This is a genomic window from Paenibacillus sp. JJ-100 (assembly GCF_948329825.1).
Classification (GTDB): domain Bacteria; phylum Bacillota; class Bacilli; order Paenibacillales; family Paenibacillaceae; genus Paenibacillus.
On the sequence record NZ_CAOJCM010000001.1, the window covers coordinates 631,450 to 862,135 of the forward strand.

At 44.4% G+C, this 230,686-nt stretch carries 231 protein-coding genes and 1 other annotated feature (1 of these 232 cut by a window edge); of the genes, 216 read left to right on the plus strand and 15 right to left on the minus strand.

The window, feature by feature from the left end; genetic code table 11:
- Positions 1-134 precede the first annotated feature (134 nt).
- Both rimM and trmD read left to right on the plus strand, forming a co-directional pair.
- Positions 135-647: a ribosome maturation factor RimM gene (gene rimM, locus PQG66_RS03135; RefSeq protein ID WP_272034999.1), complete on the plus strand. Its 513-nt coding sequence runs from the start codon at positions 135-137 to the stop codon at positions 645-647.
- A gap of 1 nt (position 648) precedes the next feature.
- Positions 649-1,410 (plus strand): tRNA (guanosine(37)-N1)-methyltransferase TrmD, encoded by a 762-nt coding sequence (gene trmD / locus PQG66_RS03140; RefSeq protein WP_272035001.1) that lies wholly within the window; start codon positions 649-651, stop codon positions 1,408-1,410.
- Between the two features lie 296 nt (positions 1,411-1,706).
- On the opposite strand, the gene PQG66_RS03145 is transcribed toward trmD, so the two are convergent.
- Entirely contained in the window at positions 1,707-2,654 is a 948-nt protein-coding gene (locus tag PQG66_RS03145; protein ID WP_272035003.1) for a polysaccharide deacetylase family protein, read from the minus strand.
- A gap of 341 nt (positions 2,655-2,995) precedes the next feature.
- Here PQG66_RS03145 and rplS point away from each other — a divergent pair, with 341 nt between their 5' ends.
- The 8 genes from rplS (at position 2,996) to PQG66_RS03185 (ending at position 9,841) form a co-directional block, all read left to right on the plus strand.
- Positions 2,996-3,337, plus strand: a complete 342-nt coding sequence (gene rplS, locus PQG66_RS03150; protein ID WP_272035005.1) for a 50S ribosomal protein L19 — start codon at positions 2,996-2,998, stop codon at positions 3,335-3,337.
- A 299-nt stretch (positions 3,338-3,636) separates the two neighbouring features.
- Complete coding sequence (gene lepB / locus PQG66_RS03155) at positions 3,637-4,257, plus strand: signal peptidase I (RefSeq protein WP_272035007.1); 621 nt, start codon at positions 3,637-3,639, stop codon at positions 4,255-4,257.
- A gap of 35 nt (positions 4,258-4,292) precedes the next feature.
- Positions 4,293-5,156 carry a ribosome biogenesis GTPase YlqF gene (ylqF, locus tag PQG66_RS03160; RefSeq protein WP_272035009.1) on the plus strand — a complete coding sequence of 288 codons (864 nt, stop codon included), beginning with the start codon at positions 4,293-4,295 and terminating at the stop codon, positions 5,154-5,156.
- Between the two features lie 411 nt (positions 5,157-5,567).
- Positions 5,568-6,272, plus strand: a complete 705-nt coding sequence (locus PQG66_RS03165) for a ribonuclease HII (RefSeq protein ID WP_272035011.1) — start codon at positions 5,568-5,570, stop codon at positions 6,270-6,272.
- A 46-nt stretch (positions 6,273-6,318) separates the two neighbouring features.
- Positions 6,319-8,322 carry a hypothetical protein gene (locus PQG66_RS03170; protein ID WP_272035013.1) on the plus strand — a complete coding sequence of 668 codons (2,004 nt, stop codon included), beginning with the start codon at positions 6,319-6,321 and terminating at the stop codon, positions 8,320-8,322.
- Positions 8,319-8,630 (plus strand): EscU/YscU/HrcU family type III secretion system export apparatus switch protein, encoded by a 312-nt coding sequence (locus PQG66_RS03175; RefSeq protein WP_272035015.1) that lies wholly within the window; start codon positions 8,319-8,321, stop codon positions 8,628-8,630. The genes PQG66_RS03170 and PQG66_RS03175 overlap by 4 nt, the downstream gene beginning before the upstream one ends.
- Positions 8,624-9,022 carry a YraN family protein gene (locus PQG66_RS03180; protein WP_272035017.1) on the plus strand — a complete coding sequence of 133 codons (399 nt, stop codon included), beginning with the start codon at positions 8,624-8,626 and terminating at the stop codon, positions 9,020-9,022. The genes PQG66_RS03175 and PQG66_RS03180 overlap by 7 nt, the downstream gene beginning before the upstream one ends.
- A 276-nt stretch (positions 9,023-9,298) precedes the next feature.
- On the plus strand, positions 9,299-9,841 hold the full coding sequence (locus tag PQG66_RS03185) for a nitroreductase family protein (RefSeq protein WP_442955030.1): 543 nt from the start codon (positions 9,299-9,301) through the stop codon (positions 9,839-9,841).
- Between the two features lie 316 nt (positions 9,842-10,157).
- Here the strand turns inward: PQG66_RS03185 and PQG66_RS03190 are convergent, their stop codons facing one another.
- The gene (locus tag PQG66_RS03190) at positions 10,158-11,744 is read right to left on the minus strand and encodes a YifB family Mg chelatase-like AAA ATPase (RefSeq protein ID WP_272035021.1); all 1,587 of its coding nucleotides are present in this window, start codon (positions 11,742-11,744) and stop codon (positions 10,158-10,160) included.
- Between the two features lie 402 nt (positions 11,745-12,146).
- On the opposite strand from PQG66_RS03190, the gene PQG66_RS03195 reads away from it, so the two are divergent.
- The 104 genes from PQG66_RS03195 (at position 12,147) to PQG66_RS03710 (ending at position 119,463) form a co-directional block, all read left to right on the plus strand.
- Positions 12,147-12,602 carry a MarR family winged helix-turn-helix transcriptional regulator gene (locus tag PQG66_RS03195; RefSeq protein ID WP_272035023.1) on the plus strand — a complete coding sequence of 152 codons (456 nt, stop codon included), beginning with the start codon at positions 12,147-12,149 and terminating at the stop codon, positions 12,600-12,602.
- A 246-nt stretch (positions 12,603-12,848) separates the two neighbouring features.
- On the plus strand, positions 12,849-14,009 hold the full coding sequence (gene sucC / locus PQG66_RS03200; protein WP_272035025.1) for an ADP-forming succinate--CoA ligase subunit beta: 1,161 nt from the start codon (positions 12,849-12,851) through the stop codon (positions 14,007-14,009).
- 63 nt (positions 14,010-14,072) lie between these two features.
- Positions 14,073-15,002, plus strand: coding sequence for a succinate--CoA ligase subunit alpha (sucD, locus tag PQG66_RS03205; protein WP_110893179.1), 930 nt, complete (start codon positions 14,073-14,075; stop codon positions 15,000-15,002).
- 245 nt (positions 15,003-15,247) lie between these two features.
- Positions 15,248-16,378, plus strand: a complete 1,131-nt coding sequence (gene dprA, locus PQG66_RS03210; RefSeq protein ID WP_272035029.1) for a DNA-processing protein DprA — start codon at positions 15,248-15,250, stop codon at positions 16,376-16,378.
- Positions 16,379-16,487: 109 nt separating this feature from the next.
- Entirely contained in the window at positions 16,488-18,587 is a 2,100-nt protein-coding gene (gene topA / locus PQG66_RS03215) for a type I DNA topoisomerase (RefSeq protein ID WP_272035031.1), read from the plus strand.
- Between the two features lie 16 nt (positions 18,588-18,603).
- Positions 18,604-19,947, plus strand: coding sequence for an FADH(2)-oxidizing methylenetetrahydrofolate--tRNA-(uracil(54)-C(5))-methyltransferase TrmFO (gene trmFO, locus PQG66_RS03220; protein WP_442955000.1), 1,344 nt, complete (start codon positions 18,604-18,606; stop codon positions 19,945-19,947).
- Positions 19,948-19,971: 24 nt separating this feature from the next.
- Positions 19,972-20,514, plus strand: a complete 543-nt coding sequence (hslV, locus tag PQG66_RS03225; protein WP_272035036.1) for an ATP-dependent protease subunit HslV — start codon at positions 19,972-19,974, stop codon at positions 20,512-20,514.
- Positions 20,515-20,630: 116 nt separating this feature from the next.
- Complete coding sequence (gene hslU / locus PQG66_RS03230; RefSeq protein WP_272035038.1) at positions 20,631-22,037, plus strand: ATP-dependent protease ATPase subunit HslU; 1,407 nt, start codon at positions 20,631-20,633, stop codon at positions 22,035-22,037.
- A 1,008-nt stretch (positions 22,038-23,045) separates the two neighbouring features.
- Positions 23,046-23,453: a flagellar basal body rod protein FlgB gene (flgB, locus tag PQG66_RS03235; protein ID WP_272035040.1), complete on the plus strand. Its 408-nt coding sequence runs from the start codon at positions 23,046-23,048 to the stop codon at positions 23,451-23,453.
- Positions 23,454-23,458: 5 nt separating this feature from the next.
- Positions 23,459-23,911, plus strand: coding sequence for a flagellar basal body rod protein FlgC (gene flgC, locus PQG66_RS03240; protein WP_272035042.1), 453 nt, complete (start codon positions 23,459-23,461; stop codon positions 23,909-23,911).
- A gap of 48 nt (positions 23,912-23,959) precedes the next feature.
- Complete coding sequence (gene fliE, locus PQG66_RS03245) at positions 23,960-24,271, plus strand: flagellar hook-basal body complex protein FliE (protein ID WP_272035044.1); 312 nt, start codon at positions 23,960-23,962, stop codon at positions 24,269-24,271.
- A gap of 129 nt (positions 24,272-24,400) precedes the next feature.
- Positions 24,401-25,987 carry a flagellar basal-body MS-ring/collar protein FliF gene (gene fliF, locus PQG66_RS03250; RefSeq protein ID WP_272035046.1) on the plus strand — a complete coding sequence of 529 codons (1,587 nt, stop codon included), beginning with the start codon at positions 24,401-24,403 and terminating at the stop codon, positions 25,985-25,987.
- Between the two features lie 11 nt (positions 25,988-25,998).
- Entirely contained in the window at positions 25,999-27,015 is a 1,017-nt protein-coding gene (gene fliG, locus PQG66_RS03255) for a flagellar motor switch protein FliG (RefSeq protein WP_272035048.1), read from the plus strand.
- On the plus strand, positions 27,008-27,865 hold the full coding sequence (locus PQG66_RS03260) for a FliH/SctL family protein (protein WP_272035050.1): 858 nt from the start codon (positions 27,008-27,010) through the stop codon (positions 27,863-27,865). The genes fliG and PQG66_RS03260 overlap by 8 nt, the downstream gene beginning before the upstream one ends.
- Positions 27,852-29,171 (plus strand): flagellar protein export ATPase FliI, encoded by a 1,320-nt coding sequence (fliI, locus tag PQG66_RS03265; RefSeq protein ID WP_272035052.1) that lies wholly within the window; start codon positions 27,852-27,854, stop codon positions 29,169-29,171. The genes PQG66_RS03260 and fliI overlap by 14 nt, the downstream gene beginning before the upstream one ends.
- 11 nt (positions 29,172-29,182) lie before the next feature.
- Positions 29,183-29,635, plus strand: coding sequence for a flagellar export protein FliJ (fliJ, locus tag PQG66_RS03270; protein ID WP_272035054.1), 453 nt, complete (start codon positions 29,183-29,185; stop codon positions 29,633-29,635).
- Positions 29,636-29,678: 43 nt separating this feature from the next.
- Positions 29,679-30,617: a MotE family protein gene (locus PQG66_RS03275; protein ID WP_272035056.1), complete on the plus strand. Its 939-nt coding sequence runs from the start codon at positions 29,679-29,681 to the stop codon at positions 30,615-30,617.
- A 31-nt stretch (positions 30,618-30,648) separates the two neighbouring features.
- Positions 30,649-32,013: a flagellar hook-length control protein FliK gene (locus tag PQG66_RS03280; RefSeq protein ID WP_272035058.1), complete on the plus strand. Its 1,365-nt coding sequence runs from the start codon at positions 30,649-30,651 to the stop codon at positions 32,011-32,013.
- A gap of 19 nt (positions 32,014-32,032) precedes the next feature.
- Positions 32,033-32,590, plus strand: coding sequence for a flagellar hook capping FlgD N-terminal domain-containing protein (locus tag PQG66_RS03285; RefSeq protein WP_272035060.1), 558 nt, complete (start codon positions 32,033-32,035; stop codon positions 32,588-32,590).
- Positions 32,587-32,970, plus strand: a complete 384-nt coding sequence (locus PQG66_RS03290) for a TIGR02530 family flagellar biosynthesis protein (protein ID WP_272035062.1) — start codon at positions 32,587-32,589, stop codon at positions 32,968-32,970. The genes PQG66_RS03285 and PQG66_RS03290 overlap by 4 nt, the downstream gene beginning before the upstream one ends.
- A gap of 81 nt (positions 32,971-33,051) precedes the next feature.
- The gene (gene flgG, locus PQG66_RS03295; RefSeq protein ID WP_272035064.1) at positions 33,052-33,870 is read left to right on the plus strand and encodes a flagellar basal body rod protein FlgG; all 819 of its coding nucleotides are present in this window, start codon (positions 33,052-33,054) and stop codon (positions 33,868-33,870) included.
- Positions 33,871-33,934: 64 nt separating this feature from the next.
- Positions 33,935-34,156 carry a flagellar FlbD family protein gene (locus PQG66_RS03300; protein WP_056700597.1) on the plus strand — a complete coding sequence of 74 codons (222 nt, stop codon included), beginning with the start codon at positions 33,935-33,937 and terminating at the stop codon, positions 34,154-34,156.
- The gene (locus tag PQG66_RS03305) at positions 34,156-34,614 is read left to right on the plus strand and encodes a flagellar basal body-associated FliL family protein (protein WP_272035068.1); all 459 of its coding nucleotides are present in this window, start codon (positions 34,156-34,158) and stop codon (positions 34,612-34,614) included. The genes PQG66_RS03300 and PQG66_RS03305 overlap by 1 nt, the downstream gene beginning before the upstream one ends.
- Positions 34,615-34,653: 39 nt before the next feature.
- On the plus strand, positions 34,654-35,652 hold the full coding sequence (gene fliM / locus PQG66_RS03310; RefSeq protein WP_272035070.1) for a flagellar motor switch protein FliM: 999 nt from the start codon (positions 34,654-34,656) through the stop codon (positions 35,650-35,652).
- Positions 35,642-36,940, plus strand: coding sequence for a flagellar motor switch phosphatase FliY (gene fliY / locus PQG66_RS03315; protein WP_272035072.1), 1,299 nt, complete (start codon positions 35,642-35,644; stop codon positions 36,938-36,940). Before fliM ends, fliY begins: the two co-directional genes overlap by 11 nt.
- Positions 36,941-36,968: 28 nt before the next feature.
- Positions 36,969-37,334 carry a response regulator gene (locus PQG66_RS03320; RefSeq protein WP_272035075.1) on the plus strand — a complete coding sequence of 122 codons (366 nt, stop codon included), beginning with the start codon at positions 36,969-36,971 and terminating at the stop codon, positions 37,332-37,334.
- 11 nt (positions 37,335-37,345) lie between these two features.
- Positions 37,346-37,882 (plus strand): flagellar biosynthetic protein FliO, encoded by a 537-nt coding sequence (locus PQG66_RS03325; protein ID WP_272036443.1) that lies wholly within the window; start codon positions 37,346-37,348, stop codon positions 37,880-37,882.
- On the plus strand, positions 37,879-38,634 hold the full coding sequence (gene fliP, locus PQG66_RS03330) for a flagellar type III secretion system pore protein FliP (RefSeq protein ID WP_272035077.1): 756 nt from the start codon (positions 37,879-37,881) through the stop codon (positions 38,632-38,634). The genes PQG66_RS03325 and fliP overlap by 4 nt, the downstream gene beginning before the upstream one ends.
- 25 nt (positions 38,635-38,659) lie before the next feature.
- Complete coding sequence (fliQ, locus tag PQG66_RS03335) at positions 38,660-38,929, plus strand: flagellar biosynthesis protein FliQ (protein ID WP_272035079.1); 270 nt, start codon at positions 38,660-38,662, stop codon at positions 38,927-38,929.
- Positions 38,930-38,938: 9 nt separating this feature from the next.
- Entirely contained in the window at positions 38,939-39,727 is a 789-nt protein-coding gene (fliR, locus tag PQG66_RS03340; protein ID WP_272035081.1) for a flagellar biosynthetic protein FliR, read from the plus strand.
- A gap of 23 nt (positions 39,728-39,750) precedes the next feature.
- Entirely contained in the window at positions 39,751-40,833 is a 1,083-nt protein-coding gene (gene flhB / locus PQG66_RS03345) for a flagellar biosynthesis protein FlhB (RefSeq protein WP_272035083.1), read from the plus strand.
- A 24-nt stretch (positions 40,834-40,857) separates the two neighbouring features.
- Positions 40,858-42,891 (plus strand): flagellar biosynthesis protein FlhA, encoded by a 2,034-nt coding sequence (gene flhA / locus PQG66_RS03350; protein ID WP_272035085.1) that lies wholly within the window; start codon positions 40,858-40,860, stop codon positions 42,889-42,891.
- On the plus strand, positions 42,888-44,252 hold the full coding sequence (flhF, locus tag PQG66_RS03355) for a flagellar biosynthesis protein FlhF (RefSeq protein WP_272035087.1): 1,365 nt from the start codon (positions 42,888-42,890) through the stop codon (positions 44,250-44,252). Before flhA ends, flhF begins: the two co-directional genes overlap by 4 nt.
- On the plus strand, positions 44,249-45,136 hold the full coding sequence (locus PQG66_RS03360) for a MinD/ParA family protein (protein WP_272035090.1): 888 nt from the start codon (positions 44,249-44,251) through the stop codon (positions 45,134-45,136). Before flhF ends, PQG66_RS03360 begins: the two co-directional genes overlap by 4 nt.
- Positions 45,137-45,168: 32 nt before the next feature.
- On the plus strand, positions 45,169-46,605 hold the full coding sequence (locus tag PQG66_RS03365) for a protein-glutamate methylesterase/protein-glutamine glutaminase (RefSeq protein WP_272035092.1): 1,437 nt from the start codon (positions 45,169-45,171) through the stop codon (positions 46,603-46,605).
- Between the two features lie 32 nt (positions 46,606-46,637).
- Complete coding sequence (locus PQG66_RS03370; RefSeq protein WP_272035095.1) at positions 46,638-48,710, plus strand: chemotaxis protein CheA; 2,073 nt, start codon at positions 46,638-46,640, stop codon at positions 48,708-48,710.
- Positions 48,711-48,737: 27 nt separating this feature from the next.
- The gene (locus PQG66_RS03375) at positions 48,738-49,199 is read left to right on the plus strand and encodes a chemotaxis protein CheW (protein ID WP_272035097.1); all 462 of its coding nucleotides are present in this window, start codon (positions 48,738-48,740) and stop codon (positions 49,197-49,199) included.
- A 10-nt stretch (positions 49,200-49,209) separates the two neighbouring features.
- Positions 49,210-49,830 carry a chemotaxis protein CheC gene (locus PQG66_RS03380; protein ID WP_272035099.1) on the plus strand — a complete coding sequence of 207 codons (621 nt, stop codon included), beginning with the start codon at positions 49,210-49,212 and terminating at the stop codon, positions 49,828-49,830.
- Complete coding sequence (locus PQG66_RS03385) at positions 49,823-50,320, plus strand: chemotaxis protein CheD (protein WP_272035101.1); 498 nt, start codon at positions 49,823-49,825, stop codon at positions 50,318-50,320. The genes PQG66_RS03380 and PQG66_RS03385 overlap by 8 nt, the downstream gene beginning before the upstream one ends.
- Before the next feature lie 3 nt (positions 50,321-50,323).
- On the plus strand, positions 50,324-50,761 hold the full coding sequence (locus tag PQG66_RS03390) for a hypothetical protein (protein ID WP_272035103.1): 438 nt from the start codon (positions 50,324-50,326) through the stop codon (positions 50,759-50,761).
- A gap of 15 nt (positions 50,762-50,776) precedes the next feature.
- Complete coding sequence (locus tag PQG66_RS03395; RefSeq protein ID WP_272035106.1) at positions 50,777-51,565, plus strand: FliA/WhiG family RNA polymerase sigma factor; 789 nt, start codon at positions 50,777-50,779, stop codon at positions 51,563-51,565.
- Positions 51,566-51,626: 61 nt separating this feature from the next.
- Entirely contained in the window at positions 51,627-53,036 is a 1,410-nt protein-coding gene (locus tag PQG66_RS03400; protein ID WP_272035108.1) for a DUF342 domain-containing protein, read from the plus strand.
- Positions 53,037-53,087: 51 nt separating this feature from the next.
- A complete protein-coding gene (locus PQG66_RS03405) occupies positions 53,088-53,402 on the plus strand; it encodes a hypothetical protein (protein ID WP_272035109.1) in 315 nt (104 codons plus the stop codon).
- Between the two features lie 66 nt (positions 53,403-53,468).
- Positions 53,469-54,059: a DUF6115 domain-containing protein gene (locus tag PQG66_RS03410; protein ID WP_272035111.1), complete on the plus strand. Its 591-nt coding sequence runs from the start codon at positions 53,469-53,471 to the stop codon at positions 54,057-54,059.
- A 2-nt stretch (positions 54,060-54,061) separates the two neighbouring features.
- Positions 54,062-54,676 carry a hypothetical protein gene (locus PQG66_RS03415; protein ID WP_272035113.1) on the plus strand — a complete coding sequence of 205 codons (615 nt, stop codon included), beginning with the start codon at positions 54,062-54,064 and terminating at the stop codon, positions 54,674-54,676.
- A gap of 220 nt (positions 54,677-54,896) precedes the next feature.
- A complete protein-coding gene (gene rpsB, locus PQG66_RS03420) occupies positions 54,897-55,595 on the plus strand; it encodes a 30S ribosomal protein S2 (RefSeq protein WP_024630243.1) in 699 nt (232 codons plus the stop codon).
- 117 nt (positions 55,596-55,712) lie between these two features.
- Positions 55,713-56,363, plus strand: coding sequence for a translation elongation factor Ts (gene tsf, locus PQG66_RS03425; RefSeq protein ID WP_272035117.1), 651 nt, complete (start codon positions 55,713-55,715; stop codon positions 56,361-56,363).
- A 230-nt stretch (positions 56,364-56,593) separates the two neighbouring features.
- A complete protein-coding gene (gene pyrH, locus PQG66_RS03430) occupies positions 56,594-57,322 on the plus strand; it encodes a UMP kinase (protein WP_111270032.1) in 729 nt (242 codons plus the stop codon).
- Entirely contained in the window at positions 57,322-57,876 is a 555-nt protein-coding gene (gene frr, locus PQG66_RS03435) for a ribosome recycling factor (protein WP_272035122.1), read from the plus strand. Before pyrH ends, frr begins: the two co-directional genes overlap by 1 nt.
- A gap of 89 nt (positions 57,877-57,965) precedes the next feature.
- The gene (locus PQG66_RS03440; protein WP_272035124.1) at positions 57,966-58,733 is read left to right on the plus strand and encodes an isoprenyl transferase; all 768 of its coding nucleotides are present in this window, start codon (positions 57,966-57,968) and stop codon (positions 58,731-58,733) included.
- Positions 58,734-58,749: 16 nt separating this feature from the next.
- The gene (locus PQG66_RS03445; protein ID WP_272035126.1) at positions 58,750-59,544 is read left to right on the plus strand and encodes a phosphatidate cytidylyltransferase; all 795 of its coding nucleotides are present in this window, start codon (positions 58,750-58,752) and stop codon (positions 59,542-59,544) included.
- A gap of 70 nt (positions 59,545-59,614) precedes the next feature.
- Entirely contained in the window at positions 59,615-60,754 is a 1,140-nt protein-coding gene (locus tag PQG66_RS03450; protein ID WP_272035128.1) for a 1-deoxy-D-xylulose-5-phosphate reductoisomerase, read from the plus strand.
- A gap of 113 nt (positions 60,755-60,867) precedes the next feature.
- Positions 60,868-62,139, plus strand: coding sequence for an RIP metalloprotease RseP (gene rseP, locus PQG66_RS03455; protein ID WP_272035130.1), 1,272 nt, complete (start codon positions 60,868-60,870; stop codon positions 62,137-62,139).
- A gap of 62 nt (positions 62,140-62,201) precedes the next feature.
- Positions 62,202-63,656, plus strand: coding sequence for a proline--tRNA ligase (proS, locus tag PQG66_RS03460; RefSeq protein ID WP_272035132.1), 1,455 nt, complete (start codon positions 62,202-62,204; stop codon positions 63,654-63,656).
- 151 nt (positions 63,657-63,807) lie between these two features.
- Entirely contained in the window at positions 63,808-68,133 is a 4,326-nt protein-coding gene (locus tag PQG66_RS03465) for a PolC-type DNA polymerase III (RefSeq protein WP_272035133.1), read from the plus strand.
- A gap of 257 nt (positions 68,134-68,390) precedes the next feature.
- Positions 68,391-68,852, plus strand: coding sequence for a ribosome maturation factor RimP (gene rimP, locus PQG66_RS03470; protein WP_272035135.1), 462 nt, complete (start codon positions 68,391-68,393; stop codon positions 68,850-68,852).
- A gap of 121 nt (positions 68,853-68,973) precedes the next feature.
- Positions 68,974-70,071, plus strand: coding sequence for a transcription termination factor NusA (nusA, locus tag PQG66_RS03475; RefSeq protein ID WP_272035137.1), 1,098 nt, complete (start codon positions 68,974-68,976; stop codon positions 70,069-70,071).
- A gap of 26 nt (positions 70,072-70,097) precedes the next feature.
- Entirely contained in the window at positions 70,098-70,406 is a 309-nt protein-coding gene (gene rnpM, locus PQG66_RS03480) for an RNase P modulator RnpM (protein ID WP_272035139.1), read from the plus strand.
- Positions 70,399-70,728, plus strand: a complete 330-nt coding sequence (locus tag PQG66_RS03485) for a L7Ae/L30e/S12e/Gadd45 family ribosomal protein (protein ID WP_272035142.1) — start codon at positions 70,399-70,401, stop codon at positions 70,726-70,728. The genes rnpM and PQG66_RS03485 overlap by 8 nt, the downstream gene beginning before the upstream one ends.
- Positions 70,721-73,294: a translation initiation factor IF-2 gene (gene infB / locus PQG66_RS03490; protein WP_272035144.1), complete on the plus strand. Its 2,574-nt coding sequence runs from the start codon at positions 70,721-70,723 to the stop codon at positions 73,292-73,294. Before PQG66_RS03485 ends, infB begins: the two co-directional genes overlap by 8 nt.
- 25 nt (positions 73,295-73,319) lie before the next feature.
- Positions 73,320-73,679, plus strand: a complete 360-nt coding sequence (rbfA, locus tag PQG66_RS03495; protein WP_272035146.1) for a 30S ribosome-binding factor RbfA — start codon at positions 73,320-73,322, stop codon at positions 73,677-73,679.
- 19 nt (positions 73,680-73,698) lie between these two features.
- Positions 73,699-74,676: a DHH family phosphoesterase gene (locus tag PQG66_RS03500; RefSeq protein ID WP_272035148.1), complete on the plus strand. Its 978-nt coding sequence runs from the start codon at positions 73,699-73,701 to the stop codon at positions 74,674-74,676.
- Entirely contained in the window at positions 74,670-75,593 is a 924-nt protein-coding gene (gene truB / locus PQG66_RS03505; protein ID WP_272035150.1) for a tRNA pseudouridine(55) synthase TruB, read from the plus strand. Before PQG66_RS03500 ends, truB begins: the two co-directional genes overlap by 7 nt.
- Before the next feature lie 70 nt (positions 75,594-75,663).
- Positions 75,664-76,602 carry a bifunctional riboflavin kinase/FMN adenylyltransferase gene (locus PQG66_RS03510; protein ID WP_442955001.1) on the plus strand — a complete coding sequence of 313 codons (939 nt, stop codon included), beginning with the start codon at positions 75,664-75,666 and terminating at the stop codon, positions 76,600-76,602.
- Between the two features lie 155 nt (positions 76,603-76,757).
- Positions 76,758-77,027, plus strand: a complete 270-nt coding sequence (gene rpsO / locus PQG66_RS03515; protein WP_056700672.1) for a 30S ribosomal protein S15 — start codon at positions 76,758-76,760, stop codon at positions 77,025-77,027.
- Between the two features lie 260 nt (positions 77,028-77,287).
- On the plus strand, positions 77,288-79,390 hold the full coding sequence (gene pnp, locus PQG66_RS03520) for a polyribonucleotide nucleotidyltransferase (RefSeq protein WP_272035160.1): 2,103 nt from the start codon (positions 77,288-77,290) through the stop codon (positions 79,388-79,390).
- Between the two features lie 178 nt (positions 79,391-79,568).
- Positions 79,569-80,564 carry a polysaccharide deacetylase family protein gene (locus PQG66_RS03525; protein WP_272035162.1) on the plus strand — a complete coding sequence of 332 codons (996 nt, stop codon included), beginning with the start codon at positions 79,569-79,571 and terminating at the stop codon, positions 80,562-80,564.
- A 111-nt stretch (positions 80,565-80,675) separates the two neighbouring features.
- Positions 80,676-81,956, plus strand: coding sequence for a M16 family metallopeptidase (locus PQG66_RS03530; RefSeq protein ID WP_272035168.1), 1,281 nt, complete (start codon positions 80,676-80,678; stop codon positions 81,954-81,956).
- Complete coding sequence (gene dut / locus PQG66_RS03535) at positions 81,922-82,365, plus strand: dUTP diphosphatase (protein ID WP_272035170.1); 444 nt, start codon at positions 81,922-81,924, stop codon at positions 82,363-82,365. The genes PQG66_RS03530 and dut overlap by 35 nt, the downstream gene beginning before the upstream one ends.
- 174 nt (positions 82,366-82,539) lie before the next feature.
- Positions 82,540-83,439 (plus strand): dipicolinate synthase subunit DpsA, encoded by a 900-nt coding sequence (gene dpsA, locus PQG66_RS03540; protein WP_272035171.1) that lies wholly within the window; start codon positions 82,540-82,542, stop codon positions 83,437-83,439.
- Positions 83,436-84,032 (plus strand): dipicolinate synthase subunit B, encoded by a 597-nt coding sequence (locus tag PQG66_RS03545; RefSeq protein WP_272035173.1) that lies wholly within the window; start codon positions 83,436-83,438, stop codon positions 84,030-84,032. Before dpsA ends, PQG66_RS03545 begins: the two co-directional genes overlap by 4 nt.
- Before the next feature lie 298 nt (positions 84,033-84,330).
- Complete coding sequence (gene dapG, locus PQG66_RS03550; RefSeq protein ID WP_272035175.1) at positions 84,331-85,548, plus strand: aspartate kinase; 1,218 nt, start codon at positions 84,331-84,333, stop codon at positions 85,546-85,548.
- A gap of 47 nt (positions 85,549-85,595) precedes the next feature.
- Positions 85,596-86,474 (plus strand): 4-hydroxy-tetrahydrodipicolinate synthase, encoded by an 879-nt coding sequence (dapA, locus tag PQG66_RS03555; RefSeq protein WP_272035177.1) that lies wholly within the window; start codon positions 85,596-85,598, stop codon positions 86,472-86,474.
- Positions 86,475-86,987: 513 nt separating this feature from the next.
- Entirely contained in the window at positions 86,988-88,637 is a 1,650-nt protein-coding gene (locus PQG66_RS03560) for a ribonuclease J (protein ID WP_442955031.1), read from the plus strand.
- 245 nt (positions 88,638-88,882) lie between these two features.
- Positions 88,883-89,644 (plus strand): ClpP family protease, encoded by a 762-nt coding sequence (locus PQG66_RS03565; protein WP_272035180.1) that lies wholly within the window; start codon positions 88,883-88,885, stop codon positions 89,642-89,644.
- Positions 89,641-89,874 carry a YlzJ-like family protein gene (locus PQG66_RS03570; protein WP_272035183.1) on the plus strand — a complete coding sequence of 78 codons (234 nt, stop codon included), beginning with the start codon at positions 89,641-89,643 and terminating at the stop codon, positions 89,872-89,874. Before PQG66_RS03565 ends, PQG66_RS03570 begins: the two co-directional genes overlap by 4 nt.
- Positions 89,875-89,964: 90 nt before the next feature.
- Positions 89,965-92,745: an FtsK/SpoIIIE family DNA translocase gene (locus PQG66_RS03575; RefSeq protein ID WP_272035185.1), complete on the plus strand. Its 2,781-nt coding sequence runs from the start codon at positions 89,965-89,967 to the stop codon at positions 92,743-92,745.
- 178 nt (positions 92,746-92,923) lie between these two features.
- Positions 92,924-93,748, plus strand: a complete 825-nt coding sequence (gene sleB, locus PQG66_RS03580; RefSeq protein ID WP_272035187.1) for a spore cortex-lytic enzyme — start codon at positions 92,924-92,926, stop codon at positions 93,746-93,748.
- Positions 93,749-93,874: 126 nt separating this feature from the next.
- On the plus strand, positions 93,875-95,158 hold the full coding sequence (yfmF, locus tag PQG66_RS03585; protein ID WP_272035189.1) for an EF-P 5-aminopentanol modification-associated protein YfmF: 1,284 nt from the start codon (positions 93,875-93,877) through the stop codon (positions 95,156-95,158).
- A gap of 2 nt (positions 95,159-95,160) precedes the next feature.
- Complete coding sequence (yfmH, locus tag PQG66_RS03590) at positions 95,161-96,441, plus strand: EF-P 5-aminopentanol modification-associated protein YfmH (RefSeq protein WP_272035191.1); 1,281 nt, start codon at positions 95,161-95,163, stop codon at positions 96,439-96,441.
- Positions 96,442-96,512: 71 nt separating this feature from the next.
- A complete protein-coding gene (ymfI, locus tag PQG66_RS03595) occupies positions 96,513-97,262 on the plus strand; it encodes an elongation factor P 5-aminopentanone reductase (RefSeq protein ID WP_272035192.1) in 750 nt (249 codons plus the stop codon).
- Between the two features lie 187 nt (positions 97,263-97,449).
- Positions 97,450-97,713, plus strand: coding sequence for a DUF3243 domain-containing protein (locus tag PQG66_RS03600; RefSeq protein WP_272035194.1), 264 nt, complete (start codon positions 97,450-97,452; stop codon positions 97,711-97,713).
- 197 nt (positions 97,714-97,910) lie between these two features.
- Entirely contained in the window at positions 97,911-98,678 is a 768-nt protein-coding gene (locus PQG66_RS03605) for a DUF3388 domain-containing protein (RefSeq protein ID WP_272035196.1), read from the plus strand.
- 66 nt (positions 98,679-98,744) lie between these two features.
- A complete protein-coding gene (locus PQG66_RS03610) occupies positions 98,745-99,827 on the plus strand; it encodes a helix-turn-helix domain-containing protein (protein ID WP_272035202.1) in 1,083 nt (360 codons plus the stop codon).
- Between the two features lie 73 nt (positions 99,828-99,900).
- Positions 99,901-100,065, plus strand: a complete 165-nt coding sequence (locus tag PQG66_RS03615; RefSeq protein WP_272035204.1) for a hypothetical protein — start codon at positions 99,901-99,903, stop codon at positions 100,063-100,065.
- 149 nt (positions 100,066-100,214) lie between these two features.
- Positions 100,215-100,706 carry a YajQ family cyclic di-GMP-binding protein gene (locus PQG66_RS03620; RefSeq protein ID WP_272035206.1) on the plus strand — a complete coding sequence of 164 codons (492 nt, stop codon included), beginning with the start codon at positions 100,215-100,217 and terminating at the stop codon, positions 100,704-100,706.
- A 315-nt stretch (positions 100,707-101,021) separates the two neighbouring features.
- The gene (pgsA, locus tag PQG66_RS03625) at positions 101,022-101,609 is read left to right on the plus strand and encodes a CDP-diacylglycerol--glycerol-3-phosphate 3-phosphatidyltransferase (protein WP_272035208.1); all 588 of its coding nucleotides are present in this window, start codon (positions 101,022-101,024) and stop codon (positions 101,607-101,609) included.
- Between the two features lie 109 nt (positions 101,610-101,718).
- Positions 101,719-102,975 carry a competence/damage-inducible protein A gene (locus PQG66_RS03630; RefSeq protein ID WP_272035210.1) on the plus strand — a complete coding sequence of 419 codons (1,257 nt, stop codon included), beginning with the start codon at positions 101,719-101,721 and terminating at the stop codon, positions 102,973-102,975.
- Between the two features lie 246 nt (positions 102,976-103,221).
- Positions 103,222-104,286: a recombinase RecA gene (recA, locus tag PQG66_RS03635; protein WP_272036447.1), complete on the plus strand. Its 1,065-nt coding sequence runs from the start codon at positions 103,222-103,224 to the stop codon at positions 104,284-104,286.
- Between the two features lie 233 nt (positions 104,287-104,519).
- Positions 104,520-105,287 (plus strand): regulatory protein RecX, encoded by a 768-nt coding sequence (locus tag PQG66_RS03640; protein ID WP_272035212.1) that lies wholly within the window; start codon positions 104,520-104,522, stop codon positions 105,285-105,287.
- Positions 105,288-105,596: 309 nt separating this feature from the next.
- Positions 105,597-107,138, plus strand: a complete 1,542-nt coding sequence (rny, locus tag PQG66_RS03645; protein WP_272035214.1) for a ribonuclease Y — start codon at positions 105,597-105,599, stop codon at positions 107,136-107,138.
- Between the two features lie 83 nt (positions 107,139-107,221).
- Positions 107,222-108,016, plus strand: coding sequence for a TIGR00282 family metallophosphoesterase (locus PQG66_RS03650; protein WP_272035216.1), 795 nt, complete (start codon positions 107,222-107,224; stop codon positions 108,014-108,016).
- A gap of 117 nt (positions 108,017-108,133) precedes the next feature.
- A complete protein-coding gene (locus tag PQG66_RS03655) occupies positions 108,134-108,394 on the plus strand; it encodes a stage V sporulation protein S (protein ID WP_007430104.1) in 261 nt (86 codons plus the stop codon).
- 119 nt (positions 108,395-108,513) lie between these two features.
- The gene (locus PQG66_RS03660; protein ID WP_272035241.1) at positions 108,514-109,500 is read left to right on the plus strand and encodes a dipeptidase; all 987 of its coding nucleotides are present in this window, start codon (positions 108,514-108,516) and stop codon (positions 109,498-109,500) included.
- A gap of 213 nt (positions 109,501-109,713) precedes the next feature.
- Positions 109,714-110,286 (plus strand): phosphate propanoyltransferase, encoded by a 573-nt coding sequence (pduL, locus tag PQG66_RS03665; protein ID WP_111268734.1) that lies wholly within the window; start codon positions 109,714-109,716, stop codon positions 110,284-110,286.
- 310 nt (positions 110,287-110,596) lie between these two features.
- On the plus strand, positions 110,597-112,153 hold the full coding sequence (gene miaB, locus PQG66_RS03670; RefSeq protein WP_272035245.1) for a tRNA (N6-isopentenyl adenosine(37)-C2)-methylthiotransferase MiaB: 1,557 nt from the start codon (positions 110,597-110,599) through the stop codon (positions 112,151-112,153).
- Positions 112,154-112,478: 325 nt separating this feature from the next.
- On the plus strand, positions 112,479-112,892 hold the full coding sequence (locus PQG66_RS03675; RefSeq protein WP_442955032.1) for a RicAFT regulatory complex protein RicA family protein: 414 nt from the start codon (positions 112,479-112,481) through the stop codon (positions 112,890-112,892).
- A 264-nt stretch (positions 112,893-113,156) separates the two neighbouring features.
- The gene (locus tag PQG66_RS03680) at positions 113,157-113,570 is read left to right on the plus strand and encodes a PaaI family thioesterase (protein ID WP_272035249.1); all 414 of its coding nucleotides are present in this window, start codon (positions 113,157-113,159) and stop codon (positions 113,568-113,570) included.
- 75 nt (positions 113,571-113,645) lie between these two features.
- The gene (locus PQG66_RS03685; protein ID WP_272035251.1) at positions 113,646-114,455 is read left to right on the plus strand and encodes an NUDIX domain-containing protein; all 810 of its coding nucleotides are present in this window, start codon (positions 113,646-113,648) and stop codon (positions 114,453-114,455) included.
- Between the two features lie 124 nt (positions 114,456-114,579).
- On the plus strand, positions 114,580-115,137 hold the full coding sequence (locus tag PQG66_RS03690) for a cysteine hydrolase family protein (RefSeq protein ID WP_272035253.1): 558 nt from the start codon (positions 114,580-114,582) through the stop codon (positions 115,135-115,137).
- 93 nt (positions 115,138-115,230) lie between these two features.
- On the plus strand, positions 115,231-116,685 hold the full coding sequence (locus PQG66_RS03695; protein WP_272035255.1) for a nicotinate phosphoribosyltransferase: 1,455 nt from the start codon (positions 115,231-115,233) through the stop codon (positions 116,683-116,685).
- 454 nt (positions 116,686-117,139) lie between these two features.
- Positions 117,140-117,793: a hypothetical protein gene (locus tag PQG66_RS03700; protein ID WP_272035257.1), complete on the plus strand. Its 654-nt coding sequence runs from the start codon at positions 117,140-117,142 to the stop codon at positions 117,791-117,793.
- Positions 117,794-117,806: 13 nt separating this feature from the next.
- Positions 117,807-118,826: an oxidoreductase gene (locus PQG66_RS03705; protein ID WP_272035259.1), complete on the plus strand. Its 1,020-nt coding sequence runs from the start codon at positions 117,807-117,809 to the stop codon at positions 118,824-118,826.
- A gap of 97 nt (positions 118,827-118,923) precedes the next feature.
- The gene (locus tag PQG66_RS03710; protein WP_272035261.1) at positions 118,924-119,463 is read left to right on the plus strand and encodes a hypothetical protein; all 540 of its coding nucleotides are present in this window, start codon (positions 118,924-118,926) and stop codon (positions 119,461-119,463) included.
- A 39-nt stretch (positions 119,464-119,502) separates the two neighbouring features.
- Here the strand turns inward: PQG66_RS03710 and PQG66_RS03715 are convergent, their stop codons facing one another.
- On the minus strand, positions 119,503-119,967 hold the full coding sequence (locus PQG66_RS03715; protein WP_272036450.1) for a MogA/MoaB family molybdenum cofactor biosynthesis protein: 465 nt from the start codon (positions 119,965-119,967) through the stop codon (positions 119,503-119,505).
- A 238-nt stretch (positions 119,968-120,205) separates the two neighbouring features.
- Between PQG66_RS03715 and PQG66_RS03720 the strand changes: the two genes are divergently transcribed.
- From PQG66_RS03720 to PQG66_RS03750, 7 genes are all read left to right on the plus strand, one after another.
- A complete protein-coding gene (locus tag PQG66_RS03720) occupies positions 120,206-121,297 on the plus strand; it encodes a CobW family GTP-binding protein (protein ID WP_272035263.1) in 1,092 nt (363 codons plus the stop codon).
- A gap of 68 nt (positions 121,298-121,365) precedes the next feature.
- Positions 121,366-121,701: a four-helix bundle copper-binding protein gene (locus PQG66_RS03725; protein ID WP_272035265.1), complete on the plus strand. Its 336-nt coding sequence runs from the start codon at positions 121,366-121,368 to the stop codon at positions 121,699-121,701.
- Positions 121,702-121,820: 119 nt separating this feature from the next.
- Positions 121,821-122,112, plus strand: a binding site (T-box leader).
- A gap of 68 nt (positions 122,113-122,180) precedes the next feature.
- Positions 122,181-123,947: an arginine--tRNA ligase gene (argS, locus tag PQG66_RS03730; protein ID WP_272035267.1), complete on the plus strand. Its 1,767-nt coding sequence runs from the start codon at positions 122,181-122,183 to the stop codon at positions 123,945-123,947.
- A gap of 3 nt (positions 123,948-123,950) precedes the next feature.
- Complete coding sequence (locus PQG66_RS03735) at positions 123,951-124,919, plus strand: ATP-binding cassette domain-containing protein (protein WP_272035269.1); 969 nt, start codon at positions 123,951-123,953, stop codon at positions 124,917-124,919.
- A complete protein-coding gene (locus PQG66_RS03740) occupies positions 124,919-125,629 on the plus strand; it encodes a hypothetical protein (protein WP_272035271.1) in 711 nt (236 codons plus the stop codon). Before PQG66_RS03735 ends, PQG66_RS03740 begins: the two co-directional genes overlap by 1 nt.
- 99 nt (positions 125,630-125,728) lie before the next feature.
- Positions 125,729-126,280 carry a hypothetical protein gene (locus PQG66_RS03745; protein ID WP_272035273.1) on the plus strand — a complete coding sequence of 184 codons (552 nt, stop codon included), beginning with the start codon at positions 125,729-125,731 and terminating at the stop codon, positions 126,278-126,280.
- Positions 126,277-126,909 (plus strand): YdcF family protein, encoded by a 633-nt coding sequence (locus PQG66_RS03750; protein ID WP_272035275.1) that lies wholly within the window; start codon positions 126,277-126,279, stop codon positions 126,907-126,909. The genes PQG66_RS03745 and PQG66_RS03750 overlap by 4 nt, the downstream gene beginning before the upstream one ends.
- 151 nt (positions 126,910-127,060) lie before the next feature.
- Here PQG66_RS03750 and PQG66_RS03755 read toward each other — a convergent pair whose 3' ends face one another.
- Both PQG66_RS03755 and PQG66_RS03760 read right to left on the minus strand, forming a co-directional pair.
- Positions 127,061-129,154: an ABC transporter ATP-binding protein gene (locus PQG66_RS03755; protein WP_272035278.1), complete on the minus strand. Its 2,094-nt coding sequence runs from the start codon at positions 129,152-129,154 to the stop codon at positions 127,061-127,063.
- Positions 129,155-129,166: 12 nt separating this feature from the next.
- A complete protein-coding gene (locus PQG66_RS03760) occupies positions 129,167-130,912 on the minus strand; it encodes an ABC transporter ATP-binding protein (RefSeq protein ID WP_272035280.1) in 1,746 nt (581 codons plus the stop codon).
- A 505-nt stretch (positions 130,913-131,417) separates the two neighbouring features.
- Between PQG66_RS03760 and PQG66_RS03765 the strand changes: the two genes are divergently transcribed.
- Positions 131,418-131,714 carry a HesB/YadR/YfhF family protein gene (locus tag PQG66_RS03765; RefSeq protein ID WP_272035282.1) on the plus strand — a complete coding sequence of 99 codons (297 nt, stop codon included), beginning with the start codon at positions 131,418-131,420 and terminating at the stop codon, positions 131,712-131,714.
- Between the two features lie 35 nt (positions 131,715-131,749).
- On the plus strand, positions 131,750-132,202 hold the full coding sequence (locus tag PQG66_RS03770) for an NUDIX domain-containing protein (RefSeq protein ID WP_272035284.1): 453 nt from the start codon (positions 131,750-131,752) through the stop codon (positions 132,200-132,202).
- Positions 132,203-132,293: 91 nt separating this feature from the next.
- Here the strand turns inward: PQG66_RS03770 and PQG66_RS03775 are convergent, their stop codons facing one another.
- The 3 genes from PQG66_RS03775 to PQG66_RS03785 all read right to left on the minus strand — a co-directional run bounded on the left by PQG66_RS03775 (position 132,294) and on the right by PQG66_RS03785 (position 134,435).
- The gene (locus PQG66_RS03775) at positions 132,294-132,806 is read right to left on the minus strand and encodes an ADP-heptose synthase (RefSeq protein WP_272035286.1); all 513 of its coding nucleotides are present in this window, start codon (positions 132,804-132,806) and stop codon (positions 132,294-132,296) included.
- 181 nt (positions 132,807-132,987) lie between these two features.
- Positions 132,988-133,431, minus strand: a complete 444-nt coding sequence (locus PQG66_RS03780; RefSeq protein ID WP_272035288.1) for a DUF441 domain-containing protein — start codon at positions 133,429-133,431, stop codon at positions 132,988-132,990.
- 5 nt (positions 133,432-133,436) lie between these two features.
- Positions 133,437-134,435 (minus strand): YpdA family putative bacillithiol disulfide reductase, encoded by a 999-nt coding sequence (locus PQG66_RS03785; protein ID WP_272035290.1) that lies wholly within the window; start codon positions 134,433-134,435, stop codon positions 133,437-133,439.
- Positions 134,436-134,612: 177 nt separating this feature from the next.
- On the opposite strand from PQG66_RS03785, the gene PQG66_RS03790 reads away from it, so the two are divergent.
- The 6 genes from PQG66_RS03790 to PQG66_RS03815 all read left to right on the plus strand — a co-directional run bounded on the left by PQG66_RS03790 (position 134,613) and on the right by PQG66_RS03815 (position 139,884).
- Complete coding sequence (locus tag PQG66_RS03790; protein ID WP_272036452.1) at positions 134,613-135,206, plus strand: DUF2087 domain-containing protein; 594 nt, start codon at positions 134,613-134,615, stop codon at positions 135,204-135,206.
- A gap of 501 nt (positions 135,207-135,707) precedes the next feature.
- Entirely contained in the window at positions 135,708-136,841 is a 1,134-nt protein-coding gene (rsgA, locus tag PQG66_RS03795; protein WP_272035292.1) for a ribosome small subunit-dependent GTPase A, read from the plus strand.
- Positions 136,842-136,904: 63 nt separating this feature from the next.
- Complete coding sequence (locus PQG66_RS03800) at positions 136,905-137,243, plus strand: L,D-transpeptidase (protein WP_272035294.1); 339 nt, start codon at positions 136,905-136,907, stop codon at positions 137,241-137,243.
- A gap of 97 nt (positions 137,244-137,340) precedes the next feature.
- Positions 137,341-137,862, plus strand: coding sequence for a GNAT family N-acetyltransferase (locus tag PQG66_RS03805; RefSeq protein ID WP_272035296.1), 522 nt, complete (start codon positions 137,341-137,343; stop codon positions 137,860-137,862).
- Between the two features lie 141 nt (positions 137,863-138,003).
- On the plus strand, positions 138,004-139,485 hold the full coding sequence (locus PQG66_RS03810; RefSeq protein ID WP_272035299.1) for an aldehyde dehydrogenase family protein: 1,482 nt from the start codon (positions 138,004-138,006) through the stop codon (positions 139,483-139,485).
- 246 nt (positions 139,486-139,731) lie between these two features.
- Positions 139,732-139,884, plus strand: coding sequence for a hypothetical protein (locus PQG66_RS03815; protein ID WP_272035301.1), 153 nt, complete (start codon positions 139,732-139,734; stop codon positions 139,882-139,884).
- Between the two features lie 193 nt (positions 139,885-140,077).
- On the opposite strand, the gene PQG66_RS03820 is transcribed toward PQG66_RS03815, so the two are convergent.
- Positions 140,078-140,317, minus strand: coding sequence for a hypothetical protein (locus PQG66_RS03820; protein WP_110892980.1), 240 nt, complete (start codon positions 140,315-140,317; stop codon positions 140,078-140,080).
- Between the two features lie 418 nt (positions 140,318-140,735).
- On the opposite strand from PQG66_RS03820, the gene PQG66_RS03825 reads away from it, so the two are divergent.
- The 11 genes from PQG66_RS03825 to PQG66_RS03875 all read left to right on the plus strand — a co-directional run bounded on the left by PQG66_RS03825 (position 140,736) and on the right by PQG66_RS03875 (position 155,371).
- Complete coding sequence (locus PQG66_RS03825) at positions 140,736-141,059, plus strand: hypothetical protein (RefSeq protein ID WP_272035303.1); 324 nt, start codon at positions 140,736-140,738, stop codon at positions 141,057-141,059.
- A gap of 53 nt (positions 141,060-141,112) precedes the next feature.
- A complete protein-coding gene (essC, locus tag PQG66_RS03830; protein WP_272035306.1) occupies positions 141,113-145,117 on the plus strand; it encodes a type VII secretion protein EssC in 4,005 nt (1,334 codons plus the stop codon).
- Positions 145,118-145,133: 16 nt separating this feature from the next.
- Entirely contained in the window at positions 145,134-145,964 is an 831-nt protein-coding gene (locus tag PQG66_RS03835) for a hypothetical protein (RefSeq protein ID WP_272035308.1), read from the plus strand.
- 6 nt (positions 145,965-145,970) lie between these two features.
- Positions 145,971-146,519 carry a WXG100 family type VII secretion target gene (locus tag PQG66_RS03840; RefSeq protein WP_272035310.1) on the plus strand — a complete coding sequence of 183 codons (549 nt, stop codon included), beginning with the start codon at positions 145,971-145,973 and terminating at the stop codon, positions 146,517-146,519.
- A 184-nt stretch (positions 146,520-146,703) separates the two neighbouring features.
- Complete coding sequence (locus tag PQG66_RS03845) at positions 146,704-146,979, plus strand: WXG100 family type VII secretion target (RefSeq protein WP_123067115.1); 276 nt, start codon at positions 146,704-146,706, stop codon at positions 146,977-146,979.
- Positions 146,980-147,134: 155 nt separating this feature from the next.
- Positions 147,135-149,195, plus strand: coding sequence for a hypothetical protein (locus tag PQG66_RS03850; protein ID WP_272035323.1), 2,061 nt, complete (start codon positions 147,135-147,137; stop codon positions 149,193-149,195).
- Between the two features lie 39 nt (positions 149,196-149,234).
- Positions 149,235-149,987 (plus strand): vWA domain-containing protein, encoded by a 753-nt coding sequence (locus PQG66_RS03855; protein ID WP_272035328.1) that lies wholly within the window; start codon positions 149,235-149,237, stop codon positions 149,985-149,987.
- Positions 149,988-149,997: 10 nt separating this feature from the next.
- The gene (locus PQG66_RS03860; RefSeq protein WP_272035330.1) at positions 149,998-150,840 is read left to right on the plus strand and encodes a hypothetical protein; all 843 of its coding nucleotides are present in this window, start codon (positions 149,998-150,000) and stop codon (positions 150,838-150,840) included.
- Between the two features lie 186 nt (positions 150,841-151,026).
- Positions 151,027-151,833 carry an SDR family oxidoreductase gene (locus tag PQG66_RS03865; protein WP_272035332.1) on the plus strand — a complete coding sequence of 269 codons (807 nt, stop codon included), beginning with the start codon at positions 151,027-151,029 and terminating at the stop codon, positions 151,831-151,833.
- A 195-nt stretch (positions 151,834-152,028) separates the two neighbouring features.
- Positions 152,029-154,557, plus strand: a complete 2,529-nt coding sequence (gene hrpB / locus PQG66_RS03870) for an ATP-dependent helicase HrpB (RefSeq protein ID WP_272035333.1) — start codon at positions 152,029-152,031, stop codon at positions 154,555-154,557.
- Between the two features lie 211 nt (positions 154,558-154,768).
- Positions 154,769-155,371: a general stress protein gene (locus PQG66_RS03875; protein WP_272035334.1), complete on the plus strand. Its 603-nt coding sequence runs from the start codon at positions 154,769-154,771 to the stop codon at positions 155,369-155,371.
- A 184-nt stretch (positions 155,372-155,555) separates the two neighbouring features.
- Here the strand turns inward: PQG66_RS03875 and PQG66_RS03880 are convergent, their stop codons facing one another.
- Positions 155,556-155,933 carry a YidH family protein gene (locus PQG66_RS03880; protein WP_272035336.1) on the minus strand — a complete coding sequence of 126 codons (378 nt, stop codon included), beginning with the start codon at positions 155,931-155,933 and terminating at the stop codon, positions 155,556-155,558.
- A 72-nt stretch (positions 155,934-156,005) separates the two neighbouring features.
- Between PQG66_RS03880 and PQG66_RS03885 the strand changes: the two genes are divergently transcribed.
- From PQG66_RS03885 to PQG66_RS03905, 5 genes are all read left to right on the plus strand, one after another.
- On the plus strand, positions 156,006-157,187 hold the full coding sequence (locus tag PQG66_RS03885; protein ID WP_272035338.1) for an acyltransferase: 1,182 nt from the start codon (positions 156,006-156,008) through the stop codon (positions 157,185-157,187).
- A gap of 194 nt (positions 157,188-157,381) precedes the next feature.
- Positions 157,382-157,756, plus strand: a complete 375-nt coding sequence (locus PQG66_RS03890) for a helix-turn-helix transcriptional regulator (RefSeq protein ID WP_272035340.1) — start codon at positions 157,382-157,384, stop codon at positions 157,754-157,756.
- A gap of 2 nt (positions 157,757-157,758) precedes the next feature.
- On the plus strand, positions 157,759-158,775 hold the full coding sequence (locus tag PQG66_RS03895) for a Gfo/Idh/MocA family protein (protein ID WP_272035342.1): 1,017 nt from the start codon (positions 157,759-157,761) through the stop codon (positions 158,773-158,775).
- 258 nt (positions 158,776-159,033) lie between these two features.
- The gene (locus tag PQG66_RS03900; protein WP_272035344.1) at positions 159,034-160,290 is read left to right on the plus strand and encodes an MFS transporter; all 1,257 of its coding nucleotides are present in this window, start codon (positions 159,034-159,036) and stop codon (positions 160,288-160,290) included.
- A gap of 88 nt (positions 160,291-160,378) precedes the next feature.
- Positions 160,379-161,104 (plus strand): ArsR/SmtB family transcription factor, encoded by a 726-nt coding sequence (locus tag PQG66_RS03905; RefSeq protein WP_272035346.1) that lies wholly within the window; start codon positions 160,379-160,381, stop codon positions 161,102-161,104.
- 348 nt (positions 161,105-161,452) lie between these two features.
- On the opposite strand, the gene PQG66_RS03910 is transcribed toward PQG66_RS03905, so the two are convergent.
- Positions 161,453-162,019, minus strand: a complete 567-nt coding sequence (locus tag PQG66_RS03910; RefSeq protein ID WP_272035349.1) for a TraR/DksA C4-type zinc finger protein — start codon at positions 162,017-162,019, stop codon at positions 161,453-161,455.
- A 202-nt stretch (positions 162,020-162,221) separates the two neighbouring features.
- Here PQG66_RS03910 and PQG66_RS03915 point away from each other — a divergent pair, with 202 nt between their 5' ends.
- The 56 genes from PQG66_RS03915 (at position 162,222) to PQG66_RS04190 (ending at position 212,497) form a co-directional block, all read left to right on the plus strand.
- Positions 162,222-162,599 (plus strand): DivIVA domain-containing protein, encoded by a 378-nt coding sequence (locus PQG66_RS03915; protein ID WP_272035350.1) that lies wholly within the window; start codon positions 162,222-162,224, stop codon positions 162,597-162,599.
- Between the two features lie 42 nt (positions 162,600-162,641).
- Entirely contained in the window at positions 162,642-163,079 is a 438-nt protein-coding gene (locus tag PQG66_RS03920) for an Rrf2 family transcriptional regulator (protein WP_272035352.1), read from the plus strand.
- Positions 163,080-163,107: 28 nt separating this feature from the next.
- Positions 163,108-163,605: a metallophosphoesterase family protein gene (locus PQG66_RS03925; protein ID WP_272035355.1), complete on the plus strand. Its 498-nt coding sequence runs from the start codon at positions 163,108-163,110 to the stop codon at positions 163,603-163,605.
- Positions 163,606-163,899: 294 nt separating this feature from the next.
- A complete protein-coding gene (locus PQG66_RS03930) occupies positions 163,900-164,823 on the plus strand; it encodes a sugar phosphate isomerase/epimerase family protein (RefSeq protein ID WP_272035357.1) in 924 nt (307 codons plus the stop codon).
- Positions 164,820-165,992 carry a Gfo/Idh/MocA family protein gene (locus PQG66_RS03935; protein WP_272035359.1) on the plus strand — a complete coding sequence of 391 codons (1,173 nt, stop codon included), beginning with the start codon at positions 164,820-164,822 and terminating at the stop codon, positions 165,990-165,992. The genes PQG66_RS03930 and PQG66_RS03935 overlap by 4 nt, the downstream gene beginning before the upstream one ends.
- An 87-nt stretch (positions 165,993-166,079) precedes the next feature.
- Positions 166,080-167,177 carry a Gfo/Idh/MocA family protein gene (locus tag PQG66_RS03940; protein WP_272035361.1) on the plus strand — a complete coding sequence of 366 codons (1,098 nt, stop codon included), beginning with the start codon at positions 166,080-166,082 and terminating at the stop codon, positions 167,175-167,177.
- Between the two features lie 245 nt (positions 167,178-167,422).
- A complete protein-coding gene (locus tag PQG66_RS03945) occupies positions 167,423-168,220 on the plus strand; it encodes a hypothetical protein (protein ID WP_272035363.1) in 798 nt (265 codons plus the stop codon).
- Between the two features lie 167 nt (positions 168,221-168,387).
- Positions 168,388-169,356 carry a DUF4365 domain-containing protein gene (locus tag PQG66_RS03950; protein WP_272035365.1) on the plus strand — a complete coding sequence of 323 codons (969 nt, stop codon included), beginning with the start codon at positions 168,388-168,390 and terminating at the stop codon, positions 169,354-169,356.
- A 212-nt stretch (positions 169,357-169,568) separates the two neighbouring features.
- A complete protein-coding gene (locus PQG66_RS03955) occupies positions 169,569-170,156 on the plus strand; it encodes a histidine phosphatase family protein (RefSeq protein ID WP_272035367.1) in 588 nt (195 codons plus the stop codon).
- 209 nt (positions 170,157-170,365) lie between these two features.
- Complete coding sequence (locus PQG66_RS03960; RefSeq protein WP_272035369.1) at positions 170,366-170,944, plus strand: hypothetical protein; 579 nt, start codon at positions 170,366-170,368, stop codon at positions 170,942-170,944.
- A 218-nt stretch (positions 170,945-171,162) separates the two neighbouring features.
- Positions 171,163-171,672 (plus strand): DinB family protein, encoded by a 510-nt coding sequence (locus PQG66_RS03965; RefSeq protein ID WP_272035371.1) that lies wholly within the window; start codon positions 171,163-171,165, stop codon positions 171,670-171,672.
- 205 nt (positions 171,673-171,877) lie between these two features.
- Complete coding sequence (locus PQG66_RS03970; RefSeq protein WP_272035373.1) at positions 171,878-172,324, plus strand: DUF4279 domain-containing protein; 447 nt, start codon at positions 171,878-171,880, stop codon at positions 172,322-172,324.
- A gap of 251 nt (positions 172,325-172,575) precedes the next feature.
- The gene (locus PQG66_RS03975; RefSeq protein ID WP_272035375.1) at positions 172,576-173,022 is read left to right on the plus strand and encodes an oxidoreductase; all 447 of its coding nucleotides are present in this window, start codon (positions 172,576-172,578) and stop codon (positions 173,020-173,022) included.
- A gap of 245 nt (positions 173,023-173,267) precedes the next feature.
- Positions 173,268-173,726 carry a hypothetical protein gene (locus tag PQG66_RS03980; RefSeq protein WP_272035376.1) on the plus strand — a complete coding sequence of 153 codons (459 nt, stop codon included), beginning with the start codon at positions 173,268-173,270 and terminating at the stop codon, positions 173,724-173,726.
- Between the two features lie 289 nt (positions 173,727-174,015).
- Positions 174,016-174,456 carry a pentapeptide repeat-containing protein gene (locus tag PQG66_RS03985; protein WP_272035377.1) on the plus strand — a complete coding sequence of 147 codons (441 nt, stop codon included), beginning with the start codon at positions 174,016-174,018 and terminating at the stop codon, positions 174,454-174,456.
- Positions 174,457-174,669: 213 nt separating this feature from the next.
- Positions 174,670-175,032, plus strand: coding sequence for a hypothetical protein (locus PQG66_RS03990; protein WP_272035379.1), 363 nt, complete (start codon positions 174,670-174,672; stop codon positions 175,030-175,032).
- Positions 175,033-175,252: 220 nt separating this feature from the next.
- A complete protein-coding gene (locus PQG66_RS03995; RefSeq protein ID WP_272035381.1) occupies positions 175,253-175,789 on the plus strand; it encodes a hypothetical protein in 537 nt (178 codons plus the stop codon).
- 152 nt (positions 175,790-175,941) lie between these two features.
- On the plus strand, positions 175,942-176,427 hold the full coding sequence (locus PQG66_RS04000) for an NUDIX hydrolase (protein ID WP_272035382.1): 486 nt from the start codon (positions 175,942-175,944) through the stop codon (positions 176,425-176,427).
- 327 nt (positions 176,428-176,754) lie between these two features.
- Entirely contained in the window at positions 176,755-176,961 is a 207-nt protein-coding gene (locus tag PQG66_RS04005; protein ID WP_272035384.1) for a DUF3024 domain-containing protein, read from the plus strand.
- Positions 176,962-177,198: 237 nt separating this feature from the next.
- Entirely contained in the window at positions 177,199-177,648 is a 450-nt protein-coding gene (locus tag PQG66_RS04010) for a GNAT family N-acetyltransferase (protein ID WP_272035386.1), read from the plus strand.
- A gap of 67 nt (positions 177,649-177,715) precedes the next feature.
- Positions 177,716-178,231, plus strand: coding sequence for a DinB family protein (locus tag PQG66_RS04015; RefSeq protein ID WP_272035388.1), 516 nt, complete (start codon positions 177,716-177,718; stop codon positions 178,229-178,231).
- A 205-nt stretch (positions 178,232-178,436) separates the two neighbouring features.
- Positions 178,437-179,300: a hypothetical protein gene (locus PQG66_RS04020; protein WP_272035390.1), complete on the plus strand. Its 864-nt coding sequence runs from the start codon at positions 178,437-178,439 to the stop codon at positions 179,298-179,300.
- Between the two features lie 570 nt (positions 179,301-179,870).
- The gene (locus PQG66_RS04025) at positions 179,871-180,383 is read left to right on the plus strand and encodes a GNAT family N-acetyltransferase (RefSeq protein ID WP_272035392.1); all 513 of its coding nucleotides are present in this window, start codon (positions 179,871-179,873) and stop codon (positions 180,381-180,383) included.
- Between the two features lie 70 nt (positions 180,384-180,453).
- A complete protein-coding gene (locus PQG66_RS04030; RefSeq protein WP_272035394.1) occupies positions 180,454-181,305 on the plus strand; it encodes a hypothetical protein in 852 nt (283 codons plus the stop codon).
- 149 nt (positions 181,306-181,454) lie between these two features.
- A complete protein-coding gene (locus PQG66_RS04035; RefSeq protein ID WP_272035395.1) occupies positions 181,455-181,877 on the plus strand; it encodes a VOC family protein in 423 nt (140 codons plus the stop codon).
- A 156-nt stretch (positions 181,878-182,033) separates the two neighbouring features.
- Positions 182,034-182,453, plus strand: coding sequence for a GNAT family N-acetyltransferase (locus PQG66_RS04040; protein WP_272035397.1), 420 nt, complete (start codon positions 182,034-182,036; stop codon positions 182,451-182,453).
- A 201-nt stretch (positions 182,454-182,654) separates the two neighbouring features.
- Entirely contained in the window at positions 182,655-183,710 is a 1,056-nt protein-coding gene (locus PQG66_RS04045; protein ID WP_272035399.1) for a serine hydrolase domain-containing protein, read from the plus strand.
- A 121-nt stretch (positions 183,711-183,831) separates the two neighbouring features.
- Entirely contained in the window at positions 183,832-184,302 is a 471-nt protein-coding gene (locus PQG66_RS04050) for a hypothetical protein (RefSeq protein ID WP_272035401.1), read from the plus strand.
- Between the two features lie 116 nt (positions 184,303-184,418).
- Entirely contained in the window at positions 184,419-185,186 is a 768-nt protein-coding gene (locus tag PQG66_RS04055; protein WP_272035403.1) for a nucleotidyltransferase domain-containing protein, read from the plus strand.
- Between the two features lie 205 nt (positions 185,187-185,391).
- Positions 185,392-186,090, plus strand: a complete 699-nt coding sequence (locus tag PQG66_RS04060; RefSeq protein ID WP_272035405.1) for a response regulator transcription factor — start codon at positions 185,392-185,394, stop codon at positions 186,088-186,090.
- The gene (locus PQG66_RS04065; protein ID WP_272035407.1) at positions 186,090-187,022 is read left to right on the plus strand and encodes a sensor histidine kinase; all 933 of its coding nucleotides are present in this window, start codon (positions 186,090-186,092) and stop codon (positions 187,020-187,022) included. The genes PQG66_RS04060 and PQG66_RS04065 overlap by 1 nt, the downstream gene beginning before the upstream one ends.
- Before the next feature lie 91 nt (positions 187,023-187,113).
- Positions 187,114-188,037, plus strand: coding sequence for an ABC transporter ATP-binding protein (locus PQG66_RS04070; protein WP_272035409.1), 924 nt, complete (start codon positions 187,114-187,116; stop codon positions 188,035-188,037).
- Positions 188,024-188,767, plus strand: coding sequence for an ABC transporter permease (locus PQG66_RS04075; protein ID WP_272035411.1), 744 nt, complete (start codon positions 188,024-188,026; stop codon positions 188,765-188,767). Before PQG66_RS04070 ends, PQG66_RS04075 begins: the two co-directional genes overlap by 14 nt.
- 10 nt (positions 188,768-188,777) lie before the next feature.
- Positions 188,778-189,506, plus strand: coding sequence for an ABC transporter permease (locus tag PQG66_RS04080; protein WP_272035413.1), 729 nt, complete (start codon positions 188,778-188,780; stop codon positions 189,504-189,506).
- A gap of 107 nt (positions 189,507-189,613) precedes the next feature.
- A complete protein-coding gene (locus PQG66_RS04085; RefSeq protein WP_272035415.1) occupies positions 189,614-190,093 on the plus strand; it encodes a GNAT family N-acetyltransferase in 480 nt (159 codons plus the stop codon).
- A 74-nt stretch (positions 190,094-190,167) separates the two neighbouring features.
- Complete coding sequence (locus PQG66_RS04090) at positions 190,168-190,677, plus strand: DUF4937 domain-containing protein (RefSeq protein ID WP_272035417.1); 510 nt, start codon at positions 190,168-190,170, stop codon at positions 190,675-190,677.
- A 119-nt stretch (positions 190,678-190,796) separates the two neighbouring features.
- The gene (locus PQG66_RS04095; protein WP_272035419.1) at positions 190,797-191,084 is read left to right on the plus strand and encodes a hypothetical protein; all 288 of its coding nucleotides are present in this window, start codon (positions 190,797-190,799) and stop codon (positions 191,082-191,084) included.
- A gap of 224 nt (positions 191,085-191,308) precedes the next feature.
- The gene (locus PQG66_RS04100; protein WP_272035420.1) at positions 191,309-191,593 is read left to right on the plus strand and encodes a hypothetical protein; all 285 of its coding nucleotides are present in this window, start codon (positions 191,309-191,311) and stop codon (positions 191,591-191,593) included.
- A gap of 203 nt (positions 191,594-191,796) precedes the next feature.
- Positions 191,797-192,312, plus strand: a complete 516-nt coding sequence (locus PQG66_RS04105) for a phosphotransferase-like protein (protein WP_272035422.1) — start codon at positions 191,797-191,799, stop codon at positions 192,310-192,312.
- Positions 192,313-192,431: 119 nt separating this feature from the next.
- Positions 192,432-192,974, plus strand: coding sequence for a hypothetical protein (locus tag PQG66_RS04110; protein WP_272035424.1), 543 nt, complete (start codon positions 192,432-192,434; stop codon positions 192,972-192,974).
- Between the two features lie 30 nt (positions 192,975-193,004).
- Positions 193,005-193,517, plus strand: coding sequence for a DUF6886 family protein (locus tag PQG66_RS04115; protein WP_272035426.1), 513 nt, complete (start codon positions 193,005-193,007; stop codon positions 193,515-193,517).
- A 64-nt stretch (positions 193,518-193,581) separates the two neighbouring features.
- Positions 193,582-194,064, plus strand: a complete 483-nt coding sequence (locus PQG66_RS04120; RefSeq protein WP_272035428.1) for a DinB family protein — start codon at positions 193,582-193,584, stop codon at positions 194,062-194,064.
- Positions 194,061-194,996: an acetamidase/formamidase family protein gene (locus PQG66_RS04125; RefSeq protein ID WP_272035430.1), complete on the plus strand. Its 936-nt coding sequence runs from the start codon at positions 194,061-194,063 to the stop codon at positions 194,994-194,996. The genes PQG66_RS04120 and PQG66_RS04125 overlap by 4 nt, the downstream gene beginning before the upstream one ends.
- 104 nt (positions 194,997-195,100) lie before the next feature.
- Positions 195,101-195,691 carry an HAD-IA family hydrolase gene (locus PQG66_RS04130; protein WP_272035432.1) on the plus strand — a complete coding sequence of 197 codons (591 nt, stop codon included), beginning with the start codon at positions 195,101-195,103 and terminating at the stop codon, positions 195,689-195,691.
- Between the two features lie 578 nt (positions 195,692-196,269).
- Positions 196,270-197,148 carry an ABC transporter substrate-binding protein gene (locus PQG66_RS04135; protein ID WP_272035434.1) on the plus strand — a complete coding sequence of 293 codons (879 nt, stop codon included), beginning with the start codon at positions 196,270-196,272 and terminating at the stop codon, positions 197,146-197,148.
- Positions 197,149-197,187: 39 nt separating this feature from the next.
- Complete coding sequence (locus PQG66_RS04140) at positions 197,188-197,652, plus strand: hypothetical protein (RefSeq protein WP_272035436.1); 465 nt, start codon at positions 197,188-197,190, stop codon at positions 197,650-197,652.
- 94 nt (positions 197,653-197,746) lie between these two features.
- On the plus strand, positions 197,747-199,153 hold the full coding sequence (locus tag PQG66_RS04145; protein WP_272035438.1) for an ABC transporter substrate-binding protein: 1,407 nt from the start codon (positions 197,747-197,749) through the stop codon (positions 199,151-199,153).
- 137 nt (positions 199,154-199,290) lie between these two features.
- The gene (locus PQG66_RS04150) at positions 199,291-202,203 is read left to right on the plus strand and encodes an extracellular solute-binding protein (protein ID WP_272035439.1); all 2,913 of its coding nucleotides are present in this window, start codon (positions 199,291-199,293) and stop codon (positions 202,201-202,203) included.
- Positions 202,204-202,275: 72 nt separating this feature from the next.
- Positions 202,276-203,181, plus strand: a complete 906-nt coding sequence (locus PQG66_RS04155) for a carbohydrate ABC transporter permease (RefSeq protein WP_240037208.1) — start codon at positions 202,276-202,278, stop codon at positions 203,179-203,181.
- Between the two features lie 3 nt (positions 203,182-203,184).
- Positions 203,185-204,048, plus strand: a complete 864-nt coding sequence (locus PQG66_RS04160) for a carbohydrate ABC transporter permease (RefSeq protein WP_123066752.1) — start codon at positions 203,185-203,187, stop codon at positions 204,046-204,048.
- Between the two features lie 16 nt (positions 204,049-204,064).
- Positions 204,065-205,504 carry a gluconolactonase gene (locus PQG66_RS04165; RefSeq protein WP_272035443.1) on the plus strand — a complete coding sequence of 480 codons (1,440 nt, stop codon included), beginning with the start codon at positions 204,065-204,067 and terminating at the stop codon, positions 205,502-205,504.
- A complete protein-coding gene (locus tag PQG66_RS04170; protein WP_272035445.1) occupies positions 205,491-206,114 on the plus strand; it encodes a Yip1 family protein in 624 nt (207 codons plus the stop codon). The genes PQG66_RS04165 and PQG66_RS04170 overlap by 14 nt, the downstream gene beginning before the upstream one ends.
- Positions 206,115-206,135: 21 nt before the next feature.
- On the plus strand, positions 206,136-208,811 hold the full coding sequence (locus PQG66_RS04175) for a DUF5696 domain-containing protein (protein WP_272035447.1): 2,676 nt from the start codon (positions 206,136-206,138) through the stop codon (positions 208,809-208,811).
- On the plus strand, positions 208,808-209,707 hold the full coding sequence (locus tag PQG66_RS04180) for a carbohydrate ABC transporter permease (RefSeq protein ID WP_272035449.1): 900 nt from the start codon (positions 208,808-208,810) through the stop codon (positions 209,705-209,707). Before PQG66_RS04175 ends, PQG66_RS04180 begins: the two co-directional genes overlap by 4 nt.
- Positions 209,708-209,738: 31 nt before the next feature.
- The gene (locus PQG66_RS04185; RefSeq protein WP_272035451.1) at positions 209,739-210,752 is read left to right on the plus strand and encodes a carbohydrate ABC transporter permease; all 1,014 of its coding nucleotides are present in this window, start codon (positions 209,739-209,741) and stop codon (positions 210,750-210,752) included.
- A 176-nt stretch (positions 210,753-210,928) separates the two neighbouring features.
- Positions 210,929-212,497, plus strand: a complete 1,569-nt coding sequence (locus PQG66_RS04190; protein ID WP_272035452.1) for a glycoside hydrolase — start codon at positions 210,929-210,931, stop codon at positions 212,495-212,497.
- 135 nt (positions 212,498-212,632) lie between these two features.
- Here the strand turns inward: PQG66_RS04190 and PQG66_RS04195 are convergent, their stop codons facing one another.
- Entirely contained in the window at positions 212,633-213,082 is a 450-nt protein-coding gene (locus PQG66_RS04195) for a DUF1569 domain-containing protein (protein ID WP_272036454.1), read from the minus strand.
- A 153-nt stretch (positions 213,083-213,235) separates the two neighbouring features.
- On the opposite strand from PQG66_RS04195, the gene PQG66_RS04200 reads away from it, so the two are divergent.
- The 4 genes from PQG66_RS04200 to PQG66_RS04215 all read left to right on the plus strand — a co-directional run bounded on the left by PQG66_RS04200 (position 213,236) and on the right by PQG66_RS04215 (position 216,391).
- Complete coding sequence (locus tag PQG66_RS04200; protein ID WP_272035453.1) at positions 213,236-214,012, plus strand: class I SAM-dependent methyltransferase; 777 nt, start codon at positions 213,236-213,238, stop codon at positions 214,010-214,012.
- A 66-nt stretch (positions 214,013-214,078) separates the two neighbouring features.
- Positions 214,079-215,032 carry a hypothetical protein gene (locus tag PQG66_RS04205; protein WP_272035454.1) on the plus strand — a complete coding sequence of 318 codons (954 nt, stop codon included), beginning with the start codon at positions 214,079-214,081 and terminating at the stop codon, positions 215,030-215,032.
- Entirely contained in the window at positions 215,029-215,490 is a 462-nt protein-coding gene (locus tag PQG66_RS04210; protein WP_272035456.1) for a GNAT family N-acetyltransferase, read from the plus strand. Before PQG66_RS04205 ends, PQG66_RS04210 begins: the two co-directional genes overlap by 4 nt.
- A gap of 355 nt (positions 215,491-215,845) precedes the next feature.
- Positions 215,846-216,391: a GNAT family N-acetyltransferase gene (locus tag PQG66_RS04215; protein WP_272035458.1), complete on the plus strand. Its 546-nt coding sequence runs from the start codon at positions 215,846-215,848 to the stop codon at positions 216,389-216,391.
- A 354-nt stretch (positions 216,392-216,745) separates the two neighbouring features.
- On the opposite strand, the gene PQG66_RS04220 is transcribed toward PQG66_RS04215, so the two are convergent.
- The 3 genes from PQG66_RS04220 to PQG66_RS04230 are packed head-to-tail and all read right to left on the minus strand — an operon-like array spanning position 216,746 to position 221,137.
- Positions 216,746-217,738: a sugar ABC transporter substrate-binding protein gene (locus PQG66_RS04220; RefSeq protein ID WP_272035460.1), complete on the minus strand. Its 993-nt coding sequence runs from the start codon at positions 217,736-217,738 to the stop codon at positions 216,746-216,748.
- Positions 217,731-219,320, minus strand: a complete 1,590-nt coding sequence (locus PQG66_RS04225; protein ID WP_272036456.1) for a response regulator — start codon at positions 219,318-219,320, stop codon at positions 217,731-217,733. The genes PQG66_RS04220 and PQG66_RS04225 overlap by 8 nt, the downstream gene beginning before the upstream one ends.
- Before the next feature lie 5 nt (positions 219,321-219,325).
- Positions 219,326-221,137 (minus strand): sensor histidine kinase, encoded by a 1,812-nt coding sequence (locus PQG66_RS04230; RefSeq protein WP_272035462.1) that lies wholly within the window; start codon positions 221,135-221,137, stop codon positions 219,326-219,328.
- A 250-nt stretch (positions 221,138-221,387) separates the two neighbouring features.
- On the opposite strand from PQG66_RS04230, the gene PQG66_RS04235 reads away from it, so the two are divergent.
- From PQG66_RS04235 to PQG66_RS04285, 11 genes are all read left to right on the plus strand, one after another.
- Positions 221,388-222,410, plus strand: a complete 1,023-nt coding sequence (locus tag PQG66_RS04235; RefSeq protein ID WP_442955033.1) for an ABC transporter substrate-binding protein — start codon at positions 221,388-221,390, stop codon at positions 222,408-222,410.
- A 121-nt stretch (positions 222,411-222,531) separates the two neighbouring features.
- Positions 222,532-224,064 carry a sugar ABC transporter ATP-binding protein gene (locus PQG66_RS04240; protein ID WP_272035466.1) on the plus strand — a complete coding sequence of 511 codons (1,533 nt, stop codon included), beginning with the start codon at positions 222,532-222,534 and terminating at the stop codon, positions 224,062-224,064.
- A 7-nt stretch (positions 224,065-224,071) separates the two neighbouring features.
- Positions 224,072-225,112, plus strand: coding sequence for an ABC transporter permease (locus tag PQG66_RS04245; RefSeq protein WP_272035468.1), 1,041 nt, complete (start codon positions 224,072-224,074; stop codon positions 225,110-225,112).
- On the plus strand, positions 225,102-226,076 hold the full coding sequence (gene yjfF / locus PQG66_RS04250; protein WP_272035470.1) for a galactofuranose ABC transporter, permease protein YjfF: 975 nt from the start codon (positions 225,102-225,104) through the stop codon (positions 226,074-226,076). Before PQG66_RS04245 ends, yjfF begins: the two co-directional genes overlap by 11 nt.
- 117 nt (positions 226,077-226,193) lie before the next feature.
- Entirely contained in the window at positions 226,194-227,243 is a 1,050-nt protein-coding gene (locus tag PQG66_RS04255; RefSeq protein ID WP_272035472.1) for an ABC transporter substrate-binding protein, read from the plus strand.
- A 185-nt stretch (positions 227,244-227,428) separates the two neighbouring features.
- Positions 227,429-227,956 (plus strand): AAA family ATPase, encoded by a 528-nt coding sequence (locus PQG66_RS04260; RefSeq protein WP_272035474.1) that lies wholly within the window; start codon positions 227,429-227,431, stop codon positions 227,954-227,956.
- Positions 227,957-228,158: 202 nt separating this feature from the next.
- On the plus strand, positions 228,159-229,037 hold the full coding sequence (locus tag PQG66_RS04265) for a class I SAM-dependent methyltransferase (RefSeq protein WP_272036458.1): 879 nt from the start codon (positions 228,159-228,161) through the stop codon (positions 229,035-229,037).
- A 52-nt stretch (positions 229,038-229,089) separates the two neighbouring features.
- Positions 229,090-229,581: a GNAT family N-acetyltransferase gene (locus tag PQG66_RS04270; RefSeq protein ID WP_272035476.1), complete on the plus strand. Its 492-nt coding sequence runs from the start codon at positions 229,090-229,092 to the stop codon at positions 229,579-229,581.
- A 6-nt stretch (positions 229,582-229,587) separates the two neighbouring features.
- Positions 229,588-230,112, plus strand: coding sequence for a hypothetical protein (locus tag PQG66_RS04275; RefSeq protein ID WP_272035478.1), 525 nt, complete (start codon positions 229,588-229,590; stop codon positions 230,110-230,112).
- Positions 230,113-230,132: 20 nt separating this feature from the next.
- The gene (locus PQG66_RS04280) at positions 230,133-230,600 is read left to right on the plus strand and encodes a GNAT family N-acetyltransferase (protein ID WP_272035480.1); all 468 of its coding nucleotides are present in this window, start codon (positions 230,133-230,135) and stop codon (positions 230,598-230,600) included.
- Between the two features lie 82 nt (positions 230,601-230,682).
- A protein-coding gene (locus PQG66_RS04285) for a GNAT family N-acetyltransferase (protein ID WP_272035482.1) crosses the window boundary here: on the plus strand, positions 230,683-230,686 show its 5' portion. Its footprint extends 548 nt past the window's final position; 4 of the gene's 552 nt are visible here — the first part of the coding sequence; the start codon lies at positions 230,683-230,685; the stop codon falls past the right edge of the window.

Below are 230,686 nucleotides of genomic sequence, written 5' to 3' on the forward strand. Positions count from 1 at the left end.
CCTCATTTTCACCTTTTAATAAGAGTTCAAAAAATGAGGGGGTAACAGCGATCGGAAGAACGAACCGTCGCCGGAACGACCGGACGAGAGTCGAAGTGACTGTTTATTTTGATTGAATTTCGTAGGAGGATTGTATGGCGGAGTTTATGAATGTAGGTAAAATTGTGAATACTCATGGTATTCGCGGCGAGTTGAAGATTATGCCATTGACTGATTTTCCAGAAGTACGTTTTGCCAAAAATGCGGAGCTGTATTTGTTTACACCGGATAATCATCCGGCACTGGCCACGGTTGAATCTGCGCGTTTGCATAAAAATATGTATATCGTACGTCTGAAAGAATACGGCAACATTAACGAAGTAGAGAAGTTTAAAGGCGGCTTGGCAAAAGTGTCTAAAGAAAATCTTGCTGATCTGGAGGAAGGTGAGTATTATTTCCATCAGATTATAGGCTGCGCGGTTATTACAGAAGAGGGAGACACCCTCGGCACAATCTCTGAAATTCTGACACCAGGGGCGAATGATGTATGGGTAGTCAAAACGCCAGCGGGAAAAGAAGTGTTGATTCCAGTAATTGATGATGTGGTTCTGGATGTTGATGTGGAACAGAAGCTGGTCAAGATTCACCTGATGGAAGGACTGCTGTAAAATGAAGGTCGATGTATTGACGTTATTCCCGGAGATGTTTGATGGTGTGTTCGGTACAAGCATTCTGGGTAAAGCGCAGGCAAAGGGACTTGTCTCATTGGGGGCAACCAACTTCCGTAATTACGCAACCAATAAACATAACACTGTGGATGATGCTCCTTACGGTGGAGGTGGGGGGATGGTGCTTAAGCCGGATCCGATCTTTGCTGCGGTTGAAGATGTATTGGAGCAGCGTGGAGAAGCTGCGACGGAGATGAAAGCTCCTCGGATTATTCTGATGTGTCCCCAGGGAGAAACGTTCACACAGAAAAAAGCAGAAGAGTTGGTTCAAGAAGATCATCTGATCTTTATATGTGGTCATTATGAAGGTTACGATGAGCGGATCCGTGAATTTCTCGTGACAGACGAACTATCTATTGGTGACTATGTTCTAACCGGCGGCGAGCTTCCTGCAATGGTGGCGATCGATAGCATTGTACGTCTCATTCCAGGAGTTCTTGGGAACGAGACTAGTGCGGTGACGGACTCATTCAGTACTGGATTACTTGAATATCCTCATTACACGCGTCCACCTGAATTTAGAGGTATGAAAGTACCGGACATGCTTTTGTCAGGTCATCACCTGAATATTGAGGCATGGCGTAGAGAACAGTCTCTGATTCGTACGCTGGAGCGTAGACCAGAGCTGTTGGAGACGGCTGAATTAACAGACAAGGAACGGAAGTGGCTAGAGCAGTACCGGGCTGAACACCAAAAGAAATAGAACGTTTTATACCGAAATACTATGGGATAGGCGGAGAAGAGTGGATCGAACCTTATCTGGCTCTGCTCCGAATGCAGCATAACCTACATGAGAGATCAGCCCAACGTGCTGATCGTTTTGTCATAGTAAAGCGATTTAGTTCAAGGTTGAACATAGTGTAATGCTGTTAGTGACTGCTCACCAGCCCCTTCTTAGCTAGAAAAAAACCGAGAGGACAGCTCAGGCTGCGCCAATCGGTTTTTTTTGTTCTAGGTAATTTGTAAAATAAGAATAATTCATTCGTTATTAATTCTCGTCTACATGCTCTCACTATGTATAATAGAATCTGTTTGCAACAGGGTAGATAAATCGGTCTCGTTCGTAACCGTTAAGCGTGGAAGAACCATCGGTGAATCGCCTGGACGCACAAACCCTGGAATAACCGTGAAGCCCATGCGGTATCCGTGTTGCTGTAGCTTGTATATCATCTGTACACTAAAATAGCCGTATGGATAGGCGATGTATGGGGTATCGATGCCAGCGCGTTTGATCTGTTCTATATCTTTATCCAAGAGGTTGGTATCCAGCGTGATGGGCAGATCGTCTCCACATACCATGTATCCTTTATGATGAAGGTTATAAGTATGGCTGTTATACTCAAATACGTCACTTCCTGCTTCCATCTCAGGCTTGGAGATATCGCTTTTTTTACTTGAGTCGAAGGCTACGGGTTCAGGTTGAATTCGACTACCTATTACAAATAGTGAAGCGTGGAAATTATATTTTTTAAGTACTGGATAGGCTAACGTATAATTATTTTGGTATCCATCATCAAAGGTAATCACAAATGATTTCTGTGGTAGTGAGATTTCACCATTAACATATTGTTCAAGTTCGGCCAGAGTAACCGTCCGGTAGCCATTATCGTATAAAAACTTCATGTTTTGTTCAAATGTTTCCAAGTTCACAACGGACTTATTACCCGGTTCTCGATTGTCCGCCTTGGGCGTAATATAATGATACATAAGAACCGGGACTTCCGTGGCCGTTCCTTCTTTAACAACTAGCTTCGAGCGATCCAGCTTGGAATGCATGGAAAAATCAGTGTTAAATAACGTGAACATTTTACGTTCAACGATTTTCCACGATGTGCATGCTTTATGGGATAACGCGTTAGTGGGATGATTAACAGCATAAGCGTATAGTGTAATACTGCATGTGAGCAAAGCAAGCGAGGATAATATGATTTTTTTCAAGTGTTTCATAATTCAACGAGTTCTCCTTTAACATGTTCATCTAGTCTTAAAAACGATAAGCTTCTCATGATTATGAGTGCTAAGTAATATGATAGACGATCTTTAACTACGGAAAGTTACATTATTTTATCCGACATAGGGGTTGAAATGTCTAAATCTTCAATGAATGTACATTAAATGCGTAATGTAGGAGAATTTAAACGTGTTTTTTGTTTTGCTTGTGTTTTGATAGGGGACATGATACAATAATCCTGTTGTGTGGAATACGGCGGTCCTCTATGGATAATGAAAGAGACAAAGGTGATCTCTGGAAGAAGTATGAACGCCTGTACGGAAGGAGGGAGTCATAGATGAATATCGTTCAAGCGATTACACAAGAGCAACTTCGCAACGATCGTCCAAGTTTTCGTCCTGGTGACACTTTGAAAGTGCACGTTAAGGTTATCGAGGGAACTCGTGAGCGTATCCAATTGTTCGAAGGTGTTGTGATTAAGCGCCGTGGTGGTGGAATCAGTGAGACTTTTACAGTTCGTAAAATTTCTTACGGTGTAGGTGTGGAAAGAACTTTCCCGCTTCATTCCCCTAAAATCGATAAAATCGAAGTGGCTCGCCGTGGTAAAGTGCGTCGTGCGAAGCTTTATTATCTTCGTGAACTACGCGGTAAAGCAGCGAGAATTAAAGAAATTCGTTAATATAACGGATACCGGGAAGGGCTTGGAGACAAGCCCTTTTCGTTTTTGTCCGGGAAAAGTTGAACCAGAGGTACACTTCCGAGTAAAATGGTATAGCGGATATGCAGCATAAAGTCCGGGAGGAAAGTGAGTTCAGTTATCCAAGACATTGAATTAGGGTTGAATGTACTGTTCTAATGCTTGGCTGCAAGAATTACATAACTGAGTGGAGTATTTGCCTTTCTCAAGACTCATGAAGGTGTAGATAAGCTGGATGTATACTGCTATAAACATGTACTGCGAAGAGAGGAAGATCTTGAATGGAACAAGAAGTTCAACAGGACCAGGTTGTACCTGCCGAAGAGAAAAATAACAGATCGAAGAAAGCAAAAAATGAAATTGTGGAATGGCTAAAGGCTATTGTCATTGCACTTGTGCTCGTCATTCTGATTCGCTGGCTGCTCTTTAAACCATTTGTTGTGGACGGGCCATCCATGCAGCCGAATTTCTCGACGGGAGAACGTGTCATTGTCAATGAAATTCTGTACGATATTCGTGAGCCAAAACGTGGCGAAGTTATCGTCTTCCATGTGCCTTCCGAAGGACGGGATTTTATTAAAAGGGTTATTGCAGTAGCCGGAGACACAGTGCAAGTTCAGGGAGACACAGTGACGGTTAACGGACAAAAGGTTAATGAAACCTACATCCAGGACGCGATCGATGAGGCTCAAGCTAAAGGTGGAACTTATAATGTGAAGGACTTCCCAAATGAACAATTTCCGGATGGAAAGGTGCCGCCGGGTCATGTGTTTGTTATGGGAGACAATCGACCAAACAGTACGGATAGCCGGATGATCGGTTACGTATCGTTGAAAGATATTATTGGCCGTGCGGATGTTATTTTCTGGCCAATTGGAGAAATTAAGTGGATCAACCACTAAGATTCAAAGTATGTATTAAATGAGGTGAAGACAAGGTGACGATACAATGGTTTCCAGGTCATATGACCCGAGCCAGACGCCAGATTCAGGACAAGTTGAAGCTCATTGACGTGGTCATCGAACTGTTGGATGCCCGTCTTCCTGTCTCCAGCCGTAATCCGATGATTGATGAGATACTGATGGATAAACCCCGCATGATTTTGCTGAATAAGGCGGATTTGGCTGATGCTAAAGTGACGCAAGAGTGGATTGAATATTTTAAAAAAGAAGGCATTACTGCTTTCCCTGTAGATGCTTCTACAGGTACAAATGTCAAAGATATTCCTGCTCAGGCAAAACTTATCCTGAAGGAAAAGATTGATCGTCAACTGGCCAAAGGGATTAATCCTCGTGCTGTGAGGGGATTAATTGTCGGTATTCCTAACGTAGGCAAGTCTACATTAATCAATCGTCTGGCAGGAAAGAGTATTGCAGCAACCGGAGATCGTCCGGGTGTAACCAAAGGCCAGCAGTGGATTAAAGTGGGCAAGGAAATGGAGCTATTAGACACGCCAGGTATCTTATGGCCGAAGTTTGAAGATCAAAATGTAGGTTACCGCCTTGCTGTAACGGGTGCGATCAAAGAGGAAATCCTGAATGCTGAAGATATCGCATTTTTTGGGATCAGTTATCTGATGCGTTTTTACTGGGATGCGCTGGAAGAAAGATATGGTCTCCAGGAATTCTCCAGGGATGCAGACGATTCAGACAACGTTATTGCCATCATGGAGCAAATAGGACGAATCCGCGGGTGTGTGATTAGCGGAGGAAGAATCGATCTGGAGAAGGCATCAAGAGCGTTTCTACGGGAATTACGGGCAGGTAAGATGGGACGTTTCTCCATGGAAGCTCCATATTAATAATTACAGCATTATAAGAGCCGAAAGAAGCGGCCGTTACCGGGTGACCGGGAAACGGTCTTTTTTGTGTTCGAATAGCTGTACAGGGTGCGACAATGTAGATGTAGTTGGAAGAGAATTCAAGTAAAGAATAATTGGTGGAATTATGTATTCCGTATATGAGGTGTTCTAAAAACATGATATGATAAATGACGGTGTAAATTTGCAGAACATCAGTTTGTATGTATTCAATTTAGCATGATAAAGACCGATAAATGAAGAAAACAATTTTTTTTTTTCAATCCTTCGTCAGAATGAGTGATTTAAAATGGGATCAAGCAGAACAAAGGTCCGATGTTTACGTCTAAATTGATGAATACATGATATGGGATTACACAGGTGTATCAAACACATGTGGGGGAGTTGAAAAGTATGACAGCAAATCATGAAATACCAGAGTTAAAATTGTCTGAACAGTCTAGCAAGCTGAAGAAAAACAAAAAAGAAACCAGCGAACCACGTGATCTGTTACTGTATGAGCGGGAATATTGGGGTAGCGGATTTGAATATATTGCAGGAATTGATGAAGTAGGGCGTGGATGTCTGTTTGGGGATGTCGTGGCAGCAGCTGTTATCTTGCCCAAAGGGCTTATTTTGGAAGGCATTAATGATTCTAAAAAACTGTCCGAAAAGAAGCGGGAGACGCTATATGACATCATTATGGAAAACGCACTGGCCGTAAGCGTAGGGTATGCAGATGCTGAAACGATTGATCGTCTGAATATTAAGCAAGCTGCCAGACTAGCGATGAAAAGAGCTGTGGATGCGCTGGATGAAACACCTCATTTTATACTGGTAGACGCTGAAAAGGTAGATGTGAACATTCCGCAATTATCCATTATTAAAGGAGATGCGAACAGCCAATCCATCGCAGCTGCTTCGATCGTTGCCAAGGTAACGAGAGATCGGTTATGTAAGGAAGAATGGGACACGATGTACCCGGAATATGGTTTGTCAGTACATAAAGGCTATGCTACTCAATTTCACCGTGAGCAGATTATGGCGCTTGGTGCTACTCCGATGCATCGGCGAAGTTTTCTTGGTAATTTACTTGGAGAGCAGCAAACATTGTTTTGATTGAATGGGTTCGGAAAGGAGGGAGAACGAGTTGAATATTAGCTCTATGATCCGCGGGTTAATGGGAGATGGTAAACCGGGAGATGCCAAGACACTTGAGTTAAAGGAAGGACAAGTTGTTCGTGGTTCTGTAGTTAGTGTATCTGATGATGGTGGAGAGGCTGTGCTTCAGATCCAAGGAGTACAGGTGCGCGCCAAATTGGAGACCCCGCTTCGTCCAGGGGAGACAACACTTCTACAGGTTCAGCCTCCAGGAGAAAATGGGATGACCGTAATGAAACCTGTTGCTGGTTCTCTCGCAGAACTGCCGCAGGCTTCGCTGAATAATGTGTTGCAAGAAATCGGTCTAGCGGATACTAAAGACAACCGGGAACTATTGCTTGCCATGCAACGCAATGGACTGCCATTGACCAAAGATAATGTAGCCATGGTGCAAAATATGATGGCGACCAAACCTGCGAATGTCCCTGTGGAAGAATGGGTACAAGCGGCAGGGATTGCTTTTCAGCGAGGACTGCCAGTGACGACTGAAACGATGAAAGGATTACATCAAACGGTATTTGGACCTCCATTGCATCAGTTATTAAAGGGTCTAGCAGACCAGCTCGAGTCGCTGCTGTTACAATCACGAGGGGGTGCTGCTTCGGGTAAGGAGGGTGTGACCGGATTAGGAACTCAAGCGGGCACACCGGGGGGACAAGCAGGGAGTGCGGCAGCATCTCTTTCTGCACAGCCACAGGCGAGCACGGCTGAAGCAGCCAATCCCAACCTCCATCGGCAACCAGCTGGAACGCCGACAACAGGTGCATCCGTGAATGCAACCGGATCGCAAAGTGCTGTAGCGGATACAGGGCAGCAGGTGAAAAACGGCACAGGTCAAGCGAGCGCGGGACAGGCTGGGACTGAGACCGGAGCGAAAGGAATAGCCAGCAATCAAGAAACTGCTGGCAAAAGCAGTGCAGGTATTCCAGCAGGCACTGGAATACCTGGGGAAGGCCCGCGAAGCTCGGAAGCGGGCCAAGGTGTGAGCCGCCCGAGTTCGGCTGGGGCGGCAGAAGCTGCGGCCGTGCGTGCAGACGGCCGCACAGATTCGCCTGCTGCGTCGGGGACGTCATCCGCAGCAGGTCAGGGCGCGCCAGCACCTTCGGCAGTGCAACTGGCACCGAAGCTGCTGGCGCTGCTGGACGCGCTGCGCAGCGCGTCTCCTGCAGCACCGGCAATGCCGAGTGCGGCAGGACAAGCCGCCCCAGCTGCGCAGCAGGGCGGCCAGACGGCTGCGGCTGCCGCAGGCTCGCCGCAGCAGTCCTTGCCAGCCGGCGCTGATGCGCAGCCGGCTGGCGGTGTTGCCGCTGCACCTGCGGGAGCAGCGGCAGGGCACGTGCCCGTCACCCACGGGGGAGACCCGTGGGTGGGGCGCGTGCTCAAGCTGCTCGGTGCAGAGCACGAGCAGCAGGCAGTTCACGGCGCGGTGATTCAGCCGCGCGTGGGTGAAGCAGCGGGTCCAGCGAACGTGGACACGCTCAAGGGCTTGCTGCTGCAATTGGCCAGCAGCGATAGTGCCCCGGCGGCACTGAAAGATGCCGCCGCCCAAGCCGTGCAGTATCTGACCGGTCAGCAGCTTCTGCTTACCACGGATCGCAGTGCAACGTTTGCACAGATGCACTGGTTTATTCCAATTACGGGTCCGGACGGAGAACAGACCGCTTCGGTTCAGATTCAATCACGACGCGGGCGACGTGGGGAACTGGATGCCTCCAATTGCCGTCTGCTATTTGATCTGGATATGAGAAGTCTGGGGCATACCCTGGTTGATGTACATGTGGTGAATAATATTGTCAGTTTGCGTGTACTTAATGATCAGGAGGGCATGGCGGCTCTTCTGGAGAGTGGACGTGAGATGATCCATCAATCGCTTGATAAACTAGGATATCAGTTATTAACTTTCAAGGCTGAACCTTGGCCTGCTGGACAGGCGCCTGGGTCAGAACGTAAGATGACGGCAGCTGATTATAGCCCTAAGCGATACAAAGGGGTGGATTTCAAAATATGAAAGAAGATTCACCACAACCGGAACAGTTATCCAAAAAGGCAGTTGCACTGAAATATGTGCCTGGAGAAAATGAAGCGCCTGTAGTCATTGCTAAAGGCCGCGGCAAAGTAGCAGAAGCCATTTTGGAAAAAGCCAAGGAGAACGGTGTACCTGTACAGGAGGATGCGGCGCTAGTAGAGGTGCTCTCCAAACTGGATCTGGATGAACAGATCCCGGCGGAATTGTATCAACTGGTGGCCGAAGTGCTCACGTACGTGTATCAAGCAGACCGACTTGCCTCAGGCCGTCGTGAGAGTGAATCATGGTAAGCCCACGGTCAGGTCAGAATCCAAAGGGCAAGATGACTCGTCAGCAAAAAGGTCGGATTGGTGAAGAGGAAGCTTGCCGTTGGTTAGAGGAAAAGAATTATCACATCCTCGAGCGAAATTGGCGATGCCGGAGCGGCGAAGTGGATATTATCGCAACTCATGAGAATTTGTTGATTTTTGTAGAGGTTCGGAGCCGCAGTTCACATGTTATATTTGGTACTCCTCAAGAGTCAGTCGATCAGCGCAAAATGCAACAAGTTCGTTCGACGGCTGCGGTCTACATACAAAGGAGCGGTGAGCACCATCGTCAGGTTCGATTTGATGTCATTGCAGTTATGATCAACCATACAGGTGAGGTTGAATGTGTTAAACATGTAGAAAATGCATTTTAGCATTAGAATGCGTGATGAGCTTTTAGACAGAAGTTATGTCCAAGGCTCATCTTTTTTTATGGAATCCCTTCGGTTACTGCTGCATTCGCATTAGATGATTTCGGGCTATCGGAGGTTTCGAGTCTCGCAAAATAATAATAAGACAGATGACAGTAATTTTTCTAATATTTTTCTGGGCAAAGGATCTTTTGAATCTGTATAACAGAAGAGTGTATAATGAAGGCTGTAACTCGATGTGTACTATGTGGATAAGGAGGCTCACTGCCTATGAATAAAATGATAAACGCAGACAATGAAGTCCGCAATGCGATCATAAATCGCCGAACCGTCAAAAAATTTAAACAAGATCCTGTTCCAACGGAGCAAATTATCGACTTGCTGGATACAGCGGTTTGGGCACCAAATCATAAATTACGTGAACCATGGAGATTTGTGCTGTTTAATGGGAAAGGGCGGAAGAAACTCGCGGAAGCGATTGAAGCCGAGATGGGCGAAGATAACAAGTTTTCGGCCAACGTGCTACAGGTACCCGCCATTTTACTTGTTGTTCTGGATGAGGACCCAAGACAAGCAATATGGGATGAGGATTTTGCAGCAGTCAGTGCCTTGGTACAGAACTTTATGCTTGCTGCATGGAGTGAGCAGGTTGGAACGTTTTGGGTTACTAAACCATTTTTATATGCACCTAAATTCCGCAATGAACTGGGGATCGAGGGTGGAGAAAAAATCATTGGCATGATTTATATCGGGTATCCTGACGTGATACCATCTGCAAAAGAGCGTACGCCTGCTAAGGATAAGCTGACTTTGTTTGAATGACTCTTCACAGGATTAATTGAAGAGAATGCAATAAAAAAATTCTTTTTAGAAGAGAATCCAAAGGAAATCCATTAATATCATTGATTGATTAGTCGCTGTTTCAGCCAGAATCATTAATATTATTGTAAATAATCAGTTCATTTTCTTTAAAACAGCTCTTAATACGAAGAGCATCGGATACAAATCTAAGAGAGGTCACATTCTCTCAACGATTCTGGATATATCTGCTGTAATTATCAAGCCGTATAAGCTCCTTCATACACTATGAATGAAGGTGACGAATACGGCTTTTTGTGTTGTACCTGAATATCCCGTACTAAAATAAATTTAAGTCTAACTGTCGATACTGTATCGCTTCTGCCACATGTGCAGTCAAAATTTCACCTTCATGATCCAGATCCGCAATGGTTTGTGCCATCTTCATAATTCGGTCATGAGCACGCATGCTCAGATTCAGCGTGTGAAGTGTTTGGTCCAACAACTGTTCTGCTTCAAGATTGAGTTGAATCGTTTTACGCAGAAATGTGCCAGAGAGCTGACTGTTCCAACGTACCGAATGATTTGCGTAGCGTTTGGCCTGGATGGCATGAGCAGCCATCACTTTGGCTTGCATCTCAGTAGAAGTTGGAGAGGCTCCTGCTTTGCGCCAATCCCCGGGCGGGGGAACTTCGACTTGGAGATCGATTCGATCAAGCAGTGGGCCTGAAATTTTGGCTCGGTATGCTGCAACGCGAGCAGGGCTGCAGATACAGCGTTGTTCTTCTGCTTGAGCAGATAAATACCCACACGGGCAAGGGTTCATGGAACAGGCAAGCATAAACTGCGCAGGAAATGTAAATGCAGCTCTAGCTCGACTAATGGTTACGGTCTGATCCTCAAGCGGCTGTCTTAGGACTTCAAGAACTTGACGCTGAAACTCGGGCAGCTCATCCAGAAACAATATTCCACGATGAGCGAGACTGACTTCACCAGGCTTTGGAATTCCACCGCCTCCGATCAAACCAGAGGTGGATATCGTATGATGAGGCGAGCGGAAAGGTCTGTCAGCGATCAATCCAAGAGGAGCTTCTTTTAGCTGACCTGCAGCGCTCAATACTTTGGTTACTTCAAGTGCCTCTTCTTCCGATAAAGGCGGCAAAATTGTAGGTAGTCGCTTAATCAACATGGTCTTACCCGTACCAGGTGGGCCAACCAACATAATATTGTGCATTCCGGCAGCGGCAATCATCAAGGCACGCTTGACATGGTGCTGTCCCAGAACATCACTGAAATCTTCCGACAGAGAGGGAGAAGCAGTCCTCTTTTGATTCAGTTGCTCACTAGACGGTGCGGAGGTATGCAGATGGCTATAATCCGTTAGCTTGATCGTTGCAGCATTCGTTGAACCCGGAGATTCCGCTGTGGGAACAGGAGCGATCTCTTTCAAATGGCGTAGACCGTAAATTTTAATTCCACGAATAAGACGGGCTTCTTCCACATTATCATAAGGTAAAATAACGGAAGTGAAGCCTTGACGTTTGGCAAGGTCCACCATGGATAATATACCGGGTACAGGTCGAATGGAGCCATCTAGTGCCAACTCCCCCAATACTAAAGTTCTTTCTTGCGCAGGAAGAAGAAGCTGATTACTGGTTGTAAGCAAAGCGATCGCAATAGCAAGATCAAAGGAAGAGCCCTCTTTGCGCAGGTCAGCTGGGGCTAGATTGATCGTAATACGTTGCAAAGGATACTGGTATCCGCAGTTTTTGATCGCTGCACGAACCCGCTCCACAGCCTCTCGGATTGCTGAATCAGGTAGACCGATAATAGAAGTCAGAGGTAAACCGTTGGACAAATCCGTTTCCACTTCAATTAAAACACCATCAATTCCATAGAGACACGAGCTATATAATTTTCCGTACATAACAAAAAAACACCTCATTCGGGTAGTTAGCTCCACACAGGGCGGGCCAGTCTCGAATTAAGGTGCTTCCTCAGCTTCTACTAGCATTTTATATAAAAGAAATCAGAGCGTCAACCCATCCATGTTGTGAATTTGCATTGAGTTGCTGTGTATTAAATGGTTCTTTTCGGACTCGTTAATTTAAATATATTACTAGAAGATGTTAATTTCCTAAAATATATTTTATACAATTTAATTTATAATAATTAAATGAACAAGTAAAATAATTTGTGCTCAATTATTCTTTTTTTTATCTATTTTATGATAAGATAGTAGTGGGGACTTTATTATTCGTAGGGATGTTTAATAGCTAATTTCCTCGATAAGTAACATATAGTACATTAGGCAGGTGAGATAGACAACATGCAGACAGACCGTTTAAAACTGGATAATCAATTATGTTTCGCAATATACGCTTGTTCACGTGAGATTACAAAGTTGTATCAGCCTTATTTGGAAGTACTTGGTGTAACATACTCTCAGTATCTCGTGTTGATGGTATTGTGGGAGCGGGAAGAATGTACGGTGAAAGAGATCGGGGAAGCTTTATACCTTGACTCAGGCACGCTGACTCCTCTTCTGAAACGGTTGCAGACAGCCGGCCTCATTCATCGCGAGCGTTCAGCGCAAGACGAACGTAAAGTGATGATTACACTGACCGAAGAAGGTCGTGAGCTTAAGAATAAAGCGTTATCCATACCTGATGCCATCCAAGGTGATGCTTGCCTGAATAGTACGGAATTCGAAGCGCTCCTTGGTCAATTTAAGGGATTGCTAGAAAAAGTTCACGAAACAAACATAAAGACAGCGAAAAAGTAATAAAAGCATTGTTTCACGCAGAACCTTAGCCTTATGGGTTAAGGTTTTTTTCCATATATATCCAAGCATTCACTAAAAGGGATCATATCGATATCAAAAAGCTGTCTATTAATCATTACTTTTTTAAGGAAAGCGTTTTAAAAACATGGTACAATGAATTGGGTTTAAGTAAAAATAGTCAACATTTGTCTTTTGTTCGTCTACCAACCCGCCTTGTTGCAGTCATGTTGATAGGAGGATTCGAGAATGAATATCCATGAATATCAAGGAAAAGAAGTACTGAAACAGTATGGAGTTTCCGTTCCAAACGGAAAGGTTGCTTATACAGTCGATGAAGCGGTTGCAGCCGCAGAGGCACTGGGCAGTCCGGTGACTGTAGTTAAAGCACAAATTCACGCAGGGGGTCGGGGGAAAGCCGGCGGCGTGAAAGTGGCCAAAAGTTTAGAGGAAGTTCGTGCCTATGCATCCGAAATTTTGGGCAAAGTACTAGTAACCCATCAAACAGGACCAGAAGGTAAAGAAGTGAAACGTCTTCTGATTGAAGAAGGATGCGATATCCGCAAGGAGTATTATGTGGGTGTTGTTGTAGATCGTGCTACAGGACGTGTAGTCATGATGGCTTCCGAAGAAGGCGGTACAGAGATCGAAGAAGTAGCTGAAGCTACACCTGAGAAAATTTTCAAAGAGGTCGTTGACCCTGCAATCGGGCTTCAAGTGTTCCAGGCTCGCAAGCTGGCTTACAGCATTAAAATTCCGAATGAACTCGTGAACAAAGCTGTGAAATTCATGCTCGCGTTGTACAAGGCATTTGTAGAGAAAGACTGCTCCATTGCCGAGATCAACCCGCTGGTTGTTACCGGAGATGGAAACGTTATCGCGCTTGATGCCAAGCTGAACTTTGACTCCAATGCTCTATTCCGTCACAAAGATATTCAGGAGCTTCGTGACCTGGATGAGGAAGATGAAAAAGAAATCGAAGCTTCCAAATATGACCTCAGCTACATAGCGCTTGATGGCAACATTGGCTGCATGGTTAATGGTGCGGGACTTGCGATGGCGACAATGGACATCATCAAATATTATGGCGGCGACCCTGCCAACTTCCTCGATGTTGGGGGTGGTGCTACTACGGAGAAAGTTACGGAAGCATTCAAGATTATTCTGTCTGATGCCAAAGTAGCCGGAATCTTTGTGAACATCTTCGGTGGTATCATGCGTTGTGATGTCATTGCCAACGGTGTTGTTGAAGCTGCGAAGCAGCTTGGTCTGACCAAACCGCTGGTTGTTCGTCTTGAAGGAACTAACGTGGAATTGGGCAAACGCATTCTGGGAGAATCCGGTCTGAATATTGTTCCAGCCGATTCTATGGCCGATGGAGCACAGAAAATTGTTGCCCTCGTAAAATAAGTTCATTCCTTCGTACCGGAGCTGTCCGGGCATTGAAAAATAACCGTAAGGATGTGAAGCAACGTGAGTATTTTGATCGATAAAAATACAAAAGTCATTACGCAAGGCATTACGGGTTCAACGGGAATGTTCCACACGAAGGGCGCATTGGACTACGGAACCCAGATGGTAGGCGGTGTTACGCCGGGTAAAGGCGGAACGAATGTTGACATCACGCTGGAAGACGGTTCAGTAGTTAGTTTGCCAGTGTTTAACACTGTGCAGGAAGCGAAGGAAGCTACTGGCGCAACAGCGAGCGTCATCTATGTTCCACCTGCATTCGCAGCGGATTCAATCATGGAGGCTGTTGACGCAGAACTGGATCTCGTGATCTGTATTACAGAAGGTATTCCTGTTCTTGATATGGTTAAAGTTGACCGTTTCATGGAAGGCAAAAATACAGTATTGATTGGCCCTAACTGTCCGGGTGTTATTACACCAGGCGAGTGCAAAATTGGTATTATGCCTGGATATATCCATATGCCAGGACATGTCGGTGTCGTTTCCCGTAGTGGAACATTGACGTATGAAGCCGTTCATCAGCTCACAACTCGTGGCATTGGTCAATCTTCTGCCGTAGGAATCGGGGGAGACCCCGTTAAAGGCTCTGAGTTTATTGATATCCTGAAACGCTTCAATGAAGATCCTCAGACACATGCTGTCATTATGATCGGTGAGATTGGTGGTACTGCGGAAGAGGATGCAGCAGAGTGGGTAGCTGCTAACATGACGAAACCCGTAGTAGGTTTCATTGGTGGAGTTACAGCACCTCCAGGTAAACGTATGGGTCATGCTGGAGCGATTATCTCTGGTGGTAAAGGTACTGCCAAAGAGAAAATTGCAAAGCTTGAATCTTGCGGTATCAAAGTAGCCCCAACACCAGCTGAGATGGGTTCCACTTTGGTGAGCGTGCTTGAAGAACGTGGTATTTTGAATTTGTGCACGACACATTAATCCTATTCCGTTATAATAGAAGAAACAGCTCAGAAATAGATTCATTTCTGAAACCGTTGATTCTATAGCGGTAAAGGTAAGCAACCTTTTGTCCCTTAAACAGGGCGAATGGTTGCTTTTTTGCGTTTATTTTCCGAAAATGCCGTCAGATTTTGAAGGTACATGATGTAAACGCTTGCTATTTTACTTTACTTATCACACAATATGAGGGGAGTTTTCTCTCCTTAATTAAGGGAGGCCGTAACGTGGAAGATCGTTGGATTTTGTTGGGACTGTATGAAATGGAAGGGATCGGCAAGAAGAGTATTTCAAAATTAATAGATGGTGGGCATTTGTTGCAGGAGTTGTTTCTTTATGATGAGGGAGATTGGATTACGGCTGGAATGAGAAGAGATCAAGCGGCTCGTCTAGCAAAATGCTTTGATGTGAATTGGGTTGAAAGCAGAAGGCAACACGTTTATGATCGAGGGATAGAGGTTATTACTTATCTGGATTCGAATTATCCTATATTAATGAAGGAAACCGCTCAGCCTCCTTGGATTATGTATGCTCGAGGAGATATTCAGTTGTTACATCAGCCCTCGATCGCCATGGTAGGTACAAGAATGCCTACGGTTTACGGACGTAAAGTGGCGGAGAAGCTTGCAGAGCAATTATCTCAGGCTGGATTGACAGTTGTAAGTGGCCTTGCCAGGGGGATTGATCGTGTGTGTCATGAATCCGTACTGCGAGCAAACGGGAAAACGATTGCAGTATTCGGAACGGGGATCGATTGTGTTTATCCCCCTGAGAATAGAGGTCTTGCGGAGCAAATTGCTGAGAAAGGTCTGCTTTTGTCCGAATATCCCTTAGGTACCAAGGCTCGTCAGGGACTTTTTCCCGAGAGAAATCGGATAATTGCTGGATTAACGCTGGGAACCCTCGTTGTAGAAGCAGATGTAAGAAGTGGTTCGCTTATCACTGCAGATGCAGCATTGGAGGCAGGAAGGGATGTATTTGCGGTTCCAGGACCCATTACTTCTCCCAAGAGTCGAGGAGCCCATAATTTAATTCGTCAAGGAGCCAAAATGGTCACTTGTGCAGATGATTTATTGGAAGAATATCGTTTGGACTTGCAAAATGTAGAACAACTTCCTTACAATAGAGAGCGTTCACCAGAAAAGCTGGATCTGGCAGAGCGTAGTTGGTTCCCGGAAGTGGAGCGCACTTCAGATGAAAACCGTGTCATCGTGTTACTTGAACAAGAAGAACTGACTGTAGATCAACTCATTGATCGCTTAGGTTGGGATTTTGGACATTTACATTCAGTTCTGTTATCTTTAATCATAAAAAAGCAGATTAGCCAATTACCAGGAACGAAATATGCTAGGGTATGACGATGCTGCAACCTGTGCAGTATGTGGAATATATAAAAATAATAAGAATGAAATGAAAGTACATGAACACTAGTAAACACAGTTTCATGGCTGAGAGGAGGATGGACCTATGGCGGATGCACTCGTAATCGTGGAATCGCCCTCAAAGGCGAAGACGATTGGCAAGTATTTAGGCAGCAAATTCATCGTAAAAGCTTCGATGGGGCATGTTCGTGATTTGCCAAAGAGTCAGATCGGCGTTGAGGTAGAGAACGATTTTAATCCGAAATATATTACGATCCGCGGTAAAGGTTCAGTATTGAAGGAACTTAAGGATGCACGTAAGAAAGTGAAAAAAGTGTATCTCGCAGCCGACCCGGATCGTGAAGGTGAAGCCATTGCCTGGCATTTGGCACATGCGCTTGAATTGGATGATACAGCAGATTGCCGGGTTGTATTTAATGAAATTACCAAACAGGCGGTTAAGGATGCGTTCAAAACACCGCGTAAAATAAATATGGATCTGGTCAATGCACAGCAAGCTAGACGAATTCTGGATCGGCTCGTTGGATACAAGATCAGTCCACTATTATGGAAGAAAGTCAAAAAAGGGTTGTCAGCAGGACGCGTACAATCCGTGGCAGTCAAAATTATTTTGGATCGTGAAAATGAAATCGATGAATTCGAACCGGAAGAGTACTGGAGCATTACTGCCAAGCTGAGTGCAGACGGCAATCCGTTTGAAGCGAAGTTTCATAAGTTAAACGGAACCAAGACAGAGCTTGGCAGTGAGGAAGAAGTACAGGCGATTTTGAAACAGATTGAAAACGCCGACTTTACGATCAAGGAAGTGAAGGAGAAGGAGAGAACCCGTAACCCTTCTGCACCATTTACGACAAGTTCACTGCAGCAGGAAGCGGCACGTAAGCTCAATTTCCGGGCTTCCAAAACCATGTCCGTTGCACAACAACTATATGAAGGTGTAGACCTAGGAAAAGAAGGCACAGTCGGTCTGATCACGTATATGCGTACAGACTCGACTCGGATTGCAGCTTCTGCACAGGAAGAAGCCAAAGAATACATTATTGGCAAGTACGGTGAAAGCTTTGCACCTGAGAGTCCACGCAATTATTCTAAAAAGGCTTCAAATGCTCAGGATGCACACGAAGCTATTCGTCCGACATCCATATTGCGTGATCCAGATTCGATTAAATCCTTCATGAGTCGTGATCAATTCCGTTTATATAAGCTGATCTGGGAACGTTTTGTAGCAAGTCAGATGTCTTCGGCTATTTTAGATACTCTTTCAGTAGACATCGCAGCGGGAGATACGATCTTCCGTGCAGCAGGCTCAAAAGTACGCTTCCAAGGATTCATGAAAGTTTATGTTGAAGGCAACGACGATGGTACAACGGAGGAAGAGCGTTTACTGCCTCCACTTAAGAGTGGAGATGTTCTGGAGAAGCAGGAGATTGAGCCTAAACAGCACTTTACGCAGCCGCCACCACGTTACACAGAAGCGCGGCTTGTTAAGACACTTGAAGAGCTTGGCATAGGCAGACCAAGTACATATGCGCCAACACTGGAGACAATTCAGAAGCGCGGATATGTTGCAATTGAAGAGAAGAAATTTATGCCAACCGAGCTAGGTGAGCTCGTTATTGAGCAGATGGAAGAGTTTTTCCCGGAAATTTTGAATGTTGAGTTTACCGCTAACATGGAAGGTGACCTTGACCACGTAGAAGAAGGCTCGGAAGACTGGGTTAAAGTGCTAGCTGAATTCTATGAATCTTTCGAGAAACGACTGGAATTTGCTGAGGAAGAGATGAAAGAGATCGAGATCGAAGATGAGGTATCGGACGAGATCTGTGAAAAATGCGGTAAACCGCTCGTTTACAAACTGGGGCGTTTCGGAAAGTTCCTCGCGTGCTCTGGATTTCCTGATTGTCGCAATACGAAACCGATTATCAAAGATATCGGCGTAACATGTCCAAAGTGCAAGGAAGGGCATGTCGTTGAACGCCGTAGTAAAAAAGGACGTATCTTCTATGGATGTGACAAATATCCGGAATGTGATTTTGTATCCTGGGATAAACCATCGGCTAAGCCTTGTCCTAGCTGTGGGTCATTAATGATCGAGAAGCGAAACAAAAAGGGAGCCAGATTGCAATGTACTTCATGTGACCATCAGGAGACCGTGGAAGAATCAGATGATGAGTCAACGGATTAGCATATTATGGGGGTAAATGATTTTGACAAGTGAACAACAAGTAACGGTTATCGGTGCAGGTCTGGCTGGATCAGAAGCCGCGTGGCAGATTGCCAGTCGTGGAGTGCGTGTAAAACTAGTTGAGATGAGACCGGTTGTTAAAACGCCGGCTCATCATACGGATAAGTTTGCAGAACTCGTTTGCAGTAACTCTCTGCGTGCCAATGGACTAACGAATGCTGTTGGGGTTCTAAAAGAAGAGATGAGAATGTTGAATTCTTTGGTGTTGGGGGCAGCCGATCGACATGCTGTTCCAGCAGGCGGAGCTCTTGCTGTTGACCGGGATGGGTTTTCTGGTGAGATTACATCGACTCTGCATCAGCATCCGCTGATTGAAGTGGTGAACGAAGAGCTTACTTCATTGCCAGAGGATGGAATTGTTGTTGTTGCCACCGGCCCACTGACTTCACCAGCATTGTCTGAGCAAATCAAGGCGTTAATGGGTGAAGAGTATTTCTATTTTTATGATGCAGCAGCACCGATCATTGAAAAAGATTCAATCGATATGAACAAGGTATATCTTGCATCCCGCTATGATAAAGGAGAGGCAGCTTATCTGAACTGTCCAATGACAGAAGAGGAGTTCGATACCTTCTATGATGCGCTCATTACTGCAGAGGTTGCACAGCTGAAAGATTTTGAAAAAGAAATCTATTTCGAAGGCTGTATGCCGATTGAAGTGATGATGAGACGGGGGAAACAAACTGCTTTGTTCGGACCAATGAAACCGGTAGGTTTGATTAACCCGCATACAGGTGAATTGCCACACGCTGTGGTTCAGCTCAGACAGGACAATGCAGCGGGGACGTTGTATAATCTGGTGGGCTTCCAAACTCACCTGAAATGGGGGGAACAGAAACGTGTTTTCTCTCTCATTCCAGGTCTGGAGAATGCAGAGTTCGTTCGTTACGGTGTTATGCACCGTAATACATTTATCAACTCGCCGAAGCTGCTTCGCCCAACATACCAATTCAAAGAACGTTCGAATTTATTCTTTGCCGGTCAGATGACAGGGGTAGAGGGATATGTAGAATCTGCAGCATCGGGTCTAATCGCGGGAATCAATGCAGCCAAAGCGGCTTTGGGACAAGAACTCGTTGTACTGCCTGTAGAAACGACATTAGGCAGCATGGCCCAGTACATTACCACGGCAGATTTCAAACACTTCCAACCAATGAATGCAAACTTCGGACTCCTGCCGAAACTCGAAACTAAAATTCGTAATAAAAAAGAAAAAAATGAAGCGCTAGCTAAGCGAGCACTGGATGAGATTGCTAGATTTGCTGCATCAGAAGGTCTAACCGTTCCAGAACGCGTATAAATTATTCGTGGGGAGGCTGATATCATGGATATGTCATTTCATGCTACTACGATCTGTGCTGTCCGTCATAATGGCAAAGCTGCAATTGCCGGTGATGGACAGGTAACGATGGGACAGAGTGTTGTCATGAAGAATACAGCCAAAAAGGTAAGACGATTGTACCGTGGACAGGTTGTTGCCGGTTTTGCCGGTTCTGTGGCAGATGCAATTACACTATTCGAAAAATTCGAAGGTAAGTTGGAGGAGCACCACGGTAATCTGCAACGGGCAGCCGTGGAACTTGCCAAGGACTGGCGCCAGGACCGGATTTTGCGCAAGTTGGAAGCTTTGCTCATTGTGATGGATAAAACGGGCATGTTACTGATCTCTGGTGGCGGTGAGATTATTGAGCCAGATGACGATGTCATTGCCATCGGTTCAGGTGGTAATTTTGCCTTGTCGGCTGCAAGAGCGCTGAAACGTCATGCGACACAGTTGGAGGCAAAAGATATCGCGCGAGAATCTCTTCAAGTTGCTTCCGAGCTGTGCGTATACACCAATAGTAATATAATTGTAGAAGAATTATAGAAACAAAGAAATCTCCCGTACACGAGAACAGTGCTGAATCTGCCTCGGTTTACGTTAAGGAGATTCTTTGTTCTTATAGCTGAATGGAGATCAACTTACCTACAGGAGGGAAGCGTATGAATACTCAAGCGTTAACACCAAGACAGATTGTTGCGGAACTGGATAAATATATCGTAGGTCAAAAACAGGCCAAGAAATCAGTGGCAGTAGCGCTTCGTAACCGCTATCGACGCAGTCTTTTACCTGAGCACACACAGGATGATATCGTACCTAAGAATATTCTGATGATCGGACCTACAGGTGTCGGTAAAACGGAGATTGCGCGTCGTCTAGCCAAACTGGTTGGAGCGCCTTTTGTCAAAGTTGAAGCAACGAAGTTCACAGAAGTGGGTTATGTCGGACGTGATGTGGAATCTATGGTCCGTGACTTAATTGAGACGTCACTGCGCATGGTCAAACTTGAGCGGACAGAAAAGGTGAAAGATAAAGCAGAAGAGGCTGCGAATGAGCGCATTGTACATATTTTGGCTCCTTCTCAATCTAAGTCGAAAAATCAACGTAATCCGTTTGAGATGATCTTTGGCAATAACGGAAACACAAACGTTGCACAGGACCAAGATGAGACTGAACCTGATGCAAATGTAGCCGAGCGCCGTCGTAAAATTAAATTTGATCTTTTATCTGGTAAATTAGAAGACGACATCATTGAGATTGATGTTGAAGATAATACACCTAACATGATGGATATGTTTGCTGGACAGGGCAATGATCAGATGGGTATGAATATGCAGGAGATGTTCGGTAGCTTACTACCGCGTCGTACGAAGAAACGTAAATTGGCTATTAAGGAAGCGCGTAAAGTGCTTATCCAGGAAGAAGCCAGTAAATTGATTGATATGGATGATGTGACGCAGGAGTCTATTAGACGTGCAGAGCAAACAGGGATAATTTTCATTGATGAAATTGATAAGGTTGCCAGTCAGGGCCGAGGGAGTGGTCCAGATGTCTCTCGTGAGGGTGTTCAGCGTGATATCCTGCCGATAGTTGAAGGTTCAACGGTGATGACCAAGTATGGACCTGTCAAAACAGACTATATTCTGTTTATGGCAGCAGGTGCGTTTCATGTAGCTAAACCTTCTGATCTGATTCCCGAGCTCCAGGGGCGCTTCCCAATTCGTGTAGAGCTGAACAGTCTTACATTGGAGGAGTTTGTGTCTATCCTGACAGAGCCTCAAAATGCATTGACCAAACAATATGTGGATCTGTTACGCACGGAAAATATTGAGATTGAATTCTCGGATGAAGCAATCAGAGAAATTGCCAAGCTGGCAGAATCCGTTAATCAGAACACAGAAAACATTGGTGCTCGTCGTTTGCATACCATTTTGGAGAAGCTTCTGGAAGACTTGTCCTTTGAGGTGCCTGAACTTACGTTGGAACGTATGGTGATAACACCAGAATATGTACGCGAGAAATTAAATGATATTGCGACTGACCGAGATTTAAGCCAGTATATCCTTTAATCAACAGAGATACGCGTTTGAGCATGTGCTCCATATAGCCGTGCCGATCGTTAGTTTCTGATAAGATCTAGGTATGGACCGAAAATGAATGGACATCCGCCAGCAAGTTCTGTCTTCTTCTACAGACATGCTGCGTTAGATGCCATGTTTATCGGGACATACCTTTTTTATTTTATTAAGAGCTAACACTTTATGCTGAATGGACCGATAAAAGAGAGATAGTACTAGTATTTTTTTGTATTATAGGACTTCTGCCGCATGTATATCGGGATGAAAATAAAGAAAATGTGTAGACAATCTCTTTGGGTTAGACCATTAATTTCCAATAAAAGAATTTTAGTTATTTAAATTATGGTCAGTCACCCCACTACTGAATTGAAACAATTTGCGCATTTGCGCAAAATGGCGTTCTGTAGAGAAGTAAGAAGGCATTAATTGATTTTTAAATTTAAAAGAGTATGAGTCTCCTTAATTGTTAAGAAAGTGTTGAGAAACAGATGTTATATTTGGTCTTTTCTTGTACGTTAGCTGTGAGGATTCACAGTATCGAACCATGTAAATGCTACACGCACGGTCAGCTTAAAACCTTAATTTGACGGTGAAATATTAAGCTTTAAAAAAGTTCATACTTCTTCAGGAATCTTCTCATGAGCACCTTTTGAAAGAAACATAGGTGAAAAAAGATAATAATATTTTTAAGAATGTATAAGATGTAAACCAAAGAACATTTAACACATTTTTGATTTGGGACTGATAATTTACGAAAAAAATCAATATTTGCAGAAAATACACAAAAAGCTCTCTCTTGAAGAAAAGATAGGGCTTTTTTCTTATTGTAATATATGCCAAACTCGAAGAAACTTATCATATACGACAACATCAGAGTTAATTCTACTTAAGTCCTAGAAAAACGTGTAAAGACGAATGTTTTTGTCGAAAACATAAGCCTATTCACGTGAAAAAAGATTCAATCATTTTCCATATATACTAAAAGAGAGGAGGGATATTATGAATCTTTTAAACGACATCAGCTTTAAAAGATTACAAGGTGCACTCGATGCCTCAAACATTAGACAACGAGCGATTGCTAACAACATCGCAAACGCCGACACCCCGTATTTTAAACGCTCAGACGTTTCGTTTGAAACGATATTACAGGGACAGCAGAACGGTGAAATACCTATACTCAAAGGTAAAATAACGGATCCAAGGCATATTGTCATAGGTCCTTCCTCTTCTGTACCGACACCAGTAGTTAATATGGACCAGTCCACTTCCATGAATAACAACCAGAATAATGTGGACATCGATAGAGAAATGAGCCTTTTGGCGGAAAATCAATTGCGATACAGCGCGTATATCCAGCAAGTAAACGAACAGATAAAAATGATGCGGATTGGCGTAGAAAGGAGATAAAAACGTTGAATATTAGCAACAGTTTTGGGATTAGTTCTTCTGCTCTTACGGCTCAACGTCTGCGTATGGATGTTATTTCCTCCAATATTGCAAATGCCGAAACAACTCGCGCAAGCATATCTAACGGAGAAGTGGTTCCTTATAAGCGGAAAGTGGTGGTGCTTGAGCCGAATAAACCATCCTTTAGTACGATCCTGCAAAATCAGATTCGTGGTGGGGGTGCAGGTGAAGGAGTCAGAGTAACTGAAATTCGTGAGGATCAATCACCACTCAAGCCGGTCTATGATCCAACGCACCCGGATGCTAACGCAGAAGGCTACGTGTTCATGCCAAATGTAGATATTGCAAAAGAGATGGTTGACATGATTTCAGCTTCACGTTCATATGAGGCTAATGTAACTGCACTGAATGCAACCAAAGCAATGATTACCAAAGCTTTAGAGATTGGAAGAGCTTAACTGCGTTACCTTTGATTACGATTAAGAGAGATAAGGGGAGGGACATTCATGATTCAGAACAACATGTTTAGCACTCAGGGAGTTCAGCAGTTACAAATGAAGAGCAATGTAGAAAATAAACCTTTCACACCAGCCGAGGGTATTCAAAGCTTCGGTACATACTTACAAAATGCACTGGGTTCTGTCGCTGCACAGGAATCTGAGGCACATGAAATGTCAAATCAATTTTTGATAGGCAAAGCGAATGTAGATCAGGTAATGATTGCTTCGGAACAAGCTCTGTTAGGTCTACAACTTACTACCCAAGTTCGCAACAAAGTAGTTGAGGCGTATCAAGAGATTATGCGCACACAGTTATAAGTTATACAAGCCAGGCAGTAGCGCTGATCAGTACGACTAGCAGCTGCTATGCTGCTCCTGACATGAGCTAATGGAACGCTAAGGCTTGTGAACGGACAGACTAAGCAAAGTTTCGGATGGGGTGACAGAGTGAATGAGAGAATTGCCCAGTACAGGGAGAAGGCAACAGAGTACTGGAATAGCTTTAGCAAGAAGCAAAAAACATTATTTATTTCAACCTTCCTTTTTCTGATTTTGGCCGCAGTGGTTCTCACGATGCAGTTGTCCAAAACAGAATATGAAGTTGCGTTCACTGATCTAAATGCAAGTGATTCAGCTGGTGTAATTGATTATCTTAACTCTTCAAATATTCCGTATAAACTTAGTTCCGACGGTAAAAGTATTTCTGTGCCTAGCACAGATGTAGCGTTGACCAAAGTGAATATCGGATCTCAAGGAATCATTCAAAGCGGTTCACTTGGTTACAGAGCTTTTGAAAATCCATCATCCGCAATTGGAATGACGGACAAAGAATTTGATGTCAGATATAACAACGCCATAAATGGAGAGGTCGAAAAACTTCTTCAACGAATGCAGGGTATTCAGGATGCAAAAGTTCTTGTCAATATGCCCAAAGATAATATCTTTGCGGGCCTGGAAGAACAGGACAAGGCTTCGGCTTCTGTAGCGTTGCAATTTAAACCTGGCTATCATCCAAATCAGGCAGCTGTTGATGGGTATTTTAATTTGGTTAAAACAGCGGTCCCGAACTTACCGATCGAAAATATCACGATTACGAATACAGATGAGGCTGAACTCATTCCAACAGCTCGTGGTGGTAGTGGCGGCTTGTCATCTGAAGTGCAAGAAAACATGGCATTACAGAAAAAGTTTGAGAGCGATGTTAGAAACAACGTTAAGCAATTCCTTTCTCAAATAGTCGGTGAGGATAAGGTTAACGTTCTCGTAGCATCCAAACTGAACTTTGATAAAGTGACCAGTAAACAAAACCTTGTCACGCCTGTTGATCAGGAGAACATGAAAGGCATTGAGATCAGTGTTCAGGAAATTCAGAAAAGTTACACTGGAGGAGGAAGTCCGACAGGTGGTGTACCTGGGACAGGCCAACAGGACGTTCCTGGTTACCCTTCTTCTGATTCCAATGGCAATGCCAATTCTGAAGAATCATCGAGCACGATCAATTATGAAGTGAATCGGATTGCAAAAGATATCATTTCAAGCCCATATACTGTTAAAGATTTAACCATAAATGTGGCTGTTGAACCACCTGCGGGACAGACTGAATTACAGCAGCCAGTTCGAGATGCAATTGAGAATATTCTTGTTAATATTGTCCGTGCTTCACTGGCAGATTCAGACACTATAATTACTGACGCAGACTTGACCAAAAAAGTTTCAGTCATATCGCAAGGGTTTGCATCTGCTACGGATACAAACACCGGCTTCCAGTTAACACCTGCAATGATGTGGGGTGGGGGAGCACTAATAGCAGTATTAATCGCTGCGGTTGTTATTTTGTTAGTACGGCGTCGTCGTAAACAAAATGAAATTGAAGAAGAGGAAGATATTCCGCTTCCAGTAGCAACGGAGTTCCCGTCCATTACATTAGACAGTGTGACGAACGAAAGTCAGGTGCGCAAACAATTGGAGAGTTTGGCCAAGAAAAAGCCAGACGAATTCGTCAATCTGCTGCGTACGTGGCTGGCTGACGAATAGAGGTGAACACATTGGCAAAAGCAGGCAGTCAAGGATTGACTGGCAGACAAAAAGCAGCAATTTTATTAATTACTTTAGGTCCGGAGGTTTCTGCACAAATCTTCAAACATTTGCGCGATGAAGAAATCGAACAACTTACGTTAGAAATTGCCAACGTGCGAAAGGTTGATTCAGCTGAAAAGGACTTGATTATGTCGGAATTCCACCAGATCTGTCTTGCACAAGAATACATTTCTCAAGGTGGAATTAACTACGCAAAAGAAATTTTGGAAAAGGCTCTAGGTTCTACCAAGGCGCTTGAGGTTATCAATCGGTTGACAGCAACGCTGCAGGTTAGACCATTTGATTTTGCTCGTAAAGCGGATCCGAATCAGATTCTGAATTTTATTCAAAACGAAAGTCCACAGACGATTGCATTGGTTCTTTCATACCTGCAATTTGAACAAGCAGCAGCTATTCTATCGTCTCTCCCTCAGGAGAAGCAGGCTGATGTCGCTCGTAGAGTAGCTGTGATGGATAGTACTTCTCCGGAAGTGATTTCACAAGTGGAACGGGTACTCGAACAGAAATTATCTTCTACAGTAACGCAGGATTATACGAATGCAGGCGGTATAGAGTCCATCGTTCAGATTCTGAATGGTGTCGATCGTGGGACAGAACGTACGATTTTGGATTCCCTCGAGATTCAAGACCCAGAGCTGGCGGAAGAAATCAAAAAACGCATGTTCGTTTTCGAAGATATCGTCAATGTGGACGACCGTTCGATTCAGCGTATTATCCGCGATATCGACAATGCCGATCTGCAACTTGCGCTCAAAGTGGCAAGCGAAGAAGTGCGGGAGGCAGTGTTCCGAAATATGTCGAAACGGATGTCCGAAACATTCAAGGAAGAAATGGAATTCATGGGACCTGTACGGTTGCGTGATGTGGAAGAAGCTCAAACACGTATCGTAGGTACAATCCGCAGATTGGAAGAAGCCGGTGAGATCATTATCGCACGTGGTGGAGGAGATGATATCATTGTCTAATTTGATTAAATCTTTCCAGTATGTTCCTGTTGAAGATCATAAAAAACTCGAAAATCATCATTATTACAGTGTTGGTGAAGAGTCTGGATTGAATGGGGACGACGTTGCTGTTTCCGAAGCAGAAGTGCTACGTGCACGAGTCGATGAAGAGACGGAACGGCTCACTGCCGAGATGCTGGAGGATGCCAAAGAGTTTGCGGAACAGCAGGTGCGTGATGCTTCGGAAGAAGCGGAACGAATGCTTCAGGAAGCCCGGGAACAGATTGATCGCTGGTGGCAGGAGCAACGAGAGCAGGATGAACACCTGACTGAAGCTCTGCGATCTCAAGGTTTCCAACAAGGGTTTGAAGAAGGTCGAGCACAAGCTGAAGTGGAGCTCCAGGTGAAGATCGAAGAGATGATGAAAGAAGCACAACAGGTGCTTCAGGAAGCGTATGTTGCCAAAGACCAGATTATTCAGGAAGCGGAGCCCTTCCTTGTTGAACTTGCGTGTGGTATTGCTGAGAAAGTGATAGACAAGCAACTAACCGTAGAGCCTGAACACACGCTGGAACTGATACGTCAGAGTTTGTCCAGAAAAAGAGAGCAAGGTCAGATCACACTTTGTGTGGCACCCGAACAGTTTTCTTTTGTACAAGCAGCGCGGGAGGAATTAGCTCTATCTATTGACTCACAAGCAGAACTTCAAATTTTACCTGATGCTACGGTTAAAGACAAAGGTTGTGTTATTCGTTCTTCATTTGGAAGTGTTGATGCACGAATCGATACACAGCTTACAGAAATCAAAAAAGAACTGATCCGTATAGCACTTGAGGATGAGGAGCGAAGAAATCAACATGAAGGTTCTTAGTTCACAGCGTTATATGGAGCATCTTCGACAATTTGATCCTGTTCGTATTAACGGAAAAGTAACTCAGGTCATTGGGCTAATGGTGGAGTCAGAAGGACCAGATGCTAGCATCGGCGACGTATGTTATATCTATCCTGGCAAATCTGCGAAGCCGCTTCAAGCTGAAGTTGTGGGCTTTCGAGATAACAAAGTATTGCTTATGCCTCTCGGAGAACTTCAATCGATCGGTCCCGGATGTGACGTGGTAGGAACAGGCAAGCCGTTAGGCGTTCAGGTGGGAGCTGAGCTGTTAGGTAAAGTTCTCGATGGGCTGGGGCAACCACTTGACGGTTCACTGTTACCTTCTAGAATGCCTACGTATTCTACCTCAAATACACCTGTGAATCCTATGGATAGACCGCGTGTACTTGAAACAATGAGTGTGGGTGTAAGAGCGATTGACGGTTTACTCACCGTGGGCAAAGGACAGCGGGTCGGTATTTTTGCAGGTTCAGGTGTAGGTAAAAGTACATTAATGGGTATGATTGCCCGGAATACAGAAGCGGATGTAAATGTGATTGCGCTTGTGGGTGAGCGTGGACGTGAGGTTCGTGACTTTATCGAGCGAGATTTAGGTCCAGAAGGGTTGGAACGGTCTGTCGTCATTGTCGCAACATCAGACCAGCCTGCGTTGATTCGAATCAAAGGAGCGGTAATAGCAACAACGATTGCTGAATATTTCAGGGATCGGGGCATGAATGTCATGTTAATGATGGATTCAGTTACCCGTTATGCTATGGCGCAGAGAGAAGTAGGCCTGGCTGTAGGAGAGCCCCCTGCCATGAGGGGGTATACACCTTCTGTTTTTGCAAGTCTACCCAAATTGCTCGAGCGTGCAGGGACAGGTCCGACAGGTTCAATTACTGCCTTTTATACCGTACTCGTCGATGGGGATGATATGAACGAACCGATTGCAGACGCAGTTCGGGGGATATTGGACGGTCACATTGTGTTGAACCGTTCGATCGCTAATAAAGGTCATTTTCCTGCAATAGATGTACTTGCAAGCATCAGCCGTGTTATGAAGGACATTGCACCTGAAGAACAGATGGATGCGGTCAATAATATGAAACGTCTGATGGCTGTGTACAAGGAATCCGAAGATTTAATAAACATTGGTGCCTATCAACGTGGGTCAAATGCAGCAATAGATGAAGCTATGGATCAGATTGATCATATCTGGGATTTTACGAAGCAAAAAGTGGATGAAAAGGTAACGTTAAGTGAAGTGCAGGAGCGTTTGATTCTTGAATTTGCAAGGAGATGAAGGGGTTAGCGATGAAATTTCGATATCATTTCCAGAAGGTTGTTGACCTGAAAAGCAATGAAAAAACACAGGCGGAGTGGATGTTATCCACAGCGATCGGTAAACTTCAGACAGAAGAAGAGCATCTATCGAAATTAATTAATGATCGCAATAATCTGATGAACATTATTCAATCCGCAATAGAAAATTGTGCATCCGCATCTAGCCTGCAGGAGATGCAGCGTTATGCATATCACCTTGAAGAGTGTATATCCCGTAAGAATAACGATGTCGAACATGCTCAGGTCAATGTACAGCGGAATCAGAGCTTTTTGAATGGCAAAATGATTGACGAAAAAGTATGGCTTGGAGCGAGAGATAAGGCCAAAATGAGATTTCAGCAGGAGATGCTCCTCCGGGAACAGAACGATCTGGACGAGATGGCTACTGTACGCTTCGCTGCCAAAGCCGGACGCGCGAACTGATGTGAGCCGGATGCGAAGTTGTCTCGTGAAGGAGGAATGAACGGTGGCTGTAAAAGACACTGATATCGAAAAAGAATCCGGGAGTGGATGGGAAAAGTTTCTCATGATCTCGATCCCGATTGTATTTACAGTAGTGCTGCTAGGTGTATTACTTACTCTATTTAATGTAGATATACGAAACAACGCCCTTGAATTTGCTCAAAAGATACCCGTAGTCAAGAACTGGGTGCCTGATCCGGTGCTGGACCCTGAGAAGGAAAAGCTAGAGAAGAGCGAAAAGCAGGTTGAAAGCGCCGAAGCAACAATTGAAAAGTTGAAATCTCAAGTAGCTGCTAAAGAAGCTGAACTGAAAACGGCTAAAGAGGCTACTACTGCTGAGACGCAGAAAACGGCTGATCTGCAAAAAAAATTGGATGAAGCCAATAGGGCGGCTGAAACAGCTGTTACAGCACAACCTGAAGCAGAGAACGACTATCAGAAACAGATTAAAAGTCTAGCTAAAATGTATGCTGATATGAGTCCGAGCAAAGCTGCACCGATTTTGCAAAATATGACGAATGAAGAAATGGTATTGCTGCTTAGCTCGATGCAGTCTACCGCACGGACGAAGGTTCTGGAAAAGATGGACCCAAAGACAGCGGCGGATGTAACAATGCTAATGAAGGATTCCAAGCCGTCAGGTGATCTTGCTTTGGATGCATTGCAGTCCAGATTGAAAAAGGAAACAGAATCTTCCACGACGGCAACTGCAACGAATAGCAAGAATCTCGACAAAAATCAGTTGAGCCAAACCTTTGCCTCCATGTCACCTTCCAGCGGTGCCAAACTGTTGCTGGAAACGTATAAATTAAGTCCGGATAAAACATTGACAATACTTAATTCAGTAGATGATGCAACTCGATCACAACTGCTTGAGAACATGTCAAAAGAAGATTCGGTTGAAACGGCGAAGGTACTAAACCGGCTTATGGGCAATAAATAACTCAATTAAATCTTAGAGAGGAGGTGAAAAAATGTCACTCGTATATCAAATGAACTCTGGGGGATCTTCAAAGGTTTCTGGTTCAGCTCAGGCTTCATCTTCAGCTCAGACTAAAGGATCAGTTGATACTAATGGCGACAAATTTAATCAGACATTAGCACAGTCATTGTCTGGGGCCGGTGTAACTGGTGAAAGCAATGAAGCAGAGGGTACTTTGACGAATCAGACGGCCAATCTACTTAGGTTTACTTTCTCTTCAGAAAGCGAGCAAAGTGACGCCTCTTTAGGCGACGTACTCAGCTCACTGTTTGCTGAGACGGATAAAACTGATTTAAGCGATAAGCTTGAGAAGCTATTCGGGGAAATGGATGGTTTAGATGAGGCTTTGGAAAATGATCCAGTACTACTTGCAAATCTTCAAACCTTGATCCAGCAAATATATACTCTTTTGAATAAGAAGTCAGATAGTGATACATCAATCCATTTGAATGAAGGTTCTGCTACTGATTCGATGAAAGTCGCGAATTCTTTACCTGTTGCAGAGTTGTCTCAACATCCAGCTACGATCCGTTTTGTACTACAGGATGCGTTGACACAAATCGCTGCTAAAGTCCAAAAATTGAATATGGCCGTGATGGAATTGGCACCCGAATTCAAACAGTTGCTTGGTGAATTGCAAGGTCAGTTGAAGAAAGCCGGAATTGAAACAGATAGCAAAAAAGGATGGTCTGAACTCAAATCAGTCCTTGATTCATTCTCTGTAATGAAGGAACAGGCTGTTCAAACTGCAGGTGCTACTTCAGTAACTGCCCATGAGGGAGAGACGGAGATTCAACCCCCAACGATCATAACTGCTGGTGAACTTTCCTTGAGAAGCTCTGGAACCACAGTTGGAAAACCAGCGGAGCCTGTTATGCAAGCATCACTGTTTGCTAAGGAAATGACACAATTTGTAGTTAATAAGCTGGATATCGTGCAACAAAAAGGATTTTCAGAAGCAACGATTTCACTCCGTCCTGAGCATCTGGGGAAATTGGACGTTCAGATTACATTACAGAACGGGCAATTGGTTGCCAGGTTTGTCACGGAACATGTGATGGCAAAAGACATGCTTGAGCAGCAAATGATGCAATTGCGTTCTTCACTGCAGGCTCAGGGTATCCAAGTCGAGCGACTGGAAGTAACCCAGAACAGTGCACTGGGATCCGAAATGTATCAGAATGGCGGCCGGCAACAAGGGAGCCAATCTCAGCAGGAACAGCGTTCAAATGAGCGTGGAGAACATACAGATGAAGCTATGACAGCAGCTGAACTACAGGAAGAGTTGCGTAACTGGCGTAGCGAACAGGTAGAAGGCATTGAAGTTCGGCGTGATTCATTCAGTGCAGAGGCTTAAATAGAAATGAGGTGAATACATGGCTAATGAAATTGTTTCTACTAATAATGTTTGGCCAAATTACTCGGCTGCGAATAAGGCAACCACCAGTCCTGCAACCAAAGAATTGGGTAAAGATCAGTTTCTCAAAATTTTGATTACCCAGTTGCAAAATCAGGATCCGATGCAGCCGATGGAAGATAAAGAATTCATCGCTCAAATGGCACAGTTCAGCTCGGTCGAACAGTTGGTTAACATTTCAACACAGCTTAAAACGTTGAATCAGTCACTTGGAGCCGTATCAAGCATGATCGGTATGGAGATCAGCTGGATTTCATCGGATAAAACGGAAAAAGGTACTCTTCGTCAAGGCATCGTAGACTCTATCATTGTAAGGGATAGCGTTCAATACGCGAAGGTAGGCAAAGATGAAATCAAGCTGGATGAGATTATTCAGGTGAATCGTGCAAAAGAGGCTGAAGAGAATGATGTGCCTCTCCAAAATGTTCAAAGTAATTCCGCAAATGTAGAACTTTCAGAGCCTTCGGGTGTTAAAGCAGATTCCAGTGAATCTAAAGATCGTGAGAAAACGCTATGAGTGACCGCATAACTGTTGGACAATTGTATACAGGGCCCGTTACTCCAAATATACTTCATAAGCCTAGATCGACAGAAACAGCGAGTGTACCTGCCAAACCTTTTGCCCAGGTTCTAGAGGATAATCTGCTGAAGCTTAGCAATCACGCAGCGAAGCGATTAGAACAGCGGGGTATTGAACTGAAATCGGAGCAGATGAAACAAATTGGTACTGCACTGGATAAAGCTGCTGCTAAGGGAGCCAAAGAGTCATTAATTTTGATGCAAGATATGGCTTTTATCGTGAATGTCAAAAATCGTACAGTAGTTACAGCGATGGATAGCGAGAGTATGAAAGATAACGTCTTCACACAAATCGATAGTGCTGTGATTATATCTTGACCGGCTGGCCCTTCTCGGGAGCCGGAAAGCCGCTGACCGACTGATGCGGCAACCAATATAATGCTGGGAGGATTTTATAAAATGTTGAAATCAATGTACTCAGGCGTTTCCGGGATGAGGGGCTTTCAAACCAAACTCGATGTCATTGGTAATAATATTGCGAACGTAAATACGGTAGGATTTAAAGGAAGCCGTGTCATGTTCAAAGACATTATGAGCCAAACAACATCAGGCGTAACTGCTCCAACGGATACACCATCGGGTGGTGTTAATGCGCAGCAGATCGGCTTAGGTGTGTCGATCGGTTCCATTGATACGCTTCACCTGGCAGGAAGTCCAATGACCACGAACAGACCTACTGACCTTCGGATTAACGGAGATGGATTTTTCCTGGTTCGACTAAGCGAGGATCAGGAAGTTCCGTACTTAACACGTGATGGTAATTTTACACTGGATGCCAATCGTAACCTCGTAACCTCTGATGGTTTATTCGTATTGGACAGTGGCGGAGGAAACATTACGGTTGGAGATGATGTTGTTTCATTCACCATTGGACAGGATGGAACCATCCAGCAAACGATGGCTGATGGAACAACTGAGGCTGGAGTGCAACTCGGTATTGGTAAAGTTGTCAATCCATCGGGTCTGGAGAAGGTTGGAGGTAACTTATATCGCATGACCGCGAACGCCAACCCTGATGGAGAACTTGAGATATTGACAGCGAACAGTACAGAAAATGGAACTGGAGCTATTATTGCGGGTCAGCTGGAAATGTCAAATGTAGACTTGACAAGTGAATTTACCGAAATGATCGTAGCTCAACGTGGATTCCAGGCTAACTCCCGGATCATTACAACATCAGACGAAGTGCTTCAAGAGGTTGTTAACCTGAAACGTTAATAACTGAGCAGTAATTTTGAAATCGTGGGGGAGCTTGCTCCTCCAATGATTGAGGGGGCTTAGCATGATTTCAGTTACGCGGTTAAATGGTTCTCCCATGTGGTTGAATGCGCTGATGGTAGAGATCGTGGAGGAGACGCCGGACACCTATATTACTTTAGTAACAGGAAAAAGACTGATCGTTCTTGAAAAAGCTGATGAAGTGATTTCCAAAATCAAAGAATACAATCGTGAAATTGGAGTTCAGGCAGCCACGATCAAAGTGCAACAAACGGAGGAGTCCTGATGAAAAAGATGATGCCCTGGATTGCAACGGCCTTGCTTGCAATCACACTCATTGTTGTCGTAGTTTTTGTATTTATGCAGGGACAGAACAAGAGCGAAAATACACATACAGCAGCAGCTGCTGAAGTAAAGAAAATGACAGCAGATGAAATTGTAGAAGTTTCATCGGAGCTCGGAGAGATCAAAACCAATCTAGCAGGTGCAGATCATATTATTATGGTTAGTTTCTCTTTCAAGTTATCCGATAAGAAAGCCAAAGAAGATTTTGAGAAAATTAAGAGTATTACCGTGAAGCCAATTATTATTCAGGCGCTTACTGACACCAAGGCTGAGGAACTGAGAACAGCCAAAGGTATGCAACAATTCAATGAGAAACTGACGAGTCTAATTAATGAGGCATTGCCTGAGCCCAAATTGATAAGCACCAGCTTTTCAGACATTGTCATAGCACCAATGTAGTGAACAGAACAAGCTGTAAACCTGTAAGGGGGTGAGAACATGGTGGATGTATTATCACAAAACGAGATTGACGCCCTATTAGCAGCCCTTTCCTCTGGCGAAATGGACGCTGAGGAACTGAAAAAGGAAGAAACTCAGAAAAAAATTAGATCTTATGACTTTAAGCGGGCAGTTCGTTTTTCCAAAGATCATATTCGAAGTCTCACCCGTATTCACGAAAATTTTGCACGTTTTCTCACCACTTATTTTTCGGCCCAGCTGCGGACGTTCGTTCAGATCAATGTCGTGCAGGTAGAGCAATTGCCTTATGATGAGTTTATTCGTTCTATTCCCAAAATGACGATTTTGAACATTTTTGAAGCAGAGCCATTGCAGGGACGAATGGTAATGGAAGTTCATCCCAACGTCGGATATGCGATGCTTGATCGTCTGCTTGGAGGAATCGGTAGTGCTCCGGCCAAAATTTCAAACATGACAGAAATTGAAACGACGATTATGGAGCGTATATTCAGTCGGGCATTCGAAAGTCTGCAAGAAGCCTGGAAGACCGTGCTGGATATTACGCCAAGATTGGAAGCACTGGAGACAAATCCGCAATTTATGCAGATTGTATCCCCCAATGAGACCATTGCCTTGATCTCGCTTAGCACTAAAATTGGCGACACCACAGGCATGATCAATTTGTGTATACCGCATGTCGTTCTTGAGCCAATCATGGCTCGGTTATCAACGCATCAGTGGTTTATTTCGGAGAAGAAAACGAAAGCTCCGGAAGAATACGAAGCGTTGAAAACCCGTGTGCATAAGGCGAAATTACCTATTATAGCCGAGCTTGGTGAGTCCAGAATTTCGATAGCCGAGTTTTTAGGATTATCGGTAGGGGACGTCATTACGCTTAATAAACCGGTGGAAGAGGGGCTTTCCATTAAAGTTGGTGACAGACTGAAGTATGTCGGCAGTCCAGGAACCATTAAGGACCGTGTGGCTGTGCAAATAGATCAAATTGTCACCGAAGGAGTTGAAGAATTTGACGAGTAAGGATTATTTATCCCAAGAAGAGATCGATGCTTTGCTGCGGCAATCGGAACCCGAATCTGATTCGGAACCCGCCCAGAAAACGGTTGATGATTTTCTGACGGAGCTTGAACAGGATGCCTTGGGAGAGATTGGAAATATTACATTTGGTAGTGCTGCGACAGCGTTGTCTACGCTGCTCGGACTTAAAGTAGATATTACAACACCTAAAGTATCGATCATAAGTCGAACCCAGTTTGAAGAAGCGTTTCCGAAACCTCACGTTGCTGTTCATGTGAATTACGTGGATGGATTTGAAGGAATTAACTCACTGGTTATTAAAAAGAGAGATGCTCAGATTATAGCTGATCTCATGCTTGGCGGCGAAGGGAATCCGGCTGACGAAGATCTGAACGAAATTCATATCAGCGCGGTTCAGGAAGCGATGAACCAAATGATGGGATCGTCTGCTACCTCCATGTCGAGTATCTTCAATCGGTTTGTAAATATTTCTCCACCTGGTATTGATATTCTCGACTTAGAAAGTGGGGAGGGTGTCACCAATCTTCCTTCAGATGAAACACTCATTCGAGTTTCGTTTCGTCTCTTAGTAGGGGATCTGATCGATTCTAATCTAATGCAATTGCTGCCGGTACCTTTTGCTAAAAACATGGTAGAAATGTTAATAGGAGGGGCTCAAGAGTCCACATCTAATGCACCTGTAGATTCGGCTCCAGAGTCACCATCGATTCCAGCTGCACCAACTGTAACACCTGAGGCAACACCAGCGCCACCATCGGTTATGGAGCAACCAGCGGCTCAACAACAGATGCCTCCACATGTTCCACAGCAGCCAGTTCAAGACTACAGTGGTTACGGACAAACGCCTATGGAGATGCCACAAGGAATGCCTCCACAGCAGCCTTATGGTATGCCTCCACAGCAACCCTACGGAGCACCTCAACACTATGGTGGTGTACCAAATAGGAATGTAAATGTACAGCCTGTTCAATTTGCCAACTTGCAAAATGGGGCTTACGGTCAGGTTGACGAGAACAATTTGAATTTATTGATGGACATTCCCCTTAAGGTCACCGTAGAATTAGGAAGGACCCAAAAGCAAATTAAAGATATATTGGAATTATCGCAAGGTTCGATTGTCGAACTGGACAAGTTGGCTGGTGAACCTGTCGATATCCTCGTTAATAACAAGTTAATTGCCAAGGGAGAAGTCGTCGTTATTGACGAAAACTTTGGTGTTCGTGTTATCGATATCGTTAGCCAATGGGACCGCATTCAGAAATTACAATAAGCACAATCTAGGGAGGATTTGAATCAACATGGCAAACCGAATTTTAGTCGTAGATGACGCTGCATTTATGAGAATGATGATCCGGGACATCTTGTCCAAAAACGGATATGAAGTCGTAGGAGAAGCACCCGATGGGGCACAGGCAGTAGAAAAGTTCAAAGAACTGCGTCCGGATCTGGTTACAATGGATATCACAATGCCTGAGATGGACGGTATTGCTGCTTTGAAAGAAATCAAAAAAATTGATGCTAACGCAAAAGTAATTATGTGCTCTGCAATGGGACAACAAGCGATGGTTATTGATGCGATTCAAGCTGGGGCTAAAGATTTCATCGTTAAACCTTTCCAATCTGATCGGGTTATCGAAGCAATCAGTAAAACACTGGGTGCTTAAGTAACATGTTGATGGCTCAGGGTAATACTCCAGAACCAGCTGGCGCAGGAATGAATTACTATCTACAGCTTGTATGGGTGATTGTTGTCCTGGCCGTCATCCTGGTCCTTATTGTCTACCTTATCCGATTCTTGAACAAACGAAATCAGCAATGGTTTCGAAGTGGCACCGTCCGCATTTTGGGAGGAGTCGGTCTAGGACAGAACAAGTCACTGCAAATTTTAGAGATTGGCGGAAACGTTTATTTGATTGGTGTGGGCGATAATATTCAGTTGCTCGATAAGGTTTCGGATCTGGAAGAAGCTCAGAGAATTATAGATTCCTTTGAAAAGGATGCTGCTTCACAGCAAGGGAGTCTATCACCTATCATTGCCAAGCTCGCTAAACGTCTTCGTAAAGAAGAACCGCCTCGGGAAATGGAAATTGAGGACACCACTTCTTTTCATGAGATGTTTGAATCCAAACTTCGGCAGATGCCAAACCGTAAAGAGAAGATGGAAAAGCTCCTGGATCAAGACAATACTACAGATCGGTCGAGGGATTCATGAAGAAAAAGATTTGGTTAGCGTGTTGTTTCATAGGACTTATGAGCCTGGCATCTGTTACGGTGGCTTTTGCCGAGCCGATTCCTAATATTGATATCCAGATTGGGAATGGTGACGGCAGCACGCCAAGTACAAGTTCGTTATCAATCATTTTATTAATTACAGTGCTGAGTATAGCACCTGCAATACTAGTATTGATGACCAGTTTTACCCGGATCGTTATTGTGCTTGGGTTTGTCCGAACTTCGCTTGGAACCCAGCAGATGCCTCCGAATCAAGTTTTGGTCGGTCTGGCTCTTTTTCTGACACTATTCATTATGTCGCCAACGCTCTCTTCTATTAATCAAGTTGCTTTGCAGCCTTATCTTAAGGGAGATCTGACACAAACGGAGGCGTTAGAGAAAGCAGCAGATCCGATTAAGAAATTTATGTTTACTCACACACGTGAGAAGGATATCCTGCTTTTCATGAAATACAATCAGGCGGAAAAACCTGAAACGTATCAAGATATTCCTATCACCGTTTTGGTACCCGCATACGCAATCAGTGAGCTCAAGACAGCATTCCAAATGGGATTTATGATATTTATTCCATTCCTGGTAATCGACATCGTTGTGGCGAGTACACTCATGGCCATGGGTATGATGATGCTTCCCCCGGTCATGATCTCATTACCATTCAAAATACTGCTCTTTGTTCTAGTAGACGGGTGGTATCTGGTAGTCAAGTCACTATTGCTGAGTTTTAACACTTGAATCGGAGCGTTAAAGGAGGACGGTCATGACTTCGGAGTTTATTATCGGTCTGGCCGGAAAAGCAGTATATACGTCTTTGCTGGCCAGTGCACCTATGCTTATACTAGCTCTGGTTGTAGGACTTATTATTAGTATTTTCCAAGCAACAACTCAAATTCAAGAGCAGACTTTAGCCTTTGTGCCTAAAATCGTCGCTGTACTCTTAGCGGTGCTTTTGTTTGGGCCTTGGATTTTGAATCTATTAGTCGATTTTACGTTTAACATATTCGATAATCTTTACAGATACATAGGGTAGGCTGTAGCGATGGAGATCTGGTTACAAAGTTTCCCTGTTGCTCTGCTCATGTTTTGTCGAATATCCTCATTTTTTGTAACTGCGCCTGTCTTTTCGGCTCGAAACGTACCTGCTTCATTTAAGATAGGAATATCTGCCTTTGTTACATTGACTGTATATATGACCTTTGGTATTCATCAGACTGTCCCAACAGACTTAAGCTACATTTTGCTGATTATTAGGGAAATCCTGATTGGTCTGCTTCTAGGATTTGTGGCTTATCTCTTAATGACGGCTGTACAGACTGCGGGTGCGTTTATTGATATCCAGATCGGTTTTGGTATAGCCAACGTGTATGACCCGATGACGGGGGCCTCTGCACCACTTACAGGTAACTTTAAATATGCTTTTGCTATGCTTTTGTTTCTAACAATGAACGGACATCATTACCTGCTGGATGGCATCGTATACAGCTATAAATGGATTCCGTTATCAAATGTATTCTTTCTGAGATTAGCGGACGGCAGCATAGCGGAATTTCTCGTACGTACATTTGCACAGTCTTTCCTGCTTGCTTTCCAGATGGCTGCTCCGGTAGTTGTCGCATTGTTCCTGACAGATGTAGGTTTAGGTTTTTTAGCCAAAACAGCTCCGCAGTTTAATGTATTTGCTGTAGGTATGCCGCTCAAGGTGCTCGTCGGAATAGCGATTTTGCTCCTGCTGGTTCCTAGCTTTGCCTTTGTGTTTGGCCAATTGTTTGAGGTCATGTTCCGTTCGATGGAAAAATTACTCGGGACGATCGGACAAAGGCCGGTATGAGTGAACGGAGGACAGGATTAAAGATGAAACTTCAACTCGACCTCCAGTTGTTTTCAGGGGAGAAGACAGAGAAAGCTACCCCGAAAAAGCGGCAGGATACACGTAAAAAGGGTCAAGTCGTTAAAAGCATGGAGTTATCGGGTGCCTCAATTCTCCTATTCACATTTCTAACCATGATGATATTTAGTTCGTTCTACAAGGATCGCATGGTTAAACTGTTTACGGATGTTTTTATCAATCGGCTCAGCATGAATGTTACTGAAGAAAATGTAATGTCACTGATGATGCGTTACGGGATTGAAGTCATGTTAGTGCTCGCTCCCGTTTTGCTAGGCGCAGTCTTGGTTGCATTAATTGTGAATTACATGCAAGTGGGTTTCCTTCTCGTAGGTGAGGGTTTGAAGCCGAAGCTCGAGAAGCTAGATCCGATCAAAGGTTTTAAAAATATCTTTTCACTTCGTTCGTTAGTTGAATTTGCAAAATCCGTTCTGAAAATGTCCATTATCGGTTATCTTGTGTACAGCACGATTACAAGTTACCAGGCTGATATTGCTTCATTATCACACTTTTCAATGGATGCTATTCTACAATTTGCAGCTTCAATTACTTTGAATCTTGGTATCAAAATTGCAGTTGCACTGCTGGTGCTTGCCATATTCGATTACATGTATCAGAAGTATGACTATGAGAAGAAGATACGGATGTCGAAGCAAGATATCAAAGATGAGTATAAAAAAATGGAAGGTGATCCGCTGATCAAGGGCAAAATTCGGGAACGTCAGCGTCGTATGGCTATGCAGCGTATGATGCAGGAAGTGCCGAACGCGGATGTCATCATAACGAACCCAACACACTTTGCTGTAGCGTTGAAGTATGAGGGATCTGAGATGGAGGCTCCACAAATTATTGCTAAAGGACAGGATTACGTCGCTCTGCGAATTAAAGAAATTGCCAAAGAACACGGTGTGATTACGATGGAAAACAAACCGCTGGCACGGGCGTTGTTCCAGAGAGCTGAGATTGGTGACGCTATACCAGCTGATTTGTTTCAAGCTGTAGCCGAAGTGCTGGCTTATGTATATAAACTAAAGGGCAGAACGAAATAAAAGGGATCGGAGGCCGTACATTCATTGAAAACAAAAGATTTAGCAATCCTTGCGGGTATTATCGGCATTGTGTTGATGATGATTCTCCCGATCCCGATCTGGCTGCTCGATTTGTTGCTTGTTATCAACATCTCTTTGGCGTTGATGATTCTGCTAGTTGCTATGAACAGCAAAGAAGCTTTACAGTTTTCCATTTTTCCGGCTTTGCTGCTTATTACAACTTTGTTCCGACTAGCCCTTAACATCTCTACCACAAAGCTGATTTTGGGTGAAGGAGATGCGGGAGCGGTTGTTGCAACCTTTGGTAGCTGGATTGCTGGAGGACAGGTTGCAATCGGGTTTGTCGTGTTTTTAATCCTGGTTGTAGTTCAGTTTATCGTAATTACCAAAGGTTCTGAGCGTGTGGCTGAAGTAGCAGCAAGGTTCACCCTCGATGCAATGCCGGGTAAACAGATGAGTATCGACGCGGACTTGAATGCAGGTCTGATCAACGAACAGCAAGCGCGTGAACGTCGTTCTAAAATCGAACGTGAAGCCGATTTTTACGGAGCAATGGATGGTGCGAGTAAATTCGTCAAAGGAGACGCAATTGCAAGTATTATCATTCTCCTGATCAATCTGATTGGCGGCTTTATCATCGGTATGACAGTGCACGGTCTGGATTTCTCAACATCACTTTCGACCTACTCGGTATTGACAATTGGAGATGGATTGGTTAGTCAGATTCCCGCACTACTTATCTCAACGGCGGCGGGGTTGATCGTTACCAGAGCTTCATCGGAAGGAAACTTGGCAGAAGATATTACGGGCCAGTTGTTTACATATCCGATACTGATTTATATTGTAGCTTTTGTTATCGCAATGCTAGGATTTTTCACACCAATTCATGTTATTACGACACTACCGCTGGCAGGCGCGCTTGCTTTTGCTGCTTGGCGAATGCAGAATAATCTGAATTTGAGACAGGAAGCGGAAGAGCAACTGGAAGAAGAACAGCAGATTGAAGAGGTCAGAAGTCCTGAGAGTGTTATTAATTTGCTTCAGGTAGATCCGATTGAGTTTGAGTTTGGATATGGGCTTATACCATTAGCAGACAATCAACAGGGCGGAGACCTGTTGGACCGGATCATCATGATTCGTAGACAGTGTGCTCTGGAATTGGGATTGGTAGTGCCCGTGATTCGTATTCGGGATAATATCCAGCTGAGACCTAATGAATATGTGATCAAAATCAAAGGTAATGCGGTTGGTGGCGGAGAGCTGCTCCTGAACCATTATCTTGCAATGAGTCCTGGATATGACGAAGAGTCTGTAACAGGAATTGAAACAACAGAACCAGCCTTTGGACTACCTGCACTGTGGATTGATGAAGTAACTAAAGATCGAGCAGAGCTCGCAGGATATACAGTTGTGGATCCTCCTTCTGTAGTTGCAACCCATTTGACAGAACTGATCAAAAAACATGCACATGAATTGATCGGGAGACAGGAGACAAAAGCGCTTGTGGACAACCTCAAAGAGAATTATTCTGCTCTTGTGGATGAAGTGATTCCATCTGTCCTTTCAATTGGTGATGTGCAAAAAGTTCTTGCCAAGCTGCTGCGTGAAAAAATATCCATAAGAGATATGGTAACCATTTTTGAGACGCTTGCAGACTATGGGACATATACAAAGGACCCTGATGTGTTGACGGAGTATGTTAGACAATCATTGTCTCGTCAGATTACACAACAATTTTCACAAAAAGGTGAAACACTTCAGGTTATTACAGTTGGACCAGGTCTTGAGAAGAAAATTGCGGAAAGTGTGCAGCAATCAGAGCAAGGCAGTTATCTGGCACTGGACCCAGTCTCTACCCAAAGTTTGTATCAAAAGCTGAGTGAACAGGTTAATCGTTTAATTCAATCAGGGCAACAGCCTATTGTGTTGACTTCTCCAACCATTCGAATGTATCTGCGTCAAGTGATTGAACGAACGATGCAGGATATTCCGGTGCTTTCCTACAGCGAGTTGGAGCCGAATGTTGAAATTCAAAGTATCGGGGTGGTGAACTTATGAGAGTAAAACAATACATTGTTGAGACCATGCCCGAAGCTATGCTTCAAATTCGCAAAGATCTGGGAAGCGACGCCGTCATTCTGTCCACCAAAGAAATTAAGGTGGGCGGAGTGCTCGGGATGTTCCGCAAGAAACGTATCGAAGTAGTTGCAGCTGTGGATAAGGAACAGACAGATAAGGTGAGAGAAGTTTCTAAGAAACAGGTCCAAAATACGCTTCAGTCTGTACCTCGTGCATTTGTACCTGAAGCTTATGCTCAAACCGCTCGTTCGTTTGTTGCTGAATCTGATGAAGGGCGAGCAGAAAATGCTGCTGCTCAACACAAACAGGAGAAGACGATGGCTATTCCATCTGTATCAGAACGAAGCGATATCGATGCAAAAATGGATTACGAATCAGGTCTTCTGCGCAGTGAGCATAAACCGCAACCGCAAGGGGCGGATTTTTCTGGTTCAACCTCTACTGTGACAGAACGTGTTACACATCAACACCAGGATCAGTTGTTGAACGAGATAAAAGATTTGAAGCAGATGATGACCAAACTATCCAAACAAGGTACAGTTGGGGACGATCTTCCTGAAGATTTAAGGGAGTTTCAGGAGCAATTGACCGAACAGGAAATTTGGCCTGAAGTATGGGAGTCCTGGTTTGATCCGATTCAGCGAGGGTTGTCTGAGGGTGAAATAAGCGAACCAGACGTCAGAGATGCACTTCGGTCAGAGGTTACGGCTTTTCTAAAAGATCGTATTCATGAGGGGATTCTACCCAGCACTCGCATTGTCTACGTGGCTGGACCAACAGGAGTTGGCAAAACCACAACTATTGCCAAGCTGGCTGCTGAACAGATGTTCAAAAATCAGCGTAAGGTAGGCTTTATCACCTCGGATACGTACCGAATATCAGCGGTTGAACAGCTTAGAACCTATGCCTCGATTCTCAATGTGCCACTCGAAGTTGTTCAGTCACCGGGAGATACGCAACGTGCAATTTCCCGCTTGGCACATTGTGACCTGATCTTTATGGATACGGCAGGCAGAAACTATAGGAATGAATTACTAGTCTCAGAGCTACAAAGTCTGCTTGCTGATGTGGAAAACAGTGAAACCTTTTTGGTTATGAGCATGACGGCGAAAAGCGCAGATATGATACAAATTACAGATCATTTCAGCAAATATGGTCTGGATAAAGTAATCTTTACCAAAATGGATGAAACAGGGACTTATGGTTCATTGTTTAATCTCCTGCATCGCTTCCCGCTCAAACTCGCTTATGTAACAAATGGTCAGAATGTGCCAGATGATTTGTTGAAACCAGATGCGAACTGGTTGTCCAAGGTGTTATTGGGAGAAGAATCACAATGAAGGATCAGGCCGATTCGCTCCGAAATTTGGTCTCCGGAATATCGGACAACAATGGGAGCAAGGTGAGCAACCGTTCCTCTAAGATTATTACCGTAGCTAGCGGCAAAGGTGGTGTAGGCAAGTCTAATTTTACATTAAACTTTGCACTGACATTACACGGTATGGGGAAGAAAGTATTGGTGTTTGATGCGGATATTGGTATGGCTAATATCGATGTTTTAATGGGAACTTCTTCTTCCTATAATCTGTATCATCTTTTATACCGACATAAAACTATAAGGGAAATCATTCAACTTGGTACAAACGGCCTACCATATATTGCCGGGGGATCGGGAATGAAGGAACTATTCTCTTTGTCTGATCAAGATCTGGAGTTTTTCGCTAGTCAGGTGGAGGACATTGCGCAGGAGATGGATTACGTCATTTTCGACACGGGGGCTGGTCTTTCTCGAGAAAATATGAGATTCATTGGTGCTGCTGATGAATGCCTGATCGTAACTACACCTGAACCGACTTCTATCACCGATGCTTATGCCTTAATCAAAGTAATGCATAGCCAGGAGAATGTAACTCCCTTTCGAATGATCGTAAATCGGGTTGAGGACGAAAGGGAGGCGGAGCGCGTAGCGGAAAAAATAGCTGGAGTGGCAAGGAAGTTTTTACAGACGGAGATTCCGCTTTTAGGGTATGTCTCCGAGGATGCCCAGGTTGTTACAGCGGTGAAGAAACAGATGCCCTATCGTCTGGCCTTTCCCAACTGCAAGGCTTCCAAAGATATACAAAAACTTGCACTTCGTTATTTAGCTCAACCTGGAGCTACGGGATCCGGAACCTTGTCAGGAATCAAAGGATTTATGAAAAAATGGCTCAGACGAACAACATGATTTCTGAATAAAGGAAACAGAGGTGACACAATATGGCGGTCTATCAAGTGTTAGTTGTCGATGATTCCGCTTTTATGCGCAAAATTGTGACCGATTTAATTGAAGTGGACCCAGAGTTTGAGGTTAAAGCTACAGCGTCAAACGGTAAAGAAGCCATTCAAAAAACGTTAGAGCTGAAACCTGATGTTATCACGATGGATGTCGAAATGCCGGAAATGAACGGACTGGATGCACTTAAAACAATTATGGAGGATTCCACCGTTCCTGTAATTATGCTTTCTGGTATCAATGAACAAGGCATGAAAGAGACCATTATGGCTCTCGAAGCTGGTGCATTCGATTTTATTCGAAAGCCTTCTGTTGTGCATGATCAGGACATAGCTCAGGTTGGGAAAGCGTTAGTTGAACGAATGCGTGCAGCTATGGAAGAAGTTAAACGAAAAGCTGAGCGCAAAGAAGCTATTAAAAAATTGGAGATCTCTCGCAATAATACGGTGAACACTCCACCACAGCTGTTAAAAAAGGATAGACCGACGAAGGACATGATTGAACCTATTAATAGAACCGTCCCACCTAAGGCTCCGACAAGCGAGGATCGTAACGCAGGAGTTCAAGGGAGAAAACAACCGATTGTACGGGCGCATCCTCCGAAAGTGGAACGTGCGATCACTGAAAAGGGGAACATTGCTAATCAAAAACCTTCTGTTCGCCCGAATGCAGATAAGGTGGGCAAGCCGCCTGAAAGTCCACTAGACTCTCGTAAAGAGATCACCCAGTCAAATGCATCTCGATCAACGATGGTAAGACCAGCAACTAGTTTTGCGTCTGCAAGTGCAACAGGTTCACCACAGCTTAACACGAGTCATAAGACTTCAGTTGGGTTGGAAGGACCATTTAACCAATTAATAGCGATCGGATCTTCAACCGGAGGACCAAGAGCACTAAAGACTTTGTTGGAAAAACTGCCAGCAGATCTGCCGGCACCTGTAATTATTGTGCAGCACATGCCGCCTAATTTTACCCGTTCACTTGCTCAACGTTTGAATACATTCAGTCCACTCCATGTGGTTGAAGCCGAAGACGGTATGATACTTAAAAAAGGAACGGCTTATATTGCACCTGGTGGTTTCCACCTGAGAGTGCACAAGACAGCAGATGGAAGATTCATGTTGAAACTGAGTGAGGATCAACAGGTGAATGGTCACAGGCCTTCAGTGGATACGCTGTTTGAATCACTTCTGCCATTTACATCTTTACAGCGACATCTTGTTCTTCTGACAGGAATGGGAAGCGACGGAGCACGTATGATGAGAAAATTATACGAAGCCGGTGTTAATTCAACATTTGCTGAAAATGAAGAGACTTGTGTTGTCTACGGTATGCCGCGTTCAGCTGTAGAGCTGCAATGCGTGCGTCATCTTCTGCCCCTGCAGGAGATAGCCCCAAGGCTTGTTCAAGCAGTGAAATAACGGAGTGTAACTTACGGAGGAGGTGCCTCACAATGGACATGAACCAATATTTATCCATGTTTATTGATGAGTCTAATGATCATCTGCAATCCCTTAACGAAAACATGCTACAACTTGAATCAAACCCGGAAGATCTAGGCATTGTGCAAGTTATTTTCCGTTCCGCTCATACGCTCAAAGGTATGGCGGCGACTATGGGATTTGAGGATTTGGCTTCACTGACACACAAAATGGAAAATGTACTGGATTTGGTTCGTAATGAGAAACTGAAAATGCAGGATTATATTTTTGACACGATGTTCAAAAGTCTGGATGCTTTGGAGAATATGGTTCAGGATATTACCGGAGGCGGGGAAGGTAAAGCGGATGTATCCTCCATTGTAGCTTCACTTCAAGCGATTGAAAGTGGTGAATGGACAGGAGGCAGTGCTCCTGTTGCACAGGCTGAAACACAATCGGATTCCTTAATCTCCAATGCTGTAGAGCTGGACGAATACCAATATTCCGTGCTCGATCAGTCTATAGCAGAAGGACACAGAGTTTTTTATATCGACGTCCTAGTAAGTGAACACAGCCAGTTAAAAGGTGTTCGGGCGTACATGGTGTTTGATATGCTCGAGCGCTCTGGTGAAGTGGTTAAAGCTTTCCCTTCCGTTCAAGATATCGAGCAAGAAAAGTTTGAGCGCAACTTCTCGTTGTACTACATAACAACTAAAGAGGCGCAAGAGCTGGAAAAAGCTATTCTGAGCATTTCCGAGATCGAAAGTGCCAAATTGATTCAATTGGATCAAGAGACGTTACAGCAGATGACCAATCAGGTTGCTGCCACTGTTGCGGTCGAGGATACACCAGCCCCTGCGGTTGAGAAGGATGCACCTGCTGCAGATTCTTCGTCTCAAGAAGAAATTAAAGCAGCTCCAGTGAAGGCAGCTGCCCCAAAACAAGCGGCCGCTCATTCACGTACAATTCGTGTCGATATTGAGCGTCTTGATGTGTTGATGAATTTATTTAGCGAATTACTGATTGACCGTTCCCGTCTTGAGCAGTTAGCTAGTGAGACCGGCAATAATGATCTGTCTGATACTGTAGCGCACTTAAGTCGTGTTAGCACGGACTTGCAAAATATTGTACTGAAGTTGCGGATGGTTCCTGTAGATACCGTATTTAATCGCTTCCCGCGCATGATTCGTGATCTGGCAAAAACGCTGGATAAAAAGATCGATCTGGTCATTACAGGTGCCGAAACAGAGCTGGACAGAACGGTTATTGACGAGATTGGTGACCCGCTGGTTCATCTGCTGCGTAATGCCGTGGACCATGGGGTAGAATCCATCTCGGAGCGTATTGCTGCTGGAAAACCTGAAATGGGTACAGTTAATTTGCGGGCCTTCCATAGTGGTAACCATGTATTTATTGAGATTGAAGATGATGGTAAAGGGATTTATCGAGACAAACTCCTGAAAACAGCGATCAAACGTGGCGTTGTAACGGAGGAGCAGGGTGCGAAAATGAGCGATGATGAAGTGAATCAATTATTGTTCGCTCCTGGTTTCAGTACAGCTGATAAAATCTCTGATATTTCCGGTCGTGGGGTAGGTTTGGACGTTGTGAAATCTAAAATCACTTCACTTGGCGGTAATGTAACCATTACATCCAAACCAGGTAAAGGTACCAACTTCTCCGTACAACTACCGTTGACGTTGTCTATTATTGCTGCAATGCTTGTGCGGCTTGGTTCAGAGAAGTATGCTGTCCCATTGTCTTCGATCGTAGAGACAGCTATCGTGCAACGTAACCAAGTTAGAAATATTCATGGGAATAAAATGATTACGTTCCGTGAGTCTTTGATTCCGTATCTTTCATTAAGTGAAGTGTTTGGCGTGCCGGATTTCAATGATGCCGACGAGCAAGAAACGGAAATTGTGGTCATTCGAAAAGGAGAGCGTCTGGCAGCTGTAGCTGTGGAAGAATTCATAGGTCAAAGCGAAATCGTACTTAAGTCTATGGGAACTTATCTTCCTGCTATTGAAGGCATTTCCGGCGCAACGATACTTGGAGATGGACAGGTAGCTCTAATTCTTGATCCTAACGCGTTTATCAAATAAACATATAGTCTGAGGGAGGTTTTTTATATGGAAGAAGAGTTGAAAGTTATTGTCTTTAAATTAGGGTCCGAAGAGTACGGTATTGAGGTAGACAAGGTTCAGACAATTGAGCGTATGATGCCGATTACTCGCGTTCCTAAGACACTTTCTTTTGTAAAAGGGGTTATCAACCTGCGTGGTGTTGTTATACCAGTTATTGATCTTCGCGGACGCTTCTCCCTTGCGGAAACGGAATATACGGATCAAACACGAATCGTGATTGTTGGCGTAGATGATATGCAGGTTGGATTTATTGTTGACTCAGCCAATGATGTGATCGACATCAAGAGCAGCTCGATTGACACGCCACCGGAAGTGGTCGGGGGTGTTAAAGCAAGATACCTGCGAGGAGTCGCCAAATTGGAAGATGGACGTTTGTTGATTATGCTCAATCTTAACGAAGTATTAAATAAAAGCGAGATTGTGCAGCTGGAAAGTGTTGAGGGCTAGCACAGTGGAGATGTTTAACCGATTTGAGGGTTTTCAAATGGATGTGCTCAAAGAGGTCGGTAATATTGGAGCAGGCAACGCCGCTACGGCGTTGTCTCAACTCCTTAATAGACCGATTGATATGGGTGTACCCACCGTTCAGATGCTCCCGTTTGAGGAGGTTGCTGAAAAAGTAGGTGGCGACGAGCGCATTGTAGTTACTGTATTTCTTCGTGTGGAGGGTGAAGCTCCGGGCAATTTATTTTTTATGATGACGCCTGAAGCTGCAAAAATGTTACTGAATCGCCTTGCTGGGTTTGAGTTGAAAGAAGGTTTGACGTTTACCGAGATGGAAAACTCTGCGCTGTCTGAGATTGGTAACATTCTGGCGGGATCTTATCTGTCTTCTCTTGCAGATTTCACGAAGCTGTCCATGTATCCAACAGTTCCTGGACTGGCCGTTGACATGGCTGGAGCGATTCTGAGTTACGGGTTATTGCAATTTGGAGAAATGGGCGATGCTGCATTATTAATTGATACTTCTTTCTTCGAGGGTGAATATCAGGTAGAGGGACAGTTTTTCCTTATTCCGGATCCAGCTTCCTTTGCTAAGATTTTTGAATCGCTAGGGGTGCCACTTGACCATGATTGAGGACAAGAGCATCGTCAAAGTTGGTATGGCAGATCTAAACATTGCTCAATTACCCGGCATAATCCGTACAACGGGCTTAGGATCGTGTGTAGGCCTAACAATGTACGATCCACAGTTGAAGATAGCTGGTATGGCGCATGTTATGCTTCCGAGTTCAGAAATTGCCCGTGAAGGTAAAATAAATACGGCGAAGTATGCAGACACAGCATTGCCCGAATTGCTTGAAAAAATGTTGAAGATGGGTGCTTCCCATTCACGTATTGTATCGAAAATGGCTGGAGGATCACAGATGTTCGCATTCTCAGGTGCAGGCGACACGATGCGTATTGGACCGCGTAATGCTGATACTTGTCGAGAGATGTTGGAAAAACTCAAAATTCCTCTATTGGCTGAAGATACAGGAGGAAATTATGGTCGGACTATCGAAATGAATTGTGAGACAGGACTTTTAACTATTCGTAGCGTACAAATGGGTGTAAAGGAACTATAATACATGATAGGAAACTACCGCATTAATCTTGGAGCAGGCATAGTCGGATTCGTTCTGACTTTTTTTGTAGCATTCAGCAGTAATGTGTTGATGACCAGTTTAATACGCGGATTCATAGGATTCGCCGCTTGGTATGTCCTAGCATATGGTCTGCGTTGGGGATTGGGAATATTGCTAAACCCTCGAGTAGAAAACGGAGCAGTTTATGATACAGAGACTGGTCATCTAAGAGGTTCACAGGTGGACATCAAAGTCGATGACGATGGACAAGAGCTGAAAGACTTGCTCAAGAATGGTCAGAGCAACGCCGCAGAAGCTGAACTTACATCATCTGAGACGAAAGCTCCAACGGGATTTGCCCCTTTGGATCCGCCTAAACTCGTTCGGACCAAAGAGCCGGAGGAGTTGGCGCAGGCCGTTCGTCACCTGACAGACAAATAAGGAGGGTGAAAGCAATTGAACGAGCGTAAAGCTTCACATTTGAACTATTCTGATCTGTGGGAAAAGTGGAAAGAACATGGCGATCTTGAAGCAAAGAAGATGTTGATTGAAAAATATCTTCATATTGTTAATTATGTTTCAGGTCGTCTGGCAGTGGGATTACCCAAAAACGTTCCAAAAGATGACCTTGAAAGTAATGGTGTAATGGGACTTATTGATGCTTTGGAAAAGTTCGACTATGAACGCGGGCTGCAATTTGAAACTTACGCCTCCTGGAGGGTTCGGGGAGCTATACTGGACGGATTACGTCAAGGAGATTGGGTTCCCCGGTCAGTGCGTGAAAAGGCGAAACGGATTGAAGACGCATACCAGCAATTGGAACAAACTTATTTGCGTTCTGTGAGCGATGAAGAAATGAGTCAATATCTAGATGTGTCAACCAAAGATTTCCAACAAATGCTTCAGGAGGTAGCAGTGATGTCGCTGTGCTCACTGGAAGATCCGATCCGGGAAGAAGAGTCAGAAACGCGTCTATCTTTAATGGTAGATGAGAAGGCCAAAAACCCGGATTATAAGGTCAATGAATTTTATCTGAAAGAAGCACTTGTTCAAGGACTTGAAAAACTGACGGTTAAAGAACGAACGGTGGTATCTCTTCTGTATTATGAAGACCTTTCACTTAGTGAAATCGCAGAAGTAATGTCCCTTTCACCGTCTCGTATCTCTCAATTACATTCCAAAGCCATATTACGGCTTCGCGGTACGTTGGACAAACAAAAAGATTTGCTGATGCGTAAAGACTAGATAGCAGAAGCTAACCATAAGTCAAGGGAGTGGACAGGCTAATAAGGAAGGAAGATGTACGTTGACTCAACGGACTGCGATGGAGAAATGTATCAACGTTGTTTTATCAGATGATAAATGTGCGGCTTATCTTGAATATTACAACGAAGAGGAAGGATTTTCCTGTACTATCGAAGAACTTGAACAATTTTTGGAGAGCAAGGGCGTTATACACGGTCTATTGCGAGAAGCAATGTTGGTTTTTGTGAGTGATCCGTTAGCTTTTCTGCAAGAGAAATGCAAAATAGCCGAAGGAATTGCACCTGTACATGGAGTCGATGGATACATTGATGTTTTGATCGGCAAGGAAGTTGGCAGCGAGCAGCGTCCATTAGAAGCAGAAGATGGGAAAGTGGATTACAAAGAGTTGATACGACTAGACAATGTACGTAGCGGCCAGATCATTGCAAAGCGCATCGACCCTGCTGAGGGTGTGCCAGGTAAAGCGGTTACTGGCGAGGAAATTCCTTATCGTTCGGGGAAAGAAGCTAGATTTAAAGTGGGGAAAAACGTTGTTGTTAATCCTGAGGGTTCTGCAATGTATGCTACAGTAGACGGCCTGGTTAGTAGAACAGAAGGAAGCAAACTTAACGTATTTCCGGTATATGAAGTCAATGGAGATGTTGATTATAAACATGGAAATATTGACTTTGTAGGTAATGTTGTCATACGTGGCAATGTACTTACCGGTTTTAAAGTAAAGGCAGCAGGTGATATTCGTGTCGCCGGAGGTGTCGAAGGAGCAGAATTGGAAGCAGGCGGCTCGATCGAAATTACTGGCGGAATCATAGGTTACAATAAAGGTTTGGTTCATGCTGAACATGATGTAAAATGCACATTTATTCAGGAAGGCAACGTTGACGCAGGTGGAGATGTGCTTGTAACCCAAAGTATTATGCATTCCAATGTACGCGCCGGTCATGCTGTAATATGCGCAGGAACGAAGGGGCTTATCGTCGGCGGCTCAATTCAAGCTGGAGAGCATGTATCTGCCCGTGTTGTGGGCAATAGCATGTCTACATTAACCTCTATTGAGGTGGGCGTGTTGCCAAGACTCCGAAATGAAATGAATGAATTGCGTAAGGAAATTAAAGAACAGACGGAGTCTTTGGACAAAACGAAGAAAGCACTGACTCTACTTGACCAAATGGCTGCAGCGGGACAGCTGACTCCAGACAAGATGGCTATGAGAATCAAATTAAACGCAACTCAAAAAACAGCTCTTATGAAGAGTGAAGAAATGAAACTACGTATCCTCGAAATTGAAAAGGTACTTGAAGATACAAGCAGAGCCCGCGTTGATATTTTGAAGGTGATTTACGGAGGCTCTAAAATAGTTATCGGCAGATACATGAAATTTATTAAAGATCCGATCAGTCGAATGTCATTTTATTATCAGGACGGGGATATCACGATGGCGCCGTTCGTTTAAAAACCAGCAACGGCTTGTAAGGGAATCCATTCGAAACCGAGAGGTGAGCGTATGAGTTTCAAAGCAGTGGAGTTGCAGATCGCGGTGCCGCGTACAAGCGAAGCGGGAAGATACCAGAATGAAGCCCAGCAGAGACCAGTTACCGACCAAAATCTGCTTGCTGAACAGATGACAAAAGAAGCGAAGGTAGCAAGTCAACGTAGTGAGGCTATGGCAGAGACGTCGCACACTTCAGTGCGAGAGGATCATTCGAGCGGCGGAAATCATCATAGCGGGGCTGACGCTCGGGATGGGGCCGAAGGTGAGGAAGAGATCAAACCAGCAGAGCATCCCTACAAAGGTAAACATATTGACCTGTCTATGTAACGGAGTATACATAGAATAGGAGTTTGTGCCCCGCTCGGGTGGTCGTTATAAAAGGAGAGAAGTCATTTGTCACCATGGATCATAATTGTCATATTAGGAGCATGTGCCATTGCATATGCATTCATTATGCCCCGAAAAGACAAGGTACAACAGCCATCGCATCAACTGGTGCAAGAGATGGAGTCGACGCTCGAACATTATATGACAGAGATTGAACAAGAGAACGACGCTCTAATTCAACGTGTGGCTGAACTTAAAGGGGAAGCCACGGCAGCAGATCAACGTTTGCAGTCACAACTGCAGGAATTACAACAGCGATTGGATCAACTGGAGCAGCAAAAAGTAAGGACGACAGAAACTGTTTTGTCAGCTCCAGTCGATAGTGTACTCGGGTACACTTCAGATGGGCTTCAGGCACAGAGGCTTTTGGAGAATATACGAGCAGACGCGAATCAACAACCTGAATCAGCTACCTCAGAATCACAGGTTAAGGAAGAAAACATAGAACCACAGCGTGAATCGATCAAAGATCGCTATAAAGAACTGTTCAGACTGCATGATAACGGTAAGTCTATGGATGCTATAGCTAAACAGACTGGGATTCAGCTTGGTGAGGTGCAATTAATACTGCAGCTGGCAGACCGGGAGGAAAACTGACCATGGACAAGCGATCTTTGTGGATTGGAATAGGAAGCGGTATGATTATTGGAGCCATTTTGCTTCAACTGGCCACCGTCGGGCAAAAAGCTCTGTCTGACAGTAATCTAGAACCAACGCAATCTGCCAATTGGACGAAAGAACAACTGGAGACTGCTGCAAAGAGTCTGGATATGAAAGTGGTTGGTGCTCAAGATGAGCTCTATACGGAATCAGAGTGGGTTGAAAAGAAAAAACAAGAAAGCAGTAAGATGCAAGGAAATACAGCAGTAGCTTCAGATCCAACTGCCTCTGCTGCACCAACAGAACCAGATAAGCCACAACAACCAAAGTCTAGTGCCGTTAAAGAACAGACCCAGCCTAAAACAAACAAACCTGAAACACCAAGCAAACCTAAGGGGACGGCTGTATCGTTTAAGGTTCGTTACGGGAACAGCTTGGTTATGGTAGCTGAAAACTTGAAGAAGGCCGGTATTGTAGATGATGCACAAGCTTTTATCAAGGCAGGCAAAGCTGAAGGCATTAACAAAAAGATTCAAGTGGGCACCTATTCTCTTGAAAAGGGCGAGAGTTTCAAGTCAATTATTTCTAAAATCACGAAGGAACCGTCAAGCTGAGCTATATGCTCGGACTGAACGGTTCTTTTTGGTCTCATGTAGCCATAAAATTTAGATTGAGATAATGTTGCAACAGGCTTTTACTTATGCTATATTAGTTAACGGTGTTAAAACACACGCTATGCTAATTTTGTTGAGGGTGCTTTCCTTATGGAGAGTCTTAGCGAAAAATGATGCTGGCGGAGGACACAATAAAAACCATATTAGGAGGTGTGTGAAGATGGCAGTAATCTCCATGAAGCAGCTTCTTGAAGCTGGGGTACACTTCGGTCACCAAACTCGTCGTTGGAACCCAAAAATGGATCGTTATATCTTCACTGAAAGAAACGGAATTTACATCATCGATTTGCAAAAAACGGTGAAAAAAGTCGAAGAGGCTTACAACTTCGTTAAAGGAATCGCAGGCGAGAATGGTACTATCCTGTTTGTAGGTACTAAGAAACAAGCTCAAGATTCCGTTAAAGAAGAAGCTGAACGCGCTGGTCAATTCTACATTAACCAACGCTGGCTCGGCGGTACCCTGACTAACTTCTCAACTATTCAAAAACGTATTGATCGTTTGAAACAGTTGGAAGCTTGGGAAGAAGACGGTACTTTCGCTGTTCTACCTAAAAAAGAAGTTATCTTGCTTCGCAAAGAAAAAGATCGTCTCGAGAAATTCTTGGGCGGTATTAAAAATATGAAAGGTCTGCCTAGTGCTCTGTTCATCATCGATCCACGCAAAGAGCGTATCGCTGTTGCTGAAGCTCGCAAATTGGGTATCCCAATCGTTGGTATCGTTGATACGAACTGTGACCCAGACGAGATCGATTATGTTATCCCAGGTAATGACGACGCGATCCGTGCCGTTAAATTGCTGACAGGTAAAATGGCTGACGCAGTTATCGAAGCTAACCAAGGCGAAGAAACTTCCGCTTAATAGTTTTCGAACATATCATTCATGAATTTAATGAAAAGGGTGGTTGGTAGGTGTATAACCTCTCACTACCCTTTTTTTAGAGTGAACATACAATACTTAATCTGGAGGGAATTTATAATGGCAGTTAATGCGAGTGCAGTAAAAGAACTTCGCGAAAAAACAGGCGCAGGTATGCTTGATTGCAAAAAAGCGCTTGAAGAAGCGAATGGTGATGTTACAAAAGCAGCAGAATTGTTGCGCGAGAAAGGACTTTCCGCAGCAGCTAGTAAAGCAGGACGTGCAGCTACTGAAGGTGTAGTTGAGTCTTACATCCACGCTGGCGGCCGTATTGGTGTCTTGGTAGAAGTTAACTGCGAAACAGACTTTGTTGGTAAAACAGACCAGTTTAAAGATTTTGTTAAAGATGTAGCAATGCAAATCGCAGCAGCTAATCCTAAATTCGTATCGCGTGAAGAGGTTCCAACAGAAGAGTTGGAAAAAGAGAAAGAAATTTTGAAGGCTCAAGCGCTGAATGAAGGTAAACCAGAAAAAATCGTTGAGAAAATGGTCGAAGGCCGTATCGGTAAATATTACGAAGAATACTGCCTGTTGGAGCAAAGCTTCGTAAAAGATCCGGATAAAACAATTTCTCAATTGCTGAACGAAAAAATCAGCCAAATCGGTGAAAACATCTCCATCCGTCGTTTCGTTCGTTACGAACTGGGTGAAGGTCTGGAGAAAAAAGTAGATAACTTCGTAGAAGAAGTTATGTCACAAGTAAACAAATAAGACGCTTACCAAACCGACAAGCTAACAATGATTTTCGAAGATATAAGAATGATGAATCTTCAAAGCGTAAACTCCCTTATATCTCAGAAAAACTTTGACTCTTCGGTTAATTGTTTTTCGCATGAATGGAACACTTCTGTGTTCCTTTCTTTTTAAGCAGGAGTCCATGCGCGAGAAGTTTTGTTGGTTGAACACTGGGAGGTGTTCAATTCAAAGTGGAGGGTGAACAATTGGAACAGCCAGTATTTAAACGTGTTGTCTTAAAAGTGAGCGGAGAGTCTCTCTCTGGTCAAAACGGCTATGGCATTGATGCAGCGACGATCTCATCCATTGCTCAGCAGGTAAAAGATGTAGTAGCTCTGGGTGTACAGGTTGCTATCGTATGTGGCGGAGGAAACATCTGGCGTGGTATAGCTGGCAGTGAAAATGGTATCGATCGTGCAACTGCTGACTATATGGGTATGCTCGCTACGGTGATGAACTCACTCGCGCTTCAAGATGCGCTTGAACAGATTGAAGTGCCAACTCGTGTACAGACTTCGATCGCGATGCAGCAAATTGCAGAGCCGTACATTCGTCGTAAAGCCATTCGTCATCTGGAGAAGGGCCGCGTCGTTATTTTTGCAGCAGGTACAGGTAATCCGTTCTTCTCCACGGATACAACAGCAGCACTGCGCGCAGCGGAGATTGAGGCAGAAGTCATCTTGATGGCTAAAAATAAAGTGGATGGTGTCTACTCGGCAGATCCATTCAAAGATAGCACAGCTGAGAAGTTTGAGCAGTTAACATACCTGGATGTACTTAACAAAAACCTTGGAGTAATGGATTCAACGGCATCCTCGCTCTGCATGGATAACAACATTCCGTTGATTGTATTTAACATTACAGAACAAGGTAACATCAAACGCGTTGTTCTGGGCGAACGAATCGGAACAATCGTTAAAGGGAGTGTAGATTAATGCCACAAGCAGTTAAACAACATGCTGAAGAGCGTATGGAAAAAGCGATTCAGGCACTGCGCCGCGACTTGGCTACTTTGCGTGCAGGGCGTGCAACACCTGCTCTTCTGGATCGTGTACAGGTTGAGTATTATGGTGCAATGACACCGTTGAATCAGTTGGCTAATATTAGTACACCGGATTCGCGCACACTGATGATCCAACCTTGGGATAAATCCTCATTGAATGACATTGAACGCGCGATTATGAAATCCGATTTGGGACTTACGCCGGCTAACGATGGTAGTATGATTCGGCTATCCATCCCGCCGCTTACAGAAGAGCGCAGAGCTGAGCTTGTCAAATTGACTAAAAAGTTTGGCGAAGAAGGTAAAGTCGCTATTCGTAATATTCGCCGTGATGCGAATGATGATATTAAGAAAATGGAAAAATCCGAGATTTCCGAGGATGAATCCCGGAGACATCAGGAAGACATCCAAAAATCGACTGATAAATATATCGCTGAAGTCGATAAGGTACTTGCTGCCAAAGAAAAAGAAATCATGGAAGTGTAAGACAAGCGCAGCCCCTCCATTCCGGTGGGGTTTTGTCTCTTTTTCTAAGCTTCAGATGAAGAAACTTCAGGGATTTTGGAGGAACAGGAATGATCAAACGGGTTCGGTCGTGGTGGAATGGGGCTGACAAGCAGGAAACGCTGACTATATCCGAGGATAATATCCCGCAGCACGTCGCTATCATCATGGACGGTAACGGACGATGGGCCAAACGTCTGGGCTTACCGCGTATAGCTGGGCACCAGAACGGCATGAAGGCAGTTAAACGTGCAACCATCGCGGCGGATGAACTAGGCATCAAATATCTGACGATGTACGCTTTTTCGACAGAAAACTGGACGCGTCCAAAAGAAGAAGTGGATTTTCTGATGAGACTTCCGCAAGAGTTTTTGGCTATTGAATTGGATGAATTGATAGAAAAGAATGTACGTATCCGTATGATGGGGCATGAGGAGCATCTACCTTCACATACGGTCAGTGCTTTGCGGGAAGCCATTCGTCTTACAGAACATAATACTGGTCTTGTATTGAATTTCGCGATGAACTATGGAAGCCGCCGAGAGATGACGGAGTGTGTGAAAGAAATAGCGGTAAAGATCCAATCAGGGGAATTAGCTGCAGAAGATATCACACCTGAACTTATCGACAAACATATGCTGACCGCAGATATGCCTGATCCGGATCTGTTGATCCGAACAAGTGGAGAGCTGCGACTGAGCAACTTTATGTTATGGCAGCTTGCATATAGTGAATTATGGTTTACGAATATATACTGGCCCGAATTTGGCAAACAGCATTTGCTTGAAGCAGTAGCCGAATATCAGCGCAGAACAAGGCGTTACGGCGGTTTGAAATAGATGGAGGATGAAGCCGTTGAAACAGCGATTAACGACTGGAATTATAGCTGGTGTGGTTTTTTTAGGGTTTTGTATGCTTGGCGGACCCTGGTATCACGGGTTAGTCTTGCTAATGGCTGTCATCGGTTATTATGAGTTTGTAAAAATGACAGGGGTGAAGCCTTTCTCAGGTGTAGCCCTAATTGGATATGCAGGAATCATCTCCATTGTATTTCCTTGGGGAATGGTATGGGACGAACGACCTTTGTCCTTGTTTCAAGTAGTGTGGATAGTCATGTTGATTTTGATGACGGCCTCGGTTATTACTAAGAACAGACTGCCGATTAATGTGATTGCAATGCTCTTCATAGGGGTCCTGTACATAGGTATAGGGTTCTATTACATCGCAGAATCGAGACATTTGGTTCATGGTTTGTTCTGGACATTTCTGTTGCTCGGTTCGATCTGGGCAAGTGATGCGGGGGCTTACTTTGTAGGGAAATGGATAGGGAAAAACAAACTCTGGCCTTCAATCAGTCCGAATAAGACGATAGAAGGAGCTATGGGTGGTATAGTTATTTCCATTCTGACTTCGGTTGTATTTGCCCTCTCCTCTGATGGACTGCTCTCTTGGCAGAGAGCGATCGTGATCGGACTAGCCTGTGCAGTTGTTGGTCAGATGGGTGACCTGATCCAATCTGCCTACAAACGAGTATACAACATCAAGGATTCAGGTAACCTACTTCCTGGGCATGGTGGTATTTTGGATCGATGCGATAGTTGGATTGTGGTGTTTCCATTCGTACATATTCTGATGTTACTGCCCTATTAAGAAAACACAGTTCTAAGATTAGAGGTGTAATCGCGGCAGGTGTCGGATTCATTAGAGGTGAGGTGCAGCAATGAAAAAAATAGCGATTCTTGGTTCAACGGGATCGATTGGAACGCAGACACTAAGTGTCGTTGATATGCATCCAGAGCGGTTTAAAGTGGAGGCGTTGGCTGCTGGAAATAATGTGGACCTGATTATTGAGCAGGCGAATCGATATCAACCTAAAAAAATCTCGGTAGGAACGAAAGACCTGGCTGATAAAATCGCTGCACATGTTCCGTCAGGGACAAAAGTGTATTACGGATCTGAAGGTCTTATTGAAATTGCTGCAGGAACAGAAGCGGAAACGGTAGTTACGGCTGTTGTAGGCAGTGTTGGGTTGGAGTCTACGCTTGCTGCGATAGAGTCGGGCAAACAGATTGGCTTAGCGAATAAAGAAACTCTCGTAACCGCGGGTCATATTGTTACAGCAAGAGCAGAAGCAAAGGGAGTATCTATTCTACCTGTAGATAGCGAACACTCGGCTATTTTCCAATGTTTAAACGGAGAAAATCGGTCTAGCGTTGCAGGGATTACATTAACTGCATCCGGTGGCTCATTCCGCCACCTTACACGTGAGCAACTGAAACAGGTAACTGTAGAGGATGCACTTAAACATCCAAACTGGTCAATGGGGTCCAAAATAACGATTGATTCCGCAACGATGGTTAACAAAGGTCTTGAGGTTATTGAAGCACATTGGTTGTTTGGTCTAGATTATGAACGAATTACGGTTCTGCTTCATCCCGAAAGCATTATTCATTCATATGTGGAATATGAAGATACCAGTATCATCGCACAACTTGGTACTCCAGATATGCGTGTTGCGATCCAATACGCGTTGACCTATCCTGAGCGTGTGTCTTCTCCAGCAAACCGATTGTCACTTGCCCAAGTAGGAAAACTTCATTTCAAAGAGATGGACATGGAGCGCTTCCCTTGTTTAAGAATGGCGTATGAATGTGGTAGAATGGGAGGGACGGCAACGACGGCATTTAATGCGGCAAATGAGATTGCTGTAGCTCGTTTCTTGCAGAAGGAAATCTCATTCCTTAAAATAGAAGAGATCATTGCTTCTGTGCTGGATTCGCACCAGAATGTGGACAATCCTGATCTGGAACAAATTGCTGCCTGTGATCAGAATAGTCGCAGACTGGCGTCCTTGTTGTAATCTCTTTTTTTCAGACAATCTGGAAGAAGTGATTCTCTTGTGTGGCATTAGAGAATAATGATAATCTAGAGGGACAGACTGCGGTATTTGCCGTGAAGGAGGATGGATAGGGATTGGAAACCATACAAGTGGTATTTCTTACGGTGCTCATGTTCTTTGTCATCGTGACGGTACATGAGTGGGGGCATTATTATTTTGCCAAACGCGCCGGCATTCTTGTACGGGAATTTGCGATCGGTTTTGGTCCCAAATTATTCTCATATAAAAGAAATGAGACGCAGTTTACGCTGCGCTTACTGCCTTTTGGCGGATATGCACGGATGGCAGGAGAGGACCCAGAATTGGTCGAGATTCAGGAAGGACAGACCATTGCGGTACGCTCTTCAGATGATCATGTTAAGATGATCTATCTCGACCAATTGGATAATCGCAAAAATGTAATCCGCGGAGAAGTGATCTCCATTGATATGGAGAATACGCTTAAGCTTCAGCTCGATGTAGACGGTGAGATACAGCATTATGCAATTCACCCTAAAGCGATGCTTGTGAGCCGTGGTAAACAGACACAGATTGCGCCTAAAAATCGTCAGTTTGGAAGCAAAACGGTTGGACAGCGGGCAATGGCCATATTTGCAGGTCCACTCATGAACTTTATTCTTGCTTTTGTACTGTTTGCAGTATATGCACAGATGGCGGGCGTTCCAGTGGAAAATCCGAAAAATCTGGAGATTGGTGAGGTGCTTGAAGGCGGAGCTGCAGATCAAGCTAACTTACAAAAAGGCGATATTATTGAAACAATTAATGGTACGGTTATCGGAATCGATTCAAAAAAAATGGTGGAAATGATTGCAGATTCCAAAGACAAACCGATGGAGTGGACCTTGCGCCGTGGAAATGAGACCTTTAATATTACGATCACACCTCGAGGCATCGAAGGTCAGGAAGGTGGAAAAGTTGGGATTGTACCTACACTGCCCACACGTTCCGTAGGATTCGTTGAAACCTTTAAAGTTTCAGGCGTAGCCATGGTCGACACAACCCGAGTTATTTTTGAAGGGTTCCGACATCTGATCAACCAATTTAATATGGATGATATTGGCGGTCCAGTTCGTACGTTTGAAGTAACTGGACAAATTGCAAAACAAGGAATTGAACAACTGACAAGATGGGCAGCGATCTTGAGTCTATATCTCGGTATTTTCAACCTGCTTCCGATCCCTGCACTTGATGGCAGTCGTCTCATATTCCTGGGAATCGAAGCCCTTCGTGGCCGTCCGATTGATCCAAATCGGGAAGGGATGGTACATTTTGTCGGATTTGCGATGCTCTTTGTACTGATGTTGGCTGTAACATATAATGATATACTTCGTTTAATTAACGGATAATTACGGTTTGACTAGACGCTGAGTATTCAGTACTGGTCGTTATGGGAGGACGCTGGAGTCTTATGTCAAAGGAAAATGATAAACAGTTCGTGACTGAAATCACACCACAAGGAGAAGATTTCTCTCGCTGGTACATTGATGTTATTAAAAAAGCAGATTTGATGGACTATTCACCGGTTCGCGGCTGTATTGTGTTCAAACCGGACGGTTTTGAAATCTGGGAGCACATCAAGGATGAGATGGATCGCCGGTTCCGTGAAACGGGCCACCGCAACGCATACTTCCCTATGTTTATTCCGGAGAGTTTTTTCCAAAAAGAAAAAGAGCATGTGGAAGGTTTTAACCCTGAGCTGCCTTGGGTAACCGAAGCAGGTGGAGAAAAGCTGGAAGAGCGTTTGGCTATTCGCCCTACGTCTGAAACGATTATTGGGCATATGTACTCGAAATGGATTCAGTCCTATCGTGATCTGCCAGTTCTGATTAATCAGTGGGCAAACGTTGTTCGCTGGGAAAAAAGAACGTTACCTTTCTTGCGTACTAGTGAGTTTTTGTGGCAAGAGGGACATACAGCGCATGAAACCGAAGAGGAAGCACGCGAAGAAACGATGAAAATGCTTGAAATTTATCGTGAAGTTGTAGAAGAGTATCTTGCCATTCCTGTAATCACAGGACAGAAGACCAAATCCGAGAAGTTTGCGGGTGCTGTAGATACCTTCTCTATTGAGGCGATGATGAAAGATGGTCGTGCTGTACAGGCAGGGACTTCCCACTATATGGGTACCAACTTTGCCAAAGCATTTGAGATTCAATATTTGAGCCGCAATAACGTATTGGAACTTGCTCATACCACTTCATGGGGGACGAGTACACGTCTGATTGGAGCTTTGATTATGGTTCACGGTGATGATCGAGGTCTGGTGCTTCCACCTAAAGTTGCACCAACACAGGTTGTCATGATTCCAATCGGACCACCAAAAACTCGTGATGCAGTTGTAGGCCGAGCGGACGAGCTGTTCGCAGAGCTGAAGAAAGCTGGCATTCGTGTGAAAATGGATGATCGAAGTGACGTTCGTCCTGGCTGGAAGTTTAATGAATATGAAATGCGTGGAGTTCCTATCCGTTTGGAGATCGGCCCGCGTGATATGGAAAATGGCGTATGTGTTCTTGTATCCCGGATTACGGGTGAGAAGAAAGTGGTAGAACAGGCGAATCTGGTCGAAGAAATTCAAACCATGTTGACACAGGTACAGGCAGACATGCTTGAACGTGCACGTAAGTTCATGTCGGATAACTTCTATTCTGTGGATACGCTGGATGAAATGAAAGAACTGATGGAAAACAAACGCGGCTTTACACTGGCTGGCTGGTGTGGTTCCGAAGCTTGCGAAGATAAGGTAAGAGAAGTCACGGGTGCAACTAGCCGGAACATTCCGTTCCAGCCTGCGGAAGAAAAGCACACATGTCTGGCTTGTGGTGAACAGGCGAAACACACGGTAGTGTTTGCAAGAGCATACTAAGTCAGAACAGATTGACGAAGAAAGCTTATTCACCAACTAGGTAACGAATGAAGAGCTTCTGTCGGATAAAATGGGTCGGTGCGGGTTCGGATCGGGGACATTTTTGATTGCAGAAGCTTTTCATGTTTTAAGGGGGTATAGGAGGAACGCGATGAGTGGTTTTGAGGAGAAGAGAAAACGGTTTGAGTTGTTGATGAAACAGGCAGAGCTTCCAGCAGGTCTAACTGATCCCTATTTCGTGGATGGATGGATTGAACGGGTGGAGACGAATCGCAGTAACCGCGAATGGCACATCTTGATCTATAAAGATACATTGGTTCCTGCACCAATCTATCGGACATTTAGTCTGCATATTCAGGAAAAAATGAATCATATCGCCAAAATTACATTCGGCTTTAAATATACTGAAGAGCAAGTACAGCCAGGTGATATCGTTAAGGAATACTGGAATCTCTTTTTAGAGTGGGTTACCCGGGAGATTCCTTCGGTAAATGGTTGGATGAATCGCGCATCTTTAGAGTGTGAAGGTGACCTGTTGCAATTAACGATGAGTGATTCAACTTCGATGGAACTGGCTCGCAAGAAGCAGATTGATCAAGCAATTACCGCATTCTATGAAAAGTATTTCAATCTGCCACTACGCATTAAATTGCAGGTAGGCGAAGTGGGAAGTAACAGAGAGGCAATGGAGCAGTTCCAAGCTCAGAAAAAGGTGGAAGAGCGTCAAGTCATTGAACAAATGATGAGTGAGGTCACCGAAATGGAAGCTCCGGAGGAAGAAGAACAAGGCGATGTTCGTTTACAGATGGGTTACGAGATTAAAGAGCCAGCCGTACCTATGCAAGAAGTGCAGGACGAAGAGAAAAAGATTACATTACAGGGCTCGATTTTCGGTTTAGATCGCAAGGAGCTGCGCAATGGAAATACGCTCTTTACGTTCTACTTGACAGATTTTACGGATTCAATGCAAATGAAAATGTTTGCGAAAACAAAAGAGGATGTCAGAATACTGAGCCTACTTGCCAATGGTAAATGGGTGAAGGTCCGCGGACGCGTCGAATATGACCGGTTTATGCAAATTCCTGAACTGGCGATGATACCTTCCGATCTGACTGAAATTAAAGCACCTCCTTCTCGCAAAGATACGGCCCAGGAGAAGCGGGTTGAGTTTCACCTGCACTCTACGATGAGCACGATGGATGCAGTCACATCCATTGATAAATACGTGAAAACAGCTGCCGACTGGGGACATACAGCGATTGCAGTAACCGACCACGGTGGTGTTCAGGTCTATCCTGAAGCAGCAAAAGCGGCGAAGAAAAACGGGATTAAAATGATCTACGGTCTCGAGGCCAACGTCGTGAATGATTCTGTTGCCGTTGTGTTGCAGCCTCAGCCGATTGATCTGAAAACAGCAACATATATTGTATTTGATATCGAGACCACAGGTCTGTCCGTCACACAAAACAAAATCATCGAGATCGCCGCAGTAAAAATGCAAGAAGGCAAAGAAGTGGACCGTTTTGCCACATTTGTTAATCCACATGAACGCATCCCGTATAACATACAACAACTTACTAATATTACGGATGAAATGGTTAAAGATGCACCGGAACTAGAGCCGGTCATACGTGATTTTGTGGCTTTTGCAGGGGATGGAGTACTCGTTGCCCACAATGCACGCTTTGATATGGGCTTTATCCAGGCCTCGCTCAAAAATCTGGGTATGCCGGAGATGCCTAACCCTGTGCTGGATACTTTGGAATTGGCACGTCTTCTTTATCCTAAAATGAAAAATCATCGGTTGAACACGCTGGCAGACAAGTACAAAGTTGCGCTTGAAAGTCACCACCGTGCGATTGATGATACGATTGCTCTTGCCGGAATTTTAAATGGCCTTATCCAGGATGCTGCACAATTAAAAGGTTTAACAATGCTGGATCGATTAAACGATTTTGTTGGGGTAGACTTGTCCAATACACGTCCTTTCCACTGTGGGATTTATGCTTTAAATGATGTAGGAAAGAAAAACTTATACAAACTGGTTTCGCTATCCCATACGGAATACTTCAAGCGGGTTCCATGTATACCAAAGTCTAAGTTGGTAAGCTTACGAGAAGGACTAGTTGTCATATCTGGCTGTGAAAAAGGAGAGTTTTTCGAGGCTGTATTGAACAAATCAGTAGAAGAGGCGGAGGAAATCGCTGAATTTTATGACATTCTAGAGATTCAGCCTCTAACGATGTACATGCATCTGGTCGACAAAGGGCTTGTTGCCACACCGGAAGAACTGAAGCTCGCGATTCGTAAAGTCGTAGAGATTGGAGCCAAATTGAATAAACCAGTGATTGCTACAGGCAATGTGCATTATCTGGAACCAAGAGATAAAATATACCGCGATATCACGATTCATGGCATTACGGGGTTCAGTCCGCTGAAAGATCAGCGCAAACCAGATGCTCATTTTCGAACAACGACCGAAATGATCGAGGAGTTCCAGTTCCTTGGTCAAGATAAAGCATATGAGGTCGTTGTTACCAATACTATTGAGCTTGCAGAGCGTTTCGAGGAAATCAAGCTTTTCCCTGATAAGCTCTTTACCCCGATTTTAGAAGGTGCTGATGAAGAAATTCGGAATACCTGCTATAACACGGCAAAGTCCATTTATGGTGAAGATCTGCCTGAAGTCATCGTTGCCCGATTAGAAAAAGAGTTGCAGCCGATTATCAAATATGGGTTCTCAGCGAACTATCTGATCTCGGAGCGCCTGGTGAAAAAGTCAAACCAAGATGGATACTTGGTAGGTTCAAGGGGATCTGTTGGATCATCCGTCGTTGCAACCTTTTTAGGGATCTCGGAGGTTAACCCTCTGCCTGCACACTATATCTGTGTAAATCCCGAATGCAAGTACAGCGAATGGTTCCTGGACGGCAGTGTACCGAGTGGATTTGACCTTCCAGAGAAACCTTGTCCGAAATGTGGAGGTAAGCTGAAGGGCGAGGGGCAGGACATTCCGTTTGAAACATTCCTTGGTTTTAAGGGTGACAAAGTACCTGATATCGACTTGAACTTCTCGGGTGATTATCAGCCCCATGCGCATAACTATACCAAAGTACTATTTAGTGAAAAGAGCGTATTCCGGGCGGGGACGATTGGTACAGTTGCAGAGAAAACAGCATTTGGATTTGCTAAAAAATATGAAGAAGAACATCATAAAAAATGGCGCGGTGCAGAGCTGAATCGTTTAGCATCAGGGTGTACTGGTGTTAAGCGGAGTACCGGACAGCATCCCGGCGGTATTGTCGTTGTTCCGGATTATATTGAGGTGGAAGATGTTACGCCTGTTCAATACCCGGCAGATGACGTGACAGCTGAGTGGAAAACTACACACTTTGACTATCACGCGTTTGAAGAAAACCTACTGAAGCTCGATATTCTGGGTCACGATGATCCAACCATGATGAGGATGTTGCAGGATCTTACGGGTGTAGATCCAACGACCATTCCAATGAACGATCCCAAAGTAATGAGCATGTTTAACTCCACAGATGCTATTGGTGTAACCCCGGAGCAGATCCGCTCCCCTGTTGCCACCTTTGGTGTACCGGAGATGGGGACGAAATTTGTACGACAAATGCTTGTCGAATCACAGCCGTCGTCTTTTGCCGATTTGTTACAGATTTCAGGACTTTCGCACGGTACGGGAGTTTGGCTAGGAAATGCACAGGATTTAATCAAGAATGGGACATGTAACATCAAAACAGTGATCGGCTGTCGGGATGATATTATGTTGTTCCTGATCTATAAAGCGGGCATGGATGCGAGCTTGGCATTTAAAATTACGGAAAGTGTGCGTAAAGGACGGGGACTGCCGCAAGAATGGATTGATGAGATGAAAAAATGCAAGGTGCCACAGTGGTACATTGACTCTTGTCTCAAAATTCAGTACATGTTCCCGAAAGCCCACGCAGCGGCTTACGTTATTTCCGCAGTTCGTACCGCGTACTTCAAGCTGTATCACCCGATTGAGTATTATGCAACGTATTTTACTGTACGTGCAGACGAATTGGATATAGAGCTGGTGTGTCAGGGTTACGATGCCATCTATCGCAAAATTGTAGAGATTGAACAGCTCGGTTTCCAGGCGGCGCCAAAAGAAAAAAACATGCTTCCTGTTCTCGAAATGGCACTGGAGATGACAGCTCGCGGCTTCTCGCTCAAACCGATCGATCTGTATCGTTCAGAGGCAACCAAGTTTATCGTAGATGGAAATTCATTGATTCCTCCATTCTCTGCACTCGCAGGGATTGGGGATAACGCGGCACGCAACATCGCTGCTGCTCGTAATCACGGAGAATTTTTGTCGATTGAGGACTTCCAGCAGAAGTCTAAAGCGACTAAAACGATTGTGGAGTTGTTGACGAATATGGGATGCTTCCGTGGCTTGCCCGAGAGCAACCAGCTTTCCCTGTTCTAAGAGCTCACAGCAGCCATTTTGCATGTCTGAATCACTGAAGTCAGATTTTTCCTTCATTAGTGTAGCTTGTATGCTAAAGGGTGGGTTACTTGTCACTGTTACCAGACTATGTTATAATTTCTGGAGTGAACGAGATAGTACGAATTTCTGAAGAGTGGGGAAACCCACTCTTTAGTCTTTGGTATACATGAATCTTGGGTAATTAATTATCTGCCAGTAATGATTGCTGGTGTAACCTAAGTTGGAGGTTATCGGTTTTGAGCACAACAAATATTAAATCTACCGTGGAAGAAATGATCCAACCCTACTTGAATGAACAAGGCTTCGAGCTGGTTGACATCGAATACGTCAAAGAAGGCAGCAACTGGTTTTTACGGGTGTATGTCGACAAAGAGGGTGGAATCGACATCGACGATTGTGTCTTGATCAGTGAAAAGCTTAGCGCCAAGCTGGATGAGAACGATCCGATTCCATCTGTTTATTTTCTTGAAGTGTCTTCTCCTGGTGCGGAACGTCCACTGAAAAAAGCAGAGGATGTTGCCAAGTCTGTAGGTAAAAATGTATTTGTTACAACCTACGAACCGGTGAACGGAATGAAGGAGTTCGAAGGCAAGCTGATTTCCTTTGAAAACGAGGAGCTTGTCATTGAAGCAGGCAAGAAGCAGCATACCGTTTCTTATGAAAAGGTTGCCAGTGCGCGTTTGGCTATTGTGTTTTAAAAGCCTTGTTCACTTAATTAATGAAAAGACACATCTCACGTAAACGGCAAGGTGCTCACAAGTTTAGAGCCTTCGCCGTTTTACGTATGGGATGCTATGTTTGAAAGGGGGATCAACATTCATGAGTATGGATTTTATTGAAGCAATGAATGAATTGGAACGGGAAAAAGGGATCAGTAAAGATGTGCTGTTTGAAGCGATTGAGGCCGCACTTATCTCCAGTTACAAGCGTAATTTTAACACGGCACAGAATGTGCGAGTGGACATGAATCGTAATACGGGGGTTATTCGAGTATTTGCACGTAAGCTGATCGTGGAAGAAGTTCTCGATTCGCGGACTGAAATCTCATTGCCTGCTGCACGGGAGATTAACCCACACTTCCAGCTGGAAGATATTGCGGAGATCGAAGTTACACCACGTGACTTTGGACGTATTGCTGCACAGACGGCTAAACAAGTTGTTACCCAGCGGATCCGTGAGGCCGAGCGTGGTCTGATCTACAATGCTTTCGTGGATAAAGAAGAGGATATTGTTACGGGAGTAGTGCAGCGTCAGGATTTGCGCAATATCTACATCGATCTGGGCAAGATTGAAGCGGCACTGCCGTTAACCGAGTTAATGCCGAACGAGAAGTTTGTCCACGGTGATCGCATCAAAGCGTACATCACGAAGGTCGAAAATACGACTAAAGGACCGCAAATTATTTTATCCCGAACTCATCCGGGTCTGTTAAAACGACTCTTTGAGCTGGAAGTGCCTGAGATTTTCGATGGCGTAGTTGAAATTCGTTCTGTTGCCCGTGAGGCAGGATTTCGTTCCAAAATTGCTGTTCACTCCCGCAACGAGGAAGTCGATCCGGTTGGTTCTTGCGTAGGGCCAAAAGGAATGCGCGTGCAGACCATTGTGGGTGAGCTGCGCGGTGAGAAAATCGACATCGTTCGATATTCCGAACAAGTAGATGAATATGTGGCTAACGCATTGAGTCCTTCCAAAGTGCTGGAAGTTCACGTGTTCGAGGAGGAGAAGATGGCTCGGGTGATCGTTCCTGACTATCAACTGTCCCTTGCCATTGGTATTAAAGGCCAAAATGCCAGATTGGCAGCCAAATTGACAGGCTGGAAAATCGACATTAAGAGCGAGAGCCAGGCGGAGCAGGAATTCGGCAGAGAAAAAGATTCTTCTTCGGAAATGCATCAGGATTCTGTCTCCGTCGATTAAAGGAAAGCACGGGGAGGCGCTGACGTATGAAACCTAAAAAAGTGCCGCTGCGTAAGTGTGTGGCATGTCAGGAAATGATGCCCAAAAAGCAGTTGATTCGCATCGTGAAAACGCCTGAGGATGAAGTACTAATCGATTTAACCGGTAAAAAGTCTGGACGGGGTGCATATCTGTGCGGGAAAGAGTCCTGTTTCAAGCTTTCCCTCAAAAATCGCGCTCTTGATCGCGCGTTAAAGGGTAAAGTTTCGTCTGAGATCTATGAACAGCTAGCGGCTGATTTTATTGCAGTAGAGGATGAATTCATTGCTGCACAGGAGCGTGAAGATCATGAGTGATACGAAAGTACTCTCTTACCTCGGGCTTTCTATGCGTGCTGGTAAATTGCTCACAGGCGATGAGATTGTACACAAGGCGGTCCGTTCAGGCGAAGCCAAAATGGTTATTGTTGCAGGTGACGCCTCACCAAATACACAAAAGAAATTTCGCGACAAATGTGCTACTTACAAGGTTCCGCTTCTTATCGGATTGGATCGTGATCGTATAGGGTCAAGTATCGGTAAAGACACGCGGGTGGTTCTTGCGGTAACAGACCTTGGGTTTGCAAAAATGATCTCCAAACAAGTCGGTATAATGTCGGAGGTGGAGTATATTGAGTAAACAGGAAAACAAGGAAAAATTGCGAGTTTATGAATATGCAAAGTCCCTTAACATGAGTAGTAAGGAAATTATAACCATTCTTAAAAAACTGGATATTCCTGTTAACAATCATATGAGTGTAATGGAGAATGGTTCCGTCGGCAAAGTGGAACAATTTTTTAAAGATATTAAATCCACAGCTGCCTCGAAACAAGGGAATGAAGCCAAGCCGGTTTCAACTTCGGCGGTGCGCAGTGACAAACCAGTGGACAGCAACAAGCCGGGCGGCGGAGTGAACACGCCGAATAACAGTAATACAACCGGTAGTCCCGTACAAACAAAAATACAACAGGAAAAGCAGGTAGGTATGAACAATAGAACAAGTTCCAATAATAACAATGGCGCTCAGAGACCAAGCGGCCAAGATAGCCGTAACAGAACAACAAATTCCCAAGGCTCAAGCCAAGGGGGACAATCAGGAAATCGCCCAAGACCAGCTTCAGGTGGTCAAGGTAACGCAGGGTCCCGTCCACAAGGAGCGGGTCAACGTACCAATAATAGCAGCGGTCCTAACAGAAACGCAGGCCCGAGTGGTAGTAACGCTGGAAACAGCGGGAACCGTAGTGGCGGACAAAGCCAAGGACAAGGTGGCGGCCAACGCAGAGGTGGTCAAGGAAACACTGGAAATAACAATGGTAACCGTTCCAATAGTGGCGGTGGTGGAAGACGCTTCGACGACAATCGTGGCGGCGGTAACTTCCGTAATAACCGTGGTGGTAAGAACAATCGCAACAGAAATCAGCAACAGTATGTACAACGTGAGAAAATCGATAATACACCGAAGAAAATTATCGTTCGTGGTGACATGACTGTTGGCGAAACAGCGAAACTTCTTCATAAAGATGCTTCAGAGGTCATTAAAAAGCTTATCGGTATGGGTGTTATGGCAACCATTAACCAAGAGCTCGACATTGATACCATTCTCTTGCTTGCAGGTGAATTCGGTGTTGAAGTTGAAGTGAAGATCGTTCTTGAAGATGATCGTTTCGAAACCTTGGAAGAGAATGATGATCCTGCAGATCTTCAGTCTCGTCCTCCAGTTGTGACAATCATGGGACACGTTGACCATGGTAAAACAACATTGCTGGATGCTATTCGCTCTACGAATGTATCTGACGGAGAAGCTGGCGGAATCACTCAGCATATCGGTGCTTATCAGGTAGAGATTAACAGCAAGAAAATTACGTTTTTGGATACTCCAGGTCACGAAGCCTTTACAGCGATGCGTGCACGTGGAGCACAAGTTACAGATATGACGATTATCGTTGTAGCTGCCGATGATGGTGTAATGCCACAAACGGTTGAGGCGATTAATCATGCCAAAGCCGCTGGCCTACCGATTATCGTTGCTGTTAATAAAATTGACAAACCTAGTGCGGATCCTGACAAAGTGAAACAGGAACTGACGAACTATGAACTCGTTCCAGAAGAGTGGGGCGGGGACACCATCTTCGTGAACGTATCTGCGAAACAAAGAATGGGTCTGGAAGATTTGCTGGAAATGATTTTGCTCGTTGCTGAAGTTAATGAGTACAAAGCAAATCCTGATAAACGTGCCCGTGGTACAGTAATTGAAGCCGAGCTGGATAAAGGTCGCGGTCCTGTTGCCCGTATTCTTGTACAACACGGTACGTTGAAAGTCGGAGATGCGTTTGTTGCGGGGAACTGCTTCGGTCGTGTACGTGCAATGGTCAACGATAAAGGCCGTCGATTGAAAGAAGCAGGACCATCTACTCCTGTGGAAATTACGGGTCTGACTGAAGTTCCAGGTGCGGGAGATCCATTCATGGTGTTTGAAGATGAACGTAAAGCTCGTTCTATCGCAGACAAACGTGCGATTACACAACGTGAATCTGACCTGGGTACAAATACACGTGTAACGCTGGATGATCTGTTCCAACACATCAAAGATGGTGAGATCAAAGATTTGAACGTGATCATTAAAGGTGATGTTCAAGGTTCAGTCGAGGCGCTTAAAGGTTCCCTCGCCAAGATCGAGGTTGAAGGCGTACGAGTGAAGATTATTCACAGTGGTGCTGGTGCGATTACTGAATCCGACATTATTTTGGCAGCAGCTTCTAACGCCATCGTGATCGGTTTCAACGTACGTCCTGAAAATCAGGCGAAAATCACTGCAGATCAAGAGCAAGTAGACATTCGTCTGCACCGCGTCATCTACAGTGTTATCGAGGAGATTGAACAAGCGATGAAAGGGATGCTTGATCCGATCTACAAAGAAAAAGTGATCGGTCATGCTGAAGTTCGGAATACCTTCTCCATCAGTAAAGTGGGTACTATTGCAGGGTGTATGGTTACTTCCGGTAAAATTACCCGTTCAGCGGAAGCTCGCCTGATTCGTGATGGCATCGTGCTTTACGAAGGTAAACTGGATTCCCTGAAACGTTATAAAGATGATGCCAAGGAAGTGGCTCAAGGCTACGAGTGTGGTATTACATTGGATAACTACAACGATCTTAAGGAAGGCGACGTTATTGAAGCCTTCATTATGGAGACCGTACAACGATAAGCAAGGAAGTATGAGGTGAACAACAATGGCTAAGATTCGTACAGGTAGAGTGGGCGAGCAGATCAAGAAAGAATTAAGTCTGCTGATCCAGTCAGAACTGAAAGATCCACGTATCGGTTTTATTACCGTAACGGGAGTTGAAGTGACTGGCGACTTGTCGCAAGCCAAAGTTTATCTGAGTGTCTTTGGTGAACAGGAACAGAAGGATAACTCGCTAAAGGCACTTGCCAAAGCAAGCGGGTTTCTGCGCACGGAGCTCGGTAAACGAATCCGTTTTCGTCATGTTCCCGAGTTGATATTCAAGATCGACGAATCGATTGCATACGGCAGCCGAATCGAAAAGCTGCTTGGCGATATTGGTTCCGACAAAAACGAATCCCAGTAACAGAATAGAGGAGACGGCAATGCACACTTATGAACAGGCGCTTCAGGCAGGAAAACAATTCTTGCTGGAGCATGACGATTACCTGGTCGTGTCGCATGTACAGCCGGACGGTGACGCAGTCAGCTCGACGGTAACGGTGGGCTGGCTGCTGTCATGTCTGGGGAAAAAATTCACCATGATCAATGAAGGTGAAATTCCGCAGCGCATGCGTTTTTTGTGGCAAGCGGATACGATTGTGAACATGACCGAACACCCTCCAGAACGCAAGTATAATGCGATCATCTGTGTAGATTGCGCTGACTTTGCTAGAGTGGGGCTTACACGTCATTATTTTGAAGAAGACGCAGTTATTTTGAATATTGATCATCATCCTACTAATAACGGGTATGGAGCAGTAAACATCATTAAACCTGATGCAGCAGCAACAGCCGAAATTTTGTTTGAATTGCTGCAACGCTTCGATATTACATGGGATAAGGAAATCGCTACGGCAGTATACACAGGTCTGCTAACAGACACGGGCGGCTTCCGATATGCGAATACGAGTCCGAATGTAATGGCTGTGGCTTCCCAACTGCTGAAACATGGTGTAGATGGACCATATCTTGCACAATCGCTATTGGAAGAGTTGACTCTTCCGCAAATTCACATTTTGAATAAGGCGCTCTCATCTCTACAGATGTCGGAAGATGGTAAAATAGCTTGGGTCGTTATTACACCAGAAGATATGCAAGAATGTAAAGCAGCCAACGAAGATTTGGAAGGGATCGTCAACTATACTCGTAACATTCGTGGGGTAGAAGTTGGTATCTTTTTTAAAGTAATCAACGATAATGCAGTTAAGGTGTCTATGCGCTCAGCGGGCAAAATAGATGTGGCAGCGTTGGCGCAGACCTTTGGTGGTGGCGGACATGTTCTCGCAGCGGGATGCCGACTGGAAGGTAAATTGGAAGATATCGTGCAAAACGTTCTGAAGCAGGTGAGAGCACAATGGTAAAATCATTTGAAGGTGTGCTGCCCGTATATAAACCCGCGGGATTCACTTCTCATGATGTTGTCGCTAAAATGCGCGGGATTTTAAAGATGAAGCGTATTGGTCATACAGGTACTCTCGATCCGCAGGTTACTGGAGTTCTTCCACTCTGCCTTGGACGAGCGACAAGGGTCGTGGAGTATATGCAAGAACTGCCGAAGGAATATATGGCGACGCTAAGACTAGGTTTGGCTACGGACACAGAGGACTTGACTGGTGAAGTCATTGAGCGTACTGAATCTGCTGTAGAGGTCACACAGGATCAGGTTCAGCAAGTGTTGGAAAGGTTCCTGGGTACGATTTCGCAAGTGCCGCCGATGTATTCTGCGGTAAAAGTAGATGGAAAACGATTGTACGAGCTTGCGCGTGAAGGCAAGACCGTTGAGCGTAAGAGCCGGGAAGTGACGATTTACGAACTTGAACTTACGGGGATCGAAATTCATAATGGCATAACGGATATATCGTTCCGCGCCTTGTGCTCCAAAGGTACGTATATCCGTACCTTGTGTGTAGACATCGGCCGTGCGCTTGGATTTCCATCTACCATGGTTAAGCTGGAACGAACGATATCAGCAGGAATATCTGCCGATCGCTGTCTACGTATAGAAGAAGTGCAGCAGCTCATGAACGAAGGAACGTTGGCAGAAGCACTGATTCCTGTTGATGAAGCCATTTCTTCGATTCCCGCCCACAACGTTGGAGAGGAACAGACGAAGGGGGCTCTACAAGGCCAAAAGCTGTCTGCACGTCTGTTGGATCCACCTGTGGAGAAGCCAGGACTTCTGCGTTTGTATGCTCAGGATGGAACGTTTCTAGGGATATTTGAGCGGGATGAATTGAAACCAACCGTAAGGGCTGTTAAAGTCTTCTTACCGGAATAATAAGGTACCGGGCTTGGAGTGAGGACGAGGTTCAAGCTTGGCCCATCAAGTGAAATGCAGGTGAATGATTGTGAAAACCGTAATGCTAACCTATCCGCAGACATTACAATCAGCGGAATTGATTACACATCCCCAAGTGCTGGCAATCGGTCAATTTGACGGGTTGCATCTCGGACATGCAAGCGTCATTCTATCGGCTGTTCGCATTGCAAGGGAAACGGGTATGAAGTCAGCCGTCATGACTTTCCATCCACACCCGAAGGAAGTTATGCGTAAAGGAGATTACGAGGGTTACCTGACGCCTCTCAGGGACAAAGAAGAGATTTTGGCTGGGATGGGTGTAGACGTTCTTTATGTCGTTGAGTTCAATGAGCAATTTTCAAAGCTCACACCAGTCCAGTTTGTTCATGAATTGCTGCTTCCTCTCCAGACACGTACAGCTGTTGTCGGATTTGATTTTCGTTTTGGTCACCAAGGTGCGGGAGATGAGCAGATGCTGCGCACAATAGGGGATGGAGATATGAAGGTTGAGACAGTCCCCCCCTTCCTGCTTGGAGGAGAGAAGGTGAGCAGTTCGCTGATTCGTGCACTTTTGAAGCGGGGCGAGATGGATGAGGCAAGCCAGTGGCTCGGGCGTCCTTACAGTGTCAGAGGTACTGTGATTCACGGAGAGAAACGGGGGCGGACAATTGGTTTTCCTACCGCTAATCTTGAACTTGTTGACCATTATGTTACGCCGGCCAAAGGCGTTTATGCGGTGAAAGTATATTTTGGGGATCAAGAACTTGCAGGTGTGATGAACTTGGGTGTAAAACCGACCTTTCACGAGAACGGAATGAGACCGACCTACGAAGTGCATCTGCTTGATTTTGACGGCCAAATTTATGATCGGGAACTGAAAGTGGAATTAGTGCACTACATTCGAAACGAACAAAAATTTGGCTCAATTGATGCCTTGATTGCTCAGATTCGAGAAGATGCCTTGACTGCTGCTCACTTACTGTCCTAAAAATAATAAAGTTTATGTATACATTTACTTTGTCCAGGCAACTATGGTATAATGTACTACGTTGTCGATAGTGATGACATTAACCTTAGCTTGGTTACACGCTCTCACCGGCGGTGACGAGGCTAACGGCGATTATAATGAAGGAGGTGAATAGGATGGCATTGACTCAAGAACGTAAACAACAACTGATCGACGAGCACAAAACTCATGAGTCCGATACTGGATCACCTGAGGTGCAAGTTGCTATCCTTACGGAAAACATCAGAAGTTTGACAGATCACTTGCGTACGCACAAGAAAGACCACCACTCACGTCGTGGACTTTTGAAAATGGTAGGTCAACGTCGTAAGCTTTTGGCTTACGTGAAAAACAAAGATGTTAAACGTTACAGCGCACTGATCGAAAAACTCGGATTGCGTCGTTAATTATCGTACATGTTTTCAAAATCAACCTGGCTGTTATCCGCATTTCTTGTGCCTAACAAGACAAGCGGAGCTTACAGCCGGGTTGTTTTGTAGATGAACATGTTGCCATATATTTGTAGCTAAGGGCTCCGCAAGGAGCTTTTGTTTTGCAAGTCAGCCTGCACAACGTCTTTCTATAGTTAATGAATGATGGACAAGCAGGAAATACTGTGAATATGCAGAATCCATTGTGAATAGGAACGAATTAAAGGAGGAATCTCATGGAACAGCGTGTTGAAATGCAGCTTGGCGGAAGAAAGCTTACGCTTGAAACCGGGCGTTTGGCCAAGCAGGCGAATGCTGCCGTTAAGGTAACATACGGAGATACCGTAGTATTGTGTACCGTGACAGCATCAAGTGAACCGAAGGATCTGGACTTTTTCCCACTGACGGTGAACTATGAAGAAAGATTGTATGCAGTAGGGAAAATTCCGGGTGGATTTATCAAGCGCGAAGGTAGACCATCTGAAAAAGCGATTTTGGCAAGCCGTCTAACAGACCGTCCGATTCGCCCATTGTTCCCCGAAGGTTTCCGTAATGATGTTCAAGTGCTGAACATTGTTATGAGTGTGGATCAAGACTGCGAACCTCAGATCGCTGCAATGATTGGTACCTCAGCAGCACTGAGCATTTCGGATGTACCTTTCAGTGGTCCAATTGGTGGAGTTAAGGTTGGACGTATTGATGGTGAATTCATCATCAACCCTACCATTGCACAGCTTGAAGTCAGTGACATCGAACTGGTTGTTGCCGGAACTAGAGATGCCATCATGATGGTTGAAGCTGAAGCGAATGAAGTATCAGAAGAAGTGATGCTCGAAGCAATTATGTTTGGACATGACGAGATCAAAAATATTGTTACCGTTATCGAACAACTCGTACAGGTAGCAGGCAAAGAGAAAATGGAAGTTAAACTCCATGCCGTGAATGCAGAAGTAAATAGCAGTGTTCGTGAGTATGCAAGTGCTCGTTTGGTGGAAGCTGTTAAAATTGCTGAGAAACATGCGCGTCAGGATGCTATTGATGCAGTGAATGACGAAACGGTTGCTCACTTCGAAGAGAAGTATCTTGAAACTCCTGAATTGCTCAAAGATGTGAAAGAAGTGCTGCACGATATCGTAAAAGAAGAAGTGCGCCGTCTGATCACTCACGATAAAGTTCGTCCAGATGGACGTGGATTAGCTGAGATTCGTCCAATTGAATGTGACACGTCCCTGCTTCCACGTACACATGGTTCAGGTCTGTTCACACGTGGACAAACACAAGCACTGAGCGTTTGTACTTTGGGTGCACTTGGTGATGTTCAAATTTTGGATGGCATCAGTTTGGAAGAAACGAAACGTTTCATGCACCACTATAACTTCCCGCCGTTCAGCGTAGGTGAGGCTCGTCCGCTTCGTGCGCCAGGACGTCGTGAAATCGGGCATGGTGCGCTGGGTGAGCGTGCGTTGTCCAAAGTAATTCCTTCTGAAACGGATTTCCCGTACACGATTCGTTTGGTGTCTGAGGTGTTGGAATCCAACGGTTCTACATCCCAAGCAAGTATCTGTGCGAGTACACTTGCAATGATGGACGCAGGTGTACCAATCAAAGCTCCTGTAGCGGGTGTGGCGATGGGTCTGATTAAAGATGGAGAGCATGTATCTATTCTGAGTGATATTCAAGGTATGGAAGATCACCTGGGGGATATGGACTTCAAAGTAGCCGGAACACCGGAAGGCGTAACAGCTATTCAAATGGATATCAAAATTGATGGCATTGACCGTCAAATTTTGTCCGAAGCTTTGGCTCAAGCGAAAGAAGGACGTATGCACATTTTGGATAAAATGACCGAGGTGATGAAAACACCACGTGAGCAATTGTCCCAATATGCACCTAAGATTACAACAATGCACATCAACCCGGATAAAATCCGTGACGTGATCGGTGCTGGCGGTAAAATCATCAATAAAATCATCGAAGAAACCGGTGTTAAAATTGATATCGAGCAGGATGGACGCGTCTTTATCGCTTCTTCCAACCAGGAGATGAATGATAAAGCCAAAGCCATTATCGAAGGAATTGTACGTGAAGTACTGGTTGGTGAGATCTATGTCGGCAAAGTAAAACGCGTAGAAAAATTCGGTGCGTTTGTTGAAGTACTGCCAAACAAAGAAGGTCTGGTACACATCTCTCAACTGTCCACAGAGCGTGTAGCAAAAGTGGAAGATGTTGTAGCTATCGGTGATTCCATTACGGTGAAAGTCACTGAAATTGATCCGCAAGGTCGAATCAATTTGTCCCGTAAAGCAGTATTGACTGCTGAAGCTCCTGCGCAATCGTAGGATGCTGAAGTTTAAATCTCATAGGTAAGATTGAATGAAGAGACAGAATGCGAATTTCTGGCTCTTTTTTTAACGTTCAAAAAATCAAAATACATCTTTCCAAAAGATATAGCTTTTTAATCATATTCTTGCCCTTGTCCTCATATGATGGGGACAAAGATGGCAGGAGGATGGTGCTGTGAGAAACCAATCCAAAAAACTGGCGTTTGTTCTTGCGGGTGTGGCATCGGTCATGCTAATTGGACAAGTCGACAGTGTACGTACATACATTACGGAGATCCGTGATGGCCCCGGTACCCAAAATGCGTTTGATATGTTTAAAGAAGCAACTGGGGAAGAATCATTGTTATCTGCGATAAAAGATAAGGCAGTCGAAACTCGAATTGCTCCTGTGAATGCGAGAGTTGACCGGGTGTGGAAAGCGATTCCCGGTTATAATGGTCTAGAGATCGACGTGGAAGAAACCTACCGGAGAGCACTTGGTGGCACACTAAACACCAAAATTTCGTATGTATATCGCCAGATTGAGCCCGAAATTCAATTAAAAGATTTAGGAGCTCATCCCGTTTACCGAGGAAACGAAAGTAAACCGATGGTGTCCTTTATGATCAATGTGGCATGGGGGAATGAATTTATTGTTCCGATGTTGGACACGCTTGATGCTGAAAAAGTGAAAGCTACTTTTTTTCTGGATGGAAGCTGGCTGAGCAAAAATGCGGATCTTGCCAAAGAAATTCAGAAGCGTGGTCATGAGCTATCCAATCATGCTTACTCACATCCAAATATGAGTCGTTTGAGTGCCGAACGGGCAAGGTTGGAAATTAGCAAAACGGAAGACCTTCTACAGCAAACACTTGGGGTGAAAAATCATTGGTTTGCACCACCTTCAGGTGATTTCAATCAAAAAACAGTAGATATTGCGGCATCCATGGGACTACAAACTGTTCTATGGACGGTGGATACAGTGGACTGGCGGAAACCAAGTCCGGAATCTGTCATCGCCAAAATCGCAAGCAAAACCGAAGCAGGTTCATTAATTCTAATGCATCCTACAGCCTCTTCGGCAGGGGCGTTGAAAGGTATGATTGATTCGATTCGTGCCAAGGGACTTGAGCTTGGGACAGTGAGTGATACGTTGTCTTCGGAACGGGTAAAGATGGCTTCGGTTGAGTGAACGCCTTTTTTTTGTTAATATCAAAAAGTTGGGACCAAATGTCGATTTCGAATCTTGTATTGTAGAGATCATTGAAATCAAGGCAATTATAGAGATGTAGGAGGGCCAACCGTGAAAAAAATTCAGCTGGGCAATGGCCTCAGAGTCGTGATGGAGCAAATTCCTACCTGTCGTTCCGTGTCTTTTGGAATATGGGTCAAAACAGGTTCACGCAATGAGCAGGCCGAAAATAATGGGGTTTCCCATTTTATTGAACATATGCTTTTTAAGGGCACGGATCGTTTCGATGCCAAAGCCATTGCGGAGCAGTTTGACGCCATCGGCGGTAACGTGAACGCATTTACATCAAAGGAATATACCTGTTATTATGCAAAAGTGTTGGATGAGCATTTGCCGATTGCGGTTGATGTGTTGTCCGATATGTTTTTCCGCTCTAAAATGGATGAGGATGAATTGGTCAAAGAAAAAAACGTGATTTTGGAAGAAATCTCAATGTATGAAGATACGCCTGATGATATGGTTCATGATCTGATGGCTTTGGCGGCATATGGCGAGCATCCACTTGCATATCCAATTCTGGGTACAGAAGAACGCCTTAAAGCGATGGATTCCAGCCATTTACGTGCATATATGAAGGAGCATTACACCATCGAGAACACAGTTATCAGCATTGCGGGCAACATTGATGACAGTGTGATTGATCTGATGGAGAAACACTTTGGGGCGTTTGATGTCAAAGGGGTAACGGAGGAAGTGACAATGCCGGCGTTCCATGGCGGACAACTCTTCCATAAAAAGAAAACGGAGCAGAATCACATCTGTATCTCATTCCCAGGCTGCAAAATTGGAGATCCACTGCAATTTGCTATGGTTGTGTTGAACAATGCGATTGGTGGTGGCATGAGCTCCAGACTGTTCCAGGAAATTCGTGAAAAGCGTGGACTCGCCTATTCCGTGTACTCCTATCACAGTTCTCATGCTGACAGCGGTCTGTTCACGATTTATGCGGGTACGGCTCCGAAACAGACCAAAGAAGTGCTGGATTTGACGAAGGAAGTGCTGAGTGACCTGGCTGTTAATGGTCTATCCGAGGATGAACTGCGTAAAGGCAAGGAGCAGCTGAAAGGAAGTCTGATTCTGAGTCTGGAGAGTACTGGTAGCCGCATGAATCGTCTTGGGAAAAATGAATTGATGCTGGGCAGACACCATACGCTCGACGAAATGATCGCCAAAATTGAGCAAGTTACGATGAATGATATTGACGCTGTACTTGATCTGATGTTCGCGGAACCGTTTGCTCTCGCTATGGTAGGAGCATCAGACAAGTCGATTGCAGGACTGAGAAGGGATGATTTAGTTGCATTACGTTCAAATAAAGAAATTACCAGGTAATGAGGATATCAAGTTGCCTCAAAAAATGTCTGAATTGGCTGCAGGCTTTGATGTTGTTGCTGCACTGGAAGAAGAGGTTGTGCTACAGCCGGGACAGCGTACTTTGATCCCGACTGGACTTGCGATGGCGATGCCAGCCGGACTGGAAGCACAAATTCGTCCGCGCAGTGGACTAGCCTTCAAACATGGAATTACTTGTCTAAACTCACCAGGCACGATTGATGCCGATTATCGCGGTGAGGTCAAGGTGTTACTCATTAACTTGGGTCAAGAGCCGTTTACAATTGTGCGCGGGGAACGCATTGCTCAAATTGTATTCCAGACAGTACCAGCGATTGAACTGACAGAAGTGGCTGAACTCTCGGAGACCGTGCGCGGCGAGGGTGGATTTGGCCACACAGGCAAGTAACGCAAGGCATATCTATACTCTAATCCAATATATAGTTGTTTACTTATACAAACAGTCGTCCTTCGTAGGACGGCTTTTTTGCGTTAAATATAGATTTGGTTCAATTTTTTTTCACCCACTTGTGGGCAGTTGCATACGATAAGGCATACATGTGGTGAAAGGAGTGACGTCCCGATGCTGACTGGAGTCCGGATTGTCGTTCTAGGCGGAGATGCAAGGCAAATAGAAGTCATTCAAAAGTGCGCCGAGCTGGATGCAGCGGTTAGTGTGGTAGGCTTCGATCAACTGGAACGCTTGATTCCAGGCATCGAACACCGCGAACTTGAAGATGATGTGCTTGCTTCTGCTGATGTGCTGGTATTGCCAGTAGTGAGTTGTGATGATCAAGGGAAGATAAGCTCTTCGTTTAGCAGCAACTCCATCTATTTAAAAAAAGAACATATGGCAGCCTTGCCGGAGCATTGTACCGTTTTTACAGGCATGGCAAAACCATTTTTGCGTGAACTCTGTCAGGAAAACGGCCTTCGACTTGTGGAAGTGCTCGATCGTGATGACATCGCGCTATACAACTCCATTCCGACAGCGGAGGGAGCCATTGCCATCGCAATTAAGGAGACGGATTTCACAATACATGGGTCGGAGTGCATCGTGCTCGGCATCGGTCGAACAGGGTTTACTTTAGCCAAAACACTGCAAGGGCTCGGAGCCAATGTACGAGTGGGTGTTCGGCGAAATGAAGATGTTGCTCGCGCAGCAATCATGGGCTGGAAGCCTTTCATGACAACGGATTTAGCCACTCAAACCGGGGATGTTGACTTGATTTTTAATACGATACCGACTATGATAATCACAGCACAAATCCTGTCCAGAACGCCTCAAAAAGCAGTCATTATTGATCTCGCATCTGCCCCTGGCGGCTGTGATTTCAGATATGCCGACAAACGCGGCATCAAGGCACTGCTTGCACCAGGCCTCCCCGGTATTGTTGCTCCCAAAACGGCTGGCGGCATTATTGCCGACGCGCTTATCCGTTTGCTATTGGAAGAACAGAACGCACGGGAGGTTAAATCATGAACTGGCAGGGTAAAACGGTAGGTTACGCAATTACGGGGTCTCATTGCACGTTTGAAGAGGTTATGCCTGTCATTAGTCGTTTTGTAGCCGAAGGAGCGAACGTTGTTCCGATTATTTCGAACTCGGTACTGACGACGGATACACGCTTCGGCACAGCGCAGAATTGGCAAAAACAATTGAAGGATATAACGGGCAATGATATTATCTCTACAATTGTTGACGCGGAGCCTTTAGGCCCCTCTAAGTTGCTTGATGTGATGGTCATTGCTCCATGCACGGGAAATACGACGAGCAAGCTGGCTAATGCAATGACAGACAGCCCGGTACTTATGGCTGCGAAAGCACAGATGCGTAATCAGCGTCCGCTTGTGCTCGCTATATCGACGAATGATGGTCTTGGTCTGAACGCAGCGAATATTGCTAAACTGTTAGTGGCCAAATATTTGTATTTTGTACCATTTGGTCAAGATGATCCAATCAAAAAACCAAACTCGTTAGTTGCCAAAATGGAGCTGATTCCGGAAGCTTGCTGGAGTGCACTTGAAGGTAAGCAACTGCAACCAATGATTGTGGAGCGTGCTTCACAAGCTTAAGGATCACCGACAGGCAATAACGGCTATACGCTAGGAGAATTGATGAAGGGTTCGAGAGACAAAGAAAATCATGGGGGACGATAGTTGCTTATGCAGCTACCTCTAACCACGTTCCTGTTCATAAAGGCATTCCTGCTTGCCGACGATAATCTGACAGCAAGCAGGGAATGTATTTGAAATACATTCATACATGCCGTATACATTGCTGAGATTACGCATCGGAACGCGCCCAAGGGTGATCCATTTGTTGATTTGACCCGTGTCCCATCTTCTTGCGTACACAAATGGAGGAATAAAGATGCGTATTATGGTACAAAAATTCGGTGGCACCTCTCTCTCTACCGTTCAGGCAAGAGAGCATGTGCTCCGGCATGTGAAACGTGAGCTTGAAGCAGGTTTTAACCTGGTAATTGTTGTATCAGCTATGGGTCGTCGTGGCGAACCCTATGCAACAGATACGCTCTTAGACTGGGCTTCACAGAACGGTAACGCACTGTCAGCACGCGAAAAGGATTTACTGCTGTGCTGTGGTGAAATTATATCTGCAACAACATTAAGTAGTTTATTAGAAAATGAGGGCATTCCAACTTCAGTATTGACCGGTGCACAAGCGGGATTTGTGACGGATGACAATTTCGGGAATGCCCGAATATTGGATGTCCGTCCTGTTCGCGTGCTTGAACAGCTTCAATTGGGTCGTGTGGCCATTGTAACTGGATTTCAAGGACAGACGGAGAAGGGGGATTTCACCACACTGGGACGTGGAGGCAGTGATACATCCGCTACAGCTCTGGGAGCTGCACTCCAAGCCGAGATAGTGGATATCTACACGGACGTGAATGGAATTCTTACTGCTGATCCCCGGATTGTGGAGGATGCTCGTCCACTGACCGTAGTTAGTTATGCGGAGATATGCAATATGGCCCACCATGGTGCCAAAGTCATTCACCCGCGAGCGGTTGAGATTGCCATGCAGTCCCAAATACCGGTACGGGTAAGATCTACATTTGCGGATACCGAGGGAACGCTGGTCACACATCCCGAAGGATTTAAGGATGTACAGACAGGCATTATCGACCGTTATGTTACAGGTATTGCTTATGTAAGTAACGTTACGCAAATTACAGTAGATGTTCCTGGCGGTACGGATCACCTACAACTGAAAGTATTTAAATCGATGGCTGAGAATGCAATCAGCGTTGATTTTATTAATGTTACCCCTTCGGGAGTCGTCTATACGGTGTTTGATAGTGATTCCGAGAAAGCGATACGTGTATTACAGGAGATTGGTCTTAAGCCTCAAAGCTTGTCTGGCTGTGCCAAAGTATCCGTTATAGGCGGGGGAATTAACGGAGTACCCGGAATTATGGCTCGTATCGTAGAGTCATTGACACTTGCAGACATTCAGATTCTGCAATCCGCGGATTCCAATACAACGATCTGGGTGCTTGTCAAAAAAGAAGATATGGTTCAGGCCCTGAGGGCACTACACGCCTCATTTGAACTTCACTTGTAAAGACCGAACTTAGAGGAGTCAGGCCTGTTTTGAGGGAGGAAATCAAATTGGACTTTGGAAGATTGATTACAGCAATGGTCACTCCGTTCAATGCACAAGGAGAGATTCATTGGGAGGAAACGGCGCGTCTCATCGATTATCTGATCGTTGATCAAAAGTCGGATACTCTCGTGGTTTCTGGGACAACAGGAGAGTCTCCAACACTAACTGATACGGAGAAAGTTCAATTATTCGAATTTACAGTGAAACATGCGGCCGGACGGTGCAAGATTATTGCGGGAACAGGCAGCAACAACACGGCGCATTCGATTCATATGACACAAGAAGCTGAACGTGTTGGAGTAGACGGGGTATTATTAGTCGTTCCATACTATAACAAGCCAAGTCAGGAAGGCATGTACAGACACTTTGAAAAGATTGCTGCTGCTACTGCTCTGCCAGTGATGCTTTACAATGTGCCCGGGCGTACTGTTGCAAACCTATCTGCCGAAACGACCTTGCGTCTGGCACAAATTCCGAATATCGTGGCGACAAAGGAATGTGCTTCTATGGAGCAGGTGACATTGATTGCAACGAGTGCTCCAGATCATTTTAGAGTGTATTCGGGAGATGATGCAGCGGGTCTACCCGCAATCGCTGTTGGAGCTCACGGTATTGTTAGCGTGGCGAGTCATGTAGTCGGAGCAGAGATGAAGAGAATGATCGAAGCCTTTTACGGTGGTGATCCTCTTGAAGCGACACGAATACATCAGAAGTTATTTCCACTCTTTAAGGGTCTGTTTGAATGTCCACAGCCTTTGCCAAATCCGGTAGCAGTTAAGTATGCTTTGACGTTACAAGGACTGAACGTAGGTTCAGTGCGATTGCCTCTAATTCCGCCAACGGCAGAGGAACAAGATTATATTAAAAATTTACTTCAACTGTAAATATCAGGTTGATTTCCGTGATGCTTTATTCAATGTAAGCATAAACGCTTTGTTTAACGAAAGAACCGCACCTCTGAGAATGAGGCTGCGGTTCTTTTTTTTATAGAGTATCGTAAGGTTTCTTTTTTATTAGGAAGGGGAAACTACAGGTTAACGAGAGAGTGACTTGTTTTTTCTGTTTTTAATCATGTATAATGATGTCAAGTGACTGGGTGCGGTATTTTTTTGAAATTGAAAGCGACATCGTTTTGCTGATGTGGCTTTGCGGTGAAAAAGGAAGGAACGGCTAAGAGGGACAATTCAGATCCAACCTGTTGGTGAAGAGGAATAACTTCGAAGAACTTCTTCCAAATATCGTGAATAAAGGTGTTCTTTTGCATTTAATCCCAATTTTCAGGGAGTAATGCGTGAACTACTTTTCTTAACTTACAATAAATAATAAGGTACGACGTCCAACTACCATAGGAGGTTCAGATTCATTTGTCTAAGAAAAATAATAATAACGAGAAATTGATGATTTTTGCACTGGGCGGCGTAGGCGAAATTGGTAAAAACATGTATGTTATCCAATACGCAAATGACATTGTTGTCGTAGACGCTGGTCTTAAATTCCCTGAAGAAGATATGCTTGGTATTGATATTGTTATCCCTGACATTTCGTACTTGACCGAGAATCGTGATAAAGTACGAGGCATTGTTCTAACTCACGGACACGAGGATCATATTGGCGGTTTGCCATATGTTCTCAAACACTTGAATGTTCCTGTATACGGAACTAAGCTTACTTTGGGTCTCGTAGAGAACAAATTGAAAGAAGCTAATTTGCTGGGTGAGACAAAACGTATTCTCATCAATGTAGATTCAGTGATCGAATTGGGTTCAACGTTGAAAGCATCGTTCTTTGCTACTAACCATAGTATTCCGGATTCGGTCGGCGTATGCGTCGAAACACCGGAAGGTGCAGTTGTTCACACAGGTGACTTCAAATTTGATCATACGCCAGTGAATGGTCAATATGCGGATCTTCAACGTATGGCACAAATTGGGAGTAACGGCGTACTCGCGTTGTTGTCAGATAGTACCAATGCAGAGAAGCCTGGATTCACACCATCGGAGAAAAATGTAGGAATCGTACTGGAAGATATCTTCCGTAAGGCAAGCCAGCGTGTCGTTGTTGCGACATTCGCTTCCAACGTACATCGCATTCAGCAAGTGATCAATGCAGCAGAGGTAACTGGAAGAAAAGTTGCAGTTATCGGACGTAGCATGGTAAATGTGGTTGGAATTGCTTCAGATCTAGGTTATCTTGAGATTCCGGATGGCATGATCATTGAACCGGAAGAAGTAGGCAAAATGGCCGCAGATCGTGTGGTTATTCTGTGCACAGGTAGCCAGGGCGAGCCGATGTCTGCCTTAACGCGTATGGCGCGCTCTACACATCGCAAAGTGGATATCCTTCCTGGAGATACCGTTATCATTGCAGCAACCCCTGTACCAGGTAACGAAAAGTATGTTGGTCGTACGATTGATGAGTTGTTCCGTCTTGGCGCACACGTGCATTACAGCGGTGCTAATAGCGGCGTTCACGTATCGGGTCACGGTAGTCAAGAAGAATTGAAGTTAATGCTCAATCTGATGAAACCGAAATACTTCCTGCCAATTCACGGTGAATTCCGGATGCAGCGTCGTCATGCGGTTCTTGCTGAATCGGTAGGAATTGATCCAGACAACATCTTCATTACAGACATTGGTGAAGTTGTAGAGATTCAAGGTGGAGCAGCGCGCAAAGCGGGTAAAGTAACCGCAGGTAACGTGTTAATTGATGGTCTGGGTGTGGGTGACGTAGGTAACATTGTACTGCGTGATCGTAAACTGTTGTCTCAGGATGGTATCCTTGTTGTTGTGGTCACGCTCAGCAAGCAGGATGGTAAAATTGTTTCCGGTCCTGACATCATCTCTCGCGGATTCGTGTATGTGCGTGAATCTGAAGGACTACTTGATGAGGCTAACCGCATTGTTAGCAGCACATTGCAGAAGCTTATGAGTGAAAATGTGAATGAGTGGGCATCCCTCAAAACGAATGTAAAAGATGCACTGGGACGTTTCCTCTATGAGCAAACTCGTCGCAGACCGATGATTTTGCCAATCATTATGGAAGTTTAAATGAAGATTATCCAAACCTATATATAGGCACACAGTCGCCCCTTTTCTACGAGTAATATTGGACGGTTCCTCGTAGAGAAGGGGCTTTTTTGCGTTTTTAGGGAAATAAGGAACCGTTTTGAAGGAAGATCCATGGAAATGATTGTGCAGGTAAAGTATAAGCTTGTTGGTAGATTCCCCATACTAAGGTAAAGATACACCATTACATCGTTCAGGAGAAGGAGACTGCATAAATGAATAAATACATGAATAACAAGCAAACACCACAATCCAATCAGCCCGAGACAGAGGCTCCAGAGACGCCAATGCAGGAGGAAAAACAGGTTTCACCTGTCACTGAATCGATTCAGCAGTTCGGTCAAACTCAATCGCCAGCTAGTGAATCCAACATTTACTGTATGACGATTATCGGTCAGGTAGAGGGGCATTTGATTTTACCGCCGCAGAACAAAACAACCAAGTATGAACATATCATTCCACAGCTTGTAGCAGCAGAACAAAATCCAAAAATTGAAGGCATACTCATTATTCTCAATACGGTAGGTGGCGACGTGGAAGCGGGGCTGGCCATTGCGGAGATGATTGCTTCTTTGAGTAAACCAACCGTGACGGTGGTTATTGGGGGAGGACATAGTATTGGTGTGCCTATTGCTGTTGCTTCGACATATTCCCTTATTGCTGGAAGTGCCACAATGACGATTCACCCGATTCGTATGAACGGACTTGTGATCGGTGTACCACAAACATTCGAATACATGGAAAAAATGCAGGAACGAGTTGTTCGTTTTGTAACATCACACTCCAACATATCCGAAGATATGTTCAAAGAATTGATGTTTAAGACAGGAGAGTTGAACCGTGATATTGGAACAGCTGTAGGCAGTTCTGATGCAGTAAAATATGGACTGATGGATGCTGTTGGTGGCATTGGTCAAGCAATTACACAATTAAATAAACTTATGGGAGAAAAGAGACAGATGATACAAGCAGGGGGATACACGCAATGACAACGATGTATACCGTCATGCCTCCGGAGCAACTATGGTCAGGAATGTGGACGGAGGCTGAGGAGACAAAAGAGATCCGCATGAATGGTTTGTTGATGCAGGTTAGACCGTTGAATGATACGGAAGCCGTAATTGTACGTCTGCTTGACTGTCCGCTTGAGGCGTATTTGAATCCGGCCAACCTACCGGGCTCAACAGTGCCGCTCTCGGGTAACACGGGTCCAACATAACGCGACGGATTCAGACAAATGGTGCATAAAAAGAACATATGTACGGATTATATTTGTATGGTATAATATTCTTCTGGGGGTGACCTGATTTTGGCCAGAAGAAAAAAGAGGAAAAAGAAGGGTGCCGGATTTAGCGGCGTCTTAAAATATGAAATTTACGGCATTGTGCTTATCACACTGGCTGTTATAGCACTATCGGGAGAAGCCACCGTAGGACGATCGCTTTCCAAGATGTTTGGACTGATGCTTGGTAAGTTTTATTTTGCGATTCCACTGGTGGGTATTTATTACGGTTTAATGGTGATGATTCACCGAAAGTGGCCTAGTGGCTGGACTTCTCGCAAGACTGGACTGGTCTTGCTGGTTTTTGCATTATCCCTAATGAGTACAATTTCCGCAATGCATCAGAAGTTGATCCCAGTTGGGGCACTTGAGCCGGGTGCGGTTTTGACCCAAGTACATAACGATATGCAAACTGAACTTCTAACACCTGCTGCACCGGGGGAACGCGATTCCATGCTGAATAAGGACATCAGTGGAGGATACCTGGGTGCGGGTCAGTTCGCTTTGTTCTTGTGGTTGTTCGGTAGTCTTGGTGCTAGGCTCATTATGATTGTTATGTTTGTGATCAGTTTCATGCTAATTACCAGTTTGTCATATGTGGATTTGATACGGATTTTCCGAACAAAAATCTGGGACGCTGGTAGTTCCATGTACAAAAAGCTGGAGTCAAGACCAGCAAGACGTGTTTCTTCAACCTCTGCGAACGCTAAAAAAGGCAACGCTCGGAAATTGGCAACTGTCCCAGTCGACGACGAAGAGGAAGACGATGAGTACGATCTGTACGATGCCCAAGAAGGGCAACTGCCAAAACGTAAAGCTCCGATCTTCTTCCAACTTTTTGGAAAATGGGGGGCTGGGGCTGAGCGTAAGTCATCAGAATTGAAGAACCCATCTGAAAAGCTGGATGTGCTCGAGTCAGAACAAATTGTTTATCGTGCTGGACAGGAATCGTCTTCGGAGACTTGGTATGAAGAGTCTGAAACGGTAAACAAAGGAACCGCTGCGGCCACAGTAGGTGCGGTAGACCCGGTAGTTCAGTCCAGAGCTGACTCTGCACCGATCATCCGTGACTTTTTTGAACATGTTAGAGCGGAAGACTCACATAAGGATGACGATCTGGATGATGCATATCCGTTCCCGGATGACTTGAGCGATTACGGTAGCACCACGGATCAAGCTGACCGAAACGACATTAAATTTACAGATGAAGTGGTCGAAGCAGATTGGACTGGTGCGCATGGTTCAACAGAGGTGATTCAAGATGAGGCTCATCATCATATATCTGATGGAGAACCTTTGGGAGAGGGAGTTGACCCTGCATCGGAAGAGGGCATTATGGGAGCAGATTCTTTGCAACCAGTCACACCGCCCCCTCCACCACCAAAGCCGTATAAGCTGCCTTCATTCCGTCTTTTGGCCAAGCCTAATAACGGAGGGAAGGGCGGAGACCAGAAAGATTATATGCAGACCGCACGCAAGCTGGAGGCGACCTTAGAAAGCTTCGGTGTACGTGCCAAAGTGCTGGAGGTTGTCCGAGGCCCGGCAGTGACAAGGTATGAAATCCAACCTGATATTGGTGTCAAAGTTAGCCGAATTGTTAGTCTAACGGATGATATCGCTCTCGCCTTGGCTGCTAAGGATATTCGGATGGAGGCCCCGATTCCTGGGAAATCAGCTATTGGTATAGAAGTACCAAATGGTGAGGTGTCGGTAGTAACGATGCGAGAAGTCATGGAGACAGCAACCTTCCAAGAAGCTGAATCCAAAGTGACCATTGCTTTTGGCCGGGATATATCAGGTCAGACCATTATTGGTAACCTGGCTCGAATGCCCCATTTGCTCGTGGCAGGGGCTACCGGATCAGGCAAATCAGTATGTATTAACGGCATTATCACCAGCATTCTGTACAAAGCCAAACCGGATGAAGTCAAATTTCTGATGGTCGATCCCAAAATGGTCGAACTGAATGTATACAACGGAATTCCCCATCTGATGGCCCCGGTTGTGACCGATCCGAAGAGGGCATCGCTAGCACTTAAGAAAATCGTAGTGGAGATGGAGAAAAGATATGAACTTTTCTCCAAATCAGGTACACGTAACGTCGAGGGATACAATAATCTGATGAAGGATAACCCGGCAGCGGTACTTCCTTATATTGTGGTTATTGTAGACGAGCTGGCTGACTTGATGATGGTAGCGGCTGGAGATGTAGAGGATGCGATTGCCCGTCTTGCGCAGATGGCTCGTGCAGCCGGCATCCATCTTATCATTGCTACGCAGCGACCTTCTGTGGATGTTATTACGGGGGTAATCAAAGCGAATATTCCTTCACGGATTGCCTTTGGCGTATCCTCACAGGTCGATTCACGTACTATTCTGGATATGGGTGGAGCGGAGAAACTGCTGGGTCGTGGTGACATGTTATTCATGCCAATGGGTGCATCCAAACCGATTCGTGTTCAGGGTGCATTTATGAGTGATGAAGAGGTCGAGAACATCGTCAATTACGTTCGTGGTCAAGGTGAAGCGCAGTATGATGAATCGCTCGTTCCAGAAGTGGACGACTCCAATCAGGCCACCGAAGAAGTACAAGATGAGCTGTATGAGCAAGCTGTACAGATCATTTTAGAAGCAAAACAAGCTTCGGTCTCACTCTTGCAGCGACGGATGCGGGTTGGATATACGCGTGCCGCTCGATTGATTGATTCCATGGAAGCTAGAGGGATCATTGGGCCGTATGAGGGTAGCAAGCCGCGTGAAGTGCTGGTATCGCTAGAACAGTATCAACAGAACAAAATAAGCTCGTAGAGAAGCGCAGAGGGCCTTCAACCATTATGGTTGGAGGTTTTTTTTGTTGTGGAGAATCGTTGGGGTTTGCCAATTGCTCCAGAGTTCGGCTGATTTGGTGCATAGGAAGCAGGTCTGCTTGTCATAATAACGTTAGCGATTCTGTTAAATCCCACAAGAGAAAGGTAGAGCATAGTCGATGCGAAAAATGAACCTATGGCTTTTCACAGCTATTTTGCTGATCGCTGCGCTGGGAATTCGATATTTACTCCCTGAGCATACAGCACCTCAACAGGCAGTTCAGAACAACACTCCGGCAGAGGAAAAGGCAATGCCGACCTTTAGTAACAATACGGTGAAATACGGCAGTTACGGCCAGGATGTATATGAACTTCAGGGCCGCCTGAAGTATTTGGGTTTCTACAATGGCAAAATTGATAGTAATTTTGGTAGCAGAACGCTTAAATCAGTGAAATGGTTCCAATCCGAATTTGGAATGAAGGTAGACGGCGTGGTTGGAGCAAAAACAAAATTGAAGTTGTACAATGCCAGCACCAAGTGGTCACCTACAGAACCCCCTTTGCATAAAGGCGGATCTACCGGAGGAGGAAGTGGAAATACGGCTAGTAAAGAGCAGGATAATATGGGATCTGCCAATTCACTAGGTCTCACCGAAAACGAAATCAAGATTATGGCAAATGCCGTATATGGCGAAGCACGAGGGGAACCGTTTGAAGGACAGGTAGCGGTAGCTGCTGTAATTTTGAATCGCGTAAATGACCCCAATTTTCCATCTACTCCTTCAGGGGTCATTTTTCAGCCGCTCGCATTTACAGCGGTAGCAGATGGACAAATTTATTTGGAACCGAACGAGCAGGCCAAAAAAGCTGTAGAACAGGCTCTGAATGGATGGGACCCTTCCGGTGGCTGCTTGTATTATTTCAACCCTAGAACAGCTACTTCCAAATGGATTTGGACACGTCCACAGGTGAAAACCATCGGACAGCATATCTTCTGTATGTAATTGGCGGAGAAGCAACCAGAAGCCATGACTTCGGTTGCTTCTTGGCTTTTGAATGGTTTAAAATGGTGGTTACGTTTAAGCTTGATGGGATTGGTTCTAAATGACGCCGTAAAGGGGTTTTGACATTTGAATACCGCAGAATTCGAACGGGGTAGCCAGAAAAAGTTACGAATACATGTACTTCCAACCCAACGTTTCAAAACATTCGCGATTTCCTTGTATGCTGGAGTTCCTCTACGTGAGGAGACGGTTACTCCTGTGGCGTTGACACCGTTTGTACTAAGACGAGGGACCGAATCTTATCCGGAAACAACGCAGTTTCGTGAGCAATTAGAACATCTGTATGGAGCGGGATTTGGTTTTGATGTCTACAAACGTGGCGATTATCAGATTGTGCAGTTCCGCATGGATACCATTAACGATTCTTTTGTCGGCGGCGGAGAGCAGCAGCTTCTGGATCGTTCATTTGCGTTTCTAGGCGAAGTACTGACCAAGCCTGCACGCGAAAATGGGCACTTCAAAACGTCATACGTACAAGCAGAACGAGAGACGGTTCGTAAAAAGCTGGAGTCGATTATTAATGACAAAATGCGTTATGCGGCTGAGCGCTGTATTGAAGAAATGTGCAAGCATGAGCCTTACAGACTTCATCCACTAGGAGAACGAAAAGCGCTACTAGCTATTGATGCTTCCGAGCTAACCTCTTCTTATGAGAACTGGTTAAGGGAAGCGAGTATGGACTTGTATGTGGTTGGAGATACGACCCTTGAAGAAGTGGAAGAACTTGTGCAGCGTCATTTCAATCTGGAACGCACATCTTCCTCCGATTATCAGGCTCAGGCGGCGATTCGTGGGGATGAAGAGACGAATACGGTTATTGAACGGCTGAACATTGGTCAGGGCAAGCTGAATATGGGTCTACGTACGTCCATTACGTATGCAGATGACCAATACGCTGCAGCACTGATGTATAACGGGATTCTCGGCGGGTACCCTCATTCCAAGTTGTTTGTCAATGTTCGTGAAAAAGAAAGCTTGGCCTATTATGCATCTTCCAGATATGATGGGCACAAAGGTATTGCTACGATTCAATCGGGTATTGAAATTCCCAACTATGAAAAAGCAGTGACCATTATCAAGCAACAGCTTGAGGAAATGAAACATGGTCATATCACCGATCTGGAGATGTCACAGACCAAAGCGATGATTCGCAATCTGCTGAAGGAAATGCAGGATGCTGCCTTTGAAATGATTGCTTACGATTTTAACCGTCAGTTGTCTGGTAAGGAGAGAACAGCTGAGGAGTTGCTTGCTCAAATCGAGCAGATCAGTAAGCAGGATGTTCGTGAAGCCGCAGAGCAGTTCCGTCTGGATACGATCTATTTCTTGCGGGACGAGAAGGGGGAGTAATCGTGGAGAGCATTCGGTATGAACATCTTCAGGAAACATTGTATTACGAAGTGATGGATAACGGACTGCATGTTTATATTTTGCCCAAACCAGGCTTCCAGAAAACATATGCCACCTTTGCGACTAAATATGGGTCAGTGGATAACCACTTTCAAGTGGAAGGACAGGACGAAGTGAAGGTGCCTGATGGCATTGCTCATTTTCTGGAGCACAAAATGTTTGAGGAACCAACGGGTGATATTTTTGCAACGTTTGCTTCTCATGGCGCTTCGGCAAATGCATTTACGAGTTTTGATCAAACTGTATACTTGTTTTCGGCAACTGAAAATATAAACGAAAATATACAAACATTAGTTGATTTTGTGCAAAATCCGTATTTCACAGACCAAAATGTCGATAAGGAAAAAGGCATCATTGAACAAGAAATTAATATGTACGCTGATAATCCGGATTGGCGGGTCTATTTCGGGTTAATCGAAGCGATGTATCAAAAACATCCGGTGCATATTGACATTGCGGGCACTGTTGAATCCATTAACACGATTACCAAAGAAACGTTGTATACGTGTTATAACACGTTTTACCATCCCAGCAATATGCTTTTGTTTGTCGTGGGCGGTGTTGATGCTGAGCAAGTCATCGGTATGGTTCGATCTAATCAGGCACAGAAGAATTACGAGCCGCAGGGTCTGATTCAGCGCTTTTTTGAGCCTGAACCCGAGCAAGTTCGAGAGACAAGACGCGAGGCCAGGTTATCCGTTTCCCTGCCAAAATGTTTGTTTGGATTTAAGGAAACAGAAGTTGGGCTTACAGGAGAAGCGCTTTTGCGCCGGGATACAACCACACAGTTGATGATGGATCTATTGTTTGGGTCAAGCACACGGCTGTTTCAGAAGCTTTATGATGAAGATCTGATCTCCGACAGCTTCGGGCACGATTATATCAGTTCCTCACAGTATGCCTTTTCTGCAGTCGGTGGAGATACCAAGGATCCGGATCAACTGTTGAACAGGATGCGTGAAGAAGTGAACGTGTTGGTGGAAAAAGGGTTCGACGCTGCCGACTTTGAACGTGCGCGCAAAAAGAAAATCGGCGGTTATTTACGGATGCTGAATTCACCAGAGAATATCGCCAATGAATTTACGCGTATGCAATTCCGTGGCGGTGACTTTTTCAATATGCTTTCGCTCTACGAATCAATTACGCTAGAAGATGTGAATCAAAGACTAAAAGAGCATATACGCTGGGAACAACTGGCTGTATCGCTCGTTGTGAGTCCTTAACCTGGAGAGGGAACTGGACGATTTAAAAGGGCTATAAGGGCTGAAGTGAACAGCTATTGGGGGGGACGACAATGAAAGCTATTGGGGAAATGACTGTGCTCGTTACCGGCGCAAGTGGGGGAATCGGAGCAGCGATTGCAGAACGATTTGCCAGTGTAGGTATGAATGTTGTATTGCACTACATGAAATCACATGAAGCAGCTAATGAAGCAGCGAGGCGTTGCATGGAGAAGGGGAACGGACGCATTATGACGGTTTCCGCAGATCTTCGCAGCAGGGAACAGATTCAGCGTATGCGGGAGAAACTAGCGTCGCATGAGCTGTTGCCAGATATTCTTGTAAATAATGCGGGGATATCTCATTATGGTCTACTCGCGGATGTGACAGACGAAATCTGGGATGAAGTGATGGCTATTAATCTGAAAGGTACTTTTCTATGTACACAGGAGATGATGCCGCATATGATCTCCCAGCGATATGGTCGAATTATTAACGTATCGTCCATTTGGGGATTGTCAGGTGCATCCTGTGAGGTACTCTATTCGACGACCAAGGGTGGAGTCAATGCCTTTACCAAGGCACTCGCGAAAGAGCTGGCTCCGTCCGGCGTTACGGTGAACGCCGTTGCTCCTGGCGCAGTTCAGACCACGATGTTAGACCACTTGGATCAGAGTGAATTGAAGATGTTGGAAGAAGAGATTCCTGCTGGACGATTGGCGCAGCCGGACGAAATTTCGTCACTGGTTTATTTTCTTGCGTTGCCGGAATCGGGTTATATCAATGGACAGATCATCAGCCCTAATGGAGGATGGTTAACTTAAATCTGTGTTTAAAAGAACAACTTAGCTTAGGCTCCCATTGGGAAGTGAGTACAAGATTAAAGGTATAGTGTTCGTTGTTCAACACGGACCGTTAATTTATTTTAATAGCCTGTATATAAAATGCCCGGCAAGCGCATATTACAACTGTTGATTTTAAATCTCATGCGTCAGCTAAGGAGGATTTATCATGTCAACAGAAAAGACAGTAGTTTCTAACTTTGACACCTGGAAGAAGTTTTTGGGTGATCGCGTACTGCAAGCAGAGAAGATGGGGATGAGTGAAGATACCATCAACAAACTGGCATACGAGATCGGTGACTTCCTTGATGAAAAGGTTGATCCGGCGAATCATTCCAACCGGGCATTGAAGGAACTTTGGGATGTCGGCGATGCAGATGAGCGTCGTACGATTGCGCGCCTGATGGTCAAATTGGCCAAACAAAACGCATAAGTAAGAGGTGAAGAGCTCCCTTAAAGGGGGCTTTTCTCTAATGATTACAAACGGATTACAGAGCTGTTCTTGTAATTCATTTTCATTTTATATATCATTAACGTGACCCATTTTTAGAAGATGATCCAGAATGATGTTCAGTGAACGCGTTCTGACGTTGTCGAATAATGTGGAATAATGCATTACGGGGTGTAAAAATGGAAACTAAACAATGGTATATGGAATATAAAATACATAAGAACAGACCTGGTCTTCTGGGGGATATCGCCTCGATGCTGGGGATGCTTGAAGTTAATATATTGACCATAAATGGTGTGGAAGGAAAAACACGCGGCATGCTGCTTGAATCTGATGATGATGAGAAGATTCGTCTGCTTGGAGAGATGCTTCGTAAAGTAAACAGTATTACAGTATCCGCTCTGCGCCAACCTAAATTGGTGGATATTCTGGCCGTACGTCATGGAAGGTATATTGACCGTGATTCAGATGACCGTAAAACATTCCGTTTCACCCGTGATGAACTTGGGTTACTTGTTGATTTTTTGGGTGAAGTATTTAAAAGAGAAGGTAATCAGGTGATCGGCTTACGTGGAATGCCTCGAGTTGGCAAAACAGAATCCATCATTGCAGGAAGTGTATGTGCCATGAAGCGGTGGACCTTTGTATCCTCTACACTTCTTCGGCAAACGATCCGTAGCCAGATGTCCGAGGACGAATTGAATCCGAATAATGTCTTCATCATTGATGGTATTGTCAGCACCATTCGCTCTAGCGAAAGACATTATAATCTGCTGCAAGATATTATGTCGATGCCAAGCACCAAAGTGATTGAGCACCCTGATATTTTTGTGCAGGAATCCGAGTATGATTACAATAATTTTGATATTATAATTGAATTGCGTAATAATCCTAATGAAGAAATTATTTATGATACGTTTACGGCTAGCTATACAGATGAACTATAAAGCACCGTACGGAATCATGGAATAGATAATCAACAAGTATAGAGATAAACATAAGGAGGAGATGGCATGTCTGAACTGGGTCAGCAGTTAAGAGAGGCCCGGCTGCAAAAAGGGATGAGTCTCGATGACGTACAGGAAATGACTAAAATTCGCAAGAGGTATTTGGAGGCGATAGAAGCAGGGGACTACAAAGTGTTACCTGGTAGCTTCTATGTGCGCGCATTTATTAAAACCTACGCGGAAACAGTTGGACTGAATCCGGATGAGCTGCTGGAAGGGCATAAAAAAGACGTACCTGCAGAAACTGCGGAAGCAACGATGGAACCCGTAATTCAGAAACGCTCAAGCCGACCTACAGAGCGGAGTAATCGGTGGATGTCTGTTGCTCTAATGTGGACATTTCCACTTTTAATTATCGTTCTTTTGTATTTGTATATTGCATCCAATAACGGTGACGATACGGATCCACAAGGATTGGATGATACAAAAATAACAGATAGTCAGAAGCCGGCTGACGATAAGCCTGATCCCCCATCTGATAATGGACAGGTGACTCCCCCACCCGTATCAGATCCTGGAACGGATAATTCAGGTACGGGTGAAGCTGGTGGAAACGGTGGCGGTACTGACGTGAATGGTCAGACTGACGAACCAAATAACGGTCAAACCGATGGACAGACTGATGGACAAAATGGTGAGCAGACCGGTGAGGATCAAGAGGGAGTAACCCCTAGCACGCCGGGCCTAATCACTGTTTCAGAGGATGGGAAATCGGGCAATATTACAAACTTCAAAGTTAGCGGTAGTGCAGGACAGCCTGTAACGGTAACTATCACAGCTACAGGGAAAAGTTGGCTTGAAGTATATAAAGGCGAGAATTCCAGTGGTGAGAAGCTGGAATATGGCAATACAGCCGACGGAGACGTATTCACATTTACGCTGGATGAGGCGGGAATCTACATTAAATCTGGTTATGCGGCTGCAACGACTATTGATGTGGGCGGCCAAGTGGTAACCGATGGAAAAGCGACCAACCGCATTCGTCTCAAGTTGGATACCGATAGTGCTGCTTCGACTACAGGAACTGACGGAACATCTGACATCAATACTGGCGATTCCCCAGCAAGCGGAAATTCCAGTAACGAATAACCTCACTGACTGCAGGAGACAATAAGCTTGTCTTCAATTGCAGTTATCTTATGGTGAAGTGAGGTGGAAGGCCATGACAGTCAGCTGGATCGTAACCGGTTTAGGGATCATTGTCAGCCTCCTGGGTTATTATCTGACTCCAAGTGCCTGGGGTTACGGAATATTGGGCTTTGGGCTTGCACATATCGTTTTGGGTGTGCTGGATATGTTCAGACAACCTGACCGTAGTCGTTATTAGAAGTAGCTGGACTAGTAAGCATTTTTGGCGACCGGACGGTACGCCAAAAATGCTTTTTTCTATGAGCAGTAAGGCTAAAATTAGACTTTTGCTTGACGTTTACTCTATAATGTTACAGAACATATGATAAACTGAAAGGGTGACTCGGTTTGAGTTCAGAAAATTCATTTGATATTGTGTCCAAAATGGACTTGCAGGAACTGACTAATGCTGTTACACAAACGGAAAAGGAAATTGGCAATCGTTATGATTTCAAGGGTAGCAAGAGTAGCTTGAAACTTGACAAGGATGCTTTAACAATTGTTTCGGACGATGAAACCAAATTAAAGGCTGTCATTGAAGTGTTGCAATCTAAAATGGCAAAGCGGGGGCTACCGCTGAAAAACATGGAGTACTCCAAAGTAGAACCTGCTTCATCTGGCACAGTTCGTCAACGTTTGAATTTCAAACAGGGGATTGACCAGGATATAGCCAAAAAGATTAACATTCTGATCCGGGATTCCAAGCTCAAGGTAAAGAGTCAGATTCAGGGGGATCAGCTTCGGGTGACAGGGAAAAGCAAAAACGATTTGCAAGCAGTAATGCAGATGCTTAATGGAGCTAATTTGCCTCTAGACCTGCAATATACCAACTTTAAATAAGAAGTTCCGGTGCAGCAATGTCTTTTTGACACTGTATTGGCGCATATATTATACTAAATGTGCATTGCTGGCAGTCACGCATCAAGTCCAGTCTTCATCGTTTGCTGACTTTGTGAAAAGCAGTACACTTCTGAAAGTCACCGGAGCGTTTCAAAGCGGTTTTGCGTTTGAGCGGTTGACTTTATTTTTGCGTTTCTACATAGGGTTACATGTAAATACAAGTCGACGGTTCAAGCGTTCATTCCTGCTCAGATGATGAATACGGAATTAGGGTGAATGTTTGAAGTAATGGAGGATACAGAGGGAGGGCGTCTTGTGAATTTACCCAACCGGATTACGCTTGCACGAATTTGCTTAATCCCTTTTTTGATGGTGTTCCTGCTCGTGGATTTTCCGTTTTATCCGGAGCCGTTACATCTTGGAAGCTTGGTGCTTCCGTATAACCAATTAATTGCTGCTTTTATTTTTATCGTTGCTGCAAGCACGGATGGAATAGACGGCTATCTTGCAAGGAAAAACAATATGGTCACCAATCTGGGAAAGTTGCTTGACCCTCTCGCAGATAAGCTGCTGGTTACCGCAGTTCTGATTTCACTGGTTCAGATGGGTAAGCTGGATTCATGGATTGCAGTAGTTATCATCAGCCGTGAATTCGCTGTGACGGGTCTACGGCAGATTGCTTTGCTTGATGGCTCGGTTGTTGCTGCGAGTGCTTGGGGTAAATTGAAGACGGTCGTGCAGATCATCGCAATTGTGTTGCTGCTGCTAAACAATTTTCCGTTTTCATACACAGGTATTCATGTTGATGTTATTGCCGTATGGGCGGCAGCTCTGATCACCATCTGGTCTGGAATCGATTACTTTATCAAAAACAAAAATTTGCTTAACCTATCAAAAGCGTAATCATTTATGCTGAAATGGGTAATGATGAAGTACTCATCGGGTTAAAGGGCAATAGGAACTGTTCCTATTGCCCTTTGATTACTCAACAAGTACACAGGAGGATACTGAAATGAAGGCAGAGATTATCGCAGTCGGGACAGAGCTATTATTAGGACAAATTGTGAATACGAATGCCAGATACCTTTCCCGGGAACTTGCTGCTATGGGGATCGACGTGTATTTCCAGACGGTGGTTGGAGATAACCTCAATAGACTCAGCGAAGCGATACGTATCGCTACGGGACGAGCAGACATTATCTTATTTTCCGGAGGCATTGGCCCCACTCAAGATGATTTGACCAAAGACGCACTAGCTGCTGTATTGAATCGAAACTTGCATATAGACCGCATGGCGATGGACAAAATTGAAGGATTTTTCCGGGATCGGAATGTGGAGATGACAGAAAATAATCGGCGTCAAGCTATTGTCATTGAAGGTGGGACACCTTTGGCGAATGAGACAGGGCTGGCTGCTGGTAATGCTATTGCTGATAATGGTAAATTTTATGTCGTTATGCCTGGACCACCCAAAGAACTGATCCCTATGTTTGAGCAAGAAGTGAAGCCTTGGTTGTTCCAGCATGCTCTTACAGAAGAAATGCCGATATATTCCCGTATGTTAAAATTCGCTGGAATTGGTGAGTCTGCGTTGGAAGATCGGTTGCTGGACCTTATTGACGGACAGACAGATCCTACAATCGCTCCCTATGCGAGTGAGGGGGAAGTGACTGTACGTGTATCCACCAAGGCCGCAACTGAAGGAGAAGCCAAGCTGAAGCTAGACACCATGGAGGCGCAGATCCGCGAACGTTTGTCCGAACATCTCTACGCTAACGAGGATGTACCTATTGAGTACACGATTGTTACTATGATGTCAGATATGGGTCTGACCTTGAGTGCAGCTGAAAGCTGCACAGGAGGACTTGTAATGCAGAGCCTTACTTCTGTGCCTGGTAGTGCATCTATGCTGAAAGGCGGCATTGTATGTTATTCCAATGAGATAAAGGAAAAGCTGTTGAATGTACCGCATAGTTATCTGGAAGGCAAAGATGCACCTGGCGCGGTTAGCCCTGAAGTCGCAAAAGTTCTTGCAGAGCAGGTACGTATGATTGGTGATGCAGATTTCGGTTTGGCTATTACGGGGGTTGCTGGTCCAGGATATTCGGAACGTAAACCGCCAGGACTTGTGTTTATCGCTTTGGCTGAACGCGGGAAAGAAACAGAGATTCACGAACTGCGCATCAATGGTAATCGGGAGACAGTCCGCATTCGTTCGGCAAAAGCAATTTTGTATCGACTGTGGAAAAAATTAGTGGCTATTGATTAATTAGAAGGTTGCTGATTGCATTTGCATGATTAAGGAAGAGGCAGTATAATGGATAGAGACGGAAGAACCGTAAAATGAGGCTTTTCAGCCTTGTTTACGGTTCTTTTTCTATTTTTATATTGATTTTCATGAGGAAGAGGCGCCTCGGCCTGAACAAAAAAAACGAATGTATGTTCGAAAAAAAGCTTGGCAAACGAGTTAAAACAAGGTATCATTACATTATAAACAGTAAAGGGTGTGAGTTTATTGTCAGACCGTCGTGCTGCGCTGGATATGGCGCTCCGTCAAATAGAGAAGCAATTTGGTAAAGGTTCCATTATGAAACTGGGTGAGTCAACTCACATGAATGTGGAAATCATCCCCAGCGGATCTTTGGCTTTGGATATTGCATTAGGAACAGGCGGCTTGCCTAAAGGCCGTATTGTTGAAATATATGGACCTGAGTCTTCAGGTAAAACAACCGTTGCATTGCATGCAATTGCAGAAGTTCAGCGTGTTGGTGGACAAGCTGCGTTTATCGATGCAGAGCACGCACTTGATCCGAATTATGCAAGCAAACTGGGCGTTAACATTGATGAATTGCTTTTGTCTCAACCGGATACAGGAGAGCAGGGATTGGAGATTGCCGAGGCTCTTGTACGCAGTGGTGCAGTAGACATTATTGTTATCGACTCTGTAGCAGCTCTCGTACCAAAAGCAGAGATTGAAGGCGAAATGGGTGATTCCCACGTAGGTTTGCAGGCACGTTTGATGTCCCAGGCATTGCGTAAATTATCCGGTGCGATTAGCAAATCCAAAACAATTGCCATCTTTATCAACCAGCTTCGTGAAAAAGTGGGTGTTATGTTTGGTAACCCGGAAACGACACCTGGCGGCCGTGCGCTGAAGTTCTATTCCACGGTTCGTCTCGACGTACGCCGTATCGAGAGTATCAAATCAGGCAATGACATTACAGGTAACCGTACTCGTATTAAAGTTGTTAAGAATAAAGTAGCACCTCCGTTTAAACAAGCAGAAGTTGATATTATGTATGGTGAGGGTATTTCCAGAGAGGGAAGTATCATTGATATCGGTACAGAGCTGGATATCGTGAATAAAAGTGGTGCTTGGTACTCATACGAAGGCGAACGTTTGGGCCAAGGCCGTGAGAATGCGAAGCAGTTTATGAAAGAACATAAAGAGATCGCGGATGTGATTGAGCAAAAAATTCGTGAAGCCAGCAATTTGACGACTGCTGTTCCCGTACCAACTAACGAAGAACAGGAAAAAGAAGCGGCTGAAGAACAAGAGTTATTCGAAATTAACGAGTAATTTTTCTCTACGTGTCAGATGATCCTGTCTTCTGACACGTACAGAGCTTGTATAAGCGAACGCTAATGCTTACCTAGTTAAATAGGAATAGTTTCTTGCGATGCTAACAGCCTCTGTCCATTTCGGACAGAGGCTGTTAGCATCTATGCCATAGGTGACCTGAAGTACAGGATACAATAGAGGGGAATCGGTTTTCTTACCCCGAGATTGCCAATAGGAGCGTGAAGATCATCGTGAAACATCCACATAACGAGTATGGAGATGATGAAAAACTTGAAGAAGATCTGCATGAACAAACACAGTTGGACGGCATTTCTCATCTTCCAGAAGATGAAGAGCTTATGATTACCCGTGTAGAGCGTACCAAAAGCAGGGAAGCACGTTATCGGATTTCATTCGGCATATATTCCATCACCGTCCTTGAAGATGTGATGATCAAATACAGAATGACACGTGGCAATATCTTCATGAAGAAAGATCTGGAGGAAATTGTCGTAGCCGATGAACGTCAACGTACGTATGTTCAGTCTTTGCGCTTTTTGGAGTTTAAGCAACGAACGCGTCATGAATTAGGCCAAAAGTTGAAGCAAAAAGAGTTTGCGCCACCGATCATTGAGGAAGTATTGGATCGATTAGAACAAGAAAAGCTCGTCGATGATGACCTGTTTGCTAAGGAATGGACAAGACAGCGTATGGAGGGACAGCGGAAGGGAAAACTGTGGATAAAGCAAGAATTGCGTCAAAAAGGCATTGCCAATGAACTTATTGCAGAAGTATTAGACGAGGTAAGTCCCGACGCAGAATTGGAAACGGCAATGGTAGCTGGCCGTAAAAAGTGGAAACAGGTTCGTGGAGATGTACAGGAGAAGAAACGTAAAACGTTCCCTTACCTGATGCGGCGTGGTTTTAGCATGGATATGGTACGTCGTGTTGTGAATCGTTTAATTGAAGAAGATGGAGCGGAAGATGCCGAAGATGATGAGGCTTTGTTATGGGACTAAACGCTAGGACTAACAATACGGCATTCTCTTGACAATTTCTTTCGTCAAATACTAAAATGGACATGAGTCTGTAAGAAATCGCAACCCTTTTTCCTTCCAAAAAAGCGGTAAGGGTTTCTGCGGATTTATACCATTCCTAATTATGGGTTCACTGGTAACAGTGAATAGTACATGTAGTCATGTACATGTGAAATGAACATCGGCGGGGGATCGCCGTGAGTATTCGTTATTCCCAAACATATGTAAGGCTTGAAAACAGCAAATTGACCCAAGGAGTGCCTTGGAGGAACCAACGAGGAGGTGAACAGTATGGACATCTTTATTACGATCATTCTCGTTGTGGCCGCGCTCGTTATTGGGTTCGGAGTCGGATATTTTATTCGCAAATCTCTTGCAGAGGCTAAAATCTCAAGTGCGGAACAAGCTGCCGTACAAATCGTGGAGAACGCGAAGAAAGAGGCAGAGGCACTCAAGAAAGAAACGGTGCTGGAAGCAAAGGATGAAATTCATCGCATTCGCGCCGAAGCTGAAAAAGACACTCGTGAACGTCGGAACGAAATTCAACGACAAGAGAGACGATTGTTGCAGAAAGAAGAGTCGCTGGATAAAAAATTGGAATCACTCGAACGTAAAGAAGAGCAAGTGGCGAACAAAGAGAAACGTATTGATGAAACACAGCAGCAGATTGAAATGATCTACAAAAACCAGGTGACGGAGCTTGAAAGAATCTCCAATCTCACCATGGAGGACGCTCGCAGTATCATACTGTCCAACGTAGAACAGGAAGTCCGTCATGAAACGGCTCAGATGATCAAGGACATTGAACAGCAAGCGAAGGAAGAGGCGGACAAGAAGTCCCGTGAGATTATCACACTCGCTATCCAGCGCTGTGCAGCTGATCATGTAGCGGAGACAACCGTATCCGTTGTAACGTTACCAAACGAAGAGATGAAGGGCCGGATTATCGGTCGAGAAGGACGTAACATTCGTGCACTTGAAACCCTTACAGGGATTGATCTCATTATCGATGATACGCCAGAAGCTGTTATCCTGTCGGGCTTTGACCCGATTCGTCGTGAAATTGCTCGCACTGCACTGGAGAAACTGGTGGCAGACGGTCGTATTCACCCAGCACGTATTGAAGAAATGGTTGAGAAATCCCGTAAAGAAGTGGACGAGCGTATCCGTGAGTACGGTGAGCAAGCTACCTTTGAAGTGGGCGTACATGGTCTGCACCCAGATCTCATTAAAATTCTGGGCCGCCTGAAGTTCCGTACAAGTTATGGTCAGAACGTCTTGAAGCATTCGATGGAAGTTGCATATTTGGCAGGACTAATGGCTGGAGAACTTGGGGAAGACGTAACTTTAGCAAGACGTGCAGGTCTATTGCATGACATTGGTAAAGCGCTGGATCACGAAGTGGAAGGATCACACGTCGAAATTGGCGTGGAGCTAGCGAAGAAATACAAAGAACACCCAGTAGTTATCAACAGTATCGCTTCTCATCACGGAGACTGTGAAGCAACATCAGTTATTGCGATGCTGGTTGGTGCAGCAGATGCGCTGTCCGCAGCACGTCCAGGTGCACGCCGTGAAACGCTGGAAACGTATATCAAACGACTGGAGAAACTGGAAGAAATTTCAGAATCTTTCGAAGGTGTCGAGAAATCGTATGCCATTCAAGCTGGACGTGAGGTACGTGTCATGGTACAGCCTGAGAAGATCGATGATGCTGAAGCCTTCCGTCTCGCACGTGACATCACGAAGATGATCGAGAATGAACTTGATTATCCAGGTCATATCAAAGTCACCGTGATCCGGGAAACCCGTGCAGTTGAATACGCAAAATAGAGAATTAAGGAAAAGTGGCCGCTTCAGTGGGCCACTTTTCCTGTTGATGAGCCATGCAGCAGCAATTGAGGAGGCAACAAATCATGAAAGTTTTATTTATTGGGGATATCGTTGGCAATGTAGGGCGTAAAGCGCTAAAAGAAAATTTACCCTACCTGAAATCGAAGTATAAACCACATGTCATTATCGTAAATGGTGAGAATGCAGCAGCAGGACGCGGCATTACAGGAGCTATTGCTAATGAATTTTTTAACTGGGGTGTCCATGGTATTACACTGGGCAACCATACTTGGGACAATAAGGATATTTTTGACTTTATAGATGATGAACCACGCATGATCAGACCTGCTAACTTTCCCCCAGGTACGCCTGGGCGCGGATATACGGTCGTTAAGGGAGAAGGCAAGGAGCTCGCTATCGTCAATCTGCAGGGGAGAACGTTCTTACCTGCTATTGATTGTCCTTTTCGTGTTGCGGATGAGATTGTGGACGAGCTGCGTAGAGATCATAAATGCATTTTGGTCGATATGCATGCAGAAGCAACATCCGAGAAGATTGCTATGGGCTGGCATCTGGATGGGCGCGCATCCTTTGTAGTAGGTACACATACCCATGTGCAGAGCAATGACGAACGCATTTTGCCTGGAGGTACGGCGTATTTGACCGATGCAGGCATGGTTGGTCCGCGTGACGGCATTCTTGGCATGGAGCGTGAAGCGGTACTGCGTAAATTTTATACCCAGCTTCCCGTACGCTTTGTCGTAGACGACGGCAAATGGCATTTTCATGGCGCAATCGTGGACATTGACGAATCAACCGGAGCGGCAACGCGAATTGAAAAGATTCGTTTGATGGAAGACGAGTGGCGTATGGAATAAAGGGCATTGTCCCTTTTTCGCTGAAACGCTACTAAAAAGAAGGAATTTTTTCGCCTCCCGCGAATAACATCTAGTAAGTGGAAACAAACTTTCAACATTCCCAGGGAGGTACTTACCATGGATGTATTAAAAGTTTCAGCAAAGTCCAACCCTAACTCTGTAGCCGGCGCTCTTGCAGGAGTTCTTCGTGAACGTGGAAATGCTGAACTGCAGGCAATTGGAGCGGGAGCACTGAACCAAGCCATTAAAGCGGTAGCGATTGCCCGGGGATTTGTAGCACCAAGTGGAGTTGACCTGATTTGTATTCCAGCTTTTACAGACATTGTGATTGACGGTGAGGACCGAACGGCCATCAAGCTGATTGTGGAGCCCAGATAATACATGAATTGAGCGTATGCATGAGCCTGTTTACGATTGGAGTAGACAGGTTTTTTTGCGTTATTTTTAGAAATTCCACAAGAGGATTGGGTAATAAATAGATAGTAGGAGGAAGAGAGATGTCGAGAACAGAGTGGCCGATTGCTGATTTTCATTGTGATGCATTAAGTAAAATGTTAATGAAACCTGAGCTGCTATTTGAGGAGGCTTCCGAGCTGGATGTGAATTTGCGACGCATGAGAGAAGGCGGTGTAGATTTACAAGCGTTTGCGATTTATCTGCCGGAAGTGCTGGGTCGAGGCAAGTTTGAACACGTCATGGGGCAACTGGAACTGTATCGTAAAAACGTAGAGTGCAGCTCAGAGCGCCCCAATGGGGTTAAGACGCTACTATGGCGTGAACAGGCAGTTCAGATGCAGACCGGGCCGAAGAGCTCTCCGTGGGGGCTAATTACGCTCGAGGGCGTCGATGGACTGGAAGGAAACCTTTTTTATCTGGAATTATGTTTTCAGATGGGAGTACGCATCGTGGGTTTAACGTGGAATCATGCGAACTGGGCCGCTGATGGGATTATGGAAAAACGCGGAGCTGGATTAACGGAAAAAGGCAAGGAACTGGTACATCTCTGCAATCGCATCGGAATGCTGTTAGATGTATCCCATTTATCAGAAAAAGGTTTTTGGGAACTGGCCGATCTCAGCGAGCGTCCTTTCATAGCTTCTCATTCAAACAGTTACAGTGTATGTCCACATGTACGTAATTTGAAGGATGATCAGATTCAGGCTATTGTGGCCAGAGAAGGACGTATTGGTTTGACATTCGTACCTTGGTTTGTGAAGGGTGAGGGTGAAGTACAGATAGAGGATTTGTTGCCTCATATTGAGCAGATTTGTTCGCTTGGCGGTGCGCATCATCTGATGATGGGGTCCGATTTTGACGGCATTTCTACAAAAATTAAAGGGTTGGAACATACGGGATGTTATCCCAAGCTGACCGAGATTTTGTTAAAATACTATGATGAATCGCTGGTATATGGCTGGCTGTGGGGGAATGCAATGCGTTATCTGGGGGAACACTTACCAGAAGGAAAACAGGTGATAATTTGAATCCATTCAATCCATGAGGATGGCGTGGATAATGGAATATATCTCACTTTTTGCAAGAAGTGTTCCTTGAAATGGAAATAAAATTGTTAAAATAAGTGAATTTCATGAATTTTCAATGGTTCGTTTTCATTTTGCAAAGAAAAGGAGTATAATACCACTTGGATTGTTAAGAGCCTGTCTACAGGCCGTAGATAAACAAGGAGTGAATTTACGATGAGTAAAACAGTACCTGTGGGCGTGTCCGCCCGTCACATTCATGTATCCCAAGAGCACGTTGATATTTTGTTCGGTAAAGGTTACGAATTAACTGAATTTAAACCACTGTCCCAGCCGGGACAATATGCTGCGAACGAGACTGTAGCAGTGATCGGTTCCAAAGGACAGTTCGATAAAGTACGTATCCTCGGGCCTGTTCGTCCGGAAACACAACTGGAAATCTCCATGACGGATTCTTTTGCTATCGGTGTAAAAGCACCTGTACGTGAGTCCGGTAGTATCGAAGGAACCCCAGGGATTACTATTAAAGGCCCAGCTGGTGAAGTGACAATCGACAAAGGTGTCATTGTTGCAGCACGTCATATTCATTTTCACACATCCGATGCAGCAAAATGGGGCATTGAAGACAAACAAATGTTGAAAGTACGTTTGGGCGGAGAGCGTGGTCTAGTTTTGGAAAATGTACTGGCACGTGTATCGGATTCCTTCGCACTGGATATGCATATTGATACAGATGAAGCGAATGCTGCAGGCGCTCGTAATGGCGACACAGCTGAAATCATCGACTAAAAAGTTCTAAGCGATCTTTGGCTACAGCGGTTGCTGTACGAAGAACGTATTTGAATTGGTAAACACCTGAGTAAACTGACGGCGGAAGTTCTTTCGAACTGTGCATCAGCGTGCTCAGGTTTTTTTATTTAGGGTTGAAGATGCGATCGGAGTCACTCGAAAGTGGCATCGTTTGCTTGTGGAACTACAGCCCAATACATGTTATAATTTGATGTAATGCTCTTTTGAAACATGAGGAACGAAATGAACACATTTAGGCATGAAACAGATGTTTTTTATGAATAGAGGCTGTAAGGAGTGACCGAAGAAAATGGTTAAAGATTTAAAAAAGGATTACTCCCAATATTTTGATTTCTCCGATGCTAAAATAATTTCACAAGATGAATTCAGCAAGAAAATAAGAATTCGTGGACGTGAAATTAATATTAAAGCGGAACCGAACCAACGCCAGGAGAAACAACGGGGCAAGGAAGATATTCAAGTTCTATATGATACTGCTGTTCCCGAGGAACTGAAAACGATCGGGAAAGGCAAACGTTATATCGTATATACGTATGGATGTCAGATGAATGAGCATGATACCGAAACGATTAAAGGTCTGCTGGAGACGATGGGGTATGAGGCTACTGAAGATCGCAAAGCTGCGGATATCATCTTGCTCAATACTTGTGCGATTCGTGAAAATGCGGAAGATAAAGTGTTTGGTGAGTTAGGTCATCTAAAAGCGTTAAAGCTGGAAAATCCGGGATTATTGCTTGGCGTATGTGGTTGTATGTCTCAAGAAGAGGTGGTTGTTAACCGGATCATGCAGAAGCATGGTTTTGTTGACATGATCTTTGGTACCCACAATATACACCGTCTGCCACACCTGATTCAGGAAGCACTCTTCAGCAAAGAGATGGTTGTTGAGGTATGGTCCAAGGAAGGCGATATCATTGAGAACCTGCCGAAGAAACGTGAAGGCATGCGTGGTTGGGTGAACATTATGTACGGCTGTGACAAATTCTGTACATACTGCATTGTACCGTTTACCCGAGGCAAGGAGCGCAGTCGCCGTCCAGAAGATGTTATTGCAGAAGTAAGGGAACTGGCTCGGCAAGGATTCAAAGAAATTACACTGCTGGGTCAAAATGTGAATGCGTACGGCAAGGACTTCACCGATTTGAAGTATAGCTTTGGTGATTTGATGGATGACATTCGCAAGATCGATATACCGCGCGTACGCTTCACAACAAGTCATCCGCGCGACTTCGATGATCATCTGATCGAAGTGCTTGCAAAAGGCGGAAATCTCGTCGAACACATTCACTTGCCAGTGCAATCGGGCAGCACGGAAGTGCTCAAACGGATGAGCCGCAAGTATACGCGGGAACATTATTTGAATCTGGCGGCCAAGATCAAAGCTGCTATACCGGACGTTGTTCTGACAACAGATTTCATTGTGGGATTCCCTGGTGAAACGGACGAGCAGTTTGAGGATACACTTTCGCTGGTTCGCGAAGTCGGTTATGATTTTGCTTATACGTATATCTATTCTCCGCGTGAAGGTACGCCAGCAGCGGTGATGGAAGATAACGTGCCGATGGAAGTGAAAAAGGAACGCTTGAAACGTCTGAATGAAACGATCAACGAGTACAGTCACCGCAGTAACGAGAAGCAGCGCGGCAAAATTGTTGAAGTGCTTGTTGAAGGCGAGAGCAAACGGAATTCCAACGTTCTGGCTGGACGTACACGCAGCAACAAGCTGGTGCATTTCGAAGGGTCTAAGGAACTGATCGGTACGTTTGTGCAGGTGGAAATTACAGATCCGATGACGTTTTATATTCGTGGGAACTTGCTCTCGGAGCCTGTAGCTGCGAATCAGTAAAATTTCACGGTTTGAATACCAACATCTCTTAATTAAAATGAATATTTTTTTGTACTTAGGTCAGGGGTGCGATAATACGTAGCGGAGGGGACGGAATCGATTCTGTAGAAACGAAGTGCTCGCCTTTATCGCCGGATTTTCCCTTTTAGAAAAGGCTCAAAAAAATCTGGAGATAACAGCGATCGAAAGAACGATCCGTACCCGAAGCGTCCATCTAAGCACTACCCTTTGACCTTAGTGCAATCCCAATATTCATCTTATATCATCTCATACGAATGGAGCGATCACAGTGGCGCAGGAAGAAGTGCAGTACAACCATTATGGAATGCCAACCTACGATACGCGCAATCTGATCATACGCGACGACATTATGGGAAAGGCCAAAGAACTGGCGGATATGCTCGGAACGAGCGAAGAAGTGAAACAATTTCAACAAGCAGAAGCTAAAATTCGAGATCATGAGCGCATTCAGCAATTGATTGCAACGATCAAGAAGAAACAGAAGGAGATTGTTGCTTTCGAAAGCTTTAACAACAGCGCAATGGTCAGCAAAATCGAACAGGAAATTGATGATTTGCAAAATGAACTGGACAGCATTCCGCTGGTGACGGAGTTCCAACAGAGTCAGAGTGACATTAATTATCTGCTTCAACTGGTTATCTCGGTCATTCGAGATACGGTATCTGAAAAAGTCAATGTCGAGGCTGGAACGGATTCACCTCCGAGCAGCTGCGGCTAAATCAACGGAAGGGTGTGGACGTAGTCCGCGCCTTTTTTGACTTGATGAAAGACACACGAAATACGAGCGGAGCACGGTGATCGCCAGTATACATGGAAACCTTAGTTCATCGCCATGCTCCACCATGTGGGGTTATTTGGCTTGGGGACGTTTGTTAGACACGTGGGTATACAATAATAAGTGGAAACGATACTATTTTTAATAAACGATAATGACAGCTTAGAATGAGTTAGACAACATGTGGAATAGAAGGAGAAATGAAACATGAGTATTTTGGACAAAATGGTGGAAGACGGAGATGGCCGGTTCTGGGGATTTCTCGGATGCCGTTATATTAAAGGAAGCAAACAAGAGGTCCAGATTGCACTGACAGCTGGAGAACATCATACTAATTCCATGGGGATCATTCATGGCGGTGTGCTAACCTCACTGATGGATCAGGCGATGGGTATGGTTGCGACAGCCGCGATGGAGGTTGATAGTTGTGTTACAACCAATTTGAATGTGCATTTCCTAGCGCCGATGCGACAGGGTGAATTAATCGTTACGTCGACTGTGCTTCATCAAGCAGGACGAAGTATTACCACTCAATCCGAGGTGCGTGATGCATCAGGAACACTGGGATGCATGGCTACAGCTACATTTCGCGTGGCAAAAGCGAGAGCCTCAGGAAGGTAGACCGAATCGAAGGTTGACAAAATTTTTTATTATGTCATAATGAAATTATCAAAATGAAATTAGTCGGTGGTGCCCATGAGCGAAAATAATAAACACGTTAACACTGAACCAGTGAACGAAGAGCTGGAAGCACGTAATTATAGCTCCAAGAATTATCGTACCCCAGACGGAGTTCCTGCGGATATCGTTATGTTCACCTTGACGAAGCGGGAACGTAAGACAGTAACAAAGACCCTCCCCATACGGGAGTTGAAGGTCATGCTAATTAAACGCAAGGGTTGGCCATTTGCAGGAAGATGGGCATTACCTGGCGGTTTTTGCCAAGAGAATGAATCCATATATGATGCAGCTAAGCGTGAACTGATGGAGGAGACAGGTGTAGACGGCGGACATCTGGAATATCTGAACGTATATAGTCAGCCAGGACGTGACCCGAGGGGATGGATCATTTCTCATGCATTCTTCGCGCTCGTAGAGGAATGGATGCTGGAACATCGGCAGGCAGCTGATGATGCAGAGGAAGTGGGACTGTTTACCATTCAGGAAGCACTGGAAGAGTTAGAACTGGCCTTTGATCACAGAACGATCATTGAAGATGCGTACAGACGAATTCAACAGCAGATGTTAGAGACTACGATTGCCAGACAATTTCTACCCCTTGATTTCACGTTAAGTGAATTATACCAGGTTATCCAGAGTGTTGTACCGGATTTTGAAGAACCTAATTTTATCCGGAAAATAACATCTACTCGCAGCCGTAAAGGGATCGTGGAAGAAGTGCGTGATGATGAGGGAAACTTAGTCAGCTCCAATCAATACTCCCAACGTCCCGCGCAGCTGTATCGGTTTACTGAGCTTGTACCGCGGCTATCCATCTATACCTAATGGCTACCATTACTTGATCCTGACCCATGTGAGGGCGGTTTATGCGTAACTCCTTTGGTCAGCTTCGTCTAATGAATTTTAAGAGTTGCCTATCAACCATATCCAAAATAGAGGAGTGTGGACGATGAAAGCGCTAGTTGTTATTGATTATACCCAGGATTTTGTTACGGGTGCTCTGCCTGTTGGACAGCCGGCTGTGGAGATTGAAGAGACGATAGCTGCAATTACAGAAGCATATTGCAATAACAATGATGAAGTCATAATGGCTGTTGACCTCCATGAGGAGAATGATCCTTACCATCCCGAAACCGCTCTTTTTCCACCACATAACATTCGTGGCACGGAAGGAAGACAACTGTACGGTCGATTGGCCGAAGTGATGGAGAAGCGCAAAAGTGAGATTCAATGGATGGATAAAACGAGATACAGTGCATTCTGCGGAACAGATCTGGAACTGAAACTTCGTGCACGAGGTATAACCGATATCGCACTGATCGGGGTATGTACTGATATATGTGTGTTGCATACGGCAGTGGAGGCCTATAACAAAGGATTCCATATTACAATCTATGAGGATGCCGTAGCAAGCTTTAACTCGGCTGGACACGATTGGGCATTAGGACATTTTCGGTCCAGTTTGGGTGCTCAGGTGGTTAAAGCAAGTGAAACAATTTTGGCCTGATTCGCCAGCTGGCGATGTGATGTAATCAGCTTTAAGCCCGTATTCTCAGGCATGGATTTGGGAATCGAGTGGAAGTCAGAGAGGATGAGACAAATGCAAACAACAAGCCTGGCTTTACATACGGATAAATATCAGATCAACATGATGTATGCGCACTGGGTGAATGGTACACATAAACGGAAGGCCGTGTTTGAGGCCTACTTCCGCAAGCTTCCTTTTGGCAATGGCTATGCTGTCTTTGCCGGGTTGGAGCGCATTGTGAATTATATTAGCCAGCTTCGCTTCACAATGGAAGACATCGAATTTTTATCCAAACAACCAGAGAACTATGATCCGGTCTTTTTGGAGGAATTGCTTCAGTTCTCTTTTGAGGGGACAATTCATTCCATGAAAGAAGGTGCAATTGTTTTTCCTGACGAACCACTCATTCGGGTCGAGGGCACCATTATGGAAACACAGCTGGTCGAGACGGCGATCCTTAATTTTATGAATTATCAAACACTAATTGCAACAAAGGCTTCACGCATTAAGCAAGTGGCGCAGCAAGATACATTGCTTGAGTTCGGCACACGCCGTGCACAAGAGGCAGATGCCGCGATATGGGGGGCTAGGGCCTCTTATGTTGCAGGCTTCCATGCGACATCAAATATGCTGGCTGGTGAACAGTTCGGCATTCCTACAGCGGGTACACATGCCCACTCTTGGGTGCAGAGCTTTATGAGCGAACAAGAGGCATTCGATGTCTACGCAAAAGTATTGCCGGATCAAGTTACATTGCTTGTGGATACATTCGATACCCTGAATAGCGGCGTTCCTCATGCCATTAAAACAGCTAAATGGCTGGAGAGTCAGGGCAAAAGAATGAATGCAATTCGTCTAGATAGCGGCGACCTTGCTTATCTATCCATTCAGGCCCGTCAGATGTTGGATGATGCTGGTCTACACTATGTGAAGATTGTAGCGTCGAATGATCTCGATGAAAACACCATCTTTAACCTGAAAGCGCAGGGAGCGCGAATTGACACATGGGGAGTTGGGACACAGCTCATTACGGCGTCGGATCAACCTTCACTGGGTGGCGTATACAAACTGGTCGAGCGTGAAGTGAACGGGGAAATGCTGCCAACGCTCAAGATCTCTGCTAATCCGGAAAAAGTGTCCACACCAGGCAAAAAAGAAGTCTACCGGATCATTGATCCGAAGCATGGTAAGGCGATTGCGGATTATATCTGTTACCCGGAAGAGGAGCAGCCGCTCCAGGGTGGTCCACTCAAGCTGTTCAATCCACTCCATCCTTATCTGAAAAAGACGGTTACCCGTTATGAAGCAGTTAATATGCTGGAGCCGATTTTCGTCAATGGGCGCAAAGTATATGATCTGCCTACACTGGATGAAATACGTGCATATCATAAGGAGCAATTAAACCTGTTTTGGCCGGAATACCAGCGGAAGCTGAATCCAGAGATTTACCGCGTGAACATCAGTCCTGCAGCATGGAATATGAAGCAGAAACTAATTGCAGAGCATGTAAAATCAACGGAAGAGTAAAATTATAATCTGTAGAATGAAGTATGAACACCATTAAGGAGGCGTGACCAGTACAATACTGGTTCTATGCCTCTTTGTTCTGTTTTTGTTGCGAAACAATGGGAAGACAGATGAATGAGAGGTGAATGTGTGCTCTGCTTCATAGAAGCTTACCAAGGCGAGGTGTATGCTCAGTTCGTAAGCAAGACTTCCATTGCATTCCGGGTCATTCTCCACACGTGACTGCGTTCAGCTCCCAGCGTAAGAAGCCCTCTTTCATGACAAGGTGGTTAGTCACAAGATGGGCATCGAATAATTATTTCTCGGGAAAGCGCAGGAAACGCCAAATCCCGCCATGTTCTAGAGCGGCTTCGACACAAGTGATCTCCTACCAGAGCTGGTATATAAGATGGGGATGAGTGTTGTTTCAAACTCATGTTAGTAGGGGATGAAAGGTAGAGGAGGGATAATGCATATGGGATACCTGCTTGGACTACTATGGATTGCATTTATAGCTTATTCCCTGTTTATGGCGCCTGGACAATCTCCAGGGAGTGATCCAATTTTCAAAGAACTACTCACATTACGCAGTGACGAGCCCTGGTTGTTAACCGTATTTTCATGGTTGGGTATTTTCCCAGCGGTGTATGCCTGCTTGTTGCTCAGAAAATCAGTAGAAGCCCGAGAGAATGAGCGTACACCAGCATGGCCTTTTGTACTGTTTTCATTCGGACTAGGCGCGTTTGCATTGCTACCTTATTATGCTTGGAACTCGAATCTTCCAAAGAGGCATACGTATAATGACGTGCCATCTGCTAAACAACAGTCAAAGCCGAGTATTTCAAGAGTCACAGCACATAAGCTGACCCATTCAGTCTTACTGGTCCTGACACTGGGAACAGCGTACTATGCAATAACTAAGGGGAATACGGAGCGTTTCGTAGAGGCGTTCAATCAATCCTCATTCGTACATATCATGACGATTGATTTTGTAGTCCTGACCTTGCTATCTACACTTGCAATTTTTCGCGATACCAGACATACAGGACGCACAGCATATTGGACATGGGCAGGCTTGGTTCCACTTGTAGGACCTATTATGTATCTGCTGACAGAACGACGAGAATAAGGAGATGATATGGATGAAAGAACATTTTCAAGCCTACGTGATTCGTAAAGATGATCAAGAGAAGGTGACTGCCAATATAGAGCTATTGAAGCAAGAAGATCTTCCTAACGGTGATGTGACTGTACAAGTACATTATTCCAGTGTGAATTATAAAGATGGATTAGCTTCAATTGAACAAGGCGGGGTCGTACGGAATTATCCCATGGTACCGGGAATCGATCTGGTCGGGACGGTTGAGGAATCGGTCAGCGGACGCTTTGCACCTGGGGATCGGGTAATCAATACAGGATTCGAATCCGGGGTCGCTCATTACGGTGGATACAGTGAATATGCTCGGCTTCGCAGTGAATGGCTTGTCGCTCTTCCACAAGGGCTGAGTGAGAAGGAAGCCATGGCGATTGGTACTGCAGGATTCACAGCAGCCCTGTCAGTGGATGCTTTGTTGCAGGCTGGTATAACACCTGAATCAGGCAAAATTCTGGTTACCGGAGCAACCGGAGGGGTTGGAAGTATGGCTATTGCTATTCTTTCAAAGCTTGGTTTCCAAGTCACAGCGAGCACGGGCAAAAAGCAGCAAGAGGAGTCGCTGCTTCGAAGTCTGGGAGCTGCAGAAGTAATTACACGTGAAGAAGCAGATGCTCCGGTCAGAGGAGCAATGGGCAAACAGGTATGGGCAGGAATTGTTGATCCGACAGCAGGGCCCGCACTGGCAGAGCGATTGAAGTTGGTACAGTATGGCGGGGCAGTTGCCGTATCTGGACTAACGGGAGGGAATGGTTTTGAATCAACGGTATTTCCGTTTATTTTGCGTGGTGTTCAGCTGATTGGTATTGATTCGGTGTATTGTCCAATGGAGCGTCGAGAACGAATCTGGAACCTGCTCGGCGGTGATTGGAAACCGGATCGTGCACTTGCTCTAGGGGTTAAAGAAATAACAATGGAGCAATTACCAGATACATTAGCTAACATTTTGCAAGGTGGAGCAGTGGGGCGTACGGTTGTGCGTGTCTCTTCCCAATTACCTCTGGAATAAGATGCTTATCTCTTAGACATGCTAATTCTACCTGTGTGAGCCATAACAGAGTGGCTTATGGAAAGGAAGGATTGACATGTTCTTAGAGAAGGTATGGTTGAGGGTTGCGAAATGGAATGGGAAACGTAACATCGTCATCGGTGGATTAGTCGTCTTGAGTGTGACAAGTCTTGGAGCTTGCTCGGCCGCATCGGTAGAACAGGAGCGTAAACTCTATAACGGTGAAGCCACTACGGAAGGTAATTTCAGAGCAAAGCAACAGGGACATGGGTTAAACGGTGCGTTAGTGAAAGAACTGACAACAGGTTTGTCTGACAGAGGTCTTAAGCTGATGCATAATATGTTTGAAGAGGACGGTCAAGGTGGTGTGTCTTATATGTTTTTATTAAATGGCAGTGCTAGACATATCGTCAAATTACACGTCTATCCTGATGCTAACGTTCGGTCTGCACAGATGGAGAATATGTATGGGGAACCTCAAGAGAATTCGGTTCTCGAGAACGCGCTAAGCAGAACGACAATCCGCAGCAAAGGTCACGTATCGCTTGTCTATTCTTCTTTCGGTGGAGAAAAAGATAAGTATGAACGAGATGTTTTGCAAGTATTCGAACACGTGCTTCATGAACTAAGAGAGTAGTGGTATATGAAAAATGGAAACGAAGAACCCGTCTGAGATTCAGACGGGTTTGTATATTTCTCGCATGACATGACGCAGCTCAGGCAAAATAATGCGTTCCATGGCCAGCTTGACTGCTCCGCGAGAGCCAGGCATAGAAAATACAGCTGTACGCCCGATCGTTCCAGCAACTGCCCGGCTGAGAATGGCTGCAGACCCGATGTCCTCGGTATAACTAAGGTAACGGAATATTTCACCGAAGCCCGGAAGTTCCTTATCCAGCAGAGAAGAAACTGCTTCATATGTAGTATCCCGAGGAGCGATGCCTGTACCCCCGCTAAGTAACACCGCTTCAATATCATCGCGGACAGAGGCATCTTGTAAAATGCTTTGAATGAGCTCTGTTTCATCTGGTGTAATAATATAATCCATCACCCGGTAACCAGATTCGAGGAGCAGTTGATGCATCAACTGACCGCTGGTATCTGTTTCTTTGGTGCGAGTGTCTGAGACAGTGACAATCATGCAGGATACCTGTCGTGGAGCTTCCTGACGGTGCTGTTCAACTGAATTGGTCAATGCGAATCCTCTCCTTAAAATAACACTGTTCTCATAGCATAGATCATCATAGTAGATCAAGCAATACAGTTTTCGTCTCGGTGAAAAACGAGCATATTGCACACCCGTTGAAGAATGGTGTACACTCGCTAGATAGACTTAGAGTTAGATTAGGTTACATGATGCGTGGAGAGGTGTGAGTAAGATGAGTAACATCAAGGACTCAAAACAAAGTATTCCTGTATATATTCTTTCCGGTTTTTTGGGAAGCGGCAAAACGACACTGCTCGTCAAGCTGATTGAACACTGGAAGCAGCAAAATCTGCGTCCAGCTGTTGTGATGAATGAGTTAGGTGAAGTGAATCTGGATGGTCAAATTCTGGATGAGGAAGTACCTATGACGGAAATGTTAGGTGGATGTATCTGCTGTACCGTACGCGGTGACCTGGGGCTGCAACTTGCTGACCTCGTTCAGGAAGAGTCACCTGATGTGATCGTTATTGAGGCAACAGGCGCAGCTAATCCGATGGAGATTTTGGATGCAGTAACGGAGACCTCTCTCTATATGCGACTGGAATTAAAAAGCCTGATTACGGTAGTGGATGCAGCCCATTTGTCGGGTTTGTACGAAGAACAGAAGGGTAAAACCTTCAAATTAATGCAAGAGCAGATTCGCTGTGCTTCGGTGCTCCTTTTGAATAAGACAGATCGTGTTCACGCGCAGCAGCTTCAGGATCTGGAACAGCTTCTGAATAAGTGGAATGGGTTCGCCCCAGTGATCCCTACAGTCAAATGCCAAGTGGATCTGGAACAATTGCTTCATAGCGGGACTGAAGTTCACGTTCAGCAGTCCATCACAACAGGTGACGATTCTAGTCAGACCGTGGAACCTCATGTGCATACGGATGCTTGCAGTACAAATGGATGCAGTCATCAACATAATCGAGGTCATCAAGACGCCCCTTCAGCTGATCACAACGGGCGCTCTTCCAATTTGCATACATCACATGAACATGTCATGGTGTATACGCATTATTTCAGCCAGCCGGTAAACAGCGAAGCCTTTGAACAGCTTATAGCGAATTTACCGCGTGACGTCTATCGGGCGAAGGGTATTCTCTCATTTAGTGACACGGCAAGCCGGTTCTGGTTTCAATATGCGTATCGTGAATCGGACTATATGAAAATAACACCACAAGGTGATGTGCCGAACGTAGCTGTGTTTATTGGTGAGCATTTTGACCAAACTGTAATTCGTGAACAATTACTGGAATTGGAAGCGATAAAGCAAGACTAAATGGTTCAAAGATCCTCCCTGGCGGGTATTAAGAGGCATAGCAAACTATGCCTGGGAGGTAACTTTAAATGACACAACAACAATACCAACAATGTATCGATGCTTGCCTGGAGTGCATGAATGCTTGTAATGTATGTTACATATCCAGTTTGAAAGAATATGATCTGGCGATGCTTCGGGATTGTATCCGTTTAAGTCGTGAATGTGCGGAGATTTGTGCTTTTGCTGCACAAGCTATGACACGTGGAAGTGATTTTGTCGGTGAAATCTGTGAATTATGTCTTAAGGCATGTGAAGCCTGTGCAGCGGAATGTGGAAAACACGGGCATGATCATTGCCAAGAATGTGCAGAGGCTTGCCGCAAATGTGCGGAAGCTTGCCGTATAATGGCCGCTGTAGCCTAATCCTTTACTTCAGAAATCACTAAACCCGATCGTTCTCATTATATACATCAGTCCATCGCAATAACGGGTTGCCAATTCATGCCAGGATATGTATAATGATCTGAAATGAACGTAATCTAGGAATATCAGTGATCGGGAGAGTAACCCAGATTCAGCCATGACAGCGAACCGGGACAGGTGTAAGCCGGTATGTGATGATCTGAGTGAACCGCACCCGTGAGATGGTTATCCGAAGCCATGTACTCATTTTTTGTTGTAGTACAACTGATGGATTTGAGGGTAATCCGGCTAGCAACCGTTACTTGCGCCGAGCGGATCAGCTAATTCTGGCATGTAGCTTATGCATATCAGTTAAGCTGTTCACTTAGAGTGGTACCGCGGGAACTGTACATCACAGCTCTCGTCTCTTGTTTGAAGAGACGAGAGCTTTTTTTGTGTTTAGAATACACGATATACCCATCGAAGAAGGAGTGTTAGATGTGTTATTGAAACATGCTGCGAGCGTCATTGCACCGTTCACCAATCTCACAGAGGAAGAAATATTGAGATTACTGGAAGTTCCTCCTAAGGAGGAGATGGGGGATGCGGCATTTCCTTGCTTTTCACTAGCGAAGTCGTTAAAGAAAGCACCAGATATGATCGCTGGCGAGATTGCTGCTGGTTTGAAGGCCTCTGGTGTAGATGCCACTGCCTCAGGAGCTTATGTGAACATTCGTTTTGATCGATATGAGTATGCACCACAACTACTTGATGAGCTGAGCAGAGAAACCTTTGGTAAACTGGAGCTGGGTCAAGGAGCACGCGTTGTGATCGACATGTCCTCGCCGAACATCGCGAAGCCTTTTGGTATTGGGCATCTGCGTTCAACTGTTATTGGAGCAGCTTTGTATCGTCTCTATAACGAGGCGGGATATAATTCGGTTAGTGTAAATCATCTGGGAGACTGGGGAACCCAGTTTGGCAAACAAATCGCGGCTTATAAGCGATGGGGAAATGAAGAAGAATTGCTGGCCGATCCGATCCGTAATTCGCTGGAGCTGTATGTTCGTTTCCATGAGGAGGCAGAGAAGGACCCGTCTTTGGAGAGCGAAGCCCGGGAATGGTTTCGTAAGCTAGAGCAGGGGGATGAAGAAGCACAGCGCTTGTGGGCCTTTTTTGTCAAAGTGAGTATGCAGGAGTTCAATCGGATGTATGCACGTTTAAATGTGGAGTTTGATCACATCCTGGGTGAAAGCTTTTACAATGATAAAATGGGTGCAGTTGTTGAGGAACTTCAAGCTAAGGGATTGCTGGAGGAAAGTGAAGGCGCACTTGTCGTACGTCTGGATGAGGAGAATATGCCGCCTTGTCTCATTATCAAGAAAGACGGTACAACCATTTATCCTACCCGTGATTTGGCGACAGCGATCTATCGTCATGATGTGATGCAGGCCGATCGCTTGGTATATGTGGTTGGCGGTGAGCAGAAGCTTCATTTCAGTCAAGTGTTTAGTGTACTGTCTAAAATGGGATATGCATGGGCAGCTGCTTGTGAACATATTCCGTTTGGCTTGATGCGATTTGAAGGGCGGAAGATGTCAACACGCCGGGGAAAGGTAGTCTTTTTACAGGAAGTGCTGGATGAAGCTGTTGCTCGAGCCCTGAACATTATAAAGGAGAAAAATCCGAATCTGGAGCAACCGGAGCAGGTGGCAGAAGCCGTTGGTGTGGGGGCCATTATTTTTGGTGATCTGCGCAATAATCGGATGAATGACATCGATTTCTCCCTTGAAGATGCAGTGAGCTTTGAAGGTGAAACGGGTCCATATGTGCAATATACTCATGCCCGGATTCAAAGTGTACTCGCCAGAGTGGCGGATACAACGCTTGAGGAACAGGATACCTCGGTGAACGTGATGGGCAATACTGTCGCAGGTAGAGAAGGGGATGAAGGGGTTCCTTTGAATGAGAAGGGTAAAGAGGAGACCGCTGCGATTCATGTCGGTGACACGTCATGGGCGCTGCTGAAATTGCTATGCGATTACCCTACTTATCTGGAAAAAGCAGTGCTCCGCAACGAACCTTCGGTTATTGCCAAGTATACGATCGATGTTGCTCAAGCATTTAATCGCTTCTACCATGCTGAGCGGATTGCTGATGCACCGTCTGACATCAAAGCTTTTCGTGTGAGACTAGCGCAGCACACCGCCACAAGATTGGCTTATAACTTGTCTCTACTGGGTGTGCAGGCCCCGGAGCGGATGTGACCTATGATTAGAATTCGTAAAAACGTCAAGCAAGGTGCCCCAACCTTCAATGCTATTGGACATAGCGGTGTGTCTTTGGATCAAGTGAGTAAATATTTTGGCAAAATCAAGGTTTTGGATCAAATTAACGTCAATATAGATGCAGGTGAGTGTGTTGTGCTGGTCGGTAAAAATGGGTCGGGCAAAAGTACATTGCTGCGTATATTAGCTGGGGTGTTACTGCCTGATAGCGGTAGAGTGGGAAAAACGAACAGTCCTCATATGTATGCCTCGGATGTTCTCCCGCGCTTGCCATTCACAGCCGAAGAGTATCTATCTCATATGGGGCGCATCCGTGGCATCGACTCCAAGCAGCTAAGCCAGCGTATACAAGAGTTGAGTAACCTCCTATCTCTGGATAGCGCAATGGATCAGAAGCTCCCATTTTTATCGAAAGGCACGCTGCAAAAGGTAAACTTGGCTCAGGCTTTGTTACCTGGTCCAGGCGGACTGTTACTGCTCGATGAGCCTCTGTCGGGTTTGGACATTTCCGCTCAGGAGGCACTTACAGCTTTGCTTGAACAGTGGAAACAAGCGGGTACAACGATCATCACGATCTGTCATGAACCTAAACTGGTAGAACGCGTCGCAGATCGTGTCCTCTTACTACGGGGAGGATGCATATCCAGGCAATGGACTCCAGAAGAATTGCTTTTGTACACCAGTCCATCCGTTGTTCACATTCAAGGGCGAAGTCTGACGGAGCAATCAACTCATGCGATCTCTAAACTGGAAGAGCAAGATGGAGTTCTATCTGTTACTTCTCATCCCGATTCTTCTCATGTACATGAGGTTTATTGGGCCTGGAAAGTTGCAAGCTATGCTTCAGACCAGATTCTTCGTGCTATTCTAGAAGCAGGGGGTTCCATCATTTCAGTACATCAGGACCAATCTTCACTTCGAATGGAAAGTCTGCTGGAGGAGGAAGCGTGATGTATTTTTTATGCCGATACTTATTACAGCATCATCTTCGTTCACAACGATTTTTTGCACCTATGGTTATATATGTGACTACTGTGCTATTGTTTTACTCTTACAAGCCTAATCCGATTGCAGACAGTTACAGTGTTACCGCCATGTTATTATTTTGGGGAGCAGCCTGGCTGGGATTGATGGTTATGAATACAGAGCCGGCAGGACAGATGCAATTACTCATTGTACATACGGGAAGCAAGCGAAAAATTGCAGCAGGTCAAATCATATGTGCCTGGATTATGGCGTTATCCCTCACTGTATTTACCGTATTGTATCCAGTTTTATTCGGAATGTTCGACCGGCGACCTACTGCCAATGAATGGATTATGACGTGGTCGGGACATTTGGTTTTATCTATGCTTGGCATCAGTATCGCGGTGTTTTTCCAAAAATCATACATATCTAAAGTTAGCCGTAGTATGCCAGCACTGATTATGGTGTTAATCATTTCGTTTATCCAGGTATCTCTGGCCGAGCAATTGCCAGAAGCGTTGCGCTGGATTACAGGTATCTTACCGCCTGCATTTTATCTTGTGCAAGAGATGATGAACTCGGAAACGATGATGCAGTCTTCATATTTTGGCATCGTAATATGGAATATGGTCTACGCTGTGGTGTTACTCCTCATTCATTTTGGATGGTTGAACCGCAGAGAGATCCGTAGTTAACCGCTCCCCTTTCCAGCAACTTGAATGTTGCTTGCGCTTTGGTTACGATAGAAGCATAATAAACAGTCAAGACGCACGGATGGAAAGGAGCGCTCGCTTATGCAAAACACGGATTTCCAGAATGGTTTCATGCTGGAGAGCGAACACTCCAAAGAATTGTTTGCCTATTATGGTTTGGCCGTATATTACGGACAGGCAATGGAGCAACAACTGGTTAATCTGATCTTGCTAACCAAAATGTCTCAGGGAAAAGCGATGTCCGAGGAAGAGTTAGAGGAGCTGTACGAACGTAAAATGAGCAGTTCACTGGGACAGCTGATCCATGAGGCACGTCACCATATTACCTTTTCAGAAGAAGACATAATTCGATTGAATGAACTATGGCAGCAGCGAAATCGGATTGTACATCATTTTTTCAAAGAACGCATTCATGAAACTTTTAGTCCGGAAGGTCGGACACGTATGATCAAAGAATTGAGTGATTTCAAAGAACGTGCGCAGGAACTGGAGGTTACGCTCCACCAGTATACGAGTGAATGGATAGCAGAACTGGGATTAAATGATGAGTCAGCTGAAGCATGGGCTGCGCTGGAACGAATGCAAGCTGCGATTTTTCAAGAACCTTATCCGGATCCGGATGAGACAAAATGAATAGTAGCCGGTCCGTTAAACGCAGCAGTATACCTCGAACCAAACGTGGAGTGCTGCTAGCTGTTCTATTTATTACTATATCCTTTATCATTTGGACAGGCATCACAGCGCAAGGCATTCTCTCGTCTATGCATGAAAGTTCAAGCAGGTCCTCGAATGCGGCTATTGTGCTAGGTGCTGCAGTGGAGGGAGAGAAGCCTTCACCGGTATTTCGTGAACGGATTGAGCAAGCTATACGATTGTATACATCGGGAACGGTACGTAACGTCATTTTTACAGGTGGCTCCAGGAATGAAGCTGTACCCGCAGAAGCCTATGTAGGAAGGAAGTACGCTATTGAGCATGGGGTGAGACCCGAGCACATTCAGATAGAGACCAAGTCTATAACAACCCAAGAAAATCTGGAATATTCGCTCGAGATCGGGAATAGGGAAGGGTATCGTACGTATACGATAGTAAGCGATCCGCTACATATGAGACGTTCTATGAAAATGGCAACAGAAATGGGCATGGACGTTGTCCCCTCACCAACACAGACCACTGCGTACAAGAGCCGGAGCACCCAAATTCCTTTTCTTCTAAGAGAAACAGTGATGTATATGGCGTACACAATGAAAGGCTGGAAATAGATACAACATGACATGTTCTATCTCAATAGAAAACCCGCCCTGACAGGAACCAGAAGGTGACTGTGTAGAGCGGGTTATTTTATTTGTTATTTTTATATCGCAAGTAACGACACCACGACTGAACTTAACTACAGGCAGAAGCTGCTAAAGGTTACAAGTTTCCTCCTGCTAGTGATGCCGAAGCAGTGCTAAAGGCATCCCCTGAACGCGTCGAACTGTCGATCATCGCTCCATCTTGAGCACCTTGCTGCAACTGATACATTTTAAAGTAACGGCCTTTCAGCCCCATCAATTCCTCATGCGCACCTTGCTCCACAATACGTCCACGATGCAGTACTAGAATCTGATCTGCCGAACGAATGGTTGATAGACGGTGAGCGATGATGAAGGTGGTACGTCCTTTTTTGAGGACTTCGAGTGCATTCTGAATCAGTGCTTCCGTTTCGGTATCAATGTTGGCGGTTGCTTCGTCCAGAATAAGGATCGCCGGATCGAAAGCGAGTGCGCGTGCAAAAGAAATCAGCTGTCGCTGTCCGGCAGACAATGTGCTGCCTTTTTCGACGACGGGTTCGTCGAAGCCTTGGGGCAGATGTGCCAAAATACGCTCTGCACCAACATCACGCAAGGCCTGCTCAATTCGTGCCCGGGAGATTTTCTCATCACCCAGACTCACATTAGAAGCAATGGTACCTGTGAACAGATACGGATCTTGCAGTACAATACCCATATGCTCCCGAATCCACTGTTTAGGTAATTCCTTGACGTTTTGTCCGTCAATCGTAATCTTACCTTTTTGCGGATCATAGAACCGGAACAGCAGATTAATGATCGAACTTTTACCGGAACCCGTGTGGCCCACGAGAGCGACAGTTTGACCCTGCGACGCTTTGAACGAAATGTTGTTCAACACATAATCTTTTTTATATGCAAAGGACACATCGTCAAAGACCACATTTCCTTTGTATCTCGGCATCGATCCGTCCGTAACCGGTTCTCCTTTTTCATCCATCAGCTCAAATACACGACCGGCGGAGACAAGAGAAGAGTCCAGATTCGCCAGCTGGTTCACCATACCGATGATCGGCTGGAACAGACGACCCAGAACATCGACAAAGGCATACAGCACACCGAGAGAAATAATACTTGTGCCTGTTATCGCTCCTGCACCGAAATACCACAGCACCACGGCAAAGGCGATATTCCGCAGTACATTCACCAGGTTATGAGAGGTAAAGGCGTTCAAGTTCAGCATCTTGTTCTGATGTTTCATATAGTCTTCATTCAGCTCTTCGAATTCTTGTCTAGTCTGTTTCTGACGGCGGAATACACGAATAATGGACATGCCCTGAATGGATTCGTTAATGATCGCATTAATCTCACTCAGTCTGGAGCGAATGATCGTGTTGTAACGGGTAGCGAACTTGCGATAGAGCACAATCCACGCAATGAGCATCGGTACAACGAACAGCGAGATCAGACCCAGACGAACATCGAGCAGGAAGAGAGCGACATACACCCCTGTAATCGTAATGATGCCTGAGAAAAAGTTGGATAGAACCGCCACGAACAAATCTTTGACGGCCTCGGTATCATTGGTCACCCGGGATACGACCTTACCTGCGGGCAGGTTATCAAAAAAGTTCACGGGCAGACGCTGAATGTGCGCATACACATCGTTGCGAAGCCGCTGAATGACCTTGTTGGCAGAGGATTGCAGCCAGAAGGTTTTACCGAACTCCATAATAACGGAGATCACCAGAAAAATCAGATAATACACAATCAATTGATAGATGCTGGGCATCTCGGGTTTGTAAAAGGCAAAGAGTTCACCGGCCGACAGCGGCACCGCCGCGTATTGTCCAACGACTTCGCCTGCACGAGTCACCGTCAAGGTTCCGTTCGCATATGACCGGTCACCGTCAGGAGCACTCACGGGCTCGTTGACGAAGTAAAAGCTTTTGCCGGCTTGCAGCACACGTACCTCGGCTCCTTTACTCTCATCCGGTGCAAATAAACCTTCACGTTTATAGTTTTTTCCTTGGTACACGGCGGCTTCTTCCGAAGCAGACGTTTCATAAAATGGCTGCTCAATTGCAAGCAAGTGATTATCAATCATGGATTTGGCGATGAAGGGTCCAGCGAGTTCAGCTGCAACACCAATCGTCAGCATGATTAAGGCAGCGATGAACGTGCCTTTTGCTTTCAAGGCATATTGAAGCAGCCTTTTACCTGTATTGGACTTCAATGCGTTGACCTCCTATGTGGACAGATTGGACTCAACCTGTTGCCGTTCATATTGTTCACGGTACCAACCATTCTTGGCTAACAACTCCTGATGAGTACCTTCTTCCGTAATTTTACCGTGCTCCAGCACGATGATCCGATCAGCATGTTCAATTGCGGACAAGCGGTGAGTCGAGATCAGTGTGGTTTTACCAGCACGTTTGTTGCGAATATTTTCAATGATTTTGGCTTCCGTTCGTGCATCCACAGCAGATAGAGCATCATCGAGAATGAGGATGTCCGGATCAGCGATAAAGGCCCGAGCCAGTGATACCCGTTGTTTTTGGCCACCTGACAAAGCAATGCCTTTCTCACCTACGAGAGTATCGAGACCGTCAGATAACGTTCCGAGATCACCGTCAAAGGCAGCGGTGCGAATCGCTTCCATAATGACTTCATCGGACGCATTCGGTTTACCGAATTGAATGTTCTGACGAACTGACTTGGAGAATAACACTTGTTCTTGTGGGACATAACCAATCCAGCTGTGAAGATCATCCTTGGCAATGTCCTCAATCGAATGTCCTGAAATGCTCAGTGTGCCTGATCCAGCAGGGTATTCGTGTAGCAACTGTTTCAGTAAGGTGGATTTACCGCTTCCGGTACGCCCTACAACACCTAGGGTCTGCCCACGCTGAAGGGTAACATTAATGTGACTGAGATTATCTACAGTAGAGGTTGGATAACGGAAGGTTAAATCGTTCATGACGATTTCATCCGGCTGCGCTATAGAAACAGGGTTTTTACTGTCCTGCACCGCAGGTTCTACGGATAACGTTTCGTTAACCCGATCCAGAGAGGCGCTACCGCGCTGCATCAGATTAATTAACTCCCCAATGGCAAACATTGGCCAGATCATCATCCCCAGATACATGTTGAACGATACGAGGTCTCCCAGGGTGATTTCATTGTGGAAAACAAGATAAATGCCATATGCCAGCGCAATTACATAACTTAGTCCAACGAATAGTCGAATGGTGGGTTCAAACAGGGCATCCATTCGGGCGACAGCCAGGTTTTTGCGATATACATCTTCGGTGACGTCAGCGAACCGTTTCTCATCCAGACGCTCCTGAACGTACGCGCGTACAACCCGGATACCTGCAATGGACTCCAGTACTTGATCGTTCATATCGCCGAAGGCATCCTGTGCCAATGTGTAACGTTGATGTACAGCCTTACCATAGATCATCATGGCGATGGCGATAAAAGGAAGGGGTAGTACAGCAGCCAAGGTTAACTTCCAGCTGACAAGGAAACCCATGGCGAACAGCACGGTTAAGAGAAATGCTGTTGAGTCTGTTAAGGTGAGCATACCGAAACCTGCGGTTGTTGCAATGGAACGAAGATCATTGGTAGCCCGGGCCATGAGATCTCCAGTTCTGTTTTTTTCAAAAAAGGGCGGCGTCATCCGCAATAAGTGATCCATAAAGCGGGAGCGCAGTAACCGTTCTACAAGGTTGGCTCCTCCAAACAATTTGTGCATCCATATGTACGTGATCAGATAGATGATAATTACTGTGCCGAGAATGAGTAAAATGTAAAACGTTAAAGAAGTGCCGGTAATGGAGCCGCGTACGATTTCGTCGATGGCGTTCCCCAAAAGGCGCGGGGGCAGCAATTCGGCAATGCCCACAAGGATGAGCAAAATGACACCAATCAGGTATCGTTTGCGTTCCAGCCTGAAGAACCAGGCTAGATTTTTAAGTACAGAGAACAAGTGTGATCCCTTCCTTTCAATTTCCCAAAAATGTAGAATTTCGTTCAAAATGACAGTAAAGCGTACCAAAACCCACTTCAGACCACAAAAAAAGACACACCGCACGCACGCGGTATGTCTTGATTCTTCATACGGCAGCATGACTCCGAGAGCAGAGCCGCCGCCGTACATAAGATATTTGTGAGCGAACTTCGCAGGAGTCTGATAAAAAAACGACACCTGAAGTATGCTGTCTTATGAACGGATGAATGATTTCGGGGATACTCCGGTATTTAATTGTGTGTGCATATGAACCAGCTTATGACTGTTAAACACCGTAATCACCCTTTCTCGTTAATGGAAATAAATGCAATGTAGACCTCGTATGTTTGCATCTTACCACCGCATTTTACAATCTGTCAAACATTTTTCACAATTTCATATGGCCCCGGGTGAATGACAAGGTTTGTATTCAAGTCGATGTAGCGATATGATGTAACATATATATAAAAGGAGCTGACATCATATGAGTACCATACATGTATCCGAACAAGCAGCTAGCTGGTACAAAAGAGAGTTGAACCTGAACGAAGGAGATAGCATCCGCTTTTTTGCTCGTTATAGCTCTGGCGGTGGTCTACATCCGGGGTTCTCGTTGGGCATCGCTGTAGAAAAGCCTAATCATCCTGCGGATCAAACCGAAGTGGCTGGCATTCAATTTTTTATGGAAGATCATGACTACTGGTATTTGAAGGGACATCAGCTTCATGTGGATGTCGTTGATGAAGGCCAAGATATTGAATATCGTTACACAGAGGTGTAATAAGATCCGCCTTTTTATAGGAGGAGGGATGAGGAGTGGATTTGCCAGCACGAGATATAGGCCAATATATTGCTAAACGTGCACATATTGTCGTCAAAGCCGCTATAATAGCCGCGAATGAACAGGGTGAGTTGCTGCTCATTAAGCATGCGGAACAAGGAGACTGGCGGTTGCTCATTGGAAATATGCGTCCTGGCGAGACGATTGAAGAGGCTGCCCATCGTGAACTCTGGGAAGAGACGGGATGGAAGGCGGAGCTGATGCATTTCGAAGCGTTGTACTCTGGTCCGGAGCTACGGCAGATACATGCCAATGGGGATGAAGAATACGATGTTATTGCCTTGTTCAAAACTCGAATTATTCAGGATCATCTCGTCCAAACTCGGGTGAATAGTGATGCCGGATTGAAGTTTTTTGACCGAAATGCATTGCCTCCTATGAATGAAATAAGCATGATGTTACTAACACAATCCGGTTTAAGATCTTAAGGTGGGAATATTAGATTCTGTAATACCACAAAGACCTCGACTACTACGATAAAGTAGAAGTCGAGGTCTTTTGGCATATGCGTTTGTTGAACTATACTTGATCCAGTGGCTCATCATCCATTGCAAAGTCAAAATCATCAATATCAAACACTTGTACAGGCGTTTCGGATTCAATGATTCGGGCAATCAATTCCACTTGATCGGTCAAGATCGGAATGCCCAGACGTTGGGATGTAAGAATGAGTTCTGTCTCAATCGGGTCAAAGTACTCTCCATATTGTGCTGTATCCATCGCGTTAACAATTGTAATCGATACTTGGTTACCAAACAAAATGGAAGGGCTTTTTGCCCACGGCACCGATAAGGCACGTTCAATTTTCTTTTTGTTCAACGGCTCCTCAAAATATGAGATCAATTCATTGATTTTAGATTTAACGTGCTGGTCATCAGCTGGATTATCCATCATGGGATCAGCACTGCTCTGAAACTCATATAGTTCAAGGATGGTGGTATAAGGAACGATATATTGCACAGGCGCCGGCGGCGCAAGTAATTGACCGTAGATAGCCACCATCACGGCTTCGGTAACAAAGGGACGTGACATGGTTCCTGAATCCTCCTGAGGACGATAAACGTCGTGAAGTACTGAATGAATTCATCTGACAAGGAGAGAAGGATATTCATTCCTGCTGCAAATGCATGTACCTGTTTGCTTGAATAGAAGTATAGCACACAACGGTGGGAAATACAGCCAGTAGCAAAAGCGAACATGCGAACATTGCTATTCAGGATTTGCCTAACAGTAAGGACAGGATGCCTGCTGCAATGAGAGGCCCTACAGGTACACCTTTAAACAATGCAACACCAAGAACCGTACCGATCAACAAACCTGCGACGACTGTAGGCTGTGTGCTCATCAGTGTAGCCCCGCGTCCACCCAGGTACGCAACAAGCAATCCAACGCCTATTGCGAGCAGTGACTTCCAGTGCAAGAACGATTCACCGATGGTCTGCAGACTCATTTTCCCACTGGCGAGAGGTGCCATAACACCAATGGTCAAAATGATGATACCCAGCGTGAGCCCGTATTTCTCTAGCCAGGGGAACGCTTCATTCAAGTTCAGCACACGGAGCAACAGTAAAAATACCATTGCAACAGTCACTGGTGTATTACTGCTGATGATACCGAGCGCCGCGAACACAAGCAACAGGAGGGAGGTCATGTCCATCGACTTCATTGCTCCTCAGACTGAGCACGCTTTTTGCTAATGATGTGTTCAGCGATGTAACGTCCGTGCCAGCGTCCTGACTCGATAAACACTTCATTGGCATTGCGCCCGGAAGCGATAACGCCTCCCACATAAATGCCGGGTACACTGCTCTCCATTGTCTGTGGATCATATAACGGTTTATCCATGTCCTCTGACATTTTTGCGCCTATGGAAGTGAGTAATTTACGATCTGGCCTGAATCCAGTCATTGCGAGCACAAAGTCATTCTCCAGTTCGCTCTCCGAACCATCTGCATGAACAATACGGATCGAATCATCCAGAATCTCATTAACACGTGAACCGAGATGCAGTGTGATGTGATTTTTCTGAACCATACTTTCGAATAATGGACGAACCCAAGGTTTGATATGCTCAGACAGACCCGTACCGCGGTAGACCATATCGATATGAGCACCCACGCGGACAAGCTCCATAGCGGCATCAACGGCTGAGTTACTTCCACCAATGATGGCTACACGTGTGTTGGTGTAAGGATGAGCCTCGCGGAAGTAATGCGTAACTTTGTCCTTGTCTTCACCTGGGATGCCCAGGTAATTCGGATGATCGAAATAGCCGGTTGCCACGATGACATGACGTCCTTGATAAACGATCGTTTCTCCGCGCCGGTTCACCGTATGTACCTCAAAGGTGCCGTCTTCTTGGCGCTGGATCTCACGGGCTTCCTCATAATTATGAATACGCAGGCCGAAATGTTCGGCTACTTTGCGATAATAGGCAAGTGCTTCATAACGAAACGGCTTGTCATTTGGGGTACTGAAAGGTACGTTTCCGATTTCAAGCAGCGCTGCTGTACTGAAGAACTGCATATGTGTCGGATAAAGGTAGATCGATTGCACGATATTGTGCTTCTCAATAATGACAGCGGACAATCCTACCCGCTCACATTCAATGGCAGCGGACAGACCGCATGGTCCTCCGCCAATAATGATGACATCTTCCATGTTCTTAATCCTCCTTCATTACAAACAATATAATCCTACCGTAAATAACACATCAATGCCAGTTCTGACGCGAAAGGCAATGTGGTAAAAATCAAAAAGGAATTGAATTGACTTCGAGAGAGTTAAAGACTAATATCAAATTAGATGTTTATCTAATTAAATGTGAGGTGTACAATGATACAGCTGGAGAAGATTGTGGCCTATCACAAAGCTTTGGCAGATCCAACCCGGCTTCGTATGCTTCTGCTACTGTCGGAAGGAGAATTACATGGACAAGCGCTGGCAGAGCGTCTCAATCTGTCGCAACCAACAGTGACACATCATGCTGCCAAGTTGAGAGAAGCTGCGCTCATTCAAGAACGACGAGAGAAGAATACGGTATATTTTACATTGAATCCTTATTTTATTCGTGAATATGCGCAGGCTTCGGTTGATTTTATATTCAAAAGAAAGGACCACTCCGATATGACAGACGTTAATGAGACGCTGAAAGCGTCCATCATGAGGAATTTTTTCTCCAAAGACGGGCGGCTCCGTCAGATTCCTGCACAGTATAAGAAAAAGCTAGTTGTGCTTGAATATTTGGTGGAGCAATTAGAGTTTGGACGCAAGTACAGCGAGAAGGAAATCAACGCGTTTATTCAGAACTATCATGAGGATTTTGCAACCCTTCGCCGGGAGTTTATTATGCATCAGTTCATGTATCGGGAAGACGGTGTATATGAGCTGAATCCGCGTGAAATGTGGACGAGATGGGATCAGGTAAAATAGAGGCAAGTACGGGTACCAATAAGAACGGGCTTGACAAACGCACAGAAGACTGTGTAACATGATGGCATATTCTACAAGGGAGGCGATGTTAATGACAAATCTAACGGCATTATACGTGGAATTGAATAAGAACAGCGTCTCCGGAACGGATCAAGGTATATCGATTTAGCTATAATTGGGTAGAGATACTCATTTTTGCTGAACGATAATTAGACCTTCAGACAAAGTCACGGGTGACGTACCTGTGGCTTTTTTTGTGTACCAAAAGGGAGTTTCAGAGCCGGGATAACGGAGGAAGAGTTTGAGAACACGTTATTCACTGTGCTTGGGGGCTCTCCTTCATTCGGATAACTACGAATTGCCGCGGGTATGAAGACATGCTCGTGGCTTTTTGGTTTGGATCTGTAAACGGAGATGCAGGGTGAATTCGTGAATTTGAATGAAAAGAACAAAAAGAACAAAAAGAACAAAGTGAATTAGCAACATCTTTTAACTTGAAACGTGAACGAATTAGGAGGAGTTTTTATTTTAAATCAACGTACTGAAAAGTTTGGTATTAAACACTATGGTTGGACAGCTGATTGGGAGAAGCGGTGGTCTGATGAACAACTCGAACTGCCATCCAGACAGCCTGCTCGAATTATTGCCGATCACGGACATATGCAGCGTCTAATTACTGCAGAAGGAGAATGTTGGGGCAAGATGTCAGGAAGAATGCGGCACGATAGTGTGGAGACAGGAATTGCGCCAGCTGTGGGCGATTGGGTGGCGGTGGCCCACGAACCAGGAGAGGAAGCGATTATTCATCACCTGTTACCACGTCAGAGTCGTGTATCCAGACAGGCGGCTGGACCGGTAACCAAGGAACAACTCATTGCTGCAAATGTAGATACCCTGCTCATCGTTGCTGCGCTTAATCATGATTTTAATCTTAGGAGACTTGAAAGATATGTGTTAATGGCCTGGAATGGTGGTGTAAGACCCGTTATCGTTCTGAGTAAAAGCGACCTGTGTGACGATGTGCAAGAACGAATCGCTCAGGTGGAGGGCATTGCACCTGGAGTGGAAGTACTGGCGATCTCTGCGGTCGAAGGTAAGGGGAAGGAAAGGCTGGAGAATTATCTGAAACCCGGTCTAACCGTGGCACTCACAGGCTCTTCCGGCAGCGGAAAATCTACACTAGTCAACTGGATGATGGGTAAGGATGTGCAGATTACGCAAGCCGTTCGAGAAGGGGACAGTCGGGGTAGACACACAACAACTCACCGGGAGATCTTTGTGCTACCGCAGGGAGCTGTGTTGATCGATACGCCGGGGATGCGCGAACTTCATCTCTGGGACGAAGGAGAAGGAGGCCTTTCACAGGCTTTTGGTGAAATTGATGAACTGGCGGTTGCCTGCAGATTTATCGATTGCACTCATACGAAGGAACAAGGCTGTGCAGTGAAAGAGGCCATTGAAAGCGGTGAACTGGATCAGAAGAGATTGAATAATTTCTTGAAGATGCAGAAAGAACTGCAATTTCAGCGGCGTAAGGAAGAATTCGCGTCAAGGAAGCGAACCGCATCAAGCAAACCACCCAAAACGCGCAAGCCGAAGCATGCCCGCCGGGGTAACGATTGGGAACAAGACTGATATTGAACTGAGCCGGGGCATCGGCATCTATCTTGCATAGGATAGGGCAGGAGGGATGTCGAGATGCCGAATTACAGAATCATTGTGGACTTGTCCGACCATATGTTGTATCTCCTGGATGGAGATCAAGTGGTGAAGGGGTATCCGGTTGCCACAGGCAAAATGCTTACCAGTACGCCAAGCGGAGAGTTTACAATCATTAATAAACAAGAGAATCCTGGGGGGCCTTTTGGCGTACTCTGGATGGGTCTGTCCAAACCCCATTATGGCATTCATGGAACCAACGAACCTTCGTCCATTGGTAAATCTGCGTCGCATGGCTGCATACGTATGTATAATTCAGATGTACTGGATCTGTCCTCCGAGGTATCTGTTGGAACCCGAGTTACGATCCGGCCGTAGGCCGGATTATATTTTTCATCAAGCCACAAGTGATGGATCAACTACCCGATTAAATGTGGAAGGGTTATAACCTTAGAGAGAAAGGGAGTAGAATGCGATGAACATCAGACGGGCGCTTGATCGGGATGCACAAGGCATCGCATATGTACATACAGAGAGCTGGAAGACAACATACCGCGGAATCATGCCAAATTATGTTTTAGATCATTTGACTACAGAGTCCCGATTACCTCAGTGGGAGCGGCAATTACACGCTGGCGAAAAAGATCAGATTTTGGTCGTCGCTGAGGATGGATATGGGGAGATTGTCGGTTTTGCCTGTGGAGGTAAGGAACGTGAAGGTAAATTGCCCTATGATGGTGAACTATACGCTATTTACCTATTGCAGTCGTATCAGCAGTCTGGGATAGGAAGACAACTCGTTAAGAGAGTGGTTCATCATCTCCAGATGTGCGAGATCGGAAACATGGTCATTTGGGCTTTGGAGCGAAATCCGGCGTGCCGCTTTTATGAAAAAATGGGCGGTTTACCTGTGCATACACAATGCGTTCGTATTGGGGATAAAGATCTGGTAGAGATCGCTTATGGCTGGTCTGATCTTACTTCTTTTGACATCTAATTGAATTCAAAATTAGACTCCAAGTCGTCCAATCCAGCTATATGAATGCCATTTATCCGTTTGCCGACCTTCGAACAAGGTTAATGAATGAGACATCGTTTTTTTATGTACATTCTAATCTGAAGATCGGAGGCGTACGTAATGACATTAGTGGAAAACCAACATAAAATGGGAACCTGGACGAAGCAGTATATAGCTGGCAAGTGGGTAGAAGGTTCGGGTGAGAAAATGCTGGAGAACATAAATCCCTATACAGGTGAAGTCATCGCTACCTGGCGTTCTTCCAGTCCAGATGATATCGATCAGGCGTATGAGTCTGCTAAAAAAAGTGCAGAGGAATGGAGTGCAACCTTGCCATCCGTCAAGGAAGGCGTTTTACGTCAAGTATCGTCCCTGATGGACGAACGAAAAGAAGAGATTATTCAGCTCCTCATTACGGAATCAGGTAGCACCCGAATTAAAGCTGAAGCAGAATTTGCCGCAGCGAAGCGTATTGTGGACGAATCATCTTCTTTTCCTTTTCGAATGAAAGGGGAGTTGCTTCCGTCTAACACCCCGGGCAAAGAAAATCGGATAGTCCGTGAACCTAAAGGTGTCATCGGTGTTATAGGCCCTTGGAATTTCCCCTTGCATCTATGTTTGCGTTCCGTCGCACCAGCGATTGCGCTGGGCAACGGTGTAGTTATCAAACCGGCTTCGGATACGCCAATTACAGCAGGTTGGTTAATTGCTGATCTTTTTGAGCAAGCGGGTCTGCCTGAGGGTGTACTCAATGTTGTCGCAGGAAGTGGCAGTGAGATTGGAGATTATTTTGTGGCACATCCCATTCCTAAGGTGATCTCTTTCACAGGCTCCACGGAAGTAGGGAGAGGCATCGGAAAACTGGCAGGTGAACACCTCAAAGAAACTGCACTGGAACTTGGCGGCAACAATGCCATGATCGTTCTGGAAGATGCGGATATCGAACATGCAGCACAGGCAGCTGTATTCGGGAAGTTTTTGCATCAGGGTCAGATCTGTATGGCGCTGAACCGCATTATTGTGCATGCTGATGTATACGACGAGTTTCTGAAATCCTTTGTGAGCAAAACAAAAAACATACAAGCTGGAGATCCGTCTGATGAGAAAACACTCGTAGGGCCGCTGATCCGGAAAAAGGAAGTGGAACGCCTGCTTGAACTGGTGGAACAAGCCAAAGATGAAGGGGCGCAATTATTGCTTGGCGGGACGCATCAGGAAGGTGTGCTCATGCCAACGGTGCTTGCAGACGTGAAACCGGAACAAGATATTGTACAGCAGGAACTGTTTGGACCGGTCGCTGTCATTATGAAAGCGAAAGATGAACAAGAGGCTATTCAGCTGGTGAATGATACTCCTTATGGTCTGAGCGGTTCAGTATTTACAGGCAATCTGGAACGTGGATATCGAGTGGCACAGCGGATTGAATCTGGTATGGTGCATGTGAATGATCAATCGGTGAATGATGAGGCCCATGTCATGTTTGGCGGAGAAAAGTCGTCCGGTATCGGTCGTTTCGGAGGAGATTGGGCGATTGATAAATTCACACGAACACGTTGGATCAGTTTGCAACACCAATATCGGGAGTATCCGGGTGTAAAATAAGTCGAATATGCATGAATCAGAGATGAAGGTAGTGGCCCTTCTGAGCTGGTTCGCGATGAAGCGACAAGAGCCGCATGAAGTCCGTCTCAACTGTGTTGGGACGGGCTTTTGCATGATTTTACATCAAATAAAATATACGATCTGAATGGGGTCAAAAAGTTGTTTGGACAGGCGTGGTTATGGTTATTTATGGATACACGGAACGATGTTGCTCCGTAAATATCATGGCAAAGGGGCTTATAACTTATGTCCATTGACCGTTTTATATTAAGGAAATTAAATACCTGTCAGGAAGAGCATACACGAGCAAATTTGGTGAGATTGTTTGTCATTCGAATTCGGAAAGCAGAGATTGCGGAAGAGAGTGATCCATCCTATGTGCTGGAGAAGATGCAGTAAGCACTGGAAAGGATGGTCGCCGGTGATCGGAATTGCCACAGAAGTTGCTGGGCCTGTATTGGTGTTCAAGTATATTTTGATGGAGGATTTACCACGAAAAATGAACGAAAAAAGGAAGCTTGTCCCTAAAGGGAAGCTTCCTTTTTCATAGTTAATGTGTAAACGAAGAAATGAAGCACTCTTCTCTCCACTTTTAATATAAAGATAGAGCGAGAGAGTCGTTTTCACTGCGGCTGTGCAGAATAGCTTCGCCGCCAACAATTTCAATACTAATCAAAGAGTGCAGACATTTTTGTAAAGCGCGTTTACCGTTACTGATTTTATGCTCAAGGGCACTACTCAGCAATCTCAATGTTTTTTGCACAGGTTGTTTGTTTTCTTGATTAAAATATACTGGGATTGACTTGTTTTGAAATGTTATTAGAGTTCTCACTTGAAATCACCTCACGAGAGTTATTTCATACACGTTATATTAAATACCAATGCTTAAAATTACCTTAAAAATAGCTTATGAAAACATAAAGCTCCATAAAGTTTGAAAAGTGTTCACAATTCAATTGTGGGCAAAGGAATGAAAGTCCCAAACAACCTTTTTATTTTACTTTAAATGGTAAATAACATGAGGTTTTCGCATCTTTGCAAATTTTAAAATGAAGAATGACACGAAAGTTCTGAGTCAAATGTACGATATTTCAATATATACGTGGGTCGTATGTAACAAAATTACAGCAGGTACGTTGCAAACAAGGGTTTTATATAAGAAAATAGGATGGAATAACGTTTCATATGCTTTTTTTTGATTTAATCTGACATTAGGACAATTTACATATGAGACCTTGGGAGGGATTCACATGATTCTAACCGTGTATTCCGGCCGGGAAGAAGGCGAATGGTTCGACATTGAAGTTCCGGATGAATGCACCATTGAACATTTAAAGACGTTGCTCGGTGTACGGATATTTGGACAGGCGCCGGGAGATGGCATTCAGTATATATTAGAGGCTAAATTTCCGGAGGGGTTATGGTTTACACCTCAGAACACTCAACAGTTAATGGAGACTGGATTGCGCCAGGGAAGCTGTGTACGTGTGCAACGTGCTTTTTCAACGACTTCTGAAGAGGCCCCGATCTATGGAAGACGCTCTCTGTTTCAACAGGAGAGCAACGAATCGTGATGCGCGGCGTATCTTTCATCAAATGAATTACTAATAAAGGAGGTCTTTTCTTCGTGAATGTGTTATATCAGCGTTCTCCAAGAATGACACCGGTTCTGAAGGAGGAGACCTTAGAAATTCTAAGGCCGCCTACTGAACCGAACAAACCTACGTTTTCTATGATTTCTATTGTAGTTCCCGTTATAATGACAATGGTCAGCATCGGTTTCTACGTATACATCAATGTGACTGGCAAGATGGGTAACAGCACTTATATGATGTTTCAGATGATGACGGTGATGATGATGCTTACTTCATATACCATCCCGTTCTTTGTATATCTGAGCAACAAAAAAGCTTATCGCAAAAAAATTGAGGAACGTAAAGCGATGTATCTCGCACAGTTAGACAAACACCGTGAAGAACTGAAAGAAGCACAGGCGGAGCAGGTGAAAAGCCTTCATGAGATTCATGGTGATCCTGCAGTATGTCTGCAGGTTGTGAAGAATCGACACAGTTCCCTCTGGGAGCGATCACCGGAAGATGATGATTTTTTGCAGGTGCGTGTCGGCACTGGAGAGGTTCCGTTCCGCATCAAGCTACAGGTTCCTCGGATTGATGGATATGAAAAGGACGAATTGATTGAAGCTGCTCATGAACTCGCCGCTGAGTTCCAGACGGTTCCTGATGCCTCGATTACCTTGCCTCTATTTGAGTCCAAGGTGATGGGGCTTGTAGGTGATCGAGAGGAGGTCTTGGCTTCACTGCGAGTGATTGTCTCTCAACTCACGGTAAGGCACTCACCCGATGAACTGAAACTTGCTGCTTTTTATGAAGAAAAGGAAACGAAGGAGTGGGAATGGCTTCGCTGGTTGCCGCACATCTGGGATGAGGATCAGGCACAGCGATACATGGCCGACAGGCACAGCAGTGCGCACCAATTAGCGGACAGCTTGTTTTCCGTGCTGAATCGTCGTCGTAACAATAAGGAAGACCGCTACAAAAAAACAGTGCAAACGCCATGTTATGTGGTTATTCTGTCCGATACTCAGCTCATAGAAGAGGAGCCATTGCTTCCGTTGTTGCTGGAAGCTGCACAAGAGATTGATGTGTGCACGATTGTACTGGCGAACCGCAAACAGTCACTACCGATGCACTGTCAATTAATTATGGAGGCTTCTAAAAACAAAGGCGTTTATATCAAAAAGACGGAAGATGCGGACGTTATTACGCAGACATTCAAGCCGGATGTGATTTCGAAAGAGACAGCTGAGGCTTTATCCCGTTATATGTCGCCGATTCGTCTGAAGCGTTCTTCCGCTTCAGAGATACCGCAAGTGCTACCTTTGTTCGATATGCTTAGCACTTCACGGGTGGAGGATTTGGACGTTGTATCTCGCTGGGAACAAACCCGATATCCCGATACACTCCCTGTGCCTATGGGGGTAAGGGCCGGCGGCAAAAAGATATCAATTAACTTGCACGATAAGATTGAACGCCAAGGTCATGGTCCGCACGGGCTGATTGCAGGAACAACCGGTTCAGGTAAAAGTGAGGTTATTCAATCCATTGTTGCTTCCTTGGCCGCCGAGTTCCATCCGCATGATCTCGCCTTCATGTTAATCGACTATAAGGGTGGAGGTATGTCCAACACCTTTGTGGATCTGCCACATGTCGTAGGCACCATTACGAATCTGGATGGCAATCTGATTGAGCGTGCGAATATTTCACTTCGAGCCGAACTGGTCCGAAGGCAGAAAATATTAAATGATGCAGGTAATCTGCAACATATCGATGAGTATTACAAAATTTTACGCTCCAGACATGAACAACCGTTGCCACATCTCGTTATTATTATAGACGAGTTCGCTCAATTGAAACGCGACCAGCCAGAGTTTATGGATGAGCTGATCAGTATTGCGGCAATCGGTCGAACACTGGGCGTTCACCTTATTCTGGCAACGCAAAAGCCAGCCGGGGTTGTAGATGATAAAATATGGAGTAACTCTCGTTTTCGCATCTGTCTTCGCGTACAAAGCGAGGGAGACAGTAGAGATATGATTAAAATCCCGAACGCTGCTTGGATTACCAAGCCTGGTCGAGGTTATTTCCAGGTCGGCAGCGACGAAGTATTTGAAGAGATGCAGTTTGCTTGGAGCGGTGCACCGTACAATCAGCAAGAGGATACAACAACGGTGCTGCCTGTTATGGAAGTACGCTTGAATGGTAAACGTGAGCCCCTGTTGACGGGAGAACGAAGAGCCGTTCTTAAGGGAGAAGATGTACCGAAACAGTTGCAAGTATTTATTGATTATGTAGCTAAAGCTGCTGCTGATGCGGGAATCGAACGTTTACCAGGACCGTGGCTCCCTCCGTTGCCAGAGACGCTAGAGCTGGATAGTCTGCATGACTGGAAACAGGATACAAACAGGGACAACCTGCTGGACGGGGGAGTTAATGGTCTCAAACCATTGGTCGGTATGCTGGATGACCTGCCGAATCAAAGGCAACTGCCGTTAGCTATGCCTATGGATCAAGGTCACTTGGTGATCTATGGTATGCCTGGTCTTGGCAAAACCACCTTCGTCCAAACGTTACTGATGTCTCTTGCGCGTTCGGATCAAACCGAGCCGTGGAACGGATATATTATTGACATGGGTCGGATGATGAAGGACTTCGCCGGGCTGCCACAGGTTGGCGGGGTGATGATGGCAGAGGAGGAAGACCGGATCAAGCGGTTGTTCCGTTATATTATGAAAATCTCTGCCCAGCGCAAAGATATGATCTCCGAAGCAGGTGTTAAAACAATATCAGCTTATCGCAGAACTGCGCACGCTGTAGTTCCGCAAATTGTAGTTGTTATTGATGGATATATGTCGTTCCGTAATGCTTATCCAGATGAGAACGAATTGTTGGAAACTATTTTACGAGAGGGCGGAAGCTTAGGGATTACCTTCGTGCTTACCGCTAACCGCGTAACGGATATTTTCGAAAAATTCAGAAGTAATATACCCAATGCAGTTTCATTTGAGCTGTCTGATCCAAGTGATTATTATTATGCTGTCGGACGCCCTTCGAAAGCTCCAAGCCAGCTGCCGCCGGGAAGAGGTCTTGTAAAAGGACAAGTACCTCCACTAATGTTTCAGACTGCGCTACCAGCTTCTGGAGCTGACGAAGGCGAACGCTCATCGGCATTGCGGCGAACGATTGCAGCGATTCGCCAGGAGTGGACGGGTGAGGAAGCGCCTCAGATCGCACCTCTTCCTGAGGAAATTCAGCTCAAAGATTTATTAGTTCGTACAGGCTCTTTCGGTAAAGCGTGGGAAACTTCCACAGTAAACGTTCCGGTGGGACTGCTTACAGACGATCTGGAGCCGTTCGAGCTAAATTTACGTGAAGGGCCTCACTTCTTGGTGGCAAGTCCAATGGAAGGTGGGAAAACGACCTTTCTGCTAACATGGATGTTGTCCCTGGCTTATCATGCTTCACCTGAGGATGTGCAAATATACACCGTAGATATGAGATATGGCTCAGGTGGATTGGGTGAGATCAGCAGTTTGCCCCATGTCCGTGGACATGTGTCTAGAGAAGAACAACTTGCACCTGTCATCCAGGAGTTGTACGATGAAGTTCTGAAACGTGCTGAGATTACTGGAGGATCGGAGATCGTGCTTGTCATTGATGATGCCGACACGTTATCCAAACAACTCAATGATTTTAATGTAAAAGATCAGCTTGGTGTTATTGTTCGTCAGGGAAGAGACCGGGGGATTCATGTCATTCTATCTGGGGTTCCGGCAGATTTCCCGACGTTCGGTTCCGATTGGGTTAGCGATGTAAAAGCATCTCAAAGTGGATTACTCTTAGGGACTTTGGACCCTAATGATCTCTCGTTCTTCCGTATACCTTATTCAGAATCTGGGGGTAGTGCTGGTGGGCTGAAGGTACTGCCACCAGGTCAAGGTTATTATATAAAACGTAAATATTCCAGGGTTAAAGGTGCAGTTCCTTGTGATAGCAGCTGGAAAATGAATAATTGGATTTCAGAAATTCGTGACCGATGGCATGTTGTAGTTTGAGGGGAGGTGGCTCATAATGTTGACGGTTCATGATTCTAAGCAAAAGGTAGTCACGCTGAAGATTAAGGAACTATTTTTCCTTGCAGGTATTCTAGGTTCAGATCGCTTGCTTGGTGTGGAAGACCCGTTCCGCGGTTATATGGCAGAAGATATTGCTGTGGAGTGGGAGCGTGTCAAAACCTCCTTGCTGGAGAAAGGGTACTTGGTGCAAGATCAAGATACCCATGAGCTGATCATGACACCAACCGTTTTTTCCAGAGTAGCCATTGCCGGATTATCCGATCGAGCATGCTGGCTCCGCTATACGATTGATGGCAAATCGTATGAAAGTTATATACACTGCACCGATGAACGTGTTGTTGAAGTGACCCGTGCCGTGGATGTACCTGATTCGTTTACTCTGAGTGATCTGGGAAATGTTCGTGAAGCCGTCGCTGTTCTGATTGAACGGATGAAGTGGAGCGGCCAATCTCCGATGGAAAGACCGGCACTGATGTGTTCCAAGAAAAAGTTTTATGAAGTCATGAATGGTCTGAAAGGCTGTGAAGTGCAGACCGTGGCAGAAGAGCTCTCTCAGGAAACGAATGATCCTGAAGGCTCCCTTGCATTAGCACGTTGTCTGGTCAACAAGCAAGCTGAAGGAGAGTTCAAGTTGCTCGTATGGAGACAGGATGGATGGCAGTCACAATCGGCGGCATTTACGGCTAGCACGGTATCTAACTGGTTATTCCGAATGAGTACAAAAGCTTCGGACGATTGGCTTGTTGCTGCACTAACAACAAAAGAACAGTTTCACGAAATGCTGCTGGACTGGCTTAAACAGCCTGCAGAGGAAGAGGAAAGGTGATGGAAAATGCGCATTCGTGTGGAACCGGATGTGCTTCGGGCACTGAGCAGGCAGATTCAGTATGCAGCGGAGCGAATACAGCAAAAGATGACAGTGTTGGATCAGGCAATTCATTCGTTGGAATGGGATGTTGAATCCCGTGAAGCGGTGATGAGCGAATGGAATCGCGGCAAACGACTGGGTGAAGAAGCCCTCCGTCGTTTGATGGATTTAAGTGCACAGCTGGGACGCAAGGCCTTATTGTTCCAACAAGCAGATATGGAGTATCGATCTGTGCTGAGTCATGTCAATATGGTCTACGGTAATGCGGTCAATATGATGAATGTTTTTCAGAGTAATCATAGCGGTGAGATCCTGCCTGCACATGCTGCTGATGTAGCTGTTGTATCCGATCCTCTTTCGGCCATAGCGGCTGTGTATCGAATACAGGATGCTGCTCCGCCTGACACTTCTCCCGCTACTCTTGTTCAAGCTATGCAGCCTGAGCCAGTGGCTTGGAGATTCAGAGACCCTTCTTATCAAGAAAGAAGAGGAATTGAACCTGTAGTTTCATAAAGCATGAAATAAATGTAGGGCAGCTGAACGAAATTTCATGTGTAAATAGTCTGTTAGTTGAAGTTTCATATGCTAAAAATGGGGTAAATAGGATTAGGTCCTTCGGCTTTTGTCCGATTGATTTTTGTATAGTACAATTTGAACAAACCAAAAAACATCTACACACATCAAGGAGGAATTTAAAATGGCAGGACGTATTTTAGTCACCCCAGAACAACTCGATCAGGTATCTAATCAATTTAAACAAAGCGGAGAACAAAGTCAGCAAATCGTATCTACTTTGACTCAATCCATCACAAGTATGGAAGGACAATGGGAAGGTATGACAAAGCAACGTTTCTTCCAGGAGTTCCAAGAAGCTAGTAAACAAATGCAATCTTTCGTTCAAACATTGAACAGCATTAGTGCAGAACTGTCAGCAATCGCTACTAAATTCCGCACAGCAGACCAATCTCGTTAATCTGTATTACATAGATCAGGACGATGAATGGTTTGAATCAGCCCTGATCGTATGTGGGCAGAAAGCTAAAGATTGTAAAATTACGGCAAAAACCGGGTGGATTAACACCCGGTTTTTGCCGCAACTATGACATAAAGACAGAGAGAGGGATGAGCATGTCTTTTCAACCGAATCCCGGGGATGAAGTAGTGATTAATGATGTGGCCTATACGATTGGTCAGCATCCGGCTGCGCCGGGTCTTGCTTATGCCCAAGCTGGAAGACAAGGGATTGTGTACCAATTGATTCCCCGCGATGGCTCAGTTCATGGGGCAAAAGCACTAAAAATGTTTTTTCCGAAATTCCGTATCCCGGCGATGGTCTATCAGTCTGAGCATATGGAGCCATATAGTGAAATACCTGGTCTGCAGGTATGCAAGCGTGAAGTGCTCACTCCGGAAAGAAACGGAGCGCTTATTGGAGAACATCCTGATCTGTTATATGCGGTACTGATGCCATGGGTGCAAGGTTTAACCTGGTTCGATGTGATCAGTGATCAGAAGCAGCTGACAGCGGAGGAGAGTCTGAAACTGGCCAGAGCACTTGCCAGCACAGGTTCTGCAATGGAGCAACGTGGACTCGCGCATTGTGATATGTCCGCGCCCAATGTGATGATTCCGTTTTTTTCCGAAGTGCAGAACTCGTCCTTAACTTCTGCGGTCGAACTCGTGGATGTGGAGCAGATGTACAGCTCCAAGATGGATCGTCCAGATGCACTGCTTGCAGGATCTCCTGGTTATGCAGCCCATCGAACCGTGCATAGCGGGTTGTGGAGCTCGTATGCAGATCGATTTGCCGGAGCCGTTATTATTGCAGAGATGCTATCTTGGTCGGACCCTGTTATTGTAGAAAAAGCATGGGGAGAAAGCTATTTTGACCAGCATGAAATGCAAACGGCAAGTGAGCGATATTTTGCGATGCGCAGTTCCCTTGAGAAACGCTGGGGTTCCAAATTATCAGATCTGTTTATCCGTGCGTGGGAAAGTCACGATCTGAGCAGTTGTCCAACGTTTGGGGAGTGGTACATTGCCCTAGCTTCCGTAGATACCCAGCTAGCCGATGCCTTGTTGGCGGCTTCAGAGTCCGAAGAAGATGCAACGGCTTCGCCGGAAGAGGGTGCGAATGCAACGTCAGATCGTTCATCATCTAGTAGTGTGGAATCAAATGCTGAAGTAGTCGGGGCATCCGATTCAAAACAAGCTCCTGATCAAGAGGCTGTTGTCAATCGGTTGTTCTTACAAGCAAGAGCGCTGGAGGATGAAGATAAGCCGGCCGCTGCGCTTGAAGTGTATCGTTCACTTTTTCACTTCATTCCCAGCAATAGTGCAATGCATATGGAAGTGGAGGCAGCGATCAAAGAGCTCGATGCTAGATTGAATGCAAAACCGGAAAGCACAGAGCCAGTACCTGTCCCATTTTATCGCTCCAAAAAGTTTATGATCTCCTCTGCTGTACTTGTTGTATTACTAGCGGGGGGAGTACCTACAGTTAAAATTCTTGCGGACCAAGCTGAGGTAAAACAACAGGAAGCTGCTCGTCTCGCTGAAGCTAAAGCAGCAGAAGAGGCAGCTAGGAAGGCTGCAGCTGAGAAGCTAAAGCAAGAAGAAGCTGAAAAGCAAAAGGCTGCTGAAGCTGCAAAACTGGAAGCTGAGAAGAAGCGTAAACTCGCCGAAGCCAAACAAAAAGAAGCGGAAGCGAAGAAAAAGGAACAAGAACGTCAAGCTTTGCAGGCTAAGTATGACAAACAAGCGAAGTATGAAGCTTATCTGGCGCAACGCGAGCAACAGAAAAAGGAAGCAGAGCGCAAAGCGCTACAAGCCAAATATGAGCAACAAGCGAAGTATGAAGCTTACCTAGCTTGGAAGAAAGAAAATGACGCCAAAATTGCGAGACAGAAGGCTGAGGCTGAAGCCAAGCGTAAACAGGAGGCTGCTCAGAAGGAAGCACTTAAGAAAAAGCGTGCTCAAAATGTGGTTAAATTAATTGCTCTCTATAACAGTGCATATAACGCGCAAAAAGGTAAAAAAACATCCAGTGCTTTGTCATATGCACGTGATTTCAAAAATCTTTATAACACCGATGCTTCCTATTTCAAAGGTGTAGGTAAAGTGGCTGCACGTATGAGTGCAATCAATAAATTTTTGAGTAACTCCAAGTACACACTACCAGACCTATAATATGATAAATATTGAATAATAGGGGTGACACACTCTAAAATGAACTACACAATTCAGGCATCACAACGAACTCCTGCACTTATTATTTATTTAATTGATATCAGCGCATCTATGAATATGGTTCTGGACAATCGCCGCCGGATTGACGTCGTTTACGATGCTTTATCTCTGGCGATCCGTCAAATGGTGTTCCGTTCAACCAAAGGAAATCGATTGACGCCTCGTTATCGAGTAGCGATTTTGGCATACAGTGATGATGTATATGATGTATTGAATGGGATTAAAGGCATTGATGAGATCGCGGCTGTAGGTTCACTGCCGGATCTTACGCCTAGACGTTTCTCGGATTCAGCAAAGGCATTTTTGCAAGCAGAGAAAATATTGCAAGCCGAAATACCGAATATGCAGGACTGTCCTGCCCCCCTTGTATGTCATATGACGGATGGTGTAGCGACCGGAGAAGATCCGGAGCCGATCGCCAAACGTATTATGGGCATGAGTGTGCCTGATGGGAACGTTCTCGTTGAAAATATTTTCATAAGCGATCATCTGCTTGAAGCTCCTATAGCGGAGCCAAGACGTTGGAAAGGGATTTTACCCGAAACCAACTTACAGGACGAGCATGGGGAGAAGTTACGCAATATGTCATCCGTGCTGCCTGAAAGCTACCGGGAAATGTTAGTAGAGGCGGATTATCTGCTTGCGCCAGGTGCACTCATGATGTTACCTGGCACATGTGCAGAACTGGTATCCATCGGATTCCAGATGTCTGCTGCGACACCTGTAAGATAGGAGGGGAATCATGCGAGCAATGCGTATGGCCACGTTGTCTGCGAGTGATCTGGGAGGTCATGCCGAGTATCGGCATGACAATTTTCGCTATGTTAGTGTGCAGACTGGAGAGCAACCGCTGACTCGCCATCAGGGTAAGCTGAGTTGCCGGTACGGATACGGGCGTTCAGCTGAAACTGTCAATCAAGGTGACGCCGGACAAGACTTTGTTGCGATTCGAATGCAAGGAAATGTCTGTCATTTTGTTTTATGTGATGGAGTGGGCATGAGTTATCTGGGGGATTTTGCTGCGCGTTTTCTCGGTAGTGCATTGCTGGAATGGCTGGAAACGACGCCTTCTCTAACTGCTGAAGGGGTCGAACAGTTTCTCCATGATTTAACAGGGCCTGCCTCAGAACAGCTGAAAAATCTACAGCCTCTAGATAATTCGCCGCTTTTGCTGCGAGAGGTCTTGATGGAAAAACGAAACCAGGGTAGTCAGGCTATGTATATATGTGGACGCATTGAACTCACATCTGGGGGACGTAAAAGCCGGATGTGGTTAGCGTGGCAGGGAGATTCTCGAATCAGGCTCTGGCGAAATGATCAAGAACAGTCGGAGCAGTTTCAAAAGCACTGTAAAACCAGTGAACGCTGGTCGACGCGTGAAGGACCTGTGGGGGGCACACCTCATATTTTTGAAATGAAAGGTTCGTCTAGCGATTCATTTCGGCTTCAGTTGTATACGGATGGACTTAATGATCTGGATGCCATCGGTACTTACATTCCAGATGAACATATTCAAGTCCTGCTGGATGCCGCCCATACGGGCGGGCTTGAAGATGATGCCGCTTTCATTGAATTGGAATGGTGAAAAATAAATATAGCGCGAGGAAGTTAGCCTCTTATGAAAAGATGTTGATCGCTATAAAAGATATAAAAAAGTTTGACGTGTTGATTTAAAAGCTGCTCGTTTTGGGTAATCTTGTGAAGAATTGATTGAACTTCAAGTTGGATCGAATCTTCTACATAATTTCCAAATCGAAGGAGTGGATGAGCGATGACACAACACAGCAGTAGACCTCAGTTTCAGGGCAAGGTAGCGATCATTACAGGGGCAGGATCGGGAATTGGCAAAGCGACAGCTCTTAAACTGGCTAACGAAGGCGCTCATGTGGCGTTGTTCGATCTGGTGAATGATCGAATTTCACAGACGGAAGCGGAGATTAATGCGAAATATGAAGGGGCAGCGAGAGCATTTGATGTGGATATTTCGGATCCCGCCCGAGTTGAGAAGGCTGTATTAGAAACGGTTGAACTGTTCGGTGGTCTAGATATTGTGTTTGCCAATGCAGGTATTAACGGGGTCTCTGCACCAATTGAGGAGATTCAAGTGCAAGACTGGCAACAGATTATTACGACAAACCTTGATGGGACATTTTTCACGGTGAAATATGCCTTACCTCATCTGAAAAAGCGTGGCGGAGGCAGCATTATTATCACGAGCTCCATTAATGGTAATCAGCGCTTCTCAAGCTTCGGCATGTCAGCATACAGCACGTCGAAAGCTGGACAGGTTGCCTTTGCCAAAATGGCTGCATTAGAACTGGCAAAGTTCAAGATCAGAGTGAATGTCATCTGTCCTGGCGCAATTGCGACTAATATTGATCAGAGTACGATCAAGACGGACGATTTGCAGAACATCATCATTCCGATTGAATTCCCAGAGGGACAACAGCCTCTTGCTGAAGGTCCAGGCAAGCCTGAGCATGTAGCTGATCTGGTTAGCTTCCTCGCTTCAAATGCTTCAAAACATATCACCGGGGCAGAGATCGTTATTGATGGTGCGGAATCTTTGTTAAGTTAACCTATACGGATAAACAGTATGGCGTAATAACTAACCGAATAGCTAGTGACCTAATGAGAATAGCTAGAATCATTAAGGTCATGTAGGGTATATAGTCGTTCCTTTGGGACGGCTTTTTTTGTTATAATGCTAACATTCGACGATTGAACTTGTAGAAGATTGTGAAGTGGTAAGACATCCATTAGGAGCGATGATATGTACACTGATTTACCAATACAGACGATTATTCCGGAATTGAAACAAGCATTCCGCGAGCAGGATACAGGTGTTTTGATTGCTGAACCAGGAGCGGGGAAGACAACAGTTGTACCGCTGGCAATGCTTGAAGAACCCTGGCTTCAGGGGAAAAAGATCATCATGCTGGAGCCTCGTAGGCTTGCAGCCCGGTCTGCTGCGTCCAGAATGGCAGCTACGCTGGGCGAAAATACAGGACAGACCGTAGGCTATCGTGTTCGAATGGACACCCGTGTAAGTACAGCTACTCGAATCGAAGTGGTCACAGAGGGGGTGCTGACTCGAATGTTGCAACAGGATCAGGCACTAGAGGACACGGCAATGATTATCTTTGATGAGTTCCATGAACGCCATCTTCATGGGGATCTGGGACTAGCACTGGCACTGGAGAGCCGAGCCATGTTGCGCCCGGATCTGAAGCTGCTTGTAATGTCGGCTACGCTGGACCCGGCTCCGGTCTCGGCGCTGCTGGGTGAAGATACACGTGTGGTGTATTGTACTGGGCGCACATTTCCAGTAGAAACGAAATATGTTCCAAAACCTGCTTCTGTAGAACTGGAGAGCTGGACGGCTCGCACAATTATTCGCGCACTAAGTGAATCACAAGGAGATATTTTGGTATTTCTTCCTGGGGTACGAGAGATTCATCGTACGGAGCGAGAATTATTAGAATTCTCTCTTCCTGCACAGGTGAACATACATACGTTATACGGCAATATGTCTGCTGACAAACAGGACGAAGCGATTAGACCTGTTCTCGAAGGTGGCCGCAAGGTTGTGCTGTCTACCTCTATAGCAGAGTCGAGTCTTACGCTTCCGGGTGTAAAAGTGGTAGTGGATGCCGGGCTGAGCCGGGCGGCGATGTTCTCGCCAAGGACAGGCATGAGCCGGCTTGTCACACTGCCGGTATCCAAGGCGTCCGCTGATCAGCGACGCGGACGTGCGGGGCGTATAGCCCCAGGGGTGTGTTACCGGCTATGGAGCGAGGAGGCTCATGGTGCGCTGCCTGAATCAGCGCGCCCGGAGATCACCTCCGCGGATCTGGCGCCGCTGGCGCTGGAGCTTGCCGTCTGGGGTGTCCAGTCGCCGGCTGAGCTGAGCTGGCTGGACACCCCGCCTGATGCGGCTTACGCTCAGGCACAGGCGCTGCTGCGCCAGCTGGGCGGCCTGTGCGATGCAGGCCGCATCACGCCCTTTGGGCGGCGGATGAACACGCTCGGCGTTCATCCCCGGCTGGCCAGCATGCTGCTCCGCGCGGCGGAGCTTGGGCTGGCCAGCTACGCCAGCACGCTGGCAGCACTGCTGCAGGAGCCGTCAGGCCTCCGCAGCAGCAGCGGCAGTGCTGGCGGCGCGGGCACGGATCTGCGCCCGCGCGTGGAAGCGCTGCTGGCCGCAGGCAGCAGCGCCATGCCGCAAGCGGCAGCGGCTGTCGCAGACGTCGCTGCCGTGCGGCGCATGCTGCAGGAGAGCCGCCAGCTACGCTCGGCGCTCGGCAGCCCGGCGGCCGATCCGGTACAGCCGGATGAGGACAGCTGCGGGTTGCTGCTGTCCTTTGCCTATCCGGACCGGATCGGGCAGCGCCGGGAGGACGGCCGCTATCTGCTAAGCAGCGGCCGCGGAGTACGGCTCGCGTCAACGGAGTCGCTGAGCCGTGCCGCTTATCTGGTCGCAGCCGAGGCAGACGACCAAGGCGCGGACGCGCGTATCCTGCTGGCTGCGCCACTGCAGGAGCAGACATTGTTACGTGCAGCTCAGCATTTGCTGCAAGAAGAGGTGCAGGTCGCTTGGGATCGCAGTACCCGAAGCGTGCGTGCACACAAGCGACAACGTATCGGAGCGTTGGTGATCAAAGAAAGCGCAATTGCGCAGCCGCCGGAAGATCAAGTGCTGGAAGCGCTGTTGTCAGGGATTCGAATGGAAGGTCTGGACATCTTGCCGTGGACCAAATCCTCCCGTCAGCTTGCGGATCGCATGCGTTTTCTGCATCTGCATGTGCCAGACTGGCCGGATCTGATCGAGGATCATCTGACGGCTGAACTGGCTGAACAACTCGCACCGTATCTAACCGGCATGCGTTCTGCTGCAGATCTGAAGAGGCTGTCGATGCAGGATGTGCTTTTGGGTGGGCTCAGTTGGACCCAGCGACAACAGCTGGAGGAGGAGGCTCCTACTCATATTCAGGTTCCAAGCGGTTCTCGCATTCCGGTAGATTACAGTGTTCCGGAAGCTCCGGTTTTGGCTGTTCGATTACAAGAGATGTTTGGACAGCAAGAGACGCCTTACATCGGAGGCGGTCGTGTTCCGGTCACGCTTCATCTGTTATCACCAGCGCAGCGACCTGTTCAGGTTACACAGGATTTAGCTAATTTTTGGCGCGAGACCTATTTTGAGGTGAAGAAAGACTTGAAAGGGCGTTATCCGAAGCATTACTGGCCGGATCATCCGCTGGAAGCGATCGCAACGAATCGGGCGAAACCTAGAATGACCTGAAACGAAGATCACTCCAGGAGTGAATCACCGTTGAATGAGGGACTATTGCGGAGATATATACGATATATTACGATGCCCTACTCTCCAAGTCTTCACTTCTTTTTACCTGAATTCGCATTTATGCGTACAATAATTGGCTGTAAACGTTTAGAAGAAGTAGTGACGGGTAATAACATAGCGAACCACTCAAACTTATGAGGAGGTATTCGTGATGAAGAAGAAAATCGTAGGTGTGTTTAATACAGAACGTGAGGCATCCCAGGCTATTGAAAGCTTAAAAGCAGAAGGATTTACGTCCGATGAAATATCTGTGGTTACTCAGGACAGGGATGAATTGAAAGCCATTCGGGAAGAGACCGGTACAAAAGCACCGGAAGGTGTAGCCGCAGGGGCAGCTACCGGCGGTGTGCTTGGAGGAGTAGCCGGATTGCTTGCTGGTATCGGAGCGTTGGCGGTTCCCGGAATTGGCCCAATTTTGGCGGCTGGACCTATTGCCGCAGCGTTCACAGGAGCGGCTGTAGGTGCAGGAGCCGGCGGATTGGTTGGAGGACTTGTTGGATTAGGTATTCCGGAAGAGGATGCAAGACAGTATGAGGAATATGTGCAAAACGGTAAAATACTGTTGCTTGTGGACTCTACGGATCGAGACAGTGCCGTTTATGATGTCTTCAGCCTGAACAGTCCAGCTCAATCGAACAGAGACGTTGTCCATGGTGAGGATGTACGTGATGTTCGTCCGGATCTGGATATGGAAGAGCGCCGCATGGAAGCGCAGACCAAGGCTGCCCGCTACGGTAATAATACTTTCTTGTAGTAGGAATGCATCTACACTTTGGTAGTACAGCATCAATCTTATGGATTGAATATATGATAGAATCTATAGGATGGACGATAACCGGTCTCTGCAGAGGAGACCGGTTTTTGCCCCTATTATAACGAGGAACTATCGTTTATAAACAGGCTGCCAGACAAGTGTGAATGCTTTGTTTTTAACGAGTTCAGGCAGGGAATAACAATACATATAATAGCACGGCAAGAGCAAGTCCAATGACGAGCAACGTAAGACTTAGAAACGTGATAAGCCCGGTTGTGGCTTGGAAGGTCTGCTCATTAATCTGTGTACGCTTCCGATGGTAAGCCAGGGCTGAGAGACCAATGATAGATATACCGCCGAGAAGAGAAGTTATCCCGGTAACGATGGCAGCAACATGTGCAATGCCATCGTAGGCGGTAGCATTAAAACCAAAACCAGCAGCGAGAAAACCTATGCCAGCCATGGCAATGCCTGTTCGCACCCATGCAAGAAATGTGCGTTCGTTAGCCAAATGTTGCTGAACGGTTTTGGATTCAGGGCTGTTAGATAATTTGTTAGACACGAGTATGATCAGCCTCCAATCGATGGTTGAAAGAATCAAAATTAATATGCCAGTATGAACAAGAAAGGTAGGTTGAGTGATTTGCCTCGCAAAGAACGTATTACTGAAATTGAAACTCTAAGGGGCTTGGCCTTTGCGGCCGTAGTGCTGCAGCATTCCATTGCCCATTATTCGCTGGTTCCGCAAGCAGGACTTCAGGATGGCGTGGTGCTGGCTATATTACTGATGCTAGCTAAGTTTGCCGTGCCACTTTTTATATTTATAACCGGAATGGTTCTGTTCTACAACACCGGACATCAATTGCATTACGGCCAGTTTATGCGAAAAAGATTCATGGACGTCATATTACCCTATGTGGTCTGGTCGATCATTTATTTTATATTGGCTGAGCGCAATTGGACGAATTTCGGCTGGCACGATCTACCTGATCTTGCCCTTAAACTGGTGACAGGTAAAACGGCTTCGCACTTCTGGTACATCATTATGCTCATTCAGCTTTATGTGTTCTTTCCACTATTCTTGCGTGGAATTCGGTACGTATATCATCGATACCAGGCCAAAGGCCGAATGACTGCATTGTTGATCTCCGGTGCCGTTTTTCTAGTTCTCGCGGATCAATTGAGGAACATCGCAGATTGGATGAATGGGCTGCAAATTCCAGTGCTGACAGATGCTTTTACAACCTATGCAGACCGTAATTTTATTTATTTCTTTTTTTACTTTGTGCTTGGGGCAGCAGCGGGACTTTCCATACAGCGCTGGAGAGAATGGATAGTGCGTTTGCGCTGGGTCTATTGGATGGTGTTTATCATCTTGGGTCTGCGGTTTATTTATCTATTAATGCTGGAGTTTCAGAAGCCTGAAGGTATACGTATCACTTTTTATACCGTCAGCCTGATTCGGCCTGACATGATCCTGTTCCTGATCGCCTCCATCATGGTGATGTATCAACTCACTAGCAAGCTTCATCACCGCTTAGCGCTCTATTGGTTAGGATGGATCGGTGGAATGTCGTATGGAGGATATCTCATGCATTTGCTGGTGCTCCGTTATAGTTATATTCCTGACGAATGGTTATACGTGGCTTGGGGATGGAACCCGGCAGTTCGTATGATCGTCACCTGGATTGTGGCGCTAGGAGTATCTTGTATGCTGACTTGGCTGATCTCTCGTCTAAAATGGGGAAAATGGATCGTAGGGGCTGTGCCGAAACATGCGCCATCCACTAAAGTGACAACATCAACAACAGACTGAATATATCATCATATGAAAAATTCACAACAATTAAATCAATGGCGCCCTCCCTTACATCATCTCGCTCCCTATCTGTATCCTGCTCGCTTTCTATATCAGAACGTTATAAGGGTGAAATCAGGATCAAGATGGCAGAACCCGAACATAAGTTTTATAATGAGAAGTAGACAGGTTCTGACAGGAGGGGAACAAGCATGGCTTTTATGATTGCACAACGGGCATTTATCAAACTTTATCTGATCACGATGGTGGAGCAGCACAGAGGTTACGGCTATGAGATGCTGGAAGCCATGAAGCAGGAATTCAAAGATTACGGATATGTACCACCTCAGAGTGAGGTATACCGGGCGTTACATGAGCTAGTCCAACAGGAAATCTTTTATCGAACCAAAAAATTAAAGGGAAACGATCCAAAAGTCGATTTTCAGGAGATCGTTCTCTATCACTTCACCGATGATGGTGCGGCCAAAGCAGAGTTATACAAAAAACAGGTGAAAGCTGATCTGGATCGTTGTCTTGGTATTTTGCACAAGGCAGAAGCGGATAACTACGGTACGAAAGGAAGATGAGCATGAATAGACCTCTTCAATGGGGGATACTGGGAACTTCTACGATTGCCAAAAATGCAATAATTCCTGCGATTCAGCAATCTGAACGCGGTGAAGTGCTGGCGATTGCCAGCCGCTCGAAGGAAAAAGCGAAAGCTCTGGCTGACGAGATGGATATTGTTAGAGCTTACGGCAGTTACGAAGAGCTTATTGCAGATCCGGATATCCAGGCCGTTTATATCCCTTTGCCTAACCATTTGCATAGAGAATGGACGATTAGAGCCGCTGAAGCGGGAAAGCATGTGCTTTGTGAGAAACCGGCTGCTCTGAATGAAAAGGAATCCGTAGAGATGATTGAGGCATGTGAGCGTCATGGCGTATTATTCGCCGAAGCTATTATGTATCGATATCATCCGAAGCACAGACGAGTGCAGGAAATCATTGAGAGTGGCGAGATCGGCACGGTCAGAGCCATACATGGTAATTTTACGTGCAATACCGCCGACGACAAAGACAACGTGAGATTCAAAAAACATATGGGTGGCGGCTCCATTTTTGACCTGGGTGTATATCCGATCTCTGCTGCGAGAATGTATTTGGGAGAAGAACCAGAAGCCGTAACGGTGCATGCCTTGTTTTCCGAGGAACATGACGGTGTCGACATGATGGCTTCGGGGCTTATCGAATTCCCGAACTCGGTAGCGCTCACTTTTGACTGCGGCATGTGGGCTTCTGGAAGGGCGGAGATGGAGATTCTCGGTACTGAAGGACGCATTGAGCTGCCAAAAGTATTCGGCTGGGAGAATAGTGATATTCCGCCTCAGATTATTATTCATGCCGATTCGGTGAGCCGGGAAGAGCGGGTTTCGGTTTCCAACTCGTATGTGTTACAGGTAGAGACATTTGCAACAGCTGCCCTTGAGGGAGAGGCATTACCATTCACTCCGGATAACACCATATTGAATATGCGCGTCATTGATGCCTGTCTGGAATCTGCACGAACACGTCAGCGGGTACTAGTGGATCGCAGTCCGGTCTGAAGATATGATGAAGCCGTGTTCATGTAACGATATTATCGGAAAATTCTTAACTTTTACCAGTTAACATGATATTGTATTGGACTCCATCGATGCCGATGTGAGTCTTTTTTGTGTGTGGTTAGGGTAGCCAGGACACGTTGGAAACTACCTTTTTGATCAATCGTTAAAAATATTTTCACGTTTGTATTGCATTCAGCATAATCTTCGTTAAAATAATATTAACATGAAAAATATTTTAACGTTGAGGAGCAAAGTGATATGAGTGAAGGTGCGGTGGCTAGTAAGCAGGGACTTAGAGAATTAATTCGAATCAGACCTTACATGCAATTTATGTTAAGCAAAATGGTCTCTCGATTCGGTGATTCCATGGATTCGATTGCATATAGCTGGATGGTATACATTTTAACGGGTTCGAAGGTGCTGATGGGCACACTGCTGGCCGTTAATTTTCTGCCGAATATTTTATTAGGTCTGTTCGCTGGTGCACTGGTTGACCGACGATCCCCGAAAAAAGTAATCATCATGACGAATTCCGGACGTGGAGTTATGGTTGGCCTTACAGCTGTTTTATTTACGCTGGGTCAGCTTGAAGTCTGGCATCTCTTCGTGTTCACAATCCTGAACTCTTTACTGGAATGTTTCACATCACCAGCTGAGGTATCCAGCGTTCCGCGGTTACTGCCTCAATCCATGTTGCTTGCTGGTAATGCAATGACCTCATCGGCTACGCGATTGGCTGAACTTGCAGGACTTGCTGCGGCAGGCACCTTGATTGCAACCGTGGGCATCGCATGGACGATCTGGATTGATGCTGCTTTGTTTGCGCTGAGCGCAATTCTGATGAGCCGGGTGGACTATCCAGAATGGATGTCACCACGAGCAGCGTCAACCGGTGCCAGGAGTCTGATGTCTGAGATGGCGGATGCTTTTCATTTTCTGCGCAAACATGCTGTGTTATTAATCTCTTCCATGCTGTTTGCATGGGTTAACTTCTGTCTGATGCCATTTAATGTGCTACGTACACCTTACGTGATGGAAATACTGCAAGCGGGCGCGTGGGGATTAAGTCTGCTTAGTGGACTTTTAGTCGGAGGGATCGTGCTTGGTGGTCTATGGATGTCTCAACAGGGGGCTCATTATCGTAAAAGTGTGCTCGTCATTACAGGCATTGTGATGCTGGGTTGCGGCTACGCCATGACGGCACTTCCGGCTTATATGACGACGTTCCAGCTCCCGGCTGCAGGCATGTTCTGTCTGCTTATGGGTTTAGGCATTCCGCTCGCGACGACGCCGCTCGTCTCTTACTTAATGGAGGTGACGCCTTCCCATATGCTTGGTCGAGTATCTGCGTTGCAAAGTATGTTGGTGCTGAGTGTTTCGCCTCTTGGCAGCCTTCTATCCGGTGCTCTTGCGGACTGGTTATCCATGCCGATCTTGTTTATTCTATTTGGTGTACTTCTTGGATTGTCTGCGATCTTGCTACTTACGAGCAGAAGTTTTCGTCAGGAGATGTGATGGCAAGCATTTTTGACCGGAGTCCTCACTAAACGGTATAATATATGGAGCTAAGGGCAGCAGGGACCCCGGAAATGAGGAACCAGGTATGCAGCAGTACAAAGTGCTTTCAACGATCGAAGAGATCAAGATCTATTCTGATCCGTACCGGATACAGATTATGAATATGTTTAATCGGCAGGGCCGACCTTCCACCGTGAAGGAAATTGCGGATCTGATGGGAGAGGTGCCTGCGAAAGTGCATTATCATGTGAAAAAGCTGGAGAAAATCGGCCTTCTAAGCATGGTATCCACCCGTGAAATCAATGGCATTATTGCAAAATACTATGAACCCTTTACAGGTGAAATTCACTTACGCCACAAGGATGAAGACGATGAGAATTCACCGCTGAAGCAAGTGTTTCGCTCAGAAACCTTAAAACTGCTGAACGAAATGTTTGAGCAGAGCCGCCAGCGTTTTATGAATCATGCAGAGCATGAAGATCAGGACAAACGTTTCATCTCCGATATGACGTTATACGCCACGGCAGAGGAAATAGAAATGTTGTATCAGAATATTATGGATATTTGCAAACCATATGTAATCAAGGACGAAAAAAAGCCTGATCAGCAGGTGTTTCAGCTGTTTACAGCGTTGTCCAAAGATGTGCAGCGTGATCAGCAATCTGGGTCTAGAACGAAGAGGGAGAAGTCAGTAGGTCAGGAAAGTGCGTCTGCTCCTAACACATCCAAACGATCACAAGCATCAGGTCACTCTAAAACATCGAGTAAAGAAAAAGCATCCGAACGTCCGACAAATAGAAGGCAATTATAAAGAGGGTTTACGCATCCTTAGGCAGCCTAAAAGTGAAATTGCTGTTATAGTTAGCCGACTTAGATCTACTGAAGGATGTAAGGAAAGATGAATGATTAATGATTAGATGAATGAATAGTAGCAGGGTTAGTAACAGATCGCACTGATCGCAACAGGTAGCTAGGTAGCAAGGAGGAATAAAAAAGCCGCCAATGGCGGCTTTTTTATCATGGACCCTGTCAGAATGATTCAATCGTCGCAGGGTTTCAAGCTTATTCGAACAGGGGATAGGATCTGAACGTGTGGACGAATAGAAGAGTTTGGTTCACTTTGAAATCCGTATCACCAACATCCCTATTCCTTGCTTAATTACATGTTCTCGTCGTAATCTCGTACATCACGCTTCGCAGCCATCGCTGGAGAATTCGATGTACCGTAATCCTCGACAGCTTCCCATGCCTCTGCATGGTCGAACTTGCCAGCATTACGCTGCCTCACTTCTCCGGCGCCGCTTGGTGGCATGGTCATGACCTCTTCTTCAACAGGACGGTCATTACTTACGTCCCGGCTTGGAGTGTCATCAATACAATAGGCTGTATAGGGGATGGCTTGCAGTCGTTCAAATGGGATTTCTTTGCCACAAGTAACACAGATTCCATAGGTACCTTCTTCCATACGTTCGAGGGCATCATTGACCTGGTTAAACTCATCGGTTAATGTATCGTCGATCGCAAGGTCTCGGCTGCGTTCAAACGTTTCTGTTCCAGCATCTGCCGGGTGATTATCATAGGAGGATAGCTCGCTTGTGGAATCTTTCAAAGACTCTGCCGGTGCACCATCCTCCATGCTGGATTCGAAATGACGTTGCAGATCCTCGCGTTGTTCCAGCAGCGCTTGCTGCAGTTCTTTACGTTGATCTTGGGTTAATGTATTCATAAGGGCATGCTCCTTTCCCGGATTGAATGGGTGTAGTGACTTCTTACCCGAAAAGTAAGCGAGGCAATCATTTTGGGCGGGATACGCCCGTATCGTTTTATATCTGATGAATTATGTGTTATAAAAAATAGAGAGAGTAATTGCCGTGTGTTCTCTTCTAACGAATAGAACCGCTGCTCGCCTATAATGGAGGGTTGTCAAGATGGATGAACATATGAAACGCAGGTTGGACAAACAGAGACAATTGTTCAAACAACTGGGTGTTCAACTGGATGCTTTATCAATTCATGAGAAACAGTTTAATTATAAACTACGCGGGTATGACCCTGACGAGGTAGATGCATATCTGGATGAGGTGATCAAAGATTACGAGCGTTTTTACGCCAATATTGCGGATTTAATGGACAAATGGCAAGAACAGCAACTAACCATTCGTGATCTTAAAAATTCAGTGAAACCTGTGAATGATCCAAACAAGATTGATCGGAAACAACTGGATGATATTGTGAAGCAGTTGGAATACACCGTGCGGCAGCTCAAAGTCAGAGCACGTCCTGAACAGGATCTGTTTACAGAATAACGCGATTACATCCGAGATAATATCAAATAAAGGTGGTTAACCATGAGTACTCATTTTTCGGTCAGTGTGCATTGTTTGTTGTTACTGTCTCTCAGCGCGCCTGAACGAATGACGTCTGCCGAGATTGCGGGCAGTGTGAACACCAACCCTGTCGTTGTCAGACGTATTTTGGGGGGCTTGAAGAAGGCAGGGTTAGTCAATTCTTCACCAGGCACTAGAGGCTTTTATTTAGCAAAGCCATCTAGCGAAATTACGCTTGATATGGTCTATCAGGCTTCCAAGGATGATGGACCCTTGTTCCCGATTCATGGGAATTGTAATCCCAATTGTGAAGTAGGTATTCAGATTGATGGACTGCTGACGAATCTGTATCAGATCGCAGAATCCAAAGTAGAGCAGTTTTTTGCAACCATTACACTTGAAGATATGGAGCGTACCAGCTTGCAGCGAATTGAAGCAGTAGGATCAGAGGCTGATTAGAGTCTAATTAGAGGAAGGAGGTTGTCACATGAAAATTATAGTTATCTCCGACACGCATCTACCCAAGAAAGCAAAAAGTTTGCCGGCGCCTTTGGTTGAGGCTTTGTCAGATGCAGACCTGATTCTCCATGCGGGTGACTGGTCTGACTGGAGCGTATATGAGTTGCTTAGCCAGTACGCACCGGTGGAGGGCGTTGCTGGTAATACCGATCCATCCGAGATTGGGGAAAAGCTTGGTTTCTCCCGTATTGTTGAAGCGGAAGGACTGCGGTTCGGACTAGTGCATGGTCACCGCGGATCAAAAGGCACAGAGCAGAATGCGATCCAGACGTTTGAGGGAGAAGAGCTGGATGCGGTAATCTACGGGCATTCCCATATTCCGGTGATGCATACGGTAGATGACCTGCTTGTATTTAATCCGGGCTCACCTACGGACCGTCGTTTCCAGAAGCGGTTTTCCTTTGGTATTATGACGGCAGAGGACGGAAAATTGCAGGCAGAACATGTGTTTTTTGATCGAGAATAGATCGTACATTGAGTTTAGATCGTAATAAGAAGGACAAGCTGCCTGAACCAGGCTTGGACATCGTGTAATATGAAGAGCGTCTCTGAACAGAAATCATTTCTGACTCGGAGATGCTTTTTTGTTTTTTGACTCAATCATATTGGCTTATAACGTTATCTCTGGATGGGGAATATGTGCAGATTGTTATCTGTGATTCATCTGTTTGCGTTCTGCTCTATGGTAACGTTCAGGGGAGTGATACAATGCGTTTACGACATGAATTGAATGCGTTTACATAAAAGGGGGGTCATGAACATGAAGTTATCGATATTCACGGTAGCAGTCCCGGATTTGAATGCAAACGAGTTGGCTTCTGCAGCGGCAGCAGCAGGTATCGCTGGAATCGAGTGGAGATTTCGTGGCATACCGCAGGATGCCTTGACTGAACAGCCTTCATTTTGGAGAAATAATCGTTGCTCCATTGATCCGGACAGGTGGCAGGAACAGGTACCTATGTTTCGACAAGCAGCCGAGTCTGAAGGTAGGCAGTCTATTGCACTTGTTCCTTACCTCAATTGTGGTGACCTGCCTGCAACCGAGCAAGCATTCCAAGCCGCATCTGCACTTGGCGCTTCCATGATGCGTGTAGGTGTTCCAGGTTATGACCGAAGTACGGCTTATCCAGAGTTATACGGGAAGGCAGTTCGTTATTTAAATGAAGTACAGGAGTTGGCCAAACAATATAACATCAAAGCCATCGTTGAAACACACCATCAAACGATCGCACCGACGGCTTCTCTAGCGTATCGCTTAGTACAATCTCTGAACCCGGATTATGTTGGTGTGCTGTATGATCCAGGCAATATGGTGCACGAAGGGTACGAGAACCATCGCATGGGACTTGAACTGCTCGGACCCTATCTCGCTCATGTTCATGTGAAAAATGCTGGATGGTACAAGGCAGAAGCAGGTAATGCAGCTGATCAGATGGAGCTAAGCTCAAGTATCAGCTCGAAGGAATCTTTAAGCACATCTTGGCAATGTCATTGGGCGCCACTGACGGAAGGTATGGTGGATTGGGTGCAGATGGTACGGGATCTGAGGGCAGTGGGGTATGACGGTTATTATGGCATAGAAGATTTTAGTGGAGCTTTGGAATCCAAAGCGATGTTGCAGCATTTTGCAGACGTGTTTGCTGAGATTGAGCGGCGCGTACACGAGGAGGAGGCGAAGGGATGAGTATCGTTCGCGTAGCAGTCATTGGTGTTGGAAATATGGGAGCGGCACATGCCAGAACATTGGTGGCTGGCGATGTACCGGGTGCTGAGCTGGTAGCCGTATGTGATGTGAGAAAAGAGATGGAGAGCTGGGTAACGAGTAATCTTCCACCTAGCGTAACGTATTGGCAGGATGCGGAGCAGATGATGGCTTCGAGAACGATTGATGCCGTCATTATTGCCACACCGCACTATGATCATCCCGAACAAGCCATCCAGGCATTCCGGCATGGTCTGCATGTGATGATTGAAAAACCGGCTGGTGTGTATACGAAACAGGTAAGGGAGATGAATGAGGCAGCTGTGGCAAGTGGCAAAGTGTTCTCTATCATGTACAATCAGCGGACCAATCCGTTATACATCAAGCTGCGCGACCTAATTGCATCCGGCGAGCTTGGTGAAGTCCGGCGTACCAACTGGATCATTACGAACTGGTATCGCTCTCAGAGCTACTATGATTCTGGTGGCTGGCGTGCGACATGGGCAGGCGAAGGTGGTGGCGTGCTGATTAACCAAGACCCACACCAGCTGGACTTGTGGCAGTGGACGGTTGGCATGATGCCGGTACGTATGCGTGCCTTCTGCTCGTTTGGCAAGTATCGGAACATTGAAGTGGAAGATGACGTGACCGCATATGTGGAATATGAAAATGGAGCAACGGGTGTATTCGTAACTACCACCGGTGAAGCACCAGGAACAAATCGTTTTGAGGTCAATGGTGACCGTGGCAAAATCGTCATCGAAGACGGACAACTCACGTTCTGGCGGCTACGTGAATCGGAGCCAGAGTTCAATCAACGGTTCACTGGCGGATTCGGACAGCCGGAATGCTGGAAATGCGATGTGCCAATTACGGGCATAGAGACAGGTCATCCGGGCTTGATCCGCAACTGGGTCGATGCGATTCGTACAGGTGCACCACTTATTGCTCCAGGGCAGGATGGGATTCATGGCTTAACGTTATCTAACGCGATGCTGCTGTCTACTTGGACGGACAATTGGGTAGATCTGCCCATCAATGAAGATTTATTCTATGAACATCTGCAGGAGCGTATTGCGAATTCAACGACGAAAAAAGACAAAGCTTATGCGGGCGGTCAACCTGCTGATCTGAGTCAGACGTTCAAATGATGTGTCTTATAAGTTGAACTAGGTTCTGGGATATCAAAAAGCTTGATCAGGATGTATTTCATACAATTGAAAAGAGGATGGGATGACATGGCTAAAGACGGTATGTTCTATGCACCAAAAAGTGTGACCAAAGAGGTTGTATGTGAACCTGGTGAATTTACCATTGCAGCCGTGGCCCTGGATCACGGACATATCTATGGCATGGTTGGAGGTTTACTGGACGCTGGTGCCACGCTCAAATGGGTCTATGATCCAGACCCGGCTAAAGTGGACGCATTCCGTAAACAGTTCCCACAAGCACAGGTCGCTACATCGGAAGCGGAAGTGCTCGCCGATTCTGAGGTGTTGCTTGTAGCAAGTGCCGCCATTACATCAGATCGTGCACCACTCGGCATGAGAGTCATGGCGGCGGGTAAGGACTATTTTACGGACAAAGCTCCGTTTACCACGATGGAACAACTGGAACTAGCACGTGAAGAAGTGAAGCGAACTGGTAAGAAATACATGGTGTATTACAGTGAACGTCTGCATGTAGAAAGTGCCATCTATGCGGGGCAGCTCATTGAACAAGGCGCAATCGGCAAAGTAGTGCAGGTCATGGGCACAGGCCCTCATCGATTGAATGCTGGAGGACGACCAGAATGGTTCTTCAAGCATGAGCAATACGGTGGTATCCTCTGCGATATTGGCAGTCACCAGATCGAGCAGTTCCTGACCTTTGCATCATGCAGTGATGCACAAGTAGCTTTCAGCCGGGTCAACAATTTCAACCATCCACAGTTCCCTGAACTGGAGGATTTCGGCGAAGCTTCCCTCATCGGTGATAACGGAGCTTCCGGTTACTTCCGCGTAGACTGGTTCACACCGGATGGCCTCGGTACGTGGGGAGACGGACGTACAGTTATTCTTGGCACAGACGGATATATTGAGTTGCGTAAGTACATTGACATTGCCCGTGAGCCTGAAGGAGATCAGGTATATCTGGTCAATCATGAAGGTGAGTTCAGGTACAACGTCAAAGGCAAAGTCGGCTATCCATTCTTTGGTCAGCTCATCCGCGACTGTCTGGATCGCACCGAGACGGCAATGACACAGGAGCATGCGTTCAAAGCGGCAGAACTCTGCCTGATGGCCCAACATAAAGCGATGAGTGAGCGCGTGGTATGGAGTGTGGGTGGAAAGTAAGCTTTTGGGTGTGAGAAAGGGTTCAGATGAGTCAAAGCAGTCCCAATGTAACTGTAGGTAGATTTGTTAGTGGGTTCTAACAAATGACGCGCAGTTGTGGGACTGCTTTTCTCTATTGGTGACTTCGCAGATGGAACAAATTGGGTTATATTAGATGTAGTTGGGAAATGAGGTTGAAATGAGAGGTATATACGAAGTTCGTAGATATAATGTTAGATGAAATTATCATTGAGGTGAAGCAATAGATGAAAAACAAGAAGATGAAAAAGAGGAAAAAACAATTCTTAGATGGGCGCATACACGAAAAAAACTTTTTGGGAGCTGTCATAGATAATGAAAATAATCAAATTCGTGTATATTCCAAAGATATGCTTCAAAAGAGAATTCAAAGAGATTCATTTGGAATAGCTAAATCTTTTGATAAGGTATATTCTAGTGAACTAATTCCCATAAGTGAACTGTTCAGTAAAGCCAACTATATTATCAGCAATAGTTTTTTTAGAGCTAATAATGAGGATGATTCAGTAAAAGTTACTTGTACACAATTAATGATGAATGCTGCCGCTACAATTCAATCATCCGTAGAATTATTAAGATTAGGTTATACTTTACAACCATGTATGCTGCTTCGTTCGGTAATAGAAACGATAAGTACAGTCGCTTATTTCATAATAGAACCCGAAGGACACAAAATATATCAGGATGGAAAGCTTAATGTAAATAAAACTATAAAATACGGCAAACAGTTGATACCCAACTTAGGGAGTTTACAAGGACTGTTAAGTAATCACTTCGTACATATCAGTTCACTGCATTCAGAGCTTAACGGATTAACAAAACACACAAAGAATCACCAGCCTACAAGAATAAATTTAAATATGATAATGGTATGCACTTGGTGTTTATATGTTACCAGTGAGATAGTATTTTATGATTATTTTGATGAGCATATTTATTGGAATAAGATTGATGAAGGTCAATTTAAATTTGAACAGAGTGAGGAAGATAAAAAATGGATGAGTGAGTTTCTCAAAGAAGAATAATCTCGTCTAACATAATATTCATGCAGCGGCTCCGATGGAGCCTTGGTCTGCGGAAGGATTTCGAGGAGGACTTTCAGCAGACAATCCCTTCGGGGTTCATGAATACAGGAACGTTATCCGAAACATAAAGATCTATCAAAGAATAGAATATTGAGGTGTATTTTAGTATGTACCAAAACAACGGAAATATTGGTGTAGCAGTAACCAATCTAAAGGTTAGCCAAGATTTGGGGTGGATATTCCGTGAGCAACCAACACAAGACTTTGGAATTGATGCGCACATAGAAATCCATAGTGGACTAGAAGCTACTGGGAAATTAATAGCTTTACAAATTAAATCTGGTCCAAGTTACTTTAAGGAAGAGAAGGATGAAAATATAATCTTCCGAGGCGACATACGTCATCTTAAATATTGGAAAAAGCATTCACTTCCAGTATTAATTGTGTTAACGGATATTCAAAATCATGATTGTTATTGGCAACAAGTTACAGATGATAAAGTTGAAATTGTTTCTGATAAGTCGTGGAAAATTGAAATTCCAAAGAAAAATAAATTAAATGAACAGGCTAAATATGTTCTAGAGAGAATAGCCGACAATCTTACAGAGTATCAACGAAGGTTTAATTCTCTCGTTATTGCAAAAGCCTGGATGGAAGCAATAGATGCAGGAGATGATGTCATCTTAGAATCAGATGAGTGGATAAATAAGTCATCTGGAAAAGGATCTATGACACTAAAAATAATCAGTAGTCAAACAATGGAGGAAAAAGTTGCTTTGGATTGGCCAATGGTTTTCTTTCCTATGCAAGACTACAAAGATGTATTCAATAAAGTATTCCCTTGGGCAGATATATCAATAGATGAGGATTTCTATGAAGACTACGATCGAGATCAGTTCATGCTTGACGAATGCCCTTACGATAGTGAAGAAGGAGAGTATATTTTTGTAGAAGAATGGTATGAAGAGTGGAAGGATGCTCAAGAAGAAATCAGACCATATTCTAATTCAGCAGGGGAAGTTGATCATTATAGGCTAAAGTTTGAACTAAACGATTTAGGAATTACTTTTTTAAAATTGGACAGGTATTTGGAAAGTCAGTTTTTTTATACCCTTAGTGATAATGACGTTGACTAGTACACTACAATTCATCATTACAGAGAAAAAGAAATGCTTCGGATAACATAATATTCCTGCTGCTATGTCGCTGTCGCTCCTTGGTCTTCAGATGGTAAATCAAAGAAGTGGAACCTGGCAGACAACCCCTGACGGGGTTCATGAATACGACAACGTTAGATGAAAGATCGGCAGTATCCTAAAAACATAAAATGAAATGAAAGAGGAACAGTATGACATTGATAGGACTTATAAGACATGGAGTAACAGATTGGAATTATGAATACAGGGCACAGGGACAAGTCGATATACCTTTAAATGATGAGGGACGAAGACAAGCTGAATTACTATCTAAGAGAATGGAGAACGAGGAGTGGGATTATATTTATTCAAGTGACTTATCAAGAGCACTCGAAACAGCAGAAATTATAGGAAGGATTAAGAATGTTGAAGTGAAAACTGACCCACGATTAAGAGAAATGAACTGCGGTCTTATTGAGGGAACAACTGAACAAGATAGAGTTAGTAAGTGGGGATACGGATGGTCCAAACTAGATCTTGGTATAGAACCAAACGCTGAGATAATCACAAGAGGAATGAAATGCCTAATGGACATTTCAGAAAGACACCCCGACAAAAAAATATTGATAATAAGTCATGGAGCACTAATTGGACTGACTTTAAAGAAACTAATTCCACACATCGATACAGAAGAACACCTCCATAATACATCGGTAACAATTTTAAAAAAAGACCAATTCAGATGGGATTGTGAACTATATAATTGTATTACTCACTTAAACGTTGAATATTATGAATAGCAAATCAGAAGAAGGCCAATCAATCATCTAACATTCTATTCACGCAGCGGGGCTATCGCCCCTTGGTTGACAGATGTATAATCATGGAGGAAGCTCAGTCAACAAACGCCCAATCCTAAGATAAGAGTTATCTAAGGATTGGGCGTTTCCTGAATATCAGAACGTTATAGGAAATCAGCGTAAATTAATAAAAAATTGGAGATCTAAGAATGTCAGAATCAATACTTGTATTACGAATTAAAAATAGACTTGGTTCGAAAGATGTTAACACTGTCATTTTAAAGCAAAAGGAAATTAAGATTATAGTAAAAGAAGAATTGGGCCATCTTTTATTGATCGATGCAGATGATTGTAACGAAATGTTTCTGTTGGCTAGTTTATTCCATCATTCAATGAAGAGTCATGATGTAATTTATTTAGAACGAGAAGATACAAGGTATACAGATTTATTTATATTTAATGGAGCCATTAATCCATTAACACAGAAAGAGCTAAGAAAGATCAAATCATCAATTGAATACTGTAAACCCGTTGTATGTAAACTCCCTTTAATAAACACACATGACGAGACCGTTTGGGACACATGGAAACACTGGAAGTATGACGAAGAACTTAGAATAAAGGCAGATAAAGATATGGCAATAATCAATTCATCACAACTCGGATTTGAACTGTTAGTTAATAGTTGTGCATATCTTGCTACTTCTTATGTAGGACATTCGCATTTTGATTGTCATTCTACAAAAACTTCACCAGAATTAATTATAAGAAACATAGCGAGAAATTAAAGTAATTGTGAGTATTTCACAGTGGACACTGACGTCTTATAACTAAAAATTCATGCATCGGGGCTATCGCCCCTTGGTTGTCAGATGTATAATCATGGAAGGAGCTCAGACAACAAACGACCCAGCCTAAGATAAGAGCTATCTAAGGCCGGGTCGTTTCGTAAATACAGGAACGTTATAGGAAAAAACCTAAAATAATTAAAGAAAGGGAGTATTCTATGGAAATTCAAGAAATTAATCACAATTTGAAAGAAACAAGAGATGAATTACTAGGAATTCTTAAAGGTTTGAATCGAAATCAATTATACATGAAGAAAGACTCAGACAGTTGGAGTATTGGTCAGATATGTCAACACCTAATAAAGACAGAAGAATTATTTGTCGTAGCAATAAAAAAAGGATTAAAAAGCAATGAAGATTCATTCATAGAAAAAAAACCATTAGAATTTCTCCTTAATAGAAGTAAAAAGATTATAGCTCCTGACATAGCTAAACCAACTGATGAAGACATAGAATATAATGTGATTGAAGAAAAACTAAAAAATTCAAGAGAGAAGTTATATGAAATATTAAACACAATAGAAGACCCATCAGTGCTGAGTAGAAGACATTTTATACACCCAGTCTTTAAAGAGATGCTATTAATTGAATGGGTGAAAACACTGTACTTACATGAACAAAGACATATTAAACAAATCAATGAAATAGTAAGGCTGTTGCATGATTGATGAAGGCAGATACATCCTATAACAACATATTCATGCTTCGGGGCATTCGCCCCTCGGTCCGGCTGGAGTCCGAGGGAACTCGAAGAAGCATTTCAGTGGCAGAGAAGCGGAATCAGCCGGACGCTCCTTTAAGCCTTTCGGGTTCGCAGATACAGGAACGTTATAAGAAATCCACGCAATCATTGATGAGTATGAGGTGTATACATTGGAGAGATCAAATTCAAAAGTATACTTTAGTATGTTTGGTGATCATTTTCCGATTGATTTAATATCTGATCTTTTAGGTTTAAAGCCAACTTGTTCATATTATAAAGGTGAATTGATTCCTGAAAATCCAAATATAAGACGTATTAAAACAATGTACAGGAAAGAGACCGTATGGGAAATTGGAATAAACTATGAAGAAACCTACGATATAACTGATCAAATAAATCAAGTGATAAACCAACTGAACAATAAAGAGCACACGATAATAGAACTTTGCAAAGAGTTTAAGTTGCAATGTCTTTTTATGATTGTAATGATTATTAATGAAGGTGAAACACCGGCTACTTATATTAATAAGCAATTTATAAAGTTAGCTAATATGCTTGATGCTGAAATACATTTTGATATATATGCGAATCCTTATAAATCAAGCTTTGAAGATTAATAGTCAAGAGATTCGAAGAAGGCGGGGACAACTTATAACACAATATTCACGCATCGGCAATTCGCCCTCGTTCCGATACGTAGTCAGAAGTGGAAGCGGAGAGGCATTTCAATCTCGAGGAAGCATATTCAGACGGACACATCCGCACCGACTAACCACATCGCGGCCGGCTCCTGGCGGAGCTTTAAGTCGGTGGGACGTCGTGAATACGATAACGTTATGTGAAATCCCTACAAGGAAAAAGGAGAAAAATGAATCCAATCAATCGATTACAAACAAAACTTGCAAGTCGCTTTAATGATCTAGAACCAGATAAAGAAGGTAATAAAAATACAAAATTTGCTGATCTGATTATTGATGAGAAATCGCTTTATCAGACACTTAAACAGCATGATTTAGTACCTTCCCTTGGATGGGGAAGTGAAGAGAGGCAAAGACAAATGATTGATTACTTTTTACTTAAAGAGACTCATCCATACTTGTACTATAGATATCCAATATTAGTTTGCCCATGGTGCGGTGATGAAGAATGTGGTTTTATTTCAGTCTTTATTGAAAGAGAAGATGAATTGATTATCTGGAGGGATTTTAAACTAGAACCAGATAATAAACCAATTGATATAGGACCATTTTATTTTAAATGGGAAGACTACGGAAAAGAGATCAACAAAACATATAGAACAGCAGGAATCCAATAGTATTTCTAAGGGATCTCGAAGAAGGTAGGACATCAAACAACACAGTGTTCACGCTGCGGGAGCTGAAGCTCACTTGGTCCGGACCGAGGATTTTCACGGAAGCATATTCGGCCGGACAACCCTGCGAGCCTAAGTCTTCGACCGTTCACTTCGCTCTCTTAAGGCTCTCGAGTTCATGAATACAAGAACGTTATGTGAAAGTATTGCAAATGCATATAAAACATTAAAACCAAAGAGGTCAATTCATGGGATATTACTTTCGTGGAATCATCACTTCAATTGATATTATTGATTCATTTAAGAATAGTTATAGCAATCTAGTGATTATTCATTTATACAACGGATTGGTTACAATCCCACTTACTGATGAGCTATACGATGAGATAAACATGAATCAGGGAAAGACAATTAATAAATATGAATATTTAACAGATCAGATAGGTTTGTTCTGTTCAAAAAATTCAAATTTAAGCAAGACTGCATATGTCGAGGCTGAATATTTTGGTGGGGTTGGTTCACAGAATGGGATTGTATGGGACAGTGGAAAAGTTGTATTTGAAGAAACCATGAGTAAAGATGCAATTAACAAAGCACTTAAGATATTAGGAATTATAACAATAGATTATAAAGATGAATTTGATACAGTGCAATTAGGAAGACATAGATTTGTCGATCGTTGGGTTGATGAGGAGGCTCATTTGTAGAAATCCTTCGAAGACAATACCTTCACATAACAAAAGATTCACGCATCGGGGCATTCGCCTCTCGTCCGGAAGGGTTAGAAGCGGATTCGGGGGTGAGAATTTCAGTTGCAGAGAAGTAGATTCAGCCGGACACACCGGCATCACCTAACCGCATCGTGGTCGGTCCTAACGGAACTTAAGAGGGTGAGGCGCCGTGAATACAGCAACGTTATATGAAACCAGTGCAACCTTAATTTAAACACCATTGAATTTACAAATAACAATACACTCAAAGAGGAGAGAGAATAATATGGGATTAGATGTCGCAAAGATGGAATTAAAGATGAAAGACATTTCTGGATCCACATTTAAGGAAGTTAATGCGGAAGGACTAGATTTTGATAATGTTAATCTATCAAAGACCAAGATTAATAACGCAAACATGAGTGGGATTACAGTTAATGACATTAATGCGGCTGAACTTAGAATTACTGATGCGATCCTAACAGGAGCTTCAATACAAAATGCAAATATGAGTCATATGAAGATCGAGCATGTTCATCTTTTCGGAACGGAATTTGTCGATATTGTATTACCGCAAGAATCGGATGGGAATTATGACCCCACTGGTAACTATAAGTCCATAAAATTTAACAACTGTGACCTAACCAACATGGAGATTAATGAGTGTAATATCACTGGACTAAAGATAAACGGGATACTAATTGAAGAATTTTTAAAGAGCAAGTAAAAGTTTTGTGGGCTTCTCAAGATGTCACTGGCATCATATAACAATATATTCAAGCTGCGTCTCCTTTGAAGCCTTGGTCAGCGGGTTGGATTTCGAAGAGGGGTTTCAGCAGACAACCCCTTCGGGGTTCATGAATACAGGAACGTTATCAGAAAGTACAGCACAGGAATATAAAAAAGAATTTTAGACGTCGACTTGAGAGGAGGTTTTGAAATGAAAAAGATACTTTTTATATTCCTACTAATAACAGTGTGTTTAGTTGCATGCCAATCAAGTGATAATGTTGGTCAAGAAATAGAAGATAATTTAAGAAAGATCATTAATAACAAAGAAATTATATTTTCTAGTAATCCAATCGATTATATTGAACAAAATCAGACTGAATACGAAAACATCATAAGTAAAGGTGAAAAAGGGCTAGTATATTTAATTGAAGAACTGAAAAGTAGTAAAGAAAATGGATTAAAAGAATGGATAATGGCAAAAGCGAGCACTGATATTTTGAAAACCAATAACCCAATAAAAGAAGGGCAAACAGGGAAGGAATGGATTAACAAATATATAGAAATTGACTGAATTTGAATGTAGTTTTAAGGGGGCTGTACCATCTGATAACAATGCATTCCACTTCGTCGCTATCGCTCCTAGGTCACCAAGGAGCGATAGCGACGAAGTTGAATCAGGCGACACATCCAACCGGCTAAGTCTGACGACCCGGTGCATTGCACCTTAAGCCACTTGGACGTCAGGAATGCGGAAACGTTATGGGAATTACCACTAAATAAATTTAAAAGAGGTGAAAATGATGGAAAATGAGGAATACAAAATTGAAGTATTAGAAAAACAATATGGGTCTGTACGAGATTTTCTTCATCATTACATAACATTTAAGGAACTACAGAAAAATCATGATAAATTTAATGGTTCTGTTTTTTGGAAATTGACGAGTGATGCTCACTTACTCCAAGCCATATTATATTGGACTACCGTATTTGGATCATTTAATAATGAAATCCATTTAAATAAATTAGACGATGAAAATAGAGCGAAAAACGATTTTAATACAAAGCTACTTATACACTTGAACTTTAGTAAAGAAGAATGGGAAACATACAGGAAATCAATGATTAACTTTCGGAATAAATTTATTGCTCATCAAAATCCTAGGTTTAACAATCCCGTACCAATATTAGATGTTGCGTATAAGTGTGCACTTTTTTATGACGAGTGGATAGAGGAGTATGTTAAACCCGACTTTTTTACAGGTTTGTCTATTGCAGAAATGATAGAAGAGTATAAACAAGAAGTAGAGGGATTACTTAAGAATTTTTAATAAGCATCTCGAGGAAGTGTGGTACATCACATAACTTAATATTCACGCTGCGGGTCGCCGGACACCCGACATACGTCGGGGCGTGAATACCAGAATGTTATGTGAAATCATGTGCAGATCGGAAAGAATGTTTAACAGAGAGGTTGATTATAATGTTTTATGTGAATACACGAGCGATCATTGAAAGACAGATTGATGATCATATTGAAATTGTAATTCAGAATAGAGTGAAACCGAATGAGCCATTAACTATTGAACTTCCAGGAGGGCGTATTGAACCCTTTGAATCTTTAATACAAGCACTGAAGAGAGAAGTTAAAGAGGAAACCGGTTTAGACCTTTCTGAAATTGAAGGAGAAGAATTAAGAATTGTCACAGAAGGAAATTCCTTTGAAGTAGAATGTGTTAAACCATTTGTTGCATATCAAACTGTAAAAGGACCAGTAGATTCTCTTGGTTATTATTTTAGATGTAAAGCAATCGGTGAATTGCTTAAATCAGGAGACGAAACATCAGGAATTAGATGGATAAGAATAAAAGATTTAAGAGCCCTGTTAGAAGATAATCCTCTTCAATTTTCTGATATAGATCGGGCAGGAATACAATATTATTTAAACCAATTAAACTATAAAGAATAATGTGAGTGAATCAGAGATAACACAGTATTCACGCTGTGGGGCTTACGCCCCTTGGTTGATAGATGTATAATCATGGTAGTAGCTCAGTCAACAAACGACCCAGCCCAAGATAAGAGCTATCTAGGGCTGGGTCGTTTCGTATAAAAACGTTAGGTGAAATCATTGTTATATACGGTGTGAAACGGATCAAGGCAAGGAGAGACAGAAATCAATGGATGATTTCCCGAAAAAGCGAATATGAAGATCAGAGACAATTACACTAAAAATGTAGTACCAGAACATGTGAAAACCTAAATAAGAATCAATTATAAGATCAGAGGAGATCATGTGACATTGATCGAAGAAAGACAAGGGTACAATAGTGATCATTGGGTGCAGATGCCAGTAGCTCAGTTCAGATTAGGTGAAAACAAATGGAAAATATATCGGCAAGATAGTAAAGGGAAATGGCATTTCATAGATGATATCGAACCGAATGAAGGTTTTGAAATACAATTAAAGATATCGGACGAGGGGCATAACGGAATGTTTTGAGGGTGATTCGAAGAGGTCAATGACATCTCATAACATAATATTCAAGCAGCGGCTCCTTCGGAGCCTCGGTCTGCCGCGTGGATTTTAAGAGGCATTCCAGCAGACCACCCCTTCGGGGTTCGTGAATACAGGAACGTTAGACGAAACCTGTCCAAGAAATATTTAATCATAAAATAATAAAAGATAATTTTAAAAAGAAAAGTACAATTATTCACATTCATGGAGGTAGATATATTTATGTTGATATTAGAGAAAGCCGTAAAGAATGATGCAAAAAAGCTTGCCGAGATACAAAAGACTAGCTTTGATCAAGAATCTAAACTATTGAATAATAACGAAATCGGAGGACCCCCAGGATATGACTCCACAAGTTGGCAAGAAGATATGATGCAATATTGTGAATATTTCAAGGTGCTCTATAACGGAGAAATAATAGGCGGAGCTTTGATATTAATAGAAAGCAACCAAGTGCATAACTTAGGAAGGATTTTTATTGATCCGAACTTTCAGAATCAAGGAATCGGTATGAAAGTAATGAAAGAAATCGAACGGACTTTTCCAGATTGCAATAAATGGTGGCTTGATACTCCTGTCTGGAGTGTCAAGAATCATCACTTCTATTCAAAGTGCGGATTCACCAAAGTTAGAGAAGAAGGTGATCTATACATTTTTGAGAAGACTTTATAGACTTATAATTTGATTGCGTTTTCAAGGAAGATATTAAAACTCAGTAAAGAAAAGGGAGGAAACTTAAATGCTTTATGATCTACAAGGTGGAGCAAATTTGTCACCAATTGTTGGGATGTTATTTTCCACAGTAAAGGAAAATAATCAACGTTTAAAACTTATAACTGAGGGCATGTCTCAAGAAGAAGTTGATTATAAAGGTCCAAACGGCAACTATAACAGTACCGCTCAGTTGATTTGGCATCTGTTGTATGTAGACCTTAACTGGGTTTACAGGCTAAAGAGAGAACCTTTACCTAATAATTTGAAAGAGCAATATGGTCCTATGATAGATGAGAATAATAACCTTCCAATGATTAAGGGTAGGACTTTAAATACTCTAATGTCAGATTACCAAGATATAATTAGAATGTTAGAAGATACATGTACACAATTAACAGATTCCAATCTTGATCAAGTGGTTAATTTCGGACATCAAAATGAAAAGCAAGCGACTATTCGTTGGGGGCTATGGCATATAGCTGACCATTGCCGTTATCATCAAGCCCATATAAATCAACTTAGAAAATGGTATAACGAATAAGTGGATTCCTATAAGTATCTCGAGGACGAAGCTGACATCTTATAACACAATATTCACGCTGCGGGCATAAGGCCTAGGTCCGGCAGAGGGATTTCGGGGAAGTGGGAGCTGAAGGACACCCAGCATATGCTGGGTCGTGAATACAAGAAAGTTATATGCAACCAGCGCAGAAACAATATTCGAGTAAATCGAGGGAGTTGAATATATGAGTTTTGATAAAGCAGCAAACTTTATTTGGAATCATGGAAGACTATTGGAAAGAAGAGTCTTTGAACATTTCTTCTTTGAGGGTTCGATAGATAATATTGTAACTTCACTTAAAGCATATCAGAACAATGATGGCGGCTTTGGAAATGCACTTGAGCCAGACTTGCGTACACCCTATAGTCAACCACTCTACACGGAATTCGCTCTTCGTTTATTATACGATTGCAACATTAAGGATGAAGAAATATCGCTTAAAGCTTGTGAATATATCTCGAATCATGCTGATCTAGCCCAGGGGATCCCAACAATATGTACTTCATCGGAAAATTATCCTCGTGCCGGCCATTGGAACCATCCACTATCCACAGAGCCTTCATTGGACCGTATGACTGGACTGGTTGGTCTTCTCAAGTGGCAGGGTATAAATCATTCTTGGCTTGATAAGGCAACCGAGGTTTGCTTAGATTACATTTCAACGAAGAGATACGAAGATGCACACACTATCTTAACCTCATTTTGTCTCCTTGAAAGTCTTCCCCAAACAGAACATATCGTTGGACTGTTCAATAAGTTATCCAACGAACTTGTCACTGCTAAGTTTTTACGTATGGACGCATGTTCCCAGAATTATGGGCTATCACCATTAGAATTTGCACCAACGCCTACTTCATATTGTAGAAGAATTTTTTCAGAGGATATAATTGTTCAACATCTTGAGGTGTTGGAATCCCAACAAGTTGAAGATGGAGGATGGCAGATTAGTTGGGATCCCCCAGGTGAAACTGCAAAATTCGAATGGAGAGCCTATGTGACCCTTAAAAATTTATTGGTTCTCAAACGGTATGATAAATTAAAATTTTGAGAGTGACTCATAGGTGCGGCGTCGTGAATACGACAATGTTATAAGAGATCAGCGCGAAAACTAAATATAAATTTAAGAGCATAAGCAAGCTTGTCATGAAATATTTGGATTGGAGGGTGGTAAAAAATAAGGAATATTTGGCTTCGGGTTGCACGCAATATCGCTCAAAGTGGGCGAATGACAATAATATGCGGGACAATGATGCATTGGGATATTGAAAAATGTACAGACTTTTCTTTTTTTAACCATGTATATTATATAAACTTACATTGTAATGAAGAAAATCGAGAGAAACGTTACGGGAAAGAAATTGGTCAGATGAAGAAATTGAAAACCACAAGAATGGATATGCATTTCGAATAAGGGGATGAAATCTTACAACAAAGCTTTCCTACTGTGGGCTTTAGCCCTTGATCGCTAAGAAGTTATTTCCAAGAATTCATTCGATACATTCAACTAGGTAAGTCTAACTATCCGTTCTCTACGGTCACTTAAGCTGTTTGAACATCAGGAATGCAAATCGTTATATGACAGGGATGCAAAGAATATAAAAAAAGAGGTGTCATTCAAATGGATATTGAGATTGCAAAAATAACAAAAGATCAAGCGGATACTTTTTTGAATTTGTATAATTTATATTTGTATGACTTATCAGAATTTACCTGTGAAGATCCAAAAGATGATGGGAAATTTGATCCAACAAATACTTACCTGTACCTAGAGAGAGAGGAGTTGCACCCATTTTTTGTTATGTATTTAGGTAAGCCAATTGGCTTCATATTAGTTTGTTCCCCTCCGTTTGTTCCAGAAGGAATTGATTTTACAATACAGGAATTATTTTTATTAAGGAAATATCGCGGTAATCAAATTGCTTCGTTAGGAATAGAGAAAGTACTTAATCTATTAAAAGGAAAAGTTAGTATCGGTCAACTAGTGGAAAATAAACCAGCAGTGAGATTTTGGAAGAAATATTATGAAGAACATAATATTGATTACTTCGAAGAACAAGAGACTATTGAGATTGATGGCTTAGGACTACAGAAAGTGATTTCACAAACTTTTGAGATTCCGAAAAATAGTTAAGTAATTCGAAGTAGGCATCTCAATCATATAACAAGCTTGAAAGATACTTAAATGAACAGGAGAATTCTATATGTCAAACCAAGAAAGAGCATTAGTTAAACAATTATGTATCAGTTGTACTGAAAGAGGCAAAAAAACCAATAAAGAGCATATTTTTCCTCAGTGGTTATTAAAGAAAACAAACACATTTTCTAATCCAATAACAGGAACTGCAGGTAACAAAAAAATACCAGGAAAACATTGTGTAATTCCAATTTGTGAAGAATGTAATTCAGAATTAGGTAGAATCTTGGAATTACCTGTATCGAAAATCTTTGAAAGGATCGAAAATAATCAAGGTTTCAATGATTTCGAAGCTGAGTTATTAGTACGTTGGATGTGGAAGATTACGAGTATGTTTTATTGGATAGAACGATCTAAAGATGAAGATGATTACGGATTTGTATCAGTAAAGGATAGATGTCTAAAGCGCATTGAAAATCCGAGAGAAAGAATAAGTATAGCAATTTCGTTAATAGAGAATGAGAAAGACGAAAAATATGAAGATACTGCTATGGGTATTGATGTACTGCCGAAGTACTCCAATGTCCTGGCTGCTGGTGTTTTTAACAAGACTGCAATTATTGTTTACTACTCTAAATATGATCATTTAATTAGTAATAATTTTACGAAGTATCAACTCTCATCTACTCCATTTTTGATGAATCCGGAAAAAAGAATTTTACCAATAATGGGATTCAGAGAGCCTGGTGAAGCTATATCTAAAGTAATAAGTGTAGTTAATGGAAGGTTGTTACTGTCTCATGAATATGAAGCAGTAATGCAGTTAAAACAACTGACCGAAGAAGCAAAAAAGAAAAATTCATTTTTATCTAAAGAAGCACAAAAATATTTCAAGCGGATCAAGAAAAAAAACAAATAGGTATTTCGAAGAGAATGTACACATCGGCTAACTACATATTCACGCACTGGGCCATTCAATCCTCGGTCCGGCAGAAGCTAGAAGTAGATTCGACGAGGCATTTTATATGTGTAATTTGTTTACAAAACTAGTTAAGGGGTGTGATTTTTATGAAAGCAAGGGTTACTGTTATTACTTTAGGTGTAGATGATTTGGAGAAAGCTCTTAAATTTTATAGAGATGGGTTGGGTTTACGGACAGAAGGAATTATAGGTACTGAATTTGAACAAGGAGCTGTTGCATTTTTTGATTTACAGGAAGGTTTGAGGCTCGCGATTTGGCCTCGGGAAAGTATAGCATATGATACAGGACTTAATAAATCCTTGCCAAGTCCCACTAATTTTACTTTAGGTCACAACGTAAGAAGTAAAGAAGAAGTTGATTTAGTTATGGAGCTAGCACAGGTAGCTGGGGCATCTATAACAGTTCCGGCACACGATACCTTTTGGGGAGGGTATTCTGGCTACTTTCAAGATCCAGACGGGCATTTGTGGGAAGTTGTTTGGAATCCACAATGGGAAATCAAAGATTAATCTTTACGCAGTCGGCCTACGGCCTTAAGTTGATGGGACGTCGCGAATACAACAACGTTACATGCAATATATACAAGAGCATAAAGAATGAAGTTACTTCAAGGCTTATGAAATCATTAAAATGAATATAAACAAAAAAAATGGGAGTGAATGAAGTTGTCAATAGTGATAACCAATAACATAGATTCTAAAAATAAAGATTACGTAAGAAACAGAATGATAGAGTTCAATCTTATACATTTTCCTGACGATTTGAAAGGTCGATATCAAGAGTTAAATTTACATTTAGTTAATGATGATGGAGCGATAATCGGTGGTATTGTCGGAGAGTTTTGTTGGAATTGGTTGGAGATTCATTATCTATTTGTTGAGTCAGAGCATCGCAAATCAGGATACGGAAGAGCATTATTTAGAGAAGCAGAGAAGATGGCAATTGAGAAAGAATGTGAATTTATTAAGCTAGATACATTGAGTTTTCAAGCGCTAGACTTTTATTTGAAAGAAGGATTCAAGATCTATGGAACAATTGAAAATGCCGGAAGACATACACATTATTATCTGAAGAAGGATATATAGAACTGACTTTTTCGGATTGTTCGTTGAAGGCAGATACAGCGTGTAACAATATATTCACGTTTCGGGCATTCGCCCTCGGTCCGAAAAAGTGATTTCGAGAGACATTATGAGCAGTGGACAAAAAGATTCAGACGGACACATTCGCATCGACTAACCGTATCTTGGCCGGACCCTGACGGGGCTTTAAGTCGGTGTGATGTCGTGGATACCATAACGTTATATGAAGTAACTATAAAATCTGAAAGTGGTGATTTGGTGAGTGAATTATCACGCATGATATATGATTATTTGGATAGTAAAAACCTGAAACAAGAGTTTAGTGGATCTGTTTTGATATCCAAGAACAAAGAAATATTATTCAATGCGGGGATTGGATTAGCAAATAAAGAACATCTAATTAAATGTACACCCGAAACAAAATTTCGTATTGGTTCAATTACCAAACAATTTACTTCAATGGCTATTATGATGCTTTCAGAGCAGGGATTACTCAGCGAGAATGATAAATTAGTTAAGTTTTTCCCACTTTGTCCCTATGGTGAAGATGTAACAGTCCATCATCTGTTGACTCATACATCAGGAATCCCTAATATTACCCAACTCCAAGATTTCAATAAGATCATGAAGGAATACACTCCACTTAATATAAGCTCAGAATTAATAATGAAACTCTCATTGGAATTCCAACCGGGATCACATTTTAGATATTCAAATTCCGGCTATTTACTGTTAGCCTACTTAATCCAGGTAGTAACAGGACAGTCTTACGAAAATTTCTTAATGGAGAATATATTCTCTCCGCTATCAATGCATAGTTCTGGACCTGATAACTATAAGGAGATTATTTTACAAAGAGCATCCGGATATGAGTTTGATAATACAATGGGTCTTGTTAATTCTTCCTTTATTGATATGTCTATCGCATCAGGTGGAGGTAATCTTTTATCTACCACAGAAGACCTATATAAATGGGAGCTTGCTTTATCTTCAAACAAGTTAGTTTCAGAAAGCGGAATGCAGCGTCTTTTTACTGATTATGGATATGGTTACGGGTATGGTTGGTTTATTAATGACGAGCTAATTCACAACATCACTCGTAAGAGTGTTTACCATGGTGGTGGGATAGTAGGTTTTAAAAATAAGATAACAAGATACCATAATGATGAAGTATGTATTATCGTGTTGAATAATCTTTCAATTACCGATGTAGATGATATTACAAATAATCTCGCAAAACTAATATTTCAAGAAATTTAAGAACGAGAACTTGTAGATATCTCAAAGATTATTTTCATATCAACGCATTCATGCCGTGAGGGTCTTGAATGCAAGAACATTAGGCGAAAGCACAGAAATTTAGTAGAGACGAGGCAAAAATGTGATTGGCCCGATATTTCTTAGAGGTGATTTAGTTCATAGGTTTAAAGAGTATCTTGCCAGCACCGAATATCATTGTGTAATACACAATGGTGTAGCAAACATAAATTGTACACAGAAGAAATTAGAATTTAAAGAATTAAATGATGTATTCAATACATTCATCAATTCTGACTACCCTATAATATGCAAGTCAGGGAGTAAGAGCAAGATTCCGTTTTGGGATTACCATATTGCAGTAAATCGTTCCAGATATGATAAAGAGCTAGTCGTAACTGAATTGTTGATCCGAGAACCTAAGGAGCATAATTTAATAAACGCAGTTTTAATGGCTTTTTATATATTAATTAATGAGAAGTACAAGTATGAAAGACTAGTAGTGCCGATAAAAATGAATGAAATCATTGGATATGAAGATATAGAGATCCATTCGAAAAATGAAATGACTACTTTATTTAAAAAGATTGTATAAAACTAGTCGCGGAAGTTTGTGCCTTCGCCTAACGTAATATTAACGCCGGGGCATATGTCGAGTGGTGAATACAGTAACGTTAGCCGAAAGAAGTTTTTAGTTTAGGAGGAGTCTATATGATATTGGAAAAAGTAATAGATAAAGTTGTAATACAAAGTGAATATAAGGAATTTGTTAATAAGTACATAAATCATTTACTTGCGGAATTTAAAGGTAAGATTCATAGCATTTATATGTGCGGCTCGGTTCCAAAAGGAACGGCTACACCTTTTAAGTCAGATGCAGACTTTACGATTGTATGTGCAAATCCCAAAGAGATTGATTACGAAAGAATATCAAATATTAAAGATAGGCTTTTGGAAGAATATCCAGTCCTAACTAAGATCGATACGATTATTTGCTCGATTGACGATGTATTAAGTAAACCACATGAGTGGGGTTTTTGGGTTAAGATCATTTGTGTTTGCATTCATGGGGATGACATTGGTGAAAAGGTACCCCCGATCATGATTTCTCCAGCATTCATTTTAGACTTAAATATAGAGACCAAGGAAGAAGTGAATCGTGTACATCGTTCACTTTCTAATGCTAATGATGACGTATTGAAAAATAGATATATTAAAGGTTACTCTAAGAGATTGATTCGTGCATTATACTCTTTGGTTTTAGAGAATACAGGTATATGGGAAGATGACATCATTAAGATGAAGAATGCCATATTGAACTATTGCGAGATTGACTCCCATTTAGTTGAATATCTGTATGCTTGTTACTTGGATAGTAATATACCTGTTGAAGAGTTTTTGGGAACTGCAGAGGAAGTATATCGCTATTTTGAGAACGTTTTAAATGAAATGGCAGCTTCCAGAAAATCTCTTGAATGACACGATTTTGACACTCCAGATCTTTCTGAGAAGAGAGTGACCATATCAATCTCAAATAAAAAGAACACTTGTGGGAAGATGTAAACCAAGGTAAGGTTTGCTTGGTAATCAGGGCTGCGTAAGTTGAGTGATGTAATGATTTGATCAGATCTATAAGGATATATTTTCGTGTAATCGGAATTTCAAAAAGGGGCGAAGAATCCTCATGTCAAATAGAATACTCATTATAGATGATGATGTGGAATTGTGCTCATTAGTAAAAAAATGCGTATCCCAAGTAAACCTCGAAACGGATATAGCATACACTGGGCAAACCGGATTACTTCAAGTCATGAATAAAAACGATGCATATTCATTAATTATTTTAGATGTAATGTTACCTCATATGGACGGTTTTCAAGTATTATCTGAGATACGAAAATATAGTCATGTCCCCGTTCTTATGCTTACGGCTAAAGGAAGTGAGCCGGATAAAGTAACTGGTCTCAGCCTTGGAGCAGATGACTATTTAACAAAGCCTTTCAGCATCAATGAACTCATTGCTAGAGTGAAATCTTTGATTAGAAGATATACTACGTTTAATTTTGGAGATGTTGCGAGCATTCTTACCTTTAAAGGAATGGTGATTGATAAAGGACTCAGAACGGTTCATGTGGAGGACAAGCTAGTTGATGTAACAGGCAAGGAATTTGATTTATTAGTATTTTTAGCTTCGAATAAGGGGCGAGTGTTTACGAAGAAACAAATCTATACACAAGTTTGGAACGATGCTTATTCTTATGACGACAATAATATGATGTCCTTTATAAGTAAGTTGAGGAAGAAGGTAGAACCCAATTCGGAACAGCCCTTTTACATTTTGACGGTACACGGTGTAGGTTATCGTTTTAATAAGGAGGTATAATGATGGGATGGATCTCTTTTCTACTTATAGCTCTGGCTTTCTCACTCATCGTTATCTTGGGTTTGGTAACAAAACTGTATAAGGTTTCTGGGCAACTTTCAATTATTGAAAACTCTTTAGTAGATATAAAAAAGGGGAATTGGAATCGTCGTATATTGGTAGATGAAAATGATATCACTAAAACAATCTGTTATTCCATAAATGATATAGCCATGAAAAGCCAAACTCAACTTAACCAGTTGAAGCAATCTGAGCAGGCTTATAAGCGGCTTATGTCGAGTTTATCCCACGATGTGAGAACACCTTTAACTTCTTTAGTTGGCTATTTGGACGCGGTTCAAAAGAAGTTTGTGACGGGCAAAGAAAAAGAGGAATATCTTGAGATTGCTTTAAACAAAGCACATCAACTAAAGGGTTTCGTTGAAGTGTTATTCGATTGGGTCAAACTGGCCGCAAACGAGCAAGTATTTAAACTTGAACAAGAAGATATTAACGAACTTACACGTAATATTTTGGTAGATTGGATACCAACCTTTGAGGAAGAGCATTTTGAATATAATATTGATATTTTTGAAAAAGAATGCTTGATCGGATTAGATCGAAATGCTTACATAAGAATTGTTAATAATTTGCTTCAGAATGCTATTGCACACAGTGAGGGGACCAAGATTAATCTACAGATCAGTGAAGATGAACAAAGCGTTATAGTTCAGGTAAGTGATAATGGAAAAGGGATTTCTCCAAATGACCTGCCTTATATATTCGAGAGGCTGTATCAAAGCGATGAATCACGTTCGACTAACGGAAATGGTTTAGGGCTTGCTATCGCAAGAGAGCTAGTTCATCTGCATAAAGGAACAATCCATGCTGGAAATTCATGTTCAGGCGGTACAATATTTACAGTAAAACTTCCGAAGCTCTTTAAATTTTGAGAGCTTTTTTTCATGGTCAAGAAATAAACAAGATCTCGGCAAGGTTATGGCAAGATTGGTTTGATAAACTTGAATCAAAGGAGGTATTCATATGACAACGTATATCATTGAAACCAAACATCTTACCAAAATCTATAAGAATCAAACAGCTGTACATAATGTAAATATCCATGTGAAAAAGGGACGAATATATGGTTTGCTAGGTCGTAATGGCGCAGGGAAAACGACGATTATGAAAATGATATTAGGGTTAACTTCTACGTCTTCTGGTGAGGTAGACGTATTCGGTCATAACATTAAAGGAAGAGAAAAGCAGGTATATCCCAGAATTGGTGCGATGATTGAAACGCCTGGCTTCTATCCAAACCTAACTGGAACAGAGAATTTAAATATTTTTGCAAAACTGCGAGGTACAGCTGCACCTAACGCTGTGAAGAACGCATTGGAGGTTGTAAGTTTACCATATAAGGATAAGAAGCTGTTCGGTGAGTATTCTCTGGGTATGAAACAACGTTTGGGTATAGCTAATGCTATTTTGCATGACCCGGAACTCCTTATTTTAGATGAACCCACAAACGGTCTGGACCCTATAGGTATAGCAGAAGTTAGGGAGTTTATTAAAAAACTGAGCGTAGAACGTGGGAAAACAATTCTTATTTCCAGCCATATTCTTTCTGAGATTTCATTGCTCGCAGATGATATTGGAATTATCGACAAGGGTATTTTGCTCGAAGAAAATAGTATGGAAGAACTCAAGCGAAAAAATGGAAAGTACATTTTACTTCAAGTGTCTGATGCTGCTAAGGCCAGCGTGATCTTGGAACGCCAATTCAATCTGCAACATTATTCTGTGAAAGACGATCATACGCTGCAAATCTTCAATCATTCTCTGGACATGGGTTCGATTCATAAGGCATTAATATTGGAAGATGTGTCGGTTATGAGTTCTCAGCTTTGTAATGACACTTTAGAGGACTATTTCAAGAAAATTACGGGAGGAGATGGCATTGCTTAAACTTGTCCAGATTGAATTTCTGAAGTTACGGCGTAGAACATTTGTGTGGATGATGATGTTTTCAGCGCTCATTATGCCTTTTCTGGCCTTCTTATTATTTAAATATGCGTGGGATACTGGAGGTGACGCTGTACAGTATTATAAATGGTCGGCGTTCGGAGTTACACTTTTTATTATTTTACCAGTTGTTTTAGGTATATTAAGTACCATGCTCATGTACAACGAAAATCAATACGATACGCTTAAGCAACTCTGGATTGTGCCTGTCAGCAAAATGAAGTATTTCTTCAGCAAATTTATTGTGGTTTTGATCTATTCCGTTTGCTTTATGATCGTTACAGCAGTAGGTTCCCTTATCTTTAGTGCACTTCTCGGAGATATCGTATTTGATTGGCTAAACGTAATATTTTTGATAAGAAAGTGTTTGGAAATTGGTGTTATTGCAGCATTTGCTATGCTACCGATTTTGGCCATTGCTGCAACGCAAACCGGATATATTCTTCCAGTTGCTATAACACTAGTGTATGCTTTTCTTGGTTCTATTATCGTGTCAATAAATACGTACATACATCCGTTATCCAGCATGGCCGCAATCATTGCTCGAAATGGTGATATCCCAGGACTGAACGATAAAGAGGTAACCAGCGTCCCTATGGCGATTTTTAGCATGTTGGTCTGGGGAATTGGTTCTGTATTCCTAGCAAAGGTTGCATTAGTGAGAAGAAAATGAGGTGTTAATAATGGGGACACTACTTTGGGCTGAACACCAAAAGATTCGTCGATTAAGTTTTGTCTGGATTGCAATTTTCGCAACGATTATGGTAGCCGTTATTGTGTTTTTATCCGGATTCACAGACCACAATGGTATTCGAGATATCGATACCGCAGGTTGGTATATGGCTGTAGCTCAACCATTGGCAACATTTTTTGTTCTACCAGCGGTTATTGCTCTCTTGGGAAGTTACCTAATTTGTCGTGAAGAACAGGAGCGTGTCATCGATTCACTTCGACTAGTCCCTGTGAACGAAGCGAAGTTAACGATTGCAAAAATGATGGTAACTCTTGTATACAGCATTCTTTTTTACTTATTACTGTTTTTAATAACATGTTTAACTGAGGTAGCTTTACATTTTTCTGATCTATCCCTGGGGATGATCGTGAATTATTTGAAAGCTTATTTTTTGGATGGTGTATGTATATTTCTTGCAATCTCACCTATTATTGCTTTAGTATCCTATATGAAAAAAGGATATTGGATTGCATTAGTTATTACTGAATTTTATTCTTTTATTGGATTATTTACTAGTACGTCAGATACTCTAAAAGCTTTATATCCCATAACAGCTGTATTTACGATATCTGGCTATTATGACGCATCAACTACTCAGGTCATACTTAGCTGCTTCAGTCTGCTATGTTGTGTAGGTCTTGCTGTAACAATACTTGCAAGTATGAACAGATACAGATGAGATCGTGAATATTTGAATACAGAAACTTGTTGGAGTTGGTATTTATAGGAATGGATATATCAAAAAAATATATTAAAGGAACATTCCTTTATAGTGGGAGGACCTCAATGGAGATCACATTAGTTAAATCAGGATTAGATGGGGCCCATGCTATTTATGAAATGCAAAAGAAGTCTTTTACACCTTTATTAAAGAAATATCAGGATTTTGAGACAAGTCCTGCAAACCAGACTGTCGCGCAAGTCACCGCTCGTTTGAGTCAATCATTTACGGATTATTACATCATTAAATGTTCAGAAATGAGTGTAGGAGCCATTAGAATTGTCAAAAAAGAGAACAAAATATATCGTATAAGTCCAATCTTCATTTTACCTGAATTCCAGGGGCGGGGGATTGCACAGAACGTATTTTCAATAGTCGAAGATCTTTACTGTGATGCAATCATGTGGGAACTGGACACTGTACTTCAAGAGCAGAGAAATTGTTATTTATATGAGAAGTTAGGTTATAAGAGGACCAATAGGATAAAAGAAATTAATGATAAGATGACTATCGTATCCTATGAAAAACACATGAAACATTCGTAGTGAAAGATTATGACGGTTTAATTATAGTCAGCCTTCGGAATGATACGATACCATCATAGAGGGGAGATAAGCTAGTGCTGATAAAAATGATTAAATGCCAAGTAAATGAAAATTCCAGAAAACTTTTTCATCTGGCTCAAACGAAGTGGACCGAACTCCAATCATGCAGAGGATTTGTTGCCCAATTGGGTGGATGGAATCTGTTGAATAAGGAAGAGGCCGTAATTATTGGGGTATGGGAATCATCAGATGCTTATTCTAATTTTATGGATAAACATCATGATAAGTTATTGAATACCAATGAACAAATGAGTACATATCAAAAAATAGAAGTAAGTTTATGGGATACTCATGAAAACATAAATTGTATAGACGTGAAATATTATGCTTTTATAGCAATAAGTGAAACAGGTAACTGCAAACGTAGTGTTGATGACGATAATAAAGCTGAATATAGGTTACAAATAAACAATAATAACTCAACAAAAACATTAATGTTTAATGTTGCATTACAGAAGGATATCGCAGAGTTTGAAGCCGTAGTAAAACTGGAAGCGGAATGGGCCGTTTTAAGTAACTCATGAGAGTGCATGGAGAGAATAGATCGGCTACAGGTAGCATACTTTTTGAGAGAGTTGAGAGAGTAATGCCCATCAGCAATAAATAAAAACTAAGTTACGCTTAAGTTAGAGAGGTCGAATCAATGGCATTCTGTATACAATTCCAATTAATTAGTGTGAATGAAGGTACCGCCGTATATGCATATGGAGACTGCTCAGAGAATCTGGAGGGGCGGTTTGAATTGAATTTAGGACGCCTGATGTCAGGTGAAGTCAGCATGGATACAGATATGAGAGAAGTTGTCAGGGTCACGAAACCGTGTCTAAGTGACGGGGGATATCAGCACAAAGCCAACCGAGCATTCAGTAAAATCTATAAACATTATGTGAGTACATCTACGTATCTAAAAGAAGGAGGGTATTATGCCTGAATGCTAGCATTTATAATAAGGTCTGAATTCTAGTGGAAGAAGCGATCTTAGATCAAGCTTGCTTCTTTTTGATTTTTTATACTTCGCAAATGGAACAATGTGGGTTATATTGGATATAAATTGGTTCGGATGTATGAGAATCAACAGCTTCACAACAACTTGCAGACTTCAAACCAACACAAGGTTCATATGGAAGAAGGTCGTTTAAAATGAAGTCACTCTCAATGGTTTTTTCATTCATTCTTATTATTCTCGGAATCGGTATCGTGACACTTACCAAAACGATTGAACAGGTCATACCAAAATTGGGATATGCCGCATTTCAGTCTGCAGGAGCAGGAAGTTACAGTCCGGGTAATTATGAGATGGATTTGGGGCTGAATTACTGGACTGGAGGCGTTTGCATCCTGATTGGAGCGTTCTATTTCGTGAGTAAACTAGCGTTCTTCCGCAATGCTAGTATTGCAATGAAAGTGAGAGATAAAGAGTTTGAGGATAAATACAGGTGATATCAGGAGGAAAAAGGAAGCTTGTCAGACAGAGAGAGTGGTCACCTGCAAGCAGCCTCAAAATCATTATGATGTGGTCACCAAGCTTGGAACTGTCCATCAAGAAACCGGCTTTTGGAATCAGGGGTGAAAATGATGAGACAAACATAATACACCCTGTAAAATATGAATAAATTCCTATTTTTGCAAAGGAAGATAACATAATGGGAAAAGGCAGAATTATATTTTTGAATGGTGTAACGAGTTCGGGGAAAACATCTATAGTCGAGGCGATGCAGTCATATGACGATCCGTTTTTCTATGTAGTTGCGAATGATTTATTTGAAAATACGATCGGAGATCAACATCTCCAGGCGAATTACTGGAAGTATCTGAGTGAAGCCATCATCATGATGTATCACACGGCTAAAATATTCTCAGACCATGGCAAGCATGTGCTGATCGATGGAATTTTGGTGGAAAGACCAGAGCTTGCGCCGCATTATGAGAAGGTGAAAGCCATTTTTAAAGGATATCCACTGGATATTGTTGAGCTGTATTGTCCTCTCGATATCTGCCGTCAGCGCAATATTGAGCGGGGAGACCGTAGAGAAGACCAGTCGGAAGAGCAGCATCGCATCATGGCGTCTGACATTCAGTATACGTACTCGGTAGATACAAGTCAGCATGCGCCTGAAGAATGTGCAGAGATGATTATAAGTACGTTATTTAAAAAGTGAACATGGGTTCTTCCACAGTAAGTCATGTTGAGAATAATAAAAGAAGCTGGGGCGTCTATCGCATGATGTTCCAGCTTTTTGAATATTTCAGCTCCATAGCGTGAGGAGGGAAGCAAGAGGTGGGAAAAGTGATTCATCCTGAAGCGATCATACCCTTCGTCAAACGATTAGAAGAAAATAATATTGCATATTCACTGGGTAGAAGTGCAATGTTGTATTTTTTTAATCTGGTCGGATCTATTAACGATTGGGACTTAATGGTTGATTGCCCGAAATCCAAATTCATAGAAGCGATTGCTGGATATGATTGGATCGACAAAGAAAGTGGCGACAAACCTTTTGCAAGTGAATATCGGATGGAGATTGAATCATTACATGTAGATGTCATTGGCGGATTTGCGTTTGAAGTAGATGGAAAGCGACTGGAGTTACCTATATCCCATATCCCAAATGTACAATGGCACGGCATGAACGTTTCCAGTCCTGAAATATGGTACGTTGCTTATCAAATGATGGGAAGAAAAGAGAAGGCCGATTTGATTTTATTGTATTTACAAAAACAAAGCGAGGTTATAAATGTTGATGTTATCAAGGATTTGTTAGCGAACGACTATGTAACATACGAAATTAGAGAAGGATTGAACACGTTGATCAAGACTTGATATGACTGAGATCGAACAGAGGTGAAACGGATGCTCTACCATTTCAGTGAAGAAGCAGATATTGATGTGTTTGTACCCAGAGTTAAGCAGAATCGGCCCAATTTTCCGGCTGTTGTCTGGGCGATCGATGAGCAGCATGAATGTTCCTATTATTTTCCGAGAGATTGTCCTCGTATTGTCATTCGGAGAACGAAAGATATGCGTGATGAAGAACATGAGATGTTTTTTAAACATACGGATGCAGACATTATTGTGACGGTTGAGAGTGAGTGGTATCCAAAAATCGTGCAGCAAACCTTATACCGATATCATCTGGAAGATCCGTCGTTTAAGCTTTTTGATGAAACTGCGGGGTATTATATTTCAGATCAGGTGATTACACCAAGGTACATAGAGAAGATTGATCATTTGGTAGAGAGGCTTTTGGCTAAAGGCGTTGAGCTTCGACTCACGACGAACCTATATCCTTTGAGAGATGCCATACTAAGGTCAGATTTGAAGGGATTTGGGATACATCGTTTTGATCATGCGAGAAAGGATTAACCGAAGAGATCATAGAGATGAGAAAAGAGAACATCTTCAAAAAGAGAGAAGGGGGAAGTAGATTATGAACAAAGAAATGGAACAATTGCTTCAAGCGTTTGAAGAATGGACGTTGTTTGTTAAAAAGATGACTCATCTTGAAGAGAAGGTCTGGAATTCTAGCTTGGAGGAAGGAAAGTGGACGATAAAATCAATCGTAAGCCATATGATGTTATGGGATCGATATTTCTATAAGGAAGCAATTGAGAAGATTGCACTACATCAGCCCATTACGTTAAAACATATAGACTTTGATGAATTTAATCGCAAAGCTGTAGAGTATGCGAACCGTACAGAGAAGTCCGAAATCGTAGAGAAGGCGGTCACGTACCGCCACAAAATTATGAATGATATCCGAGGGTTGTCTGAGGAACAGATTCATCACACGTACATGGATGCAGAAGGAAATGTATTTTATATTCCCCAGTATCTCAAAGATTTTATTTGGCATGACCAGCATCATATGGAACCGATGAAAAAATATCTTGATGGGGAGGGATTTTTATGAGCATTCATACGGTTACATTAGCTCAGGAAAATCTAATCGGTTCATTTACCAATGAGGTAGTACCCATATTGAAAATAAAGTCAGGTGATGCCATCCGTTTTCAGACGTTAGACGCAGGGTGGGGTACGGGAAAAAGTTATGCGGAACGGATAAAACCTTTTCCACGACAAGGTGAAAAAGATGGAGGTCACGCCTTGATCGGTCCGATTTATATTGAAGAAGCGAAGCAAGGAAAGACACTCGAGATCATTTTCAATGAGATCATACCGGGCAGTTACGGGTTTACTTCCGCGGGTGGATATCCCAACTGGCAGAATCAGAAATTGCATCTAACAGAGGTCGCAGAACTGTCCCTGAATTGGACACTTGATCGTCACAGGATGAGCGGCTCCTGTGAGGTGCGGGGCAAGTCTTACAGCGTAACCTTAAATCCATTCATGGGTGTCGTGGGCATGCCGCCCGAATCAGGTGGAATTCATACGACGTGGCCGCCGCGATACTGTGGAGGAAACATTGACTGTAAGGAACTCGTACAGGGAAGTAAGTTGTATCTGCCTATTCCTTTAGATGGTGGTTATCTTGCGATTGGTGATGGTCATGCACGGCAAGGCGATGGGGAAGTCAGCTGTCAGGCAATTGAATGTGCCATGGATCTTGTAGATATCACAGTTAGTGTCGTAGATGATATGAAACTGACCAACCCTCGTGCGCATACGCCTTCTGGATGGATTACCTTTGGTTTTGATGAGGATCTGAATGAGGCAACCGTTCAAGCGTTGGACGGCATGTTAGACCTGATGGGTGAGTTATATGGCCTGGAACGGGTTGAAGCGATTGCACTGGGAAGCGCAGTGGTTGATCTGCGTATCACGCAAATTGTGAATGGTGTGAAAGGCGTGCACGCTTTTCTACCTCATGATGCTTTTAAGTAATTCAAATGATCAACAACTCTCTGGACAGATTGTTGTGTCTATCAAAGTATGTATACAAGTCTAATTTGAGTATAATTTCGGAAGTTAAACGGAGGATTGATACTATGCAGGCCAGATCACAACTCGTTTTAGATATTGCAGGTGTATTGTTGAGTAATATGTCGTTAATGTTCTGGAAAGAAATGATTCAGGAAACGAACCTGTCTGCAGAACAATTAAAAAAGCATTTTGGTGGCATCAAAAGAGATCTTTGGACTGGAAAAATGAAAGAAGAGGAGTTTTGGGAATCACTAAGGGGAACGTATCCTGAATTACCGATCAACCGAGCAAGGGACATCTTATTGGATTCAATCGTTACATTACCTGCTGCTGAGTACCTTGAGCAATGGAGTGAATACGCTGACATTCATCTGCTAAGTAATCATTGTAGGGAATGGATCCAACCGAATCTGGACAACTTGAGCCGATTTGCAAAAAGTGTAACGATCTCTAACCAAGTAGGATTATGCAAACCGGACATCGAAATATATCAACTGGTCCAGACCAAACTGCCAGGTGGGGCAAAGGTATTATTCGTAGATGATCAAGAAAAAAATTTACATTCAGCTAAGCTGCTCGGCTGGAAGACGTTACTGGCCGATGAAGAGGGGAAATGGACCCGTAGAGTCATTTATCACAACATAATGACTAGTTGAAGATTGATGCAAGATTCCTCTATGATGCATAGAAATAGCACCCTCGTAATGAAGCTTCGGAGGAATAAATATGACCATTCCTGAAAGACTAGATGAAGTTCTGTTAATTAGTGTCCAATAAAGATATTCATAGCTACTTAAAACCTTGATGGAGGATTACGCCATTCAAGGTTTTATTTTGTCCGTAACGAACAGAACATTACATAACATTGTGCACTTTAAAGAATGTTGAATCGAATGTTAGAAGGCTTTGCCGATGGATTTTTAGATGTGTTTGAACTTCATTGAATTGTTCGGAATGAAACAGCCACGATCAAAATATTCTAAATAATAACAGAATATGTATTGACCCAAAGCTTTTCATGAGACTATAATGAAATGGGTTTCATGAAATCCGTTTCATAACACCGGACATCTTGGTAAGCGCTTTCTAATCAGGGTGTGATAGCAGGTTTTCAAGTTCCCATTCGTGACAGCCTTGCGGTGAGTTGAGTCATTCGAGGAAGTCATCCAAGCATTCTGCAACCTTGATTCATCTTTATCTAACTTGGAAGGGGAGCGTGTGTAAGATGAAGTTCGTGAGAAAGAAAAGGTTTACGTTGCTAGTGATGTTCACCTTACTGGTAACCTTGATTGCTGGTTGTAGCGGTGGAGGCACAACAACTGATCCTGATGCACAGAAGCTTGCGGAAGACAAGAAAGAAACGGCGATTGAACCTGTTCAGGAGAAGCAGGAGCCAGTGGTGGATCTGAACGGCAGAGCTGTCCGAATATCGAACTGGTGGGATGCGTCTCCTAAAGGAGATTCGGAGGCAGATGAGCGTGCGCGTGAACGCATCAAAAATGTAGAAGAGAAATACAACGTTAAAATCTCTTACTTGAATACAGATTATGGATCGACATCCGAGAAAATTTCCTCATCTGTGATGGCGAATGAGCCTTTTGCAGAGATTGTACGTGTGCCTGACGGATACATCTGGGGACTCATGCAGGGCGGATTTCTCACACCGCTCGACGATGATCTAAAGGAAACGCAGATTAAACCGGACGTCATCGATTCGATGCGATTCGGTACAGATAAAGTATATGGGTTGACAGGGTGGTATACGCCGAATGACAGCGGGATGTTTTACAACAAACGAATTTTTAAGGAAGCTGGTTTGAAAGACCCGCAGCAGTTGCTGGAGGAAGATAACTGGAACTGGGATACGATGCTGGATGCGGCCAAGAAGCTGACTCTGGATAAAAACGGAGATGGCAAGATGGATCAATATGGTCTGTCGGGCGCGTATTACGTACTTCATGAAATGCTGATTGGAAGTAACGGCGGCAAAATGTATGATGAGGCAACGCAGAAGGCAGCGTTTGATTCACCAGAATCTTTGGAAGCGCTTAACTTCTTATATAGCCTGTACAATGACCACAAGGTTGTGAAGGCCAATGCCGGTAACGACTAGGAGGACCCATCCAAATTTTTCTCAGAAGGTAATATAGCGATGTACCCAGGCGGATTGTGGGAAGTGGAAGGGCGTATTTTGGATAAGTTAAAAGACGACTGGGGTTATGTTTACATGCCCAAAGGTCCCAAAGCAAAAACGTACTTGGATACGGTAAACAGTACAGAAAGTTTCGTTATTCCAAAGGGCGTGAAGGATGCAGATATCATCGTCAAAATCTGGGAAGAGCTTCAGGACTTTGACAATTGGCAGGAGAATCATCGTTTATGGCTGGAGAACATTTTACCGGATGAAGCTTCGATTGCTAACGCCATGAATGACAACGGGCAGGTGGAACGGGTATACGGCGCTCGGGCTGGAGGTTTGGGTGTGAAAGAAGCGCTTGGCAGTGTAACCGAAAAGTTTGTGAAAGGTGAAGTAACTCCATCTACAGGCGTTGCTCAGATCATTGGACCTGCACAAGCAGGTATTCAAAAGGTACTGAAAGGCGAAAAAAACAAATAAGTAGTCAGCTATGGAGCATTGAACTGCATCGTGTATGGAAGACATCGGTTTTAAAGGCAGTAAAGTAAAATCACTGACTTGAGGGAGGCAGCCCATGTTGAAAAAACTGATTGCGAACCAACTTATGTTTATCGTTTTGTTTGCCGCTTTGATTACACTTTTGTCTGCATGTAGTGGTTCTAATGACAAACCAGCCGAGCCTGTAGCTAAACCAGCTGAAACAGAGACAAATACTACGCCAGCTAAGGAAGAAGAGAAGGAAGAGGCTGTACCAGCTCCGGATTTGAACGGACGGGTTATTCGGATATCTCACTGGTGGGATGCCACACCCAAAGGAGACTCGGAATCGGATGAACTGGCGCGTGAGCGGATCAAAATGGTGGAAGACAAGTACAACGTGAAGATTAAGTATTTGAACACAGAATATTGGTCTACCTCTGAAAAATTGTCTTCTTCCGTGCTGGCCAATGAACCTTTTGCAGAAATTGTACGGATTCCGGATGGTTTCATCTGGGGGCTTATGCATGGTGGCTTCTTGACACCGCTGGATGATTATCTTAAAGACACTCGGGTCGAGAAAGATGTTGTAGATTCGATGCGCTTTGGTGGAGACAAGGTATACGGCCTGGAAAGCTGGTATTCACCAAATGATACTGGGATGTTCTATAACAAACGAATTTTCAAGGAAGCGGGTTTGAAGGACCCGCAGCAGTTAATGGATGAAGATAACTGGAACTGGGATACGATGCTCGATGCAGCTAAGAAGCTGACCGTTGACCGCAATGGTGACGGTAAAATGGACCAATACGGATTGGCTGGAGCACATTACGTATTATCGGAGATGCTGATCGCGAGTAACGGCGGTAAATTATACGATGAGCAGACGGGCAAAGTCACGTTTAATTCTCCCGAATCTATGGAAGCGCTTAACTTTTTGCACAGCTTGTACACCGAGCATAAAGTGATCAAAGCAAATGGAGGCAATGACTGGGAAGATCCAGCCAAATACTTTGCAGAAGGTACCATCGCGATGTATCCAGGAGGGCTTTGGGAGATTGAAGGTCGGATCGTCGATAAGATGAAGGATGAGTGGGGTTATGTTTACATTCCGAAAGGACCTCAGGCGAAGACATATCACGAACCATTCGGTCAAACGGCAGCTTATGTCATTCCGAAGGGCGTAAAGGACGCTGATGTCATCGTGAAGATCTGGGAAGATCTGCAAGACTTCGATAACTGGCAAGATAATCGCCGGCTATCTCTCGAAAATATTCTGCCTGATGAAACTTCGATTGCGAATGCGATGAATGATGATGGTAAAGTGCAGCGCTTATTTGGCGGACGCTTCGGCGGTCTGGGAATCAAAGAACAACTGGACAGCGTAACCGAAAAGTTCGTCAAAGGGGAGATCACACCGTCCACAGGTGTTGCACAAGTCATTGCTCCTGCGCAGGCGGCGGTGAAAAAAGTGCTAAGCGGAGAGCAAGACAAGAAAAAATAATAGATCATATCGCAATGGTAACCACTGAAGCTTGGAAGAATTAATGGACTGCCCTGTTTGTTCTGGCTTCGCCAGATAACGAATAGGGGCAGTTCTTCAGATCCAGTTCATGAGAGTCAGTAGAAGGAGGGCATGGGGTGAAATTTACACTATCCCGAGTGACGATTGTCGTCGTCATACTAGTGCTCGTCGTGGTGTATATGATATCCATATCCGGTGCAAGCGGCAGTTCCAAAACCGGAATGCGAACATCAGATCCGAGCCGAGTGATGCCGATATCGGAGTCTGCCGCGGAGGGTAGCTATGACGAATATCTTAATCGTTTCCAGAACGAGAAGCGACCTTCGGGGGAGATTATCATTCGTGGAGCTGAATATACAGCTGCTGAAGGAATGAACCCGGAGATCATGACGGAGCTTGGCGGCGAGAAAGGTAAGTTTATTCGAACAGAGGAAAGTGGTTCTGTGCAATGGGAAGTGGATGTCCCAGATTCCGGAATGTATCACATGACCTTGCGCTATTACCCGATTCAAGGAAAGAGCTCTGCCATCGAACGAGAATTATGGATTGATGGAGAATTACCGTTCAACAGTGCGCGTAACCTGAGCTTTCATCGAATCTGGGTCAATGAGAAGCCTGAGATCGAACAGGACAACAGAGGCAACGACTTGCGTCCGCGTCAGGTGGAAGCACCGACGTGGCAGGAGTCTATCCTGAGAGATAAAGAAGGCTATTACGAAGAGCCGTATCAGTTTTATTTTTCAGCAGGAAAACACGCCATCAAGCTTGTATCAACTCGGGAGCCGATGGTCATTGATTCGATCAAGCTTCATCATTATAATGAACCGCCGTCCTATGCTGAACTGAAGCAGGAATACGATTCAAAAGGATACGCGGAAACAAGTGGACATTTGATTAAAGTTCAAGGAGAGCAGGCTGCTTACAAGTCATCACCGACATTGTATCCGATTACTGATCGATCCAGCACATCCACAGAGCCTTATGATGTGTCCAAGATCAGAATGAACACCATCGGTGGTAACAACTGGCGTGTGCCGGGGCAGTGGATTGCTTGGGAAATGGACGTACCAGAGGATGGTTTATACAAGATTGCGATTAAAGGCAGACAGGAACTGCTGAGGGGCATATACTCCACCCGTTCGCTACAGATTGATAACGAGGTTCCTTTCAAAGAGATGATGCAGATACCCTTCTTCTATGACTCGGATTGGCAGATGCATGTGCTGGGCAACGAAGAAGAGCCGTATTTATTTTATTTAACCAAGGGGAAACATGATTTGCGCCTGGAGGTCAGTCTGGGAGCGATTGCACCACTGATCCGTCAGGTTGAAGCAAGCGTGCTCGAGATCAATGCGATGTATCGAAAAATTCTGATGATCACAGGCAATGTACCTGACCCGTATCGTGATTATCAATTAGAGAAACAGATTCCAGATATGGTGGATGTGTTTCGAGAGCAAAGTGATATTTTGAATACGGTTTCTGAAGAGTTGATTCGTCTGACAGGGGAGAAAAGTGATAAAACGGCGATTTTGAACAAAACTGCGTATCAGTTAGCAGATCTGGCTGACAAACCGGAAACAGTTCAGAAACGCTTGTCCCAATTCAAAATCAATGTCGGCAGCGTCGGCTCCTGGCTACTAGAAGTGCGCGAGCAGCCGCTGGAAATCGATTATCTGATGCTTGCTTCACCTGATGAGAAGCTGCCCGAAGCGAATGATTCGGCGTTCCGCAAAGCCGGACATGAGGTTTCGTCATTCTTCCATTCCTTTTTCGAAGATTACGACACGATTGGCAGTACCGCAGATGAAGATCAATCCGTTACCGTATGGATTGGTACTGGCCGCGACCAGGCACAGGTATTAAAAGCGATGATTGACGACACGTTTACACCGCTAACGGGCATTAGTGTCAATCTCAAGCTGGTCAATGCCGATGTGCTACTTCGAGCTTCGCTCGCAGGTGAAGGTCCGGATGTGGCTATGCAGGTGGGCAATGATGTACCGGTCAACTTCGGGATGCGCCACGCGGCAGAGGATCTGTCTACATATCCGGGGTATGACGATTTGATCAAACAGTTCAGGGAGAGTGCAATGGTTCCTTACCAGTTTGAGGATCAGGTATTTGCACTGCCAGAACAGCAGATCTTCAACATGTTATTTTACCGCAAAGATATACTGGAGCAGCTTGATCTGGAGCCGCCGCAGACGTGGGAAGATGTGTATGCCATGATTCCGGTGTTGCAAAAACACAACATGGAAATGGCCCTGCCTCTTGCTCAAACTACAGGTGTGCCCGTATTAGAAGTGAACCGAGCGTACGCCATGCTGCTGTATCAGATGGGTGGTTCATTCTATCTTGACCATGGTGCAAGGAGTGGTATGGATACGGAAACGGGACTGGAAGCGTTCAAAGAGTGGACGAATTTCTATACCAGTTACAAGCTTCCGCTTACGTTTGATTTCCCGATGCGTTTTAGAACAGGTGAAATGCCAGTCGGTATTATGGATTACACCTTCTATAACTATCTATCCGTGTCTGCTCCAGAGATCAAAGGTCTATGGGAGTTCATTCCCGTTCCGGGTATCAAGCAGAAGGACGGAAGCATAAAACGGGACGTTGCGAGCGGAGGTACGGCGACCGTTATGCTCAAGCAATCCAAACATAAGGATGCAGCATGGGAATTCATGAAATGGTGGGTCAGCAAGGATGCGCAGGTTCGATTCGGACGAGAAATGGAAGGTCTCATGGGAGCTGCTGCGCGGTATCCAACGGCTAACATTGAAGCGTTACAGGAACTGCCTTGGCCGATCCGTGATTACCGCAGCCTGGAAGAACAATGGGAGTGGGTGCAAGGTGTTCCGGAGGTTCCTGGAGGATACTTTACTGGCCGCCATCTGGACAATGCCTTACGTGAGGTTGTCAATAACGGCACGAATTCCACCGATGCCATATACGATTATGTGCAGGAAATTAACTACGAAATTCAGCAGAAACGAAAAGAGTTTAAATTGGACGGAATGCGCTAGGGAGGGACTCTTTTGCAGAAGGCAAACATCGTGACCAAAACCGATTCTCAGCCCAAGCGCACGCCATCCGGCATGCCCGGGAAGTGGGAACTCTTTGTCAGAGATATGAAGCGGGATAAACATCTGTATGTGCTGCTATCTCCTTATATGTTGTTATTTTTGCTATTCACTGTATTTCCAGTCATCATCTCGATCTTCTTCAGTTTTACCAATTTTAATATGCTGGAGTTTCCGCAATGGGTGGGTTGGGAGAATTACTCCAAGTTGCTCTGGAATGATGATGTATTCCTGATTGGTCTCAAAAATACGATAATCTTCTCGGTGGTCACTGGCCCGATTAGCTACATTGCCTGTTTTGTATTCGCATGGCTGATCAATGAGCTGAATCCGAAGGTGAGAGCCTTTATGACCCTGATCTTTTTTGCGCCTTCCATATCGGGCAATGTGTTTTTCATTTGGCAAATCATTTTCTCAGGCGATTCGTATGGCATTATGAACGGTTTCTTGATGAAAACAGGCATTCTTTATGAGCCGATCCTATGGCTGCAAGATCCTAAATATATGCTGGCGATCATCATGCTTGTGCAACTATGGCTTAGTTTGGGAACCAGTTTCCTTGCGTTCATTGCTGGCTTGCAGACTGTGGATCGTACGCTGTATGAAGCAGGTGCAATCGACGGGGTTCAGAATCGCTGGCAGGAGCTATGGTACATTACGTTGCCTTCGATGAGGCCTCAGCTGATGTTTGGTGCGGTAATTCAGATCACTGCATCTCTGGCGGTTGCCGAAGTCGCTACGGCGCTAGCGGGTTTCCCGAGTGTGCAGTATGGTGCTCATACCATTGTCACTCACTTGATGGATTATGGAACGATCCGCTTCGAAATGGGATATGCATCTGCCATTGCAACGGTGTTATTCGGTCTGATGCTGGGCTCCAACCTGCTTGTACAAAAGCTTCTGAAGAGAGTGGGGGAATAGCGGATGAAGATAGCCTTGCGGATGAAACGAAAAATCAACCGATCCTGGCAGGTCGATATCCTGCTGTTCCTGCTGCTTGGTGGATTTGGCGCGTTTATGGCCGTTCCGCTCATCTATGTCATTAACAATGCGTTTAAACCGCTGGATGAGCTGTTCATTTTCCCGCCTACCTTGTTTGTACGGAATCCGACGTTCGAGAATTTCTCCGATTTATTTCAGGTGATGAAAAATTCATGGGTTCCCTTCTCGAGATATATCTTTAATACGGTGTTTATTACTGCGGCGGGTACATTCGGTCATATCATTCTGGCATCGGCAGCGGCATATCCACTGGCAAAACACAAATTCCGTGGTCACAAAGTTTTGTTCACCGTCATCGTATTGTCGCTCATGTTCTCGCCGCATGTGACAGCGATTCCAAACTACATGATCATGTCGACGCTCGGCTGGCTCGACTCGTATCAAGCGATCATTATCCCGGCTTTTGCCTATCCGCTCGGTCTGTATCTCATGAAGCAGTTTATGGAACAAATCCCGGATGCACTGCTGGAGGCGGCAAAAATGGATGGTGCAAGCGAATATCGGATTTTCTTCCAGGTGGTGATGCCACTCGTAAAACCGGCCTGGTTAACACTGCTCATCTTGATGATGCAGATGTTATGGGGAACGGATGGGGGCAGCTTCATCTACAGTGAGCAGCTTAAAACGATGCATTACGCCATGGGACAGATTGTCCAAGGGGGAATTGCCCGTGCAGGGGTAGGGGCTGCCGTTGCTGTCATCATGATGACGGTACCGATCGTCACGTTTGTTTTATCCCAGAGTAATGTCATTCAAACGATGGCTTCATCCGGCATGAAGGATTAAGGGAGAGGTGTTACAGATGAGATTGAAATCATGGCTAATCGTTCTGGCAGCATCCCTGCTGATTGCCGGATTCGGACATAATCAGGCTCATGCAGCACCGTATGAGGGATATACCTACAACTACTGGGGCGATGCGGTGAAGTCACCGATTGCGTTTCTTCCCTCCAGAGTCATCACAGGTGATGATGCCGGAACAGGAGCGTGGCAGTCTCCGCTAGATTTATATGCCGCGAAAGATGGATTGCTCTATATTCTGGATTCAGGCAATGGTCGGATCGTTGTCTTAAACGAGAAATGGGAGACGGTTCGTGTCATTGAAGATTTTAAACAGGATGGCAAACAGGACAGCTTTAAAAATCCCGAGGGGCTCTTCGTGACTGAAGCGGGTCAAATCTATGTAGCGGATACCGAAAACAGACGGATTGTCGAGTTAAACCAAGACGGTACGTTTGTACGTGCGATCGGTGCCCCAGAGTCGGATGTGCTGAGTGATACGTTTGAATATTTCCCTCGAAAAGTCATCGTGGATAAAGCCGGGCGCATCTATGTGGTTGGCCGCGGGGTTTTCGAAGGACTGATCGAGTTCGATAGTGACGGACGATTTACCGGATTTATGGGTACAAACCGTGTTCAGTTTGATCCGGTCGATCTATTCTGGAAAACAGTGTCTACGAAGGAACAACGGGAGAAAATGGTTCGTTTTATTCCGCTGGAGTTCAACAACGCAGATGTGGATGATGGTGGTTTTATCTACACCACAACCGCTGACAAAAATTCGCTGTCCTCCGTTAAAAGATTGAACCCATCCGGTATCGACGTGCTCCGTGTTAACGGAGAATTTGCACCGGTCGGGGACCTTAGCATCAATCGCTCTTCTTTTGTGGATATCAAAGTGTCCAGTAACGGTGTCTACCGTGCACTGGATTCAACGAGAGGACGCGTGTTCACGTATAACGAGGATGGCAATCTACTGTATGTCATTGGTCAGCTCGGCAATCAGATCGGGACATTCAAAAATCCCGTCGCCATTGAAAGCTACGGGGACGCCATCTATGTGCTGGATCGGGATCTTGGCCGGATTACAGAATTCAAGGCGACAACGTTTGGAAGCCTGGTTAATGAGGCCAACCGCTTGTACAGTTCAGGCAAACATACGGAAGCCGCGAAGTTATGGCAAGAGGTACTGCGTCTTGACGCTAACTATGAGATGGCCTATATCGGAATCGGCAAATCGATGCTGCGAGAAGGCAAGTACAAGGAAGCGATGACCTATCTGAAGCTGGGGAATGACCGCGAATATTATTCCAAAGCTTTAGCGAAATATCGCAGAGAATACATGCGGGAATATTTCGGGATGTACATGACGATAGCGATTGCATTGCTAGTTAGTGTCATCGTCTGGCGCCGGATCGTCAGAACAAGGAATGAGAGGGGGGTCAGAGATGTCACTAATTAAGGAGCTCAAATACTCTCTGCATGTCGCGGTACGCCCTTTTGACGGATACTGGGATTTGAAATATGAAAATAAAGGCAGACTGCGCGTTGCACTGCTGGTGCTTCTTGCCGTCACGGTAACGATGATCTTGAAACGTCAGTTTGCCGGATATGTTGTCAACGACAACTATCCACTTTCGCTCAACAGTATTAACGAGTTCAAATATATCGTGCTCCCTTTTTTGCTCTGGTGCATCGCCAATTGGTCGCTAACCACGCTGATGGACGGGGAAGGCAAGTTCAAAGATATTCTGATTGCGACGGGATATGCGATGCTTCCACTTATTCTGGTGAACATCCCCAATATTTTGCTCAGTAATGTCATTACGTTGCGTGAATCTTCCTTTTATTATTTGCTGGATTCGTTCGGTGTCATCTGGTTTGTGTGGCTGCTCTTTATTGGAACCAAAACGGTACATCAGTATTCAGTTATGAAAACGATTACGACCATGCTACTTACGCTGGTAGTCATGGGTGTGGTGATCTTCCTGGGTCTGCTTTTCTTTAGCCTGATCCAACAGATCATCAGTTTTGGTTACACCCTCTTTCAAGAGATCACACTGCGCGAATAGGAGAGGAAGGGAGGGAACGAAATGAGAAAAAAGCGTACCGCGTATGCAGCGATCATCCTCATTGCAAGCTTGTTCATGTCTCAAAATGTTAACTATGCGGAGTCCGCATCGGAACGAGTGGTGTCCACATCAGATGATTCACAGGAGACAGATCAGAATGCATCTGCTGAATCGGCTGAAACACAACCATCTTCACCAGTTCAAGAATCTTCGGCCGTGGATTCTGAACGTGAATCAAAGGAACAATCTGCTGTGACTAGCTCAGAACAAGAAGCAGCTTCCCCCGCAAATCAACAGAATAACGAAGCCGTAGCGATTCCAGAGGGGATGGAAGCTGTTGCAGAAAATGATACTCTGATCCTGTATCTGAAGCCGGAAACGACAGAGATTGCAGTCGAGGATAAGCAGAACGGCGCGATGTGGTTTTCCAATCCACAGGACCGCGAACAGGATGCGATTGCGACCGGTTATAACAAGTCCCAGTTGAATGTGCAGTTTGAATTGACGTATTACGATAGTACGGGCAATGCGCTCAAATACGATAATTTTACGCACAGTGTAGAGAGTGGTCAGTTTGAAGTTGAAAAGGTAGAGGATGGACTCAACATCCTGTACACGCTGGGTGAAGTCAAAAGTGATATCGAAGCGATCCCTAAATATATTAGCGAGGAACGATTTAACACATTGATTCTCGGAAAACTAGAAGAAAAAGATCAGAAAGAGATTGAGAAGCGCTTTAAGTACGACGAACAGAACAAACGTTACGAACGACGGGACTCTTCGTTGAAAGGTGTGGGATTGTCCAAAGTAACCCGGATCTTCGAGTCTATTGGTTACGATGAGGCACAGATTGCGATCGACAAAGCAGCTTACGGTGAAGAAGATAATGGGCTGGCGAGTGTCGTTGTGCCTGTTCACTATCGACTGAATGAAGGAAGCCTGCGGGTATCGATTCCCGAGAATGGTATCCAGTATCCAGATACGATGAAAATTCAATCGCTTTCCCTGCTGCCGTTTTTCGGAGCCAGTGGACCTAAAGATCAAGGATACAGTCTGGTGCCGGACGGATCGGGATCACTGATTTATTTTAATAACCAGAAAACGTTAGTATCTCCATATAGTACAGCTCTGTATGGGAGCGATCATGCCGTGAATCAACTCTCTCAGATTCAGAAAGAGCAGAAGGCAAGAATGCCGGTGTTTGGTATGAGTTACGGTAATAAAGGGTATCTGGCCATCATCGATAAAGGCGATGCCGTGGCATCTGTTGAGGCGGATATCAGCGGAAGATTGAACCAGTACAATACAGTGCATGCAAGCTATGCGCTCAGTAGTATGGAAGAGGTTACCCTTACGAATGGCTGGCGTTCCAGCACAGTCAAACGGTTTCAGGCGCAGCCTTTTCATAACGAAATGGCCGTTGTTTATCAATTTCTGGGTGCAGAAGATGCGAGTTATTCCGGTATGGCTTCGGTCTATCGGGATTATCTGATTGAGCAAAAGAAACTCACCCGTCTGGCTGAGGATACAGAACTGCCTTTCTACGTGGAGCTGATCGGTGGCATTCCGAAGAAAAAGTTTTTCCTCGGCATTCCGTACAATGCGTATGAGCCGCTCACAACGTTTGAAGAGGCACAGGAGATTTTAAAAGAAATGCAGAGCCTTGGTGTGAAGGACATCCAGCTTCGATACTCGGGATGGTTCAACGGAGGAATCCATCACAACTTGCCTAAGTCCATTGATGTGGATAAGAAGCTTGGAGGCTCCAAAGGATTGCAAGGACTGCAAACCTACATGAAAGAAAATGGCTTTGGATTATACCCGGACGTATCCTTCCTGGAGGCATTCCCGGAAGCAAAAGGGTTCAAGAAATCGTACGCTTCACGGCAAATTACAGGAAAACTAGCGCAGCAGTTCCCGTACCGGATCTCCACGTTTACACGGGATGATGAAGTTCCTCCGGGGTATGTCCTGAGTCCCAATGCGGTGCCAGGCATGGTGAGCGGATTTTTACAAGACTACAAAGAGACGGGACTAACAGGGGTTTCCCTTCGAGACTTGGGTGATCAGCTGAATTCGGATTTTAACCGGGCTAACGTAATCAATCGTGAAGAGGCTAAAAAGGTCGTAGTAGAGCAGCTTGAACAGGTACGTAGTTCGAATGCTACGCTGCTTGTAGAAGGCGGCAATAGTTATGCAAGTCCCTATGCTAGACATATCGTCGATGCACCTGTAAGCAACAGCGGTTTTAACATCACGGATGAAGCGGTACCTTTTTTCCAACTCGTCTACCACGGCTACGTGCAGTATACAGGCCAGGCCTGGAATATGGCGGATGATCAGGATTCTCATGTGCAGATGCTGCGGGCTATGGAGACAGGGTCAGCGCCGTATTACACATGGTTCCATGCCGATCCATCTGCGATCAAACTGACGAGTTTTGACGCGTTATATTCAGCCGATTATCGGCGCTGGATTCAGGAATCGGCGGAGCGGTATCAGGAGCTGAGCAACGTTCTGCATGATGTACAGAATCAAACGATCGTGAAACATGAGAAGCTGAGCAAAGGCGTGTATCAAACCACGTTTGAAAAAGGTAAGACGGTCATTGTGAATTACAACGATGAAGCTGTTGAGTTAAATGGTACACGTGTAGGTGCGAAGAGCTACTGGGTAGGAGGTGACATGCCGGAATGAAATTCAAGAAATTATCCCTAGAACAAAAAAACAGATATTACGGTTTGTATTTCATCCTGCCTTGGTTCCTCGGATTCCTGCTGCTGTTTATGGTGCCGTTAATCTCATCATTACGATATAGTTTGAGCAATCTTCAGGTGTCCAATGAAGGGTTTACGCTGGAGTTTATTGGTTTAGCCAATTTCCGTGAGGCGCTATTCTCCCATGAATCCTATGTGCGGATGTTAACGGAATCGGTGGTCAATATTGTCGTCAATACACCGTTGATCATTATTTTCAGCCTGTTTTTCGCAGTGATTTTGAATCAGAAGTTTCATGGAAGGGTGCTGGCAAGAGCGATTTTTTTCCTTCCGGTTATTTTGGCTTCGGGTATTATTGCGAGTATTGAGAACGGGGATTTGATGCAATCCGTTGTACGTAGTGCTAACGATATGACGGGTGGTGGACTGTCGGTGATGAAAAATCTGGATCTGACGATGATGCTGCTTGAATCAGGCATGAGTCCGATTCTGGTGGAATATTTGACAGGTGCGGTTAGCCGAATCTACGAGATTGTCAGCCAGTCAGGTGTCCAGATTCTGATATTCCTTGCGGGTCTGCAGTCGATCTCACCATCACTGTATGAAGCCGCCAAAATCGAAGGATCAACGGGTTATGAAGCTTTTTGGAAAATTACGTTCCCGATGTTAAGCCCATTAATTCTGACGAATCTGGTGTATACCATCGTGGACAGCTTCATCAGTGATCAGACGAGTCGGCTTGTGGTCGATACAGCTTTCAAGAGCTTTAATTTTGGACTCAGTGCGGCGATGTCCTGGATGTATTTCGGTGTGATTGCACTGATCCTGTGGGTAACGACCGCGATAGTATCCCGTAAGGTCTTTTATCAAAACTAGCTATGTTGGAATAAGAAAAAGGAGGCCTGACATGAAGACAGAAACCGCAGCAGGGCAGCCGTCTGTGAAAAAAGAATGGCTAGAGCGCCTGGGTTCTACGGCCTACTGGTTTGAAAAGATTAAGAAGTGGGCGTGGATTCTGGTTCGGTTTGTACTGATCTTTGGCATATCGTTTGTCATTCTCTATCCGATCTTACTGAAAATATCGATTTCCTTCAAAAGCATGTCCGATCTGTATGACCCAACGGTGATCTGGATTCCACGTACGTTCACGTTGGAAAATTTCAAACTGGTCTTCACAGCCATGAATTATCCGAGTGTGCTGATGAACACCTTATGGTTGTCCTCTGCGGTCATGCTGCTTCAGACGATAACCTGTGTGCTAGCAGGCTATGGATTCGCAAGAATCAAGTTCAGAGGTAGTGGTTTGTTGTTTGCTGCTGTAATCTTTACCATACTAGTGCCTTCACAGACCATCATGATCCCGCTCTATCTGAATTTCAAAAACTTTGATGTGATGGGGCTGATCGAACTGTTTCGCGGTAGTCCAGCTAATCTGATCAACACATACTGGCCGTTTCTGATCTCGGCAGCACTGGGGATGGGCGTGAAGACAGGTCTGTATGTCTACATTTTTCGTCAGTTCTTCAGAGGGATTCCGCGTGAGATTGAAGAGGCGGCTTACGTGGATGGTGCAGGATATTTCAAGACGTTCTGGCGTATTATTTTGCCCAATGCGATACCTTCAATGGTTACGGTCATGCTGTTTTCGTTTGTTTGGCAATGGAATGATTCATTCTTCACGAATATGTACCTGAATGAACCCAAAGTGATGTCGTCGATGATGTCTTCCTCGGGCTTTACGATTGCAACATACCTGACGGGCGGCGGTCAAGCAGCGGCATCTTACACGCAAGATCCGTTTTTCATGTCGATGATGATGAACACCAGTGTACTGATGGCCATTTTGCCGCTGATCATCATTTATCTGTTCGTTCAGCGTCATTTCGTCGAGAGTGTGGAGCGCTCTGGTCTTGTAGGATAAGACGATCAGTGTGGCAAACGGAAAGCTGATCTTTACTTGTTAGGCTAGCAAATGCAAGTTCATTCAACGCAGAGGCTTGTAGAGGCTGTCAAATCATAGGCAGTCTCTAACCAATTGCAATCCAGCAGTTCGCCGCTGGAATAGGTCTGCATCAATTTGGAAGCGGGGGATAAGGGATGCAAAATGATCAGTTGATAGCAAAAGTGAAGCCGGATGTACAAGTCACGATTGATGGGGGGACGATTTATCAGACCATTGACAACTTTGGAGCGTCGGATGCTTGGTCGATGGAATCTCTGGGGAAGCATTGGAGTGAGGAGAATAAGTCGAAGGTTGCGGATCTTTTATTTTCCAGGGATAAAGGCATCGGGCTCTCCGCATGGCGCTTCAACATTGGTGCAGGTTCAACCGAAACCGATCGAGATCGAATTCCTGACCCTTGGCGACGAGCAGACGCATTTAAAATGTCAGAGGAAGATGGTTATGATTGGAGTAAACAGTCCGGCCAACAGTGGTTTCTTCAAGCTGCACGTGATCGGGGCGTTGAGACACTTATCGCTTTTGTTAACAGTCCTCCGGTTTGGATGACCAAAAATGGTCATGCCCAGCCCGATCTTGAAGTGGGTTCCACCAATCTGAAGCCGGGCTATGAACAGAAATTTGCAGCTTATCTGCTGGATGTACTCACATACTTCGAGGAGAATGGGATAGCGTTCGACTATATTAGTCCGGTGAATGAACCGACTTGGGACTGGAACCAGGCTTGGCAGGAAGGTAATCGTTATAATAACGAGGATCTGAAACTGGTGATTATGGAGTTATATCGCCAGTTACAGCATACCGATCTCCAGACGCGGATCAGTGCACCGGATGGCGTAGAGATCACTTCGCTACTAGACGATGAATTTTATTGTCAGTTTGCAGGAAGTGGCACGTATTCTAGTGGAGCTAACCAGCTGGGGACAGGCAAATACCGCGAATACATAAAGGATATGATTGGTGATCCTCAGGTGAAAGAAGCTATCGGCAATAAAATTGCGTCCCATTCGTACTGGTCTGACTACAGCAATCCCGGAGACGATCGGTTGGTTCGGTTAAGGAAGCTGTTGCACACCAACATGAAGCATTACGATGAAGACAGTAAGTATTGGGTGACGGAATATTGCATTCTCGGAGATTATGGTCCTGGGCGTGATTTAGGTATGGAGCCTGCGCTTCATGTGGCGAGAACGATTCACTTTGACTTGGTGGAAGCGAATGCAGCGGCGTGGCAGTGGTGGACAGCGGTTTCTAAAGTGGATTACAAGGATGGACTGATCTACACGGATTTTAATGAAGCTGGTGATGAGCAAAATATTATGACATCGAAAATGCTGTGGGTACTCGGTAACTATAGCAGGTTTATTCGGCCTGGAGCGAAGCGAATCGAGTTGACTGGACTCGGTGAGGAAGCGGACAGCGGATTACTTGGTTCTGCTTACAGCCATGAGGGAGAGCAGACAGTAACGGTTGTTTTTGTGAATCATGGTGAACAGGACAAATGCGTTCAGATTGACCTTCATGCGTTAGCTTTGAATGGAACAGTCAAGACCATGGAGTCTTACGTAACTAACGCTGAAATGGATTTAGTTTGTCATGAGAGCGTTACAGCAATAGAATCAGCAACAGAAAATGTCCCATCTTTTGTCGTCCAAATTCCAGGGAAATCCGTGGTGACCCTCACTGGTGGTGGGCATAGGAAGTAAAAGAATAGAAGTTTAACTCGAAACGCCCATGATATAAGGAGCATGATATATGCAGATATGCAGGTGTTAAGCTAAATTATGTCATGGGCTTTTCCTGCTTCATTCCATCCGTTCTGGACCTGTGATAGACCTGTGTTAGACTCCAAATTGTCTAAGATGATGATCCAAATGTTTGTAGATGCCTATGCCCCATTGCTCAGCTGTTAATGCCCCAAAGAATGGATGTGGATGTTGGGAGCATTGCTCCGGCCCATTGACTTGAAAAGTAGCAATCTGCTGTTTGAGCTTGTCTTTCTCTACTATAAACTCTCGTTCGTCATTAATAATAATCGTTGGGATGGTAGACATATTCTGGGGTAGGGGCTTTTCATTATAAAACATGGGTTTGGCAAACCTGCCAATAAGTCTTCCAAGCAATCCTCTTGGCGGGAAGGCATTGCCCAAAGGTATATCGTGAAAAGCAGAACAGTGAGCCAGCATTTGAGCAACCTGCATGGTTCCCCATTGAGGCATGGAATCTTTTTTTAGTCGATCGATCCGTTCCGTAATTTCAACAGCATGCTGTGTATCGAAGATACTTTTCATCAGAACACCCCGATCCATTTAATAAATTATGACTAGCGACAGTATCATTCCATTATCGAGAGTTTTGTTCCCTTATGTTCAAGAATAATAAAATATGGTAAGTTTAGTCAATGAAAAAGGGAAATAACGTCATTAAAATGGGAGGCTGATTCTATGGAAAACAAGGAGACATTTAATCGTGTAGCTAATGAATATGATCGGTACAGACCTGTTTATCCAAGCCCAATGTTTGATGACATTTTTACATACGCGAAGCTTCATAAGGAAGATTCCATTCTGGAGATTGGCTGCGGAACAGGGCAGGCTACAGGTGGATTGGTGAGTAAGGATTATACCAACATTACGTGTATTGAACTAGGAAGTAATCTGGCACAGTTTACTGCTGACAAATTCAAGTCTTATCCATCCATTCAAGTCATCAACACTTCTTTTGAGGATTGGAATCATGAGGAACAGCTTTTCAAATTGTTGGTGTCAGGAACAGCCTTTCACTTTATTGCTCCGGAAATAGGTTACCGCAAAGCTTGGGAATTGCTCGATGATACAGGATGTATTGGACTTTTTTGGACGATTCATGTTCCGGGCTACGATCAGCTGCATCAAGAAATTCGTTCCCATTACATTGCATTAGCCTCTCATTTGGATGATTCTCAGTATCCTTCACCCGAAGAAGTCATTCAGGAGCGTAAAGAAATCACGGAGCGTTCTGGTTTGTTCACGGATATTAAGGTCAAGGAATACAACTGGATACAGTCCTGTTCAAGCGAAGAATATGTCGCACTATTGAATACCAATTCTAAGCATCAGCAGCTTTCGGAGGATGTTCGGAGTACGCTTTTGGAGAGAATCAAACGTTCAATAGATGATGCAGGTGGAACGATAGATAAACATCACAAGGTAGCTCTTTTTTTAGGCAGGAAAAAGGTCTAAGAATGTAGGTTTTTAATAGTCAAATTCATACGAAAACTTAAACCTTCCAGAGGATGGAGGAAGAGGATGGATATCGTTCAAGCTTTTCAGGAAACGGTAGTGCGAGGCGATCATCAGGGTATGATTAACTTATTGAAAAAATATGAACAATCCGGCCAATTACCTGTGAATAAACGCGGCTGGGTATACTGGAATATTTCAGATGGTTATGCCCAGTTAAGAGAGCCGGAACCACTTTATGCCAATCATCTGGCATTCTTCCGATGGGGGAAAGAAAACCTTAACCCAGAGCAGTACCATTGGATCGTTTCCGATTCAACACAGGCATTGTCATTATCTTTAGGAGATCTCTTCGAGCATTGGATTGACTGGTACCGATATGCTTGTGATCATGCACCAAGGTTGGATTCCAACCGAGCCGTTCGTTTTGAGAGCCACCGAGCATTGAGTGGTACCTTTTGGGCATTAGAAAGATTCAGTGAGATGCCACTTGTCCTGGAAAACATGAAACACCTTATCCAGGAAGATGAGCAGTGGGACAATAATCTTTTTGCCCGGATTACATATAACAAACAGCGTCTAGCTTATCTGAATCATTCCGGAGACAAAAGAGAGGTAGATTTACTTCTACATGAGACGATGCATTTAATAGATAACATCGATTGGTCTTCCTTAGAGCTAATGAAAAAAGAAGAAGTTCTCGGCAGTTGGGAAGATGTGAATTCATGCAGAAACTCACGGAGAGATATTCACATTGCGTTAAACAATCTGGCTTGCATTCTAGCCGATATTGAACAGTCCGAAGAATGTGCGAAGTTGTTCAGACAGCTACAAGATAGCGGGTACGCCTTGAATGGATATGCTTTCTCCAAATATATTTGTTCACTCTGGAAGTCAGAAGGTATAGGAACTGTTCGGAAAGCAATGATGGCTAACAAATCTTTTGAGTTCTCTGAACTGACTAAACATAGTCCTATTCTTGTCGAGATCGGAGATCAGATTAGGAGGGATTTTAAATGACTATTCAGGTGAGACCTGTTTCGATGAATGATTGGTTTGCTTGTACTCAATTGCAGGTAAGTGAAGAACAGAAAAAAACGTTCCCTGCACCCGTAGTATATTGGCTGGCAGAGTCCAGGTTTGTCACAGATTTTCAACCCATGGCAGTCTACAATGATTCAGATTTGGTCGGTTTTGCAGTTTACTCCGACCAAGAGCATGCCGAGGCTGATTATTGGCTACCTGCATTGATGATTGATAGCAAATATCAGGGCAGAGGATATGGAAAAGAAGCACTTCGTGCTTTGATTCAAAGGATGCAAAAGACACTAAACTGCAAACGCATCCTGATTGGACACAGACCTGATAATTACGTTGCAGGTGTCTTATACGAATCTCTCGGTTTCCAGCGGATCAGTGAGGAACTTATCGATGGTGAGGTTGTCCTAGCTTTGAAATTCGGCACACAGAGGGATTGAGTAACTGCTCTATGATGGATTGAGGCCGCTGAGCACAAGTTTTTAGAGAGGAGGTAAAGACAAAGATGAAAATATTCAAAAGGCTAACCTTTTGGTTAGTACTTTTTTCATTACTGGTGTGTTTTAACAATTTATCTGGTAATGACGATAAAAACATTTTGATATATTTAACCAATCCATTCAATCCACTATTAAACCGTTGGCTAACAGACATCAATATGAACCCGGAGACAACATATTTGTTTAAGCCTCTCATTTGTGGATTACATCTGCTTTTTTGGACAGCGTTGGGTCTGATTATTGATAAATTAATTAAGAAGGGTAAGAACAAGGAGTGAATCGGGAGGTAACGAAAATGGCTCGAATATATGGAGAACGAATTGTACTCAGAGAATATCAGGATGCTGATGTGCCATATTTGAAACAGTGGGTCAACGATCCGGACATCACAGCAAATTTATCAGATAATTTCTTATACCCTCATTCGAGTTATGAAACAGAATCCTTTTTCAAAACGATGGTTGAAGGGAAAGCTGTGAGCAAAAGCTTTGTTATTGGAGCGATAGAATCACTGGAATATATAGGTCAGATTGATCTATATAAAATCGATTGGAAGAACCGTTTTGCTTCATTAGCGATCGTAATAGGAAGAAAAGAGTACTGGGGAAAAGGATATGGCAGCGAAGCCATCCGCTTGCTTCAGAGTTTTGCTTTTGAAGAACTTAATTTCAATCGCTTGGAACTTGAAGTATATGAGTACAATCAGGCAGCTCGCAAGTGTTATCTCCAATGTGGATTTCAAGAAGAAGGTCGATATCGGAAGAAAATATACAAGAACGGGAAGTACTGGGACAGCCTCGTGATGAGTATTTTGAAAGATGAATACCAAAAGGGTGTCTAACCAACCTCATACGCAAATGCACAAGTTTTTGATAACTGGAGGATTTGAATTAGATCCTACAATAGAAAGGCAGTACATAACCATATGACCAGGAAACAAAGTTTTGGAATGGCTCTAGCAATCGCTTTATTTAGTTTACTTTTTTTGGATAACTCCATAAATGAATATACCAAGAACAAATTATTATTTGTGCTTACGGTAATGGGCTTTTTATCTCTGTCGTTTATATCCATTTCTTTGTTTATTCGAGGTTTCAAGAAGTAAGCAGGAGACACCATGCTGACGTAATGAGGGAACAACTTACGCGAAAAAACATGGTGTCCACATTTTTCGTTTATCAAAAAAATCTCAGAATCAAGGGTTGATCTCCCGTATCCCCGTATCCATGAATTCCTCAACAGGAAGTCCTTCACTTGCGCGAAGCAACGTTTCAACAATGGCAACGCCCCATAGCCGCTCATTTTGAGAAATCACGGACGAAATCTGACCATTCAGCAGACCTTTTTCACTAATTGAACTATCACCAAAAGCGAGAAGGTGGCGGTTCAATCCTTTGGCTTTCCACACGAGTGCAGAGGCTGAAACGGATACAACATCCAAACCAACGACTGCATTAAAATGGGGATGTGCATCAATCATCGTTTCAATATCGTTCACCGCTCGATCTTCATTGCCTTGATTGTATTTAACCTCCAAAATCTCGATGTCGGTTTCATTGCGAATATAATCAATGAATCCGTTCAGACGTTGCTGTAGACCGTACATCTCTTCCAAACCACTTTCGACTAGAATCATGCCTTCACGATTCAGTAACTCGGCTGTGGTCTGGGCGAATTGTCGGCCCGTCTGGTAGTTGTCCGCTCCCACATAGGCAACTCGTTCGCTGGCGGACGCATCGGATTCAAAGGTGACGACCGGAATGCCGGCAGTCCTAGCTTTGTTAATCACGGGCGTGAGTTCGACAGCATTCACTGGTGCAATAGCGATCCCGTCAACACGCTGTTTGATCATGTTCTCCATAATGCGAATTTGTTGTTCGGTACTTGCTTCGTCCGGCGCATTGACGACTAGGGTGACATGATGTTTTTCAGCAGACTGTGCCGCATCCGTGGTGATCATCTCATATGTCGGATACGTCATCGGATAGATGATTCCGAATGTTTTGTTCTCTCCCCCAGATGGTTCTACCGCTGGTGCAGGATACGAGCTTACTTCCTGAAGTTTGGGAGGTAGAGTGCCTGATTCCGAAGATGCTGTTGGACTTGAAGTGACGTTCGAGCAAGAAGTTATCAATAATGGAAGAAGTATCATAAGCAAAAGACAACCAGCCCATGTAACCTTATTCATACATTGGCTCTTTTCTCATGTCCACGAACGATTCATTGCATGCCTCCGAACCCAGCATGCGATATTCTTTTGGCGTAAACCCCGTGGTTTTTTTAAATATATTCGAAAAATAATGTGGATCATTGTAACCGACCTTGAACGCAATCTCAAAGGTCTTGTTGTTCGTTGTTTTCAGCAGTTCCTTGGCTTTGCCGATCCTCATCTGGGTCAGGTACTCTGTTATGGTCTGACCTGTCTCTTGGCTGAAAATTTTGCTGAGATGACTTGGGCTGATCCGCACATGGGCAGAAATCGTCTTCAAGGAAACTTGCTCGTTATTATATTGTTGTGACACATAGGTTTTAACCTGATCAATCACATCACTGTATTTGCCGGATGACGCTGCCCTTCGTTGCCATAGTTGGTTCAACAGAGAGCACAGATAACGGGTGCAGTCTTCCCAGCTTGTAATTCCCTGAATGATCTGTTGCAAGCTCTTAATCTTTTCATCCGAATCAGCATCCATGCGAAAGAGCTGATTCGCCAGGCGAAAGGATTCAAGCGTAAGGTCATTCAACAAATAGAACCCATAGGATGAAGAATTCCAGTCGATCGATTGTAATGGAGCAGCGAATTTCTGGACAAAGCTATCCCGCAGATGGGGGTCACCAATCTTGAGAAATTCAAGAAAGAGGTTGCGATCTAACAAAATATTCATTTTTTCATCCAGATGAGTCTCTCTTAGCGAGGCTTTGTTTTGCTGGGTCAGACGTGTAATATATTTGTCTTCATCGGCTTCCAGATAGGAGACATGGATGCCTTGCAGGCGCTGCTGATTGCTGCCAATGCCAAGAATGACACTGCAACGGAGCTCTTGCTCCAGATCTAGACGTATCGGTCCTCGAAGCTGTCCAAGATAAACAGCAATACTGTCCTCAGAACTGGATTTGAGCAGCAGCACACGTTCGGTACGGCTCCGAATATAAGAGAGAAGTTCCACATCAACGCTACAGCCTTCCACCAGAATTTGTAGTGTTTTATCTAATAAGTGCTCCGAGTTCTGAGAGTCATCATATGGTCTGATATCAACAATGACGATCGTGTAGAATTTGGCGGAAAGAGGCAGCGAAAGCTTTTTGGCTGAATCAAAAGCATCCGTTGTACCTATAAGCCCGCCGCACAGATCGGCAAGCAGTTTTTCTTTCGTCATCGTACGACTTGCTAGCAGTTGTTCCTCCTCATCGATCTTCTGGCTGACGTGACGCAAAACGTGAAGAAGATCTGCTGCGCTAACAGGTTTAAGACAATACTCGGTCACGCCAAGACGAATCGCTTCTTGGGCATAACTGAACTCATCATGACCGCTCATAATAATGATCTTGATCTCTGGTTTTTGGGCCCGGACGATGGAGGCCAGCTCCAAACCATTCATGAACGGCATTTTAATGTCGGTAATGAGAATATCCGGTGACCATTCTTCAATTAAAGGTAGAGCCAGTTCTCCATCCGGTGCATCTCCGCAGTAGTGAAATCCTTCCTTTTCCCAATGTACGCTGTTACGTATGTTCTCCCGAATACCGATCTCGTCATCGACAATCATCACCTTTCTCAATGCTGAACCTCCTTGCTTTTCGGAATGCGAATTTGAAACGTACTGCCTTCCATGTAGAAACTTTCCATCTCGACGCCATAGGACGGGCCAAAATAGAGACGAATACGGTCATGTACATTCAGCAGCCCAAACCCGCCTTCTTGATCGTTTTGTGGGAGGGTGCGGGAGCCGGTGGGTTGTTCCAATTCTTCTCTCAACTGTGTCAGCTTTTCTGGTGTCATGCCAACGCCATTGTCCTGCACACGGAGTACGATACTTGTATCGTCCGCGTAACCCTGAATGGAGATGAGTCCCAGACCCCGTTTATTTTTAATGCCATGGTAGATGGCGTTCTCAATTAGAGGCTGGAGCGTCATTTTCAAAATAGGATAGTCTTGAAGTTCATCATCTACTTTGATGTCGTATGTCAAAATATCGTGATATCTCATCTGCTGAATCACCAGATAATTGCGGGCATGTTCAAGCTCGGTTTGGATCGTTATCCAGTCAAAGCCTTTATTCAGACTCAGACGAAAGAACTTGGAGAGGGCCTGAACCAGCTGGATCACACTTTCCTTTTTTTCAGCTTCGGCCATCCAGATAATGGACTCCAGCGTATTATACAAAAAATGTGGGTTAATCTGGGCTTGTAGCGTACGTAATTCGGCAATTTTGACTTGCTCATTCTCCTTGATGCTTTGGTCGATCAGGGTTTTAATTTTCTCCAGCATGATGTTAAAGCTCTGTCCGAGATCTGCAATTTCGTCCGAGCCGGTAGGGGTGACCTTGACCTCCAAATACCCGTTCGCCGCCTTGCGCATTTTGTTCATGAGAATTTGTATTGGGTGGATCAGTCTATTATTCAGGAAAAAGTACAGAGAAATCGCAAAGAATGCACTTAACAAAACACTGATGATGATTAATTGGCGAATACTGTTAGCCTCCGTAATGATTTCTTGAAAGGGCGCAGCACCGATAATTTTCCACCCGGTCTGTTTGGAAGTGCTGTATACGACAAATTGCGGCTTGGAACCTGCGGACAGGTTAAAGCTACCTTGCTGGGCATGAATAGGTACGGAGCTGATCTGGTTGATGATATCTAGAGACGCCTGGCTTGAAGGTGGTTTGAAAAGTGTTTTTCCATACTGATCTGTAATATAAAAGAATCCAGAATCTTTAATTTTCGTCGTGGTCAAAAAGTCATCGATGAAGGAGTCATTGATATCAATCACAATAAAGCCAATGACTTCATGTGTAATCCGTTCTTTGACGGTCGTCATAATTGAAAGCGCATTCTGTTTTGGGTAAACGAACCCGTCCAGACGGTTATATTCAGCATACGATGCAGCATGAGGGATGCGTAAGATAGCGTTTGGGTACTGTACCAGATACTGAAAATAGGGGTTTCGAAGCGGATTACGCTCCAACTTAAATACTCCTTTTCGTTCACTAAGGCCTTTGCCATAGAAATTAACAAACGAGATGTTGAGCACTTTATCGTATTTGTACGTTTCCCGATAGAGATTGAAGGTCTGCAAAATGGCCTTAGCATCGTTATAGGACTCCGATTGAGCGTACAAATACTGTAGAACCTGTGGATTCTTACCCAGTTCCAGCAGTCGTTCCGTATCTTCAAACATGATGTCGATGTTTCTGGCAAGCTGATCAGCAGCCAGCTGTGTGGAGGCTTTGTTATGTTCCGAAACAACCGTATAGGACTTGTGGTATGAGATCAATCCAACGATAATCAGCGGTACCGAGCTGAGGATGATGAACATGCTGAGCAATTTAAGTCTGAGGCTGGAAGCTATCCACCTAACAAGTTTCAACGTATTCCACTCCATCTGAAGGGATCAGGATCCAAAGGTAGCATTATTATAACACGAATTAGGAACATGAAAGCGTATCGCAAAATAGTACACCATTCACATAAAAAATTACACGTTTTTATAACATGTCCTCTATAATTACTAAATTATTACATAAAATGCGTATGACATTCCATGTCTGTCTCCATTGTAAGCGTTTTATAATGTGGACACACCACACAAGGTGAACTTAACTAGGGAGGATCACATGATGCGAACCAAAAAAAGGTGGGGACTCGCCATCACACTGGCGATGGTTATGCTTGTCAGCACAGCTTGTAACAGCGGTAATGGGGCATCCGGTACCAATCAAGCGAGTTCAGGCGGAGATAGTGGCAGTACACCTGCGACTTCCAAGACCATTACGCTTGGTTTTTCTCAAGTGGGTGCAGAGAGCGGCTGGCGTTCAGCTAACACCAAATCGATTCAGGACTCGGCAAAAGAAGCAGGGTATGATCTGAAATTCTCCGATGCACAGCAGAAACAGGAGAATCAGATTAAAGCTTTGCGCTCCTTTATTCAACAGAAGGTGACGGTGATTGCTTTTTCTCCTGTGGTGGAATCCGGTTGGGATACGGTTTTAAAAGAAGCGAAGGATGCAGGCATTCCTGTCATTCTAACGGATCGCGCTGTGGATTCAGCGGATAAATCATTGTACAAGACATTTATCGGTTCCGATTTTGTAGAAGAAGGGCGTAAAGCAGGTCAGTGGCTTAGCGATAAGTACAAAGACGCACAAGAAGAGATCAATATTGTTGAACTGCAGGGTACAACAGGTTCTGCACCAGCAAATGATCGTCAGGAAGGCTTTATGGAGGTCATTGGTTCCAATGCCAAACTGAAAGTAATTGCGTCACAATCGGGCGATTTTACCCGTGCAAAAGGGAAAGAGGTTATGCAAGCATTCCTTAAAGCTCACAAAAAGATTGATGTTCTCTATGCACATAATGACGATATGGCACTTGGTGCAATTCAAGCCATTGAAGCGGCAGGTTTGAAGCCAGGCGTGGATATCACGATTATCTCTGTGGATGCCGTGAAGGATGGGATGCAGGCGGCTGCGGATGGTAAGATCAATTTCATTGTCGAATGTAACCCGCTGCTCGGCCCTCAATTGATGGAGGCAGTTCAGGCGGTAGTCGATGGCAAAGAGATTGAGCCGCGCATTGTTACGGAAGAAACGACCTTCACATCGGAACAAGCCAAAGAAGCACTGCCAACACGTCAATATTAAAAGCAGCTGCGGTTAACACCGAAAAGTCATTTTCGACCTCGCTGTCGCTAAATGACTTTTTTCTATCCGATCAGATGGCTGAGCGGTTAAGAACAGCTTCTACCAGAAAGGAGAGATGGATATGGAAGATCATCAGACGCCCATCCTGCAGATGACGGGCATTACGAAACGTTTTCCGGGCGTTAAAGCACTCTCTAACGTCAGCTTTCGCCTGTTTCCAGGCGAGATTCACGCGTTGATGGGTGAGAATGGTGCGGGAAAATCAACGCTGATCAAAGTACTGACAGGTGTGTATTCGATTGACGAAGGCACGGTAACGATGGACAATCGGACTCTTGCCATATCGGGGCCGCTGGAGGCACAGAGAGCTGGAATCAGCACGGTGTATCAGGAGGTGAATCTTTGCCCGAATCTGACAGTAGCAGAAAATATTTATATCGGGCGGGAGCCGATGAAGTTTGGCCGAATCAACTGGAAACAGATGAACCAAGATGCAGAGAAGCTTTTGCGTGAACGATTAAATCTGGTCATCGATGTGAAAGTGCCATTGCAGACGTATTCCGTAGCGGTACAACAGCTCATCGCAATAGCAAGAGCCCTTAGTATCTCGGCCAAAGTACTTATTTTAGATGAACCCACTTCCAGTCTGGATAAAAATGAAGTACAGCAGCTCTTCCAGATTATGCGCAAGCTGAAGCATGAAGGATTAGCGATCCTGTTCGTCACTCACTTTCTCGACCAAGTGTATGAAATGTCCGACCGTCTGACTGTGCTCCGCAATGGGGAACTGGAAGGGGAGTATATTGCAGCGACGTTACCACGTATGGAACTCGTGTTGAAGATGATTGGCAAAGAGCTCGAAGTGTTGGAGGATCTTCCAAAGTCAACGAGCGAAGGGAAGTCGGAGACGGAGGATGACGCAGACGCAGGAGAGATGTTGATTACGGCAACGGGGCTCGGTCGAAAAGGAGCCATTGATCCATTCGATTTGACGATTCGTAAAGGGGAGGTCGTTGGGCTAGCTGGCTTGCTCGGATCAGGCCGTACCGAGATCGCTCGTCTGATCTTTGGTGCAGATCGTGCGGACGAAGGCAAGCTGATCGTTGCAGATACAGGCAACACGGTAAAGTCCCCGCGACATGCGATTGACCAGCATATTGCCTTCTGCTCGGAGAATCGCAAAACGGAAGGCATCATTGACGACCTGACGATCAGGGAGAACATTATTCTTGCCTATCAGGCGACACGCGGGTGGTCGAAACCCATTTCTCGTAAAAAGCAGGATGAGCTGGCGGAGAAATATATCAATATGCTACAGATCCATCCTAAAAATCCAGAGCAGTTGATCAAAAATCTGAGCGGTGGCAATCAGCAAAAAGTATTACTTGCCCGCTGGTTATTGATGAATCCCGATCTGCTGATCCTCGATGAACCTACACGCGGTATCGATATCGGGGCTAAGGCCGAAATTCAAAAATTAGTCCTTTCACTTTCGAAGCAAGGGATGGGTGTTCTGTTTATTTCGTCAGAGCTCGAAGAAGTGATTCGGGTTAGTGACAGGGTCGCAGTGCTGCGAGACCGAAAAAAAGTAAAAGAACTCCATGGAGAACAGATCAATCAACAGCAAATCATGAAAGCAATGGCAGGAGGTTGACGTACGCATGAGCAGAATGCGAAAACATCATTTGTTCTGGCCGCTATGTATGCTCGGATTACTTTTATTATTTAATTTGCTCTATTCACCCGATTTTTTCTCGCTGGTGATGCGTGAGGGGAATCTGTACGGCAGTTTGATCGATATTCTTAATTTTGGAGCACCGCTGATTCTGGTCTCAATTGGTATGACCCTGGTGATCGCTACCGGTGGCATTGATCTGTCCGTAGGTTCGATCGTTGCCATCTCAGGAGCCATGGCTTGTATGACCATCAGCAAAGGAACCGATCAAAGCTCGCTCTGGCTTGTCTTGAGTGCGCTTGCGTTATCCATCGGTCTATCATTGGTTTTGGGTGTATGGAACGGAGCACTGGTATCTGTAGCCCGAATCCAACCGATCATTGCAACCCTCATTCTGATGGTGGCTGGGCGCGGTGTTGCCCAATTGATCACGGATGGACAGATCATTACGGTGTCCAATGCACAATATCAGTACATTGGCGCAGGGTCACTCGCGACGTTGCCGTTCTCGATATTCATCGTACTGACCGTACTGCTTATTGCCGCTTTACTCACCCGAAAAACAGCACTAGGGCTGTTTATCGAGTCGGTTGGGAATAACGCGCGTGCCAGTCAACTTGCCGGTATTCGTTCCAAAACCGTCATTCTCGCCGTTTACGTGTTCTGCGGCCTCTGTGCTGGCATTGCCGGACTGATTCTTAGCTCCAATGTATCCAGTGCGGATGGGAATAACGCCGGACTCTGGTATGAGCTGGACGCTATTCTAGCTGTCGTGATTGGCGGAACTTCATTGAACGGTGGACGCTTCTATCTAATGGGAACAGTGGTCGGCGCACTGATCATCCAAACCTTAACGACAACGATCTACATGATTGGTGTACCGCCCGAGGTTACACTTGTTGTCAAAGCCTTTGTTGTACTCGCCGTATGTTTAATCCAATCCGAGGCTTTCCGCAAGTCCATGGCAGATCGCCTGAAGAAGCGGAAATTTCCAGCTGAACAAGGGGTGAATCGCCATGTATCTTAATCGAAAGCTTCTCCCGGTTCTGGTCACCTTTGGCTTACTGGCCGTCATGATTGCTATTGGCTCATTCCGTTACACCGGTTTCTTTTCCACCCAAGTTCTGTTTAATCTACTGATTGATAATGCCTTTTTGATCATTACGGCGATTGGCATGACCTTTGTGATCGTATCCGGGGGCATTGATCTGTCCGTTGGTTCGGTCATCGCACTGACCACGATTATTAGTGCGAGTCTGGTTGAAAAACAGGGCTGGTCCCCTACGGTGGTCATTCCGATGGTACTAATTATGGGTGCGGTGTTTGGCACATTGATGGGTGCGATTATTCATTATTTCAAAATACAACCCTTCATCGTTACACTCGCTGGCATGTTTCTGGCAAGAGGGCTTTGTTATGTCATCAGTACTGACACCATTACGATTACCAACGCCTTCTATACGGATGTTGCACAGGCCAAGATTCTGCTTCCTGGCGGCAGCTTCGTCTCCATTAATGTGCTCATTGCTCTAATTATATTAGTGCTTGCGATCTTCCTTGCCCACTACACCCGTTTTGGACGCAATGTGTATGCCATTGGCGGAAGTGAGCAATCGGCCATGCTGATGGGGTTACCCGTAGCCAGAACGAAAATTTTAGTATATACGTTCAGTGGTTTTTGCTCTGCACTCGCAGGTGTTGTGTTTACATTCTATATGTTATCCGGTTACGGATTACATGCGATGGGTCTGGAACTGGATACGATTGCTGCGGTTGTTATCGGTGGAACACTGCTAACGGGTGGTGTTGGTTACGTAGCGGGCACGTTCCTTGGTGTATTGATCCAAGGGGTTATCCAAACTATAATTAGTTTCGAAGGCACGCTCAGTTCGTGGTGGACGAAGATTGTTATCGGCCTGATGCTGTTTGTTTTTATTTTATTCCAACGTCTTCTCAGTGAACGGCGAATCTCCGCCAAATCCCTGCATTAACCTACTTAAGTGAATGACCCCTCAGTATTCGTTGGCATGGATGATGAGCACATATAATCGATTTGTCGTGAAAGACTGAACGGTTACGAATGATGTTAAAGAAGGGGGGAGGATTCGGTGAAAAAAGTGGCGAGCTGGTTGTGCATGCTGCTTCTGTTATGTCTTGCTGGCTGCACTGCGGAGAACCCCGAGTCCAAGCCCCTTCCCGTTCCATCGAACGTTGATTCTCTGCCCTCGATCGTGGAATGGATGCAATCACCTGAATACAACATGCCTTCCAAAGATTCGATTATATTGGGCTTTTCGCAGCTGGGTACAGAGAGTGCTTGGCGTATCGCCAATTCGACCTCGATTCAGGATGCCGCCAAGGAATCGGGAATTACCTTGATTATTAAAAATGCAGAGCAGTCTCAGAAGAAACAATTTGAGGCTGTTCGTTCTTTTATCAGGCAAAGGGTGGATGTGATCGCGATTGCACCAGTCGTGGAATCGGGCTGGGATGACATTTTGCAAGAGGCGAAGCAAGCCGGAATACCCGTCATCATCGTAGATCGATCCGTTGGTGTTCAAGATCATTCTCTTTTTGTAACAACGATCGGGTCGGACTTCTATGAAGAGGGGGTAAAAGCTGGGAAGTATATTCAGGATCGGCTGCGGAATGAGCCAGGAATCATTCGAATAGCTGAGTTGCAGGGAACAAGTGGATCTACGCCTTCCATCCAGCGGGGCGAGGGATTTAGAAGCGTCTTAAGTGACAAAGACCATATCATATTCTCGCACAGTGCGCCTGCTGATTTTACAGAGAACAAGGGCAGGCAGGTGATGAAGGATTTCCTTCAGGTGTCAGAGGATGAGAGGCCGCAGGTTCTTTTTGCTCATAATGATGAGATGGCTTTTGGTGCCATTCAGGCAATTCAGGAGGCAGGGTTAAAACCGGGCGAGGATATAGTTATTGTGTCAGTAGACGGTTCACGAAAAGCACTGGGGATACTGGCGAGTGGAAAGATTAACGCCGTAGTGGAATGTAATCCCCTTCTGGGACCGCAGCTCATGCAGGCGACCAAAGAGATTATGGCAGGGCGTACACTACCCAAACGCATGGTGCCCCGAGAGGATATTTTTACACAAGAAAGTGCGAAGCGTGAGATGGTTCATCGAAAATTTTAGCGGAGTTCATTAAGAGATCAATCATATCGTTCTAGTACGAACCAATTTTTTGAACATCATTTGTTTTGATAGAATGGCATAGAATGACCCTATTATCCTGTTGGGCAATCCCGGCGGGGTTTTGCATTTTTATTGAAGATACCGTAGTATGTTGTCAAAAAGATCCAAATTAGAGGAGTGATCGTATGATCATCATGATTAACGGTGCATTTGGTTCCGGCAAGACTTCTGCTGCTAGAGCATTACTGCCAAGAGTCGAGAACAGTATGATCTTCGATCCCGAAGAAATTGGCTATATGCTTAGAAACCTTCTACCCGAGGAACATCGGGAGGAACAGGAACGTACTGATGATTTTCAAGATATCGAGCTATGGAAAGTGTTAACGGTGAACGCGGCTCGAGAGGTGAAGTTTAAATATAATAAACATCTGATTGTTCCTATGACACTGTATAAAAAAGCGAACTTTGATTACATCTATAACGGATTGAAGGAAATCGATGAGGACTTACATCATTTTTGTCTGACGGCTGAACTAGACACGATATATAAGCGCCTTGCTAGACGCGGGGATGAATATGGCGGCTGGCAATATCAACAAGCACCGAAGTGTGTTGAAGCATTTAAGTCAGATGCATTTGATACTCGTATTGCCACAGATCATCTGGAGGCCGGTGAAGTGATTGATATCATTTTGGAAAAAGTTAAGGATTAATTATTATGCTGATGATGATAAGAAGACACAACTAATCATGTGGTGATGTGAGTGGGAAGTTTGTGAGTACTGGATCATTCTATGGTTGGATAGACCATGATATTCTTTAGGAGTACAATAGGGAAGGTGTAAGAACTTGGAATAAATGAACAGAGAATTTGTTGGATTTTTGAATGCGTTTACATATTGGGAGGTGAATTGTATTTCTGAATACTACTGGGATCAACAGATGGAGTATCTAAGAAATACGCGCTGGCTCTACTATAACGATGACTATCTTGAATTCCTTGTGCAACGAGTTTGGAAGATTGAAGAAGCAGTACATATGGTTGATTACGGATGTGGTTATGGGTACATGGGCCTGAAGCTGCTTCCATTACTGCCGGCTGGTTCACGATATACCGGTGTAGATCAAGGGTCAGAACTGATTAAACATGCGAAAGAACTCTTTGCACACACGCCTTATCAGACTGACTTTATAGAAGGTGACATTGAAACGGTGCAGGTCGAACGAACCTATGACATCGCGATAAGTCATGCTTTTTTGTTACATATGTCAGAACCACGTGTGATAGTGGAAAAGATGATTGGCAGTGTGGTGGATGGAGGTAGAGTGATTTGTTTCGAGCCACACTGGATTGCCAACATGGCGAGTTATGCAATAGATGGCATGGAGCAGTCCAGCATTATGCACCTGGGGGTACTTCAGAAGTTATATGAGCAGGCTGCTAGAGAGAGTGGCAAAGATGGAAATATAGGCATAAAGATTCCGACACTGTTGAGTCAGCTTGGTGTTAAAGGCGTGGAATGCCGAGTAAGCGATCGGGTTAACTTTCTAGATCAACAGATGGATGAGCCAGATAAACATACGTTGTATAACGCGTTGAAAGAAGAAGGCTTAGGAGCTGCCCCGGGTAACCGAGAAGAAGTCATTGCCCATCTCGTTGGACGAGGATTAACTTCTGATGAGGCGAATAGTCAGTACGAGGCAGAGGAGAGGTTTGCGAGAGAGTTAAACGAACATACGTACATGACTTATGCTCCGAATATGAAAATTACAAGCGGCATTGTAATGAGATAAATGAAACCGGACGATCTTAAATTGATTCTAAGAGCAAAGAGAGGTGTGAAGCATGGAAACAGAGCGACTTGTATTTCGTGAATATACGAAAAATGATTTTGAACATTTATATATGATGACAAGCGATCCCAATGTGATGAAATATATTCGCCATGGAAATCCATGGACGAAAGAGGAAACGATGCAGACACTGGAGAGATTTATTGAACGGAATAAGATGGGCACAGGACTTTTTCTTGCTTTTGATAAAGAAGATAAGCAGCTTATCGGTACGTCAGGACTGATACCGCAAGTGATTGAGGGCACGAATGAGCTTGAGGTCGGATACTGGGTAAGGGAGTTATATTGGGGGCAGGGTTACGGATATGAACAAGCCAAGGCCTGGAAGGATTATGGTCTGCAACTGGGCGAAAAACGTTTGATTTCTTTAATCCAACATGGAAATGAAGGCTCGATGCGAGTCGCGCAAAAGAATGGCATGATCCATGAGAAGGATGTAGACATCATTGGGAAGAATGTTGCCGTATTTTCAATTGAGGTATAGTAGACTATGAAAATTCGAATCGTCGGTGCTTGTGGAAGCGGCAAATCGACTTTGGCTCAAGAACTCTCTCGTAAGTATGACATTGCTTTCTATGAACTGGATAATCTGATCTGGGATCGGAGCGCAGAAAATATGAGATATCCCGAAGAGGCCAGGGACAAATCGCTGCAAAAGATATTGGATTCGGATGCCTGGATTATTGAAGGGGCCCAGCATAAACCGTGGACTTTTCCATCGATTCTCGAAGCAGATCTGATTCTTATACTGCATCCCCACGTGTTGGTTAGAGATTATCGGATTATTAGAAGATTTGTGCTGTCCAGAGTAGGCTTGCAGGCGTGGAATTACAGACAGTCCTTTGGCAATTTGTGCAAAATGATTGTGGAATGGAATCACCAGTATTCTGTGCAGAATGTCATCGAACTGACGAATGAACATGGCAAGGATGCAGTGATCATCACGAATATCAAGCAAGCAGTAGAGAAGATCGACGAACGTATACATTTGCAACAGAAAAGGAAAAAGAATTAATTTTTAAATGAGGAGATGACATGACTACAAACTTAATCCAGGTTAAACCTGTGACTCGACATAATTGGGAACAAGCATTACAAATTTCATTACATGAACACCAGACCCATCTGGTTCCGAGTGTTGTGGAGGGGCTTGCTTATGCTTATATCAAACCTTGGGATGAAGCTTTTGATCCGTATATTTTGCAAATGGATAGCCAAATCATTGGATTCTTTTATATAAGCTATACACCTGAGAGTACGGATAATTATTGGATCGGCGGATTCCAGATTGACAAGTTGTTTCAAGGCCAAGGCATAGGTAAGCGAGCGTTGCGGGCGATCATAGACTATATCATTCAAACTCATCCTTCATGCCAAGTCATATCATTAACGGTTGAACGAAATAATCAGATTGCTCAGCGCTTGTATACAAGTGCGTCATTTGTAAGCGAGAATCAGACCAATTCAGATGATGAGCTTATTTATCGACTGAAATTACAGTGAATCAGGGTCAACCAAGAATTTCTAAAAGGATGCATCTTAGGACGATCGATTACAACAATCCGTTGGTTTAGGAGCTGAATAGATGA

Excerpts from the sequence above, each read along its gene's own strand:
- rbfA (WP_272035146.1), top strand. The coding sequence starts at position 73,320 with ATGGCTAAGATTCGTACAGGTAGAGTGGGCGAGCAGATCAAGAAAGAA.
- PQG66_RS03895 (WP_272035342.1), top strand. The coding sequence starts at position 157,759 with ATGAATAGACCTCTTCAATGGGGGATACTGGGAACTTCTACGATTGCC.
- PQG66_RS03855 (WP_272035328.1), top strand. The coding sequence starts at position 149,235 with ATGAACTACACAATTCAGGCATCACAACGAACTCCTGCACTTATTATT.
- PQG66_RS03630 (WP_272035210.1), top strand. The coding sequence starts at position 101,719 with ATGAAGGCAGAGATTATCGCAGTCGGGACAGAGCTATTATTAGGACAA.
- PQG66_RS03910 (WP_272035349.1), bottom strand. The coding sequence starts at position 162,019 with ATGAATACATTAACCCAAGATCAACGTAAAGAACTGCAGCAAGCGCTG.
- PQG66_RS03415 (WP_272035113.1), top strand. The coding sequence starts at position 54,062 with ATGGACAAGCGATCTTTGTGGATTGGAATAGGAAGCGGTATGATTATT.
- PQG66_RS03360 (WP_272035090.1), top strand. The coding sequence starts at position 44,249 with ATGAAGGATCAGGCCGATTCGCTCCGAAATTTGGTCTCCGGAATATCG.
- flgG (WP_272035064.1), top strand. The coding sequence starts at position 33,052 with ATGTTGAAATCAATGTACTCAGGCGTTTCCGGGATGAGGGGCTTTCAA.
- PQG66_RS04105 (WP_272035422.1), top strand. The coding sequence starts at position 191,797 with ATGGGAAAAGGCAGAATTATATTTTTGAATGGTGTAACGAGTTCGGGG.
- PQG66_RS03740 (WP_272035271.1), top strand. The coding sequence starts at position 124,919 with ATGTATTTTTTATGCCGATACTTATTACAGCATCATCTTCGTTCACAA.
- PQG66_RS03145 (WP_272035003.1), bottom strand. The coding sequence starts at position 2,654 with ATGAAACACTTGAAAAAAATCATATTATCCTCGCTTGCTTTGCTCACA.
- PQG66_RS04025 (WP_272035392.1), top strand. The coding sequence starts at position 179,871 with ATGGATATTGAGATTGCAAAAATAACAAAAGATCAAGCGGATACTTTT.
- PQG66_RS04245 (WP_272035468.1), top strand. The coding sequence starts at position 224,072 with ATGAGCAGAATGCGAAAACATCATTTGTTCTGGCCGCTATGTATGCTC.
- PQG66_RS04220 (WP_272035460.1), bottom strand. The coding sequence starts at position 217,738 with ATGAATAAGGTTACATGGGCTGGTTGTCTTTTGCTTATGATACTTCTT.
- PQG66_RS03900 (WP_272035344.1), top strand. The coding sequence starts at position 159,034 with ATGAGTGAAGGTGCGGTGGCTAGTAAGCAGGGACTTAGAGAATTAATT.
- PQG66_RS03840 (WP_272035310.1), top strand. The coding sequence starts at position 145,971 with ATGCGCATTCGTGTGGAACCGGATGTGCTTCGGGCACTGAGCAGGCAG.
- trmD (WP_272035001.1), top strand. The coding sequence starts at position 649 with ATGAAGGTCGATGTATTGACGTTATTCCCGGAGATGTTTGATGGTGTG.
- PQG66_RS03815 (WP_272035301.1), top strand. The coding sequence starts at position 139,732 with ATGTCCATTGACCGTTTTATATTAAGGAAATTAAATACCTGTCAGGAA.
- rnpM (WP_272035139.1), top strand. The coding sequence starts at position 70,098 with ATGAAACCTAAAAAAGTGCCGCTGCGTAAGTGTGTGGCATGTCAGGAA.
- PQG66_RS04170 (WP_272035445.1), top strand. The coding sequence starts at position 205,491 with ATGTCACTAATTAAGGAGCTCAAATACTCTCTGCATGTCGCGGTACGC.
- PQG66_RS03285 (WP_272035060.1), top strand. The coding sequence starts at position 32,033 with ATGGCTAATGAAATTGTTTCTACTAATAATGTTTGGCCAAATTACTCG.
- PQG66_RS04015 (WP_272035388.1), top strand. The coding sequence starts at position 177,716 with ATGCTTTATGATCTACAAGGTGGAGCAAATTTGTCACCAATTGTTGGG.
- PQG66_RS04200 (WP_272035453.1), top strand. The coding sequence starts at position 213,236 with ATGGAAAACAAGGAGACATTTAATCGTGTAGCTAATGAATATGATCGG.
- PQG66_RS03165 (WP_272035011.1), top strand. The coding sequence starts at position 5,568 with ATGACAGCAAATCATGAAATACCAGAGTTAAAATTGTCTGAACAGTCT.
- PQG66_RS03290 (WP_272035062.1), top strand. The coding sequence starts at position 32,587 with ATGAGTGACCGCATAACTGTTGGACAATTGTATACAGGGCCCGTTACT.
- pnp (WP_272035160.1), top strand. The coding sequence starts at position 77,288 with ATGGAACAGCGTGTTGAAATGCAGCTTGGCGGAAGAAAGCTTACGCTT.
- PQG66_RS03785 (WP_272035290.1), bottom strand. The coding sequence starts at position 134,435 with ATGGAAGATGTCATCATTATTGGCGGAGGACCATGCGGTCTGTCCGCT.
- PQG66_RS03915 (WP_272035350.1), top strand. The coding sequence starts at position 162,222 with ATGGATGAACATATGAAACGCAGGTTGGACAAACAGAGACAATTGTTC.
- PQG66_RS03745 (WP_272035273.1), top strand. The coding sequence starts at position 125,729 with ATGCAAAACACGGATTTCCAGAATGGTTTCATGCTGGAGAGCGAACAC.
- PQG66_RS03170 (WP_272035013.1), top strand. The coding sequence starts at position 6,319 with ATGATCCGCGGGTTAATGGGAGATGGTAAACCGGGAGATGCCAAGACA.
- PQG66_RS04215 (WP_272035458.1), top strand. The coding sequence starts at position 215,846 with ATGGCTCGAATATATGGAGAACGAATTGTACTCAGAGAATATCAGGAT.
- PQG66_RS04035 (WP_272035395.1), top strand. The coding sequence starts at position 181,455 with ATGAAAGCAAGGGTTACTGTTATTACTTTAGGTGTAGATGATTTGGAG.
- PQG66_RS03385 (WP_272035101.1), top strand. The coding sequence starts at position 49,823 with ATGATTGAGGACAAGAGCATCGTCAAAGTTGGTATGGCAGATCTAAAC.
- PQG66_RS04115 (WP_272035426.1), top strand. The coding sequence starts at position 193,005 with ATGCTCTACCATTTCAGTGAAGAAGCAGATATTGATGTGTTTGTACCC.
- yjfF (WP_272035470.1), top strand. The coding sequence starts at position 225,102 with ATGTATCTTAATCGAAAGCTTCTCCCGGTTCTGGTCACCTTTGGCTTA.
- PQG66_RS03850 (WP_272035323.1), top strand. The coding sequence starts at position 147,135 with ATGTCTTTTCAACCGAATCCCGGGGATGAAGTAGTGATTAATGATGTG.
- proS (WP_272035132.1), top strand. The coding sequence starts at position 62,202 with ATGTCAAAGGAAAATGATAAACAGTTCGTGACTGAAATCACACCACAA.
- PQG66_RS03965 (WP_272035371.1), top strand. The coding sequence starts at position 171,163 with ATGGAAATTCAAGAAATTAATCACAATTTGAAAGAAACAAGAGATGAA.
- PQG66_RS04275 (WP_272035478.1), top strand. The coding sequence starts at position 229,588 with ATGAAAATTCGAATCGTCGGTGCTTGTGGAAGCGGCAAATCGACTTTG.
- PQG66_RS03800 (WP_272035294.1), top strand. The coding sequence starts at position 136,905 with ATGCCGAATTACAGAATCATTGTGGACTTGTCCGACCATATGTTGTAT.
- PQG66_RS04180 (WP_272035449.1), top strand. The coding sequence starts at position 208,808 with ATGAAATTCAAGAAATTATCCCTAGAACAAAAAAACAGATATTACGGT.
- dpsA (WP_272035171.1), top strand. The coding sequence starts at position 82,540 with ATGCTGACTGGAGTCCGGATTGTCGTTCTAGGCGGAGATGCAAGGCAA.
- PQG66_RS03605 (WP_272035196.1), top strand. The coding sequence starts at position 97,911 with ATGGAAACTAAACAATGGTATATGGAATATAAAATACATAAGAACAGA.
- PQG66_RS04030 (WP_272035394.1), top strand. The coding sequence starts at position 180,454 with ATGTCAAACCAAGAAAGAGCATTAGTTAAACAATTATGTATCAGTTGT.
- PQG66_RS03485 (WP_272035142.1), top strand. The coding sequence starts at position 70,399 with ATGAGTGATACGAAAGTACTCTCTTACCTCGGGCTTTCTATGCGTGCT.
- PQG66_RS03825 (WP_272035303.1), top strand. The coding sequence starts at position 140,736 with ATGATTCTAACCGTGTATTCCGGCCGGGAAGAAGGCGAATGGTTCGAC.
- PQG66_RS03945 (WP_272035363.1), top strand. The coding sequence starts at position 167,423 with ATGAAAAACAAGAAGATGAAAAAGAGGAAAAAACAATTCTTAGATGGG.
- PQG66_RS03380 (WP_272035099.1), top strand. The coding sequence starts at position 49,210 with ATGTTTAACCGATTTGAGGGTTTTCAAATGGATGTGCTCAAAGAGGTC.
- rpsO (WP_056700672.1), top strand. The coding sequence starts at position 76,758 with ATGGCATTGACTCAAGAACGTAAACAACAACTGATCGACGAGCACAAA.
- fliE (WP_272035044.1), top strand. The coding sequence starts at position 23,960 with ATGATTCAGAACAACATGTTTAGCACTCAGGGAGTTCAGCAGTTACAA.
- fliJ (WP_272035054.1), top strand. The coding sequence starts at position 29,183 with ATGAAATTTCGATATCATTTCCAGAAGGTTGTTGACCTGAAAAGCAAT.
- PQG66_RS04125 (WP_272035430.1), top strand. The coding sequence starts at position 194,061 with ATGAGCATTCATACGGTTACATTAGCTCAGGAAAATCTAATCGGTTCA.
- dapG (WP_272035175.1), top strand. The coding sequence starts at position 84,331 with ATGCGTATTATGGTACAAAAATTCGGTGGCACCTCTCTCTCTACCGTT.
- PQG66_RS03765 (WP_272035282.1), top strand. The coding sequence starts at position 131,418 with ATGAGTACCATACATGTATCCGAACAAGCAGCTAGCTGGTACAAAAGA.
- rpsB (WP_024630243.1), top strand. The coding sequence starts at position 54,897 with ATGGCAGTAATCTCCATGAAGCAGCTTCTTGAAGCTGGGGTACACTTC.
- PQG66_RS04165 (WP_272035443.1), top strand. The coding sequence starts at position 204,065 with ATGAGATTGAAATCATGGCTAATCGTTCTGGCAGCATCCCTGCTGATT.
- PQG66_RS03685 (WP_272035251.1), top strand. The coding sequence starts at position 113,646 with ATGAGCGAAAATAATAAACACGTTAACACTGAACCAGTGAACGAAGAG.
- PQG66_RS04000 (WP_272035382.1), top strand. The coding sequence starts at position 175,942 with ATGTTTTATGTGAATACACGAGCGATCATTGAAAGACAGATTGATGAT.
- PQG66_RS03465 (WP_272035133.1), top strand. The coding sequence starts at position 63,808 with ATGAGTGGTTTTGAGGAGAAGAGAAAACGGTTTGAGTTGTTGATGAAA.
- PQG66_RS03390 (WP_272035103.1), top strand. The coding sequence starts at position 50,324 with ATGATAGGAAACTACCGCATTAATCTTGGAGCAGGCATAGTCGGATTC.
- PQG66_RS03940 (WP_272035361.1), top strand. The coding sequence starts at position 166,080 with ATGGCTAAAGACGGTATGTTCTATGCACCAAAAAGTGTGACCAAAGAG.
- PQG66_RS03680 (WP_272035249.1), top strand. The coding sequence starts at position 113,157 with ATGAGTATTTTGGACAAAATGGTGGAAGACGGAGATGGCCGGTTCTGG.
- PQG66_RS03190 (WP_272035021.1), bottom strand. The coding sequence starts at position 11,744 with ATGTACGGAAAATTATATAGCTCGTGTCTCTATGGAATTGATGGTGTT.
- PQG66_RS03950 (WP_272035365.1), top strand. The coding sequence starts at position 168,388 with ATGTACCAAAACAACGGAAATATTGGTGTAGCAGTAACCAATCTAAAG.
- PQG66_RS03955 (WP_272035367.1), top strand. The coding sequence starts at position 169,569 with ATGACATTGATAGGACTTATAAGACATGGAGTAACAGATTGGAATTAT.
- fliP (WP_272035077.1), top strand. The coding sequence starts at position 37,879 with ATGAAGAAAAAGATTTGGTTAGCGTGTTGTTTCATAGGACTTATGAGC.
- PQG66_RS03375 (WP_272035097.1), top strand. The coding sequence starts at position 48,738 with ATGGAAGAAGAGTTGAAAGTTATTGTCTTTAAATTAGGGTCCGAAGAG.
- PQG66_RS03925 (WP_272035355.1), top strand. The coding sequence starts at position 163,108 with ATGAAAATTATAGTTATCTCCGACACGCATCTACCCAAGAAAGCAAAA.
- PQG66_RS04070 (WP_272035409.1), top strand. The coding sequence starts at position 187,114 with ATGACAACGTATATCATTGAAACCAAACATCTTACCAAAATCTATAAG.
- PQG66_RS03905 (WP_272035346.1), top strand. The coding sequence starts at position 160,379 with ATGCAGCAGTACAAAGTGCTTTCAACGATCGAAGAGATCAAGATCTAT.
- PQG66_RS03300 (WP_056700597.1), top strand. The coding sequence starts at position 33,935 with ATGATTTCAGTTACGCGGTTAAATGGTTCTCCCATGTGGTTGAATGCG.
- PQG66_RS03715 (WP_272036450.1), bottom strand. The coding sequence starts at position 119,967 with ATGATTGTCACTGTCTCAGACACTCGCACCAAAGAAACAGATACCAGC.
- PQG66_RS03875 (WP_272035334.1), top strand. The coding sequence starts at position 154,769 with ATGAAGAAGAAAATCGTAGGTGTGTTTAATACAGAACGTGAGGCATCC.
- PQG66_RS03860 (WP_272035330.1), top strand. The coding sequence starts at position 149,998 with ATGCGAGCAATGCGTATGGCCACGTTGTCTGCGAGTGATCTGGGAGGT.
- PQG66_RS04235 (WP_442955033.1), top strand. The coding sequence starts at position 221,388 with ATGCGAACCAAAAAAAGGTGGGGACTCGCCATCACACTGGCGATGGTT.
- rplS (WP_272035005.1), top strand. The coding sequence starts at position 2,996 with ATGAATATCGTTCAAGCGATTACACAAGAGCAACTTCGCAACGATCGT.
- PQG66_RS03450 (WP_272035128.1), top strand. The coding sequence starts at position 59,615 with ATGAAAAAAATAGCGATTCTTGGTTCAACGGGATCGATTGGAACGCAG.
- PQG66_RS04080 (WP_272035413.1), top strand. The coding sequence starts at position 188,778 with ATGGGGACACTACTTTGGGCTGAACACCAAAAGATTCGTCGATTAAGT.
- PQG66_RS03960 (WP_272035369.1), top strand. The coding sequence starts at position 170,366 with ATGTCAGAATCAATACTTGTATTACGAATTAAAAATAGACTTGGTTCG.
- PQG66_RS03675 (WP_442955032.1), top strand. The coding sequence starts at position 112,479 with ATGCCAACCTACGATACGCGCAATCTGATCATACGCGACGACATTATG.
- PQG66_RS03980 (WP_272035376.1), top strand. The coding sequence starts at position 173,268 with ATGGGATATTACTTTCGTGGAATCATCACTTCAATTGATATTATTGAT.
- PQG66_RS03440 (WP_272035124.1), top strand. The coding sequence starts at position 57,966 with ATGATCAAACGGGTTCGGTCGTGGTGGAATGGGGCTGACAAGCAGGAA.
- PQG66_RS03930 (WP_272035357.1), top strand. The coding sequence starts at position 163,900 with ATGAAGTTATCGATATTCACGGTAGCAGTCCCGGATTTGAATGCAAAC.
- PQG66_RS03975 (WP_272035375.1), top strand. The coding sequence starts at position 172,576 with ATGAATCCAATCAATCGATTACAAACAAAACTTGCAAGTCGCTTTAAT.
- PQG66_RS04145 (WP_272035438.1), top strand. The coding sequence starts at position 197,747 with ATGTTGAAAAAACTGATTGCGAACCAACTTATGTTTATCGTTTTGTTT.
- PQG66_RS04055 (WP_272035403.1), top strand. The coding sequence starts at position 184,419 with ATGATATTGGAAAAAGTAATAGATAAAGTTGTAATACAAAGTGAATAT.
- PQG66_RS04095 (WP_272035419.1), top strand. The coding sequence starts at position 190,797 with ATGGCATTCTGTATACAATTCCAATTAATTAGTGTGAATGAAGGTACC.
- PQG66_RS04010 (WP_272035386.1), top strand. The coding sequence starts at position 177,199 with ATGTTGATATTAGAGAAAGCCGTAAAGAATGATGCAAAAAAGCTTGCC.
- PQG66_RS03365 (WP_272035092.1), top strand. The coding sequence starts at position 45,169 with ATGGCGGTCTATCAAGTGTTAGTTGTCGATGATTCCGCTTTTATGCGC.
- PQG66_RS03185 (WP_442955030.1), top strand. The coding sequence starts at position 9,299 with ATGATAAACGCAGACAATGAAGTCCGCAATGCGATCATAAATCGCCGA.
- PQG66_RS03775 (WP_272035286.1), bottom strand. The coding sequence starts at position 132,806 with ATGTCACGTCCCTTTGTTACCGAAGCCGTGATGGTGGCTATCTACGGT.
- PQG66_RS03835 (WP_272035308.1), top strand. The coding sequence starts at position 145,134 with ATGTTGACGGTTCATGATTCTAAGCAAAAGGTAGTCACGCTGAAGATT.
- PQG66_RS03320 (WP_272035075.1), top strand. The coding sequence starts at position 36,969 with ATGGCAAACCGAATTTTAGTCGTAGATGACGCTGCATTTATGAGAATG.
- PQG66_RS04130 (WP_272035432.1), top strand. The coding sequence starts at position 195,101 with ATGCAGGCCAGATCACAACTCGTTTTAGATATTGCAGGTGTATTGTTG.
- PQG66_RS03725 (WP_272035265.1), top strand. The coding sequence starts at position 121,366 with ATGACACAACAACAATACCAACAATGTATCGATGCTTGCCTGGAGTGC.
- PQG66_RS03560 (WP_442955031.1), top strand. The coding sequence starts at position 86,988 with ATGATTTTTGCACTGGGCGGCGTAGGCGAAATTGGTAAAAACATGTAT.
- PQG66_RS04120 (WP_272035428.1), top strand. The coding sequence starts at position 193,582 with ATGAACAAAGAAATGGAACAATTGCTTCAAGCGTTTGAAGAATGGACG.
- PQG66_RS03810 (WP_272035299.1), top strand. The coding sequence starts at position 138,004 with ATGACATTAGTGGAAAACCAACATAAAATGGGAACCTGGACGAAGCAG.
- fliQ (WP_272035079.1), top strand. The coding sequence starts at position 38,660 with ATGACTTCGGAGTTTATTATCGGTCTGGCCGGAAAAGCAGTATATACG.
- topA (WP_272035031.1), top strand. The coding sequence starts at position 16,488 with ATGGCGGATGCACTCGTAATCGTGGAATCGCCCTCAAAGGCGAAGACG.
- PQG66_RS03720 (WP_272035263.1), top strand. The coding sequence starts at position 120,206 with ATGAGTAACATCAAGGACTCAAAACAAAGTATTCCTGTATATATTCTT.
- PQG66_RS03865 (WP_272035332.1), top strand. The coding sequence starts at position 151,027 with ATGACACAACACAGCAGTAGACCTCAGTTTCAGGGCAAGGTAGCGATC.
- PQG66_RS03370 (WP_272035095.1), top strand. The coding sequence starts at position 46,638 with ATGGACATGAACCAATATTTATCCATGTTTATTGATGAGTCTAATGAT.
- PQG66_RS03325 (WP_272036443.1), top strand. The coding sequence starts at position 37,346 with ATGGCTCAGGGTAATACTCCAGAACCAGCTGGCGCAGGAATGAATTAC.
- PQG66_RS03845 (WP_123067115.1), top strand. The coding sequence starts at position 146,704 with ATGGCAGGACGTATTTTAGTCACCCCAGAACAACTCGATCAGGTATCT.
- PQG66_RS03985 (WP_272035377.1), top strand. The coding sequence starts at position 174,016 with ATGGGATTAGATGTCGCAAAGATGGAATTAAAGATGAAAGACATTTCT.
- PQG66_RS03565 (WP_272035180.1), top strand. The coding sequence starts at position 88,883 with ATGAATAACAAGCAAACACCACAATCCAATCAGCCCGAGACAGAGGCT.
- PQG66_RS03695 (WP_272035255.1), top strand. The coding sequence starts at position 115,231 with ATGCAAACAACAAGCCTGGCTTTACATACGGATAAATATCAGATCAAC.
- hslV (WP_272035036.1), top strand. The coding sequence starts at position 19,972 with ATGGATATGTCATTTCATGCTACTACGATCTGTGCTGTCCGTCATAAT.
- PQG66_RS04270 (WP_272035476.1), top strand. The coding sequence starts at position 229,090 with ATGGAAACAGAGCGACTTGTATTTCGTGAATATACGAAAAATGATTTT.
- PQG66_RS04210 (WP_272035456.1), top strand. The coding sequence starts at position 215,029 with ATGACTATTCAGGTGAGACCTGTTTCGATGAATGATTGGTTTGCTTGT.
- PQG66_RS03890 (WP_272035340.1), top strand. The coding sequence starts at position 157,382 with ATGGCTTTTATGATTGCACAACGGGCATTTATCAAACTTTATCTGATC.
- tsf (WP_272035117.1), top strand. The coding sequence starts at position 55,713 with ATGGCAGTTAATGCGAGTGCAGTAAAAGAACTTCGCGAAAAAACAGGC.
- nusA (WP_272035137.1), top strand. The coding sequence starts at position 68,974 with ATGAGTATGGATTTTATTGAAGCAATGAATGAATTGGAACGGGAAAAA.
- ymfI (WP_272035192.1), top strand. The coding sequence starts at position 96,513 with ATGAAAGCTATTGGGGAAATGACTGTGCTCGTTACCGGCGCAAGTGGG.
- PQG66_RS03195 (WP_272035023.1), top strand. The coding sequence starts at position 12,147 with ATGCAGACAGACCGTTTAAAACTGGATAATCAATTATGTTTCGCAATA.
- flhF (WP_272035087.1), top strand. The coding sequence starts at position 42,888 with ATGAGAGTAAAACAATACATTGTTGAGACCATGCCCGAAGCTATGCTT.
- PQG66_RS03570 (WP_272035183.1), top strand. The coding sequence starts at position 89,641 with ATGACAACGATGTATACCGTCATGCCTCCGGAGCAACTATGGTCAGGA.
- trmFO (WP_442955000.1), top strand. The coding sequence starts at position 18,604 with ATGATTTTGACAAGTGAACAACAAGTAACGGTTATCGGTGCAGGTCTG.
- PQG66_RS04280 (WP_272035480.1), top strand. The coding sequence starts at position 230,133 with ATGACTACAAACTTAATCCAGGTTAAACCTGTGACTCGACATAATTGG.
- pduL (WP_111268734.1), top strand. The coding sequence starts at position 109,714 with ATGAGTAAAACAGTACCTGTGGGCGTGTCCGCCCGTCACATTCATGTA.
- PQG66_RS04160 (WP_123066752.1), top strand. The coding sequence starts at position 203,185 with ATGAAGATAGCCTTGCGGATGAAACGAAAAATCAACCGATCCTGGCAG.
- PQG66_RS03920 (WP_272035352.1), top strand. The coding sequence starts at position 162,642 with ATGAGTACTCATTTTTCGGTCAGTGTGCATTGTTTGTTGTTACTGTCT.
- PQG66_RS03780 (WP_272035288.1), bottom strand. The coding sequence starts at position 133,431 with ATGGACATGACCTCCCTCCTGTTGCTTGTGTTCGCGGCGCTCGGTATC.
- PQG66_RS04140 (WP_272035436.1), top strand. The coding sequence starts at position 197,188 with ATGTACCCAGGCGGATTGTGGGAAGTGGAAGGGCGTATTTTGGATAAG.
- frr (WP_272035122.1), top strand. The coding sequence starts at position 57,322 with ATGCCACAAGCAGTTAAACAACATGCTGAAGAGCGTATGGAAAAAGCG.
- miaB (WP_272035245.1), top strand. The coding sequence starts at position 110,597 with ATGGTTAAAGATTTAAAAAAGGATTACTCCCAATATTTTGATTTCTCC.
- PQG66_RS04085 (WP_272035415.1), top strand. The coding sequence starts at position 189,614 with ATGGAGATCACATTAGTTAAATCAGGATTAGATGGGGCCCATGCTATT.
- PQG66_RS04065 (WP_272035407.1), top strand. The coding sequence starts at position 186,090 with ATGATGGGATGGATCTCTTTTCTACTTATAGCTCTGGCTTTCTCACTC.
- PQG66_RS03305 (WP_272035068.1), top strand. The coding sequence starts at position 34,156 with ATGAAAAAGATGATGCCCTGGATTGCAACGGCCTTGCTTGCAATCACA.
- PQG66_RS04060 (WP_272035405.1), top strand. The coding sequence starts at position 185,392 with ATGTCAAATAGAATACTCATTATAGATGATGATGTGGAATTGTGCTCA.
- PQG66_RS03545 (WP_272035173.1), top strand. The coding sequence starts at position 83,436 with ATGAACTGGCAGGGTAAAACGGTAGGTTACGCAATTACGGGGTCTCAT.
- PQG66_RS04100 (WP_272035420.1), top strand. The coding sequence starts at position 191,309 with ATGGTTTTTTCATTCATTCTTATTATTCTCGGAATCGGTATCGTGACA.
- PQG66_RS03610 (WP_272035202.1), top strand. The coding sequence starts at position 98,745 with ATGTCTGAACTGGGTCAGCAGTTAAGAGAGGCCCGGCTGCAAAAAGGG.
- PQG66_RS04260 (WP_272035474.1), top strand. The coding sequence starts at position 227,429 with ATGATCATCATGATTAACGGTGCATTTGGTTCCGGCAAGACTTCTGCT.
- sucC (WP_272035025.1), top strand. The coding sequence starts at position 12,849 with ATGAATATCCATGAATATCAAGGAAAAGAAGTACTGAAACAGTATGGA.
- PQG66_RS03615 (WP_272035204.1), top strand. The coding sequence starts at position 99,901 with ATGACAGTCAGCTGGATCGTAACCGGTTTAGGGATCATTGTCAGCCTC.
- truB (WP_272035150.1), top strand. The coding sequence starts at position 74,670 with ATGGTAAAATCATTTGAAGGTGTGCTGCCCGTATATAAACCCGCGGGA.
- flgB (WP_272035040.1), top strand. The coding sequence starts at position 23,046 with ATGAATCTTTTAAACGACATCAGCTTTAAAAGATTACAAGGTGCACTC.
- PQG66_RS04075 (WP_272035411.1), top strand. The coding sequence starts at position 188,024 with ATGGCATTGCTTAAACTTGTCCAGATTGAATTTCTGAAGTTACGGCGT.
- PQG66_RS04240 (WP_272035466.1), top strand. The coding sequence starts at position 222,532 with ATGGAAGATCATCAGACGCCCATCCTGCAGATGACGGGCATTACGAAA.
- PQG66_RS03805 (WP_272035296.1), top strand. The coding sequence starts at position 137,341 with ATGAACATCAGACGGGCGCTTGATCGGGATGCACAAGGCATCGCATAT.
- PQG66_RS04175 (WP_272035447.1), top strand. The coding sequence starts at position 206,136 with ATGAGAAAAAAGCGTACCGCGTATGCAGCGATCATCCTCATTGCAAGC.
- rny (WP_272035214.1), top strand. The coding sequence starts at position 105,597 with ATGGACATCTTTATTACGATCATTCTCGTTGTGGCCGCGCTCGTTATT.
- PQG66_RS03690 (WP_272035253.1), top strand. The coding sequence starts at position 114,580 with ATGAAAGCGCTAGTTGTTATTGATTATACCCAGGATTTTGTTACGGGT.
- PQG66_RS04155 (WP_240037208.1), top strand. The coding sequence starts at position 202,276 with ATGCCCGGGAAGTGGGAACTCTTTGTCAGAGATATGAAGCGGGATAAA.
- flhB (WP_272035083.1), top strand. The coding sequence starts at position 39,751 with ATGAAACTTCAACTCGACCTCCAGTTGTTTTCAGGGGAGAAGACAGAG.
- PQG66_RS03500 (WP_272035148.1), top strand. The coding sequence starts at position 73,699 with ATGCACACTTATGAACAGGCGCTTCAGGCAGGAAAACAATTCTTGCTG.
- PQG66_RS03750 (WP_272035275.1), top strand. The coding sequence starts at position 126,277 with ATGAATAGTAGCCGGTCCGTTAAACGCAGCAGTATACCTCGAACCAAA.
- PQG66_RS04195 (WP_272036454.1), bottom strand. The coding sequence starts at position 213,082 with ATGAAAAGTATCTTCGATACACAGCATGCTGTTGAAATTACGGAACGG.
- PQG66_RS03935 (WP_272035359.1), top strand. The coding sequence starts at position 164,820 with ATGAGTATCGTTCGCGTAGCAGTCATTGGTGTTGGAAATATGGGAGCG.
- hslU (WP_272035038.1), top strand. The coding sequence starts at position 20,631 with ATGAATACTCAAGCGTTAACACCAAGACAGATTGTTGCGGAACTGGAT.
- PQG66_RS03180 (WP_272035017.1), top strand. The coding sequence starts at position 8,624 with ATGGTAAGCCCACGGTCAGGTCAGAATCCAAAGGGCAAGATGACTCGT.
- hrpB (WP_272035333.1), top strand. The coding sequence starts at position 152,029 with ATGTACACTGATTTACCAATACAGACGATTATTCCGGAATTGAAACAA.
- PQG66_RS04205 (WP_272035454.1), top strand. The coding sequence starts at position 214,079 with ATGGATATCGTTCAAGCTTTTCAGGAAACGGTAGTGCGAGGCGATCAT.
- fliR (WP_272035081.1), top strand. The coding sequence starts at position 38,939 with ATGGAGATCTGGTTACAAAGTTTCCCTGTTGCTCTGCTCATGTTTTGT.
- PQG66_RS04190 (WP_272035452.1), top strand. The coding sequence starts at position 210,929 with ATGCAAAATGATCAGTTGATAGCAAAAGTGAAGCCGGATGTACAAGTC.
- PQG66_RS03655 (WP_007430104.1), top strand. The coding sequence starts at position 108,134 with ATGGATGTATTAAAAGTTTCAGCAAAGTCCAACCCTAACTCTGTAGCC.
- PQG66_RS03705 (WP_272035259.1), top strand. The coding sequence starts at position 117,807 with ATGAAAGAACATTTTCAAGCCTACGTGATTCGTAAAGATGATCAAGAG.
- PQG66_RS03990 (WP_272035379.1), top strand. The coding sequence starts at position 174,670 with ATGAAAAAGATACTTTTTATATTCCTACTAATAACAGTGTGTTTAGTT.
- PQG66_RS04185 (WP_272035451.1), top strand. The coding sequence starts at position 209,739 with ATGAAGACAGAAACCGCAGCAGGGCAGCCGTCTGTGAAAAAAGAATGG.
- PQG66_RS03660 (WP_272035241.1), top strand. The coding sequence starts at position 108,514 with ATGTCGAGAACAGAGTGGCCGATTGCTGATTTTCATTGTGATGCATTA.
- PQG66_RS03405 (WP_272035109.1), top strand. The coding sequence starts at position 53,088 with ATGAGTTTCAAAGCAGTGGAGTTGCAGATCGCGGTGCCGCGTACAAGC.
- fliI (WP_272035052.1), top strand. The coding sequence starts at position 27,852 with ATGAAGGTTCTTAGTTCACAGCGTTATATGGAGCATCTTCGACAATTT.
- PQG66_RS03650 (WP_272035216.1), top strand. The coding sequence starts at position 107,222 with ATGAAAGTTTTATTTATTGGGGATATCGTTGGCAATGTAGGGCGTAAA.
- fliM (WP_272035070.1), top strand. The coding sequence starts at position 34,654 with ATGGTGGATGTATTATCACAAAACGAGATTGACGCCCTATTAGCAGCC.
- rimM (WP_272034999.1), top strand. The coding sequence starts at position 135 with ATGGCGGAGTTTATGAATGTAGGTAAAATTGTGAATACTCATGGTATT.
- lepB (WP_272035007.1), top strand. The coding sequence starts at position 3,637 with ATGGAACAAGAAGTTCAACAGGACCAGGTTGTACCTGCCGAAGAGAAA.
- PQG66_RS04020 (WP_272035390.1), top strand. The coding sequence starts at position 178,437 with ATGAGTTTTGATAAAGCAGCAAACTTTATTTGGAATCATGGAAGACTA.
- PQG66_RS03280 (WP_272035058.1), top strand. The coding sequence starts at position 30,649 with ATGTCACTCGTATATCAAATGAACTCTGGGGGATCTTCAAAGGTTTCT.
- PQG66_RS03600 (WP_272035194.1), top strand. The coding sequence starts at position 97,450 with ATGTCAACAGAAAAGACAGTAGTTTCTAACTTTGACACCTGGAAGAAG.
- sleB (WP_272035187.1), top strand. The coding sequence starts at position 92,924 with ATGCGAAAAATGAACCTATGGCTTTTCACAGCTATTTTGCTGATCGCT.
- PQG66_RS03700 (WP_272035257.1), top strand. The coding sequence starts at position 117,140 with ATGGGATACCTGCTTGGACTACTATGGATTGCATTTATAGCTTATTCC.
- PQG66_RS03735 (WP_272035269.1), top strand. The coding sequence starts at position 123,951 with ATGATTAGAATTCGTAAAAACGTCAAGCAAGGTGCCCCAACCTTCAAT.
- PQG66_RS03175 (WP_272035015.1), top strand. The coding sequence starts at position 8,319 with ATGAAAGAAGATTCACCACAACCGGAACAGTTATCCAAAAAGGCAGTT.